This window comes from Wenyingzhuangia sp. IMCC45533 (assembly GCF_054111225.1).
The window spans coordinates 288,358-519,043 of sequence record NZ_CM134197.1 but is presented as its reverse complement, the minus strand read 5'-3'; the positions used below and the strand labels follow the sequence as shown (position 1 = coordinate 519,043).

The following is a 230,686-nucleotide window of genomic DNA, read 5'->3' as shown; positions in this document are numbered from 1 at the left end:
ATGGATTAAATCCAAAATATTAACCTCTACAGTTTGATCAGCAAATTTGGTCCATAAACTCTTATCGTAGGTCAAGCCGTATTTGATAATTTCTGCCATGCCAGAAGTAATTTCTTTTTCTGACAACGTTTGCAAATAAATAGGATCTATAATTACCATTTGAGGATCTGCAAAAACTCCAATCTGATTTTTTAACACTCCTAAATCAACACCTGTTTTTCCACCTACAGAGGCATCAACCATACTTAATAATGTTGTTGGAATATTAACAAATTCAATTCCTCTTTTATAGGTAGAAGCAACAAAACCACCCATATCTGTAATTACCCCGCCACCTATATTAATTAACAAACTTTTTCTGTCGGCACCCAAGTCAGTTAGAGCTTGCCACAAACTCATACATGTACCTAAGTTTTTATTGATTTCTCCAGACTCTATCTCTACAATTTCAAAAGTAACCTCAACTTCCAACTCCTGTTGCAAAATAGGCAAACAATGTTGGTGCGAATTTTCGTCTACCAATACAAAAACAGTCTTAAAATTTTTAGAATTGATAAAATGGCTTAGTTGCTTGTAGCCATTTTCTTGAAAATGAACAGGATAACTCGTTGATGTAATTGTTTGCATATTTTCTAATTAATGTAGTGCAAAATAAAGGGAAAAAATTGAATAATAAAGATTTTTTGATATTTATGAAAAATCAAATCAATTAACATTTGTTAACAAATAGATGCTTATTAGAAAATCACCTACATAAAGCCGTATTTTTAACCCAAATTGATTAAAAATGAATAAGATAATATATAAGTTATTGATGCTTGCCAGCTTTACTGTGTTTTCACAATCTCCGGGGAACATAAGTTCAGACATTAGATTATGGTTAAAAGCAGATACAGGTACGAACACTACTACAGATGGGGGCGGAATCACCTCTTGGAATGATCAAAGTGGTAATAGTTTCAACGCTACAGGTACAGGAGCTGCTGTTTATTCAGTAAATGATGAGTTTAACTACAACCCAGTAATATCATTTACAAACGATCAAAGACCAATTTCTGGAACTATTAATAGACCTAACGGAGTGGGTTCAACAGTTTTCGTGATTGGTAGTGCTGCTTTTAATAATCCCAGACGAGCTATTTTTGAGTTTGGAGTGGAAGGAGCAGGAGGTATTCCAAATTCTGCCAGTAGACAGATGTTCTTTAATAACCAATATGGAACAGCTACAAGTTTTCAAAACGATGTAAACATAGGTCAAAAAACTCTTTGGTCTATTTTTGACGAAGGAGGGCAAAACACCTACACTATAAATCAGAACAATAATTTATTAATTACGGGAAACAAAACAAGTACTTCCTTTAATTCATCGTGGACTAGCGGGTTTTACTTTTTTGGGGATGATGCCACTGGAGGAGATCAGTTTACTGGAGAAATTGCCGAAATTGTTTATTATGATTCAGAATTGTCTGTTGCAGATGCTCGCAAAGTTGAATCTTACTTAGCATTCAAATACGGATTAACTCTAGATAACTCGTTAGGGGGAGAAAACGGAGATTATGTTTTAAGTGATAATACTACTGTTTGGGATGCTTCTACAAATGCAGCCTACCAGAATAGAATTATAGGAATAGGTAAGGATGATGACTCTGATTTAGAACAAATAAGATCAACAGATACTGAGGGAATTCTAACGTTAGACAAAACAACTTCTTTTGCCACAGACTTAGATTTTATAGCAATAGGTGACGATGGTAACGCTTTTAGTTTGTCTGCTGGTAACACACCAACAGGCATTATTAGCAAGTCAGAAAGAACTTGGAGAGTTGCAACAAATGGGACTCCTGGTTTAATATCGGTAAGTTTTGAATTAGGAAATGGTATCGTAAATACAACAGTGCCATCAGATTATGAGTTAATTATTGATAATGATACAGATTTTACGGATGCAACTACGCTCTCAACAGGTGTAACTATTGTGGGTAACACATTAACATTCTCCAATGTTAGTCTTTCTAACGGAGATTTTCTTGCGTTAGGTGTTGGTTCTTTAACTTCTTCTCCAGGTTCAGTAAGCACAGGAATTATATCTTGGTTCAAGGCGGATGCTGGTACCGGTACTACCGTAGATGGAGCAGTAATTACTCAATGGTCTAATAGCGCTAGTTCTAATCACGCTATGCAAGCAGGAACAAGTGATTTTGCTACTTATGCAGAAACCAAACATAACTTTAATCCTTCAGTATACTTTGCGAATGGGGATAATGGATATTTTGATGTGGATTTAAGTGGAATTAAAGATTCGGATTACAACATTATAGCTGTTGTTGAAAGAGATAATTCTAACGATGATAATTTCTTTATAGGAACCAATTCAACAGCAACTAACGAATCTTTGAGGCTGGGGTACTCAACTAATACTGCTGTACAATTTAATCAAGAGGGAACAAGAGTAACGGCTGTGACTGATGGCTTTGTAAGCGATGCTGAAGAGCAACCTTCCTTATTTAGAGGAACCCTAGACAACGGTGTTGAGCAAAGAATCTCTTTTTTAAATAGAGGCTCAGAATCCGTTGTTTCAGATGTACTAGATTCAGATTTTTTAACAGGATCTGCAGGAGGTTTCTTAGGAAGAGGGAATACAAGTTTTAGAGGTTTTGAAGGATATATATCAGAGTTAATAGTTTATAATAGTGCTCTACTGGATGAAGAAATTTCTAGAATAGAGAGTTATTTAGCAGTAAAATATGCTTTAACGTTAGATAATTTTGGTGGCGGAGACAATGGAGATTATCTAGATGGATTGGGGAATGTCATATGGGATGCTTCTGCAAACGCAACTTATCACAATGAAATTATAGCTGTTGGAAGGGATGATAATTCTTTTTTAGATCAACAAAAATCATCAGAACCTATTTCTAGTACCATTTTAACTATTGATAAAGGTGAATCATTTACAAGCAATCAAAGTTTTATCGTTGTAGGAAATAACGATGCAACTATTGGTTTAACAACATCAGGAGTTCCAACAACCTATACTAATAGAATAGAAAGAACATGGAAGGCACAAGTTTCAGGCACACCAGGCTCGGTCAACTTTAGTATTACTTTAGGAGGTGCAATTACCGAAACAGGTAACGCATTTGATTATGCTTTGTTGATTGATACAGATACTGATTTTTCTGATGCTACAATCCATACGGCAGGGGCTTCTTTGGATGGCAATGTGTTAACATTTACAAATGTAGATTTACCTAACAATGCTATTTTTACACTTGCGGTAGGGAGCTCCCTTACTGCACCTGGAGATGTAATAGGCAACTTATCCCTGTGGTTAAAAGCCGATGCTGGAACTAGTACTACGGTAGATGGAGGTTCACTAACTAGTTGGTTCGATCAAAGTGGTAGTAGTGCTAATGCAACAGGAACTGGAGCACAGTATAAGCAAGATGGTTTTAATAATAACCCGTCGATTGAATTTTTCGATACGGATCAGCCTTTGTCAGGACCTATCAACAGAGCAAATGGTACAGCTTCAACCGTTTTTACAGTTTATAAAAAAAATGCCATTGTAGATGATTCCTTTTTTGAATTTGGAACGACTAACAAAAGACAGTATTTCTTTGATAGAAGATACGCAGCTAATACAATATTTGCTGTAAATATTAATCAACCAACAATTGTTTCCATAGAAGATCCAGGGGAAAAAGATCCTGCTATTCTGTATCAAAATGGTGGAGGAGCCATTAACACGGGTAGCAAGGCATTCGATGGAACTAGTTTTAATTCGGGGACTTATTTTATTGGAGATGATAGAACCGGTGGTAATGAATTGACTGGGGAAATCGCAGAGGTTTTGTATTATGATAGAGAGCTAACAGCTGCGGAGAGACGTAAGGTAGAGAGTTACTTGGCTTTAAAATATGGTATTACTTTAGATAATTCTGCAGGAACTACGGCAGGAGATTATGTTCTAAGTGATGACAGTATTTTGTGGGATGCCTCTGAAAATAGTATTTATCACAACGATGTGTTTGCAGTTGTGAGAGATGAAGATTCTACTTTAAGTCAATTAAAATCAAGAAGTGAAAATCCAGATTCTTTTATCGAAGTAGAAAAAATTGGAGTATTTTCCAATGATTTGGACTTTATTGCATTGGGTAATAATAACGGAAGCTTAACTCCTACTGAAACTGATGCTCATCCGTCTTATTCAACAAGACTAGATAGAACTTGGTTATCTCAATTGGGGGGGACACCAGGAGCCGTTAATCTTAGCTTTTATTTAGATGAACTTTTCGTGCCTAATAGCGGAGATGTTTTAGACTATGCTTTGCTAATTGATAACGATACAGACTTTACCTCAGGAGCAACTGTTCATACTACAGGAGCTAATATTTCAGATGGAGTGTTAACATTTACCAATGTTTCGTTGGCTAACAATAATTATATAACCTTGGCCATTAATAATCCTATCGTACCATTTCCTGGAGCCATAGCCAATAATATAACACTATGGTTAAAAGCAGATGTAGGTACCAATGCTACTACTAACGGAACTGGAATTACATCTTGGATAGATTTAAGTGGAAATGGAGCGAGTGCGACGGGAACAGGAAGAGCCGTTTATAATACTTCTGCTCCAATTAATTACAATCCTACAATAAGCTTTACAGATGATGTTAGACCTATTTCTGGAAGTGTCACAAGAACCAGTGGTACTGGTTCAACTATGTTTGTTGTAGCAAACTTAGAAGACGTTGTGACAAGGCAAGCCGTGTTTGAGTTTGATGGAGGGGCAACTCAAGGTAGCGATAGGCAAATGTTTTATACTGACGAATACTCTAGTAACGTAACTACAGGAATTAGCAAAGGAATTAGTAATTTATATGCAATACAAGATACGAATGGTACTTCCTCCGTGAATATATATGAAAATAATAATCTAGTAGGCTCTGGTAATATAGGTACATTTAATTCGGTTTGGACCACAGCCAATTACTTCATAGGGGATGACGTTACCGGAGGAGATAGACTAACAGGAGAAATATCTGAAATTATTTATTACGACGAAGTTTTATCTACTGCTGACAGGCAAAAAGTAGAAAGTTATCTAGCGATCAAATATGGTATCACATTAGATAATTCTCTAGGTGGAACTTCTGGAGATTATATAGACTCGCAAGGAAATACAATATGGGATGCTTCTGCTAACGTAACCTACCATAATGATATTGCTATTATTGGTCAAGACGAAAGTTCAGGGTTGTCTCAAAAGCAATCTAGATCTGAAAGTGCTGACGGAATTTTGACGATTGCTTTAGGAAACTCAATTGCAGCAAGTAATCTAGATAACGCAAATGATTTTGATGACGATTTAGACTTTTTAGCTTTTGGACATAACGGAACTGATGATATTATATCTTTAATAGACAACGGTGTAGCATCAGGAACTTGCCCTACAGTAGCTAAAAAATTGGATAGAGATTGGAAAGTTGTAAATGTAGGTTCAGTAGGTACTGTTTCATTATCTTTTGATATATCTACACTACCAGATCCTAATGACTACAGCTTGGTGATTGATAATGATGGAGATTTCGGTTCAGGAATTATAGAAACCAATTCAAGCGGTGTTTTATCTGGAGATAATTTGGTTTTCTCTGGGATTACTAACTTAACGGATGGAGTAGTTTTTACTTTGATTAAAAATACACCTACAGCTCAAATATTATTTGCTAATGGAGTATGGTCAGGTGGAGCAGGTACAAATGATATACCTACGACAGCCGATAGTGCAAAATCTATAGAGATAAGAGATGATGTTACGTTAACAGCTAATTTTGAATGTAGCTGTTTGAGTGTAAATTTAGGAGCTATTTTAACAGTCCCAACTACAAATTATATTGATATTTCAGGAGATTTAACGTTAAACGGTAGTATTTATTTAGAGGGTGATGCTGAATTGGTACAAACAGATTTGACCAATACGAATTCAGGTTCTGGACAAATATTTAAAATTATAGATGATGCTACTGCTTCAGAATATAGATATAATTATTTTGCTTCTCCGGTTAACACGTCTGGAAGCTTTACACTGTCAGATAACTTAAAGTTTAATACAGGAGTAACCTTGGGAGATAATACAAATCCAAGTTTTACAAGAAGCTTAGAAGGATTTGGAACATCTATAAGCACAAGATGGACTCACACCTTAAACAATGGAGGTTCCTTTTTAGAAATAGACGAGGACGAGACTATGGCCCCAGGAGTAGGGTTTACGATGAAAGGAACAGGAGTAGCCAATCAATATAACTTTATAGGAAGTCCAAACAATGGAAATATCAACGTTCCTATTACGACAGGTAACTTCTTATTAACAGGTAACCCATATGCTTCTACTATAGACTTAGAAAAGTTTAATGATTTGAACTCATCAACTTTAGAAGGAATAGTATATTTATGGGATCAACCTTCAGGAGATGTCCACGCAACAGGTGTAGAAGATGATTTAGGAGGTTATGCTACTTTTATGGGAGGAGTTGGATCTGGAGTAGGAGTTTCGGCAGCAACTTTAGATATGACAGATGCAGACTTTTCTGAAAATGGACCTAACTCTGGGAATAACCAACCAAGTGGTTTTGCTAAGCCAGGACAAGGATTTGTAGTTTATGCAACAGCTACAGGAAACGTTCAGTTTGACAATAGTTTAAGAGATGGAGTATCTTTTAATGGAAGTAGACATTTCTTTAAAGCCAATAGCTTAAAAACGTTAACATCAATAATTCGTTTAGGTTTCGAATATACAAAAGCAGACGGTCGTATTTTCCACAGACAAATAGCCACCTCTCTATCCGGGAATAGCTTAGAGAAAGAAGCAGGAAAAGATGCTTTTATGTTTGACTACTTTCCAAACGATGCCTTTTGGGTGATTCCAGAAGACGAAGATCGTTACGTTATTACAAGCGTACCTTATGCAAGTGATGATTTGGTACTTCCATTAGGAGTAGTTGTAGAGAACGACAAAGAGATTACTTTTAAACTAGATGGAGTAGAGAACTACAATGGAGAGGTTTATTTGTACGACGAAGTTTTAAAAACGATTACAAACATCAAAAAGGAATCTCATAAGGTAACTTTACCAAATGGAGAATACAGAGATAGATTCAGTATCATGTTTAACAATCAAGGAACTTTATCAAATGAGTTTGTTGATAACAAAACAAAAACATTGATAAGAACAGATAAAAACGAGATAGAAGTAATCTTAGAAAAAGGAAATATTAAATCTATTGAATTGTACAGTTTATCAGGCGGAAGGATGTTGAACTACTCTCCAAGGAATTCAACAAACAGTGCCACTATCACTACTGATGTGAGCTCAAACTTTTACATCATCAAAATAATTACTGAAATAGGTACAGTAACAAAAAAGATATATATAGACTAAAGTTATATACATATTCAAAACAAAAATCCATCATTTAACTATGATGGATTTTTTTGTTACAAATAAAGCTCAATGTTTGCTGTTATACTTTTTTTATTAAAAAACAGTAGAGAAATCAACAAATTACTTTAGTCAGGAACTATCAATTCCAACATCATAGGGACTTATTTCAAATCAGAACAGCTACTAACACAGAGCGATGATGATTTCGTAAAGTGATACAGCACTCTATCATACTAGTATTAATCGAACTTATCAATCAGAATGAGTCTTTTCTTAAAATATATAATATATGTATCCATAAAATCTGAATTTTAGCAGAAGTACTTATTTGAGTGGTTTAACTATTAATTCACATTAACCAAAACCATAATTTGAAGGCCGCAGTCTCAAGAGAAATTGATATCAAACAATCGCTGTTTTGTTGATATAAACATATGTTTATCAGTAATTGAGATAAATAGGTGAAATTTGTAGTGGATAAAAATAGGTCAAAATGAAAAAGTTTTTTTATAAGAGTCTTACTGCGATACTGATAAGTATATCTTATATAGTACCCAGTTACGGTCAAACAAACCCAGGAGGTATTCCGGGAAGTATACTTTGGTTGCGTGCAGATATTGGTACCAATGCCGTGTCTGATGGTGACGGTATAACTTTTTGGAACGACCAAAGTGGAAATAACTTTAATGCTAGCGGTACTGGAGAAGCAAAATTTTCTACTGCTAATGCTATTAACGGTAATCCAGTTATTTTATTTTCTGATGATGTTGAACCCATTAAAAATGTTAATACTCCTTCAACCAGTCAAATTACTAGAGGAGCAAGCCCTACAAGTGGTACGGATCAGAGTACAATTTTTGTAGTTCAAAGATCTCCAGATATGAATGATGATGGTTGTATGGTTGAATTTGGTACACCTAGCAACAGACAATACTTAATTGATAGAAGGTATGACAGTAACGATTTTTTCAATCCACGTTTACCAAACAACAGACGTAATTTACTGACTGTATCTGATCCAGGAGGGTCTGGAGCAGGTAATAATTCTACCATTTTCTTAAACTCTGGTAGCTACGATGTGTCACAAAATTTATTTTCTACTTCATGGACTACAGGAAGTTATGTAATTGGAGATGACGATACTGGAGGTAATAGATATACGGGTGAAATAGGAGAAATTATTTACTACGATTACGAATTAACAACCATACAAAGAAGGAGAGTAGAAAGTTATTTGGCACTTAAATATGGTATTACTCTAGTTACAAATAATCTAGTAGGACATACACCAGCACCTGTGGGTAATTCTAGCCCTGGGGATTATATATCAAGCACAAACATTTTATTATGGGATGCTTCTGCAAACGCAGCTTATCACAACGATGTTATCGGTATAGGTAGAGATGACGGTACTGCTTTGGATCAACGTGCATCTACAGAGTTTAATGAAGATCCTTCACTGGCCACAGCACTTTCTATAAAAAAAGCAGACACGAGCACTCCATTTGACAACGATTTAGATTATTTAATGACTGGTCATGATGTTGAGTCTTTAGATTTTGATGCAATTGGTGTTGGGGTACCATCAGGTATAACTCAGAGATCACAAAGGACTTGGTTTGTACAAACAAACGGAACTCCAGGTTTAGTTACGATTAGTTTAACGCTAGGAGGAACTTTTCTAAATACAGGTAACGCTACAGAATATGCTTTATTAATAGATACAGATGAAGATTTCACTAGTGGAGCAACAGTAGTAAAAGCAGGTGGAGTGTTAGAAGGTAATCTATTGACTTTCCCTAACGTAAATTTATCAGATGGCGATTATTTCACGCTGTCACTAACGCCAATAACGGAATTTCCAGGTAATGTGTCTACAGATTTATCTTTATGGTTAAGAGCTGATGCTGGTACTAATACTACAACAAATGGAGGTGGTATTACTTCTTGGGAAGATCAGAGTGTAGAAGGTTCCAATGCTAGCGGTACAGGTAATGCGGTATACTCAGACGTAAATGATTTTAATTTTAATCCAGTAATTTCTTTTACTAATGATCAGAGACCAATTACGGGTCGACTAAACAGAACAAATGGTGTGGGGTCTACGGTTTTTGTTGTTGGAGAACTAACAGCTGCAAGTCCTAGGAGAGCCATTGTAGAATTTGGAGCAGAAGGTCCCGCTGGAACTCCTGATTCTAATACAAGACAATTTTTGTTTACCGAAAATTATGGGACTGTAGGAACATTTGCCAATCCAATTAATGTTAACGAAAAGACAATTTTCACCATATCTGATGAAGGTAATCAGGATGCATTTATTGTAAATCAAAATAATTCTTTACTAGATTCTGACACCAAATCAGGTACCTCTTTTAATTCATCTTTTACAAATGCTTCCATAGGGAGACAAGGATATTATTATTTAGGAGATGATGCTACAGGTGGTGACCAATTTACAGGAGAAATAGCCGAAGTTATTTACTATGACACTGAACTATCTGCATTGGAAAAGAGAAAGGTTGAAGGATATTTGGCAGTCAAGTACGGAATTACGTTAAGTAACGCTTTAGGTGGTGTAGAAGGAGACTATCTCGACAGTGATGGAAACTTAATTTGGGATGCTTCTGCTAATGCATTATATCATAACGATGTGATTGGAATAGGTAGAAACGATATTACCACGTTAAATCAACCTAAATCAGCAGAATCTACTGAAACTACTGCCTTAACCATAGAAAAAGCAGGAGGTTTTGAAGATGATCAAGACTTTATGTTGGTAGGTAACGATAATGGAGGATTGATTTCTGAAACAGCTGGACTAAACCCTGTATATGCAGAAAGAATACAAAGAACATGGAAAGTAGCCAATACTGGAAATGTGAATGACGTAACTGTTAGTATTACTTTGCCAGCATTTGCAACGTCTACTAACGCGAACGATTATGCATTACTAATTGATAATGATACTGATTTTTCTGATAGTGATATACATATCAGCGGAGCTTCCCTAGTAGAAGGAGTTTTAACATTTACAAACGTTAACTTTCCGAATAATGCAGTCTTCACTGTAGGTGTTGGTCTTAGTGTAGGACCAGCAAATGTAACTTCTGGACTTACGCACTGGTTTAGAGCAGATAGTGGAACCTCTACAACCACCAACGGTAGTCTGGTTAACACATGGAACAATCAAACAGGTAGTAACAATGCAACTATTAACACCGGAGGAGTAGGAGTTAATTACAACACTAATAACAACAACTTTAATCCATCTGTGTTTTTCGATAATGGCGATAATGGATACCTTAATTTTAACTTAAGTGCCTTAGTCGGGACCAATTATAATGTACTAGCTGTAGTAGAGCGTGACGTAGCATCTGCGAATGATCATTTCTTAGGAGCAAATTTTTCAACGGGAACGCCCCATGATAACCAAAGATTTCGCGTAGGTTATAGAACGGATACCCGAGCTTCTTTCACTCAGCAAGGTGTATCAGGAAACGCAAATGCAAACATAGCAGCTTATAGTGCTAGTAATCAATCTCCGGATCTGTTTACTTCTTCATTTGATGGTGGAGCTAATAGAATTGGACTGGTAAAACAGGGGGTGTTAACTAATGGATCATTAGCTAATATGAGCCCATTAACGCAAGATGGAAGTAGAAGTACAGGGTACATCGGGAATGGACATAATTTAGGGAGTCATGGTTTTAACGGTAATATTTCGGAAATCATAATTTACACTAATATATTATCAGCCCTAGATGAGCAAAAAATTCAGTCTTATTTGGCTATCAAATACGGTATTACACTACCTTCTGGTGTTAATTATTTGAATAGTGTGGGAACCGTTATATGGGATGCAACTGCAAACAGCGTTTATCACAACAATATTGCAGGTATTGGTAGAGATGTGGCTTCTAATTTATTGCAAAAGCAGTCTAAATCAGAAAACCCTGGAACTATTTTAACAATTTCTAAATCGAATTCTATTGCTGTAAGTAATAATGCAAATCCAGCCAACTTTACGTCTAACTTAGATTTTCTAATATGGGGTAACGATTCTTCGGCAGCACTTGCTTTAGTACCACACGATAACGCTCTCAATGATTGTTTGGATCAGGTTAATAGAAATTGGAAAGTTAGCAATTCTGGAAATGTTAACAATCTAACACTGAGATTTGATATTAGTGGATTACCAACTTCATCTACATTTAATTTAGTGATTGATGTTGACGGTGATGGGAATTATAATACGGGTACTATTAACACTATTTCTACAGGTACGGTTGCAGGAAGCAACATATCATTTAATAATGTCTCTTTACCTAACGGAGCAGTGTTTACTTTGGTAGATATTTCTACCGATGTAAGTTATACTTCAGGTTTTTGGAGTGGGGGTTCAGGAGTTGCAGGTGAATTTGATGATTCTGTAACTGACCTAGTAAAGTCTGTTACTATTAACAATGACGTAATGTTGAGTGCATCGCACAACTGTAAGTGTTTAAGAGTGGCTAATGGTGCTAAAGTTACGGTAAGTGATGATGAATTTTTAAAAGTAACAAACACATTGAATTCAAACGGTAGTATTTATTTAGAGGGAGATGCTGAATTGGTACAAACAGATTTGACCAATACAAATTCAGGTTCTGGACAAATATTTAAAATTATAGATGATGCTACTGCTTCAGAATATAGATATAATTATTTTGCTTCTCCGGTTAACACGTCTGGAAGCTTTACACTGTCAGATAACTTAAAGTTTAATACAGGAGTAACCTTGGGAGATAATACAAATCCAAGTTTTACAAGAAGCTTAGAAGGATTTGGAACATCTATAAGCACAAGATGGACTCACACCTTAAACAATGGAGGTTCCTTTTTAGAAATAGACGAGGACGAGACTATGGCCCCAGGAGTAGGGTTTACGATGAAAGGAACAGGAGTAGCCAATCAATATAACTTTATAGGAAGTCCAAACAATGGAAATATCAACGTTCCTATTACGACAGGTAACTTCTTATTAACAGGTAACCCATATGCTTCTACTATAGACTTAGAAAAGTTTAATGATTTGAACTCATCAACTTTAGAAGGAATAGTATATTTATGGGATCAACCTTCAGGAGATGTTCACGCAACAGGTGTAGAAGATGATTTAGGAGGTTATGCTACTTTTATGGGAGGAGTTGGATCTGGAGTAGGAGTTTCGGCAGCAACTTTAGATATGACAGACGTAGACTTTTCTGAAAATGGACCTAACTCTGGTAATAACCAACCAAGTGGTTTTGCTAAGCCAGGACAAGGATTTGTAGTTTATGCAACAGCTACAGGAAACGTTCAGTTTGACAATAGTTTAAGAGATGGAGTATCTTTTGATGGAAGTAGACATTTCTTTAAAGCGAACAGCTTAAAAACGTTAACATCAATAATTCGTTTAGGTTTCGAATATACAAAAGCAGACGGTCGTATTTTCCACAGACAAATAGCCACCTCTCTATCCGGGAATAGCTTAGAGAAAGAAGCAGGAAAAGATGCTTTTATGTTTGACTACTTTCCAAACGATGCCTTTTGGGTGATTCCAGAAGACGAAGATCGTTACGTTATTACAAGCGTACCTTATGCAAGTGATGATTTGGTACTTCCATTAGGAGTAGTTGTAGAGAACGACAAAGAGATTACTTTTAAACTAGATGGAGTAGAGAACTACAACGGAGAGGTTTATTTGTATGACGAAGTTTTAAAAACGATTACAAACATCAAAAAGGAATCTCATAAGGTAACTTTATCTAATGGAGAATATAGAAATAGATTCAGTATCATGTTTAACAATCAAGGAACTTTATCAAATGAGTTTGTTGATAACAAAACAAAAACCTTGATAAGAACAGATAAAAACGAGATAGAAGTAATCTTAGAAAAAGGAAATATCAAATCTATTGAATTGTACAGTTTATCAGGCGGAAGGATGTTGAACTACTCTCCAAGGAATTCAACAAACAGTGCCACTATTACTACTGATGTGAGCTCAAACTTTTACATCATCAAAATAATTACTGAAATAGGTACAGTAACAAAAAAGATATATATAGACTAAAAATTATATATATTCAAAACAGAAAATCCATCATAATTAAATGGTGGATTTTTTTGTTCATAATAAATAGGTTAATTATTAACATATGTTGTATAATTTAAGTTGATTTTTATATTAGTACAATTAAGTATTACTTTGCCCTTTAAACATATGTTAATTATGAGAAAGGTTTTATTATTCATCATACTTTGTAATTTTAGTGCTATTAACGCTCAGTCCCCAGGGGGTATTGGCACCTCAGATATCAGTTTCTGGTATAAAGGAGATTCAGGCTTTACAGACCCAGGTATTGACGGCGGATTAGAATGGGGAGATGATAGTACAAACTCCAACTATGCATTTCAAACTACATCTGCTTCAGAACCGTCATATACTGAATTAATTAATTTTAATGAAGCTTTTACTTTTGATGGTACAGATGATTTTTTCTCAATTAAAAACTTGAATTACACTGCCAACGAGGAGATAGAGAATTTATATGGTTTTGTGATTTATAAAAGTGATTTTTCTGGGGGGAATACAACAAATAACTCATTTATAGGTTTTGGAACAACCACAGGTTATTCAATGGCCTTGAGAGGTAATGGTAGGTTAGCTTTTAGGTATAGAGATGTTGTAAATGGACAAAACGAAAATGCGCAGGTGGGAGGTGGTTTTGTTTCGAATGATGATACTCCTCACTTAGCTAGTTTTGTTTTTGAAGAAGCAAACGTAACTGATACTCAAATTAGATTAGATGGGCAAGTTGCTCTTGCTTCTGATAGAGTTACCGGAAATCTTATCATAAGAAGTAACCGAGTTGGATTTATTGGAGATAGTTCTAATTCGGATACAGAAGGCATAGGCAACAGTGGAAATCACTATGATGGAGAGATTGCTGAAATTATTTTAATTAGAAAAACAACGGCTTTAGTAGCATCTGAACTTGCTAGAATAGAAACGCACCTAGCTTTAAAATATGGTATAACCTTAGATAATACTGACGGTGGAGATTCAGGTGATTATTTAGATGCAAGTGGAACAGTTATTTGGGATGCTTCGGCAAACGCAATATATCATCATAACGTAGGAGGTATTATCAATGATACTTCAGGAGATGTTCATCAAAGAATTACTTCACCTGTTGGCTCAGATATCATAGTTTCTACTTCAAATGATTTTGCTTCTGCCAATAGTGATCTAGGGAGAACGGATGTAACAGCAGATACTTATTTAATGTTTGGAGATAATAATGCTCCTCTAGGGTTTTCATCAACAGGCATTTCTGGGAAAATTGCATTGAAAAGAAGATGGCTTTTTAAAGAAAGTAGTCCAGAAACAAATAATGTGTTTATAGCTGTTTCAGAAGATTTATTTCCTTCTGGGGCTACAGTGCAGTTGATTATTAGTAGTGATGGTGTTTTCGACTCAGAAACGCCTGTTTCTTTAACAAACTCAGGAGGTTTATATCATACAACAACAGCTCAAGATATTGAAGATGGAGATATTGTATCTTTTTTAATTGACGAAACTAAAATTGCAGGAGTTTCAGTGGGTAAGTTCGATTTGATAATACGTGCAGATGATAATAGTGTAGATGGAAGCACCTTAATATTCAAAGATAATAGTTTAGGTTTTGCTGATGCCGTGCAAGATGTTATTGTAAATACTCCTACTGTTACTAATTTAATGAACTATAATCCTACCATTACTTTTGATGGAACTGATGATTATTTATATATAAAAAATAAGCATTACAACAGTGGTGATGAAATAGCAGATTTACATTCATTTATAGTTTATGGTACCGATTTTAACGACGGCGGAAATAGAACAAACAGTAGTTTTTTAGATTTCGATAGGCAAGGTACTTTTTCTAATTATATAAGAGGAGATGGTAGATCTGTTTTTCAATACAGAGCTAGTTCAAGTAATTTAACAGAAACGGGAGTGTTATTTTCTAATGAAGGTTTTCCGCATTTGGGTGAATTTGTTTTTGATGGAGATGCTGGTGGAGACGATACTGTAATTAAATTAGACGGAGCTCTTGATGATAGTGATGATAAATTACCTGGAAACATTATTCTAGATAGAACACGATATGGAATTATTGGTAATGAGTCAAATGCGGCTTCTGAAAATGCTTCTACAAGAAGTATTTACTATAAGGGTAACATCTCTGAAATTTTAATGACCGATACAGAGGAATTTACAACTCAAGAAGTTCTTCAGATACAATCATATTTAGCTTTAAAATATGGTATTACTCTAGATAATTCGTTAGGTACTTATAAAAATTCTCAAGGAACAACTGTGTGGGATAATATAACTTATTGGAACGGAATAGCAGGTATTATTAGGGATGACGTGGATAGTGATTTGGATCAGAGAATCGCACAGTCGCAATCAGACAATGATATAATTTTAGCAACAACCGCAGATTATACTTCTGCAAATAGTGACGGTGGAAGAACCTCTTTAAATAACGAAAGTTTCTTGATTTTTGGTAATAATGGTGGAACATCTGGTGCTGGAGAAGACAACGTTACATTGGGAAAAAAATTAACATCAAGACACTGGTTGTTCAAAGAAGGGGGAACTAATTTAAACGATAATGTACATGTCGCTATACCAAAATCATTTTTTCCAGACGGATCTATAGGAGTAGAGGCTGTAATTAGTACAGATGGTATTATGGATGGTGTAGGGGAAACTACAGTCGCTTTAACAGATGATGGTACTTTTTATCATTTTTCTAGAGATATGGATGATGGAGAAATACTAGCTTTTGTTTTTGTACCAGTCACTAATGCCCCAGGTAATATAGACACGGGTTTAACAATGTGGTTAAAATCAGATCAAGGAGTCGTGAGTGCTGGTGGAAATGCTGAATCAGTCTTAGATGCGAGTTTTAATGGAAACAATATTTCTCAAACAGATAATCAAAGAAAACCGATTTATACAACTAACGAGGTTAATTTTAATCCAACGTTAACATTTTCAACAGACAGAATGGCTATAGAAAATCTTAACTACAATGGAATAGGAGCCATTGACAAGTTGTATACTTGGATTATTTACAAATCAGACTTCATTGAAGAAGGAGTCGGTTCTGGAATAGATGATACGAATGCGAGTTTTATAGATTTTGATAGGAGAGAGTACTTCCATATGCAAATGCGTGGTGATGGTTTTTTAGATTTCACCTACGAAGATGCAAACGGATCCAGAAGAAATGCCAGAGGTACGGCGGTAACCAATACGGGTACAACTCAATTAGCAGGATTTATATTTGATAACAGCACAATTAATGAAACAACTATTCGTTCTAATGGTGCTGTAGATTTTGAAGGTGATTTGACTTCGGCAAATATAGGTACAAATGACAGCGGTACAGCAGAAACACGTTTCGGTTATATAGGAGACGGGTCTAATGCAGCTACTTTTGATGGAGCTTCTAGAAATAGTTATTATGAAGGAGGAATTTCAGAAATAGTCTATTACGAAGGTGAAACTTTAGATGCTGTAGCTATCAATAAAATAGAAAGTTATTTAGCTATTAAATATGGAGTAACGTTGAGCACCAATTATATTACTAGCGCTTATGTAGATGGTTCTAATACTAACAATATTATATGGGACATTACCTCTGATACTAACTACAACAATGATATTACAGTAATAGGTCAAGATGATGATTCCAGTTTAAATCAAAAGCAGTCTAAATCAGAAAATTCTGATGGTGTATTGACGATATCAATCGATACTTCTGTAGCAGATAGCAATGTAAATAATATCGGTGCTTTTGATGAAAATTTAGATTTCTTAGCGTGGGGGAACAACGGGGTAGAAGATAATTTTGTTATTGATTGTGCAGCTGTAGGTACATTAAAAGTAAATAAAAATTGGTTCGTACAAAATACTGGTAGCGTAGGGGCTGTTACAATGCAGTTTGATATGTTTAACATTTCTGACCCTGGTAACTTTGATTTGGTAGTAGATACCGATGGAAATTTTACAACTACAGGAGATCAAACTATACATACTGCTGGCTCTTTATCAGGAACAGATTTGACATTCAGTAGTATCACTTTAGCGGATGGTGTGTACTTTACCTTATTCAGAAAAGCAGGATTTGATATTACCTATAACGGTTCTTGGTCTGGTGGTTCTGGAACTGGAGGAGCACCTAATGCATTAAATGATATAGGTGCTAGAGTTACCATAGAAAATTCAGTAACAATTTCAGAAGATTTTTCTTGTAACTGTTTAAAAATAAATTCAGGACAAATACTAACAGTTCCTACAGGTCAGTTCATTAATGCCAATGAACTTATTTTAGATGGAGATTTATATTTAGAGGGAACAGCTGAGTTAATTCAAACAGATGATAATACTGGCAATTCAGGAAGCGGTCAGTTATATAAAATTATAGATGAGGCAACAGCTTCATCGTATCGTTATAATTTCTTTAGTTCGCCTGTAAATACTTTAGGAAACTTTAATATAACTAGCAATTTTAAATTTAATACAGGTGTTACTTTGGGAGATAATACAGATCCAAGCTTCACAAATAACTTAGAAGGATTCGGGACATCTATTGCTAGGCAGTGGTATCATACCTTAAATAATGGTACCAACTTTACTGAAATACCAGAGAATACAGACTTAGCTTCGGGAGTTGGTTTTACTTTGAAAGGAACGGGATCTACTAATAATTATAATTTTATAGGTAATCCAAATAATGGAGAGATTAAGGTACCAATTACTACGGGTAATTATTTATTAACGGGTAATCCATATGCTTCTACTATAGATTTGGAACAGTTCAATGACTTAAACACATCAACATTAGAAGGAACTGTTTATTTATGGGATCAACCATCAGGAGATGCTCATGCTACTGGATCAGAAGATGATTTAGGAGGATATGCAACTTTTACAGGAGGAATAGGCTCAGGAGTAGGAGTTGCTGCTGCCTCTGTAGTTGATTTTACCAACGGTGTTAATTCAGGAAGCACGGAGCCTAGTGGTTTTGTAAAACCAGGTCAAGGTTTTGTTGTGTTTGCTGAAGCTACAGGAAATGTTCAGTTTAATAATAGTTTACGAGAAGTAACTACATTTGATGCAAGTAGACACTTTTTTAAGACTAGTAAACTCAAAACATTGAGACAAATATTGCGATTAGGTTTTGAATATTCTAAAGAAAATGGAAAAGTCTTTCATAGACAATTAGCAACAGTATTAGAAGGAAATTCTATGGAGAGAGAAGCAGGTAAAGATGCTTATATGTTTGACTACTTTGGAAATGATGCTTTTTGGTTACTGCCAAATGAAGAAGATAGATTCGTAATAACGAGTGTGCCAAATATTGTTAGTGAAGAAGATGATAGAGAAGAGTTAGAATTACCTTTAGGAGTTGTTTTAGATGAGGATAAAGAGATCACTTTTAAAATAGATAAAATAGAAAATATTGCAAGTGGTATTTATTTACATGATAGCCAAACCAATTCATTGTTGAATTTAAAAAACAATGATTTTACTGCTTCTTTAATTTCAGGAGAGTATAATGACAGGTTTAGTGTAATATTTAGAAATGAAGAAACACTATCATCAGAAGAGACTGAGGATGAACGAAATATAAGTTTGTTTGAACGTAATGGGATTTTATATATAGAAATTAAGAATGGTCTGATACGTCAGATTCAAATATATAATTTTTCTGGAGTAGAAATTCTCAATCAAAAATTAAATAGCAAAACGGCGAACATAAATATGTCTGATTTATCAAGTAAATTGTATATTGCAAAAATTATAACAAATAAAGCAACAATATCTAAAAAAATAAGCATATCAAAATAAAAGTTCATTATTTGACAGTATAGCAATAGATTTATTACCAGATTCAACTGGTGTTTCTAAGATGTGTATATTAACAATGTTAATAAATGTTGGTTCGTTTACATAATAACTTTTAATATGCGTAATTTATGATTTCAAAATTTAACTACATGAAAAGAATATTACTTCTAGCTTTAGTATTGATCTCCAATATTTTGTCGGCTCAAACACCGGGGGGAGTTCCCTCAACAGACTTAGATTTGTGGGTTAAAGCCAATACTAGTGTTACAGATGCTGGAACTCTTATTTGGGGTGATGAAAGCGGTAAGGGTAACAACGCATTTCAAGCCACTACAGATGATAAACCTGTACAGAGTGAATTTTTTAACTTTAATGAGACATTTACTTTTGATGGAGCTAATGATTTTTTTGCCATTAGTAATATTAACTACACAGGAGGTTTGTCAATAGACAACATATATACTTTTGTAGTTTATAAGACACCCAATGCAACTGGTGGGGCCAATGGGAATTGGGCTTTTTTGGATTTTGATAGAAGTGAAGTTTTCAACGTTTATGTAAGGGGAGATGATGGTCGCCTAGGTTTTTCCTTTCCAGACAATGTTAATGTGCCAGCTACAGATAATAATATATTTGATAACTATGGTTCTACAAGTTCAAATAACGACGTACCACACATAGGAACTTTTATATACGATAAAGATGTAACTCAGAATACTAAATTGAGACTTGATGGGAATGAAGATTTTTCTGCAAATCGTATTTCGAGTGGTATAATTACTGATAATGAAACCAGATATGGTTTCATTGGTGATGGATCAGAGGCGAATGTTGAAAACGGAGGTAAAAATGATGTATTTTACGATGGAGAAATTGCTGAAATTATATATTTTAACGATTTGAGCTTAACAATTTCTGAAAGAACAGATGCAATAAGAAAAATAGAGTCATATTTAGCATTAAAATATGGAATCACATTAAATAGTTCTTCTGGAAGCTACAGGGATTCTGGTAATAACATAATTTGGGACAACACGTCGTACTGGAACAACGTTTTTGGTTTAATCAACGACAACGTTGTAGGTTCTATTGATCAAAAAGTAGCGTCAGCGCTAAACACTTCTCTTATTATCTCCACCACTAACGATTTTACATCTTCAAACAGCAATATAGCTAGAACTTCTTTAACAGCTGGGACATCTATTTTATTTGGAGACAACGGTTTAACAGGTTTTCAAGTTTTTGATGCAGGTGCTAGTGAAAATGTTTTAAGAACTACTTGGTTAGTCAAGGAGAATGGAGGAGACTCGGGTACGATACATATCGCCATACCAGAAGAATTTTTTCCAACTGGTATTGATGTTGATATTATCACGAGTACGGATGAAATCATTGATACTGGCGATAATGCCAATAGAACAACAATGGTTTTAAATTCAGGTTTTTACACAACTACTTTAAATCTGATAGATGGACAGTATTTCTCGTTCGTAACATCTGATATTCAGATAGCAGGTGTTTCTGTCACCGAATTCGATTTGTTTATTAGGGCAGATCAATCTCAAACCTCGGGAGGAACTTTAACAATAGAAGATGCTAGTTATAATAGTGCAGATGCTGTACAGACTAACGGAACTTCGACACCTTCTACCGCATCTTTAATGAATTTTAATCCGACTTTAACTTTTGACGGTCAAGACGATTACTTATTTATTAAAAACAAAATGTATGAAGCAGGTACCGATATTACAGATATGCATGTAATGGCAGTTTATAGTACTGATTTTGATGAAGACGATGGTAATGGAGAGTTTAATAACAACTGGTCTTTATTAGATTTTGACAGAAGTGAAGCCTACAATGCGTTTGTTCAACCTACAGGAGAATTAGCTTTCTCTTACGAACAAAGAGGAGGTGGTATTATAGATTTTAAAAGCACCTCGGTAGCAAATGATGGTTTGCCACATATTGCAGAGTTCTTATTTGATAGATCTTTAAGTAATATTGCTGCATTAAAGTTTGATGGGAATGTTGAAGGTTCCGTGCCTTTGACTACAAATGTTACCAATCCGAACGTAAATAATGGAGCTACTGCTAATTTAAATAGAAATATAGGAATCAAAACAAACAGATTTGGTTTTATAGGAGACGGTTCTGAGGCATTATCAGAAAACGGAACGAGAAATGGTATTCACTATGATGGTCAAATATCTGAAATTATACTAGCAGACAGAAAGACTTTTACAACGAATGAAACATTTAGGCTAGAAACTTATCTGGGATTAAAATATGGAATCACTCTAGATCAGAGTGTACAATATTTAAACTCCGCTGGAATAACCTTGTGGGATAATACAGCATACTGGTCTGGTATAGCTGGAATCGTTCGAGATGATGTTAACTCAGACTTAGATCAAAAAATTGCAACATCTACATCAGCCAAAGATTTAATATTGTCTACGGACTTAGATTTTACTTCTAGCAACTTAAGTGGCTCTCGAACCTCTGTTCCAGAGGGAGTATCGTTGTTGTTTGGTAATAATGGTTTGAGTACAGGGTTTACAGATTATAACGTTGCTTCAAATGAATTTATAACGGTAAGAAAGTGGTTGTTTAAGGAGGTAGGTACGTATTCGGATAATGTATATGTTGCTATACCAAAATCATTTTTCTCAGAATCGGCTACTGGTGTAGATTTGCTATTAAGTACAAACGATAATTTTGAATTTGCTGAAGAGGGTGTAACCAACACAAGAATATCTTTAACTGACGATGGTACCCACTATTACATTAATAGAAATATGATAGATGGAGATAGAATAGCATTTATTTTAACAATACCGATAGTTCCATCACCAGGAGCGGTTAGTGGTGGCTTAAATATGTGGATAAAGGGAGACCTGAACGCTGTTAGTTCTAATGGGATTTTAACGTCTATAGGAGATTCAAGTGCAGCAGGTAACGGTGTAGTACAGTCTGTGAACAATGATAAACCTTCTAATGACGAATTGTTTAGCTACAATCCTGCCATAAGTTTTGATGGTGTGAGCGATCACCTAGCCATTGAAAACTTGAACTTTAGTTCAGCAGGGGAAATAGATAAAATGTATTCATGGGTAGTTTATGAAACTACATTTAGTGATACACCTGCTACCCCTGATGATACTAATTGGGCTCTATTAAGTTTTGATAGGGATCACTATTTTAATATGTCAGTAGGAGGAGATGGTTCTTTAGATTTTTCTTACACAACATCTGGAGGAATATTTGACAGTTCAGGAACAACAATTACAAATACAGGATCAACAAACATAGGAGGGTTTATATACGATACTGCTTTGGGGGCAAACGAAACTTTAATTAAGTTAAATGGTGCAGAAGATTTCTCTGGTGATGTGGATGATAATAATATAGGTTCTGGATCTGCAACGCGTTTTGGTTTCATTGGGGACGGTTCAAATGCTACCTCTTTTGACGGAACCACCACAGGAGACTACTATGATGGTAAAATATCTGAGGTTTTGTATTATCAAGGAGTAACACTGTCTGATTTAGATATTAGTAAAATTGAGAGTTATTTAGGTTTAAAATATGGAGTAACGTTGGATAATTTAACAGGAGGAGATGCTGGAGATTATCACTTGAGTACATCTACAACGATGTCTCCAGTAATAGTTTGGGATGCTTCTACTAATGCAGATTATCACAATAACATTGCAGCTATCGGAAGAGATGATGATTCACAGCTGAACCAAAAACAGGGGCGTTCAACAGGTTTAAATTCAATGTTAAGCATTTCTATAGATACATCTGTAGCATTGGACAACGCATCGAATATGGGATCTTTTGATGATAACTTGGATTTTTTAGTTTGGGGTAGTAAAATTACAGGAGGAGATGCAATTACTTTAATTGATGCAGATACACCTACAGGAGACTGTTTACGTAGTACTAAACAAGTTAATAGGGACTGGAAAGTGCAAAACACAGGAAGTGTTGGTACCGTAACGTTACAATTTGACATGTCAGCAATACCAGATCCAGATAACTATAATTTGAGAATAGATCAGGATGGAGACGGTGATTACACCACAGGTGTTATAGAAAATATTACCTCAGGAGTGCTAACAGGAAATAACCTGATTTTTACGGGGGTAGATTTATTGGATGGTGAAGTTTTTACCCTAGTTAGTAAAACACGAACAGGTACTATTATTTTTGGTAATGATGTATGGTTTGGTGGTTCGGGTACTGACAACGCACTTTCTACATCAGACACAGGAGAGTCGGTACAAATTTTAAATGACGTCACTTTATCGGAAAGTGCAGTTTGTTTTTGTATGAACATAGCTTCTGGTACAGCAGTAACTATTCCAACTACGCAATATTTAGAATTAGAAGAGGACTTAGAGTTGGATGGAGATTTATATTTAGAGGGAGATGCAGAGCTTATTCAAACAGGAAATGGCATTGATGGTAATTCAGGTTCTGGACAAATCTTTAAAATTATAGACGATGCCACAGCCTCTGAATACAGATATAATTATTTTGCATCTCCAGTTAATACCTCAGGTACATTTACATTATCAGGAAACTTAAAATTTAATTCAACCGATCCCGCTGATGACTTAACGGATAATACCGATCCTAGTTTTACAGACAGTAAACAAGGATCAGGAACTACGATAAGTAGAAGATGGATTCACACACTTAACAATAGTGGTGCTTTCTTGGAGGTTGATGAAAATGAGACAATGATTCCTGGAGTAGGGTTTACCATGAAAGGAACAGGAGCTGCTAATGAGTATAATTTTATAGGAAGTCCAAACAATGGAAATATAAATGTTTCAATTACTTCTGGAAACTTCTTGTTAACAGGTAATCCTTATCCATCAACAATGAATTTACAGACTTTCTTAACCAACAATGCATCTGTATTAGAAAATACAGCATATTTATGGGATCAACCTGCTGGAGATGCTCATGCTACAGGGATTGAGGATGACCTAGGAGGGTACGCAACATTTAATAGTTCAGGAGTTGGGGTATCTGCAGCAACAATTGGTTCTCCAGATAACGGACCAAATTCAGGATCAACAACACCAACAGCTTTCATTAAACCAGGTCAAGGTTTTGTAGTTTATGGGGAGACAACGGGAACTGTACAATTTACCAATGCCCTAAGAGATGGAATTACTTTTGATGGAAGCAGACACTTCTTTAAAACCAATAGCTTAAAAACATTAACTCCAATTATTCGTTTAGGTATTGAATATGTAAAAGAAGATGGTAGAGTATTCCATAGGCAAATAGCAACAACTTTAAATGGAGGGACGTTAGATAAAGAATTTGGAGATTCATTTATGTTCGATTATTTCTCAAATGATGCCTTTTGGGTAATTCCTGAGGATGTAGATCGTTATATTATAACGAGTGTGCCTTTTGTAAGTGATGATTTGGAACTGCCTGTAGGTGTGGTAGTAGAAAACGAAAAAGAAATTACCTTTAAATTAGACGAAGCAGAGAACTATAGTGGAGAGGTTTATTTGTATGATGAAGTTTTAAAAACTATTACAAACATCAAAAAGAAATCTCATAAGATAACTTTACAAAATGGAGAATATAGAGATAGATTCAGTGTTATGTTTAGCAATCAAGAAACATTATCTAATGAATTTGTTGATAATAAGACGAAAACTCTCATTAGAACAGATAAAAATGAGATAGAGGTAATCTTAGAAAAAGGGAACATACAATCTATCGCTCTGTATAGTATTGCTGGTGAAAAAGTTTTAGATTATATAGAAGATAAAATTACCAATAGATCTAACGTAAAAGACATAGTATTGAGTTCTCAGTTTTATATTATCAAAGTAAAAACTGACATAGGTACAGTGAACAAAAAAGTGTTTATTGAATAATAATATTTATTCTAAACATCTAAAAAAAGTCTGTTATACAATAACAGACTTTTTTTGTTATTATATTTGGACAGATATACAACTACACTAATGATAAAAAGAATATTGATTTTTGTTACCCTCTTATTAATTTTAGATATATACTTATTAGCTAGTTTTAAAAACTACTTTAGCAATAACAATCACAAGCTAATTTTTAAATGTTTCTACTATTTTAGTATGTTAGTGAGTTACGGATGTTTCGCTTTAGTCTTATTAAAGTTTGATGATAGACCTACCCAAGCCACTTTACCTCTAAACTTATTATTTGGGTATACATTCGCTTTTTTAGTGCTAAAGATAGGGCTGTTTTTTACTGCTGTTTTTGATGATATTCTCAGAATAACAGTTTACGTATCAGAATGTGTTTTTAAATTATTCTCATCTACAGATAATGATGTATCTTTTGGAGACAGGCGTAAATTTGTGGGTCAAGTAGGATTGGGGTTAGCAAGTATTCCTTTTTTATCGATGTTGTATGGAATAACTAAAGGCAAATACAATTACAAAGTAAAAAACATCAACTTAGGTTTTAAAAATTTACCAAAATCTTTTGATGGTTTAAAAATTGTCCATATTTCGGATATTCATTCAGGGAGTTTTGACAATATAGACGAAGTTAAAAGAGGAGTAGATCTAATCAAAGAACAACAACCCGATCTGATTTTGTTTACAGGAGATCTAGTAAATAATGATGCTGTGGAGATTGTGCCTTACAAAGAATTATTTGGAAGCTTAAAAGCATCCATGGGAGTATTTTCTAGCTTAGGAAATCATGATTATGGCACTCATAAAAGATGGAAAAGTACTAAAGAAAAAGAAGATAATTTGCAAACCCTATTTCAACATCAAAAAGACATGGGTTTTGAGTTGTTAAACAATACTTCTAAAACCATTACACAAAACAACGAACAGATTGATATTGTTGGAGTAGAAAATTGGGGAAAACCACCGTTCCCTCAAAAAGGAGACTTGTCAAAAGCTTTAATAGGAACAAACTCAGATAACTTTAAAATATTGCTCTCTCACGACCCTACTCATTGGGATGAAAAAGTAATTCCTCATCAACAAGCAATCGATTTAACGTTATCGGGACATACACATGGAATGCAATTTGGCGTTGAAATACCTGGTTTTAAATGGAGCCCTTCAAAGTATATTTACAAACGTTGGGCAGGTTTATATCAAAAAAATAATCAGTATTTATACGTGAACAGAGGTTTTGGCTTTTTAGGATTCCCAGGTCGTGTAGGAATTTGGCCAGAAATTACGGTGCTTACTTTAAATCGAAAAGCTTAAGGGAATGAATACTTTTGATCAAAAAATAAAACATTGGTATGAGAAATCTAAACAAGCTTTAGCGCACAGAAAGAATAAAAAACAAGAGCTTTTAAAGAGGTTAGATTTATACGAAAACGCTTCTCAACACCAAGAGTTTTCCGTCAACATGGTAAATGTTTGTGGTGTATACGAAATAGTGGGTGGCAATCCAGACATTAAAGATAGCTATTATGTAGGCTTATTAAATATAGACTTAATCAGTAATCAAATTGAGGCCAGTTGGTTGATAGAGGGAGACCAACATCAAACAGGATACGGATTTGTATTTAATGACACCTTGGTCATTCACTTTAGTTATATGGTGGAGGAGGAGTTGTTTAATGGAATTGTAGCTTATCATTTTTTGACACCAGATATTGTTATAGGAAAGTGGACAGAAGAAGTAGCGATAGAAAATGCCTTTGAAATGGGACGTAAATTAACCCCCAAAGAATTAGGAGAACCTTACCCAGAAGACTTTTTTAGTGCCAACTAAATTTTTTTAAAACTGTTTGTAGTAATAAACCTATCTTAATCATATTTTCTAACATCTTTTAACTACTTTTGCGCTTTAAATTTAAAGTGCAATCATGCAAGAAATAAGAAACATTGCTATTATAGCTCACGTTGACCACGGTAAGACTACTTTGGTAGATAAAATTATTGATCAAGCAAAAGTATTAGATGAACGTAAAGAGCGTACAGACTTATTGTTAGATAACAATGATTTAGAGCGTGAAAGAGGGATTACCATTTTATCTAAAAACGTATCCGTAAACTACAAAGGGACTAAAATTAATGTGATTGACACTCCTGGGCACGCCGATTTTGGTGGTGAAGTGGAACGTGTATTAAAAATGGCAGATGGTGTTTTATTACTAGTAGATGCCTTTGAAGGTCCTATGCCACAAACTCGTTTTGTATTAGGTAAAGCAATTGAGTTAGGATTAACTCCAATTGTAGTGGTAAACAAAGTAGACAAAGAAAACTGTACACCAGATATTGTACACGAAAAAGTTTTTGACTTGATGTTTGCTTTAGAAGCTTCGGAAGAGCAATTGGATTTTGCTACTATCTACGGTTCTGCAAAGAACAACTGGATGAGTACTGATTGGAAAAATCAAACAGAAGATATTGTTCCTTTATTAGATGCTGTGTTGGAATCTATTCCTGCAACTACTTACAATGAGGGAACTCCACAAATGCAAATTACTTCTTTAGACTTTTCTTCATTTAAAGGAAGAATTGCTATTGGACGTATTTTCCGTGGAGATTTAGAAGTTAACAAAGATTATACTTTGTGTAAAGCTGATGGTTCTACTAAAAAAGTAAGAATTAAAGAATTACACGTATTCGAAGGGATGGGTAAAGCTCAAGTAGAATCTGTGCGTTGTGGTGATATTTGTGCTATTACAGGTATTGATGATTTTGAAATTGGTGATACCATTGCTGATTTAGAAAATCCCGAAGCATTACCGAGAACCGAAATTGACCAACCTACGATGAGTATGTTGTTTACCATTAACAATTCACCTTTCTTTGGTAAAGAAGGAAAGTTTGTTACTTCTCGTCACTTACGTGATCGTTTATTTAAAGAATTAGAGAAAAACTTGGCTTTAAGAGTTGAAGAAACTGATACGGAAGATAAATTTAACGTTTTTGGTCGTGGGGTTTTACACTTGTCCGTTTTAATTGAGACAATGAGGCGAGAGGGGTATGAATTACAAGTAGGTCGTCCTCAAGTTATTTTAAAAGATATTGACGGTGTAAAAAGTGAGCCTTATGAAACTTTAACTATTGATGTTCCAGAAGAAGTATCTTCTAAAGCTGTAAACCTAGTATCTTTGCGAAAGGGAGATTTAATGGTGATGGAGCCTAAAGGGGATTTACAACATTTAGAGTTTACCATTCCTTCTCGTGGATTGATTGGTTTGAGAAATAAAATATTAACAGCAACTGCTGGTCAAGCAATTATCAACCACCGTTTTTCTGAATATGGACCTTATAAAGGGGAGTTTCCAGAGGAATTAAAAGGAGCTATCATTTCTTCGGAAACTGGGAAAGCAACTGCTTACGCAATTGATAGATTACAGGACAGAGGTAAATTCTTTATAGATCCTAACCAAGATATTTACAAAGGTCAGGTAGTAGGAGAGAACAGTAAATCTGACGATATGGCTGTAAACCTGATCAAAGGTAAAAAATTAACAAACGTTCGCTCTTCTGGTAACGATGATGCTGTAAAAATTGCTCCGAAATTAGATTTTTCTTTAGAAGAATGTATGGAATATATTAGAGAAGATGAATATTTGGAGATTACTCCAGAAAGTTTAAGAATGAGAAAAATCAATTTTAAATAATACACTTTTCATATTGTAAAAAACTCCTTTGCTTTCTAGCAAAGGAGTTTTTTTTGATTTATACTATATACAATTGACTACTGTTTTGGTAATTTTCATAGAATAACGTTATTTTTACTTTAAAACCTATATTAAATGAAATATCTCTACAGTCTTTTTATTTTATTCTCTGTTTTGGGTAGTGCCCAAGAAGTTGAACTTGTAGAAAAAACATCTTTACCTAAAAAAATTAAAGAGACTTCTGGATTGTTATGGGATGGCAAAAATTTGATTACTCATAACGATTCTAACGGTAAGGCTAAACTCTATGTGGTTGACGAGAAAAAGGGGTCTATTAAACGAGTAGTGAAAGTGAAAGGAGTCAAGAATATTGATTGGGAAGATTTGGCTCAAGATGATACTCACATATACATAGCCGATACAGGAAACAATTCTGGATACAGAAGTAATTTAGTTATTCATAAAATATCAAAAAAAGACTTTTATAAAGGAGATGAAGTAGTTTCAGAAAAAATTTATTTTAACTATAAAAATCAACAAATCAATAACAAATCTAAAGGCAAAAACAATTTTGATTGTGAAGCAATTACTATTTGTGATAATAAGATTTTATTGATGAGTAAAAACTGGGAGAATTATAGAACGGACGTGTACACTTTACCAACCTTACCAGGTAATTATTCTATTGCACCAATATCTACATTAAAGGTAAATTGTTTAATAACCGGGATGGATTATCACAAGGAGTCCAAAAAGTTAGTCGCCATTGCCTACGATAAAAATCAGAAATCTTATTTAATTGAGTTCGATGACATCGCTTCGGGGTTTAACAGTTTTAGTAAAATAAATCTTACACCTCTGTTAAATGATGCCAACCAAATAGAGGGAGTTGCCTTTAAAGACAAAAACGAAGTTTATATTACAAGAGAGCGCAATTCAAAAAAAGTAAAAGGTCATAAGTATAAGCATAAGGAAAAGCTCTTTTTGTTTAAATTAAAGTCTAAGTAATTTGTTTTTCTATGTCTAAATTTTCAAAATTAGTTCAGAAGCAAAAAGATGCCAAACAAGCAAAAAAACAAAAATTTAATTTAGAAGCCATTACCAACGCTAATAGAAGAGTTGCTAAATGTTTTTGTGACTCAAAGCGTTTATATAGAGACTGTTGTGGGTTGATACATCAAGACATTTATCAGGCTAAAACCCCCATAGATTTAATGCGATCTAGATATAGTGCTTATGTATTGGCTGATCTGGTTTATTTGATGCAAAGCCATCACTCATCTACCAAACCCATCGATGAAAAGGAGGAAATTTCAATATGGACCAAATCTGTTTTATGGAAAGGCTTAGAAGTAATAAGTTCAAATATAATTAATGATGATTTAGGTTATGTTACTTTTAAAGCTCGTTTTATCGAGCAAGATAAGGAGTGTGTGATATATGAAAAATCTAGATTTGTCAAAGAAAATAATCACTGGACTTATATAGATGGAATACATTTATAAGTGGATGATTGTTAATTTTTGAGGATTACGGAGGCATAAAAACTATGATGCTAATTTTATATTTAGCATAAAAATAATAATTAAGCGTATAATTCTATTTAAAGATGGCAAAAACAGGAAGTGATAAGAATACAAAGAACAAGTCTAAGCATACAAAGTTAATGAATAGAAAAAAGAACAAGCTTAAAGAAAAGGAGCAGGCTCATAAAGACCGTTTGAAGCTTCTAAAAGAAAAGATAAAAAATAAAGAATAAAAAAACCAGAAATTGAGTTGCTAAAGCTCAGTCTCTGGTTCGTGTAAATTTTATTCAACCCAAATTTACTTAGTCAAATGTAGTGAAATATTAGAATTAAAACTGTTTTATGGTAGTTTTTTAATGTTAATTTGACACAAATCAATCATTTCACTTAATCAAAAGGTGTGCGATTTGTTTTTTTAAACCAATTACGTTAGGGTAGTTTGCGTATTTGGTAAAACGTTTAAGCCCCATTAATAACATTCTTTGTTCATCGTTCTCTGTAAAGGATATAACGGCCTCTTTACTCTTAGATATAATTTTTTCTACAGCGTTAAACAAATTCAATTTGCTCATGGCCATTTGTAACTCGGCTTTACCTATACTGGTTTTGCTAATCAGTTTCTCCGTTTTTAGTATAGCAGATTCCGCCATGTAAATCTCAATTAGAATATCGGAAGCACACAAAACAATTTCTTGTTGTTTTTCCAAATCTGTTCCAAACTTTTCAACCGCTTTACCTGCAATCATTAAAAACACTTTCTTTAGTTTGGTAAGCATTTCTTTTTCCTCAGATAAAGTTTCCGAATAGTCTGGAGTCTCAAAGGATGGAATAGCCATCAAATCGTTAGCAACAGCCATAGCGGGAGTCATCAAATCAATTTCACCTTTTAAAGCTTTTTTCATCAACATACCAATCGTTAGTAGTCTATTGATTTCGTTAGTTCCCTCATAAATTCTAGAAATACGAGCATCTCTCCATGCAGATTCCATAGGAGTATCTTCTGAAAACCCCATACCTCCATAAATTTGTATTCCTTCATCGGAAACAAATTGTCCAACCTCGGACCCGTATACTTTTAGTATAGCACATTCCATGGCAAAATCTTCTACACCTTTTAATTCTGCTTGCTGATGATTCATTCCGCCAGCCACTAAATCGTCAATTTTGTGCTGAATATCTCCAGCAGCTCTATAAACACCACTTTCTGTTACAAATGTTTTTGTAGCCATTAAAGCAATTTTTTCTTGAATGGCTCCAAAATTAGAAATAGCAATACCAAATTGCTTTCTTTCTTTTGCATAATCAATTGAGTTTTTAATGACACGTCTACAAACATCTAGACAAGCAGCAGCCAGTTTAATTCTACCAATATTTAAAATATTCAATGCAATCTTAAATCCATTTTGCCTATCCGAAAGCATATTTTCTACAGGCACGACCGTCTCATTAAAAAATACTTGTCGAGTGGAGGAGGCTCTAATACCCAATTTTTTTTCTTCCTCTCCCATTGTGATTCCGTTGGGGTTGTTTTTATCGTATTCAACAATAAAGGCCGTTAAGTTTTTATCTTCCTCAATTCTAGCAAATACAATCATTAGACTACAAAAGCCTGCGTTGGAAATCCACATTTTCTGTCCTGAGATTTTGTAAGTCTTCTCATCTTCAGATAATACTGCTTTCGTCTTACCTGAGTTAGCATCAGAACCTGCTCCAGGTTCCGTTAAACAATAAGCTCCAAACCATTCTCCAGAAGTTAATTTGGGCACGTATTTCTCTTTTTGGGAATCTGTTCCATAAAGTACAATGGGCATAGTTCCTATACCGGTGTGAGCCCCAAAAGCAGTAGCAAATGAGCCAGAAGCTCCAGAAATATAATCGCAAACCAAAATAGTAGACATAAAGGGCATTCCCATTCCGCCATGTGTTTCAGGCACAGCGATACTTAGAAAGCCCATTTCTCCTGCTTTTCGCATTAATTCTTCTGTAAAAGCATAATCCTTTTTCTCGAAACGTTCCTTGTGTGGCCAAACTTCTCTGTCTATAAATTCTATGACAGATTCTTGCATCATCCTTTGTTCTTCTGTAAAATCTTCTACTATAAATATGTCTTTACATTTTGCTTCGCTAACAATAAATTCTCCTCCTTTTATCTTGTTTTCCATTTTTTTTGCTTTTGTGGCTTTCAACTTTAAGTCTATAACTATCAGCATCAGCGTAATTAATACTAAATTGTTTTACAGGTAACCTTTGGTAGATAGGACGAATCTCTAAAAGTGAAAGGTTACTTTAAGAATTCATAGACTCCAGCAGCACCTTGTCCAGTACCTACACACATGGTTACAATACCATACTTGTTCTTCCGTCTTCGCATTTCGTTAATCAACTGAACAGATAATTTGGCTCCAGTGCAACCCAAAGGATGCCCTAATGAAATGGCTCCACCATTGACGTTTACAATTTTGGGATTGATATTTAATTCATTGATAACAGCTAAAGATTGAGAAGCAAAGGCTTCATTCAGTTCAATTAAATCAATATCGTCCAATTTTAGATTGGCTCTTTCTAGCGCTTTTGGAATCGCTTTGACAGGTCCAATTCCCATAATTCTAGGCTCTACACCCACAGCTGCGAATGAAACCATTCTTGCCACTGGTTGTAAATTGAGTTCTTTTACCATTTCTTCGCTCATCACTAAAACAAAAGCTGCACCATCGCTCATTTGGGAGGCATTTCCAGCAGTCACAGAACCGTTGTTTGCGAACACAGGTTTTAGTTTGGATAAAGCTTCTAATGAGGTGTCTTTTCTCGGACCTTCATCTTTAGAAACCGTGTATTTTTTTGTATTCTTTTTGCCTTTGTCATCCACAAAAATTTCTTCTATATGAATGGGTACAATTTCATCATCAAACAAATTTAATTCTTGGGCATTCAAGGCTTTTTGATGCGAGTTATAGGCAAATTCATCCTGTGCCTCCCTAGAGACTTTGAATTGATTTGCTACCGCTTCGGCAGTTAAGCCCATTCCCCAATAATATTCTTCATTACCTGCTTTAGTTTCTTTATAATTGGGAGAGGGTTTATAACCTCCCATGGGAATATAAGACATACTTTCTACACCACCTGCTATAATGCAATCGGCCATTCCAGATTGTATTTTGGCGGCTGCGATTGAAATGGTTTCTAACCCTGAGGCACAGTATCGATTTACCGTCATTCCCGGCACATCATTAATTTTTAATCCCATCAAAGAAATCAAACGTCCTATGTTTAAACCTTGCTCAGCTTCGGGCATAGCATTTCCAACAATTACGTCGTCAATTCTTGTTTTATCTAGTTCGGGTGTTTTTTCTAATAGATATTCTATAGTTTCCGCAGCCAACTCATCAGGTCTTTTAAATCGAAAAAGCCCTCTAGGAGCTTTTCCTACTGCGGTTCTGTATCCTTTTACTATATAGGCTGTTTTGGTCATTAGTGTTGCTTTTTAGGTTTGATTGTTTAGTTGTGCAATCGATTTAACAATTGAACGTTTCAACAAAAAACATTAATTACGTAGGGGTTTTCCTGTTTTTAACATATGCTGAATTCTTTCTAGAGTTTTTCGTTCTCCTAATAAAGACATAAAAGCATCCCGTTCCAAATTCAATAAATACTGCTCGGAGACTTCGGTAGGTTCAGATAAATCTCCACCAGCCATCACGTATCCAAGCTTATTGGCAATCAATCGGTCGTGTTCCGATGCGTAGTTACCTGCTACTAAACTGTCTGCACCTACTTGAAACATTCCCAAAACTTGTTGCCCTAGTACACGAACTTTATCGGACGTAGGCTTTAGGTAGCCATCTTCTAACATTTGTATAGCATGTCTTTTTGCAGTAGCTATTTGCTGATGTTCGTTTACCACCACCATATCTTTATGCGGAGTATAGTAGCCCAAATCAAAAGCTTCGTATGCTGATGTGGCTACTTTTGCCATGGCAATGTTGATGAAAGCTTCGCGCATACGGTTTAATTTTACATCATCTTTTAAAACAGCATCTGATACGCGCTTGGTCATTTCTTTAGTTCCACCACCGCCGGGAATTACGCCCACTCCAAATTCTACCAATCCTGTGTAAGTTTCAGCAGCAGCAATTACTTTATCAACATGCAAACTGAGTTCACACCCACCTCCAAGAGTTAATCCTCTTGGCGTAATTAGGGTAGGGCAGGAGGAGTAGCGCATTCTCATTACCGTGTTTTGAAAATACTGAATAGCATAATTCAATTCCTCGTATTCTTGCTCTACAGCCAACATAAACACCATAGCTAAATTAGCACCTACGGAAAAGTTGGTCGCTTGGTTTCCGAGAATTACAGCATCGTATTCATTTTCTGCCAAATCAATCCCTTTATTAATGGCTTGTAAAACACCTCCACCTAAGGTGTTCATTTTAGATTGAAATTCAACGTTTAGGACTCCGTCACCCAAATGCTGTATAGAAGCTTCTGAATTGGACCAAATAGTTTTACTTTCTCTAATATTTTCTAAGATGATAAAACTGTCTTGACCTGGAATTTTACGCTGTTCTTTTTTCTCTATATCATAATAATATTTTTTAGATTCTTTAATGGTGTAAAAAGAAGTAACCCCTTTTTTCTTGAGCTCATCAATCCAAGGAGCATGAGATAAATTCTCTGCTTTAATCAATTCAATACCCTTATCCATCCCAATAGCATCCCAAATTTCGAAAGGACCATGTTGCCAACCAAATCCAGCTTTCATAGCATCGTCAATTCGGAATAATTCATCAGAAATTTCAGGAATTCTATTACTTACATAAGCAAATAAGGCAGCAAAGGTTTTTCTGTAAAAACTTCCTGCTTTGTCTTTTCCTTTGATCAATATTTTAAATCTGTCCGCTACTTTATCAATCGTTTTAGTTGCATTCAAACTATTAAAACTAGCTTTTTCTAAAGGATGATACTCTAAGCTATTTAAATTTAAGGCTAGTATGGATTTTTTTCCTTTTTTATCGATGTGTTTTTTATAGAACCCTTGATTTGTTTTACTACCGAGCCATTTATTGTCGAGCATTTGTTGTATAAAACTTGGAAGTACAAATAGCTCCACAGCTTCGTCAGTCTTGCAATGATCATACAATCCGCGAGCAACATGAGCTAGCGTATCAAGCCCTACAACATCCACAGTTCTAAAAGTAGCAGATTTGGGTCTGCCAATAATAGGCCCTGTTAGTTTGTCCACTTCTTCAACGGTTAAATCCAAATCTTTAACAATATGAAGCATACTCATAATTCCAAAAATTCCAATTCTATTGGCTATAAAAGCTGGAGTATCTTTAGCTAACACGGCAGTTTTACCTAAATACTTAGCACCAAAATCCATCAAAAAATGGGTAACATCGGGTTTGCAGTCAGGGCCAGGGATTACTTCAAATAATTTTAAATATCTCGGCGGATTAAAAAAATGTGTAACCGCAAAGTGCTCTCTAAAATTTTGAGAACGTCCTTTGTTCATAAATCCAATAGGGATTCCAGATGTGTTACTAGTAATTAAACTATCGGTTTTTCTATTAGCCTCAATAAGTTCGAATACTTTTTGTTTTACATCTAATCGTTCTACCACCACCTCAATAATCCAGTCTATTTCTTTAAGTTTAGAGATATCATCTGTTAAATTTCCAGTAGAAATTCTTTTTATAAAAGACTTATTATATAGTGGAGCTGGGTTAGATTTTACAGCTTTTTGTAAGTTGGTGTTAACAATACTATTCTTTATTACTGAATCGGTTAAGTTGAATCCTTTCGCTTTTTGTTTATCGGTAAGTTCGTTTGGAGCAATGTCTAATAAAAGTACTTCTACACCAATATTAGCAAAATGGCAAGCAATACCAGATCCCATAATTCCGGAACCTATAACAGCTACTTTGTTTATTTTTCTTTTCATCTTAAAAAATGCTTTTATCTTCTATTAATTGATGTATGGTTTTGGTGACTTCTAAAAAAGTATCAATTTGCTTTTCTGACAGACGTTCTTTTACAGCGTGATTAAACTTTAAAACAATTTGTTTCGCAATTTCCCTTTCTTGTTTTCCTTTTTCTGTCAGTTTAATTAACACACTCCGACCGTCATCAGGATTTTTATCTCTGTAAATTAATCCTTCTTTTTCCATTTTTTTGAGTGTTCTAGACAGGCTAGTTGCTTCAATTCCCATCTTAGGTCCAAGTGTAGTAGAAGGAGTTCCATTATTGTAATGAATATTTACCAATACAAAACCAATATTCATTGGTCTACCATTTTGCAATGCCTCTTCGGTATACATCTTATTAATCATCTGCCAAGTTGAACGATAATAATAATCAAACGATATTTTTTTTGAACCACTCATCTCTTAAATATATGAAAAATAAACTATGCTTGCATAGTTTATTTTGTTTAATTTGCGTAATTATCACTTATACACATATCAAACTGATAATTTGAGAGTTTTTTAATTGATTAATTAGTAAAACAGTAGTAGGTTTTCTTATGAAAAAATGCTAGTGTGATGTGGTTTTCATACCACAAAATAATATATTGGGCACTCGGTAACATTAAAAAAATATATGGTAGCGTCTATTTTAAAAATTGAGAACCTTAATAAATCTTACGGAAATAAATCGGCTTTAAAAGATGTTAGTCTGAATATAAATCGTGGGAGTATTTATGGTTTAATAGGTCAGAATGGTGCAGGTAAAACGACTCTAATTCGTATTTTAAATAAAATCATTGATGCCGATGGGGGTTCTATTCATTTTAATGGAAATGAACTAAATACAGTTGATGTACAAAAAATAGGGTATTTGCCTGAAGAAAGAGGACTCTATAAAAACATGTCTATAGAAGAGCAGGCTTTGTATTTTGGTCAGCTTAAAGGAATGTCTAAAAAAAGTGCAGCTGATCAATTAAATTATTGGTTACAAAAGTTTGATATTTTAGATTGGAAAAAGAAAAAAATTGAAAGCCTCTCAAAAGGAATGGCACAAAAAGTTCAATTTATCATTACGGTATTGCATCAACCCAGCCTAATTATTCTTGACGAACCTTTTAGTGGTTTGGATCCTGTAAATGCAGAATTTATAGCTAAGGAAATAAAGTTTTTGGCTAGCGAAGGGAAGACCATCATTTTTTCATCTCACAGAATGGAATCTGTCACAGATATGTGTAACGAAATTAGTTTGATTCATAAAGGACGAATTTTGTTACAAGGTGGTATTAAAGAAATTCAAGAATTAAATGCAAATCAGGTTTATCACGTAGTTTTGGAGCTAGATAATGTAAATATGCTAGACAGTTTAAAAATTCCCTATCGAATAATTCAACAAGAAAATCAAGAGCTTACCTTAGAAGTTGTTTCCTTAAATATTGATAATAACACTTTAATAAAACAGTTTGCAGCCATAGGAAACATCAAATCTTACAAGCAACACGTACCCACTTTACAAGAAATTTTTATCAAAACAATAGCAAATGCATAAACTGTTATTAATTATTAAAAGAGAGTTTCTAACTAAGGTGAGGAGTAAAGCCTACTTGGTATTAATTTTTTTAAGTCCGATGTTGATGTTGGCAATGTTTGCTGCGATTTTTTATTTTGCTAGTAAAGATAAAGGCATAGAGAACAATAAAAAGGTATTGCTGATTTCTAATCATATTCACTACCAAGAAATCACCAGAGAATTTAAACATATCTCCTTTGAAGAAAATCACAGTCTATCTTTTGAAAAAGCAAAGTTATTGTTTACTGCTAATGTATATGATGGTTTTATTTATGCCGATACCCTTACAAATAATTATATAGTCTACGGAGATAAGTCTTTACCTCTAAAGGCTTTTAAAAATTCTTTAGAGAAATACGCTCAATTAAAAATTCTGAAAAAAAATAAGGTAGACCAAACTATTATAAAGAATTTAAACTCAAAGCATGTAACAATTACTCAAATAAGCAATAGTGCCAATGTGGCAAAGTGGGTACAAGGAACTGTGGCAGTAGGTTTGGGTTACTTAATTATGATGTTTGTTATTATTTACGGGAACTCAGTCATGCGTAGCATTATAGAAGAAAAGAATAGTAGAGTGATTGAAATTCTAATCTGTACGGTTAAACCTTTTCAGTTGATGCTCGGAAAAATTTTGGGTAATGCTTTGGCGGGTATATTACAGTTTTCAATATGGGGGTTTATATTGCTATCAGGGTTGTTTATTCTTCAGAACAATATACATGTAACAGGTGATGGTATGGAGATAATTCCTCAGGTTTTAAGTGCTACTAAAGAAATTAATTTTGTGGAAATATTTAGTTGTTTTGTGCTGTTTTTTTTAAGTGGTTATTTGCTATACAGTAGTTTTTATACCACAGTAGGAGCAGCCGTAAATAGTGAAACAGACACGCAACAATTTGTACATCCCATTTTGTTGCCTTTAATGTTTGCAGTATACATAGGTATTGTAACCGTTGTTAACGGAAATCCTCACGGAGAAACGGCTGTTTTATTCTCCATGATACCTTTTACTTCGCCTATTGTGATGCTTATGCGTATTCCATTCGGTGTTCCACTGTGGCAAGTTATGGTATCGTTGGCATTATTGTTGGTCAGTTTTGTTGTAACTGTGTATATTGCCAGTAAAATATACAGAATAGGAATATTAACTTATGGAAACAAACCGACTATAAAGCAATTATTGAAATGGATGTTTTCTAAACATTAAGTAAATGAGTAAAATATTAATTATAGAAGACGAATCTGCCATTAGAAGAGTTTTAAAGAGAATCATCAGTGATGAGAATAAAGCTTATGACGTATCAGAGGCAGAAGATGGTTTGCAAGGATTGGAGCTAGTTACAAACAGTGACTTTGATTTGATATTGTGCGATATTAAAATGCCCAAAATGGATGGAGTTGAAGTTTTAGAGAAATTAAAAGCTTTAAAACCTGAAATTCCTGTAGTAATGATTTCTGGTCACGGGGATTTGGATACAGCTGTACAGACGATGCGTTTAGGTGCATACGATTATATTTCAAAACCACCTGACTTAAATAGACTTCTTAATACAGTTCGTAACGCTTTAGACCAAAAGCAATTGATTGTAGAAAATAAAATATTAAAAAAGAAAGTAAGTAAAAAGTATCAAATGGTTGGGGAGAGCGAACCCATCAATCACATAAAAGAGATGATTGATAAAGTTGCTCCTACTGATGCGAGAGTCCTAATTACTGGGCCTAACGGAACAGGTAAGGAGTTGGTAGCGCACAGGGTTCACGAACTAAGTAATCGTTCTAAAGCCCCGTTAGTAGAAGTGAACTGTGCAGCCATTCCATCAGAATTAATAGAAAGTGAGCTTTTTGGACACGTTAAAGGATCCTTTACTGGAGCTAACAAAGATAGAGCTGGTAAATTTGAGGCTGCAAATGGAGGTACTATTTTTTTAGATGAAATAGGAGATATGAGTTTATCTGCTCAAGCTAAAGTATTAAGAGCATTGCAAGAAAGTAAAGTTTCTAGAGTAGGTTCTGATAAAGATATAAAGGTAGATGTTAGAGTATTGGCAGCTACTAATAAAGACTTAAGAAAAGAAATAGAGGAGGGACGATTTAGAGAAGATTTGTATCATCGTTTGGCAGTAATTTTAATAAAAGTTCCTTCTTTAAACAGTCGTAGAGACGATATCCCTTTATTGATTGAGCGTTTTACGGAACAAATAGCTAAAGAACAAGGGATGGTTACCAAACAGTTTTCTAAAGAAGCTATAGAAAAGCTACAAGAATATAATTGGACAGGGAATATTAGAGAACTGAGAAACGTGGTAGAACGTCTTTTGATTTTGGGAGAAAATACAATTAGTGCCCAAGATGTTCAATTATTTGCTAGCAAGTAATTTGTAGTTTTAATAAGAAAAGTCTTATATTGATAATAAAATTGTAAAATGTGGTCTTAGAAAATAGTAATATAGAAATAGGAGTTGGAGTAGGGGCAGTTAAATTTGGAATGTTAAAAGAAGATATCTTGTCTATTTTAGGAATGCCCACAGATAAAGAAATTGAAAAAGATTTTGAGACAGGTGATGCTGTAGAGACTTGGGACTATGAAAATTTTGGCCTTGCTTTTTCCTTTGATGAAGAAGAAGATTGGAAATTGGAAACAATAACCATTAATTCTAGTAATTTTTTACTAAATGGGGTTGGACTTATAGGTAAAGATATTAAAGAAGTTCAAGATTTCGTAGAAAAAGAACAGATAGGAGAAATGGAGTTTGAGGATTATTCAACTCCAGAAGTCCCCAATCATGAATTAATAGATATAGATTCGGCAAATATGTTTCTATGGTTTACTAATGATGTACTGACGGAAATTCAGTTGGGTGTGAAATGGGATGAAAATGATGAAGCTAGGTGGCCAGAGTTATAGTATCACTAAAAAAATATTGAAAAATTTAGCTAAAAACATCAAAATATTAATAAATTTAACATTTATACTAAACGAAAAATTCACATATATGAAAATATTTAATATAACCTTCTTACTTTCAATGTTGTTTGTATTTGCTGGTGCTAATGCACAAGATAAAAGTGAAGCAGCTAAAAAATTATCCTTTCTAGACAAGAACGGTGACGGAGAAGTTTCTTTTGAAGAAATAAAAATTGGTTACCAAGGTAAAACAACCAAGCAAGGAAAGCCACTAGATCCTAATTTGGTATTTTTAGCATTTGATTTAAATGGTGATAAAAAAGTAGTTTTGTCTGAAATAGAACAAGGACCCAATTGGAGACAAGGGAAAGATAGACTTAAAGAGAGATTTGGTGAGGATTATGTTTCTCCAGATTCCTCTAATATTACTGCAGAAATAGTTCCTCCTTCTAAAAGTATAGAAGAAATGTCTTTAGAAGAATTTAAAGCGAACTTTAAGAAAAATAAGCTTAAAGTAAGTGAAGCAAAGAACTCTAAATTTGAGTCAATGTTCAGAAACATGGACAAGGATAAGAACAATTTTGTTGATATGGAGGAACTAAAGGTATATTACAAAGGTAAGAAAGATAGACAGGGAGATTTAATACCAATTGCCAAATATATGTATGGTTATGATAGAAATAACGACAATAAAGTAACACTTGATGAAGTTACCGAAGGAGTAGATTGGAGAGTTGCTAACGAGAAATATAAAAAACCAAAAGAATAATCTTTGGTGCAACAAAAAGAATAAACAAAAAAACAGGCTTGAACTTAAATTCAAGCCTGTTTTTTTTTGATAGGTTAAATTATGTATGCATTTCTTCTTAGATATGAAATAGAAATCTCTTCGGATTGGTTGAATTTCTTCAAAGTCTCGACTAATTACCTTAAAACACGATAGATATTTAAACTTACTCATCTATCTATATTTAAGGTTTCCCAATTTTTGTACATTTTCGGATAAAAAAATGAAGTTTTTTATTAATATTGAACCTTTTGTTCTTGCAGACATTTTTTTGATAATTCATAATCCACATTTGATACATCAATATTAATGTCTGTGAAAAGAACACCACCAACAGAAGGTCTTTGATAGTCTTTTCCATCAGGAAGTTTAGGAAAAATTCTTTGTAGTATACATGGAAGTCGCTTAATTTTTTTTGATTTGAGAACTGTATCCATTCCGAAAATAGCCGTTACATTAGCAATAGTTGATCTTGGATTAAAATGTCCAGAAGCGTCCCCGTTATTGTTTGAGTATCCAATACCGGCTGAGCCTGTAAACTCACAGCTTACGGTTTTTACTCCATCAATACTTACCAAGCCATTATGGCGTGAATGTGGTCCTATAATAAATGCAGATCTCGCATTTCGTGCTCTAATGTTACGGGCATGTGCTTGGTCAAAATTAATATTGGCAGAACCGTGAGTTTCCCGTCTCAAGGTTACGCCTCCTTGTCCGCTGAAATTTTTGAATAGCAGATTATAACCTGAATTTGCTTGTAACAACCTATAGCAGCATGCGATTGAATAATATCGGCATTTTTAAGAATGCCGTTTTTACTTCGAAAGAATTCTTCTTTAACTCACCCAAGTGGTAAGTAAATGCTGAAATTTTTGAGTAGTTGTCTTTAATATTAACATTGCTCACCATAAAATTGTTGACGTTCCAGAAGCTTACAAAGGTCAACTTATCGGGTGGATTTGCAATTTTAGACAGGTCTACTAAAATCATCCATTGATTCCACGAATGCTTACATTTTTAACTTCATTGATAACCTCTCGTCCTTTTTTTGCTCCAAAGGCAAACATTACACCTTGCGCGTTCGCTTGAAGAGTTGTAGAATTATCCAAAGTAATGTGCACATTCGATTTCATATCCAAATTTGAAAGCAAAAACCTCCCTTTTGAGAAATAGATAATCCCACCTGTTTTGTTACCTTCAGTTAAAATACTAATATCATTTATAGCATTTTGTATGGCTTGTATATCATCTTTGTCGTCATCAGCGATTGCGTAGTAAGGGCTTGCTGTAATATCAATAGTCTTTACAGTTTGGTCTATCATATCCATATAAAAGTCTGATTCCTTAATTTGATATTTTGTTAAACCAGGGCCATTGTCAAACGAGTGGAATGCCGGTGAAATTAATAAACGACATACTAAATACTGAAAATATGACAAAAGCTAATATTTTTTGCATGTTGATTTACGTTGATTTAAGTAGGATATGAAAAACCTAGGAGAATTTTTCACTACTGCAATGTTATCTTTCTCACGGTACATCTTGACTTGTCCTACGATAAGTTCTGTTTTAAGCGTTAATAAACTCTACGATATAATCTAGCATAATAAACACTTGCTCAAGTATAGAGTGATTATTACACAAAAGGTTTAATTTAAAATTGATTACATAGAAACTGTAGTCGGGAGCAGTAGGAGATTATATCAGAGAGTAGACGTTATACAATTTTTTTGGGATAACTGTTTAATAATTATTAACAGTCTTTGAGAGTTTTATATTGTCAATAAACGTTGTTTTGGGAAACGAGATAAAAAACATTTTAAGACTATGCACGTTGATATAATACGGATTTTGCTATCCTCTGTACATATTATACATCAATCAGCAATCGCAATTTTTAGCTACTGAATTACCTTACTAGTAAAAAGATAGACCCAATAAAACACAAATAGATAATTGTCCAGAGTTTATTGCTTATTGAATCAATGATTGTAGTCATATCCACAGTGTCGAACTCAAATATGTACAACTTAAAAAAACACACTACATATTTTATAGAACGGTTCAATTGCCGCTTTAGAAGAGGGATGGGTGATAAGTATAATATATGGCTTCAAATTAAATAAGAGTGTAAACACTAATAGTGCTTCAAAGACTGTATTAAGCGGAAACTCACGATGGTTTAGATTAATTATTACCAATAAATAAGCAGAAAAATAACTTTATTAAAATTAGTTCTGATTATGAGACGTGCGTGAGTAATGTTATCAAATGTAGACCAATAATCAAAATAACATTTCAAGTGTTAATAAACCAATTTTGTTTTTATATTTTAGTACAACTAATTATAGCTAAAAATTATGAATCGAGATGTTGTAATCAATTTTTGTCCGACAGGTATGGTGCCAACAACCAAAATGACTCCACATGTACCAGTTTCAGCATCTAAAATTATAGAAGAGGTTCATCAGGCAAATGAACTAGGAATTACAGTGGTGCATTTACACGTAAGAGATAAAGATGAAATACCTTGTTATAAAAAAAATGCTTACAGAGAAGTTTTCGAGGGTATTAGAAAGCATTGTTCAGATTTGGTTATCTGTGGTAGTTCTTCAGGAAGGAATTTTCCTGAGTTTGAAAAAAGATCTGAAGTGTTGGAATTAAAGCCAGATATGTGTTCCCTTACATTGAGTAGTTTAAATTTTTTAAAACAAGCTTCCTTGAATAGTCCAGACATAATTATTGCTTTGGCAGAAAAAATGAACGATTATGGGGTAGTACCTGAATTAGAATGTTTTGATTTAGGAATGATAAATTACGGGAAGTATTTAATTAAGAAAGGTATACTAAAAGGTCCTTTCTATTGGAATTTAATTTTTGGAAACATAGCAGGGTTTCAACCAACTCTAAGACAAATAGGAACTGTCGTTTCGGAAATACCAGATGATCATTATTTAGGTTTGGGAGGTTTGGCTGATTGTCAATTGACAATTAATGCGACTGCTGTAGCTTATGGTTATGGTGTAAGAGTTGGTGTTGAGGATAATATTTGGTGGGATATGAATAGAACAAAAAAATGTACTAATCTAGAACTAATAAAACGAATACACCTACTAATGAAAATTCATCAAAAAAAACTATTGACTTCTAAAAAATTTGGAGAATTGGGTTTCTACAACAAAAATAATTTTTAACTCGTAGCTAAAAATTATTTTTCGTTAAATCAGATACATAAAAACGCTAATCTACAATAAATTTTACCCTTACTAGTACCGTAAAAGTTTTCTATTTGATGTAGAATAGATCCGAGAATTATGACTTCCGATATTTAATACCAAATTAGCAAACCTATCATTCATCTTAAAATGTGTATGATTATACCTTTAGTATAACAGATATTGATGTTAGTAAATTCTCCTTCATTGCAGGAAGGGAGTTATAGGGTTTTTTGTTACTTAAGAGTATCATATGCTATTAAATACAAGTACTCATCTTTTCTCTTATAATGGTAGTTTTCTCTAGCATAATTATTGATGTTTTTTTGGACAGAGAGCTGATCTATAGTTTGTCTATTTTTTTTAATTTCTTTTTCGTAATGCTCTATGGTTTGTTCAAGTTTATCTATATCGTTATTATATTCGCGCTGATATAAATAAGAATTAGCATCAAAAAACAACATCCAAATCACGAAGATAACGATGACTAAAGGAAGGATTATTTTTTTGTTTTTTAATAGACGATTGAACTTCATAATTAAGAAGTTTTATTTCTACTAAATATGTTTTTTACTTTATCCCACAAAGATATTTCGTCGTCAGAATGGTACCCATAAGAACCATATCCGTATCCATACCCATATCCGTATCCGTATCTATATCCATATTTAGATGATTGTACAAAATCATTCAGCACAAAAGCAATATTTTTAACTTCGTTGTTCACGTATTTTTGATCCACCATTTTCATCATACCTTTTTTGGTGTAACCTTGTCTTGTGATATAAATATTGGCATCAGAGTATTTCATCAAATCTAATCCATCAGAAACTAGTCCTATTGGAGGAGTATCAATAATAATATAATCGTATTTTTCCTTAAGCAAAGCAATCATTTCGGTAGTTGCATCACTCAAAATTAATTCAGAAGGGTTTGGAGGAATGGTACCTGTTAATATAATATCTAGGTTTGGAACAGAAGTAGGTTGAATTACCTGATCTAAGGAATTCTGACCTACTAAATACTCAACAATACCGTCCTCTGATGGCAATTCAAAATCCTTGTGAATTTTAGGCTTTCGTAAGTCAAATCCTAACAATATAGTTTTCTTACCACTTAAAGCATAAGAACTGGCTATATTCATGGAAGTAACCGTTTTACCTTCTCCACCAACGGATGAGGTACAAAGAATGGTCTTGTTTTTTTGATTAATTACGTCTTTCTTAAAAAGGTAGGTTATACTAGACCTAATAGCTCTGTAAGATTCGGCTGTTGATGATTTAGGCTCATTCAGCAAGACCAAGTTAGACTTTTTCTTGTTTCTACCAATAACACCCAAAACAGGAATGCTATACATACTCTCTATCTGCTCTACTGTATAGATGCTATCGTCCAATACTTCTATAATGGTAATAAAAATCAATGGTAATATAATAGCTAGTAGTATGGCAATAACGTAATTAAAGGATGCTTTAGAAGCTAAAGGTTTTTGACCAATATCTTTAGCATCGTCTATTATTTTGATACTAGAAGAGTTTGCAGCAATAGCAGCTCCAGCATCGTAACTTTTTTGCTTTAAAAGGTTATAGTTGGTTTCTGACAAAGTGTAAGCCTTTTCCAACTGTAATAGTTTATATTCTTTAAGTGGTAAGTCTTTAACTGAATATCTTAGCTCATTAATGTTTTCGTTAATCTTTTTAACCTTTTCTGTATTAAAAGTAATCAATGTATTGATTCTACTTTTGATGTTCTCCTTGGTGATGCTAATTTTATTCTCTAGTTCAATAAATTCTGGATGCGATTGATATACACTACTACTCAGTAATTTGTCTTTTAAAATTAAATAGTTAATCAACTCCGTAAAAGATTTTTGAAGTCCAGGATTTTGAATTTCTATCAAAGGAATGCTCTTAATTTCTAGGTCGTTAGTAATTGTGTTGTTTTTTAATTTTAAAAGTAAGCTTGTATTATCTTTTAACAACCTTAAATCATTTTCTAATCGCACAATATCTTGATAAGCTGTTTGACCTTCTGCAGATAATTCAACAGAGTTGTTCGCTTTAAATTTAATAAGCTGATCCTCTGTTCTTTTTAAAATTTCTTTTTCGATGTCAAAAAGAGAATCAATAAACTTTCGTGTGTTAATTGCGTAAGTTATTTTCTCGTTTTTTTCTCGTTCTTCTAAGATGGTAACAGTTTGATTGATATAATCTATTAACCTTTTCTTATTATTTCCTTCAAGGCTTAATTCTAAAAGAGAGGTTCCTTTAGCTACATTTGCGATTTTTAAATTTTGGTACATGGCTACCGTAGCATCAAAAGAATGGAACCTGATGTAATAATCTTGGTCACTAACTACTGGCTTTAGTTTGTTAATTTTAAAAGAGCAGTAAGGGGTTGTAATTGTTTCTGATATGTTAAAAGTTTTGCGAAAGCTAGAATTCGTAAGCTGCAATTTTTTAGACTCATCTGTTAAATAATTGTATAACTTTAGCTGTTGAATATCCTCGTCTAATTCAAAAGAAATTTCTACTTGATTTTCGGATATGAATTTTAGCTTAAGTAGAGTGTTCAAAGCTTGATACCCATTAACCACCTTAACCTCAAACGGAGTGTAGCCGTAAATATCTCTATACACATCGTTAAGAAGAACTTTGTCTTTTTTTAAATAGTTTACGTAGAATTGTAGTTTTCTAACCACCTTTTCATTGTGAGTTCTAGACTTAAACTCGGCTTTAACAGATTCTACCATGTCACTAGCTCCTCCCCAATTAAAAGAAATATTGGTGCTAGAGGAAAAACCCGAATTAGAGCTTTCTTTAATCGTAATTTGAGTGTTTATTTTATAGACATCCTTGTTCATCATATTTTTATACTTGGCAAAAGCCAATGCTATCATTGATGAAAACAAAAAAAGTTTCCAGTAACTAGTTACTTTAAGTAAATAACTTTTTAAATCTACAGTTCCAATATCTTGAGTAAAATTTTTGATGTTTTTGGTATCCATAGTATCTATAAAGTTCTAATAAATAAAATTGTGGTTAAGGTAACGCTAAACGTAGATAAAATAGTATTAAACACGCTTAAACCTGTGGTTCCTAAACCTATTGGCTTTTGATTGATAGGTTTGATATTTATGATATCATTATTTTTTATCAGGAACACATCGGAGTTAATACTGTTGATGTTAGTTAAATCTACAATGTGTTTTTTTACAGCTCCGTTTTCTTGTCTAATAATTTCTACGTTGGTTCTGTTACCGTATTGAGTAACATCACCAGAATCTGCAATAGCATCGATAATATTAGCTTCGTATTGCAATAACAATCTACTTCCCGGATTGGAAATTTCTCCCAAAATAGTGTACTTGATTCCTCCTCCTTTTACAGAAACAAAAAAGGCATCCTTGTTTTTAATGTATTGGCTTAAAAGGTTTTCTAGTTTAATTCGTATTTCATCAAAAGTCATATTCAATACACCCACTTTACCCAAGTAAGGCAAGCGAACATTTCCGTCTTTATCAATTCTGTAACCTGTTACATATGGGTTTATTTGTTGAACGTTACCAGCAGATTGAGAAGAATTATTTCCTAACGAATTAAAAAACTGAGTCAATTCAACGTCTTTAGACGTAACGTTAATTAGCAGCAAGTCGTTTATCTGAGTTTTATAAATTTTATGTTGAAAATTATATTGATTTGAAGTAGTTTCTCCCTGTAAATAGGTACTCATTTTGTTGCTTACACAAGAACTCAGTAAAGTCAGCGTGAAAAGATAGAAAATCACTTTTTTCATGAACAAATAATTGTATTTTCCACAAATATAAAATTATAAATTAGAGTTTCTAATTTTAATTTGCTTTACTTTTGCAGGGTTTTAAGGATAATTTTGAATGTTAAAAGACATATTTAAATTTTTAGTAAAAGCAACCAATCAACATGGAGTTCATTCGCCATTTGTTTATCAAATAGTCACTCAATGTATTTATGCTAAAACAGAGAAAGAGACTGCTACAGCCATCCAAAATTATAGAAGTGAATTACTCAAAGATAAATCAACAATACAAGTTAACGATTTAGGTTCAGGCTCAAAAAAAATAAAGACCCATCAAAGGGTTGTTTCCCAAATAGCTAAGAATGCGGGTTCATCAAATAAATACGCTTGTTTACTAAATAGATTGGTCAAATATTTAAAGGTAACCAACGCTTTAGAATTAGGAACTTCTTTGGGAATTAGTTCACATGCAATGGTGCAAGCAAACAATATCCAATTGGACACTATTGAGGGTTGTAAGCAAACGCTAAATGTTGCTAAAAGTAAGTTTGAAGACTCTAAGGTTAAAGACAGCATTCATTGTTATCAAGGAGATTTTTCTCAAATACTTTTAAAATTACTCGATACTCAAGAATACGACTTAATTTTTTTTGATGGAAATCATCAGAAAGAACCCACACTCAAATATTTTGAAGCCTGCCTAAAAAATAAGCACAACGACTCAGTTTTTATTTTTGATGATATTTATTGGTCTAAAGAAATGGTGTCAACTTGGGAACATATTAAAAATCATCCAGAAGTAACCGTTACCATAGACCTCTTTAAATGGGGGATGGTTTTTTTTAGGAAAGAACAACAAAAAGAACATTTTAAAATAAGATTTTAACGCTGATGAAAATATATACCAAAACGGGAGACAAGGGTCAAACTTCACTATTCGGAGGACAAAGAGTTGCCAAATACCACCAAAGGATAGAAGCGTACGGAACTGTAGATGAGTTAAATTCTTATTTAGGATTAATTAGAGACGATAAAGAAGCTACTAGCCATAAAAATTTCATTGTGGAGATACAAAAAGAGCTTTTTGTGTTGGGAGCTTTTTTAGCGACTCCCCCGAGCGATGAAATGTTAAAAAACGGTAAGAGTAGAGTAGGAATTGAGGTAGATAGAGAACATCAAATTAATTTATTAGAAAACGAAATAGACCGTCTAAATAATTTCTTACCTCCAATGACTCATTTTATTTTACCTGGAGGTCATACATTGGTGTCACATTGTCACGTAGCAAGAACCATTTGTAGAAGGGCAGAACGAACAACAGTTTTACTTAACGAAACAGAACCTGTCAATACAGGAGTTATTAAGTACTTAAATAGACTATCTGACTATTTATTTGTGCTGGCACGAATGTTGTCAAATGAGTTACAAGCGGATGAAATTAAGTGGATTCCATCCAAAAAGAAATAAGTTCTTTAAAAAAATAAAAAAAACTTGACTTTTTTAATTAAAAAATTATTTTTGCAATAATTATAATCGAAAAAAAATGTATTGGACTTTAGAATTAGCTAACTATTTAGCAGATGCACCTTGGCCAGCTTCAAAAGACGAATTGATAGATTATGCTATCAGAACTGGAGCACCTTTAGAAGTTGTAGAAAATTTACAAAGTTTAGAAGATGAAGGAGAAATCTACGATGATATTGTAGAAATTTGGCCGGATTATCCCACAGAAGAAGATTATCTTTGGAATGAGGAAGAATATTAAAACACATCAGAATTAAATAAAAAAAGTCTCATATAAGAGACTTTTTTTATTTAAAACTTTGAAAAAAACAATATAAGTAATGGGGATACTAGACTCAGTAATTAAAATATTTGTTGGAGACAAACAACAAAAAGATTTAAAAATACTAAAGCCTATTGTGGCTGAGGTAAGGTCTTATGAGGAGGCTTTAAAACAATTAAATATTGATGAATTAAGAGCCAAAACAGTTGAGTTTAAAAACTTAATTAGTGAAGCAACAAAATCAATAGAGGAGGAGATTGCTACTTTAGAAGATAAGGCGAAAGCAGCTAGTGTAGATGACAAAGAAGGAATCTATAATCAAATAGATGCACTTCAAGATAAAGCCTATGAGGCTTCAGAAGAGGTTTTAAACAAAATTCAGGCAGAAGCTTTTGCTGTAATGAAAGAAACAGCGAGACGTTTTACGGAGAGTAACGAAATAGAGGTTACAGCAACTTCATTTGATAGAGAGTTGTCTGGTTCAAAAGAGTATGTTGCTTTAAAAGGAGAGGATAAAGCTGTGTGGCAAAATTCTTGGGATGCATCAGGTACGCAAGTAACTTGGAATATGATTCATTATGATGTACAGTTAATCGGTGGATCCGTTTTACATCAAGGTAAAATTGCCGAGATGATGACAGGAGAGGGTAAAACCTTGGTAGCTACTTTACCTATTTACTTAAATGCTTTAGCCGGTAGAGGAGTACACGTGGTAACGGTTAATGATTACTTAGCAAAACGTGACTGCGCTTGGATGGCTCCAGTTTTTCAATTCCATGGTTTAACGATTGATTGTATAGATAATCATCAGTCTAATTCCCCAGAGAGAAGAGCAGCTTACAATGCAGATATTACTTACGGAACAAACAACGAGTTTGGATTTGATTATTTGCGTGATAACATGGCAAGTAACGTTGAAGATTTGGTACAACGCAAGCCTAACTATGCGATTGTAGATGAGGTGGATTCTGTTTTAATTGATGATGCTCGTACTCCTTTAATTATATCAGGTCAAGTACAAGACGGGGATAGACATGAATTTAACGAATTAAAACCAAAAGTATCAGATATTGTTGCTTTGCAAAGCAAATATTTGGTAGGAGTTTTGGCCAATGCTAAAAAATTAATCAAAGAAGGAGATTCTAAAGAAGGAGCTTTTCAATTACTAAGAGTTTATAGAGGTTTACCTAAAAACAAAGCGTTAATTAAGTTTTTATCTCAAGAGGGAATTAAACAGTTATTACAAAAAACTGAAAATTTCTATATGCAAGATAATAACAAAGAAATGCCTAAGGTAGATAAGGAATTGTACTTTGTGATAGAAGAGAAAAACAATTCTATTGAATTAACAGAAAAAGGAATTGCAGCTTTATCTGGAGAAGATGCAGCCAACTTTTTTGTACTTCCAGACATTGGTGTTAAAATTGGAGAGATTGATGGTTCAGAAATTTCTGACGAAGAAAAAGTAGCACTCAAAGAAGACTTGTACAGAGACTTTAGTATTAAGAGCGAACGTATACATACTTTAAATCAGTTACTAAAAGCTTATACTTTGTTCGAAAAAGATGTTGAGTACGTAGTGATGGACAACAAAGTTAAAATTGTTGATGAGCAAACAGGACGTATCATGGACGGTCGTCGTTACTCAGACGGTTTACACCAAGCCATTGAAGCTAAGGAAAACGTTAAGATAGAAGCAGCTTCTCAAACCTATGCTACTGTTACGTTACAAAACTATTTTAGAATGTACCGTAAATTGTCTGGAATGACAGGTACTGCCATTACGGAAGCTGGAGAATTTTGGCAAATCTATAAATTAGATGTGGTAGAAATACCAACCAATAGACCGATTGCTAGAGAGGATAAAGAAGATTTAATTTATAAAACAGCAAGAGAAAAATACAATGCTGTGATAGAAGATGTTGTAAAGCTGGTAGAAGCAGGAAGACCTGTTTTAGTAGGAACCACTTCCGTTGAAATTTCTGAGTTATTGGGTAGAATGTTATCTATCAGAAAAATTAAGCACAACGTATTAAACGCAAAATTACACAAAAAAGAAGCAGATGTTGTTGCAGAGGCAGGTAAGCCAGGAGTTGTAACCATTGCGACGAATATGGCCGGTCGTGGTACCGACATTAAATTATCGGATGAAGTAAAAGCAGCAGGTGGTTTGGCAATTATTGGTACAGAACGTCACGATTCTCGTCGTGTAGACCGTCAGTTACGTGGACGTGCTGGTCGTCAAGGAGATGTTGGTTCTTCTCAGTTTTACGTTTCTTTAGAAGATAACTTGATGCGTTTGTTTGGTTCTGACAGAATAGCCAAGATGATGGATAGAATGGGGCTTGAAGAAGGAGAAGTGATTCAACATTCTATGATTACCAAGTCTATTGAAAGAGCACAGAAAAAAGTGGAAGAAAACAACTTTGGAATACGTAAGCGTTTGTTAGAGTATGATGATATTATGAACTCTCAGCGTGAAGTAGTTTACAAGCGTAGACGTCATGCTTTAGATGGAAAGCGTTTGCAAGTAGATATTTCCAATATGATTTATGATGCTTGTGCAGCTATTGTTGATAATAACAAAGCCACTAATGATTATAAAAATTTTGAGTTTGAATTGATAGTGAGCACTTCTATGAGTTCTCCTTTTTCTGAAGAAGAGTTCGAAAATACATTACCTCAAGAGCTATCAGATAAATTGTACGAGGTGGTGATGAAACACTACCAAGATAAAATGGCAAGAAATGCGAGTACAGCATATCCTATCATTAAAAATGTATTTGAGAATGAAGGAGATAAATACGAGCGTATTGTAGTTCCTTTTAGTGACGGTGCTAAAACATTAAGGGTCGTTACAAATTTAAAAAAATCGTACGATTCAGAAGGGTCCGAATTAATTTCTGATTTTGAAAAGAACATTACATTAGCCATTATAGATGATGAATGGAAGGATCATTTACGTAAAATGGATGACTTAAAGCAGTCTGTTCAAAACGCATCCTACGAACAAAAAGATCCTTTATTAATTTATAAGTTTGAGGCTTATGAATTGTTTAAAAAGATGTTAGAAAAGGTAAACAAAGAAGTGTTGTCATTCTTGTTCAAAGGAGAGTTACCAGAGAGCAATCAAGAAATATCAGAAGCAGAAGAACAAAGAGCACCTCAAAATGTTCAGACTTCTAAGCAGGAAGTGTTAAATTCCTCAGAAGCTGCCAATCAACAAGCTATGCAAAACTCGGGGCAACAGCAACCTGTGCAGGAAACTATAGTAAGAGAGCAACCTAAAATTGGTAGGAACGATAGAATAATAATTCAGAATGTACAAACAGGAGAAAAAAAGGAAGCTAAGTTTAAACAAGCGCTCCCTTTACTAGAAACTAGACAATGGGTTATTGTAGGTTTAGCATAAAAACATAAAAAAACAGTAAATATTTATTTACTGTTTTTTTATTTTAGGGGGTATGATTATTAAAGCTTATAACGTTAACGACTACTATCCATTTGGTATGCTAGTACCTAACAGACATGGAGGTACAGATTATAGATATGGATTCCAAGGACAAGAGAAAGACAATGAGGTAAAAGGAGAAGGGAATAGCTTGAACTATAAATACCGTATGCACGATACAAGAGTGGGGAGATTCTTTGCGGTGGATCCGTTAGCTGCTGAATATCCACATAACAGTCCTTATGCTTTTAGTGAGAATCGTGTAATGGATGGTATTGAACTTGAAGGATTGGAGTGGAAGCCAGTTCATAAAAAGAGTAGTTTCGGTCCTTTTAAACTAGCAAGTCCTACGGATATAGCTTTAAGAGCTGTTCTTAGAAATGCCAATAGCAATGATGTTAAAAGACAAGCTTCAGTAGCTACTATAACTGCCAAACATAGTAATGAGATAGGTATTGGTATAGCTACAGTAGCTGATCCCGATGATTTGGAGGATGCATTTGATATATCTGATGGATTACCAACAGCGCTTACAACACTTTTCTTAGATTTTACTGGAGGTGTTAAGGATCTGTTTTCTAAACTTGGCCTTGGAAGTAAAGTACCTGGAAATAGAGAAAGACCAGGTGTAAATACGAATTCGTTAGGTAATGCCAAAGACTTATCAGAATCAGTCGAAGATAAGGTTAAAAAGAAAGTTCAAAAACAGGTCAATACTAAAGTTCATGATCAACTTGATGTTATACCTGATTGGCATAATAATACAGCTACAATTGATAGGAAAATGAAGGATACTTTGGTAAATCCAAGTGATTTAGATAATATAATTAATGAAACAGATTCATTAGATGCTCAAGCAAAAGAAATATCAGACGGTATCAAAAATAAGAAAATTCAACCAATGTTTCCAGGGAATTATTATGGTATAGATGTGAAAAACAATAAAGAGTTATAACAGATGAATAAAGCTATTAAATATTTTCTTGTATTTTTTTTATTTATGTCTTGTATTAATAATTCAAGTAAAAATAGACATAAAAATGATTTTTCAAATGTAAAAAGAGTTTCAGATGATGGAGGATTCTCTTATAGTTTTTTTACAAAAGACTCAGTATTAATTAAAAAAGACAAAATATTGGGTTTTATAAAATATGTAGGTGTTTTTGATACAATTACGACCAAGCTAAGAAATAAAAACTCAGACTTTCGTTATATTACGTATAAGTATCATATAACATCGGAAGTCCCTACTTTTTCCGTAAATGACTTTGAATTTAATGAAAATAATAAGCAAGGTAAATTTGGAGCATTAACAAATAATGAAATACCATTTGAAATAGATGTGTTAAATCGTGATTCAGGGATTTATTATTTAGATGGAATAATTGAGGATAAAGTTTATATGAAAGTGGAAAATGATACGATGTTACGTTTATTATCCAATAATATAAGAGCCAGTTATAAATTTGAAGTTAAATAGGACTTCCTCCGCTAGCGCTAGTTTGTAACTAGTGCCGTTAGCTATGGGAGTATAAAATAAAAGAGCAGTAACATTATTAAATTAGTGTTGCTGTTTTGTTATTTTAAGAAAGTTGTTTCTATATACCCCCCGCTAGTCCTAGTTTATAGACTGTTTGCTAGTGCTAGTTTTTAACTAGTACCGTTAGCTACTGAGATACCAATAATAAAAACTACTTTATTCCTTTAGAGTAGTTTTTGTATTTTGTGTTTGCTATAAGTAGGAAATACAAATTTCACAACAAAAACGGTTTATACTTTGTAAGTTTTGCTACTGTCCATTGGATAGATGTATTTACCAGAATAGTATATTTAGATGTTTTAGCAGACAGCGTTGTTCATTGCCGAAAAGAAAAAGGGATGGAATTGTATTGCTATTGTTTTATGCCTCTAGCACCTGACCATGTGCAGGATAGCGCAGATTGACATTTAGCGATAATGTAGTGGCAATTTAATACGCAGCTACTTTAAAAGAAGCTAAACGAAAATAGAAATGCAATTACCATTTGCAATGATATTTAAGAATTTTAAACTAAATAAAACCAATTTGCTTAGTCATAGGTTAGTTTCACCGTCATCATAATTATTGAAATGCTTTTATTCGCAAATTTAAATCAAAGCAGTTAGTTTTGTTTAAAAATTATAAGTGGCAAATCATATAACTTTAAATATTGTTTTGGTGTATCCACAAATACCAAACAATACAGGAAATATAGGTAGATTATGTGTGGGTTGTAATGCAAAGCTACATTTGGTAAAACCCTTAGGTTTTGAAATTACCGATACTAAAGTAAAGAGAGCAGGTTTAGATTACTGGAAAGATTTAGATTTAACAATCCATGAATCCTTTGAAGATTTATTAAAAGTAATTCCCAATAAAGAAAGAATGTTTTTGTTATCCGCTAAAGCAGAAAAATCTATTTACCAAACCACTTTTAAACAAGGAGATTGGTTGTTGTTTGGTAAAGAAGCAGAAGGTCTGTCTCAAGAAATACGAAAGCGGTTTAAAACAGGATTAAGAACCATCCCTTTCCCAGGAAAAATAAGAAGTTTTAATTTAGGAAATGCAGTAGCCATGGTTTTAGGAGAAAGCCTAAGACAACTTAGTTAACATGAGTTAAACGTGTAATGTACCATTTTTAAAAAGGTTACATTAAAAGTCATTTTATGAAGGAAAATTCTAAGTGTTATGGTTAAAATAGCTCAACGTTTTAAAGGGGCTAACTAAATAGGTACTATTTATTTTTATATATTTGGCTTGCATTGAAATTTTAACTTTTGGAGAATTATATACTTATTGACAATAGAGGGATTGAGCAGTTAATATCTCAAGGATGTCAATCAAATAATTGGGATCAATTACACATTAAAAAGACAACAGATTTATCTAGAATAAAAAATGTTTGTTTTTCAGGAGCCAATTATTTAGGAAATATAGCTGGAGATAGAACTTACTACGGAGGTATTGTAAAACCAAACGTTGTTCAGAATGTACATATACATAACTGCCGTATTGGAGATAACCCTAGTATTAACAACGTAAAAAGTTACATTGCAAATTACCATATTGGAGATAATGTTTTAATTGATAATGTTGATATTATTGCTGTAGACGGAAAATGTAGTTTTGGTAATGGGGTAAGCGTAGATGTGATTAATGAAGGAGGAGGTAGAGATATATTGATTTTCAATCACCTATCAGCTCAAATAGCATATTTACTAGCTCTTTACAGACACAAATCAGTTTTAATTGACGAGTTAAAGAGAATGATTGGTGAGTATACAGCATCCATAACTTCTGAGATAGGAACCATAGGTGACGATGTAAGAATCTTAAATACAAATACCATCAAAGGGGTTAATATTGGAGATCAAACCTCTATCAAATCAGCATCAAAATTAATTAACGGAAGCATCAACTCTAAAAACAATGCTAAGGTTAGAATTGGTAGTGGAGTAATGGCTACAAATTTTATTATTTCTAGCGACACTACTATTGATAATTCATCGGTATTATCCAATTGTTTCATCGGTCAAGGTTGTCAAATAGATAAACATTTTTCTATTGAGCACTCCATCTTTTTTGCAAACTGTCAAGGTTTTAACGGAGAGGCTTGTTCTATATTTGCAGGTCCTTACACGGTTACTCATCATAAGTCTACATTACTCATTGCAGGATTATTTTCTTTTATGAATGCAGGGAGCGGATCTAACCAAAGTAACCATATGTACAAGTTAGGACCGATTCATCAAGGAATTATGGAAAGGGGTGCTAAGACCACAAGTGATTCTTACGTGTTGTGGCCCTCTAAAATAGGACCTTTTACTTTGGTTATGGGAAGACACTACCAACACGTAGATTCTTCGGATTTTCCTTTTTCGTACCTTATAGAAGATCAAAATAAATCGTTTTTGGTACCAGGAGCCAATCTTAAAAGTGTAGGTACGGTAAGAGATGCACAGAAATGGCCAAAGAGAGATAACAGGTCTGAGAATAACAAAATGGATATTATCAATTTTAACTTACTAAGTCCATATACTATTCATAAAGTTACCAAAGGGTTAAAGCATTTAGAAGATATACTGGAAATTTCTGGAGATAAGCTAGATCAGTATAATTACCGAGATATGGTGATTAGAAAGAGTAGTTTACATAACGGAATTAAGATGTACCACATCGTAATTAACAAGTTTTTAGGGAACTCTATCATCAGTAGAGTAGAAGATAAAAAAATAGAAACCGTAGATGATTTAAGGGCTATCTTAAAACCAACATCATCTATTGGTCAAGGTAAATGGATTGACGTAAGTGGTTTAATTTGCCCTATTACAGCTTTGAATTTGTTTGTAGACAAGGTTGAAAAATTAGAAGTACAGTCTATTGATGATGTTATTAATGAATTAAATGAAATTAATAACAAATATTACGAGTACGAGTGGAATTGGGCTGTGGAATTAATAGAAAGCTTTTATAAAATTAATATAGAAACCATTACTAAGGAGCAGTTTATTGGTATTGTAGAGGAATGGAAAAGTTCGGTAATAGAGTTAGATAATTTGCTTTACAAAGATGCGAGTAAAGAATTTGCATTGCATACCCATGTAGGTTTTGGGGCAGATGGTGACGAGGCTGAAAAACTGGCCGATTTTAAAAATGTAAGAGGAGTTTTTGAAAGTAACTCAACCGTAGTAGAAATACTAAACCATATCAAAAGAAAAGAATTATTGAGTGATAAAATTATTGCTCAAATTAAAGATATTAAATAAGAAATTATGTGTGGAATTGTTGGATATATTGGTCACAAAAAAGCTTCAGATATTTTAGTTGAAGGTTTAAAAAAACTTGAATATAGAGGATACGACAGTGCAGGGATAGCAGTATTGGACAAAGATATTTTGATTTATAAGCAGCCAGGAAAAGTGGTAAACTTAGAACAAAGTATTGATGATAAAGTAAATCATGTTACAACAGGTATTGCGCACACACGATGGGCAACGCATGGAGAACCTACGGTTGAAAATGCACATCCTCATAAATCTAATAATGGTGAGATTGTTTTAGTTCACAACGGAATTATAGAAAACTACAAGTTTTTAAAAGATGAATTGATTGATAAAGGTTATTCTTTTTTAGGTCAGACAGATACAGAAGTACTGGTAAACTATATTCAGTTAATTCAAGAGGAGCAAGGATTAAATATAGAAGATGCTGTAAAAAAGGCCTTACAAAATGCCAATGGAGCTTATGCGTTGGCTATTATGGACAAAAAAGAGCCTAACAAAATGGTAGTGACCAGAAAAGGTAGTCCATTAGCTATAGGTTTAACAGCTTCGAACGACGAATTTTATGTGGCTTCTGATGCTATTCCAATTATTGAGTATACGCAGTCTTTAGTTTACTTAAATGATAACGAAGTGGTTGTTTTAGAAAAAGGTAAGAAAATGAAAGTTACCGATATCTACGGAGTTAAAAAATCGTACAAAGTAAAAAACATCGATTTAAACTTAGATAAAGTAAGCAAAGGTGATTATGAACATTATATGCTTAAAGAAATTTTTGAACAGCCTGCTACTATAAAAAATACGTTGTACAGTCATTTAAATCACGAGAATTCAGACATTCATTTTGAAAATTTAGATGAGTTAAAAGAAAAGCTAGTAAACGCTAGCAGAATTATTATTGTTTCTTGTGGTACTTCTTGGCATGCGGGAATTGTTGGAGAATACATTTTAGAGGAATTGGCAAGAATACCTGTAGAGGTTGAGTATGCTTCGGAATTTAGATATAGAAATCCTATCATTACCAAAGATGATATTGTAATGGCTATTTCTCAGTCTGGAGAAACAGCAGATACACTAGCTGCACTACGCTATTCTAAAGAGCAAGGAGCTACTACCTTTTGCGTGTGTAATGTGTTTGGCTCTTCTATGGCGAGAGAATGTGATTTTACAGCTTATACGCACGCAGGTGCAGAGATTGGCGTTGCTTCTACCAAAGCTTTTACCGCCCAAGTAGCAGTTGTTTCTCTTTTGGCGATTCAGTTAGGTTTAGAAAGAAATCAAATCAGTCAAGAAAAGGCAGCTAGTTTGGTAGAAGAAATTAAAACAATTCCTTCGGTTGTCAATCAAATTTTTGCGACGGATGACCATATAAAAACAGTGGCTAAAAACTATACGGAAACCACAAGTTTCTTGTTTTTAGGAAGAGGAATTAATTTTCCTATCGCTTTAGAAGGAGCTTTAAAGTTAAAAGAAATATCATATATACATGCAGAAGGATATCCAGCAGCAGAAATGAAGCACGGCCCTATTGCTATGATAGAAGAATCTTTACCTACGGTAATTATTGCCACTAACAATGAGTATTATGACAAGTTGGTGTCTAATGCTCAAGAAGTAAAAGCACGAAAAGGACCGATTATCGCTGTGGTAAACAACGATGATAATGAAATGATACACACAGCAAACCACGTGTTTAAAGTGCCTAGAGTTTCAGATATGTTACAACCCATAGTTTCTGTAATTCCACTACAATTATTCTCGTACCATGTAGCTGTTTTTAAAGGTTGTAATGTAGATCAACCACGTAACTTAGCAAAGTCCGTAACAGTAGAATAACATAAACTACATACAAACTATAAAATAAAAACAAAGCCTACCTCTTTAGATAGGCTTTGTTTTTATTTTTGTTTCCTTAAGATTTTATCAACAGTTGCAATGATGTCCTGAACGGGAGTTTGGTAATCAAACCAAAGTGTTTCTTTATCTTTTTTAAACCAAGTGATTTGTCTTTTGGCAAAACGTCTGGTATTTTTCTTTATTTCTGACACGGCAAAATCAATATCTATTTTACCATCGAGATAATCGAATAGCTCTCTATAACCCACAGTTTGCAGAGCGTTTAAGTGTTTTGATGCGTGTAGTTTTTTAGCTTCGTCTAACTGTCCTTTTTCTAGCATGATGTCAACTCTGCGGTTAATTCTTTCGTACATCACTTCTCTATTAGCAGTCAATCCTATTTTGATAGGCGTAAAGTTTCGTACTGCTTTTGGTTTGTTTTTAAAGGAACTGTAAGTATGATTACTACCTATGCAAATTTCTAAGGCTCTAATAACACGTTTTGGATTGTCAATGGCTATGGTTTTATAACTTTCTGGGTCCAATGTTAAAAGCTGTTTTTGCAGGATTTCTAAACCTTCGGATTCCAGTTGTTTATTTAAGTTTTCTCTAATTTCAGGAGCCACCTCAGGAAAATAATCCAATCCTTTTAACACAGCATCTACGTATAGACCACTACCACCCACCATGATTGCAATAGGATGATTTTGATATAAATCATCTAGTTTTTTAAGTGCTTCGCGTTCAAAATGCCCAACACTATAATCATCATTAATACTTTTGTTCTGAATAAAATGATGTTTAGCAGCAGCGAGTTCCTCAGGTTCTGGCACCGCAGTACCAATAGTCATCTCCTTAAAAAATTGTCTCGAGTCACAGGATATAATTTCTGCTTTAAAATGCTGTGCTAATTTTATGCTTAGCGCAGTTTTACCAATAGCTGTGGGACCTACAATAGTAATTAAATAGTTCATCATCAAACGTTAAAGAGGTTGCCCACACTCGTGACAAAATTTGGCATTGTCATGATGTTTTGTTTGGTTACAATTGCTGCAGACTTGCGTATTGGTATTTATTTTTGCCGAAGAGGTGTATTCAGAAGACACTATTCCTGTAGGAACCGCAATAATTCCGTAACCCATAATCATCACTATGGTTGCAAAAAACTGGCCTAAAGGAGTGGCAGGAGCAATATCACCATAACCCACTGTAGTCATCGTTACTACTACCCAATAAATGCTTTTAGGAATACTAGTAAAACCGCTATCCGAAGTTCCTTCAATTAAATACATACAGGTTCCCAAAACGATAGATAGAATAATAACCGCAAAAATAAAAACACCAATTTTGGCTTTGCTATTTTTTATCGCTTTAATTAATTCATTAGAAGCCCCAATATAACGAGCCAATTTTAAAATGGTAAAAACTCGCAGTAATCTCAAAGATCTTAATGCCAATAGAGCTTGCGTGTTTCCTATAAATAATCCCAGATACTTAGGCAAAGTAGCAATCAAATCAATAATACCATACCAACTAAAAATATACTTCCAAGGAGATTTAACGGTAATGATTCTTAAAACATACTCAATAGTAAATAAAATGGTAATGATCCATTCAATCATATTGAAAGTATCTCCATAGACAGCTTGAATAGGAACGACAGTTTCTAGCATCACCACCAATACGCTAATCAAAATAAGGATGAGTAGAATAATGTCAAACAATTTACCAGCCGGAGTATCTGCTTCGTAGATTATTTCGTGTAGTTTCTGCTTCCAGTTTTTAGAACTCCTAGGTTTCAAAACGAATGATTTTTTTGAATTTACCGCCATCTAAGTATTTTTTTACTTGTACGCGATTGAATAAGTTATCTTCAATAGGAGAGATGATGTTTTTTACAATACCTATGTTATTAATTTGATGTGCCAAGTCTGTATAGCCATATCCTATGATTTGCCCATCTTGTAGTAAAAAAATAGACTTTTCCGCTACATTTCTACCTAAATCTACGAATAATGCACTTTCAGAATTGAAAACAGTACTTGGAATGTTCTTTTTTGATTTTGGATTGAACTTAGGGGAATGTGCTTCAACGGCATTGTAATGTTTTAGATGTGCTATTAACAAGCTTCCTGTTTCTTCAAAACTAATATCTGCTATTTTCTTGTGTAGTTGTAAAGCTCTGTTAGACTTTCTCAACAAAATCTGATTGACCCCACTTCTGATATTTTTGTTTTTGCCGATGTAAATAATATCTCCTTTTTTATTGTGCAGATAAAAAACTCCAGTTTTACGGGGGCATCTATCCAAAATTTTTTGAAAAGAATTGTTAGCGAATTTAGAAATTTCCTTTCCTTCAGCTTTTAAGTTGGCCTTTAAAATTTGTTTTTCGTTGTCCTTGTTTAACAACATTTTAAACAACTTTACCGTGGCAACAGCATCCCCATTGGCTCTATGTCTATCACCCATAGGAATACCCAAGCTTTTGCACAATTTACCCAAGCTATAAGATTCTTGGTTGGGAATTAACTTTCTACTTAACTCCACGGTACAAAGAGTGTCTTTTACATAACTGTAGCCCAGTCTTTTAAATTCGTTTCTTAAAATTCTATAATCAAAATTGGCATTGTGAGCTACAAGAATACAGTCTTCTGTAATTTGAACTATTTTTTTAGCTACTTCGTGAAACTTGGGAGCTTTGACCAACATTTTGTCGTTAATCCCAGTGAGTTTGACAACAAATGGCTGAATCGGTTTTTCGGGATTGATGAGCGTAATTAATTTATCGACTACCTTTTTCCCATCAAACCTATGGATAGCTATTTCAGTCATCCCTTCCTCATTAAATTTACCTCCCGTGGTTTCAATATCTACAATAGCGTACATTCAGTCAATTTGCAATTAATAATCAGCTTATTAATACTTTGTTAGCAAATATAAAACAAGTTAGTTATATATGCTTACATCTAGCTAATTAGTATAATTTCTCTGCCCAAAAATAGCACTTCCCACCCTAACCATAGTACTACCTTGCTCAATGGCCACAGAATAATCACCACTCATTCCCATAGAAACAACTGAAAATTGGGGATGGGTAGTTTTTAACTCGTCATAAAAGTGTTTTAGACTTTCAAACTCTTTGCTCACTTGGTCTTTATCATCAACAAAACTAGCCATTCCCATTAAACCCACTACTTGTATATTGTTCATTTGTTTGTAATCGTAGCAGTTTAAAATATTGTTAATTTCCTCTCGGCTCAAACCAAATTTTGAATCTTCTTCTGCAATCTTGTACTGTAACAAACATTTAATAATTCTATCGTGTTTTTTAGCTTGCTTATCAATTTCTTGTAACGTTGTAAAGCTATCTATCCCGTGAATTAGGTCTACAAAATGTGCCATGTACTTTACCTTGTTACTTTGTAGATGCCCAATCATATGCCATTGAATATCTTTAGGCAACTCATCGTATTTGGCAACCATTTCTTGAATTTTGTTTTCTCCAAAAACTCTTTGACCAGCATTGTATGCTTCTTGAATATCTGCCACAGGTTTAGTTTTAGATACGGCTACCAGCGTAACATGATTGGGAATACTTTTCTGGATGTTATTTAAATTTTGAGAGATAGTCATAATAGATAGTTTTTGAGATTATAAAAATAAGAAAACCTTAAATAGAAAATTTAAGACGTTAGATGAATATTTTTATTTACTGGGATTTTACTTTAAGAAAAGGCTTTAGGTGGGGTTTGAATTATCTCAATAATTTTAGGTAAGGTCATCAACTCAAAAAAAGTAGGGTAGGACACAAACAAAAAATTCCCAATCAATTTTACTTGATTGGGAATTTTGAAATATTTTGACGGGTGTATTACTTTAATAAAGTAATAATTTGTTGCGCTAATTCGCTACCAATTCTATCTTGTGCCTCTGCAGTAGCAGCTCCAATATGAGGAGTAACAGATACCTTAGGGTTCATTAAAACTTGTACAGCAGGTTTAGGTTCAGCCTCAAAAACATCAATGGCAGCTCCTCCTAATTTCCCGCTATCTAAAGCTTCTAACAAAGCAACCTCATCAACCACACCACCACGAGCAGCGTTAGCTAAGAAAGCTCCGTTCTTCATAATTTCGATCTCTTTTTTACCAATCACATACTCTTTTTGAGCAGGAACGTGTAAAGTCACAAAATCAGCTTGCTTTAAAACTTCTTCCTTAGAAATAATATCAACATTAATATCTAAAGTAGCTCCGTTAAAAAAGTCTAGAGTAATGGTAGCAGTTTCTCCCATAAACGGGTCAAAAGCAACAACATTCATCCCTAAACGTAAAGCTACAGCAGCAGTGGCCTGACCAATACGTCCAAAACCTAAAACTCCTAAAGTTTTACCTTTTAACTCTAAACCATTAGCGTAAGACTTTTTAAGACCTTTAAAGTTGGTTTCTCCTTCTAATGGCATGTTACGGTTAGAATCGTGTAAGAAACGAACCATTCCAGACAAGTGAGCGAACACCAGTTCTGCTACAGAGTGAGAAGAAGCAGCGGGCGTGTTAATTACGTGTAATCCTTTATCTTTTGCGTATTGTACGTCAATGTTATCCATTCCAACACCACCACGTCCAATAATTTTTAAAGAAGGACAAGCATCAATTAATTCTTGTCTTACTGTTGTTGCGGATCTTACTAAAATAACATCAATATTGTTCTCATTGATATAGTTTTCTAATTGATCTTGAGCAACAGTATTTAAAATTACTTCAAATCCTGCTTTTTCTAAGGCATCAACACCAGATTGTGCTAAACCGTCGTTTGCTAAAACTTTCATTTAATATTTATTTATGCTTACAATTAAGCGTTAAAATTTCTTCATTACATCTACTAAAACTTGTACGCTTTCGATAGGCATTGCATTGTAAATAGAAGCTCTAAATCCACCTACAGAACGGTGACCTTTTACGTTGCTAATTCCTGCTGCTGTACACGCTTCCAAGAATTCAGCATCTCTAGAAGCATCGTTTAATAAGAAAACAACATTCATTAAAGAACGGTCTTCTTTCGCTACATTATTTACAAAAGAAGGATTGTTGTCAATCTCGTTATAAAGCAAAGCAGCTTTCTCTTCATTTCTTTTTTCAGCAGCTTTTAAACCACCATTTGCTTTTAAGTATTCTAAGTTTAACATAGAAACGTAAATGGCAAAAACAGGAGGAGTATTAAACATACTTTCTCCTTTGATATGTATTTGGTAATCTAACATAGAAGGAATAGTTCTTCCTGTATTACCTAAAATATCTTTTTTTATAATCACTAAAGTAGCTCCGGCAGGACCTAAGTTTTTTTGTGCTCCAGCATAAATAATTCCGAACTTAGAAACATCTAAAGGCTTAGAGAAAATATCAGAAGACATATCTGCTACTAAAGGAGCTTCGGAATTAGGAAACTCTTTAAATTGAGTACCAAAAATAGTGTTGTTAGAAGTGATGTGAACATAATCAGCATCTGCAGGTACTGTATAATCTTTAGGAATATAATTATGGTTAGTATCTTCAGAAGATGCAATCACCTCCACTTCACCAAATAATGAAGCTTCTTTAATGGCTTTTTTACTCCATGCTCCTGTATTGATATAAGCAGCTTTACCACCGTCAACTTTCATTAGATTCATAGCGGCCATTAAAAACTGAGTAGAAGCACCACCTTGTAAAAATAATACTTCGTGAGTAGCGGGTACGTTTAAAATTTCTTTAACCAATGCTACTGCTTTGTCATATACAGCAACAAACTCTTTACTACGGTGAGATATTTCAATTAATGATAAACCGGTGTTGTCAAAATCTAAGATAGCTTGACTAGCTTTCTCAAATACTTCTTGAGGGAGAATTGAAGGACCTGCGCTAAAATTATGTTTTTTCATTATATATTTAAATTTTGGAAAGCACAAATTTATAAAATCTGTTTGCTTAACCTTTATGAAAAACTATTTATTTTTAACGTTTTTTTACAATGTTAACAAAAATTTAAGAGTATCAACATTATCCGCATAATTCCATAATTTTGGAGCTTGCGTTTGCCCTAATTTTACAGCATTTTCAATATTTAATTCACTTGAAATACATTGTATTTTATCAGCATCCTGATCTAAGTGTAATTTCAAGCTTTCTAAGTCTTCATAAAACTCATAAAACAACGTAGCAATAGGAGAGGCATAGCTAGCATCTTCTTTGATCATCAAAAAACCATTTTCTTTAATATCAAAAAGACTCATTAAATAAACAGCTTTATTATAGTCATAATTATTAGCATACTTGGTGTAATTAATAATGTCTTTGTGTTTATAAACGGCATTAAATAATTTGTCAAAGTCGTAGTCTTTTGGAACGTATATTTTAGAAATACTTCTACACCCTAATCCGTAGTATCTAAAAATGTCATCACTTAAGTTTTCTAACTGTTGCTTGGTTTCATTACCCTCCAAAACAGCTACCGCATTTCTACTTTTTCTAATGATATGAGGATGCTTCCCAAAATAATAATCAAAATAACGAGCAGTGTTATTGCTTCCTGTTGCAATAACAGCATCATAATAATCTAATTTCTCTTCGGAAAATGTAAACATACCTTTAAAAGAAGGTTCAGCATATTCGAGGTATTTAGCAACAAGCGGAATAAAATATTTATCATTTGACGATAGTTTAGCGAGTACTTTATTTCCTGTGATGGCTACGCATAAAAAATCGTGAAAACCAACGAGGGGTATATTACCCGCCATTATAACAGCAATAGTTTTTGGGTTGTTGTCTGCTTGCTGTTGATCTATAGTGTAGGAACTCAACCAAGTATTCAAATGATCCTCAGATAATGCCTCAGACCAACTTTGTAAAGAAAATAACACATTGTCTTTAGTAAACCAACTATTGTATTCTTCGGCTCTTTTGATTTGTTTTTCGAATACATCAAAAAATAAGTCATTATTTAATATCCCTTCTTTTTTGATGATATCGTTACATGTAAATTGACCTAAAAAGACTCCTAAATTGATAAATGCTTTTTTTCTCTTATCTAAACTCATTATAAGTTAGTTTGGGTGTTTTGAATGAATACAAAATGTATTATTTTTGTACGACAAATTTAAAGAAAAAAGATCGATGGCAATTATAATAACAGATGAATGTATAAACTGTGGGGCATGCGAACCAGAATGTCCTAACAACGCTATTTATGAAGGTGCAGAAGAGTGGAAATACGCAGAGGGTACTTCTTTAGAGGGAGATTTTGTGTTGCCTAACGGAAACACGGGAAATGCTGACGAAGAGCAAGAGCCTATTAGTGATGAGGTTTATTATATTGTACCAGACAAGTGTACTGAGTGTAAAGGTTTTCATGACGAACCTCAGTGTGCTGCTGTATGTCCTGTAGATTGTTGTGTTCCTGATGAGGAAATTGTAGAATCTGAAGACGAATTATTAGCAAAACAAGCTTTTTTACATAAAGAGTAGTTGTCTTAGTAGTTCAATAATATTCAAAAACTCCAAACTAAATTTTAGTTTGGAGTTTTTTTTTGAATTATTATTAGCAGTTTTAAGGCCATCCAGAAGAATAAATTTTTGGACTGTAAATGTTTTAGTTTATTCTAAATAAGCATTTCTAGGTAATTTAACTTTAGAAGAATAGCGATAACAGGTGGTTTGTTATCTACTAGTGGTAATGGGCAAACATTAACTTTACAATGTTTACGTTAAACTAACAAAAAGAGTCATTTTTCTTAAGCTTTTGCTTACACTCTTTGTTTTAAATGGGGCGTAGTTTTGAGAACATCAATTAAACAAAACAAACTATTTAAAAATGAAAAATTTATTAAAATTATTACCCTTAGCTTTAATAGCAAGTTTCACTATCTCTTGTAGCGAAGATGGTTTAGATGGAACGAACGGAAAAGATGGTGTGGATGGAAAAGATGGAATGGATTTTACACCACCTACCTCAGAAACTATTTTTGAAAACAAATCTAATCTAGAACCCTTAGTATCTATACATTCAGGATTTAAGAACGTAAAAGCCTATTCTTTGTTAAGTTCTTCGGACGTTTTATCTAACGGATTTACTTTATTAGGAGCACAAGATGGGGCTGGGTTATTAAAAGATCCTAACAGCGACGGATACATTTATTTATCTAACGCAGAGGATGACTACTCAGTTTCTCGTACTTTTTTTGACAGAAATATGAATCCTATCAAAGGAGATTGGTTGCTAAACGGAGAGGTTGCAGATAGAGCTCGTCAATGTTCTGCTACCATGTGGGAAAAAGAAATACACGGAGGAACTAAAGATATATTCTTATCAGCCTCTGAAAGTATCGCATACGACGTTAAGGGAATAGATCCCTACGTGGATACACCTACACCAACAGCAGATTTTGGATTGGATGCTTTGGGAGAGTTCTCATGGGAAAATGCGGTACCACTACCTAAAAATGCATATGCTGGCAAAACTGTAATTATTGGGGGAGATGACGATTCTAGTGGTTCACAAGGGCAAGTGGTATTGTATTACTCCGAAAATGGAGATCAGGATTTAGAGAATGGAAAAATTTATGTTTTAAGATTAAAACAGTATTCGGAAGCAGGGACTACAACAGTAGTAAACGCAGGTGAAATATATAACGAAGGACAATTGGACTTTCAAAAAACCTACGATGTGGAATTTGTGGAAATTGTTGGAGGTAAGGACATGACCAAGAACGAAATGGAAACAGCATGTGTTGCTGTACAAGCTTCTGCTTTTATGAGAGTTGAAGATGTTGATTATCAAAAAGGGTCCGATGACAACGGAAGAAATGTATATTTTGCTGTTACGGGTCGTGGTCCAGATAGAGGAACTTATAACGATTGGGGAACTGCTTATAAATTGGAACTAGATGCTGCAAGTCCCCTAAAAGGAAAATTAACGCAAGTAATTAGCGGGAATACAAATACAAATAATCAGGACGGAAATTTAGCTACTTTACAGAGCCCAGACAATATTTGTGTAACAGAAAACTTTATCTACTTGCAAGAAGATCCAAATTCTTTTACAAGAGGACATGCTGCCTACATTTATCAGTCAGATTTAGACGGAAATAATTCAAAAGTAGTTTTAGAATTAGTAGTAGAGCAAAATTTAGCAGAAGATGGTACTACCGGATTGAGTGGTGAGTTTGGTGCCTTAACGGACGTTTCAGATAAACTTGGTATCCCTGATACATTTTTGTTAAATCTACAACCACATTATTGGAGAAATGATGATTTTGTAAAAGGAAGTGCTTTTCCTCACAACCAAGGTGGTCAAATAGTATTGCTACAAAATTTGCCTAGATAATTTTAACGATATAATTTTTCTTAAGCCTTCACATTTGTGAAGGCTTTTTATAGTAAAAAAACTTAATCATGGACATAAATAAGAGCGTTCAATTCTTTATTATTTGTATAGGCCTTGTTTCCTGCAGAAAAGAGAAGAACAAAGAAAAAACCATTTCACCTGAGGTCAATTTTGATGCTGTACAGCAATTTTACACTCAAAGCATTAAAAATTCAATTACCTATATAGATTCTCTTGCTATGTACGAGAGCCATAGCGATAAGGCTAAAAATTTGTTTAAAAAAATAAGGGTCGAATTTAAAAAAGCGGAACCTTATGTTTCGTACTTAAACCCAGAAGTGGGTCACAGAGTAAATGGCCCTGCTTTACCAAACTTTACTGATGATACACACAGAGTATTAGCTCCTATTGGACTTCAAAAAATAGAAGAATCTATTTATGACGGAGGAGTTTCTAAAAAAGTGTATTTAGAAGAAATAAGATTAACTAGAGGTCTTTTGCACGTACTTCAAAAGAATATTGATAAGAGAAAAATAAACAGTCAACGTTTTTTTATTTCCATACATCAACAACTGCTAAGAATAGTGAGTTTCGGAATTACGGGTTTTGATACTCCCGTAAGCCATTTGGGAATACAAGAAACAGGTGTTTCTTTGCAAGGACTAAAATTTGTTTATGAAAACAGCATACAAGAAATTGTAGAGACTAAAAATAAAGATTTAAACAAAGAATTAATCACTAATATTGATAAAGCCATACGTTTTACTGAGGATAATAATGATTTTGATACTTTTGATAGATACACTTTTATCAAAAACTACATAAATCCAATTACGAGAAATTGGTTAGCTGTAAGAAAATTAACTGCGATTTGGGAACCTGTAAATACAACTCCGTTTAATTTTGAAGCTCCTACTTTTTTTGAAAATAATTCGTTCAATGTAAATTACTTTACACAACCATCAGACAGAAATCCGTCATCAGAAAAAATAGCTCTAGGTAAAAAGTTGTTTTTCGAAAAAAAACTATCTTCTAACCAGTCAGTTTCGTGTGCTTCTTGTCATAACCCTACCAAAGCATACACAGATGGTTTTAAAACAAGTAAAGATAATAGAGGCAATAATTCTTTAAGGAACGCACCGACATTGATTAACGTGGCTTTTCAGAAGAGTTTCTTTTTAGATGGAAGATCCAAAACGTTGAACGACCAAATAGGATTGGTATTTAAAAATAAAAATGAATTTGACACAGAAGTTCATCAGTTTTCTAATCGTATTTTAACAGATACCACTTACACTAAAATGTTTGTAGATGCTTACGGTAAAATACCTACTAAAAATACAGAGGTCATTAAATCTATATCAGCCTATATATCTACCTTAAATGGTTTTAACGCTAAGTTTGACAAGAATATAAGAGGTGATGAAAACACATATTCAGCATCAGAAAAAAGAGGGATGAATTTATTTATGGGTAAAGCCTTGTGTGCAACGTGCCACTTTATGCCGCTAACAAACGGTACGGTTCCTCCATTTTTTACAGAATCGGAAAGAGAGGTAATTGGAGTATCTAAGACGGCTAAAAATAAGGAATTAGATACAGACGATGGTTATTATTGGTTGTATAAAAAAGACATCCATAAAGGAATGTTTAAAACACCTACATTGAGGAATATCGCTTTAACGGCTCCCTATATGCATAATGGAGTGTATAATACTTTGGAAGAAGTGATGAACTTTTATAACAAAGGAGGTGGAGCAGGTTTAGGCTTTAAAGTTCTTCATCAAACTTTGCCTTTTGATGAGTTAAACCTATCAGAACAAGAAATAAAAGATCTCATTGCTTTTATGAAGACTCTAACTGATATTAGTTTTGAAGAAAAACAGGAATATTAATAGAAAAGAGTTCGTAAGTAAGAACGTTAATAATTACTTACGAACTCTTTTAATTTTGTAAATAATAACTAAGCATAATATTCCACTAACACCAGAAATCATCAAACTTATCAGAAGAAGAATGTAGTTTACATTTTGATTGACAACAATGTGATTTGGAGTAAAGCCTAATCTTCCAAAGGTTTTGAGAATTAAAATACTACCAAACACCCCCACAATAATATTGCTAGTTAAACCTAAAGAAAATTTGGGTTTGAGTTTTCCGAAAATACTCGCCCCTAGGATTCCGAAGAGAATACTTAATAACGATATGATGGTTTGAGTCATCTTTTTTTTTGTTTAGTGACCGTATTCTCTGTCATCAATTTTACCTGCGTTTAATTTTTTCTGAACCAAAAAGTAAACTACAATTAAAATAACGCCAATAATTATCCATGGCAATGCTACAGACAAACCATAATTGCTCGTAGCCGTATTGTAGATAGTTAAACTAGAGTTGACATCATTTGTAGATCTTAGTAAAATAGGGAGCATAGTTGCTAACGTTGAGCTAATTCCACCAACAATAATAAGTGAAGAGCAAATAAATCCATAGCTTTCTTTCTTGAGTTTTTTAATAAAAAACAATCCTAAAAAACCTGTAAAATATAATAAAGGAAAAATGATGAATGAAGGATGTTTTAAGTAGTTACTCAACGGCTCAGGCTCTATTAAGTGCCAAATAGAAATAGAAAAAATAGTGAGCACCCCTAAAAGGATATTCAGTTTTAAAATAACGCTTTTAAGCTGAGTATTTATACTAGCATTGGTTTTTAAAATAATCCAGTTGGCACCGTGTATAGCTAAAGTAACTACTGCAATAATCCCAATAACCAAAGTAAACCAATCAATAACCCCAGGGTGCGTAGTGGTAGGGCTAAAATTACTGTTCCATAGCGGTAAAAAGAAATAATGAGCTTCATAAGTAGAGACTCCGTTTTCTACACCGCCTAAATTTACCCCTCTAGCAACGTTACCTAATGCCACTCCAAAAAACAAAGCAAGTAACAAACTTGAAATTCCAAAAGCTCTGTCCCAGATAGTCTTCCATACACTGTGGTTAAATTGCCCTCTTAATTCTAATCCTAAGGCTCTAAAGATAATTAGCCACAAAATGATGATTAGAGGCAAATAAAACCCGCTAAATACAGAAGCATACAAAGTAGGGAAGGCCATAAACATTAAACCCCCAGCAGCAACCAACCAAACCTCGTTAGAATCCCAAAACAAGCCAGCAGCTTTAGAGATTATCTCTTTATCTTTTTCTGATTTTGCCAAAAATAAGTGTATAATCCCCGTACCAAAGTCGTAACCATCTAGAATAAAAAATACAGTTAAAACAATTGCGATAATAATGTACCAAAATATTTCCATGACGTTAATGATTTTGTGGTTGAGGACCTTGATAAATAGTTTTACCGACCAATACTAAGAATAACAAGCCTAATAACATATATAGAGCTACAAACCCCAACAAGGTAAATAAAGTGTTTCCAGAAGATACTGTTGGTGAAATACCCTCAACGGTTTTTAACAGTCCATAAACTAAATAAGGCTGTCTACCCAGCTCAGCGACGTACCAACCTGTTAAATTGGCTATAAAAGGAAAAGGCACTAAAAAGAGTAAAGTCCAGAGTATGGGTTTGTACACATAAATCTTTTTGAAATAAAGGAGTAAAACGGAAATTCCCATAATACCTATAAAAATAGTCCCCAAGCCTACCATAATATGATAAGAATAATATAGCGCAGGAATGTTATCTGGTAATTCTTCCTTTTTAAAATGATCCATTCCTATAACTTGCTTTTCCCAATCTTGATAGGTTAAAAAACTCAGTACGTTGGGAACGGCTATTTTATTATCTAATTTTTTTTCTACCATATTGGGTTGACCAATTAACACAATTTCGGCACCGGCTTCTTCTGTTTCAAAAATACCCTCCATAGCAGCAAAGGCAGCGGGTTGGTATTTGGCTACGTTTTTAGCGTTTAAATCTCCTGTAGGAAAAGCAACTAGCATGCTTGAGATAAGTCCGCCAATAATTCCTGTTTTCACAAATAGTTTTCCGTACTCAGAGTATTTGTTAATTAAAAGGTAAAAAGCTCCAATACTAGCCACTACAATGCAAGATGTTACCATAGATGCCATTTGGTTGTGTAAAAAAGCTGGGAGTAGCCACGGATTGCTAAATAATTCCGAGAAATGAGTTAATACAAATTTTCCGTTTTCTAGAACCTCATATCCAACTGGGTGTTGCATCCAAGCATTGGTAGCTAAAATTAGGTATCCACTAGCCCAAGAGCCTAGGAAAACCAAAAATCCGGTTAGCAGATGTAGTTTTTGGCCCATGATTTTTTCTCCGAAAATGAATAAGGCTAAAAAAGACGATTCTAAAAAGAAAGAGAAAATTCCTTCCATGGCTAAGGTTTGTCCTATAATTCCACCCGTTAATTCAGAGAACTTAGCCCAGTTAGTTCCGAATTGGAATTCCATTGGAATTCCGGTAATTACACCCATGGTAAAATTAATAGCAAAAATTTTCATAAAGAACTTTGCAGCATTGTTGTAAACTTCCTGATTGTTCTTTAAGTAGTAGGCCTTAAAAAGAACAATAATAAGCGAAAGTCCCATGGTAAGTTGAGGGAAAATGTAGTGGAAAGTAATCGTAAAAGCAAATTGTAAACGATCGTAAAAAATCATGTCTTCCATGTAGGGTAGGGTTTAGATTTTCAACATGATTCAATGTTGAAAATTGTTGAACAGCATCCTTATTTTATTGGAGTTTTTGCGTTCAAAAACACCGCTATAAATTTACGATATTTTGTTTGTTTGGTAGCAACTTTCATCGTTTAAAAAACTAGTTTTTTGATAAGAATTTGTACTTTTAAAATTCATCAAAAACAATCATATGTCCGTAAAAATAGCACCCTCAATTTTTGAGTTTTTAAATCAATTAAAAGAGAACAACAACAGGGAATGGTTTGCTGAACACAAGCCGAGGTTTGTGACTGAAGAGGAGCAGTTGAAATTGTTTTTTACTCAAGTAATGGAGGGGGTAAAAGAGGAAGATGATATAGAGGCAATGAAAGCTTATAGAATATACAGGGATGTACGTTTTTCTAAAGACAAGTCTCCTTATAAAATATATAGAAGTTGCAGCTATAAAAGGGCAACCGAAGCACTGAGAGGAGGTTACCATGTAGAGATCACTCCCAAAGGTTCTTTTATTGCTTGCGGATTTTGGCAGCCCAACAAAGAAGATTTATTAAGAATTAGAAAAGAATTTGAAATAGATGCTTCTGAAATAAGAGAAATCTTGAATCACCCAGATATTAAGGATACTTTTGGTGGCTTTCACGCAGGAGAGTCTCTAAAAACAGCTCCTAAAGGATTTGACAAGGAACACGAGGCTATAGAGCTTATCAGAAAAAAGGATTTTATGCTTTTAAGAAAGTTTAGTGATCAAGAAGTGTTATCAAATAACTTTTACAACGAAATTATAAAATCGTTTAAAGCAGCAAGACCTTTCTTGGATTATATGAGTAGCGTTCTAACCACAAATTTAAATGGAGAGTCTATTATTTAACGGTTCTTTCTTTAAATGTGCTTCCTTTTTTTAAAGCCCTGTGGTTTTCATAACATTCTAAAACGGCTTCAATTAACTGTAAGTCTGTAGCTTTTTGAATAAAATAGGGGGAGTAGTTACATTCAGCTAATATCTCGGTTAACTCGTTGATGTCCATCTGTAAATAGTCCAGAATAATTTCTCGATCAAATCGATTGGCCAGAATTTCCCTAGTAGCATCCTTTTCTTTAAGCTCTTTTAAATCCCTTAGCTTTTTGGGTTTTTTTCCAAACAAATTATACACAAAATCAACAGGGTTTGTCAGTGCTTTTCCTACACTTAAACCAGATACATCGTTGTTGTTTTTTCTAACCTCATAAGTTTGAGGTAAACCATTAACGTGTATTCTATTAAACTTGTCTTTGGGAACATTTTTAACATCAATATCTAAAATACCGATGAGCTTGTAACCAATTCGCACCTCTTCTAACGCTTCAACTTTAGGATACAATTCAATGTTTAGTTCAGTTCCTTTAGACAAATCTCTGGTAATTTTTAGCTTGATAGATTCGTAACCAATATGAGACACCAATAACGTATCACTTTCTTTAATATCAATTTCAAACAACCCCTCTTTTCCAGATAAGGTTCCGTTAATGGTAGATAAGTTCAGTAGTGTAGTACCTTCAATAGCAGTACTGTCAATAGCGTTGGATATTTTCCCTTTAAGCGTGAATTTAATTAAATCCTGAGAAAATAGTTGTTGGCTTATAGATAATAAACAAATTATGAATAAGCTATAGATGTTTTTTTGAATCATATTATTTTTTTACTCCTTCCCAAGCTTTCTTTTTCTTCTTTTTAGTTTCTTTTTTAAACTTGGTAACTATATCTTCTTTAGGAGTTTTTTCCTCAGTTGACGTTCTTTTTTTAGTGGACGATTTAAATTTTTTGGAAGTCACTTTGGGTGCTTTATGACTGTAGGTAATATCATTTTCGTCACAAGTGTCAGACTCGTGAGTTACGTTGATAAATTCAGAACCCTCGTACGGGCTGTCCTCCACATTTAAAGCCCAAAAAGTAAGTCGTACTCTTTCTTCATTCTTACATCTAAAAGCATATCGTCCTTCTTCGGTTGTCCAACCTTCATCTAATAAGTCAGATTCATTGACGTTTTCTCTTACAGGAATTCTAAAATCGGTAAAAACAGAATAAAAATCCTTATCCACATTTGTTTCTAAAGAATAAGGTTTTAATTTTTTTACTTTAAACTTCTCTTTTTTCTTGTATGGCTTAAGTCTTTTAACCATTTTACTTTTTTGCTCTGGCTTTTCATAAGTCCTCACTTCTTTTTCTTGAGCGAAAGAGGTAACTGATAGAATACTTAAAAAAATTAGAATATATGGCAATGTCTTTGTCTTCATGTGATCAAATATACTAATTATTAAAATTAATTTTAGCCATGATTGGATAATGATCAGATAGTTTTAGTTTATAGGTTTCAAAAGCCTGAACTTCCATGTGTTTTTCGGGAAAGATAAAATCTATCCTAAAAGGTAAAAAATAATTATACGACTTTCCAAGTCCAAAACCAGCTTCTACAAAAGCATCTTTATGATTTTCCGTAAGTTGCTTATAATTCCAAGAGAAAGCCGTATTGTTAAAGTCCCCAGATAAAATAGTAGGGTACTTGCAGGTACTGATATGTTTTTTAATCAACTTAATTTGGTCGGCCTGTTTTTTAAAGACTTTTTTAAAGCGATTTAGAAGGGTCGTATTGTTGCTACTACCGTAGTATTGTTTTTTAGTATCTAAACTAAAAGATTGTAAGTGAACATTGTAAACTCTAACAATTTGATTTTTCACTTTTATATCTACAAAAATGGCATTGTTAGAAGACTTTGAAAAATCTAAGGACCCTTTATTGATGATTTTGTGTTTGCTGTAAATGGCTTGTCCTGCCGAACTTGTTTTTTCTATATAATGGTACGGATACTTTATGTAAAAGTTTTTGGTGTTTTTATATTCTTGAAAACAAACAATATCTGGATTTTCTTGAGTGATAAAATTAGCAATATCACTTTTTAAATGCTTGTTTTTTATCCACTTGTAAACATTAAATTGTCTTACATTATAGTTTAATACGGATAGGTCTGATGGAGTAACTTCCGAACTACTGTTCATAGGAAATAGAGCTTTTAGGTGCTGATACCCAAAACCTATAAAGATAAGAGAAACTAAAAAATGAGATTTTAATTTGATGACCCAGATAAGGACAAAAAATAAATTGATAGTTAAAAGCGTAGGATATAGCAAGCTAAGTACTGCAATGCTAGGAAAATTATCAGGATCTACAAAAGGCACTACATAAGTAGTCAATAAAAGTACGGCTGCTATATTGTTTAGCAGAAACAGAAATTTATCTAAAACATTTAGTTTCTTCATCAATTATTTCTTCCCTTGTTTGAACAAAAAGGCTTTCTCTTCTTTGGATAAAGATTCGTATCCAGATTTGCTTATTTTATCTAGTATTTTGTCTACTTTTTCTTGATTGTCAGTTGACGAATTTTGTGTGTTTTTTCTGTGCGTTGATTTGTAGCTAGTTTTTAAAGGATTTTTTTTCTTGAATATGTTTTTTTGCTTAAAACTAGGGAGTTTAAAATAACCATCATAGTACACTACCAGAAATCCGTAAAGTGCTCCTCCTAAGTGCGCTAAATGTCCACCTGTGTTTGTAGTTCCCAAACTAATTAAATCCCATACAACAAAACCGATGGCTATGTAGGATAATTTAATGTAGCCAATAAACCTAAATTTAATTTCGTATTTCGGGGCGTAAGTAGCCAGTCCCACCAAAATAGCTGTAACTCCAGCAGAAGCACCCACCAACGTGCTATTGCTATTTCGCAAAGCGGGAAAGTAGCTGTAACCCAACATAAACAAAACACCTCCAAAAATAGTTCCCAATAAGTAAAAAGTAAGTAGCTTTTTAGGAATAAAGTAATCTAAAAATAAATTACCTATGTAATAAAGTGTGATGAGGTTAAACAGCAAGTGGATAAAACCGCTGTGTAGAAATCCGTAAGATACAATGGTCCAGGGTTTTAATAAAAACATAGAAAAACTAGCAGGCAATGCCAAATATTGATAGAATATATTTCCAGATTGATTAAATAAATGACCTAGACCTCCAACGAAATAAGTAAGTATAAAAAAAACGATATTCATCGCTATCAGTTTTTCTACAATACTTCCGCTTTGGTACTTATACTTTATTTGAGAAAAAATAGCTTTCATTTTTAAAACTGTCTAAATTGATTTTTTTTCCATATCACAGCCATAATCAATCCAATAATGGCACCTCCTACATGGGCAAAATATGCAGTATTTACAGGACTCAAAAGTGGTTGACCCGTAATACCAGAAAACAAGTCTGCCAACACCATCACAGGAATAAAATACTTAGCGGCAATAGGAATAGGTAAAAAGATTAAAAACATTTTAGAATTAGGAAAGTTCCACCCAAACGCAGCTAACAAACCAAACACAGCTCCAGAAGCCCCTAAAAGCCTCATGTTATAAATTTGGTTCGCAGTTTGCAAATGCTCATCTGCGTACACTTTCACGGGGTCAAATAATTCATAAACTTCTTGTTTAGAAGCTCCCATTTTTAATAATGCTTCCATAGCTCCATTAAATTCGAACTTACGTTCTAAAAGGTAAATTAAACTAGCCCCAATACCTGCCGAAAAATAGAAAAACAAGAATTTTTCTTTTCCGAACAACTGTACCAATGGCGAACCAAAAAAATACAAACCCAACATATTAAAAAATAGGTGTCCAATGTCTGCATGCATAAAAATACCTGTAACCAACTGCCAGTATCTAAAATTAGGATTGTCAAAATAGTGTAGATTAAACAACTCGTTTAAATCAACCGTTTTGATACCCATTTTTGCAACAAAAAATAGAATGTTGACAATGATAATATGTTTGATTATTTCGGGAATTTTGTTAAGCATATTAATCTAAATTGAATAAAGTGTCTAATTTTTTATTAGTGACAAGGGTGTATATTTTTTTTCTGAAAGGGGAGAGGTTAGATTCTTTACAATCAAACAAATCTATAATTAAACCCTCTTGTTCTGTATCAGATAGTTTGACTCCAGTTTTAATGGCCAAAGTTTTGGATAACGATTTGGCAATCATGTCCAATTGACTAAAGCTGTTTTCTTCTATCCCTTCCTGAAAATCTTCAATTAACTGTTCAAAAACCATGCTAATTTGACTTTCGCTAATAGTGGTGGGAATTCCAGTCACAATTACATTATCACCTTTTATTTCATCGAACATAAAGCCAGTGCTTTCCAATTCTTCTTTAATGTTTTTTAAAATATGAATTTCTTGTTTGCTATAATTAATACTTATCGGAAATAAAAGTTGCTGACTAGATGCTTCCTTGACGGTTATGTTCTCTAAAAAATTCTCATACAAAACCCGTTGATGAGCCAAATGTTGATGTACCAAATAAGTTCCCTTATTCAAATTGCAAAGAATGTATTTATTTTGAATTTGAAAAGTGTCCTTAATCAATTTAGTCTCTTTGGTTTCAAAAAGTTGAGGAGTGAGTTTGTCTTGTTCCACTTCTACGTTGGCCACAGATTCTAAACCGTTGTATAGTGTTTCCCAATCTCCCTGCGCTTTGTCTTTTTTGTAGAAAGATGGAGGAGTAGATGAACTGCTTTTAGTAGTAGTTTCTTTTGATGAAGTTTCAAAGGGGTTAAAATTACTTTCTGTTTTAAAAGGATTAAAATTAGGATCTACTCTAATTTGAGGTTCGCTAATTGTTTTGTTTTTGTAATGATAGGGAGTCTCCAAATCTTTATCCTTAGTAAAATCTAAAGAGGCCGTTGCGTTAAACTGACCTAGGCTATGTTTAACGGCTGCTCTTATAATTTCGTACAATACTTTTTCATTATCAAACTTTACCTCTGTTTTGGTTGGGTGTATGTTAATGTCAATAGTGTTGGTAGGTACTGTTAAATACAAAAAGTAACCAGGATGATGTCCCCTTTCTACCAAGCCATCAAAAGCTGCATTAATTGCATGATGTAAATAAGGACTTTTGATAAAGCGGTTGTTGACAAAAAAGAATTGTTCTCCTCTTTTTTTCTTGGCAAATTCTGGTTTAAAAATAAAACCTTCGAGTCTTAATAAGTCTGTATCTTCATCAATAGGCATTAAACGTTCGTTCGTTTTGTGACCAAATATATTAACGATACGTTGTTTTGCATTTCCCGCAGGTAAATTAAAGACTTCTGAGTTGTTGTGGTTTAAAATAAAATGAACATCGTGGTGCACCAAGGCTACTCGCTGAAATTCATCAATGATATGTCTTGTTTCAACGGCATCAGATTTTAAAAAGTTTCTGCGTGCAGGAATATTGAAAAACAAATTTTTAACGGCTGTATTTGTTCCTATAGGAGTGGGAACTACCTCTTGATGATTAATTTTACTACCCTCTATTTGTATACAGGTACCTAACTGATTGCTGGCTAATTTGGTTTTCATTTCTATTTGCGCAATGGCTGCGATAGAAGCCATAGCTTCTCCACGAAAACCTTTGGTGTTTAGGTTAAACAAGTCTTCTGCTTCTTTAATTTTAGAAGTAGCGTGTCTTTCAAAACACAAGCGAGCATCGGTTTCAGACATTCCGGAGCCATCATCAATTACCTGAATCAATGTTTTTCCAGCATCCTTAATAATTAAGTGTATATTTTGAGCTCCAGCATCTATTGCATTTTCTAATAATTCTTTAACAACAGAAGCAGGTCTTTGTACGACCTCCCCAGCTGCTATCTGGTTTGCAACATGGTCTGGAAGGAGCTGAATAATGTCTGACATATATTAATTATCTTATCAAAATTAAAAAAAGCCCATGTGGAAAAAATAAGAATCACAATGATTTTGGCTAGTCTTTTGTTTGAATTATGATCTTGAACTGGATTAGATTTTGCTCTTGACCATTCGTTTTTCAAATTGTTTTTTGTGAGCGTGACTTCGTAATCGCTGTCTACACTATCTTTTTTCTCTTGCTTGTAGCGTTGCTCTAAAGCTTCTAACCGTTCTTTACGCTCATCATAATAGCGAGGTTTGTAGTCAAAAACATAGTGACCTGTGGGTTTGAATGGAGTTTTAAACATAGCGTAAAAGAAAAAACATTATTATCAAATTTACGAAAAATTCGATAATAATGTTTGATGTATTGTAGGTTAGATTTAGCGTTTGTTTAAGGCAGCCATTTTTATAGCAGCTACAGCGCACTCAATCCCCTTATTTCCTAATTTGCCTCCAGATCTATCTATAGATTGTTGTTTAGTGTTGTCTGTTAATACACAAAAAATAGTAGGAGTATTGTATTGAATATTTAAGTCTTTAATACCCTGAGTTACTCCTTCGCATACAAAATCAAAATGCTTAGTTTTTCCTTGAATTACGTTTCCGATGGCAATAATGGCATCCAAATTTTTACTTTCAAGCATTTTTTTGCAACCGTAAATCAACTCAAAGCTACCAGGAACTTTCCAAGTAATAATATCCTCTTGAGCAACACCATTGTCTAACAACGTGTCAATAGCTCCAAGAGTTAGGTTTTCTGTAATTTCAGGATTCCATTCAGAGGTAACAATCCCGAATCTAAAACCTTTCACATTCGGTAAGCTTTCTTTATCGTAAGCAGACAAATCTGTAGTAGCCATATTAGTTAGCGTATTTTGCTTGGTTAAGGTATAAGTCAATGTTAGTTGCCTGAGAAGATGTTGGGTAATCTTCTTTAAGACTTGTAAACAACTCTTCTGCTTTGCTGTAATCATTTACCGCTAACGCTAATTTACCAGCTTTTAACAAGTAAACAGGAGCGATGGCTTTATTTTGGGAAGTAGTTGCTGCTTCAGAAAAATAATCCAAAGCTTCTTCCGTATTGTTTTGCGCAAAGTAAGCATCACCGATACTTCCGTCAATCACTGTTTTTAAAACAGGATCAGAAGTAGAAACACTTTTTAAATAATCAATAGCCTTCTCATATTCCTTTAAATTAAAATAAGAAATACCTGCGTAATATTTAGCTAAATTTCCAGCATCTGTACTTCCGTAGTTGTCAGCAATATCAATTAATCCGTAGTTTCCATCAGCACCATTTAAAGCTGTATTAAAGTCATCTGCATTATCACTAGTGTTGGCTTTGGTAAAAGCTTGCTTTGCGTATACCAATGCATTGGCGGCTTTCTTTTCTGTAGGAATTTCAATAAACTGCGTATACCCAATATATCCAAAGATAATGACTACGGCAGCTACCAAACCAATTAATAAAGGTTTACTGTTTTTCTCTATGAACTGTTCTGATTTGTTGGCGGTTTCCTCCAAAGTATTAAAAACTTCGGCAGTGGTGCTTTCTTCCACAGTTCCTTCGTTATCTACAATTACTTCTTCCTCCTCAATCTCAACAGATTTCTTATAACCTCTTTTTTGGTATGTAGCCATGGGAATATATTATGTTTTTATAATTAAATTTTAATCCAAGTTGGACAAAAATAGTTTTTTTAATCGAATATCAAAACTGTGGATTCGCTAAAAAAATGATAAATTGCGAATCCTTTTTAAGAGAGATAAAACAAAAATGCATTTAAAAAAAATATCACTAGTTAATTATAAAAATATTTCATCAGAATTGTTTGAATTTGATGCTAAAATAAACTGTTTTGTGGGGAACAATGGAGTGGGAAAAACCAATGTTTTAGATGCTATTTACTATTTGTCATACACCAAAAGTTATTTTAATGCGGTAGCAACTCAAAACATTAAGCACGGAGAGGACTTTTTTATGGTTGAAGGAGATTATTTAATGGACGATGAGCGTTTAGATAAAATTGTTTGTAGTCTTAAAAGGGGAACGAAAAAAATTGTAAAAAGAAACGGAAAAGCCTACGAAAAGTTTTCTGAACATATTGGCAGCTATCCATTGGTCATCATCTCTCCGTCGGATAGAGACTTAATTGTAGAGGGTAGTGAGACCAGACGTAAGTTTATGGATGGAGTAATTTCTCAGCAGGACCCAGTTTATTTGCAAAATTTAGTAAACTACAACAAAGTACTTGCACAAAGAAACGCACTGCTAAAGTATTTTGCAGCGAATAGAGTTTTTGACGGACTCAACTTAAGTGTGTACAACGAGCAGCTACAGGAGCTCAGTAGCTATATTTATGAAAAACGTGTTTGGTTTTTAAAAGAATTTGCTCCAATTTTTAATAGTTGCTATCAAGAAATTAGTAATTCTAAGGAAGAGGTAGATATTAACTATAAAACGCAGCTTCATGAAAAACCGTTACTAGATTTATTTGAAGAAAATTTGTTTAAAGACAAACTACTGCAATATACTTCTGTAGGAATACACAAAGATGATTTGGTGTTTGAATTGAATGATTACCCTATTAAAAAGTTTGGTTCGCAAGGGCAGCAAAAATCTTACTTGATTGCTTTAAAATTGGCTCAGTTTGAGTTTATGAAACAGCTCACGGGTAAAAAACCTATTTTATTGTTTGATGATATTTTTGATAAGCTAGACGAAAACAGAGTATCGCAAGTAATTAACTTAGTGAACAAAGATCATTTTGGACAAATTTTTATTACGGATACTCATAGCGACAGAACAGAGGCTGTTGTAAAAAAGACAAATCAACCCTACAAAATATTTCACTTATAATGGCAAAGAGAAAAATAGATCAAAGGGCTGTTAGAAATAGTGAATCTAATCCGATAAGCGATTTGATGAAGCACTTTATTAAAGCCAACAACTTAGAAAAAGGTTTTCAGAAAATTTCTATAGAAGAAGAGTGGATTAAATTGATGGGACCGGGCGTAAAATCTTATACAGAAAAAATCACATTAAGAGGAGGTACATTAATTGTTAATATTTCTTCGGCTTCTCTAAGAACTGAGTTGAGTTACGGCAAAGAAAAAATTCAAACGATGATGAACGAAGCTTTAGGGGAAGAGTTGATTCAAAAAGTGGTCCTAAGGTAGCACACCTCAGCTAAGTTTAGACTTAAAGCATTAAATTCACAGACGTTTGTTACAGCAACTAAAACAGCGTTGTGCTAATAAAAAAAGTACTTACATACTTGTGACTAGGGTTCTGTATATCATCAGAAAGTAAATAACTCCCTCTATATCCAAGTCCAATTTCAGATTCACCTATACTAAAAAAAGTATTGTCAAAAATAATTTCGAAACCCGTAGAATCTTGCTCTGTTTTTTGATTACCATATAGAGTTATGTTACTAAAATCAGCAAACAAGTTGGCTCTTATTCTTCTAAAATAGGTAATTCCCCAAAGTCCAAAATCAGGATATAGCAGAGGCAATTGGTAGTTGTAAGAAAGTTTAAAAGCTTTTTTATTTATTAACGTCTCAAATCCTCTTGCATAGTTGAAAGTATCTGCATTTAAATTAATATATCTAAAGCCATCGTTTACCGTATTTAGTTGGTAGTTAGCGGTGAGGTATGAATTGTGCGTGCTTATTAATCCTGGTAAAAATATACGATTATTTGTTTTGAAAAAATGACCTTTAAAAATTCCATTTAGTGCTTGGTCAAACTTTAAAAAGCTAGAAAAACCAGCACGAGTGTTAATATGTTGTCTGGCTTTCTGCCTTAGACTAGAGAGAGAAACAGTACTTTCTAAAACACCAAAAAAAGGAGAGTCCAATTGAGTAACATTGTTATTGTTATCTGTAAAGGTTCTATCAAAAATTTTCTCGTACTCGTACCCCACGTTGATGGTCATGTTATTACTGTAATTACCGTTAATTTGTGACAAAGGAATGGTAACACTTGGGTTTAAGGAAAGTTGTTGGAATTGAATATTACCAGCGTTGCTGTTAATAGAATCGTTGTAATCTCGGTGTTTGTACTCTAACCCCAAACTAATCATAGGAAACCATTTTTTGTAAGAAGCAACGGTGGCAACCCCAAAAGAATTGTTTTCATTTAAATAAACCTCAGTGCCAGCTGCTAAGTTAAAGTCGTTTAAAAGATTGGTCGCTGTAACGTTTGCAGAAATAATCTGATCATTAAATCCATAAGACCAATCATGAAACTTTAAATCTCCCAAAATAGAATTGTAGCTCTCAGTTGCGTATGACTTGCTGTCTATTTTGTTTAAGATAGAACCCTTTTCAAATTCAACGGTTTTATCGTTGTTCCAATCCATTTTAACAGGCTCTTTATGCTCAAAAGGAGTAGAAGTTATTTGTGTGTACGATATTTTTGTGCCTTTACTGGTTCTTTCTGTAAAATACAAAGTATCATTTGCTACGCTGGGCTGATAAGCTCCAATATGTACATTGGTTATTTGGTATATATTAGGTTTGTTGGTATTTAGTGCAGATTGATAAATATTATCTATTCCGTTAAAAGAAGCACTGTAATACACTTTATTCTGATGTACATATAAGTTGTTAATAGTGTGGCTCGTCCAAAGTGTGATTTGTTTTTCCTTGAGGTTTTTATCAATTAAAAAGATGGCTACTTTATGATGCTCTTGTTTTACATAAATAAAAGAATCATCCTTGTAAAACTTAGGTCTGCTAATATGGCCTGTCAAATTAATTTCCTTTAAGACAGAACCATCTTTGCTATCCAAAACTACCAGACGACTTTCGCTTTGGTTGCCATCTACAACTACTACTTTAGAGTTGTCGTTATTAAAGCTGGGTGAAAAATATCGTTTTTTATAGGAAAGTCTCTTTTTCAGTTGAGTAGCAATGTTATAGATATAAACATCATTGTAATCGGTATAGTTGTATCTTGGATGATAAGAAGCTCCTGTATATACAATTTGATTTTTTTCGTACTCAAAGTAATCATCTATATTGATGTGGGCTGAGGTCATTTTTTGCTCTTTTCCCAAAGTATCAATTTCGTAAAATGCAGGGATTTTACTCAAGGTACTTTTCAACGCAACGATTTTTTTATTGTCCATCATTTGCGGAAAACTATAAAACGCTACTGTTTCCGAGGGTTTTATGTAGGATTTATATTTGCTAGTAGCTAAAGAATCTCTTTGCTGTTGCCATCTAACCTTGTTACTATTAGCAGATATTTGATAGAGTTTTTTTGTAGTTAGCCCTGTTTCTTTTTTCATGAAATGGCTAAAACTATAAAAAGGAAATCTGTAAGACGATGCTTTTCGAGCAATATCATCTAGTTGATTTTGATCATAGTGATTTCGATAGTAATTCAACATTTGGTAACCTGTGGGATATTGATTGGGAACCAAACTTTTATAAGAGCCGTTCCTTATTTTAGCGTAACTATATAATTCTGAGTTTTCTTGATATAATGCACGTTGTAAAGAAGTAAAGCTTGGCAATCTACCTCTACCACTTTCTGTTAAAGCAGTTTCCATTACTACTGCATCTCCTTCAAAATACCAATTAGGGATTGCAAGGATACTCCCAACAGCCCAGCCAGACTCACCAAACAAACTATAAAGTATACTCGTAAAGCCACTTTTGTGATTCAAAAATTGTTGAACATGTCTGTATTCGTGAATTGCCAAAGTGCTGAGCCAATCCGTTGTGCCCAAGTCGTTAAAAGTAGGAGGTGGGGTGTTAAAAAATTCACTTCTGAAAGGGCTGTAAGTCACAAATCCGTTAGATTGTGTGGTGTTGGCTCTTAAAATAATAGCTATCGGTTCGCCATGGTAACCGATGGATTTATAATTGTGTTTTTGAATATACTCAATGGTATTGGCAATTTTTAAAGCATCTTTTTCTTGATTTTCTTTATAGATAACTTTAGTATGTGGAGTAACCACTTCTTTCCATTGTTGAGGTTCGTGCTGATTTTGAGACCATAACACGGCTTGAAAAAAAATAAAGAGATAAGTCAAACATTTCTTTTTCATAAATACAAATCTATAAGAGGTGTGCATCAACTATCAAAAAATTAAAGAATGTGGTTAATCATACACACTAATGTTTTAGTATTCCAGTAATTTTATTTGAATAACCCTATTAAAATCATCAGTATATTACTTCTTTCTTTTAGCTGCGACCACTAACTCTATTTTTTCTAAGGTAGTAGTCGTAGTAAATATACCATAATTAATGGTTACTTTCTTTTTATCTATTTTTTCAATGGTACCACACGCTCTGCTGTCTACCAGCCTTACTTTATCTCCAATTTTAAAAACATAACTAGCTTTTTTTTCAGCAGCAATTTTTTCTTCTTTCTTTTTCTCCTCCCTTACCGTGGTCACTTTGTCTAAAACCTCTTTTTCAGTTTGTTTGAGAGCTTTAGCCACAGCAACTTTTTGTTGTTTTTCTTTAACTTTTTGAGTTTTGGATTTTTTTATTTTGGGGTGTGCTTTTTCATATTTTACTTTTTCTATCAAAACCCATTTATCAAACTCAGTTTTAAACTCCTTTTTATTATTGGTTTGAAAGTATTTATTAAATAGCTCGTTAGTTTTTCTACCAATCCCTAAAATCCTTTGGTTCGTGTCGTATAATGCCTGAAAACTCTCAAGTTTTTCTTGCACTCTTGCTTCTTTTTCTGCCAACATATCAGCGTGCTCTTTGGCTTTAGAACTTTGGTGTTCCATATCCAAAGTGTTGCGTTGTAAATTGGTTCTTTCTTGTTGTAGTTTGGAAATAGTTTTATCAAAACGAACCTTGGACTTGTCAATTTTCTTTTTGGCTCGGTTAATTAAACTGTACGGAATTCCATTTTTTTGAGCAACCTCAAAAGTAAAAGAACTACCTGGTTGCCCAATAAGCAGTGTAAACAAAGGTTCTAACGATTTTGCATCAAAAGCCATATTTGCATTTACCACATTTTCTAATTCATCTGCCAGGACCTTTAAATTGGTGTAATGTGTAGTAATCACCCCGTAGGCACCACGCTCATAAAATTCTTCTAAAAATATTTCTGCCAAAGCACCACCTAGTTCAGGATCGGAACCCGTTCCAAATTCATCAATTAAAAACAAGGTGTTGTTGGTGCATTTTTTTAAAAAACCTCGCATGTTTTTAAGTCGATAGCTATAGGTGCTCAACTGATTTTCTATAGATTGATTATCTCCAATATCTGTTAAAATATGATCGAAGAAATGGATAGAACTATGCTCGTGTACAGGAATTAAAATAGCACTTTGAATCATTACTTGTAACAGACCAATGGTTTTAAGCGTGATACTTTTACCACCCGCGTTTGGTCCCGATATCACAATAATTTGCTGCTCTTTATTTAGTTTGATGGATTGGGGAATAACCTTTATGTTCAGTTTTTTATTCTTTTCAAGTAGAATAGGGTGGTAAGCATTGATATAATCTGCCTCCTTGTTTTTTGAGAACACAGGTTTGATACCCTCAATTTCTTGCGCATGCAACGCTTTGGCTTTTAAAACATCTAAATGCACTAAAATTTCTAAATATTGTTGTAATAACGGATGATAAACTCTAAGGTCATCTGTTAAAATTCTCAAAATCCTATCGATCTCTTTTTTTTCTTCTAAAACAAGCTCTTGTAATTTTCTATTAAAATTAAGAGAACTTTCCGGAGCAATGAAAATAATGCTTCCGGTTTTAGAAGTTCCCATAATACTCCCTTTCACCTTTTTTCTATGAATGGCTTGGACAGCCAACACAGGTTGATTTTCTATAAAAGATTCTCTAATATCATCTAAAAAACCAGCTTTGGCATACTTGGATAATTCTCTATTAAATGATGCTCCAATTTGGCTTCTTACCACATTTAAGTCTTTTCTAATATTGTTTAAATGCTGAGATGCTTTGTTGAGTACTTCTCCGTAGGTAGAGATAATTTTAAAAATCTCATCTACAATATTTTTGGTGTATTCAATTGGAGAGATTAAACGAAATAATTCAGGGTAGTACTCAGTGTATTTATTAAAAAACAAAATAATCTCGTTTACAGTATTAGAAATATTGGCAATTTTTAAAAAAGACTCTGGTAAAAGTTTACTCCCTTCAATTTTTAGCAACTGTATTTCTTTTTCAATATCATCAAAATAATGATTCGGTATGCGGTTTTCACTAATTAAAGAGCCTAAATATTCGTTTACCTGAGCGAGTGCAATTTCTAAATCGGGTTTGTTAGAAAAAGGGATGATGTTCAATACTTTTTCTTTTCCTTTTTCAGAACCACAGTGTTGTGAAATACTTTGTAAGATGATAGAAAATTCTAAATCCTGTAAGGTTTTATCGGAAATGGATGCCATGTAATATTTCGGTTAATTATTTTAGGATACGAGCAAAAGTAATTATAAAAATAGTAGTAATATCGTAGTCAAATTACTTTATTACTTATATAAAAACGATATGAATATAAAGATAGAAGAAAGTTGGAAACAACAACTGAATACAGAATTTGAAAAACCTTATTTTAAAGATTTAATTGAATTTGTAAAGCAAGAATATACAAATCATACCTGTTATCCTGCGGGCAAAAATATTTTTGCGGCCTTTAACCATTGCTCATTTAACGATGTTAAAGTTGTTATTATTGGTCAGGATCCATACCATGGGCCTAATCAAGCAAACGGTCTTTGTTTTTCCGTGCACAACGGTATCAATCATCCGCCCTCGTTAATTAATATGTTTAAAGAATTGGAAAAAGATTTAGGATGTAGTTATCCCCAAAGCGGAGACTTATCTGCATGGGCAAAACAAGGTGTTCTGTTATTAAATGCAACTTTAACGGTACAAGCGCATCAAGCGGGTTCGCATCAGGGAAAAGGGTGGGAGACTTTTACAGATGCGGTTATTCAAGCAGTATCAAATCAAAAAGAACGTGTTGTATTCTTATTGTGGGGAGGGTTTGCTAAGAAAAAAGGAAAGAAGATTGATGCAAATAAACATCATGTTTTAACCACCGGTCACCCGTCACCCTTGAGCGCTAACAGAGGTTATTGGTTTGACAATCATCATTTTAGTGAAACTAACGAGTATTTGATAAAAGAAGGATTACAACCCATAGATTGGTGTTTAGCATAATTGAGGGCTGTGTCAAAATTAAAAAACCTCGTTCTATCAATGGATAGAACGAGGTTTTTTAATTAAATCATAAGAAAAACTCATGCTAAATATTAAAGCAATGCCAATAGCTAATATTTAAAATCGATAACTCATAAAAATGTTATTGTCTGTAAATTAAAAGGTTAAGGGATTTATTTTTTATGATGGATGATGTTTGTTATAAACAAAAGTTTATCTTTATAGCCTAAACAAAAACAAGATAAATTATGATGAAAAATTACTCAATGAGAGCAATTAAAGGTCTAACCCTCTTTACGTTGCTTTTTTTTGCTAAACAAGCGAATTCGCAAAGAATAAATTTTTTTAACCCTCCTAAAGAATTAAGTATCATCTATACTACAGATGAAAACAAAACCCTAGGAGATGTTTACAATCAAGTTCAACAAGAATTGTTAAATAGTATAGGTGGAGACATATTTCTGCCTAAAGCTGATGAACTTAAGGTCGATATTGTAGAAGAAGAACCAGAACTTCCTGTTTTTATCTATACTACACCTTTTTCTACTGATTCACCCTTAAGTGGAGATACTAAAATTGTAAGCGGAACTACTTACTTCGCTCAATTAAACCCTTCAGCACTTCCTTTTCTAGTTCCGTTCGCACCTTTAGTTCCTGTAACTATTACTGAGATTGGAGATGAGGAAATAGAATTTTCCAATGATTTTGAGGGGAAATTAAGTGACTTTGAAGAACAATTTAATACTCAATTGGGATTTGAATTAAAGTGGTATGATAACCCATTCGAAAGTCCATTTGAAACAGAAGTCGACGATGATACAGTTGTAGAAGATAAGGATACTTATTTTCTTGCTCAAGTAAAAAATGAAGTGATTAGAAACACTTTGGAAAATGAACAGGAAGGAGCAATTAAATCCTTTAAATTCTTTTTGGCGAATGAAGATAGAAGAGATGAGCAAGGTTTTTTATTTACGTTAGTAGAAGTGTTAAATGATGATACTTTAGAAAAAGAGTACAAGATTTACAGACAAAATTATTTTGTAAATGAAAGACTTTCAGGACCAATTCCACTTCCTTCAAAAGCCAATAAAACAAAAAATATTGTTATTGATGGAGAAGAAGATGATGATGATTTTGACAATGAAGCGATTTTAATGTATTCTACATCGAACAAAATTTACGACTTTGAAATTACAAGAGCCCATAGATTATATGTCTTAGAAGATTTTTCTGGATTCATTGAAGATCTCGATGATGATGAGGAGGATTTAGCTACCTTATCAGCAAAAAGTACAGTAGACTTTGTTGATGATGAAAATTATGAGAGGGCGATTAAAGAAGTATATTACGACGAAGAAGATGGTTCTGAATCTACTACTTTGTTTGTAAACTTTGGAATAACAGAAATTGCTTTACTATCACCAACCATAGGATTCGATCGATTGTATTTTGTAAGAAAGAATGTTGAGCATGATGTTGTTATTCCTGCTAAAGCAAATTTTTCATCAGATAGTGAGCCAAGCGAGGATCCAAGTATCAATTACGCATTATTCAGTGGTTTCGTTGATGATGGTGATTTAATATCTATTGATGAAGAAATTCCTTTCTCCGAAAATAAAATCAGCAAAATTAAGACTGATAATTTGGGTAATGTATATTTTATCAATAACGATAAATCGCTTGTAGGTATTGAGAGCTTTCCGCTTGAACTTGATTTTTCATCAGTTATTTCAAGTCCTAGCGAAGATGACAGTCCAAGTGCTTTTGCAACTACATTTATTAGTTTTGAAGACATAGATTTTGGAGGTACCAACATTAAAGATTTTACTGTAAATAATGACTTTCCTAGGCCATTTGGAGGTGATGTTTTTCTTACAAAACAATCTAAAGCTAACTTTACAAACTCATTACCAAGCTTTAATATTTTGATAACACCTGATAATGAAGATCTTGAAGATGATTTGGAAATTGGTGAAGGTGAATTAGTTAGATCTGTAAATGTAGAAGAACCTCTTGGAGGCATTGCTGCTATTTTAAAGGTAGAACCTTCCCCGTTTATATTTGATGGACCAGTGTTTAAAGTAAACAATGATGGTGACGAAGAAGATGATTTAGACGAAGAAGACGAGGATGATATATCAATACCGTTTTCTGGTTTAATGAGAGGTTATACTGTTGCTTTATTTGGAGAAGATGCGGCTGATGATGAAATTTACTTATTATTTAACGTACAAGATATCACACTAGATCCTAACGGAGATTTATTTGTGTTAGATAGCGATGTATTCGATTTATTTGATGTAGATAGAGAAGAGGAGCTTCTCACTAAAGCAAATAACGATGTATTTGAACCGATGGCTCCAGCCAGTATTACCATGTTAGAAGAGAATTCTGTTGAGTCTAACAGAGTGTCTGTTACGTTTGTAGAATCGTCTACACTTTCTAATGAAGTTCTTTTTGCTACTAACAAGGTAAGTGCTTATCCTAATCCTGCAATAAATAGTATTAAGATAAACTTACTAGCAGCTAATGGAACCGTTCAAATTTACAGTCTTGATGGTACGCTCGTAAAGTCAATAACAAACTATGTAGACAATACATCTATAGACGTATCTAGTTTAACTCCGGGTATGTATGTGCTAAGTATTGAGGCAAAAAATAAATTGACTACGCAAAAGTTAATTATACAGTAATTAATATTTATTGTACAAATCAAATAAAAAGCGACTTCCAATATTGGAAGTCGCTTTTTTAATTCTCTAAATAGAGTTATATAATATTATTATTCTAATACAGCCTCACAGAGTGTTTATTCGAGTTTTGCAAGGCTAACCCCCAACTCTTTTTACTTTGTAATTGTCTTTAGTGAGGATATCCATAATTTTATCTCTCACGTTTCCTTGTATAATAATTTCTCCATCTTTTACACTTCCACCAACTCCACACTTATTTTTTAAAAGTTTTCCTAAAGCTTTTAAATCATTGTCAGTTCCAATAAATCCACGAATAACAGTTACCGTTTTACCACCTCTTCCTTTGTTAGAAAAGACAGCTTCCAGGTTTTGTTTGTGATTGGGCAAAGTTTCGTTTTCTTTTTCTCCACTATCAAAATAAACATCATCATTAGTTGAATAGGCAAAAGCACCGAGCGCAGAAAGGTCGTTTAATTTTTTAGGCATTAGGTAGATTTTATAGTGTTTTCCTTTACAAACAAAAGTACACAGAAACCCTGAAAAAGTAAACCCAATATAATTAAATAGTAAAAAGGTATTTTGATATGATTGATATTAATGTCTCCCACTAAAATTCCAAAAAGTATACAAACGGTTCCTATGAGTATAAATACTAATTTAGAGGTACTTATCTCGTTCGGATTCCTATTGCTCTTTCGTCTCCTTCTTGTTTTTTTTGGAATGCTTGACATTTATCATTAAACTTATGTTAACAAATTTAATGATTTAGTGCAATATTCCTATAAACATTAGTTTATTAATCCTAATTCTTTTAATCTTTCTATAAGATATGCACCTGCAGTAATGTCATCGAACTTTTTTGGATGATTCGATGATACACAATTATTCAAACAAGTCAAGTCCATCGTTGGGATAGGGTGCATAAAGAATGGAATAGAATACCTTGATGTATTCCATAATTCTTTAGGAGGATTTGTTACTTGGTGTATGGTAGATTTTAGTTTATTGTTGGTTAGTCTTGAAAGCATGTCTCCAACATTAATCATCAGTTCATCGGGTTGCGCAATAGCATCAATCCAATTACCGTTAAGGTCTTGGACTTGCAAACCCTTGCCTTGTGCACCCATCAATAGCGTAATTAAATTAATATCTCCGTGTGCGGCAGCTCTCACGGCACCTTTAGGAGCTGTTTTAATAGGAGGGTAGTGAATAGGTCTTAATATGCTGTTTCCGTTTTTAATAAACTCATCAAAATAATACTCATTAATGTTTAAGTAGATAGCCAACGCTCTTAAAACGTATTTGGCTGTTTTTTCTAGCTCTTGATATACCTTCTTTCCTACCGCATTAAAATTAGGAAGTTCTTCTACTACAACGTTAGGAATTAAAACTCTCTGTAGACTTTTTGGCAACGAAGTTTTATCATCTACATATTGTCCAAAATGCCAAAATTCTTTTAAATCTCCTTCTTTTTTTCCTTTTGCACTTTCTTTTCCGAAAGAGGTATAGCCTCTTTGTCCACCCAATCCTTCTATCTCGTATTTGGATTTGATGTTTTCAGGTAAATCAAAAAAGTTTTTAATTTCTTTATACAGTTCTTCAATCAACTCCTCAGATAAAAAATGACCACTAAGGGCTACAAATCCAATCGTATGGAAAGCATTTCCAATTTCGTTGACGAATTGTTGCTTTTTAGAGGGTTCATTAGTTAAAAAAAGCTCAAGATTTACGGAAGGAATTTTTTGCATATTATTTTTTGTAAATAGGAATTCTATAAGAGATCGTATAATTTATATTGGATCCGTTCCCGTTTTGACTAATACTGCCAAAACCAGGGCTGTAGGTGTTTTCAAAATTATTGGGTTCTTTAGTTGTGATGATTTTGCTAATATTTATCATAAACCCCAAATATAAGTTACTTATTACCTCTACTTTAACACCAGCGACCAACTCTACCCAATGAGCATTGAGTGCCTCAAATTTAGTTGCATCATTGATTTCTCGAATAGGAAAATAAGTACCTTCTTGAAAAATAGTATAATGATTAAGCTGATTACTAAAATTGCTGAACCCATACCTAAAACCTACATACAATTCGTTATCCATATTAAGCCAATTTGTGTATAAATTGTAATTTAAACCAGCTTTTACATATTGTCCTGTAACGGTATGATTAAAATTTTCTTCATCGATAGTTTTATCAGAATACCCTAATTCGCCTGCAATAAATAAACGAGTATTTAATCTCCAATCTCCTACGATTTCAATGCCCTTAAAATCTTCTTGGGTATAAGATAGTATCGGCTTTATGATATCTACACCTAACCTCAATCCATATGTTTTAGGGTGATAATTAACGTTTTTTATTTGCAAACTATCTTTTTTTGTAGATAGAGCGTTTTGTTGCGCGTGTATGTTTTGCGAAACAAAAATAATCACTAAAATAAGTCTAGTGCAATATTTCAACATGAGCATTATTTTCGTTAGTAATATTACTAGTTAAGCTTTTAGCATCAAGTAGCCAATCATTATTGGTCGTAGAGATTGATACGTTTTTAAATGTGCTTTTAAAGCCACATTCTTTTGAGACATACACATCTTCAATATCGTAATTAAGGGTAATGGTTTCTGAGCTTTGTACACTGTCGTTAACCACTCTAGCTAAAAAATAGGTCACTGAATTAGATTGTGTATTGATAGGAATTACCAACGAATCCAATGCAGTGTTTCTAATAAGAGTATCTAAGTTAATAGCTCCTACGTTGAGTGTAATAGGTTTTATAGTATCTGTATTGATATCTCTAAATCTAATAATAAGATTTGGAGTAGTGTCATCCAAACAAAATTCGTCTTGACAGCCTATAGAAAAAAGGATCAACAGTATAGCTACAAATGTTTTTTTCATAGTTTCAAATATAAAATATTACAAAGAAATTAAACGTATATAATAACAAGATGTTGTAAAAAAACAAAGGGCTATTATTTAAATAATAGCCCTTTGTTTTTATTTGGATGTTGAGTTAATCTCTTTTACGTCCCCAAGATTTGTTCTGTACACGAGAAGATCTTTCTCTGTTTCCATCACTATCATCTCTTCTACGTCCTTTGAAGTCTCCTTTGTTTGCATCTCTATCTCTTCTAGGTCTGTCGTTTCTATCACCACCTCGACCTCTAAAGTTTCCACCGTCTCTTCTTGGTCTTCTGTCTCCACGGCCACCACGTCCACGGTCTCCACCGCCACCGGCACGACGTTTTTTGGTGATTTCTACATTTACAGATCTTCCTTCAAATTCTGGAGCGTTGTTTAAAAATGCTTCTATGGTTTCACTTTCAAAGTTTTTATCTAATTCAAAGAAAGAGAAAGTATCTAAGATTTCTATCTGACCAATTTCTACATTGTTAGTAATGTTCTGGTCATTAATCAATCCCATCAATCGAGGAGGAGTAAGACTATCTTTACGTCCAATGTTAATAAAGAAACGGGTCATATTTTCATCATCTCTTCTTCTTCCTCTATCATCTCTATCTCTAGATTCTCTTGTATCGTTAATGTCTTTAGCATTAGCGTAGTATTCTAAGAAAGCATTAAATTCAACAGAAATAAATTTTTGAATCAACTCTTCTCTAGACAAACCTTCAAATTGTTCGTAAATATTTTCTAGATATCCAGAAATCGCTTCTGTATTGATGTCTGTATTTTTTACTTTTTCAACTAATTTGAACAACTGAACTTTACAAATTTCTTCTCCGTTAGGAATTTCTCTTTTGATAAATTTCTTTTGAATTTTACGCTCAATTGGTCTTAATTTTCCTACCTCTCTATTGGTTACTAAAACAATAGAAACTCCCTTGTTACCAGCTCTACCAGTACGACCACTACGGTGTGTATAAGCCTCATTTTGGTCTGGTAATTTATGGTTGATAACGTGCGTAAGGTTGTTTACGTCTAATCCACGAGCAGCAACATCTGTAGCTACCAACATTTGAATGTTCTTGTTACGGAATTTTTGCATTACATTATCACGCTGAGCTTGAGATAAATCTCCATGTAAAGAATCAGCATTGTAACCATCAGCAATTAATTTTTCTGAAACCTCTTGACATTCACGTCTAGTTCTACAGAAAATAATTCCATAAATATCTGGATTGATATCAGCAATACGTTTAATAGCTGCATAACGATTACGCTCTGTTACTACATAATATTCATTACTTACGTTATCAGAACCTGTGTTTTTTGTTCCCGCTGCTATTTCTGCAGGTTGGTGCATATAGTTACGAGCAATAGCTTCTACTTCTCTTGGAAAAGTTGCAGAAAACAATAAAGTTTGCTTTGTTTCTGGAGTAGCTTCTAACACAGCATCTAAATCATCTTTAAATCCCATGTTTAACATTTCATCAGCCTCATCTAAAACAAGCCATTGAATGTTTTCTAATTTTAATTTTCTTCTGTTGATTAAATCTACAGTTCTACCAGGAGTACCCACAACTATTTGAGCACCACGGTTTAATTTTCTAGCCTGATCCTCTAAACTAGTACCTCCGTAAACGGTAACAGTTTTTAAACCTTTAATATTTCTAGAAAATTTTTGGATTTGATCTCCAATTTGTACTGCTAATTCACGCGTTGGCGATAAAATAATAGCTTGTACGTTTTGGTTATCTACATCAATTTGTTGTATAATTGGTAAACTAAAAGCAGCAGTTTTTCCTGTTCCTGTTTGTGCAAACGCTTTTAAATCGTCTGTAGAATTAATTACTTGGGGAATTGCTTTTTCTTGAATTTCTGATGGAGTTTCATACCCCATATCAATCAAGGCCGAAAGAATTTCTTCTTTCAAACCTAATTCGCTAAATGTCGACATATTGTTTGTTTAATGACTCACAAACATATTACGACTAGTTTGCAAATCTGATTATAAAAATGCAAATATACGTTAAATTATTGGATTAACCTATAAGTTGTGTAGTGCTTTGTATTCTAACCAGTCTAGGTATAGATCTTCGGTTTTTTTTCTTGCCCAAGGAGTTTGTCTTAAAAATTTAAGACTACTTTTAAAAGTAGGATGATTAGCAAAACAGTTAATACCTGTTTCTTTATTCATTTCTTCCCATCCTAAGTTTTCAATTAGCTCCGTTAAAATATCAGCGAGTTTAATTCCGTGTAAAGGGTTATTGGGTTGGGACATTGTGACATGGTTTTACAATTTGCAAATTAAATCAATTAATTCTTTTTATTATTGGTTTATCGTGTAAAACAATAAACGCGTTTTTGTATTTTTGCACGGAATTTAAAATATTAAGCATGTTAACAGTATCAAATTTGTCAGTACAATTCGGAAAAAGAGTATTGTTTGATGAGGTGAATACAAAATTTACGCAAGGAAATTGCTACGGAGTTATTGGAGCAAATGGAGCAGGTAAATCTACATTTTTAAAGATTATTTCTGGAAAAATGGAAGCTACTTCTGGTCACGTTAGTTTAGATCCAGGAAAGCGTATGTCTGTATTAACTCAAAATCACTACGAATTTGATGAGTACACTGTTTTAGAAGCTGTTTTAATGGGTAACAAAGAGTTACACAAAATTAAAACGGAAATTGATGCTTTATATGCAGATTACACAGATGAAAATGCTGAGAAAATAGGGGAATTACAAGTAAGGTTCGAAGAAATGGACGGATGGAATGCCGATTCTGCTGCTGCAACCATGTTATCTAATTTAGGAATTAAAGAAGATTTACATTACACTTTGTTGGCTGATTTAGATGGTAAAATCAAAGTACGTGTGTTATTAGCACAATGTTTATTTGGAAACCCTGATGTGTTGATTATGGATGAGCCTACCAACGACTTAGATTTTGAAACCATTGCTTGGTTAGAAAACTTTTTAGCTAATTACGAGAATACCGTAATTGTAGTATCGCATGACCGTCACTTTTTAGATGCTGTTTGTACACATATTTCAGATATCGACTTTGGAAAAATTAATCATTTCTCTGGAAACTATTCTTTTTGGTATGAATCTTCTCAGTTAGCAGCAAAACAACGTCAACAAGCTAATAAGAAAGCTGAAGATAAAAAGAAAGAATTAGAAGATTTTATTCGTCGTTTCTCTGCAAACGTAGCAAAATCTAAGCAGGCCACTTCTCGTAAAAAGATGATAGAAAAGTTGAATGTTGATGAAATTAAACCTTCCAGTAGAAGATATCCTGCTATTATTTTTGATAGAGATAGAGAAGCAGGAGACCAAATTTTAAACATAGAAAACCTATCAAAATCTTTTGAAGGAGAGGTTTTATTTAGTGGAATAGATATTAACTTATCTAAAGGAGATAAAGTACTAGTCGTATCTAAAAACTCCAAAGCAGTTACCTCATTTTACCAAACAATTATGGGGAACGAATCTGCTGATACTGGAGAATATAAATGGGGAATTACAACCAATCAGTCTTATTTACCATCAGACAACTCAGAATTTTTTGTGGATGAAAATTTAGATTTGGTAGATTGGTTACGTCAATACGCAAAAACAGAAGAAGAAAGAGAAGAGGTACATTTGAGAGGTTTTTTAGGGAAGATGATTTTTAGTGGAGAAGAGGCTTTAAAAAAGTGTAATGTACTATCTGGAGGAGAAAAAGTGCGTTGTATGTTATCTAGAATGATGATGACCAGAGCTAACGTGTTGGTACTGGATGAACCTACAAATCACTTGGACTTAGAATCTATCCAAGCATTAAACAATTCCCTAAAAAACTTTAAAGGAACGGTGTTGTTTTCTACGCATGACCACGAATTTGCACAAACAGTAGCTAACAGAATTATAGAAATTACACCAAAAGGAGTAATTGATAAATACGCAACTTTTGATGAGTATTTAGAAGATCCTAAAATTAAAGAGTTAAGAGCTAAAATGTATCAAGCTTAATCCTTTAATAAATAATGTAAACAAAAGCCTTTGTAAAATTTTACAAAGGCTTTTGTTTTTTAGTTTTCTGTACATCAAAGTATGGCTCAAAGTATTTTTGTAGCGTAAATTTTCTATCCTCAAACTTTTCAGTTAGGAGTTTGAAATGTAAAATTCTGTCAATTCTAAAAGACCTGTATTCGTTTCTTAGATAACACCAAGCTACCAATATCCATTTTTGCTGAGTAGAATAAAAAGCATAAGGTTCTATTTTTCTAATGGTAGCCTCTACATCATCTGCTTTTTTGTAATGAATCTCAACATAATTCAAGTGAGTAATAGCCAGTTGTATTTCAGACAAGGCATTGCTGTGTATGTTTTCGTTGTAATGCTCATCAAAAACATAAATTTTATCATTCAGAACTTCACTTTTTTCTAATACAGAAGTTTTAAAGACAGATTTGATTTTGGTTAAAGCCTCTTTAAAGTCGTACATAAAAGAAGTATCCTTGGTTTGTTTAACTAAGTGTTGTGCTGTAATTAACGCGTTGGCTTCCTTTTCGGTAAACTGAACAGGAGCTACTTGATAGCCGTCCATTAGAGAATACCCTTTTCCCTCTATGGAATATACAGGTACACCCGCATTTTCCAGCTTTCTTATATCTCTATAAATAGTTCTAATACTTACATCGTATTTACGAGCGAGTTCTGTGGCGGTTAAAATTCTTTTTGATTTTAACTGCGTGAGAATAGAAATAAGTCTAGATAACTGAGACATGATAACAAAGATAGCGAACTGATAGCCAAATCGCTATCTAGTTACAGGTTAGTTCCAAGAATGTAAAGCCAATCTATTACCTTCCGAATCTATAAATTGGGCCATAAACCCATTCTCTCCAATATCTGTTTTAGGTATGGTTACTTTACCTCCAGCAATTTTCACTTTTTCTAATGCAATAGCTAAATCATCTCCGCCGTTTAAATACATAGTTGGGCCGTCTGTAGTGGGTTTTAACCCTTCCATTTGTGCCAAGCCTCCACCAACACCATCATTTTCTTTGTCGTAAGGAAACATACCATATTTTATGTTTTGTTCTGGCATATGATGATCTTCAATTTCAATGTCTAAAACAGTTGTATAAAACTTTTTAGCTCTTTCGTAATTAAGTACAGGGATTTCAAACCAATTGATTGCATTTTTCATTTGATGGTATTTTTTTAATTAAACGTACTTACAAAGTTATAAATGAGGATGACTAATAATGTCAGGGGTACATTTTAATTTAAAAAATAATGGAAATGATTTGTTTTTAGGGTTGAAGATTTATTCAAATTATAGTTTCTTTTAAACAGTCTAAACCTTTATTTTTGAAACCTATGGTGCAAGAATTATCAAGATTATCAAAAAGGTTAGAGGGAAGCTTAAAATATGACGAGCTGCATAAAAGTATTTATGCTACCGATGCCTCTGTGTATAGAAAAACACCAATGGGTGTTGCTTTCCCTAAAACGATTGATGATATTAAAACAATTATTGATTTTGCAAGCAAGAATAGGATTTCATTAATACCTCGTACAGCAGGAACATCCCTGGCTGGACAATGCGTAGGAGACGGATTGATTGTGGATGTTTCTAAGCATTTCACCCAAATTATTAGCTACAACAAAGAATTAAAGCAAATTACCGTTCAACCTGGAGTCATAAGAGATGATTTAAATAGATATGTAAAAAAAGAGGGCTTGTTTTTTGGGCCCAATACTTCTACTGCCAATAGATGCATGATTGGCGGAATGGTAGGGAACAACAGTTCGGGAACTACTTCTATTCGTTATGGAGTAACCAGAGACAAAGTAATAGCGTTAAAAGCTGTATTGAGTGACGCTACTGAAGTAACCTTTACGACTATCGATATAAAAACTTTTCTAGAAAAAACGACATTAAAAACACTAGAAGGCAAAATTTACAGGGATATACTCGCTATTTTTTCTGAAGTAGAGGTGCAAAAAGAGATCAGGAATAAATACCCTAAGCCAGAAATACATAGAAGAAATACGGGATATGCCATAGACGATTTGTTAGATTTTAAATTGTTTGGAGGAGAAAATGAGACAATTAATTTAGCAAAAGTTCTTTGTGGTAGCGAAGGTACTTTAGCTTTTACAACCGAAGTAACTTTGCAATTAGATGTATTACCTCCAAAGCACAATGTAATGGTGGCCTCTCATTTTAATTCGGTACAAGAGTGTATGGAATCTGTAGTGGTGGCCATGGAGCATACTTTGTATAACTGTGAGTTGATGGATAAAATTATTTTGGACTGTACCAAGTCCATTCGTTCACAACAAGAAAATAGGAGTTTTTTACAAGGAGACCCCGCAGCTATCCTGATGCTAGAAGTAGCCGCAGACACTATAGAATTAGCGCAGCAACAAGCAGATGATTTGATAAATTCTTTAGAATTAAAGGGGTATGGATATGCGCATCCCAAAATTTTAGGAAATAAAATAAATGGAGTACACGAACTTAGAAAAGCAGGTTTAGGAGCCTTAGGTAACTTGGTAGGAGACAAAAAAGCCGTAGCCTGCATAGAAGACACGGCTGTAAGTTTGAGTGATTTGCCTCAGTTTATTGCTGAGTTCACAGCTATGATGAAAACCTATAATCAAGAGGCTGTTTATTATGCACATGCAGGAGCGGGAGAAATTCATTTAAGACCTATTCTAAACTTAAAATCTAAAGGTGATGTTGTGCTATTTAGGGAAATTACTACACAAGTAGCTCATTTGGTTAAAAAATTTAAAGGTTCTTTAAGTGGAGAACACGGAGATGGAATTGTAAGATCTGAGTTTATTCCCGTGATGGTTGGAGATAAAAATTACCAAACATTGAAAGCGTTTAAAGAGTTATTTGATCCTCATTACATTTTTAATCGAGGTAAAATTGTCAATCCATATAAAATGGATGAAAACTTGAGGTATGAAGTAGATAGACTAGAGCCAAAAATTGAAACGTTACTAGACTTTTCTAAAAGCGAGGGAATTTTAAAACTAGCGGAACAGTGCAATGGTTCTGGAGATTGCAGAAAGTCTGTATCAGCTGGCGGAACCATGTGTCCGAGTTATCGTGCTACAAAAGATGAAAAAGATACTACTAGAGCTAGAGCAAATGCTCTAAGAGAAGTGTTAACTAACAATAAACAAGCAAATAAGTTTAATAGTGACACTTTAAAACAGGTTTTTGATTTGTGTATTGGTTGTAAGGCTTGTGCTAGTGAATGTCCGAGCAACGTAGATGTGTCTAGTTTAAAGGTAGAATTTCTGTATCAATATCAAGAGGCCAATGGTTATGCTATTCGGAACAGGTTGTTTGCAGGAGTAACAAAAATTAATCAAAGAATAGCTTCGTTTTCAGGTTTATCAAACAAAATTAACAACACCAAACTTGTAAAAAAAATATTGGGAGTAAGCGTGAAACGTAACTTGCCAGAGCTACATAGAACTACATTAAGGCAGTGGATTAAAAACAATAGGACTCGTTTAAAAATCCATCAACCCAAAAAGAGCATTTACTTTTTTAATGATGAGTTTACCAATTTTTACGATGTGCAAATTGGTATGGATACAATTGAATTATTAACAGATTTGGGCTACCAATGTTTGTTTATAAACCATGAGCAGAGCGGACGAAGTTATATTTCTAAAGGTTTTCTAAAGGAAGCTAAAAAAGTAGCAGATATCAACGTAAAGATGTTTGCTAGCATAGTGAATAGCGATTTTCCATTGATAGGATTAGAGCCTTCGGCTATTTTAAGTTTTAGAGATGAGTATCTAAAATTAGCTACAGATAAAGAATCAGCCCAAAAAATAGCAGAACATACCTACACGATAGAAGAATTTATCGCCAATGAAATTGAAAAGGGAAATATTAAAGCCTCTTCTTTTGTGTCAGAGCATAAGGTAGTTAAAATTCATGCGCATTGTCATCAAAAAGCGCTGAGTCATAGTAAATATACTTTTGATATGTTAAACATTGTACCTAATTACAAAGTAACCGTATTAAGCACGGGATGTTGCGGTATGGCAGGTTCTTTTGGATATGAACAGGAGCATTACGATGTTAGTATGCAAATGGGAGAAGATACATTGTTTCCTAAAATAAGAAATATGGATAATGGAACTATTATTGTGGCTTCTGGTACTAGTTGTAGACATCAAATAAAAGATGGAACAAATAGAGAGAGTCTACATGCTGTTACAGCCTTAAAAAATGCTTTGTTATCCAAATAAATAATTGGATTTAAGATAAGCTAAATTTCTTATATAAAGAAATTGATTTCTAGTACTTTAGATTTAAAAATAGAAAAATATTAAACTAGATTCCTTAATTCTTCAATCACATCATCAATTTCCTCAATAGTTGTAAGCTTAGAAAAAGAAAAGCGAACAGAGGTGTTTTGCTGTTCGACATCACTTAAAAAACTTTGTAAAACGTGTGACCCTTTGTGCGCTCCACTTTGACAAGCTGAACCTCCAGATACGGCAATCCCTTTTAAATCTAACTGAAATAAAAGCATTGGGAGATCTTTGTTAAAACGCACGTTTACAACCGTATGAGTACTTTGTGTAACGTCTCCAGAAACTCCGTTTAAAGTGATAGTAGGAATTACTTTTTTCAATCGTTCTATAAAATGTTGTTTTAGTGTTTGCAAATAAGCAATATCATCTTTTAAATTTTGTAGACAAAGGCTAAGTGCTTGCTGCATTCCTACAATAGCAGCCGTATTTTCAGTGCCAGCTCTGGTACCTCTTTCTTGTTCTCCTCCCAATATTTCTGGATGAATAGCCGTTCCTTTTCTAAAAAAGGCAAACCCTATGCCTTTAGGTCCATGAAACTTATGAGCTGCAGCAGCAATAAAATCAATATCTAAATCATTTAGGTTGAGATTAAAATGACCAATCGATTGAACGGTATCACTATGAAAGTAAGCTTTGTAGCGTTGTTTAAGCTCAATTACTTTGTTGAGGTCTAAAATACTTCCAATCTCGTTGTTTACGTGCATTAGAGAAATTAACGTTTTTTGAGGTGTGTTGGCTAACAACTCCTCTAAATGACGATAATCTATGGTTCCATCAGATAAAATATCAACATAAGAAACTGCTACCCCTTTCTTTTCTAAAAACTCCACGGTATGTAAGACAGCGTGATGTTCTATTTTGCTTGTGATGATATGTTCTACCCCAAGGTGATAAACTGCGTTTTTTAAAATTAAGTTATCTGCTTCGGTTCCCCCAGATGTATATACAATTTCTGAGGTAGTACAACTTAAATGTTGAGCTATTTGTTTTCGAGCATTTTCTATAACAGCTTTTGACGACCTACCAAAACTATGAGTAGAGGAGGGGTTACCAAAAGTGTGCTCCATGGTTTCCATCATCACCTTAACAACTTCTGGAAACATGGGAGTGGTGGCTGCGTTATCTAAATAAACTCGTTTCATATTCACAAAAGTACTATTATCTAAAGAAATACAAATTCAAAATTATTTACAATTTGTCAGTTTTTACTCTATGGCATTAAAGTTGTCAAATTAAAGTATAGTAGATAATAGACTCGTGTTTTTCTGTATATTTGCACTTTTTAACAAGTCAACAATACTTGTCTATTGTCACATTGACATAATTGAACTTATGAGTAAATACGAAAATATAAAAATAGACACTTTGTCTATGCATAATATGATTGATGAAGATTCTGAATTGATTCCTCTGTTAACACCAGAAGATGAAGAGGAAATGAACAAGGAATTAGTGCCAGAAATACTGCCTATTTTGCCTTTACGTAACACCGTATTGTTTCCAGGAGTTGTCATTCCTATTACAGCTACGAGAGACAAAGCCATCACCTTAATCAAAGAAGTAAACAAAGGCGATAAAATTTTAGGAATTGTAGCTCAGAAAGATGCGGCCAACAAAAATCCTCAGTTTGATGATATTTACCACACAGGTGTAGTTGCTCAGATTTTGCGAGTATTAAAAATGCCTGATGGTAACATTACGGTCATCATTCAAGGAAAAAAACGCATTAAGCTAAATGAGGGGATACAAAATGAACCTTATATTAAAGCGACCACTGTAGAAATGATTGACGATTTGTTTGTAGAGGATACAAATGAATTTAAGGAAATTATTAAAACAGTTAAGGAAACAGCTTTAAATGTGATTGAAGAAAATCCTAATATTCCAACGGAAGGAACTTTTGCGATCAAAAATATTCAAAGTAATTCGTTTTTAATCAATTTTATCTCTTCTAATATAGATTTATCTGTTAAAGAAAAACAGGAGTTGTTAGAGGTTAATGGACTAAAAGATAGAGCAATTGCTACGCTTAAAAAGCTGAACGTAGAACTGCAACGCTTAGAACTACGCAATGATATTCAGAATAAAACTAGGGTAGATTTAGATCAGCAGCAAAAAGAATATTATTTACATCAGCAATTAAAAACTATTCAGGAAGAATTGGGAGGAAGCTCTCACGAAACTGAAATTCAGGAATTGTTAGAAAAGGCCAAAGAAAAAAAATGGTCTAAAGAGATCAAAGACACTTTTGAAAAAGAGGTGGCTAGAATGAAGCGTTTGAATCCTCAAATGCCAGAATATGCAATTCAGCGTAATTATTTGGAATTGATGCTGGAATTGCCTTGGAACGTTTACACCAAAGACAAATTTGATCTTAAAAAAGCGCAAGATGTTTTGGAAAGAGATCACTTTGGCTTAGAAAAAGTGAAAGATAGAATTATAGAGCATTTGGCAGTTTTAAAGTTAAAAGGAGATATGAAATCTCCAATTATATGTTTGTACGGACCTCCAGGAGTTGGTAAAACTTCTTTAGGTAAGTCTATTGCCGAGGCTTTGGGTAGAAAATATATTCGCATGGCCTTAGGTGGTTTGCGTGATGAGTCCGAAATTAGAGGGCATAGAAAAACTTACATAGGAGCCATGCCAGGTAGGTTGATTCAGAATATTAAAAAAGCAGAAACTAGTAATCCTGTTTTTGTTTTAGATGAAATTGATAAAATGGCATCGTGTATTCAAGGAGATCCATCTTCTGCCATGTTAGAAGTGCTAGATCCTGAGCAAAATTCTGCTTTTTACGATAACTTTTTAGAGATCGGTTACGATTTGTCTAAAGTGATGTTTATAGCCACTGCCAATAGCATTGGGGACATTCCTTGGGCTTTGAGAGATCGTATGGAAATGATTAATGTGTCTGGTTATACCATTGAAGAAAAAATAGAAATAGCCAAAAGACATTTATTGCCAAAGCAGTTAAAAGAACACGGTTTAAAAGCAAGCCACTTAAAAATAGCTAAAACCTGCTTAGAGTTGGTGGTAACAGGCTATACGAGAGAGTCTGGAGTTCGTAATTTAGAAAAAGTGATTGCTAAATTGGTTAGATATGCTGCCAAATCTATTGCCTTGGAAGAGGAATATGAAGTAAACTTATCAGAAGAAAAAATTAAAGAGGTTTTAGGGCCTGCTAGACTAGAACGAGATAAATACGAGAATAATGATACTGCTGGAGTTGTAACAGGGTTGGCTTGGACCAGTGTTGGGGGTGATATTTTATTTATCGAATCTATTTTATCAAAAGGAAAAGGATTATCTATTACAGGTAATTTGGGAAATGTGATGAAAGAATCCGCCACCATTGCTTTAGAATATATTAAAGCCAATGCAGAGCAATTGGGTATTAAGCAAAAAATACTAGAGGATTACAAAGTACACGTACACGTACCTGAGGGTGCAACTCCAAAAGATGGCCCAAGTGCGGGTATCACCATGTTAACTTCTTTGGTATCGAGCTTTACGCAACGAAAAGTAAAATCTAAAGTAGCGATGACTGGGGAAATTACCTTGCGAGGTAAAGTATTGCCAGTTGGTGGAATTAAAGAAAAAATATTAGCTGCAAAAAGAGCCAACATCAAAGAAATTATTCTTTGTGAAGCCAATCAGAAAGATATTGAGGAGATTAAGGAGTCTTATGTAAAAGGACTCAAATTCCATTACGTATCAGAAATGCAAGAGGTCTTGGAAATTGCTTTGACCAAACAGAAAGTTAAAAACGCTAAAAAATTATAAAACATAAAAGCCTCTAGAAAAGTAGAGGCTTTATAATTTTTTGTTAGGATTACTTATAATGGCTGATACTTTCTTTAATTACCTTTTGTAAGGTAGCTACTTCGCTATTAGGTCCAATCGTTAATAATTTAGGTCCTGTGATGGGAATACCATTAAAAGGTCTAATAAAAACTTGACCATCTGGAGTTCGCTCAAAATAGGTGTAATGATCTTCTGTACCAATTTTAGTACAACCCTTTACTCTTAGCATACTCTTATCTAACGCCTCACAAATATAATTGATGCAGTTAACACTAGGCAAGTTGGGTAAATCACAAGAACAAGAAGACCAATGTGATTTTTGGTGAGATAGTGTCTTGGCTTTATTTTTTGAAGGGACGAGTTGTGTAAGAAGAGATGTGTTTAAATCGTCAATAGTTAAAATTGTAGCCAAAGGATTTAGTCTTGCAATTTCTTTGCAAACAGATGATTGTCTTTTACTTGTGGTGTTCTCAAGATGTGTAAGAATAATTAAAGATGATACTTGAATTTGATTTGACTCCAGATCGTTGTGTTCCAATCTCTTTTGCCAATTTTTTACATCTACTACTGATATTTGAACAGGAGGTAGAAATCTGTCATCTAACCCAACGCTTAAAAACTCCATCAAAGTACAAGCATCCGAAGTACCATTGGCTTCAATAAAAGTAATTCCGTTGGCTCTCTCAGGAACGCGATTTACATAATCTCTTAGTTCATTAATTCCGCTGCAACAAATACAACTCCCTGTTAGAGCTTTAATCTTTTTTAGAGGAATTTTATCGGTTAACCCATTGGCATCAAGGTGGGCATTTTCATAATCGTTTAAAATCACAAAGGGTTCCCAGCCTGCATTTGTATATTTGATGATCAAGTGCCTTAAAAGTGTGGTTTTACCAGCTCCTAAAAATCCTACGATTGTAATAATTGACTCCATACTGCTACTAAAATTATTTTATTGATAACAGCATTTATCTGCTTTACATTGACAGTATTTTATGTTGATGAGGTGAAATAGTGAGAGTGAAATGGCAGCTACATACGTAGCGATTTCTGGTAGCGTAAGTAGTTGAAACTGCTCGCTAACAATTAATAGGGTTAATACTATCCAATTCATCCACAAGGTTATTTTCATGATTTTTTTTGATGTGTTTTTTACTGAATGAATAATTGCTACGAAAGAAATCATCAAAAACAAATAATCTAAATTTTTCCACCATAAAGGACTTGATTCACACTGATGAACTCCACAAGTATGAGCAATAAATAATAAAGGAGTTGCCAAACAGTGTATAACACACAAGCTGCTAGCTATCGCTCCCAATGTGTCTGGTTTTTGTAGGATTAATTTTATCATATAATTTACGTTCTTGCAATTTTGTTGCAAATGTAACTATATAATTATTAAATGCAACAATGTTGCGTTTAAGTATTTTTAAGATAAGTCCAATTTGTGAAAATTACTTTTTTCTGAATGAGCGTTTTTTGTGTTTTTTTGCTAGGGCTCTTAATTGATTTACAAGAGGTGTGTCTTCTATATCAACTGCAAGTAAGAATTTAATAAGTTCCTTACGGGTCTCAACTTGCAATGTGTAAAGACCATTTTCAACACTTGACAAATCAAGAGTATTGTTTTCAGATTTATCAGCTTTAATGAGGTTGTCATTTAAATCATACAAAGTGTATGAAAGGTCTTTGTGATTTTGGTTTACATGTTTGTTCAAATCTATAAGGAGATTTCGTTTTGAAGTAATGATCTCTAAATTTGAAACATGTTTTGCTGCTGAGTGGCCTCTAAAAATTTTAAAATAATAGTTCTTTTCTGCTTTTTTTAGCCACTTCTTTGCCTTTGAGGGTTGATGGGTAGCTTCGTATGACTTAGATAAATAATACATTGCGTATGAGTTATCTTTTTTTATTTTGGTAGCCTGTTTTAAATATCTTTTAGCTTGCTTATAGTCGCCCAACTGGTAATTTATAACTCCTCTTAAAGCTCTAATACCTTTATCTGAAGCTCCGGTAGTTAACTTGTGGAGTGTTTCCTCATTATTAAAACAAATTTCTACATGAGTTAATGCTTTATTATAGTTCCCTAGATTCAGATGAGTTCTTGCTAAACCCCAGTTAGCAAAGGTGTGTTTGGGGGCTCTACTAGTGGTTTTATACAAATAACTAAGTGCTAGATCGGGGTAATTGTACTGAGAAAATGATGAGCCCAAATTATAAACAAGTCTTCCTTCTACAGGTAGTTGTTGGTATGCTTCGAAATGATAATGCAAAGACTTATTCTCATCTCCTAACTTAGCATATACAGATGCTAAACTATCGTAACAAGTGCTTAATAGTTTTCGAAAGTCGTAATCTGATGTACTTTTGTTGTCGGACTCTAAATATACTCTGACCAAGTTTAGTTCATATTCTGCAAGTATTAAATTATTTAAGTAACTTCTATGTGAAGCTCTAGCAATACGAAGTCTGTTGTTATTAGGGTTTTTCTGAATAGAATTGTTTAGGTATTCAATTCCTTTTACTTTAGCTAGAATATATTCTTTGTTTTTGCAAGTATAAACGAGATTTAAATCCTCTCTAGAAATCAGTTTTCCATGAAAGAATTCCCATTCGGTCATCACTTTTCCTTCTTGAGTATACTTAAAAGCTTTACCATGAAAAAGCTCCCTATCATCATAATAAAATTCTTCGTTAATTTTACCATTTTTATAATATACCTTAGTACTGTCTTTTTTATTGTCTGAATTGAACCACGTTTTTAAACTTACTTTGTGGTTTTTAAAGCGGTTAGTTTTTGTTTTTTGAGCACATAAGTTGGTTGCTAGTAATAAAATAATCAACTTTACAATAAAGCAGTTTTGCATATAAATTCAAGAATTGGTTTGGGAGGTTTAAATTAAACAAAAATTAATTTTATCTACTCATATTTTCTAGCAATGCTAAGAAATCATGCTTTCAATTAAATCTCCCACATAATAAGATACCAATGCAGCAAGTAAACCCAAGATTAAAGTTTCTAAGACCCCTTTCCAGATAGCCTTGTGATTGATGTATGACTTCAAAGATCCGATAATCATAAAACCTAACGCTGTGGAAATAGCAGAGTATAGAAATACGTTTCGTCGTAAAGGACTCATCAAATCTATCACATAGACCAATAAAGGTATAATACCAATCAGTAAGAAAGAAATATAAGTTACTACTCCTCTAGCTACAGGATTGTTATCTTGAATATTTTCTAAATCTTCGTAGGTTTCAGCATTTTTGATTAAGTTTTCTTTTTCTGTTTTTGCAGAAAGATAAGCTCCAATGGACATAGCGAATCCATCAGCAAGTAAGTTTGCAAATCCCAAAATAATAATTACAGAACTATCTAAATTAGCCCCTACAGAACCAGCTACAACGGCAAAAGTAGTTACGCAGCCATCTATACCACCGTATACAAACTCGCCTAAGTATTTTTCGGTTATCTGATAAAACGTAGAGGTCTTATTATTCATAGATTTAAAATTATGAGTGATTATAGTTTTACACTTACAAAGTGTCCTGAAGTCTTTGCGATATCATTTGGATAATTCTCCTTCCGTATTCCGAAGAGTTTGTTAAATAGTGTTCAAACTCTTCATCAGTAAACATTCCAGAAATAAGACCGACATATTGATTTCTTAGATGTTGATTTTTAGAAATGATATTTTTAAGAAACTCCTTTTTTTGATCTTTATCTAAAGCGCTAATCTCAAAATTTGAATGTTTAAGATAACTACAAAATAAGGCTATAATCAGATTGTGTTGCATTTTAATAACAGGTCTTAACACACCATTCTGAAATTGTTCTACAGTAAACATATTATCATTTACAACTGCATTGGCTATAGTAGGTCTTAAATCTTGTTTTGTCATTTTCTAAAATATAGAATTATTTAATTCACTTGTTAACCTTTCTAAAAAAGCCATTCCTTTGGTAGAGTTTCCTTTTCTATTGAGTTTTGGACTAAACACAACAACAGAGTACAAACCAGGATGCACAGCAATAATACCTCCACCAACACCACTTTTACCAGGTAAACCTACTTTGTAAGCAAATTCTCCCGCTTCGTCGTAAAAACCACATAATTGCATAATTGCATTAATTCGTCTATTTCTACTAGGTGTTAAAATTTGTTTATTTAAACTTGTGTGTAGTCCATCAAAAGCACTAAATAAAAATGATTTGGATAGTTGCGCGCTAGTCATACTCACTGAGCACATCATAAAATAAAAATCCATCACTCTATCAATATCATTCTGAATATTACCAAAGGATTTCATCAAATTAACCAATGAGTAGTTTCGATAGGCTACAGATTTTTCTGAAGTAAACACACTCATATCGTAGTTAATGCTTTTATCCTGTGCCAATTCTCTAATAAAAGTGATGAATTCTTCTTCTGGATTTTTTAGATGACTAATGAGGACATCTGCGATAACAATAGCACCAGCGTTGATAAAGGGGTTTCTAGGAATTCCCTTTTCTAATTCTAATAAAATTAATGAGTTGAAAGCCGTTCCAGAGGGTTCAACATCTACACGCTTCCATAAATCATCTCCTAGAATATTATAGGCCATAATTAATGAAGGCACTTTGGAGATACTTTGAATAGAAAAAGGAACTTCTGCATCACCCAAATTTACTTGAGTGCCATTTAAACAAGTTAAACTAACCCCAAACAAATTTTCGTCAACATTGGCTAGTTCAGGAATGTAAGTAGCTTTATTACCAGTATCTATAAAATTATTAAAGTCTTTAAAAATAGCGTTCAATACTTTTTCGTGTGAAATCATTAGGCAAGCTTTTCTTTTAAAAATTGAGCAGTGTAAGAATCTTCATTTTTGATTAACTCTTCTGGAGTTCCCATGAATTGTACGTTTCCACCGTTTTTCCCTCCTTCTTTACCGATGTCAATAATGTAATCGGCACATTTTATAAAATCTATATTGTGTTCTATAACAATTAATGAATGTCCGTTGTCAATTAAGGCATTCATAGAAGTTAAAAGCTTTTTAATGTCATGAAAATGCAAGCCTGTAGTGGGTTCATCAAAAATAAAAAGGGTTGTGTCTTGCCTGTTTCCTTTGACCAAGAAAGATGCAAGTTTGATGCGTTGTGCTTCTCCACCAGATAGGGTAGAAGAAGATTGTCCTAAGGCAATGTATCCCAGCCCAACATCTTGTAAAGGCTGTATTTTTTTACATATTTTTTCTTGATTATTTTCTGTAAAAAACTCGAGAGCTTCATCAATGGATAAGTTTAAAATATCATCAATGTTTTTGCCGTGAAACTTTACCTCTAAAATTTCTTTTTGAAAGCGTTTTCCTCCACAAGTTTCACAAGGCAAATGCACATCTGCCATGAACTGCATTTCTATGGTAACTTCACCTTCTCCCTTGCAAGTTTCACATCTTCCACCGTCTACATTAAAAGAAAAGTGTTTGGGTTGATAATTTCTAGTTTTAGCCAAATTTTCGTTGGCAAAAACAGCACGAATATCATCGTATGCCTTGATATAAGTTACAGGATTTGAACGAGAAGATTTACCAATTGGGTTTTGGTCTATAAATTCTACATTTTTAAGACTATCCAAATGACCTTTTACCTTTGAAACTTCACCCACTTTATTTCCTTTGCCAAAAAGATGTTTTTGTAGGGTAGGATATACGATTTCTTTAACTAATGTACTTTTACCACTCCCAGAAACCCCTGTGATAACAGATAAACTATTCAACGGAATAGTAACATCAATATTTTTTAAATTGTTTTCTCTAGCTCCTACAATTTCTATCTGCTTTTTAGATTTCCTTCTTTTTTTAGGAATTTCAATGATGTCTTTACCACTTAAATAATTGGCAGTATGTGTGTTGTATTTTACAATTTCATCAAAAGTACCTTCTGCAACCAATTCTCCTCCAAAAACACCCGCATCGGGTCCGATATCAATAATATAATCGGCCTGCTTCATAATGTCTTCATCGTGCTCCACCACAATTACGGTATTTCCTAAGTCCCTTAACTGCTTTAAAACTTTAATTAAGTTTAAGCTATCCTTTGGGTGCAAACCAATGCTGGGTTCATCTAAAATATACATAGAACCTACCAAACTACTACCTAGTGAAGTGGCTAGATTGATACGCTGACTTTCTCCACCAGACAATGTGTTAGAAGCTCTATTTAAAGTAAGATAGCCTAGACCTACGTTATCTAAAAATTGTAATCGATTGTTAATTTCTACGAGCAAACGCTTTCCTATAGCTTCATCGTACTTATTGAGTTTGAGGTTTTTCATAAAAACGGTAATCTCATCAATAGGCAAATTGACAAGGTCAGTCATGTTTTTACCTTCTATAAAAACATGCTGAGTTTCGGGTCTTAATCTAGTACCCTCACAAACATGGCATTTAGTCTTACCTCTGTAACGGGAAAGCATTACACGAAATTGAATTTTATAACTTTTCTCTTCAAGATATTTAAAGAATTGGTGAACTCCCTCAAAGGATTTAGTTCCGTTCCACACCAAGTTCTTCTGCTTTTTAGTTAACTCAAACCAAGGTTTGTGTACGGGAATATCATATTCAAAAGCGTGGTCTATAAGCTTATTTTTGTATTGAGATGCGCTATCGCTTTTCCAAGGGGCAATACAGTCTTCGTAAATGGATAATGAGGTGTTGGGAATTACCAGTTCTTCATCAATACCAATTACGTTTCCGTAGCCCTCACAAGTAGGACATGCTCCATAGGGATTGTTAAAACTAAAAAAATGCGTATTGGGCTCAAAAAAAGTCATTCCGTCTAACTCAAATTTGTTGCTAAATTCGCGTGTAGTTTTTTCACTAATGTTCTCTAAATTAATAATGCCTTTTCCTTCATAAAAAGCAGTTTGTATGGAATCTGCCAAACGATTGTAATAATCTTCATCCTCTTTAACCACTATTCTATCAACAACTAGTTGTAGCTTTGTCTTTTTGGTGATTTTTTTAGTATCAACTTCCTCAATTCTAAAAGTTTCATTGTTAACTTTCAGTCTTGCATATCCCTGTTGTACTAATATTTGTAACGCTTTATCTGCATCTCTTTCTCCTAATTCATAAGGAGCTAGTAACAACAATTTGGTGTTTATTTTAAGACCTTTTAAATATTTAATAACATCTGAAACAGTTTCTTTTTTAACCTCGTTGCCAGAGATAGGAGAGATGGTTTTACCAATACGAGCAAATAAAAGTTTAAGGTAATCGTAAATTTCTGTAGTGGTACCTACAGTAGATCTTGGGTTAGAGGAATTTACTTTTTGTTCAATGGCAATAGCAGGAGCAATCCCTTTAATATAATCTACCTTTGGCTTATTAAGTTTTCCTAAGAATTGACGTGCATAAGAAGATAGACTCTCTACATATCTTCTTTGCCCTTCTGCATATAAAGTATCAAAAGCTAAACTAGATTTTCCAGAACCTGACAAACCCGTGATTACTACGAGTTTGTTTCTTGGAATAGCAACATCTATATTTTTTAAATTATGGAGAGCCGCTCCTTTAATAATAATATGTTCTTTAGGGGATAATTGCGCTATGGGTGACTTCATATAATTGATTTCGTATAAACGTAAAATTAACTGTTTTTAACAACATTAATCATATTAATTTGTATAAAACCTTAGCATTAATAAGTCTAAATAGTAATATTTTGAGTTTTTTTTTGTAATATTGGAATCTAACCAAAATCGGAATGCCTATACTTTAAAACTACTTAATATTTAAAACAACATTATGATGAATTCATTACATCTTAAAAAAGATGGAGAACTAGTATCTAGTTACATAAAAGGAAATGAATCGTGTTTATCAGTATTAATAGAAAGGCATCAACAAAGAATATTTGGTTACATATTATCTAAGACAGCTAATAGAAACTTGGCTGATGACTTATTTCAAGATACTTTTATTAAAATAATCAATACCTTAAAAAGAGGTAAGTATAATGAAGAAGGTAAGTTTTTACCTTGGGCATTGCGCATAGCTCATAATCTAACGATGGATTATTATAGAGATAAGAAGCGTAAAAAGACCAAATACGCTACAGATGATTATGATGTTTTAGACTTTATAGGTTTAGAGGATGTTAATGCAGAAGAACGTATAGAGCACGAACAAACGTTAAATAAAGTAGTGGATTTAATTGCTACTTTACCAGAAGACCAGCAACAGGTTTTAAAAATGAGAATTTTTATGGGGCTCAGTTTTAAAGAAATTGCAGACCAGACCAATGTAAGCATCAACACGTCTTTAGGAAGAATGAGATATGCATTGATTAATTTGAGAAAGATTATAGAAGAGAAGGAGATAATTTTATCGAACTAAACAATAAACCCATATTCAATACGTTTTTTTATAAACTAAACTTGTTGAGTATGACAAAAAACTACTTAGAGTCTTCTTTTAATAAGAAGCAAAATTTGGAGGTAAACCCAAAAAAACAAACGATTTCTTTTTTATTAAGTTATTCTCAATCTTTTAAGATAGAACAACAAAGTAAACACATTAAAAACATAAGGCTTGACAAAAATTAATGTCAAGCCTTATGTTTTATTTTTGTTTTTTTAAAATAATCATTAATTACGGTTTTTCTACCAATAGTTTTGGTAATAATGTCATTTTCTAAATTCCAACCTCTAGCGGGGCAATATTCTCTACCGTAAAAAATAATTTGTAGATGTAATTTGTTCCAAGTGTGCTTTGGGAACAATCTTTTGGCATCTTTTTCTGTTTGTTCCACGCTTTTTCCATTACTCAATCCCCATCTAAACATGAGTCTATGGATGTGCGTATCTACAGCAAATGCAGGAATGTTAAATGCCTGACTCATGACTACACTGGCAGTTTTATGCCCAACAGCTGGTAGTTCTTCTAAATCTTTAAAATTGGCAGGAACTTGTCCATTGTGTTTTTCAATCAAAATTTTAGATAAACCATAAATACCTTTAGATTTCATAGGAGAAAGTCCCACAGGTTTAATGATGTCTCTAATTTCTTCAATGCTCAACTTTACCATATCATAAGGGTTATCTGCTTTGGCAAACAACTTGGGAGTGTAAATGTTAACTCTTTCATCTGTACTCTGCGCAGACATTAAAACAGCAATGAGTAAAGTATAAGGATCTTTATGGCTTAAAGGAACGGGAGTTTCAGGATATAGTTTCTCTAAGGTGTCTAGTACAAATTGTACTTTTTCTTGTTTTAGCATGTAATTAAATTTGTCCTTAAATAGTTGCCACTATGTTAATGTATTAATTTCTAATTTTTCCTATAGGAAGCTAATAAATTATGAATAAATTTTAGCTTGTGGTACACTGCTTGAGGGATAACAAAAGGATATATATCTGGCAATCCCATAGATCTGTTTAGGCTATTGGCCATACAAGTTAAAGATACACTTGCTTCAAATATTTTATTGATTTTTTTAGTTGCATATGGATCAGGACATTGATAAGTAACTTGTTTTCCAAGCGCATTAAATTTTTGTTGAAACGAAACATCAAAAGAATGAGCAGTTTCTAAAGTGTCCATCATATGTAAATAATGTGCCCATGTTTCTGCCCAATCTTCCCATGGATGAGAACTTGCATATTCACTAATAAAATTGTGATTCCAGTTCTTGGGAGCTCCGTTTTTATAATGCTTTTTTAAAGATTCAGCATAACTTATTCTTTCATCTCCAAAAATACCTCTAAATTCATTTATGTTATGTTCATCAAATAAAAGTTCCCAATAATAATGTCCTATTTCATGTCTAAAATGCCCTAAAAGAGTTCTGTAGGGTTCTTCCATTTTTTTACGTAGCTGTTCTCTATGAACAGAATCTGCTTCTGAAAGTAATATAGTGACCACACCGTTTGCATGTCCAGTAACTGCATTGTATTTGTTCTTATCTGATAAAAAATCAAATGCAATCCCATTTTCGTCTTCGAGCTGTGAGATTAACGGAAGTTCTAAATTTAATAGCTGATAGATCAAACGATGTTTTGCTGCTTCTAAATTTTTCCACTTTTTAAAGTTTTCTAAGTTACTACTATTGGGCACTTCTCTGTTTAAAGAACAAGCTGTACATAAATCACTATTACTATTTTCATCAATAAGCCAGTTGCAAATATCTAATTGATAGTTTTTGCACACACGTGCATTTTTCTTTAAATCCTCAAACTTTTTAGTTATGGGGTTGTATATTAATAATGTGTGACATTTTTCACATTGAGTGTTTTCAAAAAACAGAGAAGTACAACAGTTTGGACAGCTAAAAATTTTCATATGGAGTGTATCATTAATTCAATACAGTTGGTTTATTCATCATTAATAAGATGATAAATATAACCTATGTAATATATAAATAAGCAATTCACCATTAAATTTTAGAACGTTTAAATTACTTTTGCCCAATGATTAAAAAATTTGTGCCTGCATATTTGCTAACGTTTGTAAACGTTTTAGGGTTTAGTTTGCTCATGCCTGTTTTACCTTTTGTGGTAGACAGCTATGGGGCTCCCAAATGGATTTTTGGTCTGCTTATCACGTTATATAGCGCTTTTCAGTTTATTGGAGCTCCTATATTGGGAGCCATGTCCGATAACAGAGGAAGAAAACCTATATTGCTCGTTAGCCAAGGAGGAACTTTGTTAAGTTGGATTATTTTTATTTTTGCTATTGCGCTGCCAAAGTTCCCGCTATGGGGAATAGCTTTGCCTTTATGGGTAATAGCATTGTCAAGAATTTTAGATGGTATTACAGGGGGGAATTCGTCCGTTACCAATGCCTACGTAAGTGATTTAACAACTCAAGAGGAGAAATCTTATATTTTTGGATACTTGGGAGGAATCGCTGGAATTGGAATGATTATAGGTCCAGGTTTAGGAGGGCTTACAGCATCTACTTCTATAGGTTATAAAGGAACCATATTAACTTCTATCGTTATATCTGTAATTACTTTGGTTACTATTTTTAAATGGCTAAAAGAATCTCATCCCAAAGCAAATAGAACAGAAAAGAAAAAAATTAATATTGCGGAAGCATTAATTATTCCGTTAAGAGTTAAAAGAGTACAGCCCTCGGCTATTATAAAAGTACTCTTTACTATGAAATTCTTTTTTTCTGCAATGATGGGGTTTTATATAGGTACTATGGCTTTATATTTAATAGATCTTTTTGATTTTAATGTAAAGGAACTAGGTTTTTTTATGTTTATCATTGGGTTGTTTCTGTCTTTCAATCAAGCTTTTGTATCCAAACAGTTCGTAAAGAGAATTGGGCCTTTTAAAACTTTAATGGCAGGATTAATATTTAGTGGTTTGGGTTTATTAGCCATTACATTAACAGAAAATATGTGGTTTTTTATTCCGGCTTATTACATTCTTAATTTAGGACTTTCACTTTGTTTTCCCGTTTTTAATTCTATTATAGCCGTACACGCAGATGCAAAAAAGCAAGGAGAAATTATGGGGATTAGCGAAGCTATTAACTCTTTTTCGATGGCATGTTTTCCTGTGGTATCAGCGTTTATTTATTCTATGATAGGAAGCAATCTATATAGATTTATGATAATATTACCCATGGCAGCATTATTAATGGCTTTTTTCGGAATTAAAAAGTATGGTAAAAAAACGTTTATTAATTAAATAAGAAGAATTCTAAAGAGCAAGTTTTACAATAACGTACTAGCTTTACAAATGTCATTATATATATTTGTTTACGGTAAATATTAAAGTATGGAAATGTTAAAAGTAGGAGATAAAGCTCCAAATTTTGAAGCAATAGATCAGAACGAGAAAACGATAAAATTGAGTGATTTTAAAGGAAAAAAATTAGTTGTTTTCTTTTATCCTAAAGCTAGCACACCAGGTTGTACGGTAGAAGCTTGTAATTTAAGAGATCACTATCAAACCTTTCTAGCGCAAAATTATGAGGTAATTGGAGTGAGTGCAGATTCCGTAAAAAGACAGTCTAACTTTGCCAATAAACAAGAGTTGCCTTTTTCTTTGTTGGCAGATGAAGATAAAAAAGTAATTGAAGCATTTGGAGTTTGGGGACCTAAAAAATTCATGGGAAAAGAGTATGATGGAATTCATAGAACAACTTTTGTTATTGATGAATCTGGAGTGATAGAAGAAGTGATTACAAAGGTTAAAACTAAAGATCACACCGCTCAAATTTTAAAATAAATATATGGATCAAGTAATTCTTGTCAATGAGCAAGACGAGCAAATAGGAGTAATGGAAAAAATAGAGGCACACGAAAAAGCGCTGTTACATAGGGCATTTTCTGTTTTTATTTTTAACGACAAAGGAGAGTTAATGCTGCAACAGCGTGCTGCGGATAAATATCATTCTCCTTTATTGTGGACCAATACCTGTTGTAGTCATCAAAAAGAAGGAGAAAGCAATATAGATGCTGGTAAACGTAGATTACAAGAAGAAATGGGTTTTAGCACCGAATTAAAAGAGGTTTGCTCATTTATTTACAAAGCTCCCTTTGATAACGGATTGACAGAGCACGAGTTTGACCATGTATTGACAGGTTTTTATAACGATGAACCTAATTTAAACCCCAAAGAGGCCAATGCTTATAAGTGGGTTTTGTTAAAAGATGTACAAAAGGATATTAAAGAGAATCCCAACAAATATACGGCTTGGTTTATCATCATTTTTGAGAAATTTTACGATTTTATCAATCAACAATAAATATGAACACCATTAAAAACAAAGCTATTATAGGTTTTATCTTTTCTGTGTTTGCCACTTTAGTGAGTTCGTTATTTAATCATTATTTTAGTTCGTTGAATCATATTATAGCCAATGCCAATCGTATTGGAATTAACTTTATGATATTTTTTTTGATAGGATATGTTGTTTTAGGAAATTTATTAGTTAGAAAAAAACAAGGTTAGCATGGAAATTACTGTACATAGAGTTGCCTATTTTAATGCAGCTCACAGATTGTTTAGAGCAGACTGGAGTGATGAAAAAAATGTGGAGGTTTTTGGAAAATGTAGCAATCCTAACTACCACGGACACAATTATGAGTTGGTGGTGTCTGTAACAGGAGCTGTAGACCCTGAAACAGGTTTTGTGATGGACTTAAAAGTTTTAAAAAGATTGATAAAATCTGAAGTAGAGGATATTTTAGATCATAAAAATTTGAACTTAGAAATTCCTGATTTTAAACAAACAAACCCAACGGCAGAAAACATCTCTATATTTATATGGAACAAACTAAGAATACACATTCCTGAGAAATTAAAATTAGCGGTTACTTTATACGAAACACCAAGGAATTACGTAACTTATTCTGGTAATTAATCTTTATTTATGAAAGTAATAGCAATGATTCCTGCTCGTTTGCAGGCATCTAGATTTCCTGAGAAATTGTTAAAAGATTTGTGCGGTAAAACCGTTATTACTCGCACTTACGAAGCTACTTTACAAACTCAATTGTTTGATGAGGTTTATGTAGTGACAGACAGCGAGAAAATAAAAATAGAAATTGAAAGTAATGGAGGGAAGGTAATTTTAAGCCATAAAGAGCACGAATGTGGTTCTGATAGAATTGCCGAAGCAGCCGATTTGGTTTCTGGAGATATTATCATCAACGTTCAAGGAGACGAGCCTTTTACAAGAAAAGAACCCTTAAAAGATTTAATTGAAGTTTTTAAGAACGATATTCACGGAGAAATTGCTGTTGCATCTTTAGTACACACGATGGACGATTGGGAAGAGATAGAAAACCCTAACAATGTAAAAGTAGTTTTAGATCATAATTCTTGTGTGATGTACTTCTCAAGATCTCCGATTCCTCACCCACGAGATCAATCGATTCATACGACTTATTATAAGCATATCGGAATTTATGCTTTTAGAAGATACGCATTACTGAATTTTCCTAAAATGAAAATGTGTCAGAATGAAGCTACCGAAAAGTTAGAAGGAATAAGGTTTTTAGAGCACGGAATGAAAATGAAAATGGTAGAAACTCCTTACAAAGTAATAGGAATTGATACCGCTGAAGACTTAGAAAAGGCAAAATCTATTCTTAAAAATGGATAATATCAAAGTAATTGCTTTTGATGCTGATGACACTTTGTGGGTAAACGAACCCTACTTTAGAGAAGCCGAAGCCCAATTTGCCCAGTTACTTTCTAATTATGAGACCGAAAATAAAATTCACCAAGAGCTTTACAAAGTAATCGTTAGGAATATAAGTTTGTACGGTTACGGAGTTAAAAGTTGTATTTTATCCATGATTGAGTGCGCTACAGAATTGTCAAACAATCAACTACCAGCGCATATATTTCAGCAAATTTTAGAGATTGGTAAAACGATGTTAACTAAGCCTATTGAATTGCTACCTGGAGTGGTAGAGGTATTAAAATATCTATCTCCAAAATACAAACTCATTGTGCTAACCAAAGGAGATTTGTTAGATCAAGAGAAAAAATTAGAAAAATCGGGGTTGTTACCTTATTTCCATCACATTGAGGTGATGAGTGAAAAGAATCCCGAAAATTATCAAAAGATTTTAAAACGTTTAGATATTGACCCAATTCATTTTTTGATGATTGGAAATTCCCTAAAATCAGATGTTTTACCAGTTATTAAAATAGGAGCAAAGGCTATTCACGTTCCTTTTCATACAATTTGGAAGTTTGAGACTGTTGTTGATGCTAATAAACATTTTAATACCTACCAAACATTAACATCTGTTGATCAAATTGTTGAAATTTTATAATTTATAGTAATTTTTTACGTTTATATAGACATAAGTATGGAGTTAGCTCCTATATTTATCCCGAAAAAAAAATGAAGATGGCGAGAGAAATGTACTCTTATACCCTTACCGTGCTAGAAAAAGTTAGTTTTGATGTGGATTTATTTATTAATGAATTACATAAAGCTTTACAAAGATTGTTGCCTCACGAAATAAGTGAGTTAAAGTTATGGTTGCATAAATTTGTTTTTATGAACCCGCACTTAGAACGAGCGAAATTGGTTATTCAACATCAATTGCAATAAATAAAAAACATAGTCTTTAACTTTCTAAAACAAAATGTTTTTTACATTTGCACAATCATGTTTAAAAAGTTTTTTATCATACTACTTTTAACCGTTCTAGCGGCTCGACCTACTTATTTTGTAGGAACGGTAGTATACTATGAGACTCACTTAAATGAAATTGTCGAAAAATACTGTGTTAATAAAGATAAGCCTCAATTGCAATGTAACGGTAAATGTCATTTAGCAAAGCAATTAACTCAAGCAAACTCTGATGACACTTCTGTAGAGGCCAACCTAGACAATATCAGTACGGCTTTTTTTCCTGTTTATTTTCACCCGATACCCCATGTATCATTGGAGTTAAATTCAAAATATTTATCCTGTGTAAACTTAAATTACACTCAGTTTTATCATTATTTGTTAGTGTCAGATAACGATAGACCTCCCATTTCTTAATGTTATTTTTAGTGTTTTGTAAAATCAGAAAAACTCTGATTTTATACGTTCGTATGCACAATTTGATGCATGCACACAATTATGAATACCATCACATTAAGATATTTAAAATGAAAAATTTAAAAATTTGGGCTTTAGTAGCCTTAACAACTATTGGGTTAACATCTTGTAACAACAATGATGATTCCATAGATGATCAAACATCACTAACAGGAAATGAGTTAAACGGTAACGGAATTATTCCTGCCGTAGGAGAAAAAATAGATGCTTATATTCAATTTGAAAGTGTTTTTAACGGGAGTTCGTTTTCACTAAACAAAGATTTGCAAAGTGCTAATAATGGAGTTTTAAAGGTTAGCACATTCAAATATATTGTAACCGATATTGTTTTGCACGGTACTGATGGTACTACAGATTATAAACCTTCAACCATAGAAAGCTTTCACATTGTAGATCAGTCTTGTAACCAAACAGATTACAAGTATTTAACCAAAGTTCCTAATGGTAAGTACAACAAAGTTTCGTTGAGATACGGAATAAGTGAAGAAGTTCACGAATTAGGAGCGGGAGCTCAAGGAGAAATGTTGTTAGCAGCGCAAGAAGCTGGATTGTTTTGGGGTTGGACCACGGGTTACCGTTTTATGACTTACGAAGGAAGTTTCAACGGCAACGCAGGAACTTTTAGAGTGCACAACGGAAGTCATGGTAGCGCGGCTAGCGGACACGGACATGGAGCGTTAACTAGTAGGGTAAATCACAACGGCGATCCTCATGATTCAGAAGAAGAAATTAAAGAAAAGCCAACTAGAATTGATAACAGTAAGGTGATTACTTTAGATTTTTCTAGTGAAGGAGTCATATTGGTAAGTGATGATACATCTCCTAAAATACATTTGTCTATAGATGTTGCTAAAATTTTAGACAATTCATCGGACAACGACAACGACTTATATTTATCTCAGAATCCAAACATTATTATAGACACACACAATTCTCCAAAAGTTGCAAAAAACATATCTCAAATGTTTTCTGTAGCACATATACATGCAACGGATCCTGTAATACGAGTACCAGCGATTAACAGTTGTAAAGATGTAAATCCTAACGATGAACCCTTGGGTGGAGAAGGTCATGACAACAGTGATGGACATCACGATGATGAGAAAAAAGAAGATGGTCACGATAACAGTGACGGACATCACGACGGAGATAAATCATAAGTTTATCTACCAAACTCATCATAATTGCAGTAAATTTTTTTTACGAAAAGAAAGACTTCAATTATTTGATTCTATTTAGCTTATGAATTTCCGAAGAAAAATAACATTATTCATTGCCGTACTTTTTGCGTTTTCTTGTAATAAAGAGAGTGCAGAAAGTATTGACGGTGAATATATAGAGATACAGAAACCTTCTAACTTTCCTTCTTTTACTTACGATTTTGAGAATAACGAATTTACTCAGAGCAAATTCGAGCTTGGAAAAAGATTGTTTTATGAGGGCAAACTTTCTTTAGATAATAGCGTTTCTTGCGGAACGTGCCACAATCAAAAAGATGCGTTTACACATCACGGTCACGACTTAAGCGATGGTGTAGGAGGAACTTTTGGAACTAGAAATACACAGCCATTACAAAATATGGCTTTTATGAACGATTTTACTTGGGATGGAGCGATTCGTCATTTAGACTTGCAGCCACTGGTTCCTATTGAATCTGAAGTAGAAATGAAGGAGTCGTTGAGAAACGTACTCAAAAAACTTCAAGACGATCAATCATATGTTTCCGACTTTAATAAAGCTTTTTTAAAAAAAGAAACGGAGTCTAACATTATTAACATTAGAACGTTAACTCAAGCTTTATCGCAGTTTATGAATGCTTTAATCTCTAGTAATTCTAGATATGATAAATACATAAGAGGAGAGTCTATGGAAGTTCCGTACTCTGATGAAGAGAAAGCTGGGTTAGCCATTTTTAAAAGTAAATGTGCCTTTTGTCATTCTGGTGAATTGTTTACAGATCAGAGTTATAGAAATAATGGAATAGGAGCGAACCCAAGATTACCTAACGAATTGGGTAGAGGAAGAGTTACCGATGAAGATAACGGCGTGAACTCTCAAGACTATTACAAATTTAAAGTACCTAGTTTACGAAATATATGGGTTACAAACCCCTATATGCACGATGGTCGTATGGCAAATATCAACGATGTTCTAAATCATTATAGTGATGGAGTGAAGGATATGGCAACTTTAGACCCTTCATTAAAAAGTGGTGATAAGTTAGGGATTTCGTTGACCACTGAAGAAAAAGTATTGTTAAAGCATTTTTTAAAGTCTTTAACAGATGATGAATTTTTAAACGATGAACGCTTTGCAGAAAACTAGTTTTATTATTCTACTGTTGGTATCAAGCTTAAACTATGCTTGTGATGTTTGTAGCTGCGGCTCTTCAAACGCAAGTAGCTTCTCGGGTAACTTTTCGGGTAACTTTATAGGCTTTGCTTACAACTACCTGTATTTTACTTTTTTAGAAAATACTTTGATTGATGATACTCCTATAGCGGACGATCATATTAATACAATTAATATTTCAGGGCAATATTACATTACTCCTCGAGTATTGCTAAGTGCTGTAATTCCCTACAGATTTAATACTAGAAATACTTCTTTTGATAACGTGAGTAATGATGGATTGGGCGATATTACGGTAAGAAGTTTAATAAGCATTCTCAATTTGGAAAGCAATCATACGTTAAAACTCGGAGTGGGTTTAAAACTCCCTACAGGAAGCTTTAATTTGCAGAGAGCAAGGGTAAATCAAACATCTGCCACCCAGTTAGGAACAGGTAGTTTAGATGTTATATTGCCTTTGGAATACAGTGTTCGGTTAAAAGATTTTACAGTTAACTTAAATGGGAATTATTTTATAAAAAATAAAAATAACGAGGAGTTTAAGTATGGGAATCAAACACAAATCACAAGCAATGTAAGTTATAAGATAGAAGTCAATCAAAAAACAAGTATATCTCCTTCGTTGGGATTCAGTTACGATCATTTTTTACCTACATCAAGATTTGATATTGAAAATAAAGGAACCTCAGGTTATATGGCAAATACCAATTTTGGGATGGAGCTAAATGTAAAGCAATTTATATTCGGAGCTAACTATCAGTTGCCCATAGCTCAAAACTTAATAGATAAAGAAGTTAGATTTGAAAGTGGTTTTGGAATTTACACTTACTGGACATTTTAAAAAAAGGGTTTGAAATTTTCAAACCCTTTTTTTATTAATAAACACAGCCTAAGTATCCAAAAACTAAATTTAAAATTGTAATTATCATTCTCCAATCATTTTTTCAATGACGATGAGTAGCTATTATCAGACTAAAACAACAGTAAAAAATTCTTTCCATAACAATTGAGATGACTATAGTCGAAAATTTATAGTTATTAATCTACTATGATGGTCATCTTAAATCTCTATTTAGACTGCGATAAAAAATCAGACTTTGTTGACTATAATATTATTGCATCAATCACAAAATCTCCATTTCTTTGTAAGTAAGCCAAAACTCAAAAAACATTGTTGTTTAAACCTTATTTTGCTGATGTCATATTGCCCATTCCGTTGGAAAGACAGTTTACCTATCGTATAACTGAGCAAGAATATCATTTTCTGCAAATAGGAGTTAGAGTTGCTGTTCCTTTCGGTAAAAGTAAAATTTATACGGGAGTTGTATATCGATTACACGATGTGGAGCCTCAGGCTTATGATGCCAAGGATATTTATCAAATACTAGACGAGCAACCTATTATCAACCCAAACCAACTCAAACATTGGGAATGGATTGCTGACTATTACATGTGTTCTTTAGGAGAGGTCTTAAAAGCAGCTTTTCCAACAGTTTTTTTGTTGGAAAGTGAAACCATTGTACTACCTAACACTACTTTTAATAAAGTAGATGATTTGAGCCCAGAGGCCTATTTAATATATGAAGCTTTACAAAGTAAATCTCAACTAAGTATTTCGCAAGTGTCGAATATACTGTCCAAAAAAAAAGTATTTCCAATTCTTAAAAACATGATAGATATAGAAGCTATTAGTTTAAAGGAAGAAATATATGAACAGTATCAGCCCAAATTAGTTGCCTATATAAAATTAGCAGAAGCCTGGGATGATTCAGATAAACTCAAAGAACTTTTATCATTACTGTCTAGATCTGAAAAGCAGAGAAAGTTGGTAATGCAGTATTTTACGTTGAAAGCTCAAACCAAAGCTCCTATTAAGCGGAAAGAGCTTTTAGAAACAGCAGAAATAAATACAAGTGTTTGCAAAGGTCTAGAGAAAAAAAACATTTTTGAAGTTTATGAATTACAAACCGATAGAATTTCTTTTGGAGATGCTACGCAAGAAATCCCCACCCTATCAGAAGATCAAAACAAAGCCTTAGAAACCATCGAGCAAAGCTTTGATGATACAGATGTTTGTTTGTTTCATGGAGTTACGGGAAGTGGAAAAACAGAAGTTTATGCCCATTTAATCCAATCAGCGATTGAGAAAGGTGAACAAGTGTTATTTTTAGTTCCAGAAATAGCTTTAACAACACAGTTAATTATAAGACTCCAAAAGTTTTTTGGTGATGATTTATCAGTATATCATTCAAAATATTCTCAAAATGAAAGAGCAGAAGCATGGAGTCATATACTCAACGGGCATCAAAAAGCAAAAATAGTATTAGGAACTCGTTCTGCTACTCTGTTACCATTTAAAAAATTGGGGTTAATTATTGTAGATGAAGAGCACGAAGCTTCATATAAACAATATGACCCTGCTCCAAGATATCACGCTAGAGATGCTGCTATTGTATTATCTAAAATACACAATGCTAAAATTGTGCTGGGTTCTGCAACTCCTAGTTTAGAATCTTATTACAATGCCAAATTAGGGAAGTATGCTCTTGTAAATTTAGATAGACGTTTTGGAGATGTTCAAATGCCAAAAATTGAATTAATTGACATTAAAGAAAAACACAAGCAAAAGAAAATGACAGGACATTTTTCTGATGTTTTACTAAAGGAGATTAAAGAAACACTGGCGTTAAAAGAGCAAGTTATTTTATTTCAAAACAGGAGAGGTTTTGCTCCTTTGGTAGAGTGTGAAACTTGTGGCGTGGCTCCGCAGTGTCCTAATTGTGATGTGAGCCTAACAGAACACAAGTTTAAGCAAGAGCTAAGATGCCATTATTGTGGATACCACAGAGCAATTCCATTACAATGTGATGCTTGTGGCAGCACAGAGCTAAGCAGTAAAGGTTTTGGGACTGAGCAAATAGAACAGGAATTGTTAGCTTTACTTCCGAATCACCGCATTGGACGTTTAGATTTAGATACTACTAGAGGAAAGTACGGATATCAAAAAATTATAGAAGCTTTTCAGCAAGGGGATATAGATGTTTTGGTAGGAACTCAAATGCTATCTAAAGGATTAGATTTTAACAATGTTACTTTGGTAGGAGTTTTAAATGCGGACAACATGCTTAATTTTCCAGATTATAGAGCACACGAACGTAGTTTTCAGATGTTAACTCAGGTAGCAGGTAGGGCAGGTCGTAACGTTAAACAGGGAAAAGTGTATATCCAAACCTTCAATCCTTATCATCAAATATTACAGCAAGTAACAACTCATAGTTACCATCAAATGTTTAATGAACAGATTTCTGATCGAAGAAACTTTTTTTACCCACCTCATTACAGATTAATTCAAATCACGCTAAAGCATAAAAATTTTAATTTGTTAAATGATGGAGCAGAGTGGTTAGGAAAATCTCTTAAAAACACCTTTCATAAAAATTTGTTAGGCCCTACAGCACCTTCAGTAGCGAGAGTTAGGAATCAATATATCAAGCAACTTATTATAAAAATACCACCCAAACAATCGATTACTGCTACTAAGGAATATCTAAGAAAAGTAAGATTAATGTTTGATTCTATAGGGAAGTTTAAATCCATCAAAGTTAATATTGATGTGGATGCTTATTAAAAAAGAGGTTCCTTAATAATTAAGGAACGACAGTATCCAATATTTTGTGTAAACAAAAATTCTACGGGGTTTAACTTTTTTAAAGTTGAACCCTTTTTTCAAATATAGTTAAGAACTGGTTAAGAATTAGTCCCCAATTGTGAATTGGCTGGGTCCATTTCTTAGTAATTTGCATCAAAGATAAATAAACTGATTTTTTCAAGGCATCGTCTGTTGGGAAGCTCATTTTGTTTTTAGTGTATTTTCTAATTTTGCCATTAAGATTTTCAATTAGATTGGTAGTGTAAATTATTTTTCTGATTTCTAAAGGGAAATCAAAGAACACGGTAAGTTCCTCCCAATTGTTACGCCAAGATTGTACTGCATAAGGATATTTATCATTCCATTTTTCAGCAAACTGGTCTAATTCGGCTTTAGCCATTTCTTTATTAGGAGCATTGTAAATATGCTTCATATCTCCTGTAAAAGCTTTTTTGTCTTTCCAAACCACATAACGTGCACTATTACGAATTTGATGAACCACACAGATTTGAGTATCTGCTGTTGGAAACACATTTTTAATGGATTGTGTAAATCCGTTGAGATTATCGGTAACAGTTACCAAAATATCTTCAACCCCTCTAGCCTTTAAATCAGTAAGTACTCCTTGCCAAAAAGCGGCAGATTCATTCATTCCTAACCACATTCCTAAAAGTTCTTTGTGGCCTTCTCTGTTGAGCCCTACGGCTAAGTAAATAGTTTTGTTAACAACCTTTCCTCCTTGACGAACTTTAAATACAATTCCATCCATCCAAACTACGCAATAAACAGACTCTAAAGGCTTGTTTTGCCATTCTAATACTTCTTGATTGATTCTGTCTGTGATGATAGATATAGATGATGTGGAGAGCTTATAGCCATAAATTTGATAAAGTTCATCTTCAATATCAGAAACACTCATACCTTTTGCATAAAGCGAGATTACGATATTTTCTATAGACAGTGAAGTGCTTTTGTGTTTAGGAACCACAACAGGTTCAAAATCACTATTGCGATCACGTGGAACTTTAATCTCGCTTTGACCGAGGCGGTTCTTTACTTTTTTTGTAGTGCTACCATTGCGAGCATTAGTGTTGCTGCGTTTACCATTTTTGGGATAGCCTAAATGAGCATCCATCTCTCCTTGAAGCATAGCTTCTAAAGCGGCACTGTGTAATTCATTCAATAAATTACTTAAATCGTCTTCTGTTTTTAGGCCTTTTAATAGACCACTTTGTAAAAATTGATTTTTTAAATCATCCATAATAAAACTGTGTGTTATAAAATTAATCAAAAAATTAGGCGGGGTTTTAAAACCCCGCCTAATTTCTGTTTACACAGTTTTTTGGACACTACCTAAGGAACCTCTTTTTTAATCATGAATAAGTATGGTGATTAGTAAACAATTAATCGCTTTACTTGTTTATCTCCCTTAGATAAAATGCTAACATGATAAACTCCCGCAGATAGATTAGAAATATCAATCTGATTGTTAGTTGGTGTAACAGTAGATGTTTTTACCATATTTCCGTTTATATCTAGGATGGATACTGTGCTATTTTCAGTAACATTTATGAATACTGAACCCGAAGCAGGGTTAGGACTCAGTACAGGTACGTTGATTACTTCTGTTTGGTCTAATTTTTTAAGACCATTATTAGCTATTGTTGCGCGAGAAGAGAAGTTGTTGACAAATATTCTAATGCGCACAGGAGTAACTTGACCTGTAATTCTATCAGACATATATTCTGTAAAATTAAAAAACTGCCTACCTCTTTGAGTTCTAATTCCTCCGTTAGCGTTAATGTAATCTCTAGCTTGGTTAACATTAGAAAACGTGTATTCTCTAAATAGCGTAGGAGTACTTTTAGGTGCGTAATTGGCAAAAGTAGAGTTACCTGCTTGGTCGGTAACAGTTCCTTCTATTCTAAAACGCAAACTCCCGTTAAAATCTATGGTATCATCCATGTTGTTGCTTTTAGAGAAAGTTACTGTAAAAGGAGTGTTGGGATTTAGATTGGTTTCTATAATTTGTGTTCTTTCGTTAGGATCTCTATCAAATCTACGTCCCAAAAGTCTATTCTCACCATTAGTTCCGTTGCTGTTTAACCAAGAAACTCTGTTAAAAATAAATCTAGAATTATCATTATTTGCACTAATTCCTACTCGCGCATCTACTTCGGCACCAATACGAGTTTGGTTGAAGAATTTTACGTTGTTTAGGTTGATGTTGTCATCCCACTTCTGAATTAAAATTCCAGACGGATTCCCTAAAGGATTAGAGCTACCTGCACTTGGCGGGTTGTCTGCTTGATGAAATTTAGAATTTTTAATTACATATCCAAAATTAGTAGATATGTAAATACCAAATCGGTTCGTATTCCACGCTACCATATTTTCTACTACAGATGCAACTCTGTGAAAAGCACCAGAGATAGAACGTCCTTGAGATTTAAATCCATCTCTACAGGCAGCTGCAATGTTGTTTCTAAACTCAATTAATGGAACCGCAGTTCTCACTACTTCTGATCTTAACGGAAAAGGATTTACTTTACCTTCAGCTTCAAAAATAGAAGTATTTACTTTGTCAGCTACAATCGTCTGTTGACCTGTACCTTGGTAATTATAAGCAACTCCAGAAGTAGTGGCAACATTCTCTACCATTCTAACAGCTCTTCCTTGCATACCGTACGCAATAGAACCTCTAAAATCATCATCTAATAAATCTCTAACAGTTCTTCTAATCTGATTAGGAAATCTTGGTCTCCCGGGTAAAAACTCTGTAGTATCATCGCTTTTAATTCCAGCTACCAAATTACGTCTCCATATACCGGTTTCGGAACCGCTCTCTGCAATCATTCCACCACCTTCAATATCAAAAACTACGTTGTCTGTAAAGTTTGCGTGACTATCGTGATGCACCATACCCCATCCTGGAGATCCCCAAACCACATTTCCTCTTGCTACAATTAATCGATTAGGGTTAGGACCTCTTAGCGACTTGTGAAAGTGAAGTGAGTATCTACCTCTTTGGTTTTCTACATTTCTGATATTATCAAACTGATTTAGATTTCCGTTAGGAAAAGCAATATTTCTATTAGATCCATTACCACTAATGACAGGAACTCCAAGTTTTAAATCGTCTAAAATGTTACTTTTATCTGTTCTTCCTAAATCTTTAAAAAGTGCATTTTCAATGACGATGTCTCCGTTAAACATAAACATGGTATGTCCTCTCTTGGTCAAGTCTGTTTGAGTTTCTGTAAAAGTTGAATTTATTTTTATGTTTCTTGTTAGGTTTCCTACGTAAGGAAAGTAGCTAGTACCATCAAACGTAACGCCGCTGTGGTCGAATCTAGTGTTTTTGTTTACTCTAATTTCACTTCCGTTAATGGCAGTAATTTCAAAGACTTCATCTCTAGAGATAAATCGATTAGGGTTAGTACCTGTCAATACAATTTCATCTCCAACGCTCCAACCCGTTGGTGCATTTTTTAATCTTATTCTATTCGTACCTTCCACAACATTCGCAGAACATTCAGAAAAATCTAATTTATTCTTTCCTATAATACGAACCTTTCCCATGGTCATTAAACACAAACTAACTTGATTCAAGTCCCATTTGTATCTACCATAAACTCCAGAACCATCAGAAGGTAATCTATTTCCGAAATGGTCGAACACAGGTTGATTCTCCCCACCGTTGGCAAAAAAGTTCAGCGTACTTGCTTTCCAACGTTCTCCAAGCGAATTGTTGTTGTTTGTTTTAGCGGTAATATTGTACGGTCTCAATTCAATACCAATATCTCTAGAGTTATTTCTATTCGCAATAATATTTAGAAAAGAACTTGGGGTATTTACAAAAGTGTCTACAATCAACTTTCTGGCGTTTGAATTTCCGTTGATGTTAAATTGACCTTCGTTTTTAATGACAAATATATGTTCGTTAGAGTTTGCGTTGTAATTAATAGTAATACCATTAGGAATTCTTACCAATGCTCCAGTTCTAGGTACGCTATTGGTATCCCACGTAGAAGCCCTATTCCATGCTCCGTTCCGCACCGCTACATGGGTAAAAACATTATTCGGAATCATGATTTGTCCAACAGCAAATTGAACAATCATCAATAAAAGAATCACTAAAGTATTTTTTTTACACATATCAATGAGGTTTGTTAATTAATCTTCATAAATATACTTTCAATTTTTAATAAATAACAAAAATTTGAACACATTTGTTGCGAAGTACGTAATTAAGGGGTGTTAAATGTGAAAATAAGGTAACAAAATGATATTTTTTGTAATAAAAAAGCAATATAAACTCTTAACACTGGTTAGTTTTTAAGCATAATTCTTCTAACCATAGTCTAAATTTGAAAAATATTAACGTTAAAATCCTTTAGTATAAAGCAATAAGTAATTTTGTTCAACTTTATTAAGAACAAGGTTTACATAATTTGATAAAACCAATAAAATTGATTTCACATCACAAAAAAAATGGTTGTTGTTCATCAGTTTTTAAGTTCGATAATTGAAGGACTCCAGTTTTAAAATCTAATATTACTAGATAGGGTAAGTAATCGTGAGATATGCCATGGCAAGTAGTTGTACTTGCAGAAAAAAACGTAGGAGTAAAATTCAAATAGAAACTGACAATTATCACGACATTTAGAAATGAAAAAATGTTAATTATCTGTTTAGTTTTTAGAGCTGTATAAGCTACTAAGTGATTTAAAGGATAAAAGTTCTTTTCGCGATGATAGCAGAAATGGGGAGTAGTCAGTTTTCTGAGTTCAGATAATAATGTTTAATGTGAGTTCGATTTAAAACGGTAAAGATGTTAAATTTTTTTTGTGAGTGCCTATTGGAAAAAACTTGTACTTAAAAATTTAATTGAAGACTAAAACATTGATTTCCATACAAAATCATCATAGGTTTTAGTTGAATTGAACTTTTATTCCAATAAAACTCACGTATATTTAATTACTTTTTTATCCTTAGAGATCATCATTTTTTGGATTGCCAAGTCTATGTTTTCAAAATCGTTTGCTTCGTACCTAAAAAAGGTAACTTCGTTACACAAACGTTTCGTTTCCGTTAGTATTTTTCCATGTTGTTTGCTGTGTACAAAATCAATCATACTATTTAAACTGTCCCAATAAGTATAGGAGTAAAACACTTTGATTCCCTCGTTTTTCAGTTCAGATTTTAAGTTTCCGTTACTCGCTAATGACTCTTGATATATAACTTTAGAGAGCTTTAGAAATTCGGGCAATAGTGTTCTCTTTTTTAACGTGAACGTACCGATAGAAACAATCATCAATTAATCGTATTTAGCGTAAAACTTGTCTTTCCACTTACCTTGTACTCTCAAAACTTGTTCTATAATATCTCTAGCGCAACCTTCTCCACCTTTCACAGGAGAAACATATTTAGAAATTCCTTTTATTTCAGGAGCCGCATCCTGCGGAGCACAAGCAACGCCAACCAATTCCATTACAGGGTAGTCTGGAATATCATCACCCATATAAACAATGTGCTCTGGAGTTAGATTGTATTTCTTTATAATTTCCTTATATTTTTCAATTTTATCATGCACTCCTAAGTGGATTTCTGTAATTCCTAGTCCTTCTAACCTTGTCCTAACTCCTTCACTACTACCACCAGAGATAATACAAACAGGAAAACCAGCATCTACGGCACTTTTTAAAGCATAACCGTCTTTAATATTCATATTCCTAACCAATTCCCCGTTAGGAAAAATAGTAATCATACCATTGGTTAATACTCCGTCAACGTCAAAAATAAACGCTTTTACATTGTTTAATAATTCTTTATAACTCAGCATCGTGTTTTTCTTGTATAGATTTTGTTAGTATTTGATAAATTTCTTTATCCGTATTTTCTAATTGTGATATATGTTTAATTATAGTTTCCCTATCATTTCTAACAGCAGGCCCCGTTTGAGCCACATGAGGAGGGAAGATTTGAGTTTTTAAAAAAGTTTCTTGAATTAGTGGTTGCAAAATATCAAAATCTATTTGATGATGATTACATATTTCATAAGCAATTCCGATCATTCTATTGCTAAAGTTATTTGCAAAAACTGCGGCCAAATGTAATTTTTGTCTTTTGTATTCATCTACCTGATGGCAGAAATCAGTAAGCAGAATAGTGAATTTTTCCAAAAGAGGATAATCATCACTAAATTCTGTTTCCAAACAGAATGGAGTCTTCCTAAAATTAACTTTTTTCTCTTTGGTAAAACTTTGAGCAGGATAAAAAACCCCTTTGCGTTTTGCGTTCAATTCACTGTAAGATTTTGTCCCAGAGGTGTGAACTACCAATCCGTTCAAATGAGTTAAATCCAATAAGTGAATAACATCGTCGGGGAGCGCAACTACATAAATGTCAGCTTTTTGAAGTTCATACACACTCTGTGTGGTTGATAGTATCCCTTTATAAAGTCTTAACCCCTTGCTAGACCTATTGTATACTTGTATTAAATTGATGTCAGGGTGATTAACACATTCTTTAATTAAATGTGAACCTACTTTACCAACTCCCAACACGCATACTTTTATCATAATCCAAAAATAAGAACTATTCTAAACACTACCTTGAAATTTATTACATTTGATTGCGACCAACGGATAGCTTATCTTTACAAGAAACTCTTAATAATGAAATTACTTTATATTACGGTTCCAGTGTTGCTTTTAGGTATCTATGCTTTTAGAAACAAAAAACCTAAAACAACGAACACCAAAACATCTATTTACGATTTCGTGGTAAAAGACTTACAAGGAAATGATTTTGATTTTGCTGAGCTTAAAGGAAAAAAAATTATGGTAGTGAACACAGCTTCTAAATGTGGACTGACCCCACAGTACGAGCAATTACAAGAGATTTATACTGAATATAAAGACGTACACGATTTTGTGATTGTAGGTTTCCCTGCCAATAACTTTTTGTATCAAGAACCTGGAGACAGCAAGGATATACAGGAATTTTGCCAATTGAATTATGGGGTTACCTTTCCGATGATGCAAAAAATAGATGTAAAAGGAAAAGATCAGGCAGAAATTTATCAATTTTTGACACAGAAGAAATTTAATGGTGTTAAAGATTCTAAAGTAAAATGGAATTTTCAAAAATACCTGATAGGGCGAGACGGTAAATTAGAAAAAGTTGTTAGTCCAAGAACCAAACCAAATGACCCAAGTATACTAGCTTGGATAAAGAAATAAAGATGAATTTTAAACTAGATATATTAGCCATTGGGGCTCATCCAGACGATGTTGAATTAGGTTGTGGAGCCACCATTGCTAAAGAAGTAGCGGGAGGGAAACAGGTCGGAATTTTAGACTTGACAAAAGGGGAACTTGGTACAAGAGGAACCCCAAAAATCAGAGCAATGGAAGCAGAAGCAGCTGCTGGAGTTTTAGGAGTTACAGTAAGAGAAAATTTAGGCTTACCTGATGGTTTTTTAGAAAACATTAAGGAATATCAGCTTAAAATAGTTGAAGTGATAAGAAAATATCAGCCAGACATTGTTTTATGTAATGCTATTGATGACAGACATCCCGATCACGCAAAAGGAAGTAAATTAGCATCTGATGCCTGCTTTTTATCTGGACTAAGAGCTATTAAAACAGATTTAGGATATGGAGATCAAGAAGCTTGGAGGCCTAAAAATGTGTATCATTACACGCAATGGAAAAATATAGAACCAGATTTTTTGGTAGATGTTTCTGATTATATAGATGTCAAAGAAAATGCCATCAAGTCTTTTAAATCTCAGTTCTACGATCCTAATAGTAAAGAACCAGAATCTCCAATAACGAGTAAAACTTTTTTAGAAAGTGTTACCTATAGAGCTAAAGACTTAGGTAGGTTGATAGGGGTGGAGTATGCAGAAGGCTTTACTACAGAACGTTATGTAGCTATTAAAAATTTATCGGATATTTTTTAGATTAATGTTTGAAAAACCTAATAAACCTTTTATATTTGCAACCGCTAACGCGAAAGCGCGCAAATGGTGGTTGTAGTTCAGTTGGTTAGAACGCCTGATTGTGGTTCAGGAGGTCGCCGGTTCGAATCCGGTCTTCCACCCTTAAAAAGTAAAACCTGTCTAATTTTAGACAGGTTTTTTTTATGGCTCAATTCTCCTAATAATTGATTTTTTTGGAATCATTCCTAAAAGTTGCGTTTAGGCATAAATCTTAGTCAGTCAAAACAAGAAGAATTCTACATTTTTAACACCTTCAAACTGAGCTTCAAAGGCTTTTATTTATGCATTGAAATAAGACTCTGTAGATGCGTTAGTGTTTTGTTATTAAAGTAGTTCAGAATAGAGGATCAGTCTCTAAGGTGTAACGAAATATCGCTAAAAACAGTAAACTAATTATACTTCATGTTAATTAATTGTTTACAATAGTTAACATTTTATTTATTTAATAAATAAAATTTTATTACCTGAATTTATGGGTTCTGCTGAATTTTTAACAATGACGAATATTTATTATTGCGTATTTCATTTTATTAAATATTGTTTTTTGATTTTTATTCAAAATAAAAAATATCTTCAAATAACATAAGTGTTAATTTAAAGTTATTTTTTTGTTAATTATTTGATTCTATAGTGTGTTTGTTTCTCTCAATCAGCTAGATTTAATGAACACTAAAAAAAAAACTATGAAAAAAAATTTAGTAATTACCCGACTCGGGTTAGTATTAATACTTTCGATCTTACTATTTGTATCCTGTAAGGACAAAGCAGCATCTTTAGACAATCATTATTCGGATTACGATTCAGAAAGAGCCCCTTATTTAAAATTTCCAACCCCTTTATCTCCAGAAACACCTTGGGATGTAGATAGAAAATTGCAAAAAAAATTAACAGACAAAGGAAAGTTCTCAGAAGTGCAGCGCATGTTTGAAATATTGTCTTGGCAATGGTTTGTTTCTTTAAATTGGCCCACCGATGACAAAGGACATCCAAAAGATCATCTTTCTGATGATGGAACACCAGAATGGTTTAAGTGGAAAGAAAGTTACGAAGTGTTTAGACCCAACGGGGAGAAGCCTACGCCCTGGGGTACTTTTAACTATCCAATTGGTTTTCCTACAGATTTGGAAACCAACAACGCAAAAATTCTATTTAGGTCTAATAAATTTGTAGATTTTACACACCCAGACATAGACGATGAAATCGATCAAGCTTTTACAGGTCCTATATGGGATCAAAATGGTAATATAACCAGATACGAAGTAAGAATGAATCAAGTAGAGTTTGATTACATCCTTAAACACGAATTGTATAATTACGACGGACAGATAGAGTTTTCTAAAACCACAGGAGACGTAAATTTTCCAGAGGGAAATAGAACAGATGAAGGAGTAATAGAAATTAAAGTTGCATGGAAAGTTTTAGAAGAGTCTGATATCAAGTCTCGTTACTTTTCAACTAAAGGATATGTAATTTCTCAAGATGGTACTTACACAAAGAAAGATGTAGGTATGGTAGGAATGCATATTTCATCTAAAACAGAATCCGCTCCTCAATGGATATGGACTACTTTTGAGCACATAGACAATTTAGAGGTGAATGAATTAGATGTAATAGACGGTAAGCCTTTAAAAGCATCCTACTATGATGCTAACAATCCCACAGCAGCTATTAATGTATTTCCAGATACTGTTGGAGTTGCTAAGCCTAAAACACAAATACAAAGAGTATTACCAATTTCAGAAGCTACTAAGGAATTAAATATTTCTGTTAGAAGTATATTGAGAGAAGCGAATTCAAAGTTGCAGTATTATCAACAAATAGGTACACAATGGCCAACGAACCCATCCTCTAAACCTTATACTTACGGGGGAGTTGGGGGTGCAGCTAATGATACTATTTATACTTTACCAGCATCAGTTACCAACAAATCAGGAGGAATGCCTACACCAGTATATTTAACAAACATGGTCATGGAAACCTATTTTCAAGGGGGGACTATTGTTGGGGATGGAGATCAAATTGTTCAGACTTTCCAACGTAAAGATACCAACGGAAAATATAAGACACAACATGTAGATACTTTGCAGGGTTATGATATCTATATGGCAAACGAACCAGCTTATTTTCAGATGAACGGAGGACCTATGGGGTACGACACCGCAAATAGTCAAAAAATAATTTTTGGTACCGAAAGCTGTATAGGATGTCACTTTTCTAGTAACATTGCTACAGGTTACACTTTAGATACAAATGGAAACAAAATCCCAGTGTTTGATAGTAGACCCTCTTCAGCAGACTTTAGTTGGTTGTTAAATCAAAAACCGAGCTTTTTACCTGCTGAATAATAACCTACAAAACACAAATCAAATTTAAACGATTTGTGTTTTTTAATTTTTAATAAAAAAAACAATGCTATGTCAGATTATAAATACGTACAAGTGAATGAATTCCAACCTAATGTTGACGGGTGGAACGAAATAGGTGATATCAAAGAATATAAATTTAATGGGAACGATTTATTGTTAACGAATGAGGATGATTATCAAATAAAAATCTCGTTTTTATCAAAAAGTACTATTAGAGTACGTTTTAAGCCAATGGTATCACCAAATTATGATACAGATGAGTCATACGCAGTCGTTAATAGGGATTTAGGTGCTGTTTCTATCAACCACCAATTTCTAACAGAAAACGGTGGTACTTTACATATTACGACTGGAGTTGTAGATGTATATATTGGTTTGGCACCGTATGGAATTTCTGTGCAGAAAAACGGAAAAGTAATTACGGAAGATACCTATCAAAAAAATATTGTATTCAGTAACGAAGCCATTGCAAACATTAAAAAATCACCTACAACAGAAAGTTACTTTGGGTTTGGAGAAAAGGCAGGTTCAGTTTTAGATAAAAAGGAAAATACCATGACTTTTTTTAACTATGATAACTTTTCCTATGATGATGGGAACATGATTCCCGAAGGAACAGATGGGGGGCCTTTAAATCCGTCAGGTCCCTTGTACAATTCCATGCCGTACTGCTTAGCTATTGGAAAAGGAGATACAGGTATTGATTATGCTTATGGGGTTTATTTCGATAATGTTTCTCAATCTTATTTTAACATGGGAGCAAACGACTATTCTGATATGGATGGCAAATATTACTTTGGAGCTTTGTATGGTGAGTTAGATTACTACATTATGATTGGTAACACCGCAGACGGAAGTCAGAATGAAGTAGCAAGCGTAATAACTCAATATTCTAAATTAACAGGTGCTTCTGCCATGCCTCCAATGTATGCATTTGGTTACCAGCAAGGTTGCTATGGATATTATAGTAGAGAGATTTTAGAGAAAGTAGCCGATGAGTATAGAAAAAATAATATTCCGATTGATGGGTTGCATATCGATGTAGATTTTCAAGACAATTATAGAACTTTTACAAGTAGTGATGTCAAATTTCCAAACGCAGAAGAAATGTTTGAAAATTTGAGAGCAAAAGGATTCAAATGTAGTACGAATATTACAGGTATTATCACAGCTAATCCTTATGATGAAAATGGAACATTACCAGGAGAAGTAGGGTATAAGGAGTATCCTACTCGTGATAATCTAGTGAATTTAAATGTAGATAATGCAATGGAATCTATCTATAAATCAGATACAGTGAGTCCGTTATCTGCACAAGGAGATCAATTACCGCAAGCTTTTATTTGGAATACAAGAGAAGGTTCTGGTGAAGACAGTAGAATTTTCATGGCTCAAGAGAGTTATGGGGTAGACACTATGTATGATGGTAAACCTTTTAATACTTATCAAAAAAATTATCCATCTCCAGGTCATCCTCAGGGACAAAATGCGTTAGGAACCTACGGATATTATATGGATTTAGGGATTGAATCAGTAAAAAAATATTGGGGAGAACAATACCAGTCTTTATTGGAGAAAGGATTAGATATGGTTTGGCAAGACATGACATGCCCTGCATTGGTTCCCAACAGCGATAATGACACAGCAGACAAATCTTTGCCTTTAGATTTAATGATGTATGATAAAATTACAGGAACCTACCAGCCCAATATTAAAATACACAATTCATTTTCTATCAATTTAGTGGAGGCAACCTACGAGGGATTGACAAAGTTAAGACAAGACAAAACACTGTCAGGAGTTCATAATTACAAAAAGAGAAATTTTATTATTTCTCGTGGAGGATTTGCAGGTGTTCACAGGTATGCAGGTATTTGGACAGGTGATTCAGCTAGTAGCTGGGACTTTTTAAAAATTAACATTCCAGAAGTTTTAAATATAGGTTTGAGTGGGTTGCCAATTTCGGGTTGTGATATTGGAGGGTTTGCCAACGGATCTGGAAGTGTTACAGAGGGAGATACTCATGGAGTGACAGAATATGAACTGTATACAAGATGGATGACGGCAGGAGCATTTTTGCCTTGGTATAGAAATCATTACGATGGATATACTAAGAGTTTTCAAGAGCCATTTAATTACGGAGATCCAGTACCAGAAAATTGTAGAAAGTACATAAACCTCCGTTATCAGCTGTTACAAGTTTTTTATGATTTTATGTATGAAAATACCTTAAATGGTTTGCCTATAACGCGTGCGATGTTTTTAAATGAGCCCAATGATCTTAATGTGTTTAGTTATGCTGATCAACAATTTTTCTTAGGAAAAGATATGATGGTGGCACCAGTTACAGATCAAAATTGGAATAAAGACGTATACTTGCCAGCTGGATCCAATTGGTATGTGTTTGATGTAAACGGAGGTGCGTTGCCAGAACCTACAGTTGGTGGGCAGGTGTACAATTGGTATGTGCCCTTAGATTTGGTTCCGGTATATGTTAGAGAAGGAGCAATCATACCTATAAGGGAGTTGGCTCAATTTGTAGATCCCGAGGCTGTTAATTATTTAAACTTTTTTATCTATCCTGGTAAAAATAGCAGTTATCAACTGTATTTAGATGATAAAGTATCTACTGCGTTTGAAGAAGACCAAGCATATAGAGTTACTAAAATTGAGACAAAAAATACAAATTCAGGTAGGCTTGTTACTTTTACCAGAATTCACGATAAATTTACTCCACGTGAAACTTATTTTTTTGTAACACTACTAGGAGTTCTTAACAATTGCAGTGCAGTTTCGGTTAATGGGAAAAAATTGAAAGAAGTAACTGAACAATCCATTGACACTGCTAAAAATAATAGTTATTATTACGATGCTGAGAATAAAAAGATAGTAGTTAAAATAGCAGATAAGGCATCTTTACTGACTTTAGAAGTGAGCAATTAACGTTGAACACAAAAATAGTAAGTGGACATAGAATTGCATTTTTATTTTGAATGATATTGCAATAAATACAAAAACATGATCTTGATTTAAAGCACGTTTTTTATGAAAATCAGGTGTTTTTGCCAACATAAAAAAAAGCTTCAACATACGTTGAAGCTTTTTTTTGTTTCTAAAAGGTGATTCTTAGAATGGTTAGATTTACAAAGTGCTCTTAAAACGCTTTTATGACCAATTTAATTGCCTTCGCACCCTATTTTCTGAGGGTTAATTATTTATATTGCCAAACAAATTATTGATGTTTACTAAAAAGAAGGGTAAATGACTAAAAGAGTAATGTTATTAGGAGAGGGAAATTATCCCTACCAAGGTGGAGGAGTATCAACATGGTGTCATTCCTTATGTACAAAACTAGAAAATATAGAGTTTAGTATCTTTTCTCTAACAGCAGATGTGAGCACTCCACAATATGAGCTTCCTAAAAACGTAAAAAAAGTAATTCAGCTACCTATTTGGTCTTTAGAGGAGCCTATTGAGTTGTATAATTATCAAAATAAATACATTGATAATGTCATCAAAAAGCGAAGTACCAAAGAAGCGCATATAAAAAATGAGTTTGTTCCAGTTTTTGGCGAATTAATCAAGGCTATTCATCAAAATGAAACCGATGCAAACAAACTTCATGAGACCATCATCAAATTACACGATTATTTTGTGATCCATGATTACAAAACTACGATGTATTCTGAAACAGTATGGGAGTTTTATAAGCATATCACTTTAAATGATGCCAAGGAGAAAAATTACGATGAGGAGTTAAAAATTATAGATGTTATCATCAGTTTGCGATGGTTGTATCATTTTCTGCTGCCTATTACTTTAGAGATTAAAGACACAGATATCAACCACGCAACCATTGCCGGTTTCCCAATTCTACCTGCTTTAATAGCCAAGCATCGTAACAACACTCCTATTATTCTTACAGAGCACGGGGTGTTTATTAGGGAAAGATTAATTAGCATTGGAGCTTCTAGTTTTTCTTTTTTTCTTAAAAATTTTCTAATCAGTTTGTCAGAATGTATTGCGAGGGTTGCTTATCACAAAGCAGATAAAATAGTAACAGTGAGTACAAGCAACTTAAAGTGGGCAAAAATGTATGGGGCAGATATGTCTAAATGCAGTATTATTTACAATGGTGTGGATGAAAATTTGTTTAAACCTAAAGACACAAATAATGCCCAAAAATGCAGAAATACAGTAATAGCAGCTGCAAGAATTTTTGAATTGAAAGATATTATAACCATGATAAAATCTTGTGCAGCGGTTCAAAAAGAAATTCCAGACATAAAATACTTAGTTTATGGAAGTATAGATGCCGTACCAGAATATACGCGTAAGTGTGAAGCTTTGATAGAGGAGTTAAGTTTACAAGACAATTTTATTCTAGCAGGCTTTCATAGCAAACCTCATGAGCTGTTTTTGGAAGGAGATATTTCCATTTTAACTTCAATATCCGAGGGATTTCCTTATACCATTATAGAATCTATGAGTTGTGGTATTCCTGTTGTAGCTACCGACGTTGGTGGGGTCACAGAAGCTATCTCCCATGGTGAAGATGGCTTTGTGTGTAAGCCAAAAGACGACATAGACTTGGCAAATAAAGTAATTAAACTATTAAAGGATGATGAGCTTAGAAAAAGTATGGCCTTAAAATCGAGACAAAAAGTATTGGACTGTTTTAGGTTAGATAAAATAATGGAATCGTATCACCAAGTTTATCAATCATTGTAAGTTTATGAGTGCAACTACTGAATTATATATAAAAACTAGAGAAAAAGTTTCAGCAACCATTGGTAGACCTGTGAGTGAATACGCAGTAATGTCTACATTGGAATCTTTTGGGATTAGAGAAATTGATGTTCCCAAAGACTACCAATTTGATTCCTTATATACTTTGTCTTTAAAGATGTACAAGGAACTTACGCTGGGCAAAGTCTCTAAAAAAGAAATGACCACTGTTTTAGATGATGTTATTGCTTTGTCCGATTATACTTTTGTACGTATAAAAACACTATCAAAATACTATATGATTGGGGTTTCGCATATGTTACCCTTTTTACTACAAGTAGTTTGTGTTGTTCTGTTTTCGCATTCTTTGTGGGTCAATATTAATTTTAATCCACTACAGTCTACAGCGGTGGTTCTGGCAGTTATTTTTTCGTTGATTTTAACAGGTGGTTTTATACAAATGATAGGTAGGGTTGGTTCCTATTATTGGTCTTCCAAGCAAAAAGAAAAATCTTTTAGAGCAATCAATCATTTAATCTGGGTAGGAATCAAATATAATTTGTTATTTACTTTACTACTGTTCGTTATTAACTTTTTTGTTTATTTATATCCTTTTTCGGTATTACTCATTTTATCCATTTACTCTTTTTTAATAAGCATATTACTGTTGTGCTACGCAGCTATGTATCCTATTAACAAAAGGTGGGTCATTGCTATTTCTGTAACGATTGGGACATTGCTGTCCGTTGCGCTAAAACTTTATACTTCTATCCATATCTATTTTACACATTGGATTGGAATTGCCACCACCATTTTATTGGTGGTTGGGTTTTATCTATTTCTATTTAAAGATTATCTGCAAAAAGAAAATTTAACCATTACCAAAACTATCAGGTACGAAGTTTTAGTTTACAACACATACGTTTATTTTACCTATGGTGTTTTGCTATACATTTTTATTTTTCTAGATAGAATTATAGCCTGGTCCGCTAACAGAGATATAGTGCCTCCTTACATCGTTTACTTTGAACAGAATTATGAAATAGGAATGGACTTAGCTATTATGGTATTTTTTATAGTAGCAGTGGTGTTAGAATACAGTATTTCCCTTTTTTCAATTTTGTTGTCTAGCTTGTCACGAAAAAGCAATTTGTCACAAATAGATTTGTATAGAAAAAAGTTCTATCGTATGTATCGCAATAACTTGGTAATGCTATTATTAATGGCTTCCATTGCGTTAGTCTTAGTCTATAGTTTTATTACAGCATCATCTTGGGGATTCAATGCGGTTTTTGATGAACCGTTAACGGATATCAGTTTTAAAGTGTTTAAAATTGCCAGCGTTGGATATGTGCTATTGGTATGGGCCATGCTAAATGTACTTTACATGTTTAGATTAAACGAAGCTAAAAAAGGAGTGATTTCTATACTATGTGGTTTGGTGGCTAATTTTATAGTTGGAGTTGTATGCAGCAGAGTGCTAAGCTACGAGTATAGCGCTTGGGGGCTTTTAGTAGGGTCATTAGTTTTCTTAATTTGTACCCTTTACTACAACAAAAAAGTGTTTGCTAAAATTGACTATTACGCTAGTTTTTAAAAAATTAAAATTGAATCTATGTTTTTAGATCCTACCTATTTTGGACCCTTAAGGATTATATTATTAGTCTTGTTGGCATTTACCTTTAATAAATACGTTTTTAAGTATCAACTACAAAAAGATAAAATAAATTTCTTTGTTAGAAAGTTTATGAAGTACGGGAGCGTACTATATCTGTTAACCATTTTTCTCAATCAGATAGGACATTACGATATGTTTTTAATGATGTTAGTGATTATTATAATCATTATATCTCATCATTTAGGAATAAGATTTAGAAACGTGTTAAAGCTAAAAAATATAGCCAACGATTTGTTGTTAGAATATATTAAAGATTTAGAAAATAGTTACTTAAAATCTCAAAAACCAAAGTTGTTGACTCACAAAAACTATATGTTTATTCATATTTTGTTTTTAGTGAATATTGCGCTTATTGTCAGTGTTTTATTTTACTTTTTTAACTATGATGTTTCCTCTTCTACTACTATTTGGGTGGAGGATTTAATTAAAACTGACGGCTTTCAAAAAGGATTTTGGTTTTCTACAACCAATGAGCAGTTTGGAGACTATCCGTTTATTTCTCTATATGCTAACTTTATGGGTTTAACTCCAGAATTGGCTTTAAAAACTTTTGGTCTTTTAGAAATTACTTTATTATCGATAGTTGTTTTTTGGTTGGCAGATAGATTAACCAAAGGTTCCTTTATCTTATCTAGTATAGCTATGTTGGTTGTTGTGTTTTTGTTAATTTACTATCCAGTAAGTACGAGTGCCATTACCTTTCATCATTCCATGTATCTATCATTGAGTATTGCCATTCCTTTAATGGTTTATACCTTGGAACAACAGGAAAGAATTTATAAGTCTCCTGTTTTTGCCTATAAGTACACGCTTATCTTCCTAACTGTATTTTTTATCAACCTTTCTACAGCACTCATCGTACTACCCATCTACTTTGTATTGGTGTTTGTAATTAAAGATGCTAAAAAAACGTTAGTTTTCTTTGTTCCTTATATTTTATCTATCGTTTCAGGATGTGTTTTGGTATCCATATTTAGCAGTCAAGGATTAGGAAACTATTTGAGAACTAATTTAATTAGTTTGAATTCTTTCTACGAAGAAGATTATTTGCTGCAAAAGTTAAGCGTTATCACAAATGTATATTTAGGAGTTCTTTTAATGATGACCATTGTTGTGGCCATTGCTGCTAAAAAATTAAAGACAGATAGAAGAGTGCTACTAATACTGGTATTTACGGTAGCTGTTTTTGCATTGTCTAGGTTAGATAATATCTATGTAGATAAAGATTCTTTATCCATCATACTACGTGTGTTTGCTCCTTTAAGTATCATTGTATTATGCTTCTTTTTATACAAGTATATAGTTAAAAAACCATGGCTGGTTAAATACAAAAATCAAGCAGTGATTAATACGTTGTTTTCTGCGTTACTAGTGTTTGTGTACTATAATTTTCATCAAAAAATAGACAAAAAAAAGTATCAAAAAATAAACACAACCAATCAGGTATTAAAAGTGTATAATAAAATTCTGACTCAAAATTTACCTAATACCTATATGGTAATTAATAATAACGATGAGATAACAATTCATAGTACCAAACACGAGTCTTTGTACTATCAAGATTTTGTAGAAAATTATTTGGATAAAGATTCTATTTATCAAAAATACAAAGAGGTAAAAAAAGTGATGAGAGAAAACCCCAATTATGGTTTGCCAAGTAGCGTTTTTGTTTTTGAATACCCAACTGAGGCTACCAAAAACGAATTTGTAATGCAACAAAAATCTCTAGATAGTATTTTACAGGTTTTGAACCAAAGAAATAGAATGGTGTTGGCTTATTATCAACAAGAAGGAATCAAAGTTTACGAAATTGTAAACAAAAAAAATGCAAGTAAAATAAACAGTTTAATGTTTCAATAGATGAGGAATAAAATATTAATACTTCTGTGGGTTCTAGCTGTATCATACGCTTGCGAGTCAGATAAAAAAGAAATAAAAAAAGAGGTAGAAAAAGAGCCAATCACTAAAACTAAAGTGCTTTTTATCACTGCAGATGATCAAGAATCTGCGGATCAATTTTTAGCTTTTAATATGTCTAAGGTTTGTGATTATACTAAAATTGAGTTCCAAACCATTACAACTAGTGAGTTTAACATCAATGGTAAGGTTAGTAAAGAGCTAAAGTTATTGGTAATACCACATTCAGAGTTATTAAATAAAAAAGCAATTGCATCGGTAACAAGTTTTGTAAATAATGGAGGTACCTTATTTGTTCCAAACATTACTTACGATATTAGATTATCCAAACTTATTGGATTAAAAAGAGGATTGAATTTTGAATATCTTTCCGTAGGTCAAGCATCAGGAATACAAATTAACAAACCTTTAATTCCAGGTTATCATTCTAAAGTTTTAAACGAAAGTTTTAGACACTTGGGGTTAAGTAAAGAAAATTTTACGGATAAAGTGACGGTGTTTGGAACCGCCATAGACAAAGCAGAATATCCCATTTTTACTCAAAATAAATTTGGGAAAGGAACTACCATTTACTACAATACAGACTTTGAATATCCTAAAAAGGAGAGAGGACTACTTTTTACGCCAATAGCCATTGCTATGCAAGGAATTCCATATCCTGTAGCCAATGTAAGCACGGTTTTTTTAGATGATTTTCCATCTCCGGTATACGATAATATAGCAGAACCCATCAAAACAGAATTTGGGTTAAGTAATGCAGATTACGTAAAAGATATTTGGTGGCCCGATATGGCTCACTTAGCCGATTCTTTGCAATTAAAATATACGGCTGTTACCGTATTTGACTATGGAACAAACATCAAACCCCCTTATTTATTTACGGAATGGGATAGAATGAAAGTACAAAATGGAAGTACTACGTTGCCCATTCCAGAGTATTTATCTAAAGAGGTAGTTAGAAAAGGTCACGAATTAGGTTTTCACGGATACAATCACGTATCATTACTACAGCAAGATTGGAGTAACAATTCAGATTTGATGACCGCCGGAGTAATGAATGCTGCCAAAAAATGGAAAGTTTCTGGAATAGGAAAACTACCAGTGTCTTATATTCCACCTACCAACTTAATAGATAGCGTTGGCGTAAACGCGTTGGTAAAAGGAATGCCATCTTTACAATATATGTGTAGTTTGTATTTGGGAGACGTTAAGGAGGGTGGAGATAGAGAATATGATGCAGAACCTTATAACAAACAGTTATTTGGGTATCCAAGGGTATCATCGGGATTTTATGTTTCTAAAGAGGTGGCATATAATATTTTTTCTACTTATTTGTACACAGGAATTTGGTCCCATTTTGTGCATCCAGATGATGTGTATCAAATTCCAGGTGAACAAACTTTAGGGGAGCATGGAGATTTTGATTATAGAAATAGTCTGGGGATGAATTGGAAAACCTACGATACACAAAAAAATCAAAACGGGTTGCTCCAAGAATTCGCAGGATTCCTTAAAAAATTTAAAAGCGAATTTCCATATCAAAGATTTAAAACGGTAGAAAATGCTGGGCCTATTGTGAAGAGATGGAGAACAAGTACTCCTACTATCAACATCACAAAATCAACCATAAAAGTAATTTCTGAACCAGACAACCCACAACAGTATTGGAGAGTTTATGTAGAAAATAGTCATACCCATTTATATGATGCGCAACTAAAACTAGGTAAGGTCAATTATCAAAAAATAGCTTATTTAGATGGTTACTTGTACATGCTAAAAGCAAAAGACGGTGTTTTAGAATTACCGAATACCATTGAATGGCAAAAGAATAGCCCATCAACTGATATGAGTGATAAAGAATCTATTGTGAATTCTGTAGCAGATTTGGTTGAAGAAAATGAATTAAAACAAGCAACAGACTTGTTGGAGACTTACTTTAAATCGCAAAAAAATATAGACAGTCAGTTATTCGACCTATACGTAAAGTATATGTCGTGGCAAGATAGAGGCATGGCAGCTTGGGATTTCTTGTGGGAAAATGCTCAAACAACTAAGAGCATGGAATATGTAACGTTAGCCAATCAGCTAAATAAAAAAATTAGCTATCCCACAGACAAGTACTATTCTAAATGGTATCAATACCAGTTGTTTTTACAGCCCAATAATATCAGCTTGTTGAGAGAAAAATTGAATAATACCACAAATAAAAAAGATCAAAGAGCATTGCATTTAAGAATTATGCAGCTAAAATTTAATCAGCAGGACCAAGCCGATTATTGGGTGTATTTACTAGATGATAATGAAGATCAATTTATAGAAGCAGTGGCTAATCAAAATATCTGTAACAATAAATATTTAAGTGAAAGATATACAGATATTGCATGGTTATTTGCCAATAAAAAAATGTACAAAGAGGCATTAGAGGTTAGCGAGTGTGCCACCATTGATAACGAAACTATGTTTGATTGGTATATAGCAGACAACAATTTACCGTTGGCCAAACAAATATCCTACGATGCTTATTTGGTGTATTTGCTAGAAAATAATCACGATTTATTTTTAAAAGAAGTAGAGAGTTTGAATGCTAAAGACAACAAAAAGCTAAAAAATTACGCTACAGAAATTAGTTGGTTGTATGCAGACAAAAATAACTATAAAGAAGCCTATAATTGGGCTCAGTACAGTTCAGAAATTCCTTTGATAGATCAGTTTGAGTGGTTAAAAAAAATAAAGAATATTGATGAAATAAAAAGTAAATACGCAACCTATTTAAATAGCAAAGCACAGGTTGATAAAGATTTGCTAGCGCGTATTAAATCGCAAAAAGTATCAGTGGCTAATACAAATAATCCTGCCCAGTTAGAGATTGAAAATAACCGATTAAAAGCATACAATCAAGCCTACTTTGACACGCAAAAAGAGGAAATAGACTTGGCTTTGTTTATGAGTAATATGTACTTAGATGAAAACAATTTTATTGCTGCATGGAGAATTGTTAATAAAATGCCCGAAGGAGGAGACAAAGAAGAGCGTAGAAAGTATCTTAACGAATATGTACAGTATCAAGATTTAGCAATTCAAAAAGAATTGGCAAAAACGGATGGAGAATTATTTTACTCGGAAAATCTAGCTTATTTAAAGAAAAAAATAGCCCATACCCAACAAAACTTTGGAGAATGGGAATCTATTTTAGCGTTGGATAGAACTAACGTAACCTCTTTGCAAAACAAGCTATCAGTTACTTTGATAGGCAAGAAGAGTTATCAGCACAAAATAGCGCTGACCAATACCAACGTTTATAAAGTATCCGATGATAACTTAGGATCTTTTGATCAAGATTTGTCTTTAAACAGAAGTCACAATTTATTTGGGGTATCCTATGTGTTTAACAAGCACAATTTTGATGATGTTTGGAATTACGCTGCAGGTGGTGGTGTAAGTGCAGATCAGGAGAAAGTGCTTTTTAATGTATTAGGAACGCTATCCTACTCAAAAGACAATTTATTTTTAAATTCTGAGTTTGATTACGGTACTCCCCAAACTAGTGTAGCTTATAGCTTGGAGTTGTACAGAGCAAGATTGGTTACTTATGCAGAAAAAGTTTTGAATAATAAACATCAAATTTCTTTATCCGCAGAAGGGGAATTGTTTAGTGATAGTAATCAGCAAGCTACATTGATAGCTAAGTATTACCGAAATTTTAAGATAAAAAATAGTACTGTATTATCTCCTTTGGTAGAGACTGCCTACGCTACTGCCAACAAAAATATCATAAGCGGTTTGCCTTACAGTTTGTTAACTAATAGATTTTATTATGGAGGAGGTGCTAGAGTAGAATACCATACTTCCGAAGATTTTATTTTAGACAAGTTTAACTTTTTTGTAGAACCTGCTTTTTTTGGAGATACTTTTTTTGATACGTTTTTTAGAGTGAATAGTGAAATGAATTATGAGTTTAGAGAACATTCGTTTGTTAACTTTTCTTTGGAGTATTTCTCTCAAGAAGGTTTTTATTCCAATACATTTAGTTTAGGTTTTAAACACATTTTTTAAGTTGATTACCGTATGATATTCATTAAACAATTGGCTTTAAGTCTACCATTGGTAGCCCATATGTCTTTTGCGCAAGTCAAAAGATCTAGTTTTTTAGTGTGTTATTCAAAACTGAATGTCAAAGAAATAAAGAACTATAAAGAAATTTTCTTAGAAGCTAATTTTTACAGTCTCACGGAAATCAACAAGCTCAAACAGCACAACAAATATATATATGGTTATTTGAGTTTGTCAGAAGTGAATAAGGCCAATACTTCATTGTACAATAAGCTATTTCCTTACTTACTAGAGAGTAATGATTATTGGCAAAGTAGTTATATAGATTTGTCTAAAAAGGAAGCAAGAGATCTTTTGTTAGGTGAGATTGCAGTGCTATTTGAAAAGAATTTAGATGGAGTTTTATTGGATAATATAGATAATCTAACTGCTTATGGAACCTATCCTGAATTTGAACCTTACCTCGAAGAAATGGTGAAAGAAATTAAAAGTACATTTCCTCAAAAAAAAATATTTTTTAACGGAGGTTTATTTTTAAAACATCCAGAAAAATATCAGTTGTCTGGCATTATCATAGAATCTTTGTATACGCATTATGATTTTGATGCCCAAAAATATAGACTGAGTGATGTGCAAAGAATCAAAACGAGGTTGCAAGCTTTTAAGCAGGCATTAAAAAAGGCAAATGCCAAAGGTTATGTCATAGAATATGCAGAAGACAAAATGATGATTGAGAACATTAAAAACAAGTACAAAAAGACGAAGTATCCTTATTTAATTACGGATATTGGTCTAAGTTTAGCATATTAAAACTGTCTGCGGATGCAAAAAGATTATCACATGAATATCTATACAATACTAGTTGTATTACTTTTTATAAGTTGTTCGGCACAAAAAAAAATAGTGAGCGCTAGTATGCAGATGAAAACTTTTGTGAAAGAAATTTCTAAATCAGCCAAGCAACAGTCTCCAAATTTTGGGATTTTCCCTCAAAATGGACTGGAATTATTGTATCATAAAATAGACAAGTCTAAAGGTATAGACAGTAGCTATATAAATGCTATTGACGGAGTTGGAGTAGAGGCTTTGTTTTATAACAAAACAAAGGTAAAAAATGGATACAGGCAAAACTTATTGAAAAACATCAGCGGTCAATCAAAACTAATTTTGGTATCGGATTATGTGTTTCCGTCCGATAAAGGAGAGGCACTAAAAGCGAATGTAGAAAACCAATATATTCCTTTTGTTAGGGATACCACTAACTATTACTATACTCAAATACCTGAAATAATCTCATCAGAAAACAGTAGAGATATTACCTCTTTTCAACAAGTTAAAAATTACTTGTATCACATCAATCCTAGACATTTTGCTACGAAACAGGATTATTTGGAAGCTTTAGCAGATACTAATTACGACTTGTTGCTGATTGATTTATTTTTTCAAGATATAGCATTATCAAAAAAAGATATTGCGTATTTAAAACTGAAGAAGAATGGAGCCATTAGAAAAGTAATCGCTTATATGAACATTGGTTCCATTGAAAGCTACAGATACTATTGGAACTCTAAATGGAATTACAAAAAAACCTCTTGGATTAAAAAAAAGTACGAAGGTTACGAGGACGAACGTTGGGTGAATTATTGGGATGAAAATTGGAAAAATATTATTTTCAAATCTAAAAACTCATATCTCAGTAAAATTTTAGCAGCAGAATTTGATGGAGTTTATTTAGATAATGTGGAAGCCTACTATTTTTTGTATAAAAAATAGAAACTAGGCTAAATTTGGAAATTGCTATTGACTAAATCGTTAATAAATAACAATCTCCTCATCACTAAAGTGAAAATTGGTTTCAACGGCTGCATTTTCATCACTGTCAGACCCGTGTATGGCATTTTTAGTCACATCACTAGCAAATAAATTTCTGATAGTTCCTTCAGCAGCATCAACCGTAGCACCAATCAAAGCCCTAAAATCTTCAACAGCATTTTTTTTCTCTAAAACAGCAGCAATAATAGGACCGCTAATCATAAACTCAATGAGCTCATCATAAAAAGCTTTTTCTTTATGAATTTTGTAAAATTCCGCGGCTCTTTCAGGACTCAATTTGGTCAATTTTAGCGCTACAATTTTAAATCCAGAGTTGGTGATTTTTTGAATAATGGCACCTATGTGTCCTTCTGCAACAGCATCAGGTTTAATCATTGTCAACGTTCTATTCTTTGCCATAAATTTTGGGTTGTTTTGTTACTGCTAATATAGTTTTTTTCATAATTAACTCAACAGCTTTGGAACCTCATTTTTAATTGTATTTTAGCAGTTATATGAACACAAACGACATTCGCGTTTTAAAAACGTATTTTAAAGAATCTAAAAAAATAGTATTCGTAGCTCACAAAAACCCTGACGGTGATGCAGTTGGCTCTACCACAGCTATGGCAAAATTGTATAAAAAATTAGGTCACGAGGTGGAGGTGGTTTTACCCAATGGAATTCCAGATTTTATTTCTTGGATACCTGGAGCTGATAAAGTTTACAGATACGACCTACAAAACATACAATCTAAAAAGGCTTTGGACGAAGCTGATGTTGTTTTTTTATTAGATTTTAATGCTTTGCATAGAGTAGGAGATGACATGCAAAAAGGTTTGGAATCTTTTAAAGGAGATTTTATCATGATTGATCATCATCAACAGCCCGACGATATTGCTATGGTTACCTACTCTGATACTTCTATCTGTTCTACTTGCCAAATGGTGTATCATTACATGGAAGCATTAGATTTGTTGGGTGAGTTGGATGCAGATATTGCGACAAGTATTTACACGGGTATTATGACTGATACAGGGTCTTTTAGATTTCCATCAACGACCAGTACTACTCATAGAATTATAGCCGATTTAATTGATAAAGGAGCAAAGAATTCGGATATTCATAATCAAACTTTTGGAAACAATTCCTACAGCAGATTGCAATTACTTGGTAAATCCTTAACCAACTTAAAAGTGATTGAAGACTGCAAAACGGCTTATATTACGCTAACGCAGGAAGAGCTTAAGCGATATAATTACGAGAAAGGAGATACAGAAGGAGTGGTGAATTATGCGTTATCTCTAAAAGGAGTTGTGTTGGCGGCTATATTTATAGAAGATACGGATCAAGGAATCGTTAAAATATCCTTCAGGTCTAAGGGTAAGTTTTCTGTAAATCAATTTGCTAGAAAATATTTTGATGGAGGGGGACACGACAATGCTGCTGGAGCAAGATCGGTTACATCCCTAGAAGAAACAGTAGCCAAGTTTGTATCTTTAGTTCCAAATTATAAAGAAGATTTATTAGTGTCTTATGAAGTATAAATGGTTATTTTTAATAGTGGTGGTCTTGGTAAGTTGTAGAGAGCCCGTAGCGAGAAAACCCGTTAATAAAAAACTAGAATCTCGTAAGGATTATACGGTAGCGTACCATAAGACATTAAATAAATTTCAAGAAGATAAAATACAGGCATACGTGCAAAGAGATTCTTTGGTAAGCTATCAAAATTCTTCCTACGGTTTTGTGTATGCATTTCTAAAAGCATCAGATAAATCATCTAAAAAAGTAGCAAATGGAGATGAGGTAACTTACTTAAAAACGGTATACTCTTTGGAGGATCAGTTGATATATGAGGAACAAAAAGTGACTACAATTGTAGGTAAGTCAAATGAGGTTACAGGAATTGATGAAGGACTTAAATTAATGGAGGAAGATGAGGAAATTAAATTTATTTTTACTTCATTTGTAGCCCATGGTTTTTATGGAGACAGAAATAAAATTGGTCGTAATATGCCAATTATAGTAAAAATTAAACTTTTAAAAATAAATAATTAAAATGAAGATCATTAAAGGATTAGCTTTAGGTTTAGCAATTACAGGAATGGTGTCTTGTAATCAAAAAGCAAAAACAGTAACATCATTAGAAACAGAAAACGATTCTGTAAGTTATGCATTGGGAGCTTTTGTTAGCAACCAATACAGAATAAATGACCAGTTTAAAGAGTTAGATTTGGCTATTTTCAATCAAGCTTTAAAAGAAGCAGCAGACACTTCTAAAACGTTGTTATCGCAAAAAGAAATCACTCCTATTTTAATTGAGTACACTAAAAAGCAAGCAGAAAAAGAAGGAGAAGTAGCAAAGAAAGAGGGTCAAGCGTTTTTAGAAGAAAATAAAAAGAAAGAAGGAATTGTAGTTACCGCAAGCGGACTTCAATACGAAGTTTTAGTTGAGGGAACTGGAGATAAACCAGCTGCTACTGATACTGTTAAAGTACATTACCACGGAACAACTCCTAAAGGAGAAGTTTTTGATAGTTCTGTAGATAGAGGTACTCCAGCAGAGTTTCCTTTAAACAGAGTAATTAAAGGTTGGACAGAAGGAGTACAATTAATGTCTGTAGGTTCTAAGTACAAGTTTTATGTACCACAGGACTTAGCTTATGGAGCTAATGCACCACAAGGAGGAAACGGACCTATTAAGAATTATATGCCTTTAGTATTTGAGGTAGAGTTGTTAGAGATTGTAAAGTAATTTCTATCTAAAAAATAGACCAAAGCCTAATTAAGAATTTCTTAATTAGGTTTTTTGTTTTCCGTAAATAAAAGCAGAAAGTTTATCTTTACGTTTTTTAAAAAATAAAAGTTACATGAGCTTATTTAAAGATCAGCCCTTAAAAATATACAATTCAATTACCAAAAGTAAAGAACTTTTTGTACCTGTTACAGAGGGAAGTATAGGAATGTACGTATGTGGACCTACAGTCTACAGCAATGTACATTTAGGTAATGTGCGTACTTTTATGAGTTTTGATATGGTTTTCCGTTACTTAAAGCATTTAGAGTACAAAGTGCGTTACGTTAGAAATATTACGGATGCTGGTCACATGGAAGATGATGCTGATGAAGGGGAAGATAAAATTGCCAAAAAAGCACGTATAGAAAAAATAGAACCTATGGAGGTTGTACAACGCTATACCCTAGATTTTCACGGCATTTTGGAAAAGCTAAATAACTTACCACCTAGTATAGAGCCTACAGCTACAGGTCATATTATTGAGCAAATAGAAATTATTAAGAATATTGTGGCAAAAGGACTGGCCTATGAAGTAAACGGGTCTGTTTATTTTGATGTTTTAAAATATAATGAAACCAAAGAGTACGGAGTCTTATCTGGTAGAAAAATAGAAGATGCAGTGCACAACACTCGTGTGTTAGATGGACAGTCTGAAAAAAAGAATCCTCAAGATTTTGCTTTGTGGAAAAAAGCAAGTCCTCAACACATTATGCGTTGGCCATCTCCTTGGGGAATTGGTTTTCCAGGATGGCATTTGGAGTGTACAGCCATGAGTACAAAATATTTAGGAGAACAATTTGATATTCATGGAGGAGGAATGGATTTAAAGTTCCCACATCACGAATGTGAAATTGCGCAGGCAGAGGCATGCAATGGTCATCATCCCGTAAATTTTTGGATGCATGCTAATATGCTTACTCTAAATGGTCAAAAAATGTCTAAGTCAACAGGTAATAACATATTGCCTGGAGAGATATTTTCTGGAGAAAACAAAGTTTTATCTAAGCCATTCTCTCCTGCAGTAGTACGCTTTTTTATGATGCAGGCTCATTATAGAAGTATTTTAGATTTTTCTTCGGAAGCTCTAGAAGCTTCAGAAAAAGGATATAATAAGTTGGTAGAAGCTCTTAAAAGTTTAGAGAATATAACAGCAGGAAAAACATCGAGTTTCGCTGTACAAGGTTGGGAGGACGAGTGTTACAATGCAATGAACGACGATTTTAATACACCTATATTAATTGCTCATTTATTTGAAGCTGTAAAACACATCAACTTATTAAAAGAGAGTAAAGAGACTTTAACGCAAATAGATTTAGATTTATTTCAAAAAACATTATACGCTTTTGTTTACGATGTATTAGGTTTGGTGACAGAAACCGAAGAACAAAGTTCTGATAAGTTGTCTGGAGTTGTTGATATGCTCATAAGAATGCGAAAGCAAGCGAGAGACAACAAAGACTGGGTAATGTCCGATCATATTAGAGATGAGCTTAAAGCTTTAGGTATACAACTCAAAGATAACAAAGAGGGAACCACATTCATTGTAGAATAAGTTAAGATGGATAAATTGAAAAAACTGATAATCTTTCCGTTTATCCTATTGATACGTTTTTATCAAGGAGCTATTTCACCATCTACACCTGCTACTTGTAGATATCAGCCAACTTGTTCTAGTTATAGTGTAGAGGCACTGCAAAAGCATGGATTAATTATTGGCGGTTGGTTAGCTATAAAACGTATATTTAGTTGTCATCCGTGGGGAGGTAGTGGGTATGATCCAGTGCCAGAAAAACAAAATAAAAAATAAGAATGAATTTATTATCGATAACATGGGATCCACCAATTGCTTTGTTTGGATTGATTAGATTGTACAGTTTGATGTTTGTGATTGCATTTGCTTTGGGATATCAAATTATGAAGCAAATTTTTAATCACGAAAAAATTGAATTAGAAAAACTAGATAAACTTTTAATGTGGGTGGTGTTTGCTACTATTTTAGGAGCTAGATTAGGACATGTTTTTTTCTATGATTGGGCTTATTTTAGCCAGCATCCAGAAGAAATTTTATTGCCTTTTAAATTTAGACCCGAGTTTAGGTTTACAGGATTTGCTGGATTGGCGAGTCATGGTGCTGCCATTGGAATTATTACTTCTTTATATTTCTTTTCTAAAAAAATATTACAAAAGCCATTATTGTATTTACTAGACAGAGTAAGTTTGACTATTGCTTGTGGTGGCGTATTTGTTAGATTAGGAAATTTAATGAATTCAGAAATTGTTGGACAACCCACAGGGACTAATTATGGTTTTGTGTTTAAAGCTTTAGGAGAAAATTTTGCGAGACACCCAACACAACTATACGAGGCTTTGGGGTATTTAATGGTCTTTGCTATTATTTATTACATGTTTTGGAAAACCAACGCTAAGTACAAATTAGGATACATTTTTGGAGTCTTCTTTACACTGTTGTGGTCTGTGAGGTTTGTAGTAGAATTCTTTAAAAAAGCTCAGGTAGATGCTAGAGAAGAATGGTTACTCAATACAGGTCAATGGTTAAGTATTCCACTAATTTTAGTGGGGCTATTTTTTGTTTTCAGGGCCAATACTAAGAGAAAGGAGACCGTTTAACTTTATCACTTTTTACTTGATTTGATATCTGTTGTCATACATAACTTTTTTGTTTTAAGTGTTTGAAGTCTGTACAGAAGGCAAACGTAAAAAACTTATCTACTGAACTAAGACATCAATTGATGAATTAATTTGACAAATTTTAATATCAAAAACTAGAATATTCATACCTGAATTTTTCTAAATCTATGTAAAAAACCAACCAGTCGGTTAATATTTTTCTATATTTAAAACAAAATTGATGATATGAGAAACTTATTACTTGCTAGTTCGAGTTCCGTTTACGGCACGGACTATTTGGAATATTTGTTACCCAGTATAGATAAAATTTTTAGCCAAACTGAAGAAATTTTGTTTATTCCTTACGCTCAACCTAGCGGAATATCTTTTGAAGAGTATACCAAAATTGTACAAAAAGCATTAGGCTCATTGAAAATTAAGGTGAGAGGAATACATGAATTTGATGACTACCGAAATGCGATAACAAAAGCAGAGGGAATATTTGTTGGAGGAGGAAATACCTTTTTATTGGTATCGGAATTATATGCTTATGGTTTGTGGGATGTTTTAAAAGAGGCTATTAATAAAGGTACTCCGTATTTGGGGACTAGTGCAGGAACTAATATTACTGGAATTAGCATGCAAACAACTAATGATATGCCTATTGTACTACCACCTTGCTATAAGACTTTAAAAATTTTACCATTTAACTTTAATGTTCACTATATAAAGCCCGATTTAAATTCCAAGCACAAAGGGGAAACAAGAGATACAAGAATTAAAGAGTTTCAATGTATTGATAAAACACCTGTTTTAGGACTGAAAGAGGGGAGCTGGTTAAGAGTTAAGGGCAATGATATTCTCTTAAAAGGTGGAAAAGAAGCCTATTGGTTTGAGAATGGATATTCGAGTACAATTCAAACAAATACGAATATTGAAGTAGAAAAAAAGCTGAGTATTTAACTCAGCTTTTTTTTTTAATAATTTATTTTTTCAATCACTTCTAAGCCATAACCTGTTATTCCTACACGTTTTTTTTGCGCTGGAGAATTGGTTAGCAATCTTAGTTTTGTAATGTCTATATCATGAAGTATTTGGGCTCCAATTCCAAAGTCTTTTTCATCCGTTGGGGTAGAAGACTCTTCTGAATTAGAAATTCCTTTTTGACTATTTTTTAGTTTTCCTAATCTCGATTTTAAGTCAAAATTTAGCTGTTCTTGATTGATAAAGACAACAGCTCCTTTTCCTTCTTGATTAATTTTATCAAAAATTCTCGCTAATTTGTCTTCAGGTCCTTTTGTTAAGGTGTTTAATACATCGTTACCAAAAGCGTTTGAGGTTACTTTGCATAACACAGCTTCATCACTAGACCAAGAACCTTTAGTTAATACCAAATGAATTTGATTGTTGGTGGTTTGGTTAAAAGCTCTTAACCTAAATTGACCAAAACGAGTTTCAATATCAAAGTCTTCAATCTTATTGATTAAAGAATCGTGTTGCATTCTATAAGAGACTAAGTCTTCAATAGAAATAAGTTTTAAATCAAATTTATCTGCAACCTCTTTTAGTTGTGGCAAACGAGCCATAGAACCGTCCTCGTTTAAAATTTCTACCAATATACCAGCAGGTTTTAAACCAGCTAGTCTAGCCAAGTCTACTCCCGCTTCTGTATGACCAGTTCTTCGCAAAACTCCACCTTCTTTAGCTTTTAATGGAAAAATATGTCCAGGTCTTCCTAAATCAGTAGCTTTGGTTTCGCTTTGAGTTAAAGCGTAGATAGTTTTAGACCTATCATGAGCAGAAATTCCAGTAGTACAACCGTGTCCAATTAAATCTACAGATACAGTAAATTGAGTATTGTGCAGTACAGTGTTATCGTCAACCATCATGTTTAATCCCAATTCTTCGCATCGCTCTTCTATTAGTGGAGCACAAATCAGTCCTCTACCATGCTGAGCCATAAAATTGATCATTTCAGGAGTAACTTTTTCAGCTGCGGCTATAAAATCACCTTCATTTTCTCTGTCCTCATCATCAACTACAATCACCATTTTTCCATTTCTAATATCTTCAATGGCTTCTTGTACAGAATCTAATTTTATTTTGGCACTATTGTTTGTATTACTCATCTTTTTTCTTCAGTCTGTTGAATAGTTTTTTAAACGGTAGCAAAATTACGTCAAATTTTATGAATCCCATATCTTTTGATGCGCTTATCGTAAAAATAAAAGCTAATGGAGCCATCACAATGGTTCCCAACCATCCACCTATTAGAGCAGTTAAGCTACTCTCTTCCGCTAAGTTTTTTCCAAAAGTATTGGTAAAGTAATAAGAGACGTAAATAATGATGGCTACAATCATAGGCATTCCAAATCCACCTTTTCTAATAAGTGAACCCAAAGGAGCTCCGATAAAGAACAATAACAAACAAGACAAAGCACTGGTTAAAATGAAATGGAACTGATAATCGTGATTGTTTAGGTTTTTTCTCCTGCGTTTAAAATAGTCTTTATAGCCTTTGATGTTTCTCAATTTATTGTTAACACTAGCATTTGTGTTTTCTAATACTTGGACTTGTGTCTTTAGATCAAAATTTTCAAGGATATTTAAATTTAAGTCTTTGATTTTGGTTTTAGCGATGGTATCATTTAAGTATTTTGAGTTTACGCTAGATTGCATAGATCTAAATTTAATGTCTAAATATTTATCGTAAGAAATTTTTAAACTATCAGAACTGTTTTTTAATTGCCCCATGTTTTTCATGGTGTAATGATGTTTGTATTTTTCTTCTTCTAAATCCTTATTAGTCAAATTAGAAATATCAATGTTTACGGTGTATTTATCAAATTTTGCCATAGATGATGGCATTTTTACTCTGTCTTTAAGCTTTTTTTTGGCACTTGTGTGATCTTCAAAATAATAACCATCTTCCAAAATTAAGGTCATGTATTTACTTCCTTCCTCAGTAGTAATTTTACCTTTTTTAGCGGTAATTACAACGTGATCTTCTTTTAGACCCTTGGTGTCTATAATAAGAACATCTTTTAAAAGATTATTCTCTTCTCCATATTTTTTAGCAAATTTTATACTATATCCAGGGATTTCATTATTAAAACTACCTTCTACAAGCGCAAGAGTAGGCTGCGTTTTTTTGATATTTAATATTAGGTTTTTTTGCTTTAAACTAGCATAAGGATAAGTGTAGTTAATTAAAAAATAATTAGCCAATGATATAAGAGCTACCGTAATTATTAAAGGCCTTAAAAATCGATAAAAGGAAATACCTGCCGATTTAATAGCAGCTAGCTCGTAATTCTCTCCTAGGTTACCCATCGTCATGATAGAGGACAGTAGCACCGATATAGGTAGTGCCTGAGGAGTTACAAATAGACACATATACCATAAAAACTTAAAAATAATGGCAAAGCCAATTCCTTTACCTGCAATGTCATCAAACACAAGCCACAATGCCTGCATTACCAACACGAACATAACAATGAGAAAAGAAGAAATAAACGGAACTAAAAAGTTCTTAACAAGGTATTTGTCTAGAGTTTTCAACTAATAGTAGAACTTATTCGTTAATGTAGTAGTCCAAAGATTCGTACTTTTTTTTGTCAAAAACAAAAGTGTTGGCATCTAAGTTTTGATTGGTTTTATAACTGGTAATACGAAAACTTGTATTGGTATTGTTTTTACCTACTTCTGTTAAAGAAACAATCTGATTTTTAGTAGTATCTACCCCTAAAATAATGTGAGATACTTCCTTTGACTCTTCAGTTGGTGTTAATTTGATAAATTGAGTATTTCCTGCTTTTTTGTCCAACACGTATGAATAACCTTTTTTATAAAAGGTTAATAACTTGGAAGGAGTTAAGCTATTGTCTTCAATATCTCCAGCAGGAGTAATATTAATTTCTTCGTTTTCAGGTGAAATAACATAGCTATTCACCTCATCAAAAAGAATAATATTGTCTAAGTAATTTAGTTTGTATTTGTCTCCTTGAATAATGGCAGAACCTTTACTAGATTGTTGAATATTTACTATTTTATTTTCTAGCGTGTGGGTAAATTCTAGAGCTATATTGCTTTGTTGCTCCAAAGAAGAAGATACATTTTTTAATATTTCTTCTGCTTGGTTGGAGTTTTGAGCGAATATAAAAGAACTAGCAAATATTGCGAATCCGGTAAGTAGTTTGATTTTCATTTTAATTGTTTTTTTCGTCGGCTAACAGTTGTTCTAGTGCAATTAAATCTGCAACCAAAACTTGTCTGGCTTTACTACCTTCAAAAGAACCTACAATTCCTGCTGCTTCTAATTGATCGATAAGTCTACCTGCTCTGTTATAACCGAGTTTTAATTTTCTTTGTAATAAAGATGCTGAGCCTTGTTGCGCTGTTACAATTACTTCGGCAGCCTCTTTAAACAATTTATCTCTGTCTTGTATGTCAATATCAAGTTCCGTACCATTCCCCTCTTCACCCACAAATTCAGGTAGCTGATAAGCCTCGGGATAAGCTCGTTGAGACCCAATAAAGTTTGTTATTTTTTCTACTTCTGGGGTGTCGACAAAGGCACATTGCACACGTGTTAAATCACTACCACTAGAATATAACAAATCTCCTCGTCCTATCAATTGATCCGCTCCAGGAGCATCTAAAATGGTTCTAGAATCTATTTTAGAAGTTACTCTAAAGGCTACACGAGTAGGGAAGTTGGCTTTAATAATACCTGTAATTACATTTACAGAAGGTCTTTGTGTGGCAACAATTAGGTGAATACCAATAGCACGGGCTAATTGAGCCAAACGAGCAATAGGAGTTTCTACTTCTTTACCAGCAGTCATAATTAAATCTGCAAACTCATCAATAACCAAAACAATATAAGGTAAAAACTGATGTCCATCGTTTGGATTTAATTTACGAGCCTTAAACTTTTCATTGTACTCTTTAATGTTACGAACCATAGCATTTTTAAGCAAGTCGTAACGATTGTCCATTTCTATACACAGAGAGTTTAGCGTATGTACCACTTTGGTGGTGTCCGTAATAATAGCCTCTTCTGTGTCTGGAAGTTTGGCTAAATAATGACGTTCTATTTTATTGAATAAGGTAAGTTCTACTTTCTTAGGATCTACTAAAACAAACTTAACCTCCGCAGGGTGCTTTTTGTATAGTAGAGAAGTCAGTACCGCGTTTAGTCCTACAGATTTACCTTGACCCGTAGCACCTGCCATTAGCATGTGGGGAGCTTTGGCTAAATCAAAAGTAAAGGTTTCGTTGGAAATGGTTTTACCCAAAGCAATAGGAAGTTCCATTTTAGATTGCTGAAACTTATTAGAAGCAATCACAGAATTCATAGAGACAATATTCGCTTTTTTGTTAGGTACTTCTATTCCAATAGTACCTTTACCAGGGATTGGAGCAATAATACGAATTCCTAAAGCGGATAAAGACAAAGCAATATCATCTTCTAAGTTTTTAATCTTGGAGATTCTAATACCTGCATCGGGCACTATTTCATATAAGGTAATTGTTGGTCCAACTGTAGCTTTAATTTGTGCAATTCCAATTTTGTAGTTGTTAAGCGTATCTACAATTCTATCTTTATTGGCCTCTAATTCTTCAGCATCTACAGAAATACTATCGTCAAATTCTCGCAAGAGATTAATGGTTGGGAATTTGAAGTTTCCCAAATCTAAAGTAGGGTCAAACTCACCAAAATCTTTAACTAGTTTATCAGATAGGTTGTCTGTGGTAGTTTCTTCCTTTTTTGTTTCCTCTATAGCAATGGTTAAACTTTCTTCTTTGGCTTGACTAGGTTGTTTCTCTTCTTTTCTAATTGCAGAATGATTAGCAATAGTTGGCTTTACATTTTTAACAGCCATTTCAAACGAAGACACTTTCTGCTCTGTGTTTTTATCATTCTTAGCTGCATCTTCAAATTCATCTAACGAAACAATCTCTTCTTTAATTACTTTGTTTTCAGAGTTTTCTAGAGTGTTGTTTTCATCAGTAGAAACTGTTTCCGATTCGTTAGTCTTTATATTCTTTTCTTCAGTATCATCTATTGAAACACTTTCCAAGTCGGATTTTATTTCTTGAATGAGTTCTTTTTTAGGAAACCAAGATTTAATCTTTTCAGGAGTAATTCTAAAACGAATTACAAAATAGGCAGCATATCCAAAAAACAGAACAATAGCCAAACCAAATTTTGCTAAGTAAGGAACCAAAAAACTATTTAATTCTACACCTACTACACCTGCAATGAGAGCATTTTTATCAGCTAAAAAACCTAACAGCGTAGAGGTCCAAATTAATCCTAATAATGCCCAATTCCAAGATCTGAAAATTTTTCTAATAGGAATTTTTAGGAGTACGTATATTCCGGTAAATAATAATAGAACGGGAATAACCAATGCAGCAACTCCAAAACCGTCGTAAATAAAAAAATGACTTAAGTTGGCCCCAATTTTTCCTAGTAGATTTTGAGCAACTACGGTTTTATCGTCTAATAAACTAAGAGTGCTCTGGTCTTGCCTCCAGGAAAAAAAGTAAGAAATAAAAGAGGTAAATAGAAAAACACCAAACAAAGCTATAAACAACCCAAATACGGTTTGAGCTTGTCTATTATTTGCAAATTCTACAAATTTTTCTTTATACTGAATGTTTTTTTTAACCTTAGTGTTTACTTTTTTTGGCATTGACAAAACTTAAATTTTCGTTAACAAATATACAGAATTACAAAGAGTGGTACTGTATAAATTTTGGGATATAAATAAGGCAAACTACGATTCCTGCAAATATGCTGGATAACAATACTGCACCCGCACTAACGTCTTTTATAAGTCCTATCTGTTTATCAAAGTTAGGTTGTACAAAATCTGCGATTTTTTCTAGACAAGTGTTTAAGGCTTCAATGCTAATCACAAGACCTAGGGCTAAAAATTGAAACATCCACTCTATAGTGGTCAATTCAGAAAAGTATCCTGCAGCGGTTAATAGGATAACCACCGTCATATGTATTTTGATTGCATTTTCGGTTTTGATAAGATGCAAAAGTCCTTTTAAGGCATATCCTAAACTGTAAATACGATCTTCAACAATATTTTTTCTTTCGATTTTCATGATATAAAAAAGGTTTGCCTTATTAGCAAACCCTTTAATTTAATTTTTATTTACAATGATGCCAGAGCGGATTCATAATCGGGTTCGTTTGCAGTTTCGCTAACTTGTTCTGTATATATCACTTCTCCCTCAGCATTAATAACCACTATGGATCTTGATAATAACCCTTTTAAAGGTCCATTTGTAAAAGTAACTTGGTAGGATTTTCCAAATTCGCCACTTATATCAGATAGGCTCAGTACGTTTTCAATTCCTTCTGATCCACAAAAACGAGCATGAGCAAAGGGTAAATCTTTGGAAATACACAATACTTTGGTGTTTTCCAATTTAGCAGCTTTATCATTAAATGTTCTTACAGAAGTAGCGCAAGTCCCAGTATCAACACTAGGAAAAATATTTAGGATGATATTAGAACCTTTGTAGTCAGCCAAATGAACTTCGGATAAGTCTGTATTTGTTAACGTGAAATTTGGAGCTTTACTACCCAATGCTGGTAATTCCCCAAGAGTGGTAAAAGGGTTGGATTTTAATGTTACGTTTGCCATTGTTTGTCTTTAATTTTTATAAAATAAATATATAAAAAAAAGCCTCTAACAAGGTTAAAGGCTCTAAAGATTATATGAAATAAGTTTTATAGTTCAACTAATGAATTTTCTGCATTTGCAAATTCATTAAAAACGTAAGCATCTGGTTCGTTATCATTAATATAATTGCCATCGGCAACAAATTTGTATTCGTAAGATTTTTTCACCTCTAAATCTACGACCACCTTAAAAGTTCCGTTCTTAAGTTTTTTCATTGGGGTTGAGGTAGTGTCCCAGTTATTAAAATCTCCTACTAAAGATAATTCTTCAACTTCTGGTGCAGCGTAAGCAAAAGTTACTTTACAAACAGGTTTGGTCTTTAAAAATTTTTTAGATGTAGCCATAATTCAATTTTATTATACAAACAAAGCTAATATTTTTTCTAAAATAAACATCGTTTTTTTGGAAACCAATTGATTTTTAAGGATTTGTTAATTTACAGTTCTTAATATTGTCTTATGATTAAATACAAAGAGCATTTTTTTGTGTTAATAGATTAATTAACCATATTGTAAAAATAATGTAAAAGAACAGTAGTAATTTTTTTATATTTAGTTCGACAAACAAAATCGTTAAACCAAGAAATCCATTCATATGATAGATACCATTATAAAAAATCTAGAAAGAGGTCAGTATTTATTAGAAAACATTAGCGATAAAAAATATAGTGATAAGTCCATAGCTCCATACTACTCTAGTATAGGGGGACATTTTAGACATGTTTTGGATGTTTACAGTTGCATCTTTAAGGGGTTAGATTTGGATGAGGAAATTAACTTAACTCTGAGAGAAAGAAATGTTAAAGCAGAAAATTATACGGTTCATGGATTGGAATATTTGTCAGATATTACAAATAAGCTTAGAAAATTAGACAACGGTTTATTGTCTAAGCCTGTAAAATTGGTTGATGATTTGGGTGATGGTTGTTGTACTGTTAATACTACGTTAGAAAGTGTTTTGGTACAGGCACACAGCCATGCAATTCATCATTTTGCTACCATTGGTTATATGATGCACGTTTTAAAAATTCACTTACCGATGGATAGTTTTGGAATTAATCCTACAACCCCACAAGCTAAAATGGCCATCGCAGATAAGTAATATCCTTTTTTAGGTGTGATATTTAGTGTTGGTTGCCGATCTTTTCTATTTATAAAACAAGTAATCCAAAAGCGTTTTTATCCCCCAAAAAAACAAAGCAATGGTAAGTATTGCTAAGGCAAATCCAATGTACAAAATAATATGGATGTCAGCTTTTTGTGCTGCTTTGTAACCAATATTAATAACAACTGGGCTTAAAAAGAGTAGCGGCAAAGTTGCTGCCAAAATTTTAATTCCTTTATTTAAAATTTGTTTTTTTGTATTCATTAATCCTTGTAATTATCAATAGCACTTCTAACACTTCCATAAGTCAATAACAATTGTTTAGCATCATTGTAATCGATGCCAATTTCGTCAACAATCATTTTAGTACCCCTGTCAACTAATTTATCGTTAGACAGTTGCATATCCACCATTTTATTGCCTTTTACTTTTCCCAATAAAACCATCACACTAGTGCTGACGATGTTTAAAACCATTTTTTGTGCGGTACCTGCCTTCATCCTAGAACTACCAGTAATAAATTCTGGGCCTACGGTAATAACAATAGGATATTTTGCAACTTTATCTAATGGACTATCTAGATTCATGGTAATAGACCCCGTGGTAATATTATTTTTATTACAAGTTTCTAAAGCTGCGATAACATAGGGTGTAGTTCCAGAAGCAGCAATTCCAATAACTACATCTTTTTCATTTACATGATGCTGTTGCAAATCTTTCCAGCCTTGCGTTGTGCTGTCCTCTGCATTTTCTACAGCTTTCCTAATAGCAGTATCGCCACCGGCGATTAAACCTAAAACCAAATCAAAAGGAACTCCAAAAGTAGGAGGACATTCAGAAGCATCTAATATTCCTAAACGTCCACTAGTTCCAGCTCCTATATAAAAAAGTCGACCACCGTTTTTAAGTTGATGAGCAATTACGTTTACCAAAGCTTCTATTTTTGGAATCGATTTTTCAACAGCCAGAGCCACTTTTTGGTCTTCTCGATTAATGTTTCGTATTAATTCCAAGGCAGACATATTTTCTAGCCCTGAGTATAAAGAATCTTGTTCGGTAATTTTGGTAAAGCTCATTGGTTATTCTATTGTAATGTTTGTTCTGTAAAGTTTTGAAAAACATCTTTTTTTGGACAAACGAAAATGACAACAAATTTCATGGATAAAATTTTGCCTCTAAAATAGGGATTTACCATGAAAAAGGCTGTTAAAAACGTAATTATCAAGATGCAGCATACTATAGGAGTAACGCTGATCTACTCTGGTATGGTAAAACTTTTTGTTGTGAATTGATTGATAGAAAAATATCCTAACACAAAATTTTCTTGATTGGTTTCATTGATAATATTTCCTCTAATCAGCGCAGGAGCCGTTGAAAACGGTCCACCACCACTATCAATTTGAGTTAATATTTTGTTCAAAAAATTATAATGCTTTTGACTAACTCCATACAGTGTAAAATCTATTTGTTGTACGGTTGAAGCCTCTTCAACAAAGCCAGGAATATTAATAATGTTTTCGCCAGGTATTTCCGAGTAAAATTCGTCATCAAAAACATCTAAATCGGGTAAATTGATAGAAATACTTGGGTCTTTTTTAATTTCTTTACTTTCAATTAAGAAAAAGTTATCTATGCCAATTTCATTTTCTATATCAATACGTATTTCAATCGCATCATCATCAATAAACTCAGCTTCTTTTGAGCTAATCTCTCCTATGTCTACAACACTATTATATGTGTCTTGAGCTTTATAGGTTTCTCCGTCAATGGTAACAGATAAAAAGTAAGCTTCTCCAACTTGAATATTGGCAGCATCAAAATCTAAGGCCGTGTAGATACCATCAATACCATCTTCGGTATCTGCGGGGTTGTCGTCTAAGAAAGTACCTAAGCTGTTTCCATCTTTATCTGTAACCGCGATAGTTGCTCCCAAAATAGGTTCGTAATCTTGGCTGTAAAAGTCGGCAGTCTTAGAAAGAGTAATACTTTGTTTTTCTGATGCAATGACATCGTTTTTATCAATATCAATATTAGCTTCTATACTAATTCTGCTTTCAGCGTTTAAAAGTTCATCAATAAAAACCTCTTCCGTGCAAGAAGTGATAAATAATGATACAATGGCGATATATATATAATTTTTCATGGTCTTAAAATTTAAAATTAAAAGTAACAGAAGGCAACGCTCCAAATATGGAAAGTCTTTCAGAGGTATTTCTACCTGTATCAGAATCTTGTCCAAAAATTACAGAGGACCAATTTTGTCTGTTGTAAATATTGTAAATGCTAAATACCCACTCTCCTTTAAACTTTTTATTCTCATAACGCTTGGGTTTGTATGTTGCGGCCACATCCAATCTATGGTAAGCAGGAAGGTTAAATGTATTTCTCGGTCCAAAAGTAGGAATAGTTCTTCCTCTAAACTGATAATTCCCTGTAGGATAGGTAACTGGCTGACCAGATTGAAAAGAAAAATTGGTGTTAAACTTCCATTTTTTAGAGGCTTTGTAGTTTAACAATACGGATATATCGTGGGTTTTGTTATAAGGGGTATCGTACCAATCACCATTATTAATTCCTGTTTCTACAGGAGTTCTCCCTTGTGCCCGTTGTTCAGATTTTGACAAGGTATAACTAATCCAACCATCAAATTTGCCCGTTTCCTTTTTTAACATAAGCTCTAATCCATAGGCCCTAGCTTCCCCAGCTAAAATAATAGTTTCTATGTACTCTTGTGCAACCAAGTTAGCTCCGTCTATATAGTCAATACGGTTGTCTACTGTTTTACCAAAAACCTCAGCAGTTAAACTATACTTTCCGTTAAAGTCTTTATTGTAACCAAAAGCAATTTGATCTGATAATTGGGGTTTGATATGCTTCCCACTAGGAGTCCAAATATCTAGAGGAGAAGGGGATTGAGCGTTGGATATGACATGTAAATATTGAGCCATTCTTTGATAGCTCGCCTTAAAAGAACTATCATCTGTAAAAGCATAAGCGATAGAGAATCTAGGTTCTAAATTAAAGTAATTTTTCTGTATCTCACGAATGCTAATGTCTCGTTGGCCTATGGGGTCTGCAGATTCGTATATTTGAGCATCTTCATCATAAACTACAGGAGAACTTTCGTAAGTATTTACATTTTGCTCTCCTAAACGGGCAAAGTTAGAAAGTCGTACACCATATCTCAAATCAATTTTATCATTTAATCTATGTTCCACGTCAATATACAAGCCAGATTCGATGGCATATTTCTTTGGAATTTGATTTTCGCTAATTCCACTATCTTCTTTATTAGGCTCTATTTTTCCGGGATTGAATTCGTAAAAAATACTGTTTGCACCAAAGTTAATCGCAATGTTGTCGTTAAAGTATTTGGTAAAATCGTATTTAATATCAATATTTTGTAAACCTGAATTCCACTCAAATCCAACAGGGTCTAGTTCTAGTCCATAATAATAATTGCTATAAATCATAGATAAATTAGAAAACAGCTGGCTGTTAAACACGTGATTCCACCTCAAATTGGCAACAGAATTTCCATAAGTATTAACAAAAGATTCCGATAAAGAAAAAATATCTCTTCCAAAATAGCCTGATAAAAATAACTTATTATTCTCATCTACTTCCCAGTTTATTTTGGTGTTTAAATCATAAAAATAAGCAGTATTCTCATTATCGGGTTGTATTAAAGGGATAAACAAATCGGCATAAGATCTTCTTCCGCTTAAAAAAAAGGAAACCTTTTCCTTTACGATAGGCCCCTCTAATGTTAGTCTCGATGAAATTAAACCAATTCCTCCATTCGCATGAAAATCATATTTATTTCCGTCTTTTTGGCGAACATCTAACACCGATGATATTCTACCTCCATATTTTGCAGGAGTTCCTCCTTTGTATAATTTTAGGTCTTTGATGGCATCTGCATTGATTACAGAAAACAAACCAAATAGGTGAGAGGTGTTGTACAACGTAGCTTCGTCTAACAAAACTAAATTTTGATCGGCAGCACCTCCACGGACATTAAAGCCAGATTGTCCCTCACCAGCGGTAGTTACACCAGGAAGCGTAGTGATGGATTTGATGACATCCACTTCTCCCAAAATAGCAGGAATTTCTTTAATGGTTTTTACCTCCATTTTATTGACACTCATTTCTGCTTTTTTGATACTGATTTTTTCAGTGTACGCTGAAATGACCAATTCATCTAAACTTTCGGTGCTTTCTTTTAAATTGATGTTTAAAGTGGTGTTTTTAGTCAGTTTTAGACTTTTGTTAAAATTGTTGTAACCCAAATAGGAAAATTCTAAATCGTGGTCACCTTTATCTAACGTAAATGAATAAAAACCATATTCGTTACTTACTGTTCCTTGACGTGAATTTTTTTCGACCACGCTTACCCCAATCAAAGTTTCCCCAGAGTTGGCATCTTTAACGACTCCCGTTATTGTATGTTTTTCTTGGGCAAAACTTAAGCAAATGTTGCCTACAAAAAACATTAGTAATAATTTCTTTAGGTTCATCATTTTATTTTGATTTTAGCACAAATTAAGAGTTTTCTTCGGTATCAAAAGTTTCAATAGAAGCAACGGTACTCATTTGTAACGATTTTTGATAAGTTTTTTTGTAAACAGAAGGTAGCATTCCAGTTTCTTTTTTAAAAATTCTGTTAAAGGTTGTTTTAGACTTGAAACCACAATCGTTAGCAATCGCAATAATGGTCATATCATTACACCTAGGATTGCTCAATTTTTGTTTAATAGCATTTATTCTGTAGTGATTTATTAAATCATAGAAAGTAGTATTTAAAACGTGATTGATATAAGCCGATAATTTTTTATCGCTCATACCAATTTTTTTGGAGAGGAGTAACAAGTTTAAATCTTCATTTAAATACAATTGCTCTATTTCTAAATATTGATGGATGAGCTTTTTGTATTTATTAATTTCTGATTCCCCAAATGTAATCGTTTGATGAGTTGCATTTTTTGTGGCAATATTCTCGGTTTGCTCATCATAAGGAATCAATAATTTGGTTTTATTGATCGCATTATATCCCAAATAATAAACCAAAATAACTGAAGCCAAGGGAGTTGCAAATTCAGAAATATCTATTTTAAAGTTAAAAACTAAATTACCAATCATCATAAGTAAATCTATAAAGCATACTACCAAAATACCTGTAAGCATTCTTTTAATCCATATGCTTTTATGTTTATGTATGGTAGAAAATTGATTTTTTAATTGGGATTGATATTGAGTAAAAGATTTTAATGATAATAAAATATAGATGTTCAAATACAACATAAACAAAACAGGGAGTATTTTTTCATTTTCGTTGTCTACAAAGGCTACATAATCAAAAAGATAATTTCCTTTTAAATAACTCAATATTTTAGGTAAAGTAATGACCAAAAGATAGACAACTGCAGGTACAAAATGCTTTAGATACTTCTTTACGATTTTATCAGGATTGCTGATGAGAGATTTTACGTACACATAGATTAACGGTCCCAAAATAAACTCGATAGGGTCCGTAAAAACCAAAAAGAATAAAGTTAAAATTGTTAAATCGTTAGTATTGGTGTACACAATAGCTAAGAAGTTGAAAATTACAACCAGAATGCTAATGAGTAACTTGTCTTGAATAGTTTTCTTTTTAGTTTTAAACAAGGGAATGAGCATAAAAATGATAATTCCTATTCCGCAAGCAATACTAAAATTGAAAATGGTAGACATTGTTCTAATTGTGCTTGTTAATATTTATTGTTCTACGCATTTAATGGACATTTTTATCTTGGAATTACGTAGTACAAATTAAACAAAAAACGCTAATCTTATAAGATTAGCGTTTTTGTTTTATAGTGTATCAATCAATATTTGACCTTTTAAAATATCTTCGAAAGTTTCTCTTTCTCTTATCAGATAGTCTTTACCATCAACAATTAAAACCTCCGCAGGTCTGTAACGAGAGTTGTAATTAGAGGCCATAGAAAAGCAGTATGCTCCCGCATTTTCTATACTCAAAATATCTCCTTCGCTAATTTCGCTAATATCTCTATTGCTCGCAAAAGTATCTGTCTCACAAATATATCCTACTACATTGTACTTTTTTTTAGGACCGTTTGGATTGGATACGTTTCTTACTTTATGATAAGAGTCGTACATCATAGGTCTAATCAAATGATTTAAACCACTATCTATTCCTGCAAATGTAATATTAGGAGTTTGTTTAATTACGTTTACTTTTGCTAAAAAGCTTCCAGACTCTGAAACTAAAAATTTACCCGGTTCAAAAATTAAGTTTAATTCTTTACCATATTTAGCACAAAAGGCATTAAAACTAGCTCCTAAAACTTTTCCTAATTCCTCCAAATCTGTAGCGTAATCTCCGTCTTTATAAGGGACTTTGAATCCGCTACCTAAATCAACAAATTCGATAGTATCAAACTGTTCGGCAACACCTAATAATACTTCCATTGCTTGAACAAAGGCATTCGCATCAGAAATATCAGAACCCGTGTGCATATGTACTCCGTTAATAGGAGTACCTGTTTTAGCGAGTACCGCTTTTATTTGATTTACTTGATTTACTGAAATACCAAATTTAGAATCTATGTGTCCTACAGAAATTTTAGCATTTCCTCCCGCCATAATATGCGGATTGATTCTCAAGGATACTGGAGCACCTGGAAAGGCATTTCCAAATTTTTCCAATATAGATAAGTTGTCCAAAGTAATTTTAACTCCTAATTCTTTTGCTTCTGCAATTTCTTCAAAAGAAACTCCGTTAGGGGTGTAAGAAATATCTTTAACGTTAAAACCAGCAGCCAAACAAAGCTTTATTTCTTGCACAGAAACACAGTCGGAACCAGAACCTAAGTTTTTTAATACCTTTAAAACATTTAAGTTGGTGTTAGATTTTACTGCGTAATTTAATTTTACGTTTTTAACCGATGAAAAAGCATTCATCATTCTAGTGTATTGATTCTCAATAACACTCGCATTGTATACATACAATGGGCTTCCGTATTTTTCTGTTAACGAAACTAAAAATTGATTATCCATGGTTTATAGATACTTGTTTGCTGTAATTTCAGCAATGTTTATAATTACTCTTATGGCTTTGTCTATAGACTCTAAAGGTACGTACTCATACTTACCGTGAAAGTTGTGTCCTCCAGCAAAAATGTTTGGACATGGCAACCCCATAAACGATAATTGAGAACCATCTGTACCTCCTCTAATGGCTTTCATTAAAGGTTTTATATTTTCTTTTTCCATAGCTTCTGCAGCAATATCTACAATATGCATTACAGGAGCTATTTTATCTTTCATATTAAAATACTGATCCTTAATCTCGACTGAAAAAATAGCAGAATCGTGTTTTTTGTTGAGCGAAGATACTAAAGACTTTATTGTTTTTTTGCGTTCCTCAAACTTTTCTAAATCATGATCTCTTACAATATATTCCAGCGTTGTGTTCTCCACGTCTCCATGTATATCGTGTAGATGATAAAACCCATCATAACCCGCTGTTTTCTCTGGAACTTCATCAGCAGGTAAGCTGTTGATAAACTCTTGAGCAACCAAAATAGCATTCACCATTTTATTTTTTGCGTAGCCCGGGTGTACGTTCTTACCTTGAACCGTAACAACAGCACTTGCTGCGTTAAAGTTTTCGTATTCTAACTCTCCAACTTGACTACCATCCATTGTGTAAGCCCATTGTGCACCAAACGCTTCTACGTTAAATTTATGTGCTCCTTTACCAACTTCCTCATCTGGCGTGAAACAAATTCTAATCGTACCGTGTTTAATTTCTGGATGTTGCACCAAATATTCCATGGCCGTTACAATTTCTGTAACACCTGCTTTGTCATCGGCACCTAAGAGTGTAGTTCCATCTGTGGTGATGATGGTTTGACCTTTGTACTGTTGAATATCATCAAAATAGTTAGCATCTAATACAATATTTTTTTCAGAATTGAGCGTAACATCTTTACCGTCGTAGTTGTAATGAACTTGAGGTTTTACGTTCTTTCCGCTAAAATCAGGACTCGTATCTATATGTGCTATAAAACCAATGACAGGAACTTCTGCATCAACATTACTAGGTAGCGTGGCAGTTAGATAACAATTTTCATCAAGATATACATCACTTAAACCTATTTCTTTAAGCTCATCTTCTAACATACGAGCTAAATTCCATTGCTTTTCAGTACTAGGAAAAGCAGGGTTGTTAGGATTAGACTGCGTGTCTACAGTAACGTATTTGATAAATCTATCTAAAATAGGTTGCATGGTTGGTAACAATTTTATGCAAAAATAGTTAAGTGTTTACAAAACTAGATAGCGAATAAGCAAAATAAACTGAATATGTTTTATTTGTTTAAGACTTGTTTAGCGTTAGATTGTACAGAACAGATAGATATTAAATTTTTTCTTGATGTGATCTAAAGAAATACTATGGAACCAAAGGTTCGCTTAAGGCTACATCTATAAAACGAAAACCCCCACAAGGTATACTTATAGACACGTTGCTTGGATTTGAGATGTCAAACTCAGTTTTGTCTAAAATATCTATCATTTTAACAGCTTTAGAAGTTTGTATTTTTACAGTGGCTAATTTTTTACTTGGATTTAAGTAACCTCCATCTATAATAGTTATTCTTAGGTGTTTAGGAGAGGTTTGCGCAACTACCCACGCTACTTCTCCTTCTACTTTGATAGGTAGTTTTTTAGACAGTTGTTCAATGTCATCTTTGATTACTTTTGCATAAGTATCAGCAGTAAATTTTTGAGTACCATCTTCCGAAAAATAATAGCGACCATCCGTAACGTATCCTTTTGTGATACCTTTGTATAATGGATGCAGATGATTGACCAACTTGCCACGAGATACCTCATTTTTTGCAAAAACCCCCTGCTGGGGAGGAGTGATAAGTACAAGTCCATTGGGATATTTAGGTAAAAAGTTTTGACGACGATCTTTGGTACCACTCGCAATACTAGAAAAATCCCATGCAGTATTTTGGGCTGCCATGTACGTAGCGTTATTTCTACTAAAAGCAAAGGGATTATTGTTTTCAAACTCTTTATCGTAATAAGTAGACCATTTTAAATTACTGGATTCATTCATATAATGTTCGTCTGGCACTTTCATTCCAATATGTACTGGGGAGTAGCTTAGGACTTCGTGAGGTTTGGGTACAAATAAAGCTCCTTTAGCAATTAAGTTCCACAAAACACTCATGTACTCATTATCCGTAGCTAAATTATTTACGTAAGTAGCTCCGTTGGCTAAGTGATAAATAAGTTGGCGCAAAAAATGATTAGGTAAACGTTGGTTGCTAAATTGTCTAGAACGATCGAAACTGGCATTGTCGTTTATAGCACGAGTTCCCCAGTTGTTCACAACACCACTTGCCCAAAGTCCTGTTCTTCCTGCAATACTTATATCCATCGCTTTATCAGTCGTTTCTTCCATAGCGGGAACAAAAACATTTGCGTAATTGCCATCTAAAACCTTTTCCCACATAGGTAAGTAAATATTTCCTTGCCAAAAGCTGTGTTTAGTGCGCAAAAAAATATGTCCGTTTCTTAGTTTCGAGTAATCGAGTAATGGATAAAGAAGATCATCCAGAACAAATTCCATATTTTCTGTGTGGTCTTCTAACTCGGGGTAAATGAGAACGGTTTTTTTGCCGTTGGCATTATCCAACGCTTTTTTGGTAGTAGAGAGTTGGAACATGTAAGGATCGTTACCGTGACCTCCCCAATAGGCAGCTCCTTTACTGTCTTTTGCGTACAGTTTGCTAATAAAGTTTAAGCATTGTTCCTGTGTCCAATCATATTTTTTTCGTCTATCTCTCTTTTTTTGATATTTTTTATTGTCCATAGTAGAACGATCCCACTGTTCAACGTGTTTCATCCATTTGCTGTTTAAAAAGACAGGGCTATTATAATTTTCAGAAATGTAACTAGATACGGTTTGAGCGATTGGACTCTTTAAGTCTTCGGTCATAAAGTAAACTTCTCTAGGACTACGCTCTTCTTCAGGCTTTTTGTAAGTCTCAATTTGACTGCGAACAAGGTCTGTATTCCTAAGAATAGCTTCAATTTTTTTTGATGGAGGAATCTGAGTATAGGCAGTCTTCCAATTTGGGTGATTTGTATTGAGGATGTGAATAGCACTACCGCCACTTTGAACACTTCCCATTATAATGTTCTCCCCATCTTTCCACATATCGTAGTACGAGTATTTGGAAGTAAATCTCTCTTCAGATGCTATATCGAGGTTTTCATTAATTAGTACCAGAGTTCTACCGACTCTACTAAGATATTTGGAAACTCCTTGGTCTTTAATTAATTCTGTTTGAGTCACTACATATCCAAATCCAAGGTTTTTTATTGGGTGAAAGTTGTTGGTGACTTGAGCGTTTTCTAGTGGAAAATCTAATTTATAGCTAAAAAAAGCAGCATCGGATTGATGACAAGAATTTCCTAAGATTATTTCTAGCTGATTGTTGTGATAGGCAAATCTAAGCTCTCCAATAGGGGTTCTGGAGGTCTTTTTAAGAGCTTTAATTTCAACACTTTTAAAGGGTTTACTTTCCAAAGCATTAAAAAAGTAGAGGTATCCAAAATTTTGCATATGATTATCATTACCATGCAATACCAAAACAGGTTTTCCATCAGGGGTTGTAATGGTTCTTAAGAAATTTGCGTAGTGCCTATTGTTAGGAGGTAAATAATTAGATTTTGCCCAATTCCATGGCTTTTGTAACGAGTAGGTCGCAGAAGGTATTTCTTTTACGATTTTACCGTTATTTGCATCTAAGTAGTAGATGTTTAAGTCAAAACCACCACAAACAACGTAAGAAATGTTGTCTTTTTTAATCGTTGTGACCGTATACATTGGAATTTGGCTGATTTGTTGCTTCCATAACAAGTTTCCCTTGCTGTTTAGGCAGTACACAGCACCATCTGCATTAGCAACCAAAATTTCGTCCTTACCATCATTATTGATGTCATCACACCACAAATCATGAACCATAAATCCAGATAAGGGATTCTTCCAAAGTTGTTTCCCGTTGTATTCGTAACCTAGAATAGTTCCTTCATAAGAGGCAGCTACTATATACTTTTTTGTCTTATTTTTAGCGGTACGTACCTTGAGTATGGTCATGCCTGTTTCTATGCTGTAAGCACCTTTAGAAATATTTTTGCTGGATGCTTGTGTGGTAAATAAAATATTAAAAAACAGATAGAAAAAACAGAAGAAAGTTTTCATGAGCTACAATTTATTGCAGTGAATAAAAATGATTCACATTTGACTATAGTTTGACTCGATAAGCAGCAAAAGGTTTAAGAAATATAAGAATATTAAAAAATAGAAGTAAGCAATTGTTTTATAGAAAGGTAATAGAATTAAAAATAGCAAGGCTCTCACTCAAACTATTAGATAAGTTTTTGCTCGTATTAATGGTAGATTTGAGCAAGTAATAGCTGTCCTCTTCGGCAATATAATAGTCTAAAGTATAAATTTCTTGTTCGGATTGTTTTTTAAAGCTGAATATATAATAAGCAGGGAGATCTTTGTATTTTGAGTAACCCTCACTAATGATATAATTTCTTGCTTTTTTTTCAATTTTGGACTTCAGTTCATTTCTAAAAGCATCCTCAAGAATAATTTTACCTTTAAATCGTGTAACATCAATAATAAAAGAATTAGAGTAGTTACGCGTTGTATCAGCTGCATAAATTCTTGACTGATAGTCATCAAAATAAAGTTCTCGTTTCCAATGGTCACCTATCTTAATTTCGTAATTGTTTTTTACATCTCGGATGACTTTAGCATGGTCAAATTCAATTTTTTTATCAACACCGAGCAATGTACTTAAATCCTGTTTTTTTTTGCAAGACAACAGACAAAGAGATAGAACATAAAAAGGAAGGTAAAGAAGTTTAAAATTCATTTTTTTTAGTTTAAAAGCGTATCTTTAAGTAAAAGCGAAAGTAAGTTTAAATTTTTAATTGAAGAATTATAACAGATCAGTTATGAGGGCATTGGTAATTTCTGGGGGAGGTAGTAAAGGTGCTTTTGCAGGTGGTGTGGTTGAGTATTTACTAACTAAACAAAAAAAAGAATACGATATTCTTGTGGGTACTTCTACAGGTAGTTTAATGATTTCTCATCTGGCCTTGGGTAGAGTTAAAATGCTTAAAGAATTGTATACCAATGTGAGTCAAAGCACCATTTTTAGCAACTCTCCATTTATCATAAAAGGAAAAAGGGGGGCTAAAACTATCTCCATCAATCACTTAAAAGTTTTGTGGAATTTGATTAGAAAAAGAAAAACTTTTGGAGAGAGTAAGAATTTGAGAAAGTTAATTCACAGTACAATTGATGAAGAGTTTTATAAGGAATTAAAAGCGACTAATAAGGATATTGTGGTAACGGTTTCTAATCTAACGGAGGGAAAAGTGGAGTATAAGGCAGTAGCTGATTTTAATAGAAAAGAATTTTGTGATTGGATATGGGCATCTTGTAATTACGTGCCTTTTATGAGTTTGTACGAGAAGGATAATTTTCAGTATGCAGACGGAGGATTTGGAGCTTTGGTGCCCATTAAAGAAGCTATCAACCGAGGGGCTACCGAGGTTGATGTAGTTATTTTAGATACTGAAGTTAGAATGGTAGCAAATATACCCGCAAAAAATCCATTTTCGTTAATATCTGATGTTTTGGAGTTTACTTTAGAGCAAGTACGTAAGCACAACATATCTATCGGAAAACTAGCTTCGCACTACGGTGAGGCACAATTAAACTTGTATTATACTCCTACAATTTTAACCACCAATTCGTTAGTTTTTGATAAAGAATTAATGACAGAGTGGTGGCAGCAAGGCTATAATTACGCTAAGCTCAAAAACAAAAGATTTGATATGATGAGCGAGTTGAAGTTTGAGGATGAGTAAATATACATTAACAAATAAAAAATAATGAGAGAAAGTTTAAATTACAATTTAATAGAGTTGAACAACTCGTTACAAAAAATAGACAATTTGGCATCTAAAATAGATAACGCTATTGTTGACGAAAATAATGGAAAATTAGTAAAAAAAGGAAATGTAAGTAATGTAGTAACTGCCTTACAGTCGGTTAATCAAGGAGATGTTTTGTTAACTAACTACTATTCTCAAAAGTTAGATCCCACTCAAAAAATGAGATATTTTAAATATTCATCAGATAAAAATTATATCGGCTTTGAAGACATTGAAATAGATTGTTTTGTTATACCAGAAGGCACTTACTTTATAAGAGGAAGAATAAAAGTAGAAACTTTATTAGACATGAATCTTAATGGTGATTTTAGAATTATTAAAAATCCTGTTAATACTGTATTAGCCAACACAGACGATATTGGGAGATGCGATAAAAACGTAGCTTTATTAAAGGAACAGGTAAATGAAATTTTATATGAGTCTTCCACAACTATAAAAGTATATGATTTTTTTGATGCTAATAAAACGCATTCTCAGATCATAAGCGAAGCTTTACAGTTTTCAAAATATTTATTAAATAGAGTTTTAGTATTTGATACTATTACTTGGAATATTGATGAAGCAATATTAATCCCTAGTAATACTGTCATCATTATTGACGGGATTACCATCAAACAAAAAGATTTCACTTTTGATAATGTTTTTAGAGGAGACAATTTAGAAATAGACCCTGAAAATCCCAACGGTCTTCCATTATCAGTTTCATTATTAGAAAATGTAAAAATTTTAGGAATTAATGATGCACAAGTTATAGGTCCCGATGAAAATTTTAAAATATACAATCCAGGGTTAAAAGAAACTCAAGAAGCCGTAGGTGACTATTATGGCTTTAGAACTTTACAAGTATCATTTTCTAATGCCAACAATATAGAAGTATCTGGATTGAATTTTTCAAAAACTAGATGTTGGTGTATTTCTTTAGACAAATGTTCGAACTTTAAAATTCATGATATAGAAATAAACTCCAACGTGAAAAATGGAGATGGAATAGACATTAGACATGGATCTAACAATGGATTTATATATAACATAAAAGGAGATACGTCAGATGACTTAGTTGCATTAACTTCAATGCCGATTGTATTAAATTATCCTGCAGGAAAAAATCAACAAATTTTGTTTCCGATAGAGCCAGCAAGTGCTTTGTTAAAAGGAGCAACACCAGAGGTACTAGGCATCCATGATGTGCAAATTAAGAATATCAAGAAATCAGGAGCTTATCATGCCGTCATAGTGTGTGCCAACGGGGGAAATGTCAACAAAAGAGTTTTGATAGATAACGTACAAGAAACGAAACCGCAAACAAGAGATGCTTTAGTGAAAATATATAAGGGTTATGCAAAAGGGTATGTGGACAATGATATATCAGAGATAAGTGTTAATAATGTGGCTGGTATTGGTACTTATACAGGTGCTGTAGTTTATTGCAATTGCAAAATTGGCAACTCATGGATTAATAAAGTGAGTGTTGATGGAGATGATAATAAAACAGTTGTTTTAGATAGTCCGGATGGTATAACATTGACTAATTCTTAATAAATTTGAGTAGTTAATTTAAAACAAAATGCAAGTCGCTCTGGGAGCTTTTATTTCATCAACATAAACAAGTTTACCACTTTTTGGATTTCTTTTAAACGAGCAAATGTTATTGGTATCTCTATTAGCAACCACCAAAAAATGATTATTCGAAGATAATGAAAAATTCCTTGGATGTTTTCCGTGTACACTTACTCTTTCTACAAAGCATAGCATACCATCATTATTTACTTTAAAAACACCAATGCTGTCGTGCCCTCTATTGCTTATGTAAAGAAACTTACCATCTTTGGTAATTTCTATATGCGCTGCCGTATTATGTTCTTTGAAATTGCTGGGTAAGGTTTCAATCGTATCCGTTATACTGTAAGTGTTGCTATCAGTATTTTTTTTAATAACGGATATGGTTGCACTCAACTCATTAATCACATAAAGTACAGGCAATGTTGGATGAAAAGTGATCAATCTTGGTCCGCTTTCCAGAGGCAATTCTAACTGGCTAAAACTATTGAGAATTAATTTGTTTTCTTCTGAATTAATAGTCCAAAACATTATTTTATTAGCTCCTAAATCTACACTTAATATATTATTGGAGTTGGGTTCAAAATAACAGGAATGAGCAAAAGCTGCTCTTTGTCTTTTATGCAAACTAGGAATAGATACAAAATGCTTATGGGTATCTAATTTTTTTGATAAAAGACCTTCTTGATTAATCTTGTGTAGATTGATGCTTCCGCTTTTGTAATTGGCAGTAAGTACAAAAGGTTTTTTATAAGTGATAAAGCAAGGGTTTTGTTCCACAGCACTATGATTGATTTTTGTGAGTTTATCATCACTTATTCTAAAACTTGTAATCGTGCCCTCAGTTTGAGTATTGGTAGCTATAAGATACTTATTATCCTCCGTTTTTGTTAAATACGAGGGGTTTTCCGTTTTGGCTGCTAAAGTAATTTCTGACAACAAGCCGTTGCTGTCAATTTCAGATTGATAAATTCCGTCGCTAGTAGAAAAATCGTTGTTTGTATAGGTTCCTATGTAAAATTTCATGTTGTTTTGGCTTACCAAATTTAAAGTGATGAATAGTACGAACAATGTGTAGTATTTCTGATTCATGCGAGTTATTTTTTGATGAAGATAACATTTTATGAAAAATATAAATGCAACATTGTTGCGTTTGTTGTTTTAGTTGTTATATTTGCAGCATCAAACAAAAACTATTTAATATGAAATTAAAACATTTATTTTTATCGGCATTTTTAGGATTGGCAATTGTCTCTTGTAAAAAAGATGATCCTGAGGAATTTAGTGAACCAGAATTAATTACAACTTTAAATTATACATTAACCCCACAGGGAGGTGGTGCTGTAGTAAAATTAAAGTACTTTGATGCAGATGGAGAAGGAACGGCTGAACCAGTAATAACCGATGGTAGTTTGGTCGCAGGTATAACTTACGATGGTGTTATTACAGTGTTAAATGAAACGGAAGATCCAGCAGAAGACATTACAGAAGAAATTGCTAGCGATGAGGGAAAATTAGAGCATCAATTTTTCTTTACACCTCCAAGTGGTTCAAAGGTTGAATATGCCGATACGGATAGTGAGGGAAAGCCAGTTGGTTTGTCTACAACTTTAACAACATTGGATACCTACTCCGGAGGAGATTTAGAAATTATTTTAATTCACGAACCTAACAAATCTGCAGAAGGAGTTGCTGAAAATGATATTACTAATGCAGGTGGTGAAGCGGATATTACTGTTGATTTTAATTTAGGGTTGGATCCAAATAATAACTTAATTCAAGAATTAAGGTAAATAATTATAGTGCGGAAAAATTTATTTTTAACGATTACAATTGCATTTTTGTGTTCAAGTTTATGGGCACAAAAATGCAATTTTGTATTGAGTGGTGTCGTAACTGAAAGTTCAGATAACCAACCGATCGTAGATGTTTATGTTTTTTTAGAAGAATTATCCATCGGTGTTACAACCAACAACAAAGGAGAGTTTTTATTCTCTAAGCTTTGTAAAGGAAGCTATCACATAGATGTAAGTCATATTGGTTGCGAGAATAAAAAAGTTTATGTGAATTTAGATCGTTCGAAAACTATAGAGGTGTCTATGGAGCATTATGTAGAGATGCTAGATGGAGTACATTTACAAGGTCATAAACTAGAGAAAACTACACAGTCAGTACAAAAAATTAAAGCGAAAGACATACATAAAAATGCTCATCAAAATTTAGGAGGATTATTAGAAGGGTTAGCAGGAGTTAGTATTGTTAAAAATGGAAGTGGTATTTCTAAACCCGTAGTTCACGGCTTGACCAATAGTAGAATTATATTTTTAAATAACGGGGTGGTACAGAGCGGTCAGCAATGGGGGAACGACCACAGCCCAGAAATAGACCCATTAATGTCCCAAAACATTAAGTTAATTAAGGGAGTTGGAGCTTTAGAATATCAAGGAAATTCTCTTGGAAGCGTTGTGATGGCATCTCCTAAAAAAATTGGGGATGATCCGCATATCCACGGAATAGCTAATACTTTCTACGAAACTAATGGAAGGGGACACGGGGCTAATTTGTCCTTAGAAAAGGCCAATAGAATAGTAGATTGGAGAGTCAACGGAACTTTTAAAAAAGCTGGAGATTCAGAAACCCCCGATTACTTTTTAAACAATACAGGTATTAACGAAAAAAACATAGCGCTACAACTAAGAAAAAAATGGAGTAGCAAATGGTTATCTAAACTTTACTTTAGTAGTTTTAATACTGAGATTGGTATTTTAAGAGGGGCTCAATCGGGTACAGAAGCAGTATTAAAAAATGCTTTTATAAGACAGGAGCCTTTTTTTACAGAGGATGATTTTTCTTATGAATTAGAAGCACCAAGGCAAGAAGTTCATCATCATTTATTAAAGTTAGAAACTAGATATGATAAAAATGAATATTTAAAATATGATTTTCAATATGCTGGACAAAGTAATCTGAGGAAAGAGTTTGATGTACGTAGAAGTGGCCGTTCAAAAATTCCATCCTTAGAAATATTGCAGAATACACATCATCTCAGTTTTAAAAGATTGTATCATAAAGGTGATGTGCATTTAAAAAGTGGAATACAATATACCTTTACAGATAATACAAACAACAATACCAAAACAGGTACATTTCCTTTGATACCAGATTACTTATCACACCAAGTTGGAGTTTTTACCGTCTATACAAAAAAAATAAAGAGATGGCTTCATGAGTTTGGTGGACGTTATAATTATAGTTATCAAGATGTGGCTAATTTAGTAAGAGGAACACAAGAGGTAAATAGATTTCAAAACCACTTTCACAATATAAGCGTAGCTTCAGGGTTGAGGTACAGGACTTTGAGTGATTTACATTTTGCTTTTAATATAGGTTTAACTTCCCGAAATCCAGATGTTAATGAGTTGTATAGTAATGGTTTACATCAAGGAGTTGCTTCCTTTGAAATAGGAAATCCAGATTTACAGAAAGAGGTTGGAATCAAAACTACGTTTGGTGTGGAGGGGCAAGTAGCTCAGAAATGGTTTTTTGAAACTTTGGCTTATTATCAATACATTGATAATTATATTTTTATAGATCCTTCCGGTGAAATAAATGTATCTATAAGAGGTTCTTTTCCTGTATTTAACTACAGGCAAACAAATGCAGAAATTTTTGGGTTAGACTTGGGGACAAGTTATCAAATAAATAACCATTTAAAGTTGGGAACAAAATATAGCTTTTTGAGAGGTAATAATCTGTCAGAAAATGTTCCTTTAGTGAATATGCCAGCGAATAATTTATTTGGAAGTATAGATTATCAGTTAGGTAAGATTGGAAAATTTACGAACACTAATCTTGGACTGAACTACAAATATGTATGGAGACAAAATCACTTAAATGACAATCAAGATTTTGTGCCTCCCCCAAAAGCTTACCAGTTAATCGGAGCAAAAATAGAGACCAACTTAAACATAGGTAAAATAAAGTGGTTTTATTATGCAAGTGCCACTAATTTGCTAAATATTAGATACAGAGATTATTTAAACAGATTGCGTTATTTTGCTGACGAAAGGGGAAGAAGTGTGGTGTTGGGCTTACGTGCAAAATTTTAATATTAAAATAATGAGTTATCATACACAGATTAAAGAATTACTAAAAGATAGAGGGCTAAAGGTTACCGCTAAAAGGGTAGAGTTATTAAACATAGTGATCGCCCAATCATCGGCAATTCCTAGAAGCGAATTGCAAAGAAAATTGAGTAAAATAGATAGGGTTACCTTGTATAGAACGTTGAACTCTCTGTTGGACAGTGGAATTATTCATATAGCACATACAAGCAATGATGATGTTTATTATGCGATGTGCAAGCATCATTGTAATTCTGAAAAACACATACACAAGCACCTCCATTTTAAATGTACAGTTTGCAATGACGTTAAATGTGTTGAGACTTTTGAAGAGATAAACATCAAGTTGCCTAATTTCTCTGTGGAGGACGTAAATATTGAAGTAACTGGAGTCTGCGATGTTTGTTTAACGTAAAAAACTTTTGTCCGTACGAATACAGGCAAAAGTTTTTTAAATATGTGATAAACTAGTTAATTAACCGCTACTAACTCAATGTCGAAAATTAAATCTTGTCCAGCCAATGGATGATTTGCATCTAATTCTACCTCATCCTCTTCAACTCCTACAATCAATAGCATTTGCTTTTGTCCATCTTCTCTGCTTGCTTCTAATTGCATACCTACTTGAGGCTCCAAATCTTCTGGTAACTGAGTCTTAGGTAGTTTAAAAACAGCCTCTTCATTTCTAATACCGTAAGCATCTTTAGCTTCAATTGTAACTTGTTTACTCTCTCCAGTATTCATACCGTTAACTGCATTGTCAAAACCGGGAATCATTTGACCTCCACCCACAGTAAATTCTAAAGGTTGACTTCTCTCCTTTGAGCTATCAAAAATTTCATCATTGGTTAGTTTACCAGTGTAATGAACTTGAACTATATTTCCTTCTTTTGCTTGAGACATATCTCTATTTTAAAATTAAGGAGCAAATTTATAATTTATAAAATGGTTAAAAGCACGATACAAAAAATAATCCTCTTGAATTTCAAGAGGATTGAGTTTATTCTACTACAAATGTTGTATAGGTATGTATAGGAATTCCATCGTCAGAAATACCCTCAACTTCAATCAAATAATCGCTACGCAAATCGCTAGTAAAGAATGATAATTTGGTGTCTTCTGTGGCCTTTGTCCTAATGAGTGGTTCCCAATAAAGAGTAGTTCTCAGATCAATTTCGTTAATCAACTCAAATTCGTTAATATGATCTGGACTGTAAAATTTTCGGGCAGTATAAAAACCTTTGGCTTGAAAATCTATAATACCAGGTTTTCTTTTAACGTTTCTACTACCGACATTTCCAGAGTTAGAGTAGAGAGCGATGACTCCTCCGGTAGCTCTCGGAAAAGTAGTTGCTTCAGCAGCTTCAAGAATATCTATAAACGAAATTTCGTCACCGTTAATAGAGTTTAAAAAACTAGCATCTATTTCTAAACCGTCTATAAAAACGAGTGCAGGGACGTTTTGCCTACGTAAGTATAAGGTATCGATACCCGCAATAACACCATTCATCTGACTAATAATTTCAAAAGCAGTAAAAGAAGCAGCTTGGGTAAAATCGTTTAGCAAATCTAGTCGCTGCCCAGTAATTGGAGAACCGTAGTCTGTTAACTGATCCATTTCTTCGGCTCTTTTTTCTAATGCTGTTTTTCTTCTTGCTTTAATTTCAATTTCTGTAAGTTCCAACACTCTTTGATTGTACTTAAATTTTTCTTCATTGATATACTGGGTAACTTTTGCAAAGTTTTCCAATTGTAAAGATTTTTTTTCTTGCGCTGTTTTATTAAATATTACGTCTTTAGAGAAATTCAACTCTTTATTTTTATCCTGATCGATAAGAATTACAACATCTCTAGATTTTCTCTTTTTAGATTTGAAATGGTCTTTTCTAGATTCAATAATTACAGGAATAGAATCAAAAAAGATATAAGGTCCGTAAGAGAAAGCTCCTAGTGTATCAGATTGTTTGATGGGTTCTTGACTAATACTTTTACCCATAAAGGTTAATCTCGTAGGGGCAGAAAACTCTGTATACGGCTTCTTTAAATATTTAGTTTTACCAGAAATAAAGAGCCCTACTTCAGGTTGATGTTCGGTGGGTGCAGGGTTGATATTTAGAATCTCTGCCCAGCTAAATCTTCTCCAACCATGAGTAAGCATTACTAAATCTAACAAATACTTTCTCCTAGGATCGTTGGGTTTCTCAAAAAAGTAATTAGGATTTCTGATAGCTCCTCTTAAATCTGAATTGAGTAACAACCAAGTTTCAATATTTCCTGTTTTATTGTTGTAAGGATAAGCTTTTAAATCTCTAACAGCCATGGAAACCGAACCCGAGATATTCTTTCCCAAAGAATTTTTGATACTTAGGTTTACGTCCACTTTTTTTCTGACTGCGTTGTTCTTTTTAGAAAGCGTTATTTGTTGACTTAAATTATTCTCTGGATTATCTATAAACACAAGTCTCTCAGCGATAGGATTACCCTCTTTATTAAATAAGGTAACATGAGTTACACCATCTTTAATTCCTTTAAAAGGAAGTTTAATGATGTTCTCCTTTTTTTCACTTTCGATGAATTTTTTAAATAACAACTCTCCTCTCTGATGAGCAATTAAATAATTACCGTGTAATCCTCTTTCGTCCGTAGATGATGTTTTGATAAGTAGATGATTCCTTTGATTAGTTATCGTTAATATAGCTCCTTTGCTAAGTGCTTTCGGTAAAGGATATTTTACTTCTTTGTTATTAATATCTATACAAGCGAAGTAAGATTTATCAGCTTCTGGTATATATAAAAAATGACCTAAGTTTAAGCTAGTAGTTTTAAAATCAACTACCTCATTTCCCAATTCATCTTTAATTGTCCCTTTAATTTTTATATCTCCGTACTGTTTGCTTTTTACTTCAAAAGCAACGTTGCATGGCTGATTAATAACAGTATAACCACCTTCTGGGTAAAATTTAATTTCTGGTTTTTCCGTTATTTTGTCATTCTTGTCTCGAATTTTTAATGCAGATGCTATATTAGATTTATCGTTTGTAGTAGCCAAACTGTCTTTTTGAACGCTATGAATAGGAATTTCTTTCTGAAAATAAATTTCATTCTTATCATTTCTCATGTAGTTCGTATAGGCTCGTAACAGATAATTTCCAGGCTTCCAATTCTTAAAGGTCTTAAAATCTCCAGAAGCTGCCATATGATTTACATATAGTTTTTTAGACGCGACAATACTGTCCTTACTATCTAAAAGTTCTACGTGAACAACTCTACTTTTATCAGTTCTTTCGTGCGTAACACCGTTCACTAGATAAGTAGAAAACCAAATATCATCTTCTACCGAATAAAACGGTTTATCTGTATGAACGTATATTTTTTCGGGATGATTTTTTGTGTACGTTGAGAGTTGCTGGGTTAAATTTTCTAAAAAATCAGTTTTACTCACCCATGTAAAAGATACAAGAACAAGTGTTAAAACGATTAGAGATATTTTCTTTTTCATAGATGTTTAATATCAGTAATGTTAATTATGACTACCTAATATACAAATAGTTTAATTTTAGGTTCAGTTAAAATAAAAAAAAGGGAAAATTCTCTTTAAGAATTTTCCCTTTTGTCTCAATAAATGAATATTTATTACAAGTGAATTACTTCATCATAAGCATCAGCAACAGCTTCCATTACCGCTTCAGACATTGTAGGGTGTGGGTGAACGGTTTTTAATACTTCATGCCCTGTAGTTTCTAATTTTCTACCTAATACTGCTTCAGCAATCATATCGGTTACACCAGCACCAATCATATGACATCCTAACCATTCTCCGTATTTAGCATCAAAAATGACTTTCACAAATCCTTCTTTGGTTCCAGCAGCAGAAGCTTTTCCAGAAGCAGAGAAAGGGAACTTACCAACCTTTAATTCATAACCAGCTTCTTTAGCAGCTTTTTCTGTCATTCCAACAGAGGCAATTTCTGGGTAAGCATAGGTACATCCAGGAATATTGGTATAATCAATAGGTTCTGTATGCAAACCAGCTATTTTTTCTACACAAGTAATTCCTTCAGCAGAAGCAACGTGGGCCAATGCTTGTCCAGGTACTACATCTCCAATAGCATAATATCCAGGGATGTTAGTTTGGTAATAATCGTTTACTATAATTTTATCTCTGTCTACAACAATTCCAACATCTTCTAATCCAATGTTTTCTATGTTGGTTTTGATTCCTACAGCGGATAAAAGCACATCAGCTTCTAATTTTTCTTCTCCTTTTTTTGTTTTTACAGTAGCCACAACACCTTCGCCAGAAGTATCAACAGATTCTACAGCCGAGTTAGTCATTATTTTGATTCCTGCTTTCTTTAAAGAATTTGCAAATGCTTTAGATACATCTTCATCTTCAACAGGAACAATATTAGGTTGGAATTCTACGATAGTTACTTCAGTTCCCATTGAGTTATAAAAATGTGCAAATTCAACTCCAATGGCTCCAGAACCTACAACAATCATTTTTTTAGGTTGTTCAGGTAAAGTCATTGCTTGACGATATCCAATTACTTTTTTACCGTCTTGAGGTAAATTAGGCAATTCTCTAGAACGGGCACCAGTTGCAATAATAATGTGTTCTGCTTCATAAGTTTCAAGCTTACCGTCAGTATCAGTAACATCTACTTTTTTTCCAGGTTTTATTTTACCTGTTCCTAAAATCACGTCAATTTTGTTCTTTTTCATTAAGAACTCAATACCTTTACTCATTCCTTGAGCTACACCACGAGATCGTTTGATTACTGCTTCAAAATCTTTATCAATAGCTTCAGCCTTTAAACCGTAGTCGTCTACATGTTTTAAGTAATCGTATACCTGAGCACTCTTTAATAAAGCTTTTGTTGGAATACATCCCCAATTTAAACATATACCTCCTAAAGATTCTTTTTCAACAACTGCAGTTTTAAAACCTAATTGCGAAGCTCTAATAGCAGTTACATACCCTCCAGGTCCACTTCCAATAACAATAACGTCGTATTTCATGTGTATATTTTTAATTCGTGTGATAGAAATTTATATTGAACGCAAATGTAATAATTCTAAGCCATATTTCACAATAGACTTTTCATAATTTTTAAGTATATATACTTAGAATTACAGATGATGGATACTGCTCTGATCGATAAAAAAAACAAAGTAGACCAAAGCTTATTTTACTCATTATATATCGCTTATTCTCGGAAAAATAGCAATCAAGTAAGTGTGTATACGATCAATTTCAAATGGGTTGAATATATCATCTTTAATGTCCTCTTTTTTCAAACACGATATGATACAAAATTGACAACTAATTCAAGGGAAAATTAAAATAAACATATGCGTGAAAAGTAACTAAATGAGAGTAAAAATTTTCAAAATCATAAGATACTTTGTAAGTACCTCTAAAAAAATCACGCGGGTTTTACGATATAAAGTAATTAGCGATAAAGTAGATAGATATCAAGAGACAAAGTGTATTTAAAATACTTTCTGTATGGTTTTTGGATGTTTTAGATAGCGCTGAAATCAAATAAATAATTCCAGTTGCCAATACAACAAAGCAAATCGCTGCGATTTCTATTCCCAATGAATAAAACAGAGAGGGGGTAAATATCTGTTTCTGATGAAAAGTTAGGTGGAAAAGATGATAAAGCTTCGTACCATGAAACATTCCAAGTATTCCAATTAAAAAAGCAGTAGGAGCTCCCTTATTAACGTTTATTATTTTTAACACAGAAAGGGTGGCTAGCCCTAGCCATAGTATCAATGTTACAATGCTACTTTTGATATGAACAATATGATAATGGGAGAGGAGCAGAGCTACAAACACCCCAATTGTAAAATAACTGATATTGCTGAACAAAACTTTCCAATTTTTAAAGTCCGAAGCAAGCAGTACGACAAATAAAAACAGCAAATGTTTGATAGCGTTTATACTGAATAGATGAAAAAAACCTATTTTGATTGGGTCTAAAATTGCTGTGATATCCATAGTTTTAGTTAAATGAAATAGAGTGTAATTTTAACAAAAATCCCTGTATGTATAAACACAAAAGGATTTTTGTTTTAAGTACAACTACATTCTTTCGGGAACATCAATTCCTGGTAAATTAAATGCAGGATTGATTTGAAGAAAGATTATCTTTTTCTATCTGCTGTGAGATACTAAGTTTAAATAAAAGTGAATACCGCTTTTACATCTTTGGAAATGAATCTTGTGAACTTTTATAGTCAAATACCTCAAACTAAAGAATATGAAGAGATTAATCAAAAAAAGCTAGCTCTTTGTTCAAACTATAGTAGTGTATTCGCTTTCAAAATCCAATCTTACGTATTCTTGTTAAGGTTCAATATATACTTTACTTTATAAAAAAACGCTCTCAAAAATGAGCTTAACTTTTCGGTGCACTATTATTCAAGTAGGCTTTTTTTATATAAGTCTAAGAGGTGCTTATTTAAAACATTCTTTTACTACAGATTTCATCACAGAGTACGAAGTAGATGCACCTGGAGATGCTCCTAATAATCCTGCAATGGTTTTATCTTTAGAGATAATTACTTCTGTTCCAAATTCTAGTTTACCCTTACCCTTTTTATCTTTTTTAATAATTTGTACACGCTGTCCTGCAACCACAACTTTCCAGTCATTATCTTTGGCATCTGGGTAAAATTCTCTTAACATTTCCATTCTGTCTTCAAATTTCAGACTTACTTGTTTTACTAAGTATCCTACCAACGGCAAATTATTATAACCAGCACCTAGCAAACTCATGATATTATCAAACTCAACAGATTTAGGCAAATCAAAATAAGAACCATGTTTTAAAAATTTGGTAGTAAAACCAGCATAGGGACCAAATAAGAGTTCTTTTCTACCATTGATAACTCTAGTGTCCATATGAGGAACAGACATTGGTGGAGCTCCTTTTTTAGCTTTACCATACACTTTAGCAGCATGCTTTTCAATCACCTCAGGATTTGTACAACGCAGCCATAGTCCACTGATAGGAAAACCACCATAACCTCTAGCTTCCTTAATACCAGATTTTTCTAATAATTTTAGCGCACCACCACCAGCACCCACAAATAAGTAGTTGCTTACAATTTTCCAATGCTTACCAACATTTTGCCCTTTAACGGAAAGTAACCATCTTTTATTATCGGTTTTCTGTACATCGTAAACGTTACTGTGCTTAAATAACTGAACGTTCGGTTGTCTTTCTAGAAATCTAAAAATTTGTTCTGCAACCTCTCCAAAATTCACATCGTAACCATCTTTAAAATAGGTCGCTGCAATTTTTGAGTTTTTCTCTCTACCTTCCATCATCAACGGAATCCACTCAGCTATTTTCTCTATGTCTTTAGAGAACAACATATCTTTAAAGTAGGCTGTTTCTTTTAAAACATTCCATCTTTTTTCTAAGAATTCAACATCTTTTTTTCCTTCAACAAAACTTATATGTGGAACAGGAGATAAACATTTATCGATATTGTGAATATAACCTTTGTTGGCACATTCCTTCCAAAACTCAAGAGTTTCGTAAAATTGTTCAGCGGTCTTTAAAGCTTTTGCAGGATCTATTTTACCACCTTTGTCAGGAGTATAATTAAGCTCGCAATTTCCTGCATGCCCAGTACCCGCATTATTCCATGCCTCAGAACTTTCTTCGGCTACTTTGGGTAGTTTCTCAATAATGGTAATTTTCTTACCAGGAAACTTTTCATAAAGTAATATAGCCAAAGTGGCACTCATAATTCCACCACCAATCAGTACAAATTCAGAATGTTTGATGGGTGTTTTTTTTTGCTTGTCTTTTTTGGGCATTGCTTAGAACCTTTATTTTTAATGATGGCAAAGATAAATGTTTTGTTCCGTAATTGTGAGTAATCTATTGGTCAACATTGCTTTAATTGACGTAGAATATAAAAATTTAACAACTGTGTGTTTTTGTTAAAAAAATACTACGTAATTCAAATTCCTGCATTTTAAATCATTAAAAATAAGGCAGTCTAGTAAATCATTTTAGGAATGTAAAATAAATCTTTCAGAGTTAAATCGTTATTCCGATTCAGTTTGGCAAGTATTCTAAAAAACACAATGGCTGTAATATAGGCATCTCCATAAGCCGTGTGTCTATCCTTTTTTGTGACTTTAAGTTCGTCACAAACTTCATCTAAAGTAAATACCTTTTTATTTATGTGAGAATATACTTGATGCTTTGTTTTTTTAAAAAGCACAGCAGTGTCTAATGTTTTGTTTTTAAGTTTGGGCAGCCCCATCCTTTGAAGTGCATAATTCACACAGTTAACATCAAAATTAATATGATGACCAACCAAAATAGCTCCTTCTATGTATTTCAAAAAATCTTTAATAGCTTCTGGCTCTTCGGTTTTGTTATAATTACCGTTTTTAAGCAAACCGTGAATGGCTACACTTTCTCTTTTAAAAATATCTTGATGCAAGTATCTTTCAAAAGTATTTTTTACTTGTATCATATTACCATGTATGGTAATAGCTCCCATGGATAAAATACGATCTGACTTTGGGTTGAGTCCAGAGGTTTCGCAGTCGAATACTACAAATTTGGAATCTGAGATAGATTTGGAGCCGATGTGTTTTAACGTTTCCGTGTAATTTTTCCAATACTTTGGAAGCTTTCTCTTACCAAAATAATGTTTAAAAAGCTTTTTTAGGGGTTTTATCATATTGCTTAATTAAAGGTTGGCTTGAAAACGAACTGTAATCACTTCCTGAATACTTTTAATAGGTTTAAAACACCTTCTTAATTTTACTTTATCAGACTTGGACAGGTTGTCTAGATTGATAAATTTACCATCATCTTCTCCTAAATTAGACAGCCCGTTTTTAGTTCTAAACTTTAGTAAAGCTTTAAATGCATAAGCACAAGCCTCATAGACTTCAGCATTTTGAGGTTCCAACTCTCTGAGCTTATAATATCTGTCTGCCGTATTATTAATACCGTGTAAATTGTGTTGTAGTGTTAAAATTCTAGCAGCATCAATTAAAGGCATAATTGCGCGCTGTTTGATGTTGAATTGGTCTTTATGTGCTCCATCTTGATCCACCAAAAATTGTCTAAAAAAACCAATAGGACTAGGACTTTTTAAAGCATCTTGGGCTAAAAACATAAAAAATCTGCTATTGTTTTTGGTGTGTTCGTACACAACATCAGACATATCGTTTACTAATTTTTTATTTCCGTAGACAAAGTTAAAATCAAAAAAGATAGAAGATAACAGGATGTTTTTATCTGTGGGATTGTAAATCCAATCTTTAAATTTATTTTCCCACTCAGTTTTACTTAAACACCATTCTGGATTACTAGCCATCATTTCGGCAGGACAGTATTCATATCCAATAGAATGTAAGTTTTTAGTAATCACTGCAGCAAGATCCATAAAAAACTGTCTTGTGCTGCCTAATTCATCATCACTTACGTCGTCAAAAATAATTCCATTGTCTTGATCTGTGGGGACCAATTGTTCTTTTCTAGCTTGACTACCCAAGGCAAAAAAAGCAAAATTACACGGAAGGTTTTTGTCCAATTCCTTAACAGATAACTCTACTGCTTTTTGATTGATGGACTCGTTAAGTTCGGCTACAACAGTTAAAGTATGTGTAAAGGATATTTTTTGGTCGATATATCTCTTTAACAAATCATTTAGTTGCTGTCTTAAATCTCTCAGTCTAGAAATTGTTCTAGCTCTGTTAATTTGTTTCATTAATACAGCAGGGTTGTTACTTAGTGAGGCAACTATATCTTGCTGAGTTAGCATTCCTATAATTTTAGTGTCTCTTGTACCATCTTTGGTAACACAAACGTTTTCTACCTTGTTTTTAAGCATTATGATTTGTGCCTCGGCGATAGAAATTTCTGGAGAAGCAGTCACTACGGGAGCGTTCATAATTTCTTTAATGTTTTCATCAATAGAGAATTTACCGGTAGCAATGTTGTGTAACAATACCTTATTGGTTACAATTCCTACAGGCTTGCTTTTTTTTGAGATAAAAATAGAGCTAATTTTATTTTCGCTCATAATTAAAGCAGTTTCTCTTACGGTATGCTTGTGATTACAACTCACAGCAGAAGTCATTAAGTTGATAATTTTAGAGCTAAAATAATCTGTTTGACGTGTACGTTTGTAATCTGCAAAAATACGTTCGTTCTCTTCTTGAGAAAATCTTGTAGCAGAGTTACTAGCAAAACGAGTGATTAAATATTTGTTTATTTCAGCATTATTTTCAAATTTCTCATTAAAAATATTAATAGGAATTGCGTAAACAATAGACTCCTCATAAGCTTTGGCATTTAATGTGTAATTTTCATTAACAATTAAAGGTCTCAAGCCCAGAACATCACCTTCATCACACATTTCAACGTCAGATATTTTATCTCCGTCTTGCCTATAAATTCTTATCGCCCCTTGGTTTACTACATAAAAATGATCGTTGTGAGGTTTTCCCTGCGTATACAAAGTTTCATCCTTGTCTAAATAAAGCACATTTATTTCTACAGCTAATTGATACAATTCTTGATAGGGTAAATTGTCAAAAGGGGGATAGTTTTTAATAAAGTCTGTAATTCTTTCTGCAATGCTATTTTTCATGTGTTATGCTTCTGATAGTAATTGAAAAATGTGTTTGTAATATGCCTCATCACGAGGAACAAATACGTTACTATGAATATATTGTTGCTTTAACTCTGTTAGAGATATTAGTTTTAAGTCGGCTACCTCTTCTTTTTGCATAGATAATTTATCTAGCGGAGTAGACAACTCAGTTAAATATATGTGGTGAACCTCGTGATCTATCAAACCGTTACTGTGCAAATGTTTCTCTGTCCATATTCCACAGTACTCTAGCTGTTCTTTAGTTAGGTTTAAACCAATCTCTTCTTTGGTTTCTCTAAGGGCAGCTAACCAAGGTTGTTCTTTGGTAGCGATATGACCTGCTACGGAAACATCCCACAAGTTGGGATAAATTTCTTTGTTTGGGCTTCTTTTCTGTACCAATATTTGTCCTTCTTTATCATATATCCAAACGTGGACGCTAGCATGTAAAATACCTTTTTTATGTGCAAAGCTTTTTAAACAAGTATTGCCCGTTACACAGCCCTGAATATCCACAATGTCTATAAGTTCATCCATACCAAAAAGAAACAAAGTAAGGTAAAGATACTACCTTTTTATTTGTAATTTTACAGTCTTATTAATGAGTAGAGAATTAAATGAAGTATCCTGAAAATGAATTGGCACAAATTGTAATAGCATCCTGTATCGCTAATCATATTAATGATGTTGTCATATCTCCAGGTTCACGAAACGCTCCTTTAACTATTGGTTTTAATCAGTTTCCTAATATCAATACGTTAAGTGTTGTAGATGAGCGTTGTGCAGCTTTTGTGGCTTTGGGAATGGCCCAACAAACCCGAAAACCAAGTGCCTTAGTTTGTACCTCTGGGTCTGCATTACTTAATTATTATCCTGCAGTAGCAGAAGCTTTTTATGCAAACATTCCTTTAATTGTAATTTCCGCAGATAGGCCTGAGCATTTAATAGATATAGGAGATGGACAGACGATAAGACAAGAAGGAGTTTTGAAAAATCATATTTTATACGAAGCCAATTTAACTTCTATTAAAACCGAACTGGATAAAGCGTTTAATAAAACTTTAGTTTATCAAGCCATCAAAATAGCCAATGAACAAAGAGGTCCTGTGCATATTAACGCCCCTTTTGACGAACCGCTCTACAATTTGGTTGATGAGATAATAACGTATCCGAAAGAAATTTGTCCTGAAGCACATATGCTGATGGAAACTCAATCATTTTTAGAAAAACCATTTGCTACGGATGAGCTGGAAGCATATGCTACTCAATGGAACAAAGCCACCAAAAAAGTTGTTTTAATTGGAGTTAATTATCCATGTGATTTGATCAAAGTACAAATAGATCATTTGATGAAAGACCCCTCAGTGGTAGTTTTAACAGAGACCACATCTAACCTTAACAACGAGCGCACTATTAATAGTATCGATCAGTTTTTAGAAAACCTAACAGAAGAGGATAAAAAGTGGTTTCAGCCTGATATATTGTTAACAATAGGAGGGTTGGTTGTGTCTAAGAGAATTAAGCAGTTTTTTAGAACCTATCAACCCAAAAGACATTGGACAGCGCATCAGTCTTTTGGATATGATACGTTTTTTTGTTTGACAAAACACTTTAAAATTAGCCCTCAATTGTTTTTTAGTCAGTTTTTTTGGTTAACTCAAAAAACAGTAAGTAATTATCAAGCTAAAGCATTGGAAATTAAGAAAAAAGCAAAACAATTGCATCGTGTGTTTTCTGAGAATGTGGAGTATTCAGACTTTAAAGTATTTGATGTTATCAATAAATCATTACCCAAAAATTCAATTTTGCAGTTGAGTAACAGTGCAACTATTAGGTATGCTCAATTATTTGACATAGATGACTCCATACATGTTTACTGTAATAGGGGTACAAGTGGTATCGATGGTAGTACTTCTACAGCTATGGGTTGTGCAATAAAATCAGAAAAACAAGTAACTCTTGTTACAGGAGATATTAGTTTTTTATACGATAGTAATGCTTTGTGGAATCATTATATACCCAACAATTTTAGAATTATAATTGTGAATAATAATGGAGGAGGTATTTTTAAAATTTTACCAGGTCCTAAAAAAACAAATGCTTTGTCATTTTTTGAAACTCCTCACCATTTAACAGCAAAGCATTTAGGTGCTATGTATGGTTTTAACTATTGTGGGGTATCTAACAAAGATGATTTAGAAAAAGAGTTGATTACGTTTTACAACGATAGTCAGCAACCAAAAATATTAGAGGTTTTCACTCCTAGTGAAATAAACGATGATGTTTTGAAAACTTATTTTGAATCGTTTAAAAAATAAAATATGGAAGATTTTGAAGTAGGACAGCAGGTAGATGTTGTTGTGGGGAGTTTTACAAAAATGGGGATTACTGTTTTGGTAGACGAAGTTTGTGAAGGCTTAATGTATAAAAACGAAGTATATCAAAGATTAGAAGAAGGACAGCGTTTAAAGGCTTTTGTAAAAAAAGTACGAGAAGATGGAAAACTAGACATTTCTTTACAGCCTATTGGTTTTAGAAATAGCATCACAAAATTTCAAGTACAAATTTTATCAGCTTTAAAAGCTCATAATGGTTTTTTACCTTTAACAGACAAATCCGAACCAGATACTATAAAATTTGAGTTGGGAATGAGTAAAAAAGCTTTTAAAAATGCCATTGGAGGTTTATACAGAAACAAGATAGTGGCTATAGAAACTAACGGTATTCGTTTGATCGATTATACTGAACAGGAAAACTAAAAACTCATAAAAAATCCCTTTATATTTAAATAAAGGGAATTTTTTATTGCTTCAATAATTTTTTTCTGATTCTACTCAACTGAATAGGAGTAATCCCCAGGTGGGATGCAATATGATATTGCGGAATTAGCTGGTCTATGTCTTTTATTTTTTGTCTTAGTATCAAATACCTTTGTGTAGCATCTTTAGACAACAAGTCTATCAAAGATTCTTCTAATTTAGTATACTCAATTTCTAAAGCTTTAAACATAAATTGACTAAACTCTACACTTTCTTCTCTTAAGTTAGACAATTCCTCCTGTTTGGTACAGACAATTACACTATCCGTTAAAGCTTGACAAGCAATTTTGGCAGGTTCGTTGTTTATAGAGGATTTTAAAGAAGTAGCTAAGCTACCGCTGCATGCAATTGACTTATTGATTTCTAACGAATTGGGGGATTCCTTCATGTAAGTCCTAGTAACACCTTTCAAGATAAAAAATACTTTATCGTTTACTTCTCCTATTTTACACAGATGATCTCCGGATCTGTAAGATACAATTTCGGAAATGCTTAGTAGTTTTTGGAAAGTTTCGTTCGAAAGAGGGTGAATGTTTTTAATAAAATTTATTAATACTTCCATTTACTTTTTTAGTTTTTACTTAACATTTGTCGTCTAAAATACGCAAACTATTTCAAAAAACAATCAATATAGTCCGTAATTAAATGAAAAATTAATCCAGTAGCCCATAATCTTGTTTTTTTCATAGCTAAAAGAACAAAATAGATATATGCTAACGGAAAACTGTGTAGATAATGAAAATTGATACTACAACGGTTAGGATCATAAACAGGGTTTGCAAACAAGTGATCTATATCGATTAACATCGTACTGAGCAATATCAACCAATTTTTCTTCCACAATTGTTTATTGTAAAAGTAAGCGATAAGGGCGGGAAATACCAAATGAAGTCCGTAGTGAATAAAAAATCGAAGCATTACAAATTGAATTCAACTTTATTCAAATACATAGAGCTTGCAGGTCCTTCCATAAAAATCAAATCTAAAATACTTAGGTTGGCTATAAACCCGTGTTTATCATCAAACATTTGCGTGTACTTTGGAAAATTGGCTTGCGTTTGTTTTTTGGAATTGATCAAATCTCTAAAATCAGAAAAACTAGTGGTTTCAAATAAGTATTCTTGTGTATAATTTGTTTGAACATTTTCTTGTAAAGCTTCCATTACAAAATGATGACAAGCGTTGTGTAGTTCTCCTAAATATTGATACTGAGTATCAAATATTTTACGTAAATCGTCTTGATAGAACTCAAAAAAAGGTGAATTTTGATAGGCTGATTGCAAAGATTTAAAGTGCAGTGTTTGCCAATCTTCCGTATAATTTAGTGCGATTTGTGGGGTCAAGGTTTTTTTACCTTTGGTTTTATTTACAGGTACGTTTAGCAAAAGTTTACCATTGGCAGCGTATATATAACAACGTGTTCTATAGGTTTGTTTTAAAAAATGATCGCACAGCTCAAAGTGTATGGCCTCCGCTTTTAGTATAGCTGCATATTGTGCTATGGTAGCAAAATATGCAGGCTGCACTAATATGTTTTTAGACATATTTTATTTTTTTCTACGTTTGATAACTTCTTTACCTAAGTAGTACAAACCAAGGATTACTAAGAAGTAAACAAAATAAGATTTGGGTTTGCCACTTCCATGCACAGTAGTAAACAATCTTTCCCATCTTATTTTTTTGTTGATGGCTTTTTCATTTTGATCCAAACTCATCCAAATAAATACAGGTTTCCCTACCACATGATCAAAAGGAGTGTATCCCCAGTAACGAGCATCCAAAGACCTTTGTCTGTTATCTCCCATCATCCAGAAATAGTCCTGCTTAACAGTGTATTTGTTAGTTTTTTCTTCGTTAATATAAATATCACCATTGTCTTTAATTTCAAAAGCATTGTTTTCGTATTCAGAAATAATTCTCTTGTAGAATGGTAAAGATTTTTTGTTCAGTTCTAAAACATCACCTTTTTTGGGGATGTAGATGGGTCCAAAATTATCCTGGCTCCAAGCATATTGTGGGTCGTGAGGAAAAATCTCAGGTTCATAATTACCTTTGGCATCGATGTTTCTTTTAATAGAGATTACTTTTGAATCCTTTTGCATCAATAACGCATGTTCTTTGTCTAAATTGATGACATAGTTGTATGCACCGTTGTTATCTCCTCTGTAAGATGCCTCGTCAGGATTCACCCCGTAACCGTGTACAATTTCATCAGGAGTAAAAGGTTTTTTAGTCTCTACTAAGTAATGAAACTGGGTTTTAGCTCTATCTGGTAAAACTGTTTTTTTACCGTTGATGTATACATAACCGTTTCTAATCTCCAAAGTATCACCAGCAATTCCAACGCAACGCTTTACGTAGTTCGTTTTTTTATCGATTGGCTTGTAAGTGAATTTTCCCGAATTATCACCCCACATAAGAGCTAATGAATCCGATGGCCAGTTGAATACAACTATTTCGTTCCTTTTTATTTTTTGTAGACCTGGTAGTCTAAAGTATGGTAATTCTACACCTTTTACGTAAGATCTGATTCCTGTACCTGGTATAGAATCGTGAACCATAGGCAAAGCTATAGGACTAATAGGTGTTTTTGCACCGTAATGAAACTTACTTACAAACAAATAATCACCAATCAATAAAGATTTTTCTAAAGAAGAGGTGGGAATGGTAAAGGGTTGCATGATATAGGTATGTACAAAAGTAGCTGCAGCAATAGCAAAAACAATAGAACTAACCCATTCTCCTGTTTTGTTTGGCGGTTTTATACTTCTGTTTTCATTATATCTTAACTCGTCGATTACAACATAGTTCAGGTAAAAATTATAAAACCCAAAAGTAAGAATCGCCAACCAAGTATCTTTGGGTTCAAACTTTCTGAAACTACGAGCAATCTCTACCCATATAACTGGAAATAATAATAAATTAATCACTGGGATGAATAATACAATGACCCACCATTTTGGACGTTTAATGATATCCATTAAAACGATAGCATTGTATACAGGAACAGCTGCCTGCCATGCTTTTTTACCAGCTTTTTGGTAAAGTTTCCAAGTACCAGCAAAATGTAATACCTGTATAATTAAAAAAAATATAATCCAGTTCATTGTGTTGTGTTAAATATTATAAACCTAAAACGTCTCTCATAGTAAAAACTCCTTTTTTTCCTACAAGCCATTCAGAAGCAATTACAGCTCCTAAAGCAAAACCTTGACGGTTATGAGCAGTATGTTTGATTTCGATACTGTCTACATCTGAGGTATAATCTACCGTATGCGTACCTGGTACTTCTGGGCTACGGATAGCACTAATAGGAATGTTTAGTTCTTCAGTGGCTTTATCTACTTCCCAACCTTTGTATTTGGTGTGTTCAATAACTCCTTCTGCCAAGGTAATGGCAGTACCACTAGGTTCATCTAATTTTTGTTTGTGATGTATTTCTTCCATAGTTACATCGTACTGCGAAAGATTTTTCATCATTTTAGCCAAATGTTGATTCAATTCAAAAAAGATATTAACTCCTAAACTATAATTAGATGCATAAATAAATCCCCCTTTATTTTCGTTACACAGGTTTACCATGTTGTCGTATTCTGCCAGCCATCCTGTTGTTCCAGATACCACGGGTACCCCATGTTTAAAACAGTTAGAAATATTATCTACAGCCACAGAAGGAATACTAAAATCTATCGCTACGTCAGCCAAAGTAATATCGTATTCTTTAGTATTTTCATCTACAATCACTACAATTTGGTGTCCTCTATTTACAGCTATTTTTTCAATAGTCTGTCCCATTTTTCCGTATCCTAATAATGCGATTTTCATTTTTTAAAAATTAAGGTTTAAAGACAATCCTAAATAATTTCTGTTATTTGCGCGTTGTTGCATAAACTTAGGATCGAATGTAATTTTATCTGATATGTTAAATTGTAGTAAGTGAGCATCAATACTGGCTTCTAAAATTTGCAAAGCATATAAACCAATAAATACTATTAAAGAAGTATCTCTATTCCTTTTTAAGACTTTTTGAGCATTTTCCAAACTTTGATTCGAGAATAAATCAAATTCATCAGGTTTACCAGCAGCTCTCAGTTTAAAAGCTCTTCTTACATCTTTTAACGTATTATTATTAATAGTATAGTAGTATAAACTGGTAGCTAAAGCTCCGTAAACGATGGGTATTTTCCAATATCTTTTGTTATATGCTTGTCCTAGTCCTGGTACTACTGCGGAATAGAAAGCAGCTTTGGAAGGCGATAAAGGATTAAAATATTCTTCTCCCTCTAAAAATTGTTGACTGTCAACAGACAAAGAGCCTTCATCATTATTTTGAGAAAAAGACAGCGAAATACTAAAGAATAGTAATATAATTATGAGTAACTGCTTATTCACCCAGCTTAAGTATTTGTTTAATTTGATTAAACTCTTCTTCTGAATTGAAAGAAATAGCTATTTTTCCTTTACCTTTTTCGTTAGCAGAAATGGCTACTTTTTGTCCGAAAAATCTGTTAAATACTTGTTCGTTTTGTGTAACAAAATCTGGAATTTCTGGTTTTACAGGAGCAATTTTATGTTGTTTTAACTGAGATACCAATGCTTCTGTCTGTCTTACAGACAAACCATCTCTTACAATTTTCTCGTATACTTCTAATTGCTTTAAACTGTTTTCTAAGTTGATCAAAGCTCTACCGTGTCCCATGCTTACAAAACCATCTCTCATTCCAGTCTGTATAATAGGGTCTAATTTTAACAATCGTAAATAATTGGTTACCGTAGATCGCTTTTTTCCTACACGTCCACCAAGTTCTTCTTGTGTTAAATTAATTTCATCAATCAATCTTTGGTAGGACAAAGCTACTTCTATAGGGTCTAAGTTTTTACGTTGAATGTTTTCAACCAAAGCCATTTCTAGCATTTCTTGGTCGTTGGCCAAACGAATATAAGCAGGTACAGTGGTGTTACCTATTAATTTAGAAGCTCTAAATCTACGTTCTCCAGACACCAATTGAAACTTATTGTTTTCTAACCTTCTTACAGTAATGGGTTGGATCACTCCTAAAATTTTAATAGATTCTCCTAGTTCATTTAGGGCTTCCTCATCAAAATAAGTTCTAGGTTGGTAAGGGTTTACTTCAATCTTATCCAACTCCAAATCAATAATATTACCAATAATCTCTGTAGCTTTCTCGTGATTAGCAGAGTTAACACTCATATCATTTTCTTTCAGTAATGCAGAAAGACCTCTTCCCAAAGCTTGTTTTCTAGTTGCTTTTGCCATATTAATTAATTCTTGGTAATTACCTCGTTGGCTAAGTTAATATAATTTATAGCTCCTTTGCTAGTAGCATCATAAGCAATAATACTCTCGCCATAACTTGGAGCTTCTCCTAGTCTAATGTTACGCTGTATAATGGTTTCAAAAACCATATTGCTAAAATGAGTTTTAACCTCTTCTACCACCTGATTCGATAGTCTTAATCTAGAGTCGAACATGGTTAATAGCAGTCCTTCTATATCCAAAGAGGGGTTGTGTATTTTCTGAACACTTTTAATAGTATTCAATAATTTTCCCAAACCTTCTAAAGCAAAGTATTCACATTGAATAGGAATAATCACCGAGTTGGCTGCCGTTAGGGAGTTTAAAGTAATTAAACCTAGAGAAGGAGCACAGTCAATAATAATAAAGTCATAATTATCTTTAATAGGTTTTAAAGATTCTTTCAACATATATTCTCTATTTTCTTTATCAACTAACTCAATTTCAATGGCTACTAAATCAATATGCGCAGGAATAATATCTACATTGGGTGAATTTGTACTTTTAATTGCCTCTTGTGCCGTACAAGTATGTTCGAGTATTTCATAGGTTCCTTTTTCTACGGATTCAATATCAATCCCTAAACCCGAAGTAGCATTTGCTTGTGGATCTGCATCAATAATTAAAACCTTTTTTTCCAACACTCCTAAAGAGGCTGCAAGGTTTACAGAGGTTGTTGTTTTACCAACTCCCCCTTTTTGATTAGCAATAGCAATAATTTTTCCCATGAATAGCTTCATTTTATAATGCTCGTAAAAGTACAATTATTTGTCTGTAACAAAAAGTTAAGATATTAACAATTATAGTACCAAACTTAAATATCATGAATGGGACGAATGATGGATTAGGCAGTCGTTTTTTCAGGAATATTTTTCAAAATTTCTTGTAAATACAACCAAAATTTTTGAGTGGATGAGATGCTAACTCTTTCATCTGGAGAATGAGCTCCTTTAATGGTGGGGCCAAAAGAAACCATTTCCATAGCAGGGTAGTGTTTACCTATAATTCCACACTCCAAACCAGCGTGGCAAGCATTTACCTGAACCACATCATTAAATAAATTTTGATATACAGAGGTCATTACCTTTAAAATACTAGCTTTTGGATTGGGTTGCCACCCAGGATAAGCTCCATCCGTAGTTACTTCAAATCCACCTAAGGTAAAAGTTGCGGTAAGTTGGTTTACCAAATCGTCTTTTTCAGTTTCAATAGACGATCGAGTTAAGCAGGCAATAGTCGTTTTTCCGTTTTCCAAGCGAACAGATGCTAAATTGTTAGACGTTGCGACCAAATTATCGATGCTAGCATCCATTGTATAAACACCATTAAAGCAAGCATAAATAGTATGTAATAGCTGGCTTTGCTCTTTTTGGTTAATAGCGGTTTTGTTATTTAAATTTTCGGTAGGTTCTAGTGAAATGGATAAATTGGGTTCTTTGTTTAGCCATTCTTTTAAAATTACCGTTGCGATTTCTTTTAATTGATGATTGATATTCGTGTCAGTAGAGGCGATGTGAGCTAATGCTTCTCTAGGAATAGCATTTCTTAAATTGCCCCCGTTAATGGTTGTTATTTGAAATTTGCAAGTTTTATTCAACTCGTATAAAACTCTATTCATTATTTTATTAGAGTTCCCCAACCCCTTGTGGATTTCTACTCCTGAATGTCCACCAGATAAACCATTAACCGTTAGTTTATACATTTTACTATTGGGAGTGATGGACACTAAGTGATGTGTTTTTTTTGCGGTAACATCAATACCTCCTGCGCAGCCAATGGTAATTTCGTCATCCTCTTCAGTGTCTAAATTCAACAAAATATCTCCAGATATAAAACCAGGTTGTAATTCAAAGGCTCCTGTCATTCCTGTCTCTTCATCAATGGTAAATAGCGCTTCTATTTCAGGATGTTGAATGGTACGACTAGCCAACACAGACATTATTGCAGCTACTCCCAAACCGTTATCAGCTCCCAATGTAGTGCCATTTGCTTTTACCCAATCATCTTCTACAAACATCTCAATGCCTTGAGTATTGAAATCAAAAACAGTATCGTTGTTTTTTTGATGAACCATATCTAAGTGAGATTGTAAAGTCACTTTTTTACGATTTTCGTAGCCCTTAGTGGCAGGTTTCTTTATCAATACGTTTAGTGCGTTGTCTTGTAGTGCTTCAAGGCCCAATTTTTTTCCAAAAGAAACCATAAAATCAGAGATAGCTTGCTCTTTTTTAGAGGCTCTTGGAATGGCATTGATTAAACTAAAATGAGCCCAAATTTCTTTGGGCTCTAGGTGTGATAATGATTGATTCATTAGATTTCTATGATTGATTCTGATAAAGGTTTTCTTACTTTTTTCTCGTTGGCCATAAAATCGTCTTCTGCTCTAAACCCAACAGGTAATAGCAAAGCAGATTTTAAATTTTTAGATTTTAAATTTAAAATTTCATCAACTTTAGAAGGAATAAAACCTTCCATGGGGCATGAATCAATTTTCTCTAAAGCGCAAACAGTCAATAAATTTCCTAAAGCAATATAAGTTTGCTTAGCAAAAGAACTGTGTTTGTCTTTTATGCTTTTTGTATTAAACTCGTTCACTAAAAAATCTTTAAAAGGTTTGATAGTTTCTTCTGGAGTATTTCTTTCCTTGACAACCCTAGTAAAGTATTGTTCTACGTCTTTTCCATCGTAGTTTTCGGGGTAACATATAATGAGCAAATGCGAGGCATCTATCACTTGTCTTTGGTTGAATGCATGAGGTAATAATTGCTCTCTTAATTCTTTATTCTCTACAATAACCAAGTTGAGTGCCTGTAAACCATAAGAGGTAGCAGTAAGGTTAAATGCTTCTTTTAACAATTGAATTTGATTGGTAGAAAGTTTTTTAATCGGATCAAATTTTTTAGTTGCATATCGCCATTTTAAACTGTCTATGATATTCATATTTAATGGATTCTTTGTTTTGTATTACAAAAATAAACTATTTATTTTTTAACTTACTATTCTAACTTTAGATTCTACTGATGCTATGAAAGAGTCTTTTTTACATTTGATATGGCAACAAAAGTTGTTTACCACAAAGAGTTTGTGCACTACCCGTCATCAAAAATTAGAGATTGATTATTTCGGCACTCTAAATAGTTTGTGTGGTCCAGACATTACTAGCGCTGTCATTAAAATTGATGGACAAAAGTGGGCTGGGAATGTGGAGATCCATGTAAATTCTTCGGATTGGTATGCACATCAACATCAAAAAGATAAAAACTATGGCAATGTAATACTGCACGTAGTTTACCATCACGATATAGAAGTATATGATGTAAATGGTCACGAAATCCCCGTTTTAGAGCTAAAACAGTACATTCCTCTATCAGTATTAGAAAATAACAGTCGTTTAATGAATCAAAAGAGCAAATGGATTTTTTGTGAGGATTATTTTAAATATGTAGATAACTTTAAGTTTGAATTTTGGTTGGAAAGTCTCATGATAGAAAGATTAGAGAGAAAAACCAAAGAGGTAGAAAAAACCTTAAAAGATGCCAAAGGAGATTGGGAGGCAACTTTGTTTTTAATGATGGTAAAGTATTTTGGAGGGAATGTAAACGGAGATATTTTGTATAATGTCTTTTCCAAGATAGACTACAAAATTATTAGAAAACAGTTTGTTAATAAAACATCAAGCTCCTTTGTATACGGAATGGTAGGTTTGCTAGTAGAGGAGAAGGAAGATGCTTACTACATTGGTTTGCAAAAAGAATTTTACTATCAGCAACAAAAATACCAATTGAATAACTCGATGGATAAAAGACTGAATTTCTACGGGTGTAGACCTCTTAATTTTCCAACGATAAGATTGGCTCAGCTAATTGCTTTTTATGAGGCAACTCCAAACGTGTTTTCTAAGATTTTGTCTATGAATCATCAGTTGAGTGCATATAAAGATTTGTTTAACGTAAGCGTGGCGGAGTATTGGAAAATACATTATAATTTTGATAAGGAATCAAAAAAATCACTTAAAAGGGTGAGTAAAAGTTTTCAAGATATTATTATGATAAATGTGATTGTACCTGTTTTATTTTTACACAATAAAACAAAAGGAATAGACAATGCTTACCTATTAGATATTTTAAATGAATTGAAGCCAGAAAAAAACAGCGTTATCTCAAAATTTGGGGAACTAGGATTTCAATCAAAATCTGCTTTAGAAACTCAAGCACTTCTCACTCTAAAAAAACAATATTGCGATCATGAGCGTTGTGCTGAATGTGCCGTTGGAATTGAAACTATTATGAAAACAGATGAGGGTATTTAGCAGGATTTGCTTCATGAAAAATTTCATAGATTTTTTCAAAAACATCATCATGTGAAGGTTTAGAGAAATAATCTCCATCGCTACCGTAGGCAGGTCTATGCTCTTGAGCAGAAATACAAATAGGTTTGCTATCCAAATATTGATAAGCATTTTGCTCATCTAATACTTTTTGTAAAATGTAAGCAGAAGCACCTCCAGGAACATCTTCGTCAATAATAGCCAAACGATTGGTTTTAGAGACACTTAGCGCAATGTTATGATCTAAATCAAAAGGCATCAAGCTTTGAACATCCACTACCTCCGCATTGATACCTACCTGTGCTAATTCTCTTTGGGCAACTTCCATCACTATTTTTAACGTAGATCCGTAAGAAACCAAAGTAATATCTGTTCCTTCTTTAATAGTTTCAGAATATCCGATAGGAGTTAAAAATTCCCCTAAGTTATTAGGCTTTTCTTCTTTTAAACGATAACCGTTTAAGTTTTCTATCACGATGGCAGGTTCATCGGTTTTTAACAATGAATTATAAAACCCAGCTGCCTTAGTCATATTTCTTGGAACTAATAAATGCATTCCTCTTAAACAACTTAAAATTAAAGCCATAGGTGATCCTGAATGCCATATTCCTTCTAATCGGTGACCCCTAGTTCTAACAATTAAGGGAGCTGTTTGCTTTCCATATGTACGGTAACGTAAACAGGCTAAGTCATCACTTAAAGTTTGAACAGCATATAGTATATAATCTAAGTATTGAATTTCTGCGATAGGTCTCAACCCTCTTAAAGCCATTCCAATACCTTGTCCCATAATGGTTGCTTCTCTAATTCCAGTATCAGCAACGCGTAACTCACCATATTTATCCTGTAAGCTTTCTAAACCTTGATTAACGTCTCCAATTTTACCAGCATCTTCACCAAAAATGAACAAATTATCGTGCTTTTGTAATAGGGCATCAAAATTATCTCTAATAATCACTCTGGCATCAACAACTTCTTTTTCGTTGCTGTAAGTAGGCAATTTTTCCTCAATGGAGGAAGCACCTGTTCCAAAGTCGTTTAATAATTTAGAGCTATATTTTTCTTGAGCAATAGGCAGATTTTTATGTAACCAGCTTTGTAATAGTTTTTTGCTAGAGATGTTTTCGTCCTTTAAATAGGCGAGTACCTTTCTAGCAGTACTATAAATATCTTTACGAGTTACCTCGTTTAAAGCTTCTAAATCGTTTTTATATTTTTGAATAAAGTTTTTATTGATGCTCTCTTCACAAACTTTATTCAAGATATTTAACAAGCCGGTTTGCTCAGTTTTCAGAGGTTTGATAAAAGCTTGCCAAGCAGCTCTTTTGGCAACAGAAACTTCTTGTTTGGCTTTTTTCTCCAAAGCAATTAACTCTTCCTCACTATCAACAAGTTTTAAATTTCCGTTGCTATCAGACAAATCAAAATTTAAAATCCATTCGCGCATTTTTTTATTACAGTCAAAGTCTTTTTCCCACTGTAAACGTTCAGCGCTTTTGTATCTTTCATGCGATCCTGAGGTTGAATGACCTTGAGGTTGCGTAACTTCGCTAACATGAATCATTACGGGTACGTGTTCTTCTCTAGCAATTTCTGATGCTTTTGTATACGCATTAATCAAACTAGAATAATCCCATCCTTTTACTTTAAAAATTTCTATTCCCTTTGAGTCTTTATCTCTTTGAAAACCCTTAAGTACTTCAGAAATATTTTCTTTAGTAGTGTGGTGTTTTTGATGTACTGAAATTCCATATTCATCGTCCCAAATACTAGCAACCATAGGAATTTGTAAAACTCCTGCAGCATTAATGGCTTCAAAAAAATGTCCTTCACTAGTGCTTGCATTTCCTATGGTTCCCCACGCTACTTCATTACCATTTTTACTAAACTTCTCGTAACCTGTTTGTACTGTTTTTTCTTGTCTGTAAAGTTTAGATGCGTAGGCCAAACCAACTAATCTTGGCATTTGTGCAGCAGTACAAGAAACATCAGAAGCGGTATTATACTGCGCTGTTAAGTTTTTCCATTCTCCATTTTCATCTAAACTATGTGAGGCAAAATGACCTCCCATTTGTCTCCCTGCTGCAAAAGGTTCGTGCTCAATGTCTGTATGCGCGTACAAACCTGCAAAAAATTGTTGAGGAGTTAATTCTCCTAAAGCAAGCATAAAAGTTTGATCTCTGTAATAGCCAGATCTCCAATCTCCTTTTTCAAAAGCTTTGGCCATTGCAATTTGAGGCAACTCTTTACCATCTCCAAAAATTCCAAATTTAGCTTTACCTGTTAACACTTCTTTACGACCTAAAAGGCTACATTCTCGACTCAATACAGCGGTGTAATAATCGTTTAAGATTTCCTCCTTAAATTGTAGAAAAGTCAGTTCTTGTTCTTTTTTAGAATTCGCAGTTACAGGCATATTTGATTACAATTTTAAACGCATAAAGTTAATCATTTATAATTTGATAATGTAATGCAGTATAACCAAGCTATTAACAACTGTTAAAACAACTGCTGTTTTAAAAATCTTACAATGGGTTGAGCTCTAAGAGTAATTACAAACCTTACCTTGTCTAAATAGTTATCTTCTTGAAAAACAAGACCTTCTTTATTATAAACAGGTAAATAGAATTCTAAAATATCAGGAATAAAGTTCAATCTAATTCCTCCCTCATAATCAAAAAAAGCAGAGGAATTTCGGTTTTTCAACAATGAAACGTTGTTAAACGTCTCTATCCATTTATAAATTCCAACGCTAGTATTGATACTCGTTAACCATTGATTAGCAAAGCCAGGTTCGTTTTGAGAGACAAATCCTCCCTGTGCTTTAAAGTATTGCTGGCTGAGTAAACCAGCTTCTTCTGATCTTCCTAAATAAGGTAGTTCAAACAAATAATCATTAGCCGTGTGTTGATTGAAACTAAAGAAATCGCTTTTAGTTTTATTAGAAAAAAAGAATCCTCCAAAAAACCTAAATTCAATAGGTCTTTTGTTACTGGTCAAGTGTCTGTATCTAAATTCTGTATTTAATTTGGAAAATTTACTAGCAATTTCAGTGTTGACATCTAGTTGGTAATTATGTATCAGCTTGTTTTTCTTAAAGAGATAATCTAGTTTAAAAAGATTGTATTCATCTTCGTCAGATTTAAGGATGCCCTTTTCTAATTCTCTATCAATTAATAAAAATTTAGCGGTAATTTTATTGGTTCCTAAAGCTCTAAAATCTTTTTGTTTAAAGTCGATACTAAAAAAAGGAGACAAGGTATTGTAGTTTAAATCCTCTGCATAATGATAATTGCTACCGCTAATTCCCACACTAGTCGCATAAATATTGGTCTGTTCTGGATAAGTTGTATATTTTACCTTGAACCCCCCTGTAAAACTGTTACTTTTAAAACCATAGGTTGGTTTTAAGGCATACTCTAAATTTTGTCTGATATAGGCTTTGTTTTGTATACTCAGTCCAAGTAAAACACCATCGTAAAAATTATATTCAACCTCGGGTTTTAAAAATATTTGATTGGTGTTTGGGTTATTCAAATCTTTCAATAACATAATTTGAATAGGTCTTTCAAATAATTTGTTTTTTTTATTGTCCCAGTTGTTTCTGTAATTTATTTCAGGATATATGTTTTCGTAGTTTAAAACAACTTTGTCTAAGTCACTATTTTCTAAAGCAATTTGTTTGACATCAGAAAAACCATCAAACCATGTTTTATGAATGATACTATCATTCTTTAAACCGTAAACCAGTACGGGAGTTTTGATGGATTTGTTATTTTTTAAAGTGATGTGAACACTATCTTTTTTAAAAGTAGTTTTTACAATTTTATGGTCTATTTTTTTGTTGGTTTTTAACCATTCATTTTCAAACCAATCAATGTTCTTTGAGGTGTTTTGGTTTAGTAATTTTAAAAAGTCAGAAGCTCGGCTAGGTTTATCCAAATGCTGCTCAACGTACATCCGAATAGTGTTTTTAAGTGTCTCCGTACCGATGTACTCCTCTAAAAATAAAAAACCAATTCCCGCTTTATAAGGAGAAACCACTTTTTTATTATAATTGGATAGTTTATCAATGGGAGTGGATAATTTTTGATCTAGATTTTCTCTAGCAGTAATTTGATGTATGATTGAGAATTTAGCATTAAAATCTTGCTTAGCAATATTCATAAACTTAACGCCCCAAATTTTAGAAAGTCGTCCTAATATTTTAGAATCAGGGTAATATTGATTGATGTATTTAATTAATAAATAAGTTTCTAAACCTCTGGTAAACCAGTAATCCTCCACATTGTTTTGGATAATAATTTGATCAATATATTGGCTGGTTAAAGCTTTAAAAAATTCTGCTTCCCATTTAAACAAAGAGGAATAGGGATGTAGTTGCTTTGGTAAATATTTAAGTTCGTAAATAGGATTTTGGTCGTAAACTTTTTTTTCTACTAAAATTTTGTTTTGCGATGTAGTTCCTACGTTTTCTTGTAAAAACAGCAACATTTGTTGCATTTTAGCTTGTTGAACAGGTAGCTTAACTTTATGAGAGGTAAAATTGGTCGTTATTTTTGCAGGATGCGTAGATGTTTGCAAATACGATTTTAAAAACACAATACTAAGGTTTGTTTGCGTAACATTTTTCCCTTGTAATTGATGAGTGACTTCTGAGTTCTGATTCGATTTTGCAGCGCTAAAGTTGCTGTAGATATTGTAGCCCATAGGAGTCGTAAAACGGATAGTATAATCGGTGGGATGTTTGAATTGGTAATTAAGGTTTTTATGTGTATCTAATAACCAACGATTATTTTGATATATGGATGGAGTGATGTGCCAGTCTTCTAAAAAGTAATCTACATTTTTGTGTCCACTACCTGTAAACTTAATGTCTGGTATTTTAATACTATAATTCAAATCAATATCAATACTATCACCAGGAGATAAAGGCCTATTCATTTTTACGAACACCAAATCTTGCAAATTTTTGGGAATCTCAAATTTGGTATTGTGAGAAGAGCTATGGATGCTATTTATTTCGCTAAACCCGCGTTCGCTTTTGTTTGAAAAGTAAAAATCGGTTTTGTAATCTCCAAGAAGTCTTTTGGCTAGAGGAGTGCTATCATTTTTATAGCTATTTGCCCAATTTCTAAGCACAATTTTTTTAAGCGTATCGTTACTCGTGTTATAGTAAACAATTTTTTGCTGTATTTCTAATTGATGTGTATGCGGATATAATTTAGCCTCTATAGTTATTTTGTTATTTTGACTATAGAGACTTTGTGTTAGAATAATAAAAAAAATACTTAACGTTAATTTCAATTCTAAAAGTTGGGTTTTAACTTGTACTTGTTGTAAAAGTTGTTCAAGTGTTCAACGGCTTCGTCAGCAGTATCAACAATTCTAAATAAATTTAAATCTTCTGGACTAATTGTTTTGTACTCGTCTCTTAAAACTTGCTTAATCCATTCTATAATTCCTCCCCAAAACTTGGTTCCCACTAAAACAATTGGAAAACGACCTATTTTTTTTGTTTGGATGAGTGTGATAGCTTCAAAAAGTTCATCTAAAGTTCCAAAACCTCCAGGCATTACCACAAATCCTTGCGAATACTTTACAAACATCACTTTTCTGGTAAAAAAGTAATCAAAATTCACGTTTTTATCACGGTCTATCCAAGGATTGTTATTTTGTTCAAAAGGAAGTTCAATATTTAATCCTACAGAGGTTCCTTTCCCTCGGTGAGCTCCTTTATTTCCAGCTTCCATAATACCCGGTCCACCACCAGTAATAACACCAAATCCGCTTTGTGTTAATTTGAAAGCAATTTCTTCTGCCAAAATGTAATTAGAATCGTCAGTTTTGGTTCTTGCAGATCCAAATATACTTACACAGGGACCAATTTTGGCCATTTTTTCGTAACCATCCACCAGCTCAGACATAATTTTAAATACTGCCCAAGAATCATTGGTCTTAATTTCGTTCCAATCTTTTTGCTTGAATTTATCGTAAATTCTCTCCTCTTCTGCTCTTTCTTTATCTGTCATTGTATGCGTGTTTTAAATTTTAACTAACTTAAGTTAGTTAATAAGTTGGATAAATGGCAAATTTCTAAATCAATTTTTTAAATAAATACATCGACAGAATTTATAACAAATTTTGTTTAAACGAGTATTTACTTTGTTATTTAAATGATAAATATGTCAGGACAAAGACGTTAGAATCTCGAAGTGTTTAGTAAGTCATATGCTACAGTTCTTTTTTAAGGAATTTGGCAGTGTAGCTTTTTTTGTTTTTCGCAACTTGCTCGGGGGTACCTTTACAGATAACAGTACCGCCACCTTTACCACCTTCAGGGCCAATATCAATAATGTGATCGGCTAACTTAATAACGTCCATATTGTGTTCTATCACTAACACCGTATTTCCTTTGTCGACCAATTTTTGAATGACTTGCATCAAAACTCTAATATCTTCAAAATGAAGACCTGTAGTGGGTTCATCTAAAATATAAAAGGTATTCCCAGTATCCCTTTTAGAGAGTTCGGCAGCTAGTTTAATTCTTTGTGCCTCACCGCCAGAAAGCGTGGTAGATTGCTGCCCCAATGTAATATATCCTAAACCAACCTCTTTGATGGTTTTAATTTTTCTGTAGATTTTTGGAATGTGTTCAAAAAAAGTAACAGCTTCATTAATCGTCATTTCTAGAATATCAGAAATAGATTTTCCTTTATATCTTATTTCTAAAGTTTCTCTATTAAAACGTTTTCCTTGGCACGTTTCACATTCTACGTGTACATCAGGTAAAAAATTCATTTCTATTACTCGCATACCACCACCTTCACAAGTTTCGCAACGTCCGCCCTTTACGTTAAAAGAAAAACGACCTGGTTTGTAACCACGAATCATAGCTTCTTGTGTTTTGGCAAACAAACTTCTTATTTCATCAAAAGTTTTGGTATAGGTGGCTGGGTTAGAACGAGGTGTTCTACCAATAGGAGATTGATCAATATCGATGATTTTATCAATATGCTCTAAACCTTCAATACTTTTATAAGGTTGAGGTTTTTTAACTCCATTGTAAATATGTGCATTTAAAATAGGGTAGAGGGTACCGTTTACCAAAGTAGATTTACCGCTACCAGAGACACCTGTTACACAAATCAGTTTTCCTAGAGGAAAATGAGCGGTGACGTTTTTTAAGTTATTACCATTAGCTCCTTTCAAAACCAGTTCGTTACCATTTCCTTTTCTTCTTTTTTTAGGAACCGTAATTTCTTTTCTACCCGTTAAATAATCAGCTGTTAAAGTTTCTACTTTAGAAAATAATTCAAAAGACCCCTCACTAACGATAGTACCTCCATGAACTCCAGCACCCGGACCAATATCAATCACATGGTCTGCACGCTCCATAATATCTTTATCGTGTTCTACCACTAGTACGGAGTTTCCTACGTCTCTTAATTGCTCTAAGGAGTTGATTAGTTTTTCGTTATCTCTTTGGTGTAAACCAATACTGGGCTCATCTAAAATATACAAAACTCCCACGAGCTGAGAACCTATTTGTGTGGCCAAACGAATACGTTGTGCTTCTCCTCCCGATAGGGACTTAGAGGTCCTATTTAACGTTAAATAATCTAAACCTACATCTAGTAAAAATTGGATTCTAGTTTTGATTTCTTTTGTAATCTCAGATCCTATTATTTTTTGTTTGTCACTAAGTTTATCATCAATTTTTTGAAACCAATCTGCCAACTCACGAATATCCATGTTGGCCAGTACTCCTAAATCATAACCATCAATTTTAAAATATAAAGATTCTTTACGTAAACGGCTACCTTCACATTCACTACAAACCACGTCGGTCATAAAATCTTTTGCCCAGCGTTGTATACTTTTAGAATCTGCATTTTGGTGCTGATTTTTAATAAAGGAAACGATTCCTTCAAAATCTATTTGATAAGTTTGCGTAACTCCAGCAGCTTTGGCTTTTACTTTAACGGTTTCTTTACCACCATTTAAAATAATTTCCATGGCTTCTTTAGGAATTTTAGAAATAGGACTTTCTAATTTAAAGTTAAAAGCTCCCGCAATACTTTGCAGCTGCTTAAAAATCCATGTGTTTTTCTGAGGACCTAACGGAATGATTCCTCCTTTTTTGATGGAGATACTGCTATCTGGAATTACTTTTTTTAGTTCAATCTCCGAGGTGTTTCCTAAACCATTACAATTGGGGCAAGCTCCTTTTGGAGAGTTGAAGGAAAATGAATTAGGTTCAGGTAATGGATAAGAAATACCAGAACTAGGGCACATCAAAGCTCTACTGAAATATCTGGGTTTATTTTCGTTAAACTTTAACACCATCAGTACTCCATCTCCAGCATACATTGCTGTTTTAATGGTTTCTTCTAAGCGTTTTTCTTGTTCTGGGTTGATGACTAATCTATCGATTACAATTTCTATATCGTGAGTTTTGTAACGATCTACCTTCATCCCTTTGGTAATATCAACAATAACCCCATCTACACGAACCTTGGTAAATCCTTGTTTGGCAATTTGTTCAAACAATTCACGATAATGACCTTTTCTAGACTTGATGACTGGAGCTAAAACCAAAGTTTTCTCTCCGTCAAAATCTTTGAGAATTAGTTGTTTGATTTGCTCATCGGAATAGCTTACCATTTTCTCGTTGGTGTTGTAGGAATAAGCATCTGCAACTCGTGCGTACAACAAACGTAGAAAATCGTAAATTTCAGTGATGGTTCCTACAGTAGAACGCGGACTTTTGTTAGTAGTTTTTTGCTCTATGGCAATGACGGGAGATAGTCCGTCTATTTTATCAACGTCAGGTCTTTCTAAACCTCCCAAAAACTGACGAGCATAGGCAGAAAAAGTCTCAATATATCTCCTTTGTCCTTCAGCATAAATAGTGTCAAAAGCTAAAGAAGATTTTCCACTACCACTCAAGCCAGTAATCACTACTAGTTGATCTCTGGGAATTTTAACGTCAATATTTTTTAAATTGTGAGCCCTAGCTCCTAAAACTTCTATATACTCGTTTGTTGCCATGTAATTTTTTTGCAGAAACACGAAGTTACAGCTTTTAGCAATAATATAGAGCCGATTGTGGCTATTCTGTTAAGTTATAATGTTTCTAAAAGTGAGGTTGATTCTAGGTGATTTGACCAACGTAGAAGTAGGCAATTTATGTAGCCAGTTGGTTTGCGTATCTCCAGCCATGATGAGTAGACTTCCTTTTTCTAAGGGAATGGAAATAGTTTGTTTGGATTCTTTATGTTTCAACATAAATTTTCTGTCAGCACCAAAACTTACAGAAGCAATAGTGGGTTGTTCACCTAATGTTTTCTCATTATCGGCATGCCAACCCATACCCTCGCTACCATTGTGATACAAGTTGAGTAAACAGGCATTAAAAGTAGTGTCGCATTTTTTTTCTACGATTTGTTTCAAATCTAACAATTCTTTGGTCCAAGGTAAAGCAGTTTTGTGGGTATTGGAATAATGATAATTGTAATTGGTGTCCCCATATAAAGCTACCTTTCTTTTTGTAGTTATATGTTTGCCAAACATAATTGCCTCGTCGTGTTGCCAAGAAATGTTATTTAGTAGTAGGTCGTAATATAATTTAGCTTTTTGTAATGCTATTACTTTAGGGTAATAGTACACCTCCCCATCAAATGGAAGTAAGTTAGCGGGAGTTGAGTTGAATAAATCCATTTGCTATGATTTTACCTTTGCAGCTTCCCAGCCTATTATTGCCTTTTTACGAGTACTTCCCCACATGTAATTTCCAATTACTCCCGTTGTATTAATTACCCTATGGCAGGGAATTAGAAAAGCAATCGGATTTTTTCCAATGGCTGTTCCAACAGCCCTAGCAGCTGTAGGCTGATGAATTTGTTTAGCAATAGTTCCATAAGTACTCAATTCTCCCAAAGGAATTTTTAATAAAGTTTTCCAAACTTTTAACTGAAACGGAGTTCCTTTTATGTGTAATTTTAAAGGTGTGTTGGTCTGTGTTAAAGAATCAAATATTTCAACAACTCTTGTTTGCAAAGGGTGTGTTTGTTTTATGCAATTCGCTTTGCTAAAATCATTTTTTAAACTGAGTAGAGCATCCTCTTCTACTTCTGTAAAAGAAACAGAACACACCCCTTTATTTGTATTACCGATTAGGATGGGACCGAAACGAGTAGGGTAGTGTTGATAGTAAATGGTTAAGTTTTGTCCTTTATTAAAACAATCATGTGGTGTCATACCCTCAACAATCAAAGGTACAATTTGTAGTTTGTCAATATTGTTTAAATCTGTTGGCTCAGTAGCACTAAACAGAGTCTGCTGAGGTTTTTGTAGTTTCGACTTTGTGTGTCGAGTATGAATGTAAAGCATAAACTCTTCTGGACTCACACCTGCCCATTCGTTAAATGTTTTTTGGAGTTGTGAAACACTTATATTGATGGCAGTGGCTAGAGTTTTTAAATCGGGTGTGACCACAATGTTTTTCTGTAAAAAATCGATAGCTCTAATAACTTTATTATAATGTGTGTGCGTCATAACCACCTTTTGATGATTGTAAAGTTACTCTTACTTATTGAGTATTAAAACTTGAATTTTGTAAAAGTTGTAGTTCTTATTTTATCACTCTGCAATTTTTTTTCATAATTAATTAAACTAAAGTCTATATGCTGGGTCATAGTGGAGACTAAGTGATTGAAAGATGAAATCTTAGTCAAAACAAAAATCAATTAAATTAATAAAATATTTAAAAAATGAAATCACAAAAATTAATCATTGCAGGAGTAGTTTGTTTATTAAGCGTAGCTAATTCATTTTCTCAAGAAGAAAAACCTAAGCCAAGTCCAGAAAAAATATTTAAAAGATTAGATAAAAATAAGGATGGGAATATTACCAAAGATGAATTGGCCGGTAAAAAAATACTTGAGAGATTTGCCAAAATAGACAAAGATGCCAACGAGTCTATTTCTTTAAAGGAATTTGTACAATTTAAAGAAAAAACCAAAAAAGCTCATCATAATCATGACAATCATAACCACGGTGGCGAATAGTCATTGTCCATAAAACAACGTAGTTCAAATGAAATAGCAGCCCTTAGGGCTGCTGTTTTATTTAATAATTATATTTAGAAAATGCTTCGAAATTCCAATCAATAGCATGATGGTTTATCGTGTAAATACAATGATCGACAGCAAAAGTCCAAAAGAGTCCAGTATCTGTATGCACCAAATCTTCTTCGGTTTTCTGATTATAGCTTATAGAAACGGTACCGTTTAATTGAAGAACACTGTTTGTTTTAAAATCTATAAATAGGAGTCCAGCATTGGGGTTGCTTTCCAAATTTCCCAAGGTATTATACAGATTGTTTCCAATATATTCAGGAATCTTCAATAAATTAGAATCTACAATATCAACAAAACCAGGTTTACCACCTCTATGCGAAGCATCCATTTTATTAGCTGCTCCACTCCCAATAAAAAAAGTATCAGATTTTTTTATCAAATCCATAAACTCATCCGTTAATTGAGTTCCTTTCTTGGTAGTGGTTTGACGTTGAATTGATGAGTTTTTTACAAGGGTACGCTTCTGAATATATTTGGGGCAGTTGGGGTAGGCTTCTATAATTTTAATACTAATTTTATTCTCTGTGATTTTATATACGATTCCGTTGGTTCTGTATCTCCTAGTACTAGCAAATTCTATAAACATAGCTCCTATGTTTTTCTGATTTTTAATATTCTCAAAAAAAATATCGTTGGTGTCGCTTTGTAGTTGATCAATATAGATATCAAATGTATTCGCATCAGGTACCTCAATAAAACCAGAGGGTCCTACTAGTAATGAAATCCAGTTTTTACCCTTAGAATCATTGGAACTTATAATAAGTGTGGACTGATTTTCTGTAAAAGGGATGGCACCTGGTATTATTTTATCATTAATAGAATGTCCTACTTTGGCAGCAAGATGCTTGACACCCATGTTGTCTTGAACTTTGAGTTCGCCTTGATGAAATACATTTGACATAGTTAATTTGGTTGAAAAGTGAGTATAGGTTATAAAGAGAGTACTCTGGCTAAAAAGTTAGAATAGTAAACCCCTCTTCCTCCAATTTTAAAAAACTAGAACTACCCACGGTCCCTGGCAAAGTGTTGTTTTTTATTAAGTCCAGTCCGCTCGGATTGGCTCCCCATACTTGTGCACAAGCTGCAGAAGCTCCTTCAATAACATCTGCTAATTCTTTGTATAATTTGTGTGCAGGATGTTTTTCGTTTTCTAAAATCTCTGGCCATCTAGTTGCAGTTCCCTGGAAAATAAACTTTACTTCTTGTCCAGCATTTTTATATTCCCATGCTGTTCCTAGGGCATTAAATAAACGTCCGATAGATTCTTCGGATCCTGATTTTGGGTCTGATAATAATACAATTGCTTTCTTGCTCATTTTTGTGATTTTTAATGATTAGTAACCGAACATTCGGTAAAGTATAAGTGTAAATTTTTTAATTAGTGTATAAAGATTTGATGTCTGCTAACGCAACTTTAAAACAGTTGTAATCTCCCAAAGTTTTAGAGAGCACCAAACTTCCTTGAATTTGAACGATTACTTGTTGTGCTATGTTTTTGGCTTCATCCTCAGTATGATTAAATAGACGAGCTAATTCAGTAAAACTTTCAATCCAAACAGAAACTCCTTTTTTTAATTCATCTCCAAACAAATGAAAGCTATGATCCATAGATAGCGTTTTCGTTACACACGCATTTTTTCCACCATCATAGAATTGATTCAAATGGTCAATTACAGTTTCTAACTTATTAATTGGAGTTTTTTTAGGATCATTAATCACATTAATGATGCTAACTTTTGTCCAATCTCCAATATGATTTAAAACTGAAAGTACAATGTCCTTCTTTCCTCCAGGAAATCGGTGATATAAACTCGCTTTCTGTAAACCAGAGGCAGCAGCTAAATCATTTAAGCTAGCACCCTCATAACCTTTAGCTCTTAAAACTTGCATTAGGTTATTCACTAAAACAGTATCTTCTACTTTTTGTGGTCTCATAGAACAAATATAGTAAAATAAAACAATTACCGAACGTTTGTTCTGAAACTTATTGTAACATGAACACATCGGTTATAAAACAAAAAAAAGCTATCTAAATAGTTAGATAGCTTTTAAAACTTGTAAAAAAATTTGATTTCTATTTTAAAGAACCTATCATATCTTCAGGTTTTACCCATTCGTCATACTGTTCTGGAGTAACATAACCCAAACGAACAGCTTCTTCTTTTAAAGTAGTTCCATTTGCGTGCGCTGTATTAGCAATTTCAGCAGCCTTGTAGTATCCGATTTTTGTGTTTAGAGCTGTCACCAACATTAAAGAATTGTTTAATAACTTTTCTATTACAGGGTAGTTAGGTTCAATACCAACAGCACAATTTACGTCAAAAGACACACAAGCATCTCCAATTAAACGAGCAGACTCAATTAAGTTTTTAGCCATTACAGGTTTGAATACATTTAACTCATAATGTCCTTGTAAGCCACCTACGCCAATGGCAACATCGTTACCCATTACCTGCGCAGCAACCATGGTAATGGCCTCTGCTTGCGTAGGATTTACTTTTCCTGGCATGATAGAAGAACCTGGTTCGTTTGCAGGAATAATTAATTCTCCAATTCCTGAACGAGGACCAGAAGCCATCAAACGAATATCGTTGGCAATTTTATTTAAGGAAACCGCTATTTGCTTTAACGCTCCGTGAGTTTCTACAATAGCATCGTGAGCAGCTAAAGCTTCAAATTTATTTTCGGCAGTAACAAAAGGAAGTCCCGTAAATTCAGCAATTTTTTTAGCAACGAGTACATCATAACCAGCAGGAGTGTTTAAACCCGTTCCTACTGCAGTACCTCCCAAGGCCAATTCAGACAAGTGAGGTAAGGTGTTTTTTAAAGCCTTTAATCCATGGTCTAGTTGAGATACATATCCAGAGAATTCTTGTCCTATGGTCAACGGAGTTGCGTCCATTAAGTGAGTACGACCAATTTTAACGACATCTTTGAAAGCATCGGACTTAGATTTTAGAGTATTTCTTAACTGTTCTACTCCGGGAATAGTAATTTCTACTACTGCTTTGTAGGCTGCAATATGCATTCCCGTAGGAAAAGTATCGTTTGAAGATTGAGATTTATTTACATCATCATTAGGTGTAATTACTTTATCACCTTCACCAATCACTCTTCCAGCCAATTCTTGAGCTCTGTTTGCAATTACTTCGTTAGAGTTCATGTTAGATTGTGTTCCGGATCCTGTTTGCCACACTACTAAAGGAAACTGATCATCGTGTTTACCCGCTAAAATTTCATCACATACGGCAGATATCAACTCTTTTTTATTATTGTCTAAAACACCTAATTCAGCATTTGCATGTGCAGCCGCTTTTTTTAAGTAGGCAAATCCATATACAATTTCTAGAGGCATACTTCCTGCAGGCCCTATTTTAAAGTTATTGATGGATCTTTGAGTTTGTGCTCCCCAATACTTATCAGCAGGTACTTGTACCTCACCCATAGTATCTTTTTCTATACGATATTTCATTGGAATTAATTTTTAATTTCTTGCTTAACAGCTTCAAAGATAATAGATAAATCAAGGATGAAACATGATTGAACTCATAAAATAAAAGCGATTAAATAGATTACACGAATTTCTTTTTTTTGATAAAGTATTTAACGTAATCCTATATATTCAGTAGTCTAGTAGTTGACAACTATCAACTGTATAAAAAAGAAAGAAGAACGCTTGTCAACCAATGGAAGTTAAATAGACAATAAATTTGTATAACCCTTAAACTAATCAACATGCAGAAACTATCAATTTTATTCGCTATTGTAGGTTTTTCTATATTTTTTGTAGAAAATATTTCTGCTCAGAAAAAAGACAACTCATTCCTTAAACAGCTTTCATTTTACCATGAAAACGATGCCTTGTTTTTCCCCAAAAATTTGGACGATAATTATACAGCTGGTTTAAGATTAGATGCTGTTACAAGAGAAATTAAAATGTGGCAACCTTTTTTTAAATTAAAAGGAGACAATCCTAAATATTACAATCATATTAACGTCGGATTTCAATCTTTCACCCCCAGAAATATTGCAGCGAGAGAAATACAAACGGATGATAGGCCTTACGCATCTTATGTGTTTTTAAGTTTGGGAAAAACTCAAATACTAAAAAATAAGGTGTTTTACTCTGAACTTTCTATAGGAGTACTGGGTTCATCTATCGCAGAAAAATTACAGATTTTTGTTCATGAGAGGGATTTTACCCAGAGACCTATCCCTAAAGGATGGGATAATCAAATAGAAGATGGTGGAAGTTTAGCAGTAAATTATAAATTGAATTACTTATACGTATTTAACAATTTAGTATCAGACAATATATTAATTCCTTCGTTGAGGCTAGAAAGTAACATAGGTAATTTTAATACCGATGTTTATGTGGGTGCTCAAATATCTTTATTCAACATAAATTATAAAAATCTATCCTTAAATTACAACGGTAGGGTAGGGTTTAACGACTTGAGAGAAAATAAATCGAGGTTTAATGTTTTTATAGAGCCAGGATTAAGACTAAATATTTACAATGCTACCTTAGAAGGAGCTTTGTTCTCTAATGATTCAGTTTATACTATTGACAGGAAAAATACCAACAAATTTCTATTTGATATGAATGTTGGGGTTAATTGGATTATTAAAGATTGTTTGGTGTTAAAATATACATTGACAAGAAGAACTCAAGAATTTAGCAAAGGAAAAAAATCGCATTGGTGGGGAGGAATAGGAATTGGAGTAAAAATATAGAAACAAAAAAATCGAATCTTTTTTAATAGATTCGATTTTTTTCAGGCCTAAAATGAAATAACAACTAAGGTAGATTTTTCAATAACTTTTTTGTTTCAGGATTTGAAGGTCTAGGAGCATTATCCATCATAATTTTTCCTTCTGTATCCAATAGAATAAATCTAGGAATTCCTTCTACTTGATAGGCATCCATAAAACTTTGATCTCCATTAGCAAACAATTGAATCCCTCCCATTTTTTTATCTGCAATCATAGATTTCCACTGATTTTTAGCGTTTGGACTATCCACAGAGATGCTAACAAATTTTATGTTTTTCTTCTTAAAATTTTGTTCCAATTCTTTTAGATAAGGAATTTCTGCTTTACACGGCGGACACCAAGTAGCCCATATATCAATATAAACATAGCTTCCCTTTAAATCTGATAGTGAAGTAGTTCCTCCTTTGTAATTTTCGTAGTGCTCAAACTGTGGTGAAAGATCTCCCTTTTTCAAATTCTCATCTAGGCCATTAATAGCGTTGTACTGTTTTTTCAAATTCTCGAGAAAGATGGTTAGGTTGTCATTTTCGGTATCCAACACTATTGTGTTCATTGATTTGTTTTTGGTTAGTAAAGCCTGAATGTCTTTTTCCAAATTCTGCACGTACTTCTCAAAGTCGTTAGCGTTTAAACCATTTATACTATCAATGTTTTCAAAAACTTTCTGTGTAATTAACTCCCTTTTATTGAGATAATTATTCACATTTTTACCCTTTCCAGTATAAGTTAATGTTTTTTGATAATCATTAGCATCAGCATTGATAACTAAATGGGTGTTTTTATCCAGAAACAAAGTCTTTCCAAACTGCCCGATTTGCAAATAAGCAAATTCGTCCTCAATACTGATGGTATCTTTAAAAAATCCATCTTCAATTTTGATGTTTTTAACCTGATCTTTGGTTCTTAAAATAACTTCGGAAACTTCTTTGGGTAAGTTTGCAATCTTACCTTGAATACTTGCTTGTTTAGGAGTATTTTCGCAAGCTATAGCTAGTATTACTAAGCTTACGAGCATTAGTTTTTTAATATATTTCATTTTGATTATATATGTTTTGAGCTTAATTGATAGTTTCGTAACAAATGTTACACCAAACCTTTACAATTTAAAAATTAATGAAACGAATATAAATAAAAACACCTCTGAATTTAAGCAGAGGTGTATTTTATATAATGATTTGTTTGAGTCTCTAAGCAATCATAGTCACAGGATTCTCAATAAACTGCTTTAATGTATTTAAAAAAGCAGCACCAACAGCACCATCAATGGTTCTGTGGTCACAAGATAATGTTAAATTCATTACGTTACCAACCACAATTTCTCCGTTTTTAACAACAGGCTTTTGTTTAATACCTCCAACAGATAAAATAGCTGAGTTAGGTTGGTTAATGATAGAGGTAAAATTATCTACACCAAACATTCCCAAATTTGATACTGTAAAAGTACTTCCAGACATTTCTGCAGGAGTCAACTTTTTCTTTTTAGCCTTCACAGCTAAGTCCTTAACCTCTGCACCAATTTGAGTTAAACTCTTAGTGTCTGTAAAAGGAATCACAGGAACAACTAAACCGTCTTCAATAGCAACTGCTACACCAACGGCAATGTGTTCATTGTAAATTGTTTTTTCAACAGTCCATTCAGTATTAATCTGGGGATGCTTTCTCAAGGCCATTGCAGAAGCTTTAACAACTAAATCGTTAAAAGATACTTTGGTATCTGGTAACTCATTAATTTGCTTACGAGATGCAATTGCATTATCCATATCTACATCTAAACTAATGGTAAAGTTTACATTCTCGGTTTGAGACTTGTCTAATGCCTTTGCAATAGCTTTACGCATGTTAGAATTTTTCTCTTCTCTCTTGCTAATTTTTCCAGATGGAGCAGCAGGAGCAGATTTAGTTGCAGGAGCATCAGCAGTTTCAGTAGCAGGTGTGTAGTTTTCTATATCTACTTTTACAATTCTTCCACCTTCACCTGTACCTACAACTTTCGCTAAATTAATTCCTTTTTCCTCTGCTAATGCTTTGGCTAATGGAGAAGCTATAATACGTCCGTTTTCGGAATTGATAGCACTTACTTTTTTTGTAGCGGTAGGAGTAGTAGCTTTAGAAGCTTCCTTCTTAGGTTCGCCAGCAGTAGCCTTAGGGGCTTCTTCTTTAGAATCTTCCGTTTTTGGAGCAGCAGGAGCAGTAGCATCACCGTTGCTAAAATTAGCAGCAACATCAGAAACGTCTGTACCTTCTTCGCCAATGATAGCTAATAAACTATCAACAGGAGCTGTTTCTCCTTCTTGCAAACCAATGTATAACAAAGTTCCTTCGTTAAAAGATTCGAACTCCATGGTTGCTTTATCAGTTTCAATTTCAGCTAAAATATCACCTTCTTCAACTTTGTCACCTACTTTTTTTAACCAAGAGGCAACTGTACCATCTGTCATCGTATCACTTAAACGAGGCATAGTAACTACGGTTACTCCATCAGGAATTTTAGCAGATTCTTTGGCAGGAGCACTTTCTTCTTGTTTAGGGGTATCTTCAGTGGTTTCTTCTTGAGTAGCTTCTGCTTCTTTTGGAGCATCACCACCGTCTAATAAGTCAGAAATATCTTCACCCTCTTCACCAATGATAGCTAGTAAGCTATCCACAGGAGCGGTATCACCTTCTTGCAATCCAATATGTAGTAAAGTTCCTTCGTTAAAAGATTCAAATTCCATTGTAGCCTTATCAGTCTCTATTTCAGCTAAAATGTCTCCCTCTTCAATGTTATCTCCTACTTTTTTAAGCCATTGAGCAACCGTACCTTCGGTCATAGTATCACTCAAACGTGGCATTGTTATTACTGTAGCCATATTTTATATCTTGGATTATTTATGTTTTACAAACGGATAATTTTCTTGCTCATATACCATATCGTATAATTGCTGTACTTCTGGGAACGGAGATTCTTCTGCAAATTTCTCACATTCCGCTACTTTATCCTTAACATCTTTGTTAATTGCTTTTATTTCGTCTTCTGTTAAATACGCTTCCTCTTTTATAACATCTAGTACTTGCGTAATTGGATCAATTTTTTTGTATTCAGCAACTTCATCTTTGGTACGATAATGTTGAGCATCAGACATAGAATGACCTCTGTAACGGTAAGTTTTCATTTCTAAAAAAGTAGGTCCATCACCTCTACGAGCTCTGTCAATAGCCTCTTCCATTGCTTCTGCAACTTTAATAGGATCCATTCCATCAACAGGTCCACAAGGCATTTCATATCCTAAACCTAGCTTCCAAATTTCTTGGTGATTGGCAGTACGTTCTACAGAAGTACCCATTGCATATCCGTTATTTTCACAAACGAATACAACAGGTAATTTCCAGTTCATAGCCATGTTAAAGGTTTCGTGCAACGATCCTTGACGGACAGCCCCATCTCCCATAAAACATAAGGTTACTCCAGGTATACCATTGTACTTATCACCAAATGCCATACCAGCACCTAAAGGAATTTGACCTCCTACAATACCATGTCCTCCATAAAAACCATGTTCTTTAGAGAAGATATGCATAGATCCACCCATACCTTTAGAAGTACCTGTTACTTTTCCATATAATTCAGCCATCACTTTCTTAGGATCTACTCCCATTCCAATAGGTTGAACGTGGTTACGGTATGCTGTAATCATTTTATCGTGTTCCAAATCCATTACGTGTAAACATCCTGCTAAGATTGCTTCCTGACCGTTGTATAAGTGCAAGAATCCTCTTACTTTTTGTTGGATGTAAACTGCTGCCAATTTATCTTCAAACTTTCTCCAGAAAAGCATATCCTTATACCAATTGATATAGGTTTCTTTGGTGATTTCTTTCATGATTTAATTTAAATTTTACAATAAAAAAACTACGTAATAATACTTAGTTTTTGGTTTTTATTTGTCGAATAGCCACAAAAATAAGACATTATAACTAAGTAATAAACATCTGAGAACACTTTTTTAGCGGTTAAAAATAAGCTTGATTGATAATAGGAGTTGAATTTCGTGGGAAGCGTAATATCAAGTGTATTTAATCTATTGATTTTATTGTGATTATTCGTTTTTTTTGCTGATTTTTTCTGCGTTGAATATCGTTAAACTAATTTTAATTTTTCTACAGGCTTTCCACACATTAAAGCAAGGTTTTTCTACTTATAAGT

182 protein-coding genes, 1 tRNA gene and 1 pseudogene (1 of these 184 cut by a window edge) are annotated in these 230,686 nt (G+C 33.4%); 81 read left to right on the top strand and 103 right to left on the bottom strand.

The window, feature by feature from the left end; all coding sequences use genetic code 11:
• Nucleotides 1–627 carry the 5' portion of a 3-dehydroquinate synthase gene (gene aroB, locus ACXGQW_RS02200; RefSeq protein WP_457823480.1) on the bottom strand. It extends 435 nt beyond the left edge of the window, so 627 of the gene's 1,062 nt are visible here — the first part of the coding sequence; its start codon is at nucleotides 625–627; its stop codon lies off the left edge, out of view.
• Nucleotides 628–787: 160 nt separating this feature from the next.
• Between aroB and ACXGQW_RS02195 the strand changes: the two genes are divergently transcribed.
• The 10 genes from ACXGQW_RS02195 to ACXGQW_RS02150 all read left to right on the top strand — a co-directional run bounded on the left by ACXGQW_RS02195 (nucleotide 788) and on the right by ACXGQW_RS02150 (nucleotide 30,781).
• Nucleotides 788–7,444 (top strand): hypothetical protein, encoded by a 6,657-nt coding sequence (locus ACXGQW_RS02195; protein ID WP_457823479.1) that lies wholly within the window; start codon nucleotides 788–790, stop codon nucleotides 7,442–7,444.
• 496 nt (nucleotides 7,445–7,940) lie between these two features.
• On the top strand, nucleotides 7,941–13,541 hold the full coding sequence (locus tag ACXGQW_RS02190) for a hypothetical protein (protein WP_457823478.1): 5,601 nt from the start codon (nucleotides 7,941–7,943) through the stop codon (nucleotides 13,539–13,541).
• A gap of 159 nt (nucleotides 13,542–13,700) precedes the next feature.
• Nucleotides 13,701–19,382: a T9SS type A sorting domain-containing protein gene (locus ACXGQW_RS02185; RefSeq protein ID WP_457823477.1), complete on the top strand. Its 5,682-nt coding sequence runs from the start codon at nucleotides 13,701–13,703 to the stop codon at nucleotides 19,380–19,382.
• Between the two features lie 149 nt (nucleotides 19,383–19,531).
• Nucleotides 19,532–25,303 carry a hypothetical protein gene (locus ACXGQW_RS02180; protein WP_457823476.1) on the top strand — a complete coding sequence of 1,924 codons (5,772 nt, stop codon included), beginning with the start codon at nucleotides 19,532–19,534 and terminating at the stop codon, nucleotides 25,301–25,303.
• Between the two features lie 90 nt (nucleotides 25,304–25,393).
• Nucleotides 25,394–26,641, top strand: a complete 1,248-nt coding sequence (locus ACXGQW_RS02175; RefSeq protein ID WP_457823475.1) for a metallophosphoesterase — start codon at nucleotides 25,394–25,396, stop codon at nucleotides 26,639–26,641.
• Nucleotides 26,642–26,645: 4 nt separating this feature from the next.
• Nucleotides 26,646–27,158 carry a hypothetical protein gene (locus tag ACXGQW_RS02170; RefSeq protein WP_457823474.1) on the top strand — a complete coding sequence of 171 codons (513 nt, stop codon included), beginning with the start codon at nucleotides 26,646–26,648 and terminating at the stop codon, nucleotides 27,156–27,158.
• A gap of 94 nt (nucleotides 27,159–27,252) precedes the next feature.
• The gene (typA, locus tag ACXGQW_RS02165; RefSeq protein WP_457823473.1) at nucleotides 27,253–29,022 is read left to right on the top strand and encodes a translational GTPase TypA; all 1,770 of its coding nucleotides are present in this window, start codon (nucleotides 27,253–27,255) and stop codon (nucleotides 29,020–29,022) included.
• A 135-nt stretch (nucleotides 29,023–29,157) separates the two neighbouring features.
• Nucleotides 29,158–30,030 carry a hypothetical protein gene (locus tag ACXGQW_RS02160; protein WP_457823472.1) on the top strand — a complete coding sequence of 291 codons (873 nt, stop codon included), beginning with the start codon at nucleotides 29,158–29,160 and terminating at the stop codon, nucleotides 30,028–30,030.
• Nucleotides 30,031–30,041: 11 nt separating this feature from the next.
• Nucleotides 30,042–30,527 carry a YchJ family protein gene (locus ACXGQW_RS02155; RefSeq protein WP_457823471.1) on the top strand — a complete coding sequence of 162 codons (486 nt, stop codon included), beginning with the start codon at nucleotides 30,042–30,044 and terminating at the stop codon, nucleotides 30,525–30,527.
• Between the two features lie 104 nt (nucleotides 30,528–30,631).
• Entirely contained in the window at nucleotides 30,632–30,781 is a 150-nt protein-coding gene (locus tag ACXGQW_RS02150) for a hypothetical protein (RefSeq protein ID WP_457823470.1), read from the top strand.
• 150 nt (nucleotides 30,782–30,931) lie between these two features.
• Here the strand turns inward: ACXGQW_RS02150 and ACXGQW_RS02145 are convergent, their stop codons facing one another.
• The 4 genes from ACXGQW_RS02145 to ACXGQW_RS02130 all read right to left on the bottom strand — a co-directional run bounded on the left by ACXGQW_RS02145 (nucleotide 30,932) and on the right by ACXGQW_RS02130 (nucleotide 36,880).
• Entirely contained in the window at nucleotides 30,932–32,710 is a 1,779-nt protein-coding gene (locus ACXGQW_RS02145) for an acyl-CoA dehydrogenase family protein (RefSeq protein WP_457823469.1), read from the bottom strand.
• 119 nt (nucleotides 32,711–32,829) lie between these two features.
• The gene (locus ACXGQW_RS02140) at nucleotides 32,830–34,017 is read right to left on the bottom strand and encodes an acetyl-CoA C-acyltransferase (RefSeq protein ID WP_457823468.1); all 1,188 of its coding nucleotides are present in this window, start codon (nucleotides 34,015–34,017) and stop codon (nucleotides 32,830–32,832) included.
• A gap of 72 nt (nucleotides 34,018–34,089) precedes the next feature.
• Nucleotides 34,090–36,492 (bottom strand): 3-hydroxyacyl-CoA dehydrogenase/enoyl-CoA hydratase family protein, encoded by a 2,403-nt coding sequence (locus ACXGQW_RS02135; RefSeq protein WP_457823467.1) that lies wholly within the window; start codon nucleotides 36,490–36,492, stop codon nucleotides 34,090–34,092.
• A gap of 1 nt (nucleotide 36,493) precedes the next feature.
• Nucleotides 36,494–36,880 carry a MarR family winged helix-turn-helix transcriptional regulator gene (locus ACXGQW_RS02130; RefSeq protein WP_457823466.1) on the bottom strand — a complete coding sequence of 129 codons (387 nt, stop codon included), beginning with the start codon at nucleotides 36,878–36,880 and terminating at the stop codon, nucleotides 36,494–36,496.
• 271 nt (nucleotides 36,881–37,151) lie between these two features.
• Between ACXGQW_RS02130 and ACXGQW_RS02125 the strand changes: the two genes are divergently transcribed.
• From ACXGQW_RS02125 to ACXGQW_RS02105, 5 genes are all read left to right on the top strand, one after another.
• Complete coding sequence (locus tag ACXGQW_RS02125) at nucleotides 37,152–38,063, top strand: ABC transporter ATP-binding protein (protein ID WP_457823465.1); 912 nt, start codon at nucleotides 37,152–37,154, stop codon at nucleotides 38,061–38,063.
• A complete protein-coding gene (locus ACXGQW_RS02120; protein ID WP_457823464.1) occupies nucleotides 38,056–39,294 on the top strand; it encodes an ABC transporter permease in 1,239 nt (412 codons plus the stop codon). Before ACXGQW_RS02125 ends, ACXGQW_RS02120 begins: the two co-directional genes overlap by 8 nt.
• Before the next feature lie 4 nt (nucleotides 39,295–39,298).
• On the top strand, nucleotides 39,299–40,462 hold the full coding sequence (locus ACXGQW_RS02115) for a sigma-54-dependent transcriptional regulator (protein WP_457823463.1): 1,164 nt from the start codon (nucleotides 39,299–39,301) through the stop codon (nucleotides 40,460–40,462).
• 50 nt (nucleotides 40,463–40,512) lie between these two features.
• Nucleotides 40,513–40,992 carry a hypothetical protein gene (locus ACXGQW_RS02110; protein ID WP_457823462.1) on the top strand — a complete coding sequence of 160 codons (480 nt, stop codon included), beginning with the start codon at nucleotides 40,513–40,515 and terminating at the stop codon, nucleotides 40,990–40,992.
• Between the two features lie 88 nt (nucleotides 40,993–41,080).
• Complete coding sequence (locus tag ACXGQW_RS02105; RefSeq protein ID WP_457823461.1) at nucleotides 41,081–41,761, top strand: hypothetical protein; 681 nt, start codon at nucleotides 41,081–41,083, stop codon at nucleotides 41,759–41,761.
• Between the two features lie 254 nt (nucleotides 41,762–42,015).
• Here the strand turns inward: ACXGQW_RS02105 and ACXGQW_RS02100 are convergent, their stop codons facing one another.
• Nucleotides 42,016–42,477: a hypothetical protein gene (locus ACXGQW_RS02100; protein ID WP_457823460.1), complete on the bottom strand. Its 462-nt coding sequence runs from the start codon at nucleotides 42,475–42,477 to the stop codon at nucleotides 42,016–42,018.
• Between the two features lie 288 nt (nucleotides 42,478–42,765).
• Nucleotides 42,766–43,107, bottom strand: coding sequence for a glycosyl hydrolase family 28-related protein (locus ACXGQW_RS02095; protein ID WP_457823459.1), 342 nt, complete (start codon nucleotides 43,105–43,107; stop codon nucleotides 42,766–42,768).
• A gap of 1,032 nt (nucleotides 43,108–44,139) precedes the next feature.
• Between ACXGQW_RS02095 and ACXGQW_RS02090 the strand changes: the two genes are divergently transcribed.
• Nucleotides 44,140–44,973, top strand: coding sequence for a 3-keto-5-aminohexanoate cleavage protein (locus ACXGQW_RS02090; RefSeq protein WP_457823458.1), 834 nt, complete (start codon nucleotides 44,140–44,142; stop codon nucleotides 44,971–44,973).
• 257 nt (nucleotides 44,974–45,230) lie between these two features.
• Here ACXGQW_RS02090 and ACXGQW_RS02085 read toward each other — a convergent pair whose 3' ends face one another.
• The 3 genes from ACXGQW_RS02085 to ACXGQW_RS02075 are packed head-to-tail and all read right to left on the bottom strand — an operon-like array spanning nucleotide 45,231 to nucleotide 48,726.
• Entirely contained in the window at nucleotides 45,231–45,530 is a 300-nt protein-coding gene (locus tag ACXGQW_RS02085) for an FtsB family cell division protein (protein ID WP_457823457.1), read from the bottom strand.
• A 2-nt stretch (nucleotides 45,531–45,532) separates the two neighbouring features.
• Nucleotides 45,533–48,001, bottom strand: a complete 2,469-nt coding sequence (locus ACXGQW_RS02080; RefSeq protein ID WP_457823456.1) for a polysaccharide biosynthesis tyrosine autokinase — start codon at nucleotides 47,999–48,001, stop codon at nucleotides 45,533–45,535.
• Between the two features lie 5 nt (nucleotides 48,002–48,006).
• The gene (locus ACXGQW_RS02075; RefSeq protein ID WP_457823455.1) at nucleotides 48,007–48,726 is read right to left on the bottom strand and encodes a polysaccharide biosynthesis/export family protein; all 720 of its coding nucleotides are present in this window, start codon (nucleotides 48,724–48,726) and stop codon (nucleotides 48,007–48,009) included.
• A gap of 160 nt (nucleotides 48,727–48,886) precedes the next feature.
• On the opposite strand from ACXGQW_RS02075, the gene ACXGQW_RS02070 reads away from it, so the two are divergent.
• The 10 genes and pseudogenes from ACXGQW_RS02070 (at nucleotide 48,887) to glmS (ending at nucleotide 60,641) form a co-directional block, all read left to right on the top strand.
• Nucleotides 48,887–49,654 carry an O-methyltransferase gene (locus ACXGQW_RS02070; RefSeq protein WP_457823454.1) on the top strand — a complete coding sequence of 256 codons (768 nt, stop codon included), beginning with the start codon at nucleotides 48,887–48,889 and terminating at the stop codon, nucleotides 49,652–49,654.
• Between the two features lie 5 nt (nucleotides 49,655–49,659).
• Entirely contained in the window at nucleotides 49,660–50,235 is a 576-nt protein-coding gene (locus ACXGQW_RS02065; protein WP_457823453.1) for a cob(I)yrinic acid a,c-diamide adenosyltransferase, read from the top strand.
• Between the two features lie 76 nt (nucleotides 50,236–50,311).
• On the top strand, nucleotides 50,312–50,533 hold the full coding sequence (locus ACXGQW_RS02060; protein ID WP_457823452.1) for a DUF2795 domain-containing protein: 222 nt from the start codon (nucleotides 50,312–50,314) through the stop codon (nucleotides 50,531–50,533).
• Nucleotides 50,534–50,612: 79 nt separating this feature from the next.
• On the top strand, nucleotides 50,613–53,966 hold the full coding sequence (secA, locus tag ACXGQW_RS02055; protein WP_457823451.1) for a preprotein translocase subunit SecA: 3,354 nt from the start codon (nucleotides 50,613–50,615) through the stop codon (nucleotides 53,964–53,966).
• A gap of 52 nt (nucleotides 53,967–54,018) precedes the next feature.
• A complete protein-coding gene (locus ACXGQW_RS02050) occupies nucleotides 54,019–54,960 on the top strand; it encodes an RHS repeat domain-containing protein (protein ID WP_457823450.1) in 942 nt (313 codons plus the stop codon).
• A gap of 3 nt (nucleotides 54,961–54,963) precedes the next feature.
• Nucleotides 54,964–55,485 carry a hypothetical protein gene (locus ACXGQW_RS02045; RefSeq protein ID WP_457823449.1) on the top strand — a complete coding sequence of 174 codons (522 nt, stop codon included), beginning with the start codon at nucleotides 54,964–54,966 and terminating at the stop codon, nucleotides 55,483–55,485.
• Nucleotides 55,486–55,739: 254 nt separating this feature from the next.
• Nucleotides 55,740–55,913 (top strand): annotated as a pseudogene (locus ACXGQW_RS02040) (transposase); the annotation flags it as partial.
• A gap of 256 nt (nucleotides 55,914–56,169) precedes the next feature.
• Nucleotides 56,170–56,634, top strand: a complete 465-nt coding sequence (locus ACXGQW_RS02035) for a tRNA (cytidine(34)-2'-O)-methyltransferase (protein WP_457823448.1) — start codon at nucleotides 56,170–56,172, stop codon at nucleotides 56,632–56,634.
• A 167-nt stretch (nucleotides 56,635–56,801) separates the two neighbouring features.
• Nucleotides 56,802–58,790 carry a DUF4954 family protein gene (locus tag ACXGQW_RS02030; protein WP_457823447.1) on the top strand — a complete coding sequence of 663 codons (1,989 nt, stop codon included), beginning with the start codon at nucleotides 56,802–56,804 and terminating at the stop codon, nucleotides 58,788–58,790.
• A gap of 6 nt (nucleotides 58,791–58,796) precedes the next feature.
• The gene (gene glmS / locus ACXGQW_RS02025) at nucleotides 58,797–60,641 is read left to right on the top strand and encodes a glutamine--fructose-6-phosphate transaminase (isomerizing) (RefSeq protein ID WP_457823446.1); all 1,845 of its coding nucleotides are present in this window, start codon (nucleotides 58,797–58,799) and stop codon (nucleotides 60,639–60,641) included.
• Between the two features lie 62 nt (nucleotides 60,642–60,703).
• Here the strand turns inward: glmS and miaA are convergent, their stop codons facing one another.
• From miaA to ACXGQW_RS01990, 7 genes are all read right to left on the bottom strand, one after another.
• On the bottom strand, nucleotides 60,704–61,615 hold the full coding sequence (miaA, locus tag ACXGQW_RS02020; protein ID WP_457823445.1) for a tRNA (adenosine(37)-N6)-dimethylallyltransferase MiaA: 912 nt from the start codon (nucleotides 61,613–61,615) through the stop codon (nucleotides 60,704–60,706).
• 9 nt (nucleotides 61,616–61,624) lie between these two features.
• Nucleotides 61,625–62,473, bottom strand: coding sequence for an ion transporter (locus tag ACXGQW_RS02015; protein WP_457823444.1), 849 nt, complete (start codon nucleotides 62,471–62,473; stop codon nucleotides 61,625–61,627).
• Complete coding sequence (locus ACXGQW_RS02010) at nucleotides 62,433–63,527, bottom strand: exonuclease domain-containing protein (RefSeq protein ID WP_457823443.1); 1,095 nt, start codon at nucleotides 63,525–63,527, stop codon at nucleotides 62,433–62,435. The genes ACXGQW_RS02015 and ACXGQW_RS02010 overlap by 41 nt, the downstream gene beginning before the upstream one ends.
• An 84-nt stretch (nucleotides 63,528–63,611) precedes the next feature.
• Complete coding sequence (locus ACXGQW_RS02005; RefSeq protein ID WP_457823442.1) at nucleotides 63,612–64,274, bottom strand: YggS family pyridoxal phosphate-dependent enzyme; 663 nt, start codon at nucleotides 64,272–64,274, stop codon at nucleotides 63,612–63,614.
• Between the two features lie 238 nt (nucleotides 64,275–64,512).
• The gene (locus tag ACXGQW_RS02000; protein ID WP_457823441.1) at nucleotides 64,513–65,466 is read right to left on the bottom strand and encodes a D-2-hydroxyacid dehydrogenase; all 954 of its coding nucleotides are present in this window, start codon (nucleotides 65,464–65,466) and stop codon (nucleotides 64,513–64,515) included.
• A 30-nt stretch (nucleotides 65,467–65,496) separates the two neighbouring features.
• Nucleotides 65,497–66,555, bottom strand: coding sequence for a 3-phosphoserine/phosphohydroxythreonine transaminase (gene serC, locus ACXGQW_RS01995; protein ID WP_457823440.1), 1,059 nt, complete (start codon nucleotides 66,553–66,555; stop codon nucleotides 65,497–65,499).
• Nucleotides 66,556–66,639: 84 nt separating this feature from the next.
• On the bottom strand, nucleotides 66,640–67,710 hold the full coding sequence (locus ACXGQW_RS01990; protein WP_457823439.1) for an acyl-CoA reductase: 1,071 nt from the start codon (nucleotides 67,708–67,710) through the stop codon (nucleotides 66,640–66,642).
• Between the two features lie 76 nt (nucleotides 67,711–67,786).
• On the opposite strand from ACXGQW_RS01990, the gene ACXGQW_RS01985 reads away from it, so the two are divergent.
• The 3 genes from ACXGQW_RS01985 to ACXGQW_RS01975 all read left to right on the top strand — a co-directional run bounded on the left by ACXGQW_RS01985 (nucleotide 67,787) and on the right by ACXGQW_RS01975 (nucleotide 71,890).
• Nucleotides 67,787–68,137: a 4Fe-4S dicluster domain-containing protein gene (locus ACXGQW_RS01985; protein WP_457823438.1), complete on the top strand. Its 351-nt coding sequence runs from the start codon at nucleotides 67,787–67,789 to the stop codon at nucleotides 68,135–68,137.
• 346 nt (nucleotides 68,138–68,483) lie between these two features.
• Nucleotides 68,484–69,995 (top strand): hypothetical protein, encoded by a 1,512-nt coding sequence (locus tag ACXGQW_RS01980; RefSeq protein ID WP_457823437.1) that lies wholly within the window; start codon nucleotides 68,484–68,486, stop codon nucleotides 69,993–69,995.
• 68 nt (nucleotides 69,996–70,063) lie between these two features.
• Nucleotides 70,064–71,890: a cytochrome-c peroxidase gene (locus ACXGQW_RS01975; protein WP_457823436.1), complete on the top strand. Its 1,827-nt coding sequence runs from the start codon at nucleotides 70,064–70,066 to the stop codon at nucleotides 71,888–71,890.
• A 33-nt stretch (nucleotides 71,891–71,923) separates the two neighbouring features.
• Here the strand turns inward: ACXGQW_RS01975 and ACXGQW_RS01970 are convergent, their stop codons facing one another.
• Genes ACXGQW_RS01970 through ACXGQW_RS01960 form a run of 3 tightly spaced genes read right to left on the bottom strand, consistent with a single transcriptional unit; the run spans nucleotide 71,924 to nucleotide 74,639 of the window.
• Nucleotides 71,924–72,217, bottom strand: a complete 294-nt coding sequence (locus ACXGQW_RS01970) for a hypothetical protein (RefSeq protein ID WP_457823435.1) — start codon at nucleotides 72,215–72,217, stop codon at nucleotides 71,924–71,926.
• 12 nt (nucleotides 72,218–72,229) lie between these two features.
• On the bottom strand, nucleotides 72,230–73,303 hold the full coding sequence (cydB, locus tag ACXGQW_RS01965; protein ID WP_457823434.1) for a cytochrome d ubiquinol oxidase subunit II: 1,074 nt from the start codon (nucleotides 73,301–73,303) through the stop codon (nucleotides 72,230–72,232).
• Between the two features lie 4 nt (nucleotides 73,304–73,307).
• A complete protein-coding gene (locus tag ACXGQW_RS01960; protein ID WP_457823433.1) occupies nucleotides 73,308–74,639 on the bottom strand; it encodes a cytochrome ubiquinol oxidase subunit I in 1,332 nt (443 codons plus the stop codon).
• Between the two features lie 199 nt (nucleotides 74,640–74,838).
• On the opposite strand from ACXGQW_RS01960, the gene ACXGQW_RS01955 reads away from it, so the two are divergent.
• The gene (locus tag ACXGQW_RS01955; protein WP_457823432.1) at nucleotides 74,839–75,516 is read left to right on the top strand and encodes a DUF2461 domain-containing protein; all 678 of its coding nucleotides are present in this window, start codon (nucleotides 74,839–74,841) and stop codon (nucleotides 75,514–75,516) included.
• Here ACXGQW_RS01955 and ACXGQW_RS01950 read toward each other — a convergent pair.
• The 9 genes from ACXGQW_RS01950 to ACXGQW_RS01910 all read right to left on the bottom strand — a co-directional run bounded on the left by ACXGQW_RS01950 (nucleotide 75,509) and on the right by ACXGQW_RS01910 (nucleotide 83,034).
• Entirely contained in the window at nucleotides 75,509–76,315 is an 807-nt protein-coding gene (locus ACXGQW_RS01950; protein WP_457823431.1) for a carboxypeptidase-like regulatory domain-containing protein, read from the bottom strand. The genes ACXGQW_RS01955 and ACXGQW_RS01950 overlap by 8 nt on opposite strands.
• 1 nt (nucleotide 76,316) lies before the next feature.
• Entirely contained in the window at nucleotides 76,317–76,919 is a 603-nt protein-coding gene (locus ACXGQW_RS01945; RefSeq protein WP_457823430.1) for a hypothetical protein, read from the bottom strand.
• A gap of 13 nt (nucleotides 76,920–76,932) precedes the next feature.
• Entirely contained in the window at nucleotides 76,933–77,940 is a 1,008-nt protein-coding gene (locus tag ACXGQW_RS01940) for an endonuclease/exonuclease/phosphatase family protein (protein WP_457823429.1), read from the bottom strand.
• Between the two features lie 3 nt (nucleotides 77,941–77,943).
• Entirely contained in the window at nucleotides 77,944–78,792 is an 849-nt protein-coding gene (locus tag ACXGQW_RS01935) for a rhomboid family intramembrane serine protease (protein ID WP_457823428.1), read from the bottom strand.
• A gap of 2 nt (nucleotides 78,793–78,794) precedes the next feature.
• Entirely contained in the window at nucleotides 78,795–79,517 is a 723-nt protein-coding gene (locus tag ACXGQW_RS01930; RefSeq protein WP_457823427.1) for a rhomboid family intramembrane serine protease, read from the bottom strand.
• 1 nt (nucleotide 79,518) lies between these two features.
• Nucleotides 79,519–81,399 (bottom strand): DNA mismatch repair endonuclease MutL, encoded by a 1,881-nt coding sequence (gene mutL, locus ACXGQW_RS01925; protein ID WP_457823426.1) that lies wholly within the window; start codon nucleotides 81,397–81,399, stop codon nucleotides 79,519–79,521.
• Nucleotides 81,351–81,698: a hypothetical protein gene (locus tag ACXGQW_RS01920; RefSeq protein WP_457823425.1), complete on the bottom strand. Its 348-nt coding sequence runs from the start codon at nucleotides 81,696–81,698 to the stop codon at nucleotides 81,351–81,353. Before ACXGQW_RS01920 ends, mutL begins: the two co-directional genes overlap by 49 nt.
• A 75-nt stretch (nucleotides 81,699–81,773) precedes the next feature.
• Nucleotides 81,774–82,253, bottom strand: coding sequence for a 6,7-dimethyl-8-ribityllumazine synthase (gene ribH, locus ACXGQW_RS01915; protein WP_457823424.1), 480 nt, complete (start codon nucleotides 82,251–82,253; stop codon nucleotides 81,774–81,776).
• Between the two features lies 1 nt (nucleotide 82,254).
• Complete coding sequence (locus tag ACXGQW_RS01910) at nucleotides 82,255–83,034, bottom strand: YfgM family protein (protein WP_457823423.1); 780 nt, start codon at nucleotides 83,032–83,034, stop codon at nucleotides 82,255–82,257.
• 136 nt (nucleotides 83,035–83,170) lie between these two features.
• Here ACXGQW_RS01910 and recF point away from each other — a divergent pair, with 136 nt between their 5' ends.
• Nucleotides 83,171–84,253, top strand: a complete 1,083-nt coding sequence (gene recF, locus ACXGQW_RS01905; RefSeq protein WP_457823422.1) for a DNA replication/repair protein RecF — start codon at nucleotides 83,171–83,173, stop codon at nucleotides 84,251–84,253.
• Nucleotides 84,253–84,573 (top strand): DUF721 domain-containing protein, encoded by a 321-nt coding sequence (locus tag ACXGQW_RS01900; RefSeq protein ID WP_457823421.1) that lies wholly within the window; start codon nucleotides 84,253–84,255, stop codon nucleotides 84,571–84,573. The genes recF and ACXGQW_RS01900 overlap by 1 nt, the downstream gene beginning before the upstream one ends.
• A 58-nt stretch (nucleotides 84,574–84,631) precedes the next feature.
• On the opposite strand, the gene ACXGQW_RS01895 is transcribed toward ACXGQW_RS01900, so the two are convergent.
• Nucleotides 84,632–87,460, bottom strand: a complete 2,829-nt coding sequence (locus ACXGQW_RS01895; RefSeq protein ID WP_457823420.1) for a TolB family protein — start codon at nucleotides 87,458–87,460, stop codon at nucleotides 84,632–84,634.
• A 126-nt stretch (nucleotides 87,461–87,586) separates the two neighbouring features.
• Complete coding sequence (locus ACXGQW_RS01890; RefSeq protein ID WP_457823419.1) at nucleotides 87,587–89,797, bottom strand: endonuclease MutS2; 2,211 nt, start codon at nucleotides 89,795–89,797, stop codon at nucleotides 87,587–87,589.
• Nucleotides 89,798–89,897: 100 nt separating this feature from the next.
• Between ACXGQW_RS01890 and ACXGQW_RS01885 the strand changes: the two genes are divergently transcribed.
• A complete protein-coding gene (locus ACXGQW_RS01885; protein WP_457823418.1) occupies nucleotides 89,898–90,572 on the top strand; it encodes a uracil-DNA glycosylase in 675 nt (224 codons plus the stop codon).
• Nucleotides 90,573–90,838: 266 nt separating this feature from the next.
• Nucleotides 90,839–93,265 (top strand): T9SS type A sorting domain-containing protein, encoded by a 2,427-nt coding sequence (locus ACXGQW_RS01880; protein ID WP_457823417.1) that lies wholly within the window; start codon nucleotides 90,839–90,841, stop codon nucleotides 93,263–93,265.
• Between the two features lie 135 nt (nucleotides 93,266–93,400).
• Here the strand turns inward: ACXGQW_RS01880 and ACXGQW_RS01875 are convergent, their stop codons facing one another.
• The 6 genes from ACXGQW_RS01875 to ACXGQW_RS01850 all read right to left on the bottom strand — a co-directional run bounded on the left by ACXGQW_RS01875 (nucleotide 93,401) and on the right by ACXGQW_RS01850 (nucleotide 98,454).
• Nucleotides 93,401–93,751 (bottom strand): translation initiation factor, encoded by a 351-nt coding sequence (locus ACXGQW_RS01875; protein WP_457823416.1) that lies wholly within the window; start codon nucleotides 93,749–93,751, stop codon nucleotides 93,401–93,403.
• Between the two features lie 302 nt (nucleotides 93,752–94,053).
• Nucleotides 94,054–95,013: an isopenicillin N synthase family dioxygenase gene (locus ACXGQW_RS01870; protein WP_457823415.1), complete on the bottom strand. Its 960-nt coding sequence runs from the start codon at nucleotides 95,011–95,013 to the stop codon at nucleotides 94,054–94,056.
• 1 nt (nucleotide 95,014) lies between these two features.
• The gene (locus ACXGQW_RS01865; RefSeq protein WP_457823414.1) at nucleotides 95,015–95,734 is read right to left on the bottom strand and encodes a DUF6048 family protein; all 720 of its coding nucleotides are present in this window, start codon (nucleotides 95,732–95,734) and stop codon (nucleotides 95,015–95,017) included.
• Nucleotides 95,715–96,170 carry a DUF6452 family protein gene (locus tag ACXGQW_RS01860; protein ID WP_457823413.1) on the bottom strand — a complete coding sequence of 152 codons (456 nt, stop codon included), beginning with the start codon at nucleotides 96,168–96,170 and terminating at the stop codon, nucleotides 95,715–95,717. Before ACXGQW_RS01860 ends, ACXGQW_RS01865 begins: the two co-directional genes overlap by 20 nt.
• A 115-nt stretch (nucleotides 96,171–96,285) precedes the next feature.
• On the bottom strand, nucleotides 96,286–98,130 hold the full coding sequence (locus ACXGQW_RS01855; RefSeq protein ID WP_457823412.1) for a DEAD/DEAH box helicase: 1,845 nt from the start codon (nucleotides 98,128–98,130) through the stop codon (nucleotides 96,286–96,288).
• A 90-nt stretch (nucleotides 98,131–98,220) separates the two neighbouring features.
• On the bottom strand, nucleotides 98,221–98,454 hold the full coding sequence (locus tag ACXGQW_RS01850) for a VF530 family protein (RefSeq protein ID WP_457823411.1): 234 nt from the start codon (nucleotides 98,452–98,454) through the stop codon (nucleotides 98,221–98,223).
• Nucleotides 98,455–98,570: 116 nt separating this feature from the next.
• Between ACXGQW_RS01850 and ACXGQW_RS01845 the strand changes: the two genes are divergently transcribed.
• Nucleotides 98,571–100,193 (top strand): ABC-F family ATP-binding cassette domain-containing protein, encoded by a 1,623-nt coding sequence (locus tag ACXGQW_RS01845; protein WP_457823410.1) that lies wholly within the window; start codon nucleotides 98,571–98,573, stop codon nucleotides 100,191–100,193.
• Nucleotides 100,194–100,233: 40 nt separating this feature from the next.
• Here ACXGQW_RS01845 and ACXGQW_RS01840 read toward each other — a convergent pair whose 3' ends face one another.
• Entirely contained in the window at nucleotides 100,234–100,950 is a 717-nt protein-coding gene (locus ACXGQW_RS01840) for a helix-turn-helix transcriptional regulator (RefSeq protein ID WP_457823409.1), read from the bottom strand.
• A 48-nt stretch (nucleotides 100,951–100,998) separates the two neighbouring features.
• Complete coding sequence (locus ACXGQW_RS01835; protein ID WP_457823408.1) at nucleotides 100,999–101,376, bottom strand: VOC family protein; 378 nt, start codon at nucleotides 101,374–101,376, stop codon at nucleotides 100,999–101,001.
• Nucleotides 101,377–101,549: 173 nt separating this feature from the next.
• Between ACXGQW_RS01835 and ACXGQW_RS01830 the strand changes: the two genes are divergently transcribed.
• The gene (locus tag ACXGQW_RS01830; RefSeq protein WP_457823407.1) at nucleotides 101,550–104,459 is read left to right on the top strand and encodes an FAD-binding and (Fe-S)-binding domain-containing protein; all 2,910 of its coding nucleotides are present in this window, start codon (nucleotides 101,550–101,552) and stop codon (nucleotides 104,457–104,459) included.
• A gap of 80 nt (nucleotides 104,460–104,539) precedes the next feature.
• Here the strand turns inward: ACXGQW_RS01830 and ACXGQW_RS01825 are convergent, their stop codons facing one another.
• Nucleotides 104,540–105,670, bottom strand: coding sequence for a cysteine desulfurase family protein (locus ACXGQW_RS01825; RefSeq protein ID WP_457823406.1), 1,131 nt, complete (start codon nucleotides 105,668–105,670; stop codon nucleotides 104,540–104,542).
• Between the two features lie 190 nt (nucleotides 105,671–105,860).
• Between ACXGQW_RS01825 and lon the strand changes: the two genes are divergently transcribed.
• A complete protein-coding gene (gene lon / locus ACXGQW_RS01820; protein WP_457823405.1) occupies nucleotides 105,861–108,311 on the top strand; it encodes an endopeptidase La in 2,451 nt (816 codons plus the stop codon).
• A 49-nt stretch (nucleotides 108,312–108,360) separates the two neighbouring features.
• Here the strand turns inward: lon and ACXGQW_RS01815 are convergent, their stop codons facing one another.
• From ACXGQW_RS01815 to uvrA (ACXGQW_RS01785), 7 genes are all read right to left on the bottom strand, one after another.
• Nucleotides 108,361–109,266 carry a GTP-binding protein gene (locus ACXGQW_RS01815; RefSeq protein WP_457823404.1) on the bottom strand — a complete coding sequence of 302 codons (906 nt, stop codon included), beginning with the start codon at nucleotides 109,264–109,266 and terminating at the stop codon, nucleotides 108,361–108,363.
• A gap of 18 nt (nucleotides 109,267–109,284) precedes the next feature.
• Nucleotides 109,285–109,686 (bottom strand): MerC domain-containing protein, encoded by a 402-nt coding sequence (locus ACXGQW_RS01810; protein WP_457823403.1) that lies wholly within the window; start codon nucleotides 109,684–109,686, stop codon nucleotides 109,285–109,287.
• A 103-nt stretch (nucleotides 109,687–109,789) separates the two neighbouring features.
• On the bottom strand, nucleotides 109,790–111,178 hold the full coding sequence (locus ACXGQW_RS01805; protein WP_457823402.1) for a tetratricopeptide repeat protein: 1,389 nt from the start codon (nucleotides 111,176–111,178) through the stop codon (nucleotides 109,790–109,792).
• Between the two features lie 99 nt (nucleotides 111,179–111,277).
• On the bottom strand, nucleotides 111,278–111,838 hold the full coding sequence (locus ACXGQW_RS01800; protein WP_457823401.1) for a VIT1/CCC1 transporter family protein: 561 nt from the start codon (nucleotides 111,836–111,838) through the stop codon (nucleotides 111,278–111,280).
• A gap of 34 nt (nucleotides 111,839–111,872) precedes the next feature.
• A complete protein-coding gene (locus ACXGQW_RS01795) occupies nucleotides 111,873–112,238 on the bottom strand; it encodes a glyoxalase (protein WP_457823400.1) in 366 nt (121 codons plus the stop codon).
• A gap of 3 nt (nucleotides 112,239–112,241) precedes the next feature.
• Entirely contained in the window at nucleotides 112,242–113,156 is a 915-nt protein-coding gene (locus ACXGQW_RS01790) for a glutaminase (RefSeq protein ID WP_457824208.1), read from the bottom strand.
• A gap of 2 nt (nucleotides 113,157–113,158) precedes the next feature.
• Nucleotides 113,159–115,948: an excinuclease ABC subunit UvrA gene (gene uvrA / locus ACXGQW_RS01785; protein ID WP_457823399.1), complete on the bottom strand. Its 2,790-nt coding sequence runs from the start codon at nucleotides 115,946–115,948 to the stop codon at nucleotides 113,159–113,161.
• 187 nt (nucleotides 115,949–116,135) lie between these two features.
• On the opposite strand from uvrA (ACXGQW_RS01785), the gene ACXGQW_RS01780 reads away from it, so the two are divergent.
• Both ACXGQW_RS01780 and ACXGQW_RS01775 read left to right on the top strand, forming a co-directional pair.
• Nucleotides 116,136–116,723, top strand: a complete 588-nt coding sequence (locus tag ACXGQW_RS01780) for an RNA polymerase sigma factor (RefSeq protein WP_457824207.1) — start codon at nucleotides 116,136–116,138, stop codon at nucleotides 116,721–116,723.
• Between the two features lie 50 nt (nucleotides 116,724–116,773).
• Entirely contained in the window at nucleotides 116,774–116,932 is a 159-nt protein-coding gene (locus ACXGQW_RS01775; RefSeq protein WP_457823398.1) for a hypothetical protein, read from the top strand.
• 2 nt (nucleotides 116,933–116,934) lie between these two features.
• On the opposite strand, the gene nth is transcribed toward ACXGQW_RS01775, so the two are convergent.
• Nucleotides 116,935–117,606, bottom strand: coding sequence for an endonuclease III (gene nth, locus ACXGQW_RS01770; RefSeq protein WP_457823397.1), 672 nt, complete (start codon nucleotides 117,604–117,606; stop codon nucleotides 116,935–116,937).
• A gap of 50 nt (nucleotides 117,607–117,656) precedes the next feature.
• Nucleotides 117,657–118,667, bottom strand: coding sequence for a zinc-binding metallopeptidase family protein (locus tag ACXGQW_RS01765; protein WP_457823396.1), 1,011 nt, complete (start codon nucleotides 118,665–118,667; stop codon nucleotides 117,657–117,659).
• Nucleotides 118,668–118,795: 128 nt separating this feature from the next.
• On the opposite strand from ACXGQW_RS01765, the gene ACXGQW_RS01760 reads away from it, so the two are divergent.
• The 13 genes from ACXGQW_RS01760 to priA all read left to right on the top strand — a co-directional run bounded on the left by ACXGQW_RS01760 (nucleotide 118,796) and on the right by priA (nucleotide 129,897).
• The gene (locus ACXGQW_RS01760) at nucleotides 118,796–120,028 is read left to right on the top strand and encodes an MFS transporter (protein WP_457823395.1); all 1,233 of its coding nucleotides are present in this window, start codon (nucleotides 118,796–118,798) and stop codon (nucleotides 120,026–120,028) included.
• Nucleotides 120,029–120,118: 90 nt separating this feature from the next.
• A complete protein-coding gene (bcp, locus tag ACXGQW_RS01755; protein WP_457823394.1) occupies nucleotides 120,119–120,571 on the top strand; it encodes a thioredoxin-dependent thiol peroxidase in 453 nt (150 codons plus the stop codon).
• Between the two features lie 4 nt (nucleotides 120,572–120,575).
• Nucleotides 120,576–121,091, top strand: coding sequence for an isopentenyl-diphosphate Delta-isomerase (idi, locus tag ACXGQW_RS01750; protein WP_457823393.1), 516 nt, complete (start codon nucleotides 120,576–120,578; stop codon nucleotides 121,089–121,091).
• 2 nt (nucleotides 121,092–121,093) lie between these two features.
• Nucleotides 121,094–121,297, top strand: coding sequence for a hypothetical protein (locus ACXGQW_RS01745; RefSeq protein ID WP_457823392.1), 204 nt, complete (start codon nucleotides 121,094–121,096; stop codon nucleotides 121,295–121,297).
• Between the two features lies 1 nt (nucleotide 121,298).
• A complete protein-coding gene (locus ACXGQW_RS01740; RefSeq protein WP_457823391.1) occupies nucleotides 121,299–121,709 on the top strand; it encodes a 6-pyruvoyl trahydropterin synthase family protein in 411 nt (136 codons plus the stop codon).
• 9 nt (nucleotides 121,710–121,718) lie between these two features.
• Nucleotides 121,719–122,453: a 3-deoxy-manno-octulosonate cytidylyltransferase gene (kdsB, locus tag ACXGQW_RS01735; RefSeq protein WP_457823390.1), complete on the top strand. Its 735-nt coding sequence runs from the start codon at nucleotides 121,719–121,721 to the stop codon at nucleotides 122,451–122,453.
• On the top strand, nucleotides 122,446–123,135 hold the full coding sequence (locus ACXGQW_RS01730) for an HAD family hydrolase (protein ID WP_457823389.1): 690 nt from the start codon (nucleotides 122,446–122,448) through the stop codon (nucleotides 123,133–123,135). The genes kdsB and ACXGQW_RS01730 overlap by 8 nt, the downstream gene beginning before the upstream one ends.
• A gap of 71 nt (nucleotides 123,136–123,206) precedes the next feature.
• A complete protein-coding gene (locus ACXGQW_RS01725) occupies nucleotides 123,207–123,419 on the top strand; it encodes a hypothetical protein (RefSeq protein WP_457823388.1) in 213 nt (70 codons plus the stop codon).
• Nucleotides 123,420–123,476: 57 nt separating this feature from the next.
• Complete coding sequence (locus ACXGQW_RS01720; RefSeq protein ID WP_457823387.1) at nucleotides 123,477–123,857, top strand: hypothetical protein; 381 nt, start codon at nucleotides 123,477–123,479, stop codon at nucleotides 123,855–123,857.
• A 110-nt stretch (nucleotides 123,858–123,967) separates the two neighbouring features.
• Complete coding sequence (locus tag ACXGQW_RS01715) at nucleotides 123,968–125,077, top strand: MbnP family protein (protein ID WP_457823386.1); 1,110 nt, start codon at nucleotides 123,968–123,970, stop codon at nucleotides 125,075–125,077.
• 82 nt (nucleotides 125,078–125,159) lie between these two features.
• Nucleotides 125,160–126,242 (top strand): cytochrome-c peroxidase, encoded by a 1,083-nt coding sequence (locus tag ACXGQW_RS01710; RefSeq protein WP_457823385.1) that lies wholly within the window; start codon nucleotides 125,160–125,162, stop codon nucleotides 126,240–126,242.
• Nucleotides 126,229–127,110, top strand: a complete 882-nt coding sequence (locus ACXGQW_RS01705) for a hypothetical protein (RefSeq protein ID WP_457823384.1) — start codon at nucleotides 126,229–126,231, stop codon at nucleotides 127,108–127,110. The genes ACXGQW_RS01710 and ACXGQW_RS01705 overlap by 14 nt, the downstream gene beginning before the upstream one ends.
• A 333-nt stretch (nucleotides 127,111–127,443) precedes the next feature.
• Nucleotides 127,444–129,897, top strand: a complete 2,454-nt coding sequence (priA, locus tag ACXGQW_RS01700; protein ID WP_457823383.1) for a replication restart helicase PriA — start codon at nucleotides 127,444–127,446, stop codon at nucleotides 129,895–129,897.
• Between the two features lie 79 nt (nucleotides 129,898–129,976).
• Here priA and ACXGQW_RS01695 read toward each other — a convergent pair whose 3' ends face one another.
• From ACXGQW_RS01695 to ACXGQW_RS01675, 5 genes are all read right to left on the bottom strand, one after another.
• The gene (locus tag ACXGQW_RS01695) at nucleotides 129,977–131,179 is read right to left on the bottom strand and encodes an IS256 family transposase (protein ID WP_457821478.1); all 1,203 of its coding nucleotides are present in this window, start codon (nucleotides 131,177–131,179) and stop codon (nucleotides 129,977–129,979) included.
• A gap of 131 nt (nucleotides 131,180–131,310) precedes the next feature.
• Entirely contained in the window at nucleotides 131,311–134,076 is a 2,766-nt protein-coding gene (locus ACXGQW_RS01690; protein ID WP_457823382.1) for a T9SS type A sorting domain-containing protein, read from the bottom strand.
• An 808-nt stretch (nucleotides 134,077–134,884) separates the two neighbouring features.
• A complete protein-coding gene (locus ACXGQW_RS01685) occupies nucleotides 134,885–135,235 on the bottom strand; it encodes a hypothetical protein (RefSeq protein WP_457823381.1) in 351 nt (116 codons plus the stop codon).
• Nucleotides 135,236–135,238: 3 nt separating this feature from the next.
• Entirely contained in the window at nucleotides 135,239–135,763 is a 525-nt protein-coding gene (locus ACXGQW_RS01680) for a KdsC family phosphatase (protein ID WP_457823380.1), read from the bottom strand.
• The gene (locus tag ACXGQW_RS01675) at nucleotides 135,750–136,502 is read right to left on the bottom strand and encodes a Rossmann-like and DUF2520 domain-containing protein (protein WP_457823379.1); all 753 of its coding nucleotides are present in this window, start codon (nucleotides 136,500–136,502) and stop codon (nucleotides 135,750–135,752) included. The genes ACXGQW_RS01680 and ACXGQW_RS01675 overlap by 14 nt, the downstream gene beginning before the upstream one ends.
• A 96-nt stretch (nucleotides 136,503–136,598) precedes the next feature.
• Between ACXGQW_RS01675 and ACXGQW_RS01670 the strand changes: the two genes are divergently transcribed.
• From ACXGQW_RS01670 to ACXGQW_RS01620, 11 genes are all read left to right on the top strand, one after another.
• Nucleotides 136,599–137,165 (top strand): glutathione peroxidase, encoded by a 567-nt coding sequence (locus ACXGQW_RS01670; RefSeq protein WP_457823378.1) that lies wholly within the window; start codon nucleotides 136,599–136,601, stop codon nucleotides 137,163–137,165.
• Nucleotides 137,166–137,167: 2 nt separating this feature from the next.
• Complete coding sequence (gene bshB1 / locus ACXGQW_RS01665) at nucleotides 137,168–137,890, top strand: bacillithiol biosynthesis deacetylase BshB1 (protein ID WP_457823377.1); 723 nt, start codon at nucleotides 137,168–137,170, stop codon at nucleotides 137,888–137,890.
• Nucleotides 137,891–137,955: 65 nt separating this feature from the next.
• Nucleotides 137,956–138,031: transfer RNA gene (locus tag ACXGQW_RS01660), tRNA-His, on the top strand.
• Nucleotides 138,032–138,612: 581 nt separating this feature from the next.
• Nucleotides 138,613–140,274 (top strand): hypothetical protein, encoded by a 1,662-nt coding sequence (locus tag ACXGQW_RS01655; RefSeq protein WP_457823376.1) that lies wholly within the window; start codon nucleotides 138,613–138,615, stop codon nucleotides 140,272–140,274.
• 69 nt (nucleotides 140,275–140,343) lie between these two features.
• Nucleotides 140,344–143,238 (top strand): TIM-barrel domain-containing protein, encoded by a 2,895-nt coding sequence (locus ACXGQW_RS01650; RefSeq protein ID WP_457823375.1) that lies wholly within the window; start codon nucleotides 140,344–140,346, stop codon nucleotides 143,236–143,238.
• 318 nt (nucleotides 143,239–143,556) lie between these two features.
• Entirely contained in the window at nucleotides 143,557–145,026 is a 1,470-nt protein-coding gene (gene pelF / locus ACXGQW_RS01645) for a GT4 family glycosyltransferase PelF (protein WP_457823374.1), read from the top strand.
• A 4-nt stretch (nucleotides 145,027–145,030) separates the two neighbouring features.
• Complete coding sequence (gene pelG / locus ACXGQW_RS01640; protein WP_457823373.1) at nucleotides 145,031–146,620, top strand: exopolysaccharide Pel transporter PelG; 1,590 nt, start codon at nucleotides 145,031–145,033, stop codon at nucleotides 146,618–146,620.
• 18 nt (nucleotides 146,621–146,638) lie between these two features.
• Nucleotides 146,639–148,561, top strand: a complete 1,923-nt coding sequence (locus tag ACXGQW_RS01635; RefSeq protein WP_457823372.1) for a hypothetical protein — start codon at nucleotides 146,639–146,641, stop codon at nucleotides 148,559–148,561.
• Nucleotides 148,562–152,671 (top strand): DUF2194 domain-containing protein, encoded by a 4,110-nt coding sequence (locus tag ACXGQW_RS01630; protein ID WP_457823371.1) that lies wholly within the window; start codon nucleotides 148,562–148,564, stop codon nucleotides 152,669–152,671.
• A 12-nt stretch (nucleotides 152,672–152,683) separates the two neighbouring features.
• A complete protein-coding gene (locus ACXGQW_RS01625; RefSeq protein ID WP_457823370.1) occupies nucleotides 152,684–153,478 on the top strand; it encodes a hypothetical protein in 795 nt (264 codons plus the stop codon).
• Nucleotides 153,479–153,508: 30 nt separating this feature from the next.
• Nucleotides 153,509–154,441 (top strand): endo alpha-1,4 polygalactosaminidase, encoded by a 933-nt coding sequence (locus ACXGQW_RS01620; protein WP_457823369.1) that lies wholly within the window; start codon nucleotides 153,509–153,511, stop codon nucleotides 154,439–154,441.
• Between the two features lie 39 nt (nucleotides 154,442–154,480).
• On the opposite strand, the gene ndk is transcribed toward ACXGQW_RS01620, so the two are convergent.
• On the bottom strand, nucleotides 154,481–154,900 hold the full coding sequence (ndk, locus tag ACXGQW_RS01615) for a nucleoside-diphosphate kinase (RefSeq protein ID WP_457823368.1): 420 nt from the start codon (nucleotides 154,898–154,900) through the stop codon (nucleotides 154,481–154,483).
• Between the two features lie 95 nt (nucleotides 154,901–154,995).
• On the opposite strand from ndk, the gene ACXGQW_RS01610 reads away from it, so the two are divergent.
• From ACXGQW_RS01610 to pepE, 7 genes are all read left to right on the top strand, one after another.
• Nucleotides 154,996–156,027: a DHH family phosphoesterase gene (locus tag ACXGQW_RS01610; protein WP_457823367.1), complete on the top strand. Its 1,032-nt coding sequence runs from the start codon at nucleotides 154,996–154,998 to the stop codon at nucleotides 156,025–156,027.
• Nucleotides 156,017–156,538: an FKBP-type peptidyl-prolyl cis-trans isomerase gene (locus ACXGQW_RS01605; protein WP_457823366.1), complete on the top strand. Its 522-nt coding sequence runs from the start codon at nucleotides 156,017–156,019 to the stop codon at nucleotides 156,536–156,538. Before ACXGQW_RS01610 ends, ACXGQW_RS01605 begins: the two co-directional genes overlap by 11 nt.
• Nucleotide 156,539: 1 nt before the next feature.
• Nucleotides 156,540–157,235 carry an FKBP-type peptidyl-prolyl cis-trans isomerase gene (locus ACXGQW_RS01600; RefSeq protein WP_457823365.1) on the top strand — a complete coding sequence of 232 codons (696 nt, stop codon included), beginning with the start codon at nucleotides 156,540–156,542 and terminating at the stop codon, nucleotides 157,233–157,235.
• Nucleotides 157,236–157,350: 115 nt separating this feature from the next.
• Nucleotides 157,351–158,829 (top strand): cysteine--tRNA ligase, encoded by a 1,479-nt coding sequence (cysS, locus tag ACXGQW_RS01595; RefSeq protein ID WP_457823364.1) that lies wholly within the window; start codon nucleotides 157,351–157,353, stop codon nucleotides 158,827–158,829.
• A gap of 6 nt (nucleotides 158,830–158,835) precedes the next feature.
• Complete coding sequence (gene yidD / locus ACXGQW_RS01590) at nucleotides 158,836–159,084, top strand: membrane protein insertion efficiency factor YidD (protein WP_457823363.1); 249 nt, start codon at nucleotides 158,836–158,838, stop codon at nucleotides 159,082–159,084.
• Nucleotides 159,085–159,086: 2 nt separating this feature from the next.
• Nucleotides 159,087–159,905, top strand: coding sequence for a prolipoprotein diacylglyceryl transferase (lgt, locus tag ACXGQW_RS01585; RefSeq protein WP_457823362.1), 819 nt, complete (start codon nucleotides 159,087–159,089; stop codon nucleotides 159,903–159,905).
• 246 nt (nucleotides 159,906–160,151) lie between these two features.
• The gene (gene pepE / locus ACXGQW_RS01580) at nucleotides 160,152–160,868 is read left to right on the top strand and encodes a dipeptidase PepE (protein ID WP_457823361.1); all 717 of its coding nucleotides are present in this window, start codon (nucleotides 160,152–160,154) and stop codon (nucleotides 160,866–160,868) included.
• A 14-nt stretch (nucleotides 160,869–160,882) separates the two neighbouring features.
• On the opposite strand, the gene ribB is transcribed toward pepE, so the two are convergent.
• The 7 genes from ribB to ACXGQW_RS01545 form a co-directional block, all read right to left on the bottom strand.
• Nucleotides 160,883–162,034: a 3,4-dihydroxy-2-butanone-4-phosphate synthase gene (gene ribB / locus ACXGQW_RS01575; RefSeq protein ID WP_457823360.1), complete on the bottom strand. Its 1,152-nt coding sequence runs from the start codon at nucleotides 162,032–162,034 to the stop codon at nucleotides 160,883–160,885.
• A complete protein-coding gene (locus tag ACXGQW_RS01570; RefSeq protein ID WP_457823359.1) occupies nucleotides 162,027–163,466 on the bottom strand; it encodes an LptF/LptG family permease in 1,440 nt (479 codons plus the stop codon). Before ACXGQW_RS01570 ends, ribB begins: the two co-directional genes overlap by 8 nt.
• A gap of 13 nt (nucleotides 163,467–163,479) precedes the next feature.
• A complete protein-coding gene (locus ACXGQW_RS01565; protein ID WP_457823358.1) occupies nucleotides 163,480–164,112 on the bottom strand; it encodes a LolA family protein in 633 nt (210 codons plus the stop codon).
• Between the two features lies 1 nt (nucleotide 164,113).
• Nucleotides 164,114–166,609 (bottom strand): DNA translocase FtsK 4TM domain-containing protein, encoded by a 2,496-nt coding sequence (locus ACXGQW_RS01560; RefSeq protein ID WP_457823357.1) that lies wholly within the window; start codon nucleotides 166,607–166,609, stop codon nucleotides 164,114–164,116.
• Nucleotides 166,610–166,646: 37 nt separating this feature from the next.
• On the bottom strand, nucleotides 166,647–167,033 hold the full coding sequence (locus ACXGQW_RS01555) for a diacylglycerol kinase (RefSeq protein ID WP_457823356.1): 387 nt from the start codon (nucleotides 167,031–167,033) through the stop codon (nucleotides 166,647–166,649).
• 50 nt (nucleotides 167,034–167,083) lie between these two features.
• Nucleotides 167,084–167,578, bottom strand: a complete 495-nt coding sequence (gene tpx / locus ACXGQW_RS01550) for a thiol peroxidase (RefSeq protein ID WP_457823355.1) — start codon at nucleotides 167,576–167,578, stop codon at nucleotides 167,084–167,086.
• Between the two features lie 86 nt (nucleotides 167,579–167,664).
• Nucleotides 167,665–167,961, bottom strand: a complete 297-nt coding sequence (locus tag ACXGQW_RS01545) for an isoamylase early set domain-containing protein (protein WP_457823354.1) — start codon at nucleotides 167,959–167,961, stop codon at nucleotides 167,665–167,667.
• A gap of 250 nt (nucleotides 167,962–168,211) precedes the next feature.
• Between ACXGQW_RS01545 and ACXGQW_RS01540 the strand changes: the two genes are divergently transcribed.
• Entirely contained in the window at nucleotides 168,212–168,718 is a 507-nt protein-coding gene (locus ACXGQW_RS01540; RefSeq protein ID WP_457823353.1) for a DinB family protein, read from the top strand.
• A gap of 45 nt (nucleotides 168,719–168,763) precedes the next feature.
• Here ACXGQW_RS01540 and ACXGQW_RS01535 read toward each other — a convergent pair whose 3' ends face one another.
• From ACXGQW_RS01535 to ACXGQW_RS01495, 9 genes are all read right to left on the bottom strand, one after another.
• Nucleotides 168,764–168,985: a DUF6095 family protein gene (locus tag ACXGQW_RS01535; RefSeq protein WP_457823352.1), complete on the bottom strand. Its 222-nt coding sequence runs from the start codon at nucleotides 168,983–168,985 to the stop codon at nucleotides 168,764–168,766.
• Nucleotides 168,985–169,797 carry an N-acetylmuramic acid 6-phosphate etherase gene (gene murQ / locus ACXGQW_RS01530; protein WP_457823351.1) on the bottom strand — a complete coding sequence of 271 codons (813 nt, stop codon included), beginning with the start codon at nucleotides 169,795–169,797 and terminating at the stop codon, nucleotides 168,985–168,987. Before murQ ends, ACXGQW_RS01535 begins: the two co-directional genes overlap by 1 nt.
• Nucleotides 169,798–169,976: 179 nt before the next feature.
• Nucleotides 169,977–170,864 (bottom strand): hypothetical protein, encoded by an 888-nt coding sequence (locus ACXGQW_RS01525; RefSeq protein ID WP_457823350.1) that lies wholly within the window; start codon nucleotides 170,862–170,864, stop codon nucleotides 169,977–169,979.
• A 4-nt stretch (nucleotides 170,865–170,868) separates the two neighbouring features.
• Complete coding sequence (locus ACXGQW_RS01520; RefSeq protein ID WP_457823349.1) at nucleotides 170,869–173,244, bottom strand: TonB-dependent receptor; 2,376 nt, start codon at nucleotides 173,242–173,244, stop codon at nucleotides 170,869–170,871.
• A 22-nt stretch (nucleotides 173,245–173,266) separates the two neighbouring features.
• Complete coding sequence (locus ACXGQW_RS01515) at nucleotides 173,267–174,457, bottom strand: helix-turn-helix domain-containing protein (protein ID WP_457823348.1); 1,191 nt, start codon at nucleotides 174,455–174,457, stop codon at nucleotides 173,267–173,269.
• A gap of 120 nt (nucleotides 174,458–174,577) precedes the next feature.
• The gene (gene lysA, locus ACXGQW_RS01510; RefSeq protein ID WP_457823347.1) at nucleotides 174,578–175,786 is read right to left on the bottom strand and encodes a diaminopimelate decarboxylase; all 1,209 of its coding nucleotides are present in this window, start codon (nucleotides 175,784–175,786) and stop codon (nucleotides 174,578–174,580) included.
• A gap of 3 nt (nucleotides 175,787–175,789) precedes the next feature.
• Nucleotides 175,790–177,022 carry a peptidase T gene (pepT, locus tag ACXGQW_RS01505; protein ID WP_457823346.1) on the bottom strand — a complete coding sequence of 411 codons (1,233 nt, stop codon included), beginning with the start codon at nucleotides 177,020–177,022 and terminating at the stop codon, nucleotides 175,790–175,792.
• Between the two features lie 163 nt (nucleotides 177,023–177,185).
• On the bottom strand, nucleotides 177,186–180,014 hold the full coding sequence (locus ACXGQW_RS01500; RefSeq protein WP_457823345.1) for an outer membrane protein assembly factor BamB family protein: 2,829 nt from the start codon (nucleotides 180,012–180,014) through the stop codon (nucleotides 177,186–177,188).
• Between the two features lie 118 nt (nucleotides 180,015–180,132).
• Nucleotides 180,133–180,699: a hypothetical protein gene (locus ACXGQW_RS01495; protein WP_457823344.1), complete on the bottom strand. Its 567-nt coding sequence runs from the start codon at nucleotides 180,697–180,699 to the stop codon at nucleotides 180,133–180,135.
• An 82-nt stretch (nucleotides 180,700–180,781) separates the two neighbouring features.
• Here ACXGQW_RS01495 and ACXGQW_RS01490 point away from each other — a divergent pair, with 82 nt between their 5' ends.
• Both ACXGQW_RS01490 and ACXGQW_RS01485 read left to right on the top strand, forming a co-directional pair.
• Complete coding sequence (locus tag ACXGQW_RS01490) at nucleotides 180,782–181,702, top strand: patatin-like phospholipase family protein (RefSeq protein ID WP_457823343.1); 921 nt, start codon at nucleotides 180,782–180,784, stop codon at nucleotides 181,700–181,702.
• Between the two features lie 24 nt (nucleotides 181,703–181,726).
• A complete protein-coding gene (locus ACXGQW_RS01485) occupies nucleotides 181,727–183,325 on the top strand; it encodes a glycosyl hydrolase family 28 protein (RefSeq protein WP_457823342.1) in 1,599 nt (532 codons plus the stop codon).
• An 18-nt stretch (nucleotides 183,326–183,343) separates the two neighbouring features.
• Here ACXGQW_RS01485 and ACXGQW_RS01480 read toward each other — a convergent pair whose 3' ends face one another.
• Nucleotides 183,344–184,438, bottom strand: coding sequence for a lactonase family protein (locus tag ACXGQW_RS01480; protein ID WP_457823341.1), 1,095 nt, complete (start codon nucleotides 184,436–184,438; stop codon nucleotides 183,344–183,346).
• A 110-nt stretch (nucleotides 184,439–184,548) separates the two neighbouring features.
• Between ACXGQW_RS01480 and ACXGQW_RS01475 the strand changes: the two genes are divergently transcribed.
• The 3 genes from ACXGQW_RS01475 to ACXGQW_RS01465 are packed head-to-tail and all read left to right on the top strand — an operon-like array spanning nucleotide 184,549 to nucleotide 187,885.
• A complete protein-coding gene (locus ACXGQW_RS01475; protein ID WP_457823340.1) occupies nucleotides 184,549–185,139 on the top strand; it encodes a type 1 periplasmic binding fold superfamily protein in 591 nt (196 codons plus the stop codon).
• A gap of 48 nt (nucleotides 185,140–185,187) precedes the next feature.
• Nucleotides 185,188–187,455, top strand: coding sequence for a TonB-dependent receptor (locus tag ACXGQW_RS01470; protein ID WP_457823339.1), 2,268 nt, complete (start codon nucleotides 185,188–185,190; stop codon nucleotides 187,453–187,455).
• 10 nt (nucleotides 187,456–187,465) lie between these two features.
• On the top strand, nucleotides 187,466–187,885 hold the full coding sequence (locus ACXGQW_RS01465) for a Fur family transcriptional regulator (RefSeq protein ID WP_457823338.1): 420 nt from the start codon (nucleotides 187,466–187,468) through the stop codon (nucleotides 187,883–187,885).
• 56 nt (nucleotides 187,886–187,941) lie between these two features.
• Here the strand turns inward: ACXGQW_RS01465 and ACXGQW_RS01460 are convergent, their stop codons facing one another.
• The 8 genes from ACXGQW_RS01460 to ACXGQW_RS01425 form a co-directional block, all read right to left on the bottom strand.
• Nucleotides 187,942–188,373 (bottom strand): FKBP-type peptidyl-prolyl cis-trans isomerase, encoded by a 432-nt coding sequence (locus ACXGQW_RS01460; protein ID WP_457823337.1) that lies wholly within the window; start codon nucleotides 188,371–188,373, stop codon nucleotides 187,942–187,944.
• 97 nt (nucleotides 188,374–188,470) lie between these two features.
• A complete protein-coding gene (locus ACXGQW_RS01455; RefSeq protein ID WP_457823336.1) occupies nucleotides 188,471–190,969 on the bottom strand; it encodes a hypothetical protein in 2,499 nt (832 codons plus the stop codon).
• A 134-nt stretch (nucleotides 190,970–191,103) separates the two neighbouring features.
• Nucleotides 191,104–192,492 carry a dihydrolipoyl dehydrogenase gene (gene lpdA / locus ACXGQW_RS01450; RefSeq protein ID WP_457823335.1) on the bottom strand — a complete coding sequence of 463 codons (1,389 nt, stop codon included), beginning with the start codon at nucleotides 192,490–192,492 and terminating at the stop codon, nucleotides 191,104–191,106.
• A 418-nt stretch (nucleotides 192,493–192,910) separates the two neighbouring features.
• Complete coding sequence (locus ACXGQW_RS01445; protein WP_457823334.1) at nucleotides 192,911–193,480, bottom strand: HupE/UreJ family protein; 570 nt, start codon at nucleotides 193,478–193,480, stop codon at nucleotides 192,911–192,913.
• Nucleotides 193,481–193,939: 459 nt separating this feature from the next.
• A complete protein-coding gene (gene mqo / locus ACXGQW_RS01440) occupies nucleotides 193,940–195,313 on the bottom strand; it encodes a malate dehydrogenase (quinone) (protein ID WP_457823333.1) in 1,374 nt (457 codons plus the stop codon).
• 185 nt (nucleotides 195,314–195,498) lie between these two features.
• Nucleotides 195,499–196,194, bottom strand: a complete 696-nt coding sequence (locus ACXGQW_RS01435; protein ID WP_457823332.1) for a 3'-5' exonuclease — start codon at nucleotides 196,192–196,194, stop codon at nucleotides 195,499–195,501.
• A 9-nt stretch (nucleotides 196,195–196,203) separates the two neighbouring features.
• A complete protein-coding gene (locus ACXGQW_RS01430) occupies nucleotides 196,204–198,117 on the bottom strand; it encodes a DUF294 nucleotidyltransferase-like domain-containing protein (protein ID WP_457823331.1) in 1,914 nt (637 codons plus the stop codon).
• Nucleotides 198,118–198,120: 3 nt separating this feature from the next.
• Nucleotides 198,121–198,657: an NUDIX hydrolase gene (locus ACXGQW_RS01425; protein ID WP_457823330.1), complete on the bottom strand. Its 537-nt coding sequence runs from the start codon at nucleotides 198,655–198,657 to the stop codon at nucleotides 198,121–198,123.
• Between the two features lie 80 nt (nucleotides 198,658–198,737).
• Here ACXGQW_RS01425 and menD point away from each other — a divergent pair, with 80 nt between their 5' ends.
• Together menD and ACXGQW_RS01415 are read left to right on the top strand one after the other, a co-directional pair.
• Complete coding sequence (menD, locus tag ACXGQW_RS01420; protein WP_457823329.1) at nucleotides 198,738–200,438, top strand: 2-succinyl-5-enolpyruvyl-6-hydroxy-3-cyclohexene-1-carboxylic-acid synthase; 1,701 nt, start codon at nucleotides 198,738–198,740, stop codon at nucleotides 200,436–200,438.
• A 3-nt stretch (nucleotides 200,439–200,441) separates the two neighbouring features.
• Nucleotides 200,442–200,879 (top strand): DNA-binding protein, encoded by a 438-nt coding sequence (locus ACXGQW_RS01415; protein WP_457823328.1) that lies wholly within the window; start codon nucleotides 200,442–200,444, stop codon nucleotides 200,877–200,879.
• 43 nt (nucleotides 200,880–200,922) lie between these two features.
• Here ACXGQW_RS01415 and ACXGQW_RS01410 read toward each other — a convergent pair whose 3' ends face one another.
• The 10 genes from ACXGQW_RS01410 to ACXGQW_RS01365 form a co-directional block, all read right to left on the bottom strand.
• Entirely contained in the window at nucleotides 200,923–201,501 is a 579-nt protein-coding gene (locus tag ACXGQW_RS01410) for a Crp/Fnr family transcriptional regulator (RefSeq protein WP_457823327.1), read from the bottom strand.
• Between the two features lie 47 nt (nucleotides 201,502–201,548).
• Complete coding sequence (locus ACXGQW_RS01405; RefSeq protein WP_457823326.1) at nucleotides 201,549–201,857, bottom strand: DUF6122 family protein; 309 nt, start codon at nucleotides 201,855–201,857, stop codon at nucleotides 201,549–201,551.
• Nucleotides 201,857–202,483 carry a WbqC family protein gene (locus ACXGQW_RS01400; protein WP_457823325.1) on the bottom strand — a complete coding sequence of 209 codons (627 nt, stop codon included), beginning with the start codon at nucleotides 202,481–202,483 and terminating at the stop codon, nucleotides 201,857–201,859. Before ACXGQW_RS01400 ends, ACXGQW_RS01405 begins: the two co-directional genes overlap by 1 nt.
• A 3-nt stretch (nucleotides 202,484–202,486) precedes the next feature.
• Nucleotides 202,487–204,046, bottom strand: a complete 1,560-nt coding sequence (lepB, locus tag ACXGQW_RS01395; RefSeq protein ID WP_457823324.1) for a signal peptidase I — start codon at nucleotides 204,044–204,046, stop codon at nucleotides 202,487–202,489.
• Nucleotides 204,047–204,062: 16 nt separating this feature from the next.
• A complete protein-coding gene (gene dapB / locus ACXGQW_RS01390) occupies nucleotides 204,063–204,764 on the bottom strand; it encodes a 4-hydroxy-tetrahydrodipicolinate reductase (RefSeq protein WP_457823323.1) in 702 nt (233 codons plus the stop codon).
• A 3-nt stretch (nucleotides 204,765–204,767) separates the two neighbouring features.
• Entirely contained in the window at nucleotides 204,768–205,331 is a 564-nt protein-coding gene (locus ACXGQW_RS01385; RefSeq protein ID WP_457823322.1) for a DUF5683 domain-containing protein, read from the bottom strand.
• Complete coding sequence (locus ACXGQW_RS01380) at nucleotides 205,324–206,217, bottom strand: ParB/RepB/Spo0J family partition protein (RefSeq protein WP_457823321.1); 894 nt, start codon at nucleotides 206,215–206,217, stop codon at nucleotides 205,324–205,326. Before ACXGQW_RS01380 ends, ACXGQW_RS01385 begins: the two co-directional genes overlap by 8 nt.
• Before the next feature lie 5 nt (nucleotides 206,218–206,222).
• Nucleotides 206,223–206,984, bottom strand: a complete 762-nt coding sequence (locus ACXGQW_RS01375; RefSeq protein WP_457823320.1) for a ParA family protein — start codon at nucleotides 206,982–206,984, stop codon at nucleotides 206,223–206,225.
• A gap of 116 nt (nucleotides 206,985–207,100) precedes the next feature.
• A complete protein-coding gene (locus ACXGQW_RS01370) occupies nucleotides 207,101–208,567 on the bottom strand; it encodes an aminoacyl-histidine dipeptidase (RefSeq protein WP_457823319.1) in 1,467 nt (488 codons plus the stop codon).
• Nucleotides 208,567–209,196, bottom strand: coding sequence for an NAD(P)H-dependent oxidoreductase (locus ACXGQW_RS01365; protein WP_457823318.1), 630 nt, complete (start codon nucleotides 209,194–209,196; stop codon nucleotides 208,567–208,569). Before ACXGQW_RS01365 ends, ACXGQW_RS01370 begins: the two co-directional genes overlap by 1 nt.
• A gap of 85 nt (nucleotides 209,197–209,281) precedes the next feature.
• On the opposite strand from ACXGQW_RS01365, the gene ACXGQW_RS01360 reads away from it, so the two are divergent.
• A complete protein-coding gene (locus ACXGQW_RS01360) occupies nucleotides 209,282–210,565 on the top strand; it encodes a DUF2851 family protein (RefSeq protein ID WP_457823317.1) in 1,284 nt (427 codons plus the stop codon).
• On the opposite strand, the gene ACXGQW_RS01355 is transcribed toward ACXGQW_RS01360, so the two are convergent.
• The 6 genes from ACXGQW_RS01355 to ACXGQW_RS01330 all read right to left on the bottom strand — a co-directional run bounded on the left by ACXGQW_RS01355 (nucleotide 210,540) and on the right by ACXGQW_RS01330 (nucleotide 221,143).
• Complete coding sequence (locus ACXGQW_RS01355) at nucleotides 210,540–212,999, bottom strand: alpha-ketoacid dehydrogenase subunit alpha/beta (RefSeq protein WP_457823316.1); 2,460 nt, start codon at nucleotides 212,997–212,999, stop codon at nucleotides 210,540–210,542. The genes ACXGQW_RS01360 and ACXGQW_RS01355 overlap by 26 nt on opposite strands.
• Before the next feature lie 83 nt (nucleotides 213,000–213,082).
• Complete coding sequence (locus tag ACXGQW_RS01350; protein WP_457823315.1) at nucleotides 213,083–215,890, bottom strand: M1 family aminopeptidase; 2,808 nt, start codon at nucleotides 215,888–215,890, stop codon at nucleotides 213,083–213,085.
• A gap of 2 nt (nucleotides 215,891–215,892) precedes the next feature.
• Entirely contained in the window at nucleotides 215,893–216,615 is a 723-nt protein-coding gene (locus ACXGQW_RS01345; protein WP_457823314.1) for an LOG family protein, read from the bottom strand.
• A gap of 202 nt (nucleotides 216,616–216,817) precedes the next feature.
• Nucleotides 216,818–219,637, bottom strand: coding sequence for an excinuclease ABC subunit UvrA (gene uvrA, locus ACXGQW_RS01340; protein ID WP_457823313.1), 2,820 nt, complete (start codon nucleotides 219,635–219,637; stop codon nucleotides 216,818–216,820).
• A 69-nt stretch (nucleotides 219,638–219,706) separates the two neighbouring features.
• Nucleotides 219,707–220,306, bottom strand: a complete 600-nt coding sequence (locus ACXGQW_RS01335; protein WP_457823312.1) for an alpha-ketoglutarate-dependent dioxygenase AlkB family protein — start codon at nucleotides 220,304–220,306, stop codon at nucleotides 219,707–219,709.
• Between the two features lie 3 nt (nucleotides 220,307–220,309).
• Nucleotides 220,310–221,143, bottom strand: a complete 834-nt coding sequence (locus ACXGQW_RS01330; protein ID WP_457823311.1) for a methylated-DNA--[protein]-cysteine S-methyltransferase — start codon at nucleotides 221,141–221,143, stop codon at nucleotides 220,310–220,312.
• 215 nt (nucleotides 221,144–221,358) lie between these two features.
• Between ACXGQW_RS01330 and ACXGQW_RS01325 the strand changes: the two genes are divergently transcribed.
• Complete coding sequence (locus tag ACXGQW_RS01325) at nucleotides 221,359–221,655, top strand: EF-hand domain-containing protein (protein ID WP_457823310.1); 297 nt, start codon at nucleotides 221,359–221,361, stop codon at nucleotides 221,653–221,655.
• 61 nt (nucleotides 221,656–221,716) lie between these two features.
• Here the strand turns inward: ACXGQW_RS01325 and ACXGQW_RS01320 are convergent, their stop codons facing one another.
• From ACXGQW_RS01320 to fumC, 4 genes are all read right to left on the bottom strand, one after another.
• Nucleotides 221,717–222,628 (bottom strand): hypothetical protein, encoded by a 912-nt coding sequence (locus ACXGQW_RS01320; RefSeq protein WP_457823309.1) that lies wholly within the window; start codon nucleotides 222,626–222,628, stop codon nucleotides 221,717–221,719.
• A gap of 49 nt (nucleotides 222,629–222,677) precedes the next feature.
• Nucleotides 222,678–223,043, bottom strand: a complete 366-nt coding sequence (locus ACXGQW_RS01315) for a DsrE family protein (protein WP_457823308.1) — start codon at nucleotides 223,041–223,043, stop codon at nucleotides 222,678–222,680.
• Between the two features lie 58 nt (nucleotides 223,044–223,101).
• The gene (locus ACXGQW_RS01310) at nucleotides 223,102–223,662 is read right to left on the bottom strand and encodes a TetR/AcrR family transcriptional regulator (RefSeq protein ID WP_457823307.1); all 561 of its coding nucleotides are present in this window, start codon (nucleotides 223,660–223,662) and stop codon (nucleotides 223,102–223,104) included.
• A 139-nt stretch (nucleotides 223,663–223,801) separates the two neighbouring features.
• On the bottom strand, nucleotides 223,802–225,199 hold the full coding sequence (gene fumC, locus ACXGQW_RS01305) for a class II fumarate hydratase (RefSeq protein ID WP_457823306.1): 1,398 nt from the start codon (nucleotides 225,197–225,199) through the stop codon (nucleotides 223,802–223,804).
• Nucleotides 225,200–225,462: 263 nt separating this feature from the next.
• On the opposite strand from fumC, the gene ACXGQW_RS01300 reads away from it, so the two are divergent.
• A complete protein-coding gene (locus ACXGQW_RS01300) occupies nucleotides 225,463–226,464 on the top strand; it encodes a lipid A-modifier LpxR family protein (protein WP_457823305.1) in 1,002 nt (333 codons plus the stop codon).
• Between the two features lie 64 nt (nucleotides 226,465–226,528).
• Here the strand turns inward: ACXGQW_RS01300 and ACXGQW_RS01295 are convergent, their stop codons facing one another.
• The 3 genes from ACXGQW_RS01295 to pdhA form a co-directional block, all read right to left on the bottom strand.
• Nucleotides 226,529–227,539 (bottom strand): TlpA family protein disulfide reductase, encoded by a 1,011-nt coding sequence (locus ACXGQW_RS01295; protein WP_457823304.1) that lies wholly within the window; start codon nucleotides 227,537–227,539, stop codon nucleotides 226,529–226,531.
• A gap of 151 nt (nucleotides 227,540–227,690) precedes the next feature.
• Nucleotides 227,691–229,352, bottom strand: a complete 1,662-nt coding sequence (locus tag ACXGQW_RS01290) for a 2-oxo acid dehydrogenase subunit E2 (RefSeq protein ID WP_457823303.1) — start codon at nucleotides 229,350–229,352, stop codon at nucleotides 227,691–227,693.
• Between the two features lie 15 nt (nucleotides 229,353–229,367).
• Entirely contained in the window at nucleotides 229,368–230,363 is a 996-nt protein-coding gene (pdhA, locus tag ACXGQW_RS01285) for a pyruvate dehydrogenase (acetyl-transferring) E1 component subunit alpha (protein ID WP_457823302.1), read from the bottom strand.
• Nucleotides 230,364–230,686: the final 323 nt, after the last annotated feature.

Excerpts from the sequence above, each read along its gene's own strand:
- ACXGQW_RS01855 (WP_457823412.1), bottom strand. The coding sequence starts at position 98,130 with ATGTCGACATTTAGCGAATTAGGTTTGAAAGAAGAAATTCTTTCGGCC.
- ACXGQW_RS01345 (WP_457823314.1), bottom strand. The coding sequence starts at position 216,615 with ATGACAGATAAAGAAAGAGCAGAAGAGGAGAGAATTTACGATAAATTC.
- ACXGQW_RS02060 (WP_457823452.1), top strand. The coding sequence starts at position 50,312 with ATGTATTGGACTTTAGAATTAGCTAACTATTTAGCAGATGCACCTTGG.
- ACXGQW_RS02095 (WP_457823459.1), bottom strand. The coding sequence starts at position 43,107 with ATGGATATGATAGACCAAACTGTAAAGACTATTGATATTACAGCAAGC.
- ACXGQW_RS01940 (WP_457823429.1), bottom strand. The coding sequence starts at position 77,940 with ATGAAGAAACTAAATGTTTTAGATAAATTTCTGTTTCTGCTAAACAAT.
- ACXGQW_RS02115 (WP_457823463.1), top strand. The coding sequence starts at position 39,299 with ATGAGTAAAATATTAATTATAGAAGACGAATCTGCCATTAGAAGAGTT.
- ACXGQW_RS02075 (WP_457823455.1), bottom strand. The coding sequence starts at position 48,726 with ATGAGTACCTATTTACAGGGAGAAACTACTTCAAATCAATATAATTTT.
- ACXGQW_RS01360 (WP_457823317.1), top strand. The coding sequence starts at position 209,282 with ATGAAAGAGTCTTTTTTACATTTGATATGGCAACAAAAGTTGTTTACC.
- ACXGQW_RS01985 (WP_457823438.1), top strand. The coding sequence starts at position 67,787 with ATGGCAATTATAATAACAGATGAATGTATAAACTGTGGGGCATGCGAA.
- ACXGQW_RS01455 (WP_457823336.1), bottom strand. The coding sequence starts at position 190,969 with ATGAAAAAGAAAATATCTCTAATCGTTTTAACACTTGTTCTTGTATCT.
- ACXGQW_RS01480 (WP_457823341.1), bottom strand. The coding sequence starts at position 184,438 with ATGAATCAGAAATACTACACATTGTTCGTACTATTCATCACTTTAAAT.
- pepT (WP_457823346.1), bottom strand. The coding sequence starts at position 177,022 with ATGCAACCTATTTTAGATAGATTTATCAAATACGTTACTGTAGACACG.
- idi (WP_457823393.1), top strand. The coding sequence starts at position 120,576 with ATGGATCAAGTAATTCTTGTCAATGAGCAAGACGAGCAAATAGGAGTA.
- ACXGQW_RS01970 (WP_457823435.1), bottom strand. The coding sequence starts at position 72,217 with ATGACTCAAACCATCATATCGTTATTAAGTATTCTCTTCGGAATCCTA.
- ACXGQW_RS01625 (WP_457823370.1), top strand. The coding sequence starts at position 152,684 with ATGATATTCATTAAACAATTGGCTTTAAGTCTACCATTGGTAGCCCAT.
- lepB (WP_457823324.1), bottom strand. The coding sequence starts at position 204,046 with ATGAACTGGATTATATTTTTTTTAATTATACAGGTATTACATTTTGCT.
- ACXGQW_RS01715 (WP_457823386.1), top strand. The coding sequence starts at position 123,968 with ATGAAAAATTTAAAAATTTGGGCTTTAGTAGCCTTAACAACTATTGGG.
- ACXGQW_RS02155 (WP_457823471.1), top strand. The coding sequence starts at position 30,042 with ATGTCTAAATTTTCAAAATTAGTTCAGAAGCAAAAAGATGCCAAACAA.
- ACXGQW_RS01415 (WP_457823328.1), top strand. The coding sequence starts at position 200,442 with ATGGAAGATTTTGAAGTAGGACAGCAGGTAGATGTTGTTGTGGGGAGT.
- ACXGQW_RS01430 (WP_457823331.1), bottom strand. The coding sequence starts at position 198,117 with ATGAAAAATAGCATTGCAGAAAGAATTACAGACTTTATTAAAAACTAT.
- ACXGQW_RS01375 (WP_457823320.1), bottom strand. The coding sequence starts at position 206,984 with ATGGGAAAAATTATTGCTATTGCTAATCAAAAAGGGGGAGTTGGTAAA.
- ACXGQW_RS01945 (WP_457823430.1), bottom strand. The coding sequence starts at position 76,919 with ATGAAGACAAAGACATTGCCATATATTCTAATTTTTTTAAGTATTCTA.
- ACXGQW_RS02000 (WP_457823441.1), bottom strand. The coding sequence starts at position 65,466 with ATGAAAGTTTTAGCAAACGACGGTTTAGCACAATCTGGTGTTGATGCC.
- ACXGQW_RS01330 (WP_457823311.1), bottom strand. The coding sequence starts at position 221,143 with ATGACGCACACACATTATAATAAAGTTATTAGAGCTATCGATTTTTTA.
- typA (WP_457823473.1), top strand. The coding sequence starts at position 27,253 with ATGCAAGAAATAAGAAACATTGCTATTATAGCTCACGTTGACCACGGT.
- ACXGQW_RS01765 (WP_457823396.1), bottom strand. The coding sequence starts at position 118,667 with ATGAAAATTTTTAGCTGTCCAAACTGTTGTACTTCTCTGTTTTTTGAA.
- ribH (WP_457823424.1), bottom strand. The coding sequence starts at position 82,253 with ATGGCTACTACAGATTTGTCTGCTTACGATAAAGAAAGCTTACCGAAT.
- ACXGQW_RS01810 (WP_457823403.1), bottom strand. The coding sequence starts at position 109,686 with ATGATAAAATTAATCCTACAAAAACCAGACACATTGGGAGCGATAGCT.
- pepE (WP_457823361.1), top strand. The coding sequence starts at position 160,152 with ATGAGAAACTTATTACTTGCTAGTTCGAGTTCCGTTTACGGCACGGAC.
- ACXGQW_RS01355 (WP_457823316.1), bottom strand. The coding sequence starts at position 212,999 with ATGCCTGTAACTGCGAATTCTAAAAAAGAACAAGAACTGACTTTTCTA.
- ACXGQW_RS01290 (WP_457823303.1), bottom strand. The coding sequence starts at position 229,352 with ATGGCTACAGTAATAACAATGCCACGTTTGAGTGATACTATGACCGAA.
- ACXGQW_RS01930 (WP_457823427.1), bottom strand. The coding sequence starts at position 79,517 with ATGCTTAACAAAATTCCCGAAATAATCAAACATATTATCATTGTCAAC.
- ACXGQW_RS02190 (WP_457823478.1), top strand. The coding sequence starts at position 7,941 with ATGAAAAAGTTTTTTTATAAGAGTCTTACTGCGATACTGATAAGTATA.
- ACXGQW_RS02180 (WP_457823476.1), top strand. The coding sequence starts at position 19,532 with ATGAAAAGAATATTACTTCTAGCTTTAGTATTGATCTCCAATATTTTG.
- ACXGQW_RS01370 (WP_457823319.1), bottom strand. The coding sequence starts at position 208,567 with ATGAATCAATCATTATCACACCTAGAGCCCAAAGAAATTTGGGCTCAT.
- ACXGQW_RS02065 (WP_457823453.1), top strand. The coding sequence starts at position 49,660 with ATGAAAATATATACCAAAACGGGAGACAAGGGTCAAACTTCACTATTC.
- ACXGQW_RS01895 (WP_457823420.1), bottom strand. The coding sequence starts at position 87,460 with ATGAAAAAGAAATGTTTGACTTATCTCTTTATTTTTTTTCAAGCCGTG.
- bcp (WP_457823394.1), top strand. The coding sequence starts at position 120,119 with ATGGAAATGTTAAAAGTAGGAGATAAAGCTCCAAATTTTGAAGCAATA.
- ACXGQW_RS01935 (WP_457823428.1), bottom strand. The coding sequence starts at position 78,792 with ATGAAAGCTATTTTTTCTCAAATAAAGTATAAGTACCAAAGCGGAAGT.
- pelG (WP_457823373.1), top strand. The coding sequence starts at position 145,031 with ATGAGTGCAACTACTGAATTATATATAAAAACTAGAGAAAAAGTTTCA.
- ACXGQW_RS01650 (WP_457823375.1), top strand. The coding sequence starts at position 140,344 with ATGTCAGATTATAAATACGTACAAGTGAATGAATTCCAACCTAATGTT.
- ACXGQW_RS01900 (WP_457823421.1), top strand. The coding sequence starts at position 84,253 with ATGGCAAAGAGAAAAATAGATCAAAGGGCTGTTAGAAATAGTGAATCT.
- ACXGQW_RS01320 (WP_457823309.1), bottom strand. The coding sequence starts at position 222,628 with ATGTCAAATGTATTTCATCAAGGCGAACTCAAAGTTCAAGACAACATG.
- ACXGQW_RS02135 (WP_457823467.1), bottom strand. The coding sequence starts at position 36,492 with ATGAAAAGAAAAATAAACAAAGTAGCTGTTATAGGTTCCGGAATTATG.
- ACXGQW_RS01670 (WP_457823378.1), top strand. The coding sequence starts at position 136,599 with ATGAAATTACTTTATATTACGGTTCCAGTGTTGCTTTTAGGTATCTAT.
- serC (WP_457823440.1), bottom strand. The coding sequence starts at position 66,555 with ATGAAAAAACATAATTTTAGCGCAGGTCCTTCAATTCTCCCTCAAGAA.
- ACXGQW_RS01860 (WP_457823413.1), bottom strand. The coding sequence starts at position 96,170 with ATGAAAAAAACATTTGTAGCTATACTGTTGATCCTTTTTTCTATAGGC.
- ACXGQW_RS01400 (WP_457823325.1), bottom strand. The coding sequence starts at position 202,483 with ATGTCTAAAAACATATTAGTGCAGCCTGCATATTTTGCTACCATAGCA.
- ACXGQW_RS02160 (WP_457823472.1), top strand. The coding sequence starts at position 29,158 with ATGAAATATCTCTACAGTCTTTTTATTTTATTCTCTGTTTTGGGTAGT.
- ACXGQW_RS01535 (WP_457823352.1), bottom strand. The coding sequence starts at position 168,985 with ATGAATACAAAAAAACAAATTTTAAATAAAGGAATTAAAATTTTGGCA.
- ACXGQW_RS01635 (WP_457823372.1), top strand. The coding sequence starts at position 146,639 with ATGTTTTTAGATCCTACCTATTTTGGACCCTTAAGGATTATATTATTA.
- ACXGQW_RS01315 (WP_457823308.1), bottom strand. The coding sequence starts at position 223,043 with ATGAGCAAGAAAGCAATTGTATTATTATCAGACCCAAAATCAGGATCC.
- kdsB (WP_457823390.1), top strand. The coding sequence starts at position 121,719 with ATGAAAGTAATAGCAATGATTCCTGCTCGTTTGCAGGCATCTAGATTT.
- ACXGQW_RS02005 (WP_457823442.1), bottom strand. The coding sequence starts at position 64,274 with ATGACTATCTCTCAAAATTTAAATAACATCCAGAAAAGTATTCCCAAT.
- lon (WP_457823405.1), top strand. The coding sequence starts at position 105,861 with ATGAGTAAATACGAAAATATAAAAATAGACACTTTGTCTATGCATAAT.
- ACXGQW_RS01555 (WP_457823356.1), bottom strand. The coding sequence starts at position 167,033 with ATGAAAATCGAAAGAAAAAATATTGTTGAAGATCGTATTTACAGTTTA.
- ACXGQW_RS01830 (WP_457823407.1), top strand. The coding sequence starts at position 101,550 with ATGGTGCAAGAATTATCAAGATTATCAAAAAGGTTAGAGGGAAGCTTA.
- ACXGQW_RS01960 (WP_457823433.1), bottom strand. The coding sequence starts at position 74,639 with ATGGAAGACATGATTTTTTACGATCGTTTACAATTTGCTTTTACGATT.
- ACXGQW_RS02125 (WP_457823465.1), top strand. The coding sequence starts at position 37,152 with ATGGTAGCGTCTATTTTAAAAATTGAGAACCTTAATAAATCTTACGGA.
- ACXGQW_RS02185 (WP_457823477.1), top strand. The coding sequence starts at position 13,701 with ATGAGAAAGGTTTTATTATTCATCATACTTTGTAATTTTAGTGCTATT.
- glmS (WP_457823446.1), top strand. The coding sequence starts at position 58,797 with ATGTGTGGAATTGTTGGATATATTGGTCACAAAAAAGCTTCAGATATT.
- ACXGQW_RS01600 (WP_457823365.1), top strand. The coding sequence starts at position 156,540 with ATGAAGATCATTAAAGGATTAGCTTTAGGTTTAGCAATTACAGGAATG.
- ACXGQW_RS01475 (WP_457823340.1), top strand. The coding sequence starts at position 184,549 with ATGAAATTAAAACATTTATTTTTATCGGCATTTTTAGGATTGGCAATT.
- ACXGQW_RS01515 (WP_457823348.1), bottom strand. The coding sequence starts at position 174,457 with ATGTCTACCATTTTCAATTTTAGTATTGCTTGCGGAATAGGAATTATC.
- ACXGQW_RS02085 (WP_457823457.1), bottom strand. The coding sequence starts at position 45,530 with ATGAAGTTCAATCGTCTATTAAAAAACAAAAAAATAATCCTTCCTTTA.
- ACXGQW_RS01365 (WP_457823318.1), bottom strand. The coding sequence starts at position 209,196 with ATGAATATCATAGACAGTTTAAAATGGCGATATGCAACTAAAAAATTT.
- ACXGQW_RS02195 (WP_457823479.1), top strand. The coding sequence starts at position 788 with ATGAATAAGATAATATATAAGTTATTGATGCTTGCCAGCTTTACTGTG.
- ACXGQW_RS01815 (WP_457823404.1), bottom strand. The coding sequence starts at position 109,266 with ATGGAGTCAATTATTACAATCGTAGGATTTTTAGGAGCTGGTAAAACC.
- ACXGQW_RS01675 (WP_457823379.1), bottom strand. The coding sequence starts at position 136,502 with ATGATAAAAGTATGCGTGTTGGGAGTTGGTAAAGTAGGTTCACATTTA.
- ACXGQW_RS02140 (WP_457823468.1), bottom strand. The coding sequence starts at position 34,017 with ATGACCAAAACAGCCTATATAGTAAAAGGATACAGAACCGCAGTAGGA.
- secA (WP_457823451.1), top strand. The coding sequence starts at position 50,613 with ATGGGGATACTAGACTCAGTAATTAAAATATTTGTTGGAGACAAACAA.
- uvrA (WP_457823313.1), bottom strand. The coding sequence starts at position 219,637 with ATGGCAACAAACGAGTATATAGAAGTTTTAGGAGCTAGGGCTCACAAT.
- ACXGQW_RS01685 (WP_457823381.1), bottom strand. The coding sequence starts at position 135,235 with ATGATTGTTTCTATCGGTACGTTCACGTTAAAAAAGAGAACACTATTG.
- pelF (WP_457823374.1), top strand. The coding sequence starts at position 143,557 with ATGACTAAAAGAGTAATGTTATTAGGAGAGGGAAATTATCCCTACCAA.
- ACXGQW_RS01690 (WP_457823382.1), bottom strand. The coding sequence starts at position 134,076 with ATGTGTAAAAAAAATACTTTAGTGATTCTTTTATTGATGATTGTTCAA.
- ACXGQW_RS01845 (WP_457823410.1), top strand. The coding sequence starts at position 98,571 with ATGTTAACAGTATCAAATTTGTCAGTACAATTCGGAAAAAGAGTATTG.
- ACXGQW_RS01310 (WP_457823307.1), bottom strand. The coding sequence starts at position 223,662 with ATGAGACCACAAAAAGTAGAAGATACTGTTTTAGTGAATAACCTAATG.
- mqo (WP_457823333.1), bottom strand. The coding sequence starts at position 195,313 with ATGCCCAAAAAAGACAAGCAAAAAAAAACACCCATCAAACATTCTGAA.
- ACXGQW_RS01335 (WP_457823312.1), bottom strand. The coding sequence starts at position 220,306 with ATGGATTTATTCAACTCAACTCCCGCTAACTTACTTCCATTTGATGGG.
- yidD (WP_457823363.1), top strand. The coding sequence starts at position 158,836 with ATGGATAAATTGAAAAAACTGATAATCTTTCCGTTTATCCTATTGATA.
- cysS (WP_457823364.1), top strand. The coding sequence starts at position 157,351 with ATGAGCTTATTTAAAGATCAGCCCTTAAAAATATACAATTCAATTACC.
- menD (WP_457823329.1), top strand. The coding sequence starts at position 198,738 with ATGAAGTATCCTGAAAATGAATTGGCACAAATTGTAATAGCATCCTGT.
- ACXGQW_RS01610 (WP_457823367.1), top strand. The coding sequence starts at position 154,996 with ATGAACACAAACGACATTCGCGTTTTAAAAACGTATTTTAAAGAATCT.
- ACXGQW_RS01435 (WP_457823332.1), bottom strand. The coding sequence starts at position 196,194 with ATGATAAAACCCCTAAAAAAGCTTTTTAAACATTATTTTGGTAAGAGA.
- miaA (WP_457823445.1), bottom strand. The coding sequence starts at position 61,615 with ATGAACTATTTAATTACTATTGTAGGTCCCACAGCTATTGGTAAAACT.
- ACXGQW_RS02045 (WP_457823449.1), top strand. The coding sequence starts at position 54,964 with ATGAATAAAGCTATTAAATATTTTCTTGTATTTTTTTTATTTATGTCT.
- ACXGQW_RS01745 (WP_457823392.1), top strand. The coding sequence starts at position 121,094 with ATGAACACCATTAAAAACAAAGCTATTATAGGTTTTATCTTTTCTGTG.
- ACXGQW_RS01975 (WP_457823436.1), top strand. The coding sequence starts at position 70,064 with ATGGACATAAATAAGAGCGTTCAATTCTTTATTATTTGTATAGGCCTT.
- ACXGQW_RS01875 (WP_457823416.1), bottom strand. The coding sequence starts at position 93,751 with ATGCCTAAAAAATTAAACGACCTTTCTGCGCTCGGTGCTTTTGCCTAT.
- ACXGQW_RS01775 (WP_457823398.1), top strand. The coding sequence starts at position 116,774 with ATGACAAAAAACTACTTAGAGTCTTCTTTTAATAAGAAGCAAAATTTG.
- ACXGQW_RS01850 (WP_457823411.1), bottom strand. The coding sequence starts at position 98,454 with ATGTCCCAACCCAATAACCCTTTACACGGAATTAAACTCGCTGATATT.
- ACXGQW_RS01910 (WP_457823423.1), bottom strand. The coding sequence starts at position 83,034 with ATGGCTACATACCAAAAAAGAGGTTATAAGAAATCTGTTGAGATTGAG.
- tpx (WP_457823355.1), bottom strand. The coding sequence starts at position 167,578 with ATGGCAAACGTAACATTAAAATCCAACCCTTTTACCACTCTTGGGGAA.
- ACXGQW_RS02175 (WP_457823475.1), top strand. The coding sequence starts at position 25,394 with ATGATAAAAAGAATATTGATTTTTGTTACCCTCTTATTAATTTTAGAT.
- cydB (WP_457823434.1), bottom strand. The coding sequence starts at position 73,303 with ATGGAAATATTTTGGTACATTATTATCGCAATTGTTTTAACTGTATTT.
- ACXGQW_RS01880 (WP_457823417.1), top strand. The coding sequence starts at position 90,839 with ATGAGAGCAATTAAAGGTCTAACCCTCTTTACGTTGCTTTTTTTTGCT.
- fumC (WP_457823306.1), bottom strand. The coding sequence starts at position 225,199 with ATGAAATATCGTATAGAAAAAGATACTATGGGTGAGGTACAAGTACCT.
- nth (WP_457823397.1), bottom strand. The coding sequence starts at position 117,606 with ATGCTAAAACAAGAAAAAGTACAATTTGTACTAGACACCTTAGAGAAA.
- ACXGQW_RS01540 (WP_457823353.1), top strand. The coding sequence starts at position 168,212 with ATGATAGATACCATTATAAAAAATCTAGAAAGAGGTCAGTATTTATTA.
- ACXGQW_RS01655 (WP_457823376.1), top strand. The coding sequence starts at position 138,613 with ATGAAAAAAAATTTAGTAATTACCCGACTCGGGTTAGTATTAATACTT.
- ACXGQW_RS01405 (WP_457823326.1), bottom strand. The coding sequence starts at position 201,857 with ATGCTTCGATTTTTTATTCACTACGGACTTCATTTGGTATTTCCCGCC.
- ACXGQW_RS01490 (WP_457823343.1), top strand. The coding sequence starts at position 180,782 with ATGAGGGCATTGGTAATTTCTGGGGGAGGTAGTAAAGGTGCTTTTGCA.
- mutL (WP_457823426.1), bottom strand. The coding sequence starts at position 81,399 with ATGTCAGACATTATTCAGCTCCTTCCAGACCATGTTGCAAACCAGATA.
- ACXGQW_RS01520 (WP_457823349.1), bottom strand. The coding sequence starts at position 173,244 with ATGATGAACCTAAAGAAATTATTACTAATGTTTTTTGTAGGCAACATT.
- bshB1 (WP_457823377.1), top strand. The coding sequence starts at position 137,168 with ATGAATTTTAAACTAGATATATTAGCCATTGGGGCTCATCCAGACGAT.
- ACXGQW_RS01885 (WP_457823418.1), top strand. The coding sequence starts at position 89,898 with ATGAATATAAAGATAGAAGAAAGTTGGAAACAACAACTGAATACAGAA.
- ACXGQW_RS01990 (WP_457823439.1), bottom strand. The coding sequence starts at position 67,710 with ATGAGTTTAGATAAGAGAAAAAAAGCATTTATCAATTTAGGAGTCTTT.
- ACXGQW_RS02170 (WP_457823474.1), top strand. The coding sequence starts at position 26,646 with ATGAATACTTTTGATCAAAAAATAAAACATTGGTATGAGAAATCTAAA.
- ACXGQW_RS01920 (WP_457823425.1), bottom strand. The coding sequence starts at position 81,698 with ATGTTTAAAACTCCATTCAAACCCACAGGTCACTATGTTTTTGACTAC.
- ACXGQW_RS01980 (WP_457823437.1), top strand. The coding sequence starts at position 68,484 with ATGAAAAATTTATTAAAATTATTACCCTTAGCTTTAATAGCAAGTTTC.
- ACXGQW_RS01425 (WP_457823330.1), bottom strand. The coding sequence starts at position 198,657 with ATGGATGAACTTATAGACATTGTGGATATTCAGGGCTGTGTAACGGGC.
- ACXGQW_RS01710 (WP_457823385.1), top strand. The coding sequence starts at position 125,160 with ATGAATTTCCGAAGAAAAATAACATTATTCATTGCCGTACTTTTTGCG.
- ACXGQW_RS02150 (WP_457823470.1), top strand. The coding sequence starts at position 30,632 with ATGGCAAAAACAGGAAGTGATAAGAATACAAAGAACAAGTCTAAGCAT.
- ACXGQW_RS01800 (WP_457823401.1), bottom strand. The coding sequence starts at position 111,838 with ATGAATAATAAGACCTCTACGTTTTATCAGATAACCGAAAAATACTTA.
- ACXGQW_RS01680 (WP_457823380.1), bottom strand. The coding sequence starts at position 135,763 with ATGCTGAGTTATAAAGAATTATTAAACAATGTAAAAGCGTTTATTTTT.
- ACXGQW_RS02070 (WP_457823454.1), top strand. The coding sequence starts at position 48,887 with ATGTTAAAAGACATATTTAAATTTTTAGTAAAAGCAACCAATCAACAT.
- lgt (WP_457823362.1), top strand. The coding sequence starts at position 159,087 with ATGAATTTATTATCGATAACATGGGATCCACCAATTGCTTTGTTTGGA.
- ACXGQW_RS01740 (WP_457823391.1), top strand. The coding sequence starts at position 121,299 with ATGGAAATTACTGTACATAGAGTTGCCTATTTTAATGCAGCTCACAGA.
- ACXGQW_RS01545 (WP_457823354.1), bottom strand. The coding sequence starts at position 167,961 with ATGGCTACATCTAAAAAATTTTTAAAGACCAAACCTGTTTGTAAAGTA.
- ACXGQW_RS01795 (WP_457823400.1), bottom strand. The coding sequence starts at position 112,238 with ATGACAAAACAAGATTTAAGACCTACTATAGCCAATGCAGTTGTAAAT.
- ACXGQW_RS01835 (WP_457823408.1), bottom strand. The coding sequence starts at position 101,376 with ATGAAAAATGCAATCAATTGGTTTGAAATCCCTGTACTTAATTACGAA.
- ACXGQW_RS01720 (WP_457823387.1), top strand. The coding sequence starts at position 123,477 with ATGTTTAAAAAGTTTTTTATCATACTACTTTTAACCGTTCTAGCGGCT.
- ACXGQW_RS01870 (WP_457823415.1), bottom strand. The coding sequence starts at position 95,013 with ATGCAAAAAATTCCTTCCGTAAATCTTGAGCTTTTTTTAACTAATGAA.
- ACXGQW_RS01495 (WP_457823344.1), bottom strand. The coding sequence starts at position 180,699 with ATGAATTTTAAACTTCTTTACCTTCCTTTTTATGTTCTATCTCTTTGT.
- ACXGQW_RS01565 (WP_457823358.1), bottom strand. The coding sequence starts at position 164,112 with ATGAAAATCAAACTACTTACCGGATTCGCAATATTTGCTAGTTCTTTT.
- ACXGQW_RS02080 (WP_457823456.1), bottom strand. The coding sequence starts at position 48,001 with ATGGATACCAAAAACATCAAAAATTTTACTCAAGATATTGGAACTGTA.
- ACXGQW_RS02105 (WP_457823461.1), top strand. The coding sequence starts at position 41,081 with ATGAAAATATTTAATATAACCTTCTTACTTTCAATGTTGTTTGTATTT.
- ACXGQW_RS01865 (WP_457823414.1), bottom strand. The coding sequence starts at position 95,734 with ATGTTGAAATATTGCACTAGACTTATTTTAGTGATTATTTTTGTTTCG.
- ACXGQW_RS02130 (WP_457823466.1), bottom strand. The coding sequence starts at position 36,880 with ATGATTAATAAGATGTATACCGAAGAGGCATTGCAAAATGGTAGACCA.
- ACXGQW_RS01730 (WP_457823389.1), top strand. The coding sequence starts at position 122,446 with ATGGATAATATCAAAGTAATTGCTTTTGATGCTGATGACACTTTGTGG.
- pdhA (WP_457823302.1), bottom strand. The coding sequence starts at position 230,363 with ATGAAAGAAATCACCAAAGAAACCTATATCAATTGGTATAAGGATATG.
- ACXGQW_RS02015 (WP_457823444.1), bottom strand. The coding sequence starts at position 62,473 with ATGGCGGTAAATTCAAAAAAATCATTCGTTTTGAAACCTAGGAGTTCT.
- ACXGQW_RS01560 (WP_457823357.1), bottom strand. The coding sequence starts at position 166,609 with ATGCCAAAAAAAGTAAACACTAAGGTTAAAAAAAACATTCAGTATAAA.
- ACXGQW_RS01840 (WP_457823409.1), bottom strand. The coding sequence starts at position 100,950 with ATGTCTCAGTTATCTAGACTTATTTCTATTCTCACGCAGTTAAAATCA.
- dapB (WP_457823323.1), bottom strand. The coding sequence starts at position 204,764 with ATGAAAATCGCATTATTAGGATACGGAAAAATGGGACAGACTATTGAA.
- ACXGQW_RS02010 (WP_457823443.1), bottom strand. The coding sequence starts at position 63,527 with ATGTACGCTATTGTAGATATTGAAACCACGGGAGGTAAATTTAATGAG.
- ACXGQW_RS01525 (WP_457823350.1), bottom strand. The coding sequence starts at position 170,864 with ATGAAAAATTATATATATATCGCCATTGTATCATTATTTATCACTTCT.
- ACXGQW_RS01295 (WP_457823304.1), bottom strand. The coding sequence starts at position 227,539 with ATGAAATATATTAAAAAACTAATGCTCGTAAGCTTAGTAATACTAGCT.
- lpdA (WP_457823335.1), bottom strand. The coding sequence starts at position 192,492 with ATGAAATACGACGTTATTGTTATTGGAAGTGGACCTGGAGGGTATGTA.
- ACXGQW_RS01460 (WP_457823337.1), bottom strand. The coding sequence starts at position 188,373 with ATGTCTCAAGCAAAAGAAGGAAATATAGTTCAAGTTCATTACACTGGT.
- ACXGQW_RS01825 (WP_457823406.1), bottom strand. The coding sequence starts at position 105,670 with ATGAAACGAGTTTATTTAGATAACGCAGCCACCACTCCCATGTTTCCA.
- ACXGQW_RS01445 (WP_457823334.1), bottom strand. The coding sequence starts at position 193,480 with ATGGATATCACAGCAATTTTAGACCCAATCAAAATAGGTTTTTTTCAT.
- uvrA (WP_457823399.1), bottom strand. The coding sequence starts at position 115,948 with ATGAAGTCACCCATAGCGCAATTATCCCCTAAAGAACATATTATTATT.
- ACXGQW_RS01950 (WP_457823431.1), bottom strand. The coding sequence starts at position 76,315 with ATGATTCAAAAAAACATCTATAGCTTATTCATAATTTGTTTATTATCT.
- ACXGQW_RS02090 (WP_457823458.1), top strand. The coding sequence starts at position 44,140 with ATGAATCGAGATGTTGTAATCAATTTTTGTCCGACAGGTATGGTGCCA.
- ACXGQW_RS01620 (WP_457823369.1), top strand. The coding sequence starts at position 153,509 with ATGAATATCTATACAATACTAGTTGTATTACTTTTTATAAGTTGTTCG.
- recF (WP_457823422.1), top strand. The coding sequence starts at position 83,171 with ATGCATTTAAAAAAAATATCACTAGTTAATTATAAAAATATTTCATCA.
- ribB (WP_457823360.1), bottom strand. The coding sequence starts at position 162,034 with ATGAGTAATACAAACAATAGTGCCAAAATAAAATTAGATTCTGTACAA.
- ACXGQW_RS02120 (WP_457823464.1), top strand. The coding sequence starts at position 38,056 with ATGCATAAACTGTTATTAATTATTAAAAGAGAGTTTCTAACTAAGGTG.
- ACXGQW_RS01465 (WP_457823338.1), top strand. The coding sequence starts at position 187,466 with ATGAGTTATCATACACAGATTAAAGAATTACTAAAAGATAGAGGGCTA.
- ACXGQW_RS01955 (WP_457823432.1), top strand. The coding sequence starts at position 74,839 with ATGTCCGTAAAAATAGCACCCTCAATTTTTGAGTTTTTAAATCAATTA.
- murQ (WP_457823351.1), bottom strand. The coding sequence starts at position 169,797 with ATGAGCTTTACCAAAATTACCGAACAAGATTCTTTATACTCAGGGCTA.
- ACXGQW_RS01695 (WP_457821478.1), bottom strand. The coding sequence starts at position 131,179 with ATGGATGATTTAAAAAATCAATTTTTACAAAGTGGTCTATTAAAAGGC.
- ACXGQW_RS01725 (WP_457823388.1), top strand. The coding sequence starts at position 123,207 with ATGAAGATGGCGAGAGAAATGTACTCTTATACCCTTACCGTGCTAGAA.
- ACXGQW_RS01325 (WP_457823310.1), top strand. The coding sequence starts at position 221,359 with ATGAAATCACAAAAATTAATCATTGCAGGAGTAGTTTGTTTATTAAGC.
- ndk (WP_457823368.1), bottom strand. The coding sequence starts at position 154,900 with ATGGCAAAGAATAGAACGTTGACAATGATTAAACCTGATGCTGTTGCA.
- ACXGQW_RS01605 (WP_457823366.1), top strand. The coding sequence starts at position 156,017 with ATGAAGTATAAATGGTTATTTTTAATAGTGGTGGTCTTGGTAAGTTGT.
- lysA (WP_457823347.1), bottom strand. The coding sequence starts at position 175,786 with ATGGATAATCAATTTTTAGTTTCGTTAACAGAAAAATACGGAAGCCCA.
- ACXGQW_RS01630 (WP_457823371.1), top strand. The coding sequence starts at position 148,562 with ATGAGGAATAAAATATTAATACTTCTGTGGGTTCTAGCTGTATCATAC.
- ACXGQW_RS01485 (WP_457823342.1), top strand. The coding sequence starts at position 181,727 with ATGAGAGAAAGTTTAAATTACAATTTAATAGAGTTGAACAACTCGTTA.
- ACXGQW_RS01890 (WP_457823419.1), bottom strand. The coding sequence starts at position 89,797 with ATGGCATCCATTTCCGATAAAACCTTACAGGATTTAGAATTTTCTATC.
- ACXGQW_RS01760 (WP_457823395.1), top strand. The coding sequence starts at position 118,796 with ATGATTAAAAAATTTGTGCCTGCATATTTGCTAACGTTTGTAAACGTT.
- ACXGQW_RS02145 (WP_457823469.1), bottom strand. The coding sequence starts at position 32,710 with ATGGAAAACAAGATAAAAGGAGGAGAATTTATTGTTAGCGAAGCAAAA.
- ACXGQW_RS01300 (WP_457823305.1), top strand. The coding sequence starts at position 225,463 with ATGCAGAAACTATCAATTTTATTCGCTATTGTAGGTTTTTCTATATTT.
- ACXGQW_RS02050 (WP_457823450.1), top strand. The coding sequence starts at position 54,019 with ATGATTATTAAAGCTTATAACGTTAACGACTACTATCCATTTGGTATG.
- ACXGQW_RS01500 (WP_457823345.1), bottom strand. The coding sequence starts at position 180,014 with ATGAAAACTTTCTTCTGTTTTTTCTATCTGTTTTTTAATATTTTATTT.
- ACXGQW_RS01410 (WP_457823327.1), bottom strand. The coding sequence starts at position 201,501 with ATGGAAGTATTAATAAATTTTATTAAAAACATTCACCCTCTTTCGAAC.
- ACXGQW_RS01380 (WP_457823321.1), bottom strand. The coding sequence starts at position 206,217 with ATGGCAAAAGCAACTAGAAAACAAGCTTTGGGAAGAGGTCTTTCTGCA.
- ACXGQW_RS01780 (WP_457824207.1), top strand. The coding sequence starts at position 116,136 with ATGAATTCATTACATCTTAAAAAAGATGGAGAACTAGTATCTAGTTAC.